The organism is Streptomyces durmitorensis (assembly GCF_023498005.1).
GTDB lineage: Bacteria > Actinomycetota > Actinomycetes > Streptomycetales > Streptomycetaceae > Streptomyces > Streptomyces durmitorensis.
Genome location: NZ_CP097289.1, coordinates 3,530,765 through 3,760,557, shown reverse-complemented (window position 1 = coordinate 3,760,557; position 229,793 = coordinate 3,530,765). Strand labels below are relative to the sequence as shown.

The 229,793-nt window shown below is 70.7% G+C and carries 195 protein-coding genes and 1 pseudogene (2 of these 196 running past the window's edge); 113 read left to right on the top strand and 83 right to left on the bottom strand.

Annotated elements, in window-relative coordinates; translation table 11 throughout:
* The 4 genes from phoH2 to M4V62_RS16620 form a co-directional block, all read left to right on the top strand.
* On the top strand, window positions 1-1,287 hold the 3' portion of the coding sequence (gene phoH2 / locus M4V62_RS16635; protein ID WP_249588049.1) for an RNA 5'-3' helicase PhoH2. Its footprint begins 36 nt before the window's first position; the window shows 1,287 of its 1,323 coding nt (coding positions 37-1,323); its start codon lies beyond the left edge, outside the window; its stop codon occupies window positions 1,285-1,287.
* A gap of 409 nt (window positions 1,288-1,696) precedes the next feature.
* A complete protein-coding gene (locus M4V62_RS16630) occupies window positions 1,697-2,419 on the top strand; it encodes an aggregation-promoting factor C-terminal-like domain-containing protein (RefSeq protein ID WP_478754554.1) in 723 nt (240 codons plus the stop codon).
* Between the two features lie 126 nt (window positions 2,420-2,545).
* Window positions 2,546-3,925, top strand: a complete 1,380-nt coding sequence (locus tag M4V62_RS16625) for an AI-2E family transporter (protein ID WP_249588047.1) — start codon at window positions 2,546-2,548, stop codon at window positions 3,923-3,925.
* 54 nt (window positions 3,926-3,979) lie between these two features.
* Window positions 3,980-7,357 (top strand): outer membrane protein assembly factor BamB family protein, encoded by a 3,378-nt coding sequence (locus tag M4V62_RS16620; protein ID WP_249588046.1) that lies wholly within the window; start codon window positions 3,980-3,982, stop codon window positions 7,355-7,357.
* A 61-nt stretch (window positions 7,358-7,418) separates the two neighbouring features.
* Here M4V62_RS16620 and M4V62_RS16615 read toward each other — a convergent pair whose 3' ends face one another.
* Entirely contained in the window at window positions 7,419-7,949 is a 531-nt protein-coding gene (locus tag M4V62_RS16615) for an alkyl hydroperoxide reductase (RefSeq protein WP_249588045.1), read from the bottom strand.
* A 15-nt stretch (window positions 7,950-7,964) separates the two neighbouring features.
* Window positions 7,965-8,519: a peroxiredoxin gene (locus M4V62_RS16610; protein ID WP_249588044.1), complete on the bottom strand. Its 555-nt coding sequence runs from the start codon at window positions 8,517-8,519 to the stop codon at window positions 7,965-7,967.
* A gap of 129 nt (window positions 8,520-8,648) precedes the next feature.
* Here M4V62_RS16610 and M4V62_RS16605 point away from each other — a divergent pair, with 129 nt between their 5' ends.
* Window positions 8,649-9,587, top strand: a complete 939-nt coding sequence (locus M4V62_RS16605) for a LysR substrate-binding domain-containing protein (protein ID WP_249588043.1) — start codon at window positions 8,649-8,651, stop codon at window positions 9,585-9,587.
* A 36-nt stretch (window positions 9,588-9,623) separates the two neighbouring features.
* Here M4V62_RS16605 and M4V62_RS16600 read toward each other — a convergent pair whose 3' ends face one another.
* The 3 genes from M4V62_RS16600 to M4V62_RS16590 are packed head-to-tail and all read right to left on the bottom strand — an operon-like array spanning window position 9,624 to window position 13,287.
* The gene (locus M4V62_RS16600) at window positions 9,624-12,080 is read right to left on the bottom strand and encodes an ABC transporter permease (RefSeq protein WP_430626878.1); all 2,457 of its coding nucleotides are present in this window, start codon (window positions 12,078-12,080) and stop codon (window positions 9,624-9,626) included.
* Window positions 12,077-12,763 carry an ABC transporter ATP-binding protein gene (locus tag M4V62_RS16595; protein WP_249588042.1) on the bottom strand — a complete coding sequence of 229 codons (687 nt, stop codon included), beginning with the start codon at window positions 12,761-12,763 and terminating at the stop codon, window positions 12,077-12,079. Before M4V62_RS16595 ends, M4V62_RS16600 begins: the two co-directional genes overlap by 4 nt.
* Window positions 12,760-13,287 carry a PadR family transcriptional regulator gene (locus tag M4V62_RS16590; protein WP_160506940.1) on the bottom strand — a complete coding sequence of 176 codons (528 nt, stop codon included), beginning with the start codon at window positions 13,285-13,287 and terminating at the stop codon, window positions 12,760-12,762. The genes M4V62_RS16595 and M4V62_RS16590 overlap by 4 nt, the downstream gene beginning before the upstream one ends.
* A 274-nt stretch (window positions 13,288-13,561) precedes the next feature.
* On the opposite strand from M4V62_RS16590, the gene M4V62_RS16585 reads away from it, so the two are divergent.
* Complete coding sequence (locus M4V62_RS16585; RefSeq protein ID WP_249588041.1) at window positions 13,562-15,826, top strand: transglycosylase domain-containing protein; 2,265 nt, start codon at window positions 13,562-13,564, stop codon at window positions 15,824-15,826.
* An 85-nt stretch (window positions 15,827-15,911) separates the two neighbouring features.
* Here M4V62_RS16585 and M4V62_RS16580 read toward each other — a convergent pair whose 3' ends face one another.
* From M4V62_RS16580 to M4V62_RS16565, 4 genes are all read right to left on the bottom strand, one after another.
* Complete coding sequence (locus tag M4V62_RS16580) at window positions 15,912-17,969, bottom strand: SpoIIE family protein phosphatase (RefSeq protein WP_249588040.1); 2,058 nt, start codon at window positions 17,967-17,969, stop codon at window positions 15,912-15,914.
* Window positions 17,970-18,024: 55 nt separating this feature from the next.
* A complete protein-coding gene (locus M4V62_RS16575; protein WP_249588039.1) occupies window positions 18,025-18,717 on the bottom strand; it encodes a class I SAM-dependent methyltransferase in 693 nt (230 codons plus the stop codon).
* A gap of 127 nt (window positions 18,718-18,844) precedes the next feature.
* The gene (gene fomD / locus M4V62_RS16570; RefSeq protein ID WP_249588038.1) at window positions 18,845-19,531 is read right to left on the bottom strand and encodes a cytidylyl-2-hydroxypropylphosphonate hydrolase; all 687 of its coding nucleotides are present in this window, start codon (window positions 19,529-19,531) and stop codon (window positions 18,845-18,847) included.
* A gap of 68 nt (window positions 19,532-19,599) precedes the next feature.
* A complete protein-coding gene (locus M4V62_RS16565) occupies window positions 19,600-21,012 on the bottom strand; it encodes a class II fumarate hydratase (RefSeq protein WP_249588037.1) in 1,413 nt (470 codons plus the stop codon).
* A 122-nt stretch (window positions 21,013-21,134) separates the two neighbouring features.
* Between M4V62_RS16565 and M4V62_RS16560 the strand changes: the two genes are divergently transcribed.
* Window positions 21,135-22,676, top strand: coding sequence for a ricin-type beta-trefoil lectin domain protein (locus tag M4V62_RS16560; RefSeq protein WP_249588036.1), 1,542 nt, complete (start codon window positions 21,135-21,137; stop codon window positions 22,674-22,676).
* A 68-nt stretch (window positions 22,677-22,744) separates the two neighbouring features.
* Here the strand turns inward: M4V62_RS16560 and M4V62_RS16555 are convergent, their stop codons facing one another.
* Window positions 22,745-24,412 (bottom strand): fumarate hydratase, encoded by a 1,668-nt coding sequence (locus tag M4V62_RS16555; RefSeq protein ID WP_249588035.1) that lies wholly within the window; start codon window positions 24,410-24,412, stop codon window positions 22,745-22,747.
* Between the two features lie 159 nt (window positions 24,413-24,571).
* On the opposite strand from M4V62_RS16555, the gene M4V62_RS16550 reads away from it, so the two are divergent.
* Window positions 24,572-25,252 (top strand): DUF1707 SHOCT-like domain-containing protein, encoded by a 681-nt coding sequence (locus M4V62_RS16550; RefSeq protein WP_249588034.1) that lies wholly within the window; start codon window positions 24,572-24,574, stop codon window positions 25,250-25,252.
* Window positions 25,253-25,389: 137 nt separating this feature from the next.
* Window positions 25,390-25,770 (top strand): WhiB family transcriptional regulator, encoded by a 381-nt coding sequence (locus M4V62_RS16545; protein ID WP_160506948.1) that lies wholly within the window; start codon window positions 25,390-25,392, stop codon window positions 25,768-25,770.
* Window positions 25,771-25,877: 107 nt separating this feature from the next.
* Here the strand turns inward: M4V62_RS16545 and glpX are convergent, their stop codons facing one another.
* Complete coding sequence (gene glpX, locus M4V62_RS16540; RefSeq protein WP_249588033.1) at window positions 25,878-26,909, bottom strand: class II fructose-bisphosphatase; 1,032 nt, start codon at window positions 26,907-26,909, stop codon at window positions 25,878-25,880.
* Window positions 26,910-27,124: 215 nt separating this feature from the next.
* Here glpX and M4V62_RS16535 point away from each other — a divergent pair, with 215 nt between their 5' ends.
* Window positions 27,125-27,643, top strand: a complete 519-nt coding sequence (locus M4V62_RS16535) for a DUF4245 domain-containing protein (protein ID WP_249588032.1) — start codon at window positions 27,125-27,127, stop codon at window positions 27,641-27,643.
* Between the two features lie 81 nt (window positions 27,644-27,724).
* On the opposite strand, the gene M4V62_RS16530 is transcribed toward M4V62_RS16535, so the two are convergent.
* The 4 genes from M4V62_RS16530 to M4V62_RS16515 all read right to left on the bottom strand — a co-directional run bounded on the left by M4V62_RS16530 (window position 27,725) and on the right by M4V62_RS16515 (window position 31,644).
* Window positions 27,725-28,315 carry a malonic semialdehyde reductase gene (locus tag M4V62_RS16530; RefSeq protein ID WP_249588031.1) on the bottom strand — a complete coding sequence of 197 codons (591 nt, stop codon included), beginning with the start codon at window positions 28,313-28,315 and terminating at the stop codon, window positions 27,725-27,727.
* A 172-nt stretch (window positions 28,316-28,487) separates the two neighbouring features.
* Window positions 28,488-28,766, bottom strand: coding sequence for an exodeoxyribonuclease VII small subunit (locus M4V62_RS16525; RefSeq protein ID WP_249588030.1), 279 nt, complete (start codon window positions 28,764-28,766; stop codon window positions 28,488-28,490).
* A 10-nt stretch (window positions 28,767-28,776) separates the two neighbouring features.
* Window positions 28,777-29,985, bottom strand: coding sequence for an exodeoxyribonuclease VII large subunit (gene xseA / locus M4V62_RS16520; RefSeq protein ID WP_249588029.1), 1,209 nt, complete (start codon window positions 29,983-29,985; stop codon window positions 28,777-28,779).
* A gap of 267 nt (window positions 29,986-30,252) precedes the next feature.
* On the bottom strand, window positions 30,253-31,644 hold the full coding sequence (locus tag M4V62_RS16515; RefSeq protein ID WP_249588028.1) for an APC family permease: 1,392 nt from the start codon (window positions 31,642-31,644) through the stop codon (window positions 30,253-30,255).
* 84 nt (window positions 31,645-31,728) lie between these two features.
* On the opposite strand from M4V62_RS16515, the gene M4V62_RS16510 reads away from it, so the two are divergent.
* Together M4V62_RS16510 and ppgK are read left to right on the top strand one after the other, a co-directional pair.
* Window positions 31,729-32,712, top strand: coding sequence for a 4-hydroxy-3-methylbut-2-enyl diphosphate reductase (locus tag M4V62_RS16510; protein ID WP_249588027.1), 984 nt, complete (start codon window positions 31,729-31,731; stop codon window positions 32,710-32,712).
* Window positions 32,713-32,747: 35 nt separating this feature from the next.
* Complete coding sequence (gene ppgK / locus M4V62_RS16505; protein ID WP_249588026.1) at window positions 32,748-33,494, top strand: polyphosphate--glucose phosphotransferase; 747 nt, start codon at window positions 32,748-32,750, stop codon at window positions 33,492-33,494.
* Window positions 33,495-33,612: 118 nt separating this feature from the next.
* Here ppgK and M4V62_RS16500 read toward each other — a convergent pair whose 3' ends face one another.
* Window positions 33,613-34,239: a DUF6542 domain-containing protein gene (locus M4V62_RS16500; protein WP_249588025.1), complete on the bottom strand. Its 627-nt coding sequence runs from the start codon at window positions 34,237-34,239 to the stop codon at window positions 33,613-33,615.
* A gap of 197 nt (window positions 34,240-34,436) precedes the next feature.
* Between M4V62_RS16500 and ychF the strand changes: the two genes are divergently transcribed.
* Both ychF and M4V62_RS16490 read left to right on the top strand, forming a co-directional pair.
* Window positions 34,437-35,525 carry a redox-regulated ATPase YchF gene (gene ychF, locus M4V62_RS16495; RefSeq protein WP_249588024.1) on the top strand — a complete coding sequence of 363 codons (1,089 nt, stop codon included), beginning with the start codon at window positions 34,437-34,439 and terminating at the stop codon, window positions 35,523-35,525.
* A 428-nt stretch (window positions 35,526-35,953) separates the two neighbouring features.
* Entirely contained in the window at window positions 35,954-38,974 is a 3,021-nt protein-coding gene (locus M4V62_RS16490; protein ID WP_249588023.1) for a CARDB domain-containing protein, read from the top strand.
* A 68-nt stretch (window positions 38,975-39,042) separates the two neighbouring features.
* Here M4V62_RS16490 and hemG read toward each other — a convergent pair whose 3' ends face one another.
* Genes hemG through M4V62_RS16460 form a run of 6 tightly spaced genes read right to left on the bottom strand, consistent with a single transcriptional unit; the run spans window position 39,043 to window position 48,298 of the window.
* Window positions 39,043-40,458, bottom strand: coding sequence for a protoporphyrinogen oxidase (gene hemG, locus M4V62_RS16485; protein WP_344646321.1), 1,416 nt, complete (start codon window positions 40,456-40,458; stop codon window positions 39,043-39,045).
* Window positions 40,446-41,615 (bottom strand): TIGR04053 family radical SAM/SPASM domain-containing protein, encoded by a 1,170-nt coding sequence (locus M4V62_RS16480; RefSeq protein WP_249588022.1) that lies wholly within the window; start codon window positions 41,613-41,615, stop codon window positions 40,446-40,448. Before M4V62_RS16480 ends, hemG begins: the two co-directional genes overlap by 13 nt.
* Window positions 41,612-42,340 carry a respiratory nitrate reductase subunit gamma gene (gene narI, locus M4V62_RS16475; RefSeq protein WP_249588021.1) on the bottom strand — a complete coding sequence of 243 codons (729 nt, stop codon included), beginning with the start codon at window positions 42,338-42,340 and terminating at the stop codon, window positions 41,612-41,614. Before narI ends, M4V62_RS16480 begins: the two co-directional genes overlap by 4 nt.
* On the bottom strand, window positions 42,337-43,050 hold the full coding sequence (gene narJ / locus M4V62_RS16470) for a nitrate reductase molybdenum cofactor assembly chaperone (RefSeq protein ID WP_249588020.1): 714 nt from the start codon (window positions 43,048-43,050) through the stop codon (window positions 42,337-42,339). The genes narI and narJ overlap by 4 nt, the downstream gene beginning before the upstream one ends.
* The gene (gene narH / locus M4V62_RS16465) at window positions 43,047-44,594 is read right to left on the bottom strand and encodes a nitrate reductase subunit beta (protein WP_249588019.1); all 1,548 of its coding nucleotides are present in this window, start codon (window positions 44,592-44,594) and stop codon (window positions 43,047-43,049) included. Before narH ends, narJ begins: the two co-directional genes overlap by 4 nt.
* 32 nt (window positions 44,595-44,626) lie before the next feature.
* Window positions 44,627-48,298, bottom strand: a complete 3,672-nt coding sequence (locus M4V62_RS16460) for a nitrate reductase subunit alpha (protein WP_249588018.1) — start codon at window positions 48,296-48,298, stop codon at window positions 44,627-44,629.
* A gap of 319 nt (window positions 48,299-48,617) precedes the next feature.
* Here M4V62_RS16460 and M4V62_RS16455 point away from each other — a divergent pair, with 319 nt between their 5' ends.
* Window positions 48,618-49,364, top strand: coding sequence for a YwiC-like family protein (locus M4V62_RS16455; RefSeq protein WP_249588017.1), 747 nt, complete (start codon window positions 48,618-48,620; stop codon window positions 49,362-49,364).
* Window positions 49,365-49,541: 177 nt separating this feature from the next.
* On the top strand, window positions 49,542-51,170 hold the full coding sequence (locus M4V62_RS16450; RefSeq protein WP_249588016.1) for a beta/alpha barrel domain-containing protein: 1,629 nt from the start codon (window positions 49,542-49,544) through the stop codon (window positions 51,168-51,170).
* A 43-nt stretch (window positions 51,171-51,213) separates the two neighbouring features.
* On the opposite strand, the gene fusA is transcribed toward M4V62_RS16450, so the two are convergent.
* The gene (gene fusA / locus M4V62_RS16445; RefSeq protein WP_249588015.1) at window positions 51,214-53,301 is read right to left on the bottom strand and encodes an elongation factor G; all 2,088 of its coding nucleotides are present in this window, start codon (window positions 53,299-53,301) and stop codon (window positions 51,214-51,216) included.
* 346 nt (window positions 53,302-53,647) lie between these two features.
* Window positions 53,648-53,896, bottom strand: coding sequence for a hypothetical protein (locus M4V62_RS16440; protein ID WP_425575060.1), 249 nt, complete (start codon window positions 53,894-53,896; stop codon window positions 53,648-53,650).
* Between the two features lie 177 nt (window positions 53,897-54,073).
* Here M4V62_RS16440 and M4V62_RS16435 point away from each other — a divergent pair, with 177 nt between their 5' ends.
* The gene (locus tag M4V62_RS16435; RefSeq protein ID WP_249588013.1) at window positions 54,074-54,367 is read left to right on the top strand and encodes a chaplin; all 294 of its coding nucleotides are present in this window, start codon (window positions 54,074-54,076) and stop codon (window positions 54,365-54,367) included.
* A 74-nt stretch (window positions 54,368-54,441) separates the two neighbouring features.
* Here M4V62_RS16435 and M4V62_RS16430 read toward each other — a convergent pair whose 3' ends face one another.
* The 4 genes from M4V62_RS16430 to M4V62_RS16415 form a co-directional block, all read right to left on the bottom strand.
* Window positions 54,442-55,314, bottom strand: a complete 873-nt coding sequence (locus M4V62_RS16430; RefSeq protein ID WP_249588012.1) for a tyrosinase family protein — start codon at window positions 55,312-55,314, stop codon at window positions 54,442-54,444.
* Between the two features lie 46 nt (window positions 55,315-55,360).
* A complete protein-coding gene (locus tag M4V62_RS16425) occupies window positions 55,361-55,777 on the bottom strand; it encodes a tyrosinase family oxidase copper chaperone (protein WP_425575061.1) in 417 nt (138 codons plus the stop codon).
* 24 nt (window positions 55,778-55,801) lie between these two features.
* On the bottom strand, window positions 55,802-56,302 hold the full coding sequence (locus M4V62_RS16420) for a hypothetical protein (protein WP_249588011.1): 501 nt from the start codon (window positions 56,300-56,302) through the stop codon (window positions 55,802-55,804).
* An 81-nt stretch (window positions 56,303-56,383) separates the two neighbouring features.
* Window positions 56,384-57,034, bottom strand: a complete 651-nt coding sequence (locus M4V62_RS16415) for a vitamin K epoxide reductase family protein (protein ID WP_249588010.1) — start codon at window positions 57,032-57,034, stop codon at window positions 56,384-56,386.
* Between the two features lie 133 nt (window positions 57,035-57,167).
* Between M4V62_RS16415 and M4V62_RS16410 the strand changes: the two genes are divergently transcribed.
* Window positions 57,168-57,377, top strand: coding sequence for a hypothetical protein (locus M4V62_RS16410; RefSeq protein WP_249588009.1), 210 nt, complete (start codon window positions 57,168-57,170; stop codon window positions 57,375-57,377).
* A gap of 96 nt (window positions 57,378-57,473) precedes the next feature.
* On the opposite strand, the gene M4V62_RS16405 is transcribed toward M4V62_RS16410, so the two are convergent.
* From M4V62_RS16405 to M4V62_RS16385, 5 genes are all read right to left on the bottom strand, one after another.
* A complete protein-coding gene (locus M4V62_RS16405) occupies window positions 57,474-57,977 on the bottom strand; it encodes a DUF5949 family protein (protein WP_249588008.1) in 504 nt (167 codons plus the stop codon).
* Between the two features lie 249 nt (window positions 57,978-58,226).
* Complete coding sequence (locus tag M4V62_RS16400) at window positions 58,227-58,478, bottom strand: chaplin (RefSeq protein ID WP_249592861.1); 252 nt, start codon at window positions 58,476-58,478, stop codon at window positions 58,227-58,229.
* Between the two features lie 129 nt (window positions 58,479-58,607).
* Window positions 58,608-58,889 carry a hypothetical protein gene (locus M4V62_RS16395; RefSeq protein WP_249588007.1) on the bottom strand — a complete coding sequence of 94 codons (282 nt, stop codon included), beginning with the start codon at window positions 58,887-58,889 and terminating at the stop codon, window positions 58,608-58,610.
* A gap of 210 nt (window positions 58,890-59,099) precedes the next feature.
* Window positions 59,100-59,792 (bottom strand): hypothetical protein, encoded by a 693-nt coding sequence (locus M4V62_RS16390; RefSeq protein WP_249588006.1) that lies wholly within the window; start codon window positions 59,790-59,792, stop codon window positions 59,100-59,102.
* A 177-nt stretch (window positions 59,793-59,969) separates the two neighbouring features.
* Complete coding sequence (locus M4V62_RS16385; protein ID WP_249588005.1) at window positions 59,970-60,209, bottom strand: chaplin; 240 nt, start codon at window positions 60,207-60,209, stop codon at window positions 59,970-59,972.
* 346 nt (window positions 60,210-60,555) lie between these two features.
* Between M4V62_RS16385 and M4V62_RS16380 the strand changes: the two genes are divergently transcribed.
* From M4V62_RS16380 to M4V62_RS16340, 9 genes are all read left to right on the top strand, one after another.
* Window positions 60,556-61,659, top strand: a complete 1,104-nt coding sequence (locus M4V62_RS16380) for a DUF3344 domain-containing protein (protein ID WP_249588004.1) — start codon at window positions 60,556-60,558, stop codon at window positions 61,657-61,659.
* 33 nt (window positions 61,660-61,692) lie between these two features.
* Window positions 61,693-62,847, top strand: a complete 1,155-nt coding sequence (locus M4V62_RS16375) for a glycosyltransferase (protein ID WP_249588003.1) — start codon at window positions 61,693-61,695, stop codon at window positions 62,845-62,847.
* On the top strand, window positions 62,844-64,325 hold the full coding sequence (locus M4V62_RS16370; RefSeq protein WP_249588002.1) for a sugar transferase: 1,482 nt from the start codon (window positions 62,844-62,846) through the stop codon (window positions 64,323-64,325). Before M4V62_RS16375 ends, M4V62_RS16370 begins: the two co-directional genes overlap by 4 nt.
* Window positions 64,326-64,423: 98 nt before the next feature.
* Complete coding sequence (locus M4V62_RS16365; RefSeq protein ID WP_249592860.1) at window positions 64,424-65,689, top strand: O-antigen ligase family protein; 1,266 nt, start codon at window positions 64,424-64,426, stop codon at window positions 65,687-65,689.
* Window positions 65,686-67,350: a murein biosynthesis integral membrane protein MurJ gene (gene murJ, locus M4V62_RS16360; protein ID WP_249588001.1), complete on the top strand. Its 1,665-nt coding sequence runs from the start codon at window positions 65,686-65,688 to the stop codon at window positions 67,348-67,350. The genes M4V62_RS16365 and murJ overlap by 4 nt, the downstream gene beginning before the upstream one ends.
* On the top strand, window positions 67,340-68,125 hold the full coding sequence (locus M4V62_RS16355; protein WP_425575062.1) for a polysaccharide deacetylase family protein: 786 nt from the start codon (window positions 67,340-67,342) through the stop codon (window positions 68,123-68,125). Before murJ ends, M4V62_RS16355 begins: the two co-directional genes overlap by 11 nt.
* Window positions 68,122-69,252, top strand: a complete 1,131-nt coding sequence (locus M4V62_RS16350) for a glycosyltransferase (RefSeq protein WP_249588000.1) — start codon at window positions 68,122-68,124, stop codon at window positions 69,250-69,252. Before M4V62_RS16355 ends, M4V62_RS16350 begins: the two co-directional genes overlap by 4 nt.
* Window positions 69,252-69,914 (top strand): YveK family protein, encoded by a 663-nt coding sequence (locus tag M4V62_RS16345; protein WP_249587999.1) that lies wholly within the window; start codon window positions 69,252-69,254, stop codon window positions 69,912-69,914. Before M4V62_RS16350 ends, M4V62_RS16345 begins: the two co-directional genes overlap by 1 nt.
* Window positions 69,914-71,023, top strand: a complete 1,110-nt coding sequence (locus M4V62_RS16340; protein ID WP_425575063.1) for a GNAT family N-acetyltransferase — start codon at window positions 69,914-69,916, stop codon at window positions 71,021-71,023. The genes M4V62_RS16345 and M4V62_RS16340 overlap by 1 nt, the downstream gene beginning before the upstream one ends.
* Before the next feature lie 10 nt (window positions 71,024-71,033).
* On the opposite strand, the gene M4V62_RS16335 is transcribed toward M4V62_RS16340, so the two are convergent.
* The gene (locus tag M4V62_RS16335) at window positions 71,034-72,323 is read right to left on the bottom strand and encodes a glycosyl hydrolase (RefSeq protein WP_249587997.1); all 1,290 of its coding nucleotides are present in this window, start codon (window positions 72,321-72,323) and stop codon (window positions 71,034-71,036) included.
* Between the two features lie 130 nt (window positions 72,324-72,453).
* Here M4V62_RS16335 and M4V62_RS16330 point away from each other — a divergent pair, with 130 nt between their 5' ends.
* A complete protein-coding gene (locus M4V62_RS16330; RefSeq protein WP_249587996.1) occupies window positions 72,454-73,785 on the top strand; it encodes a carboxylate--amine ligase in 1,332 nt (443 codons plus the stop codon).
* Window positions 73,785-75,053 carry an NAD(P)-binding domain-containing protein gene (locus M4V62_RS16325; RefSeq protein ID WP_249587995.1) on the top strand — a complete coding sequence of 423 codons (1,269 nt, stop codon included), beginning with the start codon at window positions 73,785-73,787 and terminating at the stop codon, window positions 75,051-75,053. The genes M4V62_RS16330 and M4V62_RS16325 overlap by 1 nt, the downstream gene beginning before the upstream one ends.
* A gap of 247 nt (window positions 75,054-75,300) precedes the next feature.
* Here M4V62_RS16325 and M4V62_RS16320 read toward each other — a convergent pair whose 3' ends face one another.
* The 3 genes from M4V62_RS16320 to M4V62_RS16310 form a co-directional block, all read right to left on the bottom strand.
* A complete protein-coding gene (locus tag M4V62_RS16320) occupies window positions 75,301-76,125 on the bottom strand; it encodes a chaplin (RefSeq protein ID WP_249587994.1) in 825 nt (274 codons plus the stop codon).
* A 119-nt stretch (window positions 76,126-76,244) separates the two neighbouring features.
* On the bottom strand, window positions 76,245-76,502 hold the full coding sequence (locus tag M4V62_RS16315; RefSeq protein WP_249587993.1) for a chaplin: 258 nt from the start codon (window positions 76,500-76,502) through the stop codon (window positions 76,245-76,247).
* A 210-nt stretch (window positions 76,503-76,712) separates the two neighbouring features.
* Complete coding sequence (locus M4V62_RS16310) at window positions 76,713-77,123, bottom strand: rodlin (protein WP_249587992.1); 411 nt, start codon at window positions 77,121-77,123, stop codon at window positions 76,713-76,715.
* A 228-nt stretch (window positions 77,124-77,351) separates the two neighbouring features.
* Here M4V62_RS16310 and M4V62_RS16305 point away from each other — a divergent pair, with 228 nt between their 5' ends.
* The 7 genes from M4V62_RS16305 to M4V62_RS16275 all read left to right on the top strand — a co-directional run bounded on the left by M4V62_RS16305 (window position 77,352) and on the right by M4V62_RS16275 (window position 83,551).
* Complete coding sequence (locus M4V62_RS16305; protein ID WP_249587991.1) at window positions 77,352-77,762, top strand: rodlin; 411 nt, start codon at window positions 77,352-77,354, stop codon at window positions 77,760-77,762.
* A 615-nt stretch (window positions 77,763-78,377) separates the two neighbouring features.
* Window positions 78,378-79,313, top strand: a complete 936-nt coding sequence (locus M4V62_RS16300) for an LCP family protein (RefSeq protein WP_249587990.1) — start codon at window positions 78,378-78,380, stop codon at window positions 79,311-79,313.
* Between the two features lie 112 nt (window positions 79,314-79,425).
* Window positions 79,426-79,833: a rodlin gene (locus tag M4V62_RS16295; protein ID WP_249587989.1), complete on the top strand. Its 408-nt coding sequence runs from the start codon at window positions 79,426-79,428 to the stop codon at window positions 79,831-79,833.
* A 104-nt stretch (window positions 79,834-79,937) separates the two neighbouring features.
* On the top strand, window positions 79,938-80,246 hold the full coding sequence (locus M4V62_RS16290) for a trypco2 family protein (protein WP_249587988.1): 309 nt from the start codon (window positions 79,938-79,940) through the stop codon (window positions 80,244-80,246).
* Between the two features lie 11 nt (window positions 80,247-80,257).
* Window positions 80,258-81,325, top strand: coding sequence for an effector-associated domain 2-containing protein (locus tag M4V62_RS16285; RefSeq protein ID WP_249587987.1), 1,068 nt, complete (start codon window positions 80,258-80,260; stop codon window positions 81,323-81,325).
* A 124-nt stretch (window positions 81,326-81,449) separates the two neighbouring features.
* Window positions 81,450-81,617 (top strand): hypothetical protein, encoded by a 168-nt coding sequence (locus tag M4V62_RS16280; protein WP_249587986.1) that lies wholly within the window; start codon window positions 81,450-81,452, stop codon window positions 81,615-81,617.
* 32 nt (window positions 81,618-81,649) lie between these two features.
* Window positions 81,650-83,551 carry an HEXXH motif domain-containing protein gene (locus M4V62_RS16275; RefSeq protein ID WP_249587985.1) on the top strand — a complete coding sequence of 634 codons (1,902 nt, stop codon included), beginning with the start codon at window positions 81,650-81,652 and terminating at the stop codon, window positions 83,549-83,551.
* Between the two features lie 84 nt (window positions 83,552-83,635).
* Here M4V62_RS16275 and fxsT read toward each other — a convergent pair whose 3' ends face one another.
* The 3 genes from fxsT to M4V62_RS16260 all read right to left on the bottom strand — a co-directional run bounded on the left by fxsT (window position 83,636) and on the right by M4V62_RS16260 (window position 90,606).
* On the bottom strand, window positions 83,636-87,544 hold the full coding sequence (gene fxsT / locus M4V62_RS16270; protein ID WP_249587984.1) for an FxSxx-COOH system tetratricopeptide repeat protein: 3,909 nt from the start codon (window positions 87,542-87,544) through the stop codon (window positions 83,636-83,638).
* A gap of 295 nt (window positions 87,545-87,839) precedes the next feature.
* Complete coding sequence (locus tag M4V62_RS16265) at window positions 87,840-89,327, bottom strand: VMAP-C domain-containing protein (RefSeq protein WP_249587983.1); 1,488 nt, start codon at window positions 89,325-89,327, stop codon at window positions 87,840-87,842.
* 154 nt (window positions 89,328-89,481) lie between these two features.
* Window positions 89,482-90,606 (bottom strand): threonine synthase, encoded by a 1,125-nt coding sequence (locus tag M4V62_RS16260; protein WP_249587982.1) that lies wholly within the window; start codon window positions 90,604-90,606, stop codon window positions 89,482-89,484.
* Between the two features lie 234 nt (window positions 90,607-90,840).
* On the opposite strand from M4V62_RS16260, the gene M4V62_RS16255 reads away from it, so the two are divergent.
* From M4V62_RS16255 to M4V62_RS16215, 9 genes are all read left to right on the top strand, one after another.
* Window positions 90,841-92,415: a S8 family peptidase gene (locus tag M4V62_RS16255; protein ID WP_249587981.1), complete on the top strand. Its 1,575-nt coding sequence runs from the start codon at window positions 90,841-90,843 to the stop codon at window positions 92,413-92,415.
* A 216-nt stretch (window positions 92,416-92,631) separates the two neighbouring features.
* Window positions 92,632-93,885, top strand: coding sequence for a DUF4190 domain-containing protein (locus tag M4V62_RS16250; RefSeq protein ID WP_249587980.1), 1,254 nt, complete (start codon window positions 92,632-92,634; stop codon window positions 93,883-93,885).
* Between the two features lie 96 nt (window positions 93,886-93,981).
* The gene (locus M4V62_RS16245; protein ID WP_249587979.1) at window positions 93,982-95,247 is read left to right on the top strand and encodes an alpha/beta hydrolase; all 1,266 of its coding nucleotides are present in this window, start codon (window positions 93,982-93,984) and stop codon (window positions 95,245-95,247) included.
* A gap of 174 nt (window positions 95,248-95,421) precedes the next feature.
* On the top strand, window positions 95,422-96,174 hold the full coding sequence (locus M4V62_RS16240) for a GntR family transcriptional regulator (protein WP_249587978.1): 753 nt from the start codon (window positions 95,422-95,424) through the stop codon (window positions 96,172-96,174).
* A gap of 178 nt (window positions 96,175-96,352) precedes the next feature.
* Window positions 96,353-98,047, top strand: coding sequence for a purine-cytosine permease family protein (locus tag M4V62_RS16235; RefSeq protein ID WP_249587977.1), 1,695 nt, complete (start codon window positions 96,353-96,355; stop codon window positions 98,045-98,047).
* Window positions 98,048-98,263: 216 nt separating this feature from the next.
* On the top strand, window positions 98,264-98,449 hold the full coding sequence (locus M4V62_RS16230; RefSeq protein ID WP_249587976.1) for an SPOR domain-containing protein: 186 nt from the start codon (window positions 98,264-98,266) through the stop codon (window positions 98,447-98,449).
* An 18-nt stretch (window positions 98,450-98,467) separates the two neighbouring features.
* The gene (locus M4V62_RS16225) at window positions 98,468-98,854 is read left to right on the top strand and encodes a (deoxy)nucleoside triphosphate pyrophosphohydrolase (protein ID WP_249587975.1); all 387 of its coding nucleotides are present in this window, start codon (window positions 98,468-98,470) and stop codon (window positions 98,852-98,854) included.
* 209 nt (window positions 98,855-99,063) lie between these two features.
* A complete protein-coding gene (locus tag M4V62_RS16220) occupies window positions 99,064-99,480 on the top strand; it encodes an ATP-binding protein (RefSeq protein WP_249587974.1) in 417 nt (138 codons plus the stop codon).
* Between the two features lie 166 nt (window positions 99,481-99,646).
* Entirely contained in the window at window positions 99,647-102,319 is a 2,673-nt protein-coding gene (locus M4V62_RS16215) for a SpoIIE family protein phosphatase (protein ID WP_249587973.1), read from the top strand.
* A gap of 53 nt (window positions 102,320-102,372) precedes the next feature.
* On the opposite strand, the gene M4V62_RS16210 is transcribed toward M4V62_RS16215, so the two are convergent.
* From M4V62_RS16210 to M4V62_RS16180, 7 genes are all read right to left on the bottom strand, one after another.
* Window positions 102,373-103,086, bottom strand: coding sequence for a PspA/IM30 family protein (locus M4V62_RS16210; RefSeq protein WP_249587972.1), 714 nt, complete (start codon window positions 103,084-103,086; stop codon window positions 102,373-102,375).
* A 92-nt stretch (window positions 103,087-103,178) separates the two neighbouring features.
* Window positions 103,179-105,275, bottom strand: coding sequence for a TPM domain-containing protein (locus M4V62_RS16205; RefSeq protein ID WP_249592858.1), 2,097 nt, complete (start codon window positions 105,273-105,275; stop codon window positions 103,179-103,181).
* 99 nt (window positions 105,276-105,374) lie between these two features.
* Window positions 105,375-106,802: a glucoamylase family protein gene (locus M4V62_RS16200; protein ID WP_249587971.1), complete on the bottom strand. Its 1,428-nt coding sequence runs from the start codon at window positions 106,800-106,802 to the stop codon at window positions 105,375-105,377.
* A gap of 147 nt (window positions 106,803-106,949) precedes the next feature.
* Complete coding sequence (locus M4V62_RS16195; RefSeq protein WP_249587970.1) at window positions 106,950-108,155, bottom strand: glycoside hydrolase family 1 protein; 1,206 nt, start codon at window positions 108,153-108,155, stop codon at window positions 106,950-106,952.
* Window positions 108,156-108,209: 54 nt separating this feature from the next.
* Window positions 108,210-109,025 (bottom strand): carbohydrate ABC transporter permease, encoded by an 816-nt coding sequence (locus M4V62_RS16190; protein ID WP_249592857.1) that lies wholly within the window; start codon window positions 109,023-109,025, stop codon window positions 108,210-108,212.
* 77 nt (window positions 109,026-109,102) lie between these two features.
* Window positions 109,103-110,095, bottom strand: a complete 993-nt coding sequence (locus tag M4V62_RS16185) for a carbohydrate ABC transporter permease (protein ID WP_249587969.1) — start codon at window positions 110,093-110,095, stop codon at window positions 109,103-109,105.
* A 5-nt stretch (window positions 110,096-110,100) separates the two neighbouring features.
* Window positions 110,101-111,345, bottom strand: a complete 1,245-nt coding sequence (locus M4V62_RS16180) for a sugar ABC transporter substrate-binding protein (protein WP_249587968.1) — start codon at window positions 111,343-111,345, stop codon at window positions 110,101-110,103.
* 1,170 nt (window positions 111,346-112,515) lie between these two features.
* On the opposite strand from M4V62_RS16180, the gene M4V62_RS16175 reads away from it, so the two are divergent.
* Window positions 112,516-113,586: an acetylxylan esterase gene (locus M4V62_RS16175; protein WP_249587967.1), complete on the top strand. Its 1,071-nt coding sequence runs from the start codon at window positions 112,516-112,518 to the stop codon at window positions 113,584-113,586.
* Window positions 113,587-113,639: 53 nt separating this feature from the next.
* Here the strand turns inward: M4V62_RS16175 and M4V62_RS16170 are convergent, their stop codons facing one another.
* On the bottom strand, window positions 113,640-114,770 hold the full coding sequence (locus M4V62_RS16170) for a LacI family DNA-binding transcriptional regulator (protein ID WP_249592856.1): 1,131 nt from the start codon (window positions 114,768-114,770) through the stop codon (window positions 113,640-113,642).
* A gap of 152 nt (window positions 114,771-114,922) precedes the next feature.
* Here M4V62_RS16170 and M4V62_RS16165 point away from each other — a divergent pair, with 152 nt between their 5' ends.
* Window positions 114,923-115,672 (top strand): SMI1/KNR4 family protein, encoded by a 750-nt coding sequence (locus M4V62_RS16165; RefSeq protein ID WP_249587966.1) that lies wholly within the window; start codon window positions 114,923-114,925, stop codon window positions 115,670-115,672.
* A gap of 55 nt (window positions 115,673-115,727) precedes the next feature.
* Here the strand turns inward: M4V62_RS16165 and M4V62_RS16160 are convergent, their stop codons facing one another.
* The 6 genes from M4V62_RS16160 to M4V62_RS16135 form a co-directional block, all read right to left on the bottom strand.
* Window positions 115,728-116,408 carry a phosphotransferase gene (locus tag M4V62_RS16160; protein ID WP_249587965.1) on the bottom strand — a complete coding sequence of 227 codons (681 nt, stop codon included), beginning with the start codon at window positions 116,406-116,408 and terminating at the stop codon, window positions 115,728-115,730.
* Between the two features lie 55 nt (window positions 116,409-116,463).
* Window positions 116,464-117,747, bottom strand: coding sequence for an alpha/beta hydrolase (locus tag M4V62_RS16155; RefSeq protein ID WP_249587964.1), 1,284 nt, complete (start codon window positions 117,745-117,747; stop codon window positions 116,464-116,466).
* A gap of 143 nt (window positions 117,748-117,890) precedes the next feature.
* Window positions 117,891-118,691 (bottom strand): succinate dehydrogenase/fumarate reductase iron-sulfur subunit, encoded by an 801-nt coding sequence (locus M4V62_RS16150; protein ID WP_249587963.1) that lies wholly within the window; start codon window positions 118,689-118,691, stop codon window positions 117,891-117,893.
* On the bottom strand, window positions 118,688-120,625 hold the full coding sequence (locus M4V62_RS16145) for a fumarate reductase/succinate dehydrogenase flavoprotein subunit (RefSeq protein ID WP_249587962.1): 1,938 nt from the start codon (window positions 120,623-120,625) through the stop codon (window positions 118,688-118,690). Before M4V62_RS16145 ends, M4V62_RS16150 begins: the two co-directional genes overlap by 4 nt.
* Window positions 120,625-121,458, bottom strand: a complete 834-nt coding sequence (locus M4V62_RS16140; RefSeq protein WP_249587961.1) for a hypothetical protein — start codon at window positions 121,456-121,458, stop codon at window positions 120,625-120,627. Before M4V62_RS16140 ends, M4V62_RS16145 begins: the two co-directional genes overlap by 1 nt.
* Window positions 121,459-121,542: 84 nt before the next feature.
* On the bottom strand, window positions 121,543-121,857 hold the full coding sequence (locus M4V62_RS16135) for a hypothetical protein (RefSeq protein ID WP_249587960.1): 315 nt from the start codon (window positions 121,855-121,857) through the stop codon (window positions 121,543-121,545).
* Between the two features lie 367 nt (window positions 121,858-122,224).
* Between M4V62_RS16135 and M4V62_RS16130 the strand changes: the two genes are divergently transcribed.
* The 14 genes from M4V62_RS16130 (at window position 122,225) to M4V62_RS16065 (ending at window position 140,439) form a co-directional block, all read left to right on the top strand.
* Window positions 122,225-124,573: an ABC transporter family substrate-binding protein gene (locus tag M4V62_RS16130; protein ID WP_249587959.1), complete on the top strand. Its 2,349-nt coding sequence runs from the start codon at window positions 122,225-122,227 to the stop codon at window positions 124,571-124,573.
* A 289-nt stretch (window positions 124,574-124,862) separates the two neighbouring features.
* Window positions 124,863-126,737 carry a translational GTPase TypA gene (gene typA, locus M4V62_RS16125; RefSeq protein WP_249587958.1) on the top strand — a complete coding sequence of 625 codons (1,875 nt, stop codon included), beginning with the start codon at window positions 124,863-124,865 and terminating at the stop codon, window positions 126,735-126,737.
* A 657-nt stretch (window positions 126,738-127,394) separates the two neighbouring features.
* Window positions 127,395-129,020 (top strand): peptide ABC transporter substrate-binding protein, encoded by a 1,626-nt coding sequence (locus M4V62_RS16120; protein ID WP_249587957.1) that lies wholly within the window; start codon window positions 127,395-127,397, stop codon window positions 129,018-129,020.
* Between the two features lie 81 nt (window positions 129,021-129,101).
* Entirely contained in the window at window positions 129,102-130,031 is a 930-nt protein-coding gene (locus M4V62_RS16115; RefSeq protein WP_249587956.1) for an ABC transporter permease, read from the top strand.
* Entirely contained in the window at window positions 130,024-130,986 is a 963-nt protein-coding gene (locus tag M4V62_RS16110) for an ABC transporter permease (RefSeq protein WP_249587955.1), read from the top strand. Before M4V62_RS16115 ends, M4V62_RS16110 begins: the two co-directional genes overlap by 8 nt.
* A gap of 11 nt (window positions 130,987-130,997) precedes the next feature.
* A complete protein-coding gene (locus tag M4V62_RS16105) occupies window positions 130,998-132,059 on the top strand; it encodes an ABC transporter ATP-binding protein (RefSeq protein WP_249587954.1) in 1,062 nt (353 codons plus the stop codon).
* Window positions 132,052-133,200 (top strand): ABC transporter ATP-binding protein, encoded by a 1,149-nt coding sequence (locus tag M4V62_RS16100; protein WP_249587953.1) that lies wholly within the window; start codon window positions 132,052-132,054, stop codon window positions 133,198-133,200. The genes M4V62_RS16105 and M4V62_RS16100 overlap by 8 nt, the downstream gene beginning before the upstream one ends.
* A gap of 140 nt (window positions 133,201-133,340) precedes the next feature.
* The gene (locus M4V62_RS16095; protein WP_249587952.1) at window positions 133,341-133,886 is read left to right on the top strand and encodes a SigE family RNA polymerase sigma factor; all 546 of its coding nucleotides are present in this window, start codon (window positions 133,341-133,343) and stop codon (window positions 133,884-133,886) included.
* Window positions 133,879-134,538 (top strand): hypothetical protein, encoded by a 660-nt coding sequence (locus M4V62_RS16090; protein WP_249587951.1) that lies wholly within the window; start codon window positions 133,879-133,881, stop codon window positions 134,536-134,538. The genes M4V62_RS16095 and M4V62_RS16090 overlap by 8 nt, the downstream gene beginning before the upstream one ends.
* A 126-nt stretch (window positions 134,539-134,664) precedes the next feature.
* Window positions 134,665-136,296: a peptide ABC transporter substrate-binding protein gene (locus M4V62_RS16085; protein ID WP_249587950.1), complete on the top strand. Its 1,632-nt coding sequence runs from the start codon at window positions 134,665-134,667 to the stop codon at window positions 136,294-136,296.
* A 70-nt stretch (window positions 136,297-136,366) separates the two neighbouring features.
* Window positions 136,367-137,290 carry an ABC transporter permease gene (locus tag M4V62_RS16080; RefSeq protein ID WP_249587949.1) on the top strand — a complete coding sequence of 308 codons (924 nt, stop codon included), beginning with the start codon at window positions 136,367-136,369 and terminating at the stop codon, window positions 137,288-137,290.
* The gene (locus M4V62_RS16075) at window positions 137,283-138,260 is read left to right on the top strand and encodes an ABC transporter permease (RefSeq protein WP_249587948.1); all 978 of its coding nucleotides are present in this window, start codon (window positions 137,283-137,285) and stop codon (window positions 138,258-138,260) included. The genes M4V62_RS16080 and M4V62_RS16075 overlap by 8 nt, the downstream gene beginning before the upstream one ends.
* A gap of 6 nt (window positions 138,261-138,266) precedes the next feature.
* Window positions 138,267-139,313: an ABC transporter ATP-binding protein gene (locus tag M4V62_RS16070; RefSeq protein WP_249587947.1), complete on the top strand. Its 1,047-nt coding sequence runs from the start codon at window positions 138,267-138,269 to the stop codon at window positions 139,311-139,313.
* A gap of 52 nt (window positions 139,314-139,365) precedes the next feature.
* Window positions 139,366-140,439: an ABC transporter ATP-binding protein gene (locus M4V62_RS16065; protein WP_249592855.1), complete on the top strand. Its 1,074-nt coding sequence runs from the start codon at window positions 139,366-139,368 to the stop codon at window positions 140,437-140,439.
* A 214-nt stretch (window positions 140,440-140,653) separates the two neighbouring features.
* Here M4V62_RS16065 and M4V62_RS16060 read toward each other — a convergent pair whose 3' ends face one another.
* On the bottom strand, window positions 140,654-142,837 hold the full coding sequence (locus M4V62_RS16060) for a S9 family peptidase (protein WP_249587946.1): 2,184 nt from the start codon (window positions 142,835-142,837) through the stop codon (window positions 140,654-140,656).
* 149 nt (window positions 142,838-142,986) lie between these two features.
* Here M4V62_RS16060 and M4V62_RS16055 point away from each other — a divergent pair, with 149 nt between their 5' ends.
* From M4V62_RS16055 to M4V62_RS16020, 8 genes are all read left to right on the top strand, one after another.
* Window positions 142,987-143,181 carry a hypothetical protein gene (locus M4V62_RS16055; protein WP_160507048.1) on the top strand — a complete coding sequence of 65 codons (195 nt, stop codon included), beginning with the start codon at window positions 142,987-142,989 and terminating at the stop codon, window positions 143,179-143,181.
* A 52-nt stretch (window positions 143,182-143,233) separates the two neighbouring features.
* Window positions 143,234-144,154 (top strand): N-acetyl-1-D-myo-inositol-2-amino-2-deoxy-alpha-D-glucopyranoside deacetylase, encoded by a 921-nt coding sequence (gene mshB / locus M4V62_RS16050; protein ID WP_249587945.1) that lies wholly within the window; start codon window positions 143,234-143,236, stop codon window positions 144,152-144,154.
* Window positions 144,155-144,216: 62 nt separating this feature from the next.
* A complete protein-coding gene (locus tag M4V62_RS16045; RefSeq protein WP_249592854.1) occupies window positions 144,217-144,576 on the top strand; it encodes a DUF6113 family protein in 360 nt (119 codons plus the stop codon).
* Between the two features lie 184 nt (window positions 144,577-144,760).
* Window positions 144,761-146,974, top strand: coding sequence for a hypothetical protein (locus M4V62_RS16040; protein ID WP_249587944.1), 2,214 nt, complete (start codon window positions 144,761-144,763; stop codon window positions 146,972-146,974).
* A 175-nt stretch (window positions 146,975-147,149) separates the two neighbouring features.
* Entirely contained in the window at window positions 147,150-148,091 is a 942-nt protein-coding gene (locus tag M4V62_RS16035) for an ABC transporter ATP-binding protein (protein ID WP_249587943.1), read from the top strand.
* Window positions 148,085-148,819: an ABC transporter permease gene (locus tag M4V62_RS16030; RefSeq protein WP_249587942.1), complete on the top strand. Its 735-nt coding sequence runs from the start codon at window positions 148,085-148,087 to the stop codon at window positions 148,817-148,819. Before M4V62_RS16035 ends, M4V62_RS16030 begins: the two co-directional genes overlap by 7 nt.
* Window positions 148,816-150,033, top strand: coding sequence for a sensor histidine kinase (locus M4V62_RS16025; protein ID WP_425575237.1), 1,218 nt, complete (start codon window positions 148,816-148,818; stop codon window positions 150,031-150,033). Before M4V62_RS16030 ends, M4V62_RS16025 begins: the two co-directional genes overlap by 4 nt.
* Complete coding sequence (locus M4V62_RS16020; protein WP_249587941.1) at window positions 150,030-150,659, top strand: response regulator transcription factor; 630 nt, start codon at window positions 150,030-150,032, stop codon at window positions 150,657-150,659. The genes M4V62_RS16025 and M4V62_RS16020 overlap by 4 nt, the downstream gene beginning before the upstream one ends.
* Window positions 150,660-150,677: 18 nt before the next feature.
* On the opposite strand, the gene M4V62_RS16015 is transcribed toward M4V62_RS16020, so the two are convergent.
* The gene (locus M4V62_RS16015) at window positions 150,678-151,532 is read right to left on the bottom strand and encodes a transglutaminase family protein (protein ID WP_249587940.1); all 855 of its coding nucleotides are present in this window, start codon (window positions 151,530-151,532) and stop codon (window positions 150,678-150,680) included.
* Window positions 151,533-151,625: 93 nt separating this feature from the next.
* On the bottom strand, window positions 151,626-152,102 hold the full coding sequence (locus M4V62_RS16010; RefSeq protein ID WP_249587939.1) for a DUF2000 domain-containing protein: 477 nt from the start codon (window positions 152,100-152,102) through the stop codon (window positions 151,626-151,628).
* Window positions 152,103-152,151: 49 nt separating this feature from the next.
* On the opposite strand from M4V62_RS16010, the gene M4V62_RS16005 reads away from it, so the two are divergent.
* The gene (locus M4V62_RS16005) at window positions 152,152-153,006 is read left to right on the top strand and encodes a helix-turn-helix transcriptional regulator (RefSeq protein ID WP_249587938.1); all 855 of its coding nucleotides are present in this window, start codon (window positions 152,152-152,154) and stop codon (window positions 153,004-153,006) included.
* On the opposite strand, the gene M4V62_RS16000 is transcribed toward M4V62_RS16005, so the two are convergent.
* The gene (locus tag M4V62_RS16000) at window positions 152,999-153,835 is read right to left on the bottom strand and encodes a SirB1 family protein (RefSeq protein WP_249587937.1); all 837 of its coding nucleotides are present in this window, start codon (window positions 153,833-153,835) and stop codon (window positions 152,999-153,001) included. The genes M4V62_RS16005 and M4V62_RS16000 overlap by 8 nt on opposite strands.
* Before the next feature lie 40 nt (window positions 153,836-153,875).
* On the bottom strand, window positions 153,876-154,895 hold the full coding sequence (locus tag M4V62_RS15995; RefSeq protein WP_249587936.1) for a GNAT family N-acetyltransferase: 1,020 nt from the start codon (window positions 154,893-154,895) through the stop codon (window positions 153,876-153,878).
* Window positions 154,896-155,038: 143 nt separating this feature from the next.
* Here M4V62_RS15995 and fdxA point away from each other — a divergent pair, with 143 nt between their 5' ends.
* Both fdxA and M4V62_RS15985 read left to right on the top strand, forming a co-directional pair.
* On the top strand, window positions 155,039-155,359 hold the full coding sequence (gene fdxA / locus M4V62_RS15990) for a ferredoxin (protein WP_030573070.1): 321 nt from the start codon (window positions 155,039-155,041) through the stop codon (window positions 155,357-155,359).
* A gap of 93 nt (window positions 155,360-155,452) precedes the next feature.
* The gene (locus M4V62_RS15985) at window positions 155,453-156,556 is read left to right on the top strand and encodes a bifunctional succinyldiaminopimelate transaminase/glutamate-prephenate aminotransferase (protein ID WP_249587935.1); all 1,104 of its coding nucleotides are present in this window, start codon (window positions 155,453-155,455) and stop codon (window positions 156,554-156,556) included.
* Here the strand turns inward: M4V62_RS15985 and M4V62_RS15980 are convergent.
* Window positions 156,469-157,740 carry an MFS transporter gene (locus M4V62_RS15980; protein ID WP_249587934.1) on the bottom strand — a complete coding sequence of 424 codons (1,272 nt, stop codon included), beginning with the start codon at window positions 157,738-157,740 and terminating at the stop codon, window positions 156,469-156,471. The two genes, M4V62_RS15985 and M4V62_RS15980, sit on opposite strands and share 88 nt — an antisense overlap.
* A gap of 90 nt (window positions 157,741-157,830) precedes the next feature.
* On the opposite strand from M4V62_RS15980, the gene M4V62_RS15975 reads away from it, so the two are divergent.
* Window positions 157,831-158,823, top strand: a complete 993-nt coding sequence (locus M4V62_RS15975; RefSeq protein WP_249587933.1) for an ArsR/SmtB family transcription factor — start codon at window positions 157,831-157,833, stop codon at window positions 158,821-158,823.
* Between the two features lie 72 nt (window positions 158,824-158,895).
* On the opposite strand, the gene M4V62_RS15970 is transcribed toward M4V62_RS15975, so the two are convergent.
* The gene (locus M4V62_RS15970) at window positions 158,896-159,366 is read right to left on the bottom strand and encodes an ATP-binding protein (protein WP_249587932.1); all 471 of its coding nucleotides are present in this window, start codon (window positions 159,364-159,366) and stop codon (window positions 158,896-158,898) included.
* 303 nt (window positions 159,367-159,669) lie between these two features.
* Window positions 159,670-160,602, bottom strand: a complete 933-nt coding sequence (locus M4V62_RS15965; protein ID WP_249587931.1) for a VldE C-terminal domain-containing protein — start codon at window positions 160,600-160,602, stop codon at window positions 159,670-159,672.
* Window positions 160,603-160,664: 62 nt separating this feature from the next.
* Between M4V62_RS15965 and dapE the strand changes: the two genes are divergently transcribed.
* Together dapE and M4V62_RS15955 are read left to right on the top strand one after the other, a co-directional pair.
* Window positions 160,665-161,756 carry a succinyl-diaminopimelate desuccinylase gene (dapE, locus tag M4V62_RS15960; protein WP_249587930.1) on the top strand — a complete coding sequence of 364 codons (1,092 nt, stop codon included), beginning with the start codon at window positions 160,665-160,667 and terminating at the stop codon, window positions 161,754-161,756.
* 88 nt (window positions 161,757-161,844) lie between these two features.
* Window positions 161,845-162,600 (top strand): LOG family protein, encoded by a 756-nt coding sequence (locus M4V62_RS15955; RefSeq protein WP_249587929.1) that lies wholly within the window; start codon window positions 161,845-161,847, stop codon window positions 162,598-162,600.
* Between the two features lie 115 nt (window positions 162,601-162,715).
* Here the strand turns inward: M4V62_RS15955 and folP are convergent, their stop codons facing one another.
* Window positions 162,716-163,576, bottom strand: coding sequence for a dihydropteroate synthase (gene folP / locus M4V62_RS15950; RefSeq protein ID WP_249587928.1), 861 nt, complete (start codon window positions 163,574-163,576; stop codon window positions 162,716-162,718).
* 124 nt (window positions 163,577-163,700) lie between these two features.
* On the opposite strand from folP, the gene M4V62_RS15945 reads away from it, so the two are divergent.
* Together M4V62_RS15945 and M4V62_RS15940 are read left to right on the top strand one after the other, a co-directional pair.
* The gene (locus tag M4V62_RS15945; protein ID WP_249587927.1) at window positions 163,701-164,108 is read left to right on the top strand and encodes a DivIVA domain-containing protein; all 408 of its coding nucleotides are present in this window, start codon (window positions 163,701-163,703) and stop codon (window positions 164,106-164,108) included.
* A complete protein-coding gene (locus M4V62_RS15940; RefSeq protein ID WP_283779085.1) occupies window positions 164,105-164,707 on the top strand; it encodes a DNA-3-methyladenine glycosylase I in 603 nt (200 codons plus the stop codon). The genes M4V62_RS15945 and M4V62_RS15940 overlap by 4 nt, the downstream gene beginning before the upstream one ends.
* On the opposite strand, the gene chcB is transcribed toward M4V62_RS15940, so the two are convergent.
* Entirely contained in the window at window positions 164,704-165,504 is an 801-nt protein-coding gene (gene chcB, locus M4V62_RS15935) for a 2-cyclohexenylcarbonyl CoA isomerase (RefSeq protein ID WP_249587926.1), read from the bottom strand. The genes M4V62_RS15940 and chcB overlap by 4 nt on opposite strands.
* A 320-nt stretch (window positions 165,505-165,824) precedes the next feature.
* On the opposite strand from chcB, the gene M4V62_RS15930 reads away from it, so the two are divergent.
* A complete protein-coding gene (locus M4V62_RS15930; RefSeq protein ID WP_003966491.1) occupies window positions 165,825-165,992 on the top strand; it encodes a DUF3117 domain-containing protein in 168 nt (55 codons plus the stop codon).
* A 159-nt stretch (window positions 165,993-166,151) separates the two neighbouring features.
* On the opposite strand, the gene M4V62_RS15925 is transcribed toward M4V62_RS15930, so the two are convergent.
* Window positions 166,152-166,850, bottom strand: a complete 699-nt coding sequence (locus M4V62_RS15925; RefSeq protein WP_283779160.1) for an O-methyltransferase — start codon at window positions 166,848-166,850, stop codon at window positions 166,152-166,154.
* Between the two features lie 153 nt (window positions 166,851-167,003).
* On the opposite strand from M4V62_RS15925, the gene sigE reads away from it, so the two are divergent.
* The 5 genes from sigE (at window position 167,004) to M4V62_RS15900 (ending at window position 172,747) form a co-directional block, all read left to right on the top strand.
* A complete protein-coding gene (gene sigE, locus M4V62_RS15920) occupies window positions 167,004-167,771 on the top strand; it encodes an RNA polymerase sigma factor SigE (protein ID WP_249587925.1) in 768 nt (255 codons plus the stop codon).
* Entirely contained in the window at window positions 167,768-168,835 is a 1,068-nt protein-coding gene (locus M4V62_RS15915; RefSeq protein ID WP_249587924.1) for an anti-sigma factor family protein, read from the top strand. Before sigE ends, M4V62_RS15915 begins: the two co-directional genes overlap by 4 nt.
* 126 nt (window positions 168,836-168,961) lie before the next feature.
* Complete coding sequence (locus tag M4V62_RS15910; protein ID WP_249587923.1) at window positions 168,962-171,304, top strand: trypsin-like peptidase domain-containing protein; 2,343 nt, start codon at window positions 168,962-168,964, stop codon at window positions 171,302-171,304.
* Between the two features lie 82 nt (window positions 171,305-171,386).
* Window positions 171,387-171,878, top strand: a complete 492-nt coding sequence (locus M4V62_RS15905) for a sec-independent translocase (protein WP_249587922.1) — start codon at window positions 171,387-171,389, stop codon at window positions 171,876-171,878.
* A gap of 197 nt (window positions 171,879-172,075) precedes the next feature.
* Window positions 172,076-172,747: a hypothetical protein gene (locus M4V62_RS15900; protein ID WP_249587921.1), complete on the top strand. Its 672-nt coding sequence runs from the start codon at window positions 172,076-172,078 to the stop codon at window positions 172,745-172,747.
* A gap of 95 nt (window positions 172,748-172,842) precedes the next feature.
* On the opposite strand, the gene M4V62_RS15895 is transcribed toward M4V62_RS15900, so the two are convergent.
* Genes M4V62_RS15895 through M4V62_RS15885 form a run of 3 tightly spaced genes read right to left on the bottom strand, consistent with a single transcriptional unit; the run spans window position 172,843 to window position 175,860 of the window.
* A complete protein-coding gene (locus M4V62_RS15895; RefSeq protein WP_249587920.1) occupies window positions 172,843-173,976 on the bottom strand; it encodes an Mrp/NBP35 family ATP-binding protein in 1,134 nt (377 codons plus the stop codon).
* A 44-nt stretch (window positions 173,977-174,020) separates the two neighbouring features.
* Window positions 174,021-174,596 carry a DUF1003 domain-containing protein gene (locus tag M4V62_RS15890; RefSeq protein ID WP_249587919.1) on the bottom strand — a complete coding sequence of 192 codons (576 nt, stop codon included), beginning with the start codon at window positions 174,594-174,596 and terminating at the stop codon, window positions 174,021-174,023.
* Window positions 174,583-175,860, bottom strand: a complete 1,278-nt coding sequence (locus M4V62_RS15885) for a magnesium transporter MgtE N-terminal domain-containing protein (RefSeq protein ID WP_249587918.1) — start codon at window positions 175,858-175,860, stop codon at window positions 174,583-174,585. Before M4V62_RS15885 ends, M4V62_RS15890 begins: the two co-directional genes overlap by 14 nt.
* Window positions 175,861-176,063: 203 nt before the next feature.
* On the opposite strand from M4V62_RS15885, the gene M4V62_RS15880 reads away from it, so the two are divergent.
* Complete coding sequence (locus M4V62_RS15880) at window positions 176,064-176,828, top strand: hypothetical protein (RefSeq protein ID WP_425575238.1); 765 nt, start codon at window positions 176,064-176,066, stop codon at window positions 176,826-176,828.
* A 14-nt stretch (window positions 176,829-176,842) separates the two neighbouring features.
* Here the strand turns inward: M4V62_RS15880 and M4V62_RS15875 are convergent, their stop codons facing one another.
* On the bottom strand, window positions 176,843-177,355 hold the full coding sequence (locus M4V62_RS15875; RefSeq protein WP_249587916.1) for a hypothetical protein: 513 nt from the start codon (window positions 177,353-177,355) through the stop codon (window positions 176,843-176,845).
* Window positions 177,356-177,389: 34 nt separating this feature from the next.
* Window positions 177,390-178,511, bottom strand: a complete 1,122-nt coding sequence (locus M4V62_RS15870) for a magnesium and cobalt transport protein CorA (RefSeq protein ID WP_249587915.1) — start codon at window positions 178,509-178,511, stop codon at window positions 177,390-177,392.
* Between the two features lie 470 nt (window positions 178,512-178,981).
* On the opposite strand from M4V62_RS15870, the gene M4V62_RS15865 reads away from it, so the two are divergent.
* Window positions 178,982-179,566 carry a suppressor of fused domain protein gene (locus M4V62_RS15865; protein WP_249587914.1) on the top strand — a complete coding sequence of 195 codons (585 nt, stop codon included), beginning with the start codon at window positions 178,982-178,984 and terminating at the stop codon, window positions 179,564-179,566.
* A 44-nt stretch (window positions 179,567-179,610) separates the two neighbouring features.
* On the opposite strand, the gene M4V62_RS15860 is transcribed toward M4V62_RS15865, so the two are convergent.
* Window positions 179,611-180,864, bottom strand: coding sequence for an MFS transporter (locus tag M4V62_RS15860; RefSeq protein WP_249587913.1), 1,254 nt, complete (start codon window positions 180,862-180,864; stop codon window positions 179,611-179,613).
* Between the two features lie 159 nt (window positions 180,865-181,023).
* Here M4V62_RS15860 and M4V62_RS15855 point away from each other — a divergent pair, with 159 nt between their 5' ends.
* The 3 genes from M4V62_RS15855 (at window position 181,024) to M4V62_RS15845 (ending at window position 183,391) form a co-directional block, all read left to right on the top strand.
* Window positions 181,024-181,665: a DUF6758 family protein gene (locus tag M4V62_RS15855; RefSeq protein WP_249587912.1), complete on the top strand. Its 642-nt coding sequence runs from the start codon at window positions 181,024-181,026 to the stop codon at window positions 181,663-181,665.
* A 175-nt stretch (window positions 181,666-181,840) separates the two neighbouring features.
* On the top strand, window positions 181,841-182,707 hold the full coding sequence (locus M4V62_RS15850) for a PHP domain-containing protein (RefSeq protein ID WP_249587911.1): 867 nt from the start codon (window positions 181,841-181,843) through the stop codon (window positions 182,705-182,707).
* Between the two features lie 78 nt (window positions 182,708-182,785).
* Window positions 182,786-183,391 (top strand): MarC family protein, encoded by a 606-nt coding sequence (locus M4V62_RS15845; protein WP_249587910.1) that lies wholly within the window; start codon window positions 182,786-182,788, stop codon window positions 183,389-183,391.
* A 123-nt stretch (window positions 183,392-183,514) separates the two neighbouring features.
* Here the strand turns inward: M4V62_RS15845 and M4V62_RS15840 are convergent, their stop codons facing one another.
* Window positions 183,515-183,667 (bottom strand): hypothetical protein, encoded by a 153-nt coding sequence (locus M4V62_RS15840; RefSeq protein ID WP_167829028.1) that lies wholly within the window; start codon window positions 183,665-183,667, stop codon window positions 183,515-183,517.
* 211 nt (window positions 183,668-183,878) lie between these two features.
* Here M4V62_RS15840 and M4V62_RS15835 point away from each other — a divergent pair, with 211 nt between their 5' ends.
* Window positions 183,879-184,790, top strand: a complete 912-nt coding sequence (locus M4V62_RS15835; protein ID WP_249587909.1) for an NYN domain-containing protein — start codon at window positions 183,879-183,881, stop codon at window positions 184,788-184,790.
* Between the two features lie 35 nt (window positions 184,791-184,825).
* Here the strand turns inward: M4V62_RS15835 and M4V62_RS15830 are convergent, their stop codons facing one another.
* Window positions 184,826-185,701 (bottom strand): alpha/beta fold hydrolase, encoded by an 876-nt coding sequence (locus M4V62_RS15830; protein ID WP_249587908.1) that lies wholly within the window; start codon window positions 185,699-185,701, stop codon window positions 184,826-184,828.
* Window positions 185,702-186,685: 984 nt separating this feature from the next.
* A complete protein-coding gene (locus tag M4V62_RS15825; RefSeq protein WP_249587907.1) occupies window positions 186,686-188,890 on the bottom strand; it encodes a DEAD/DEAH box helicase in 2,205 nt (734 codons plus the stop codon).
* Between the two features lie 463 nt (window positions 188,891-189,353).
* On the opposite strand from M4V62_RS15825, the gene M4V62_RS15820 reads away from it, so the two are divergent.
* Window positions 189,354-190,091 (top strand): ferritin-like fold-containing protein, encoded by a 738-nt coding sequence (locus tag M4V62_RS15820; protein ID WP_249587906.1) that lies wholly within the window; start codon window positions 189,354-189,356, stop codon window positions 190,089-190,091.
* Window positions 190,092-190,198: 107 nt separating this feature from the next.
* Here M4V62_RS15820 and M4V62_RS15815 read toward each other — a convergent pair whose 3' ends face one another.
* The 4 genes from M4V62_RS15815 to M4V62_RS15800 form a co-directional block, all read right to left on the bottom strand.
* Window positions 190,199-190,471 carry a hypothetical protein gene (locus tag M4V62_RS15815; RefSeq protein ID WP_249587905.1) on the bottom strand — a complete coding sequence of 91 codons (273 nt, stop codon included), beginning with the start codon at window positions 190,469-190,471 and terminating at the stop codon, window positions 190,199-190,201.
* A gap of 179 nt (window positions 190,472-190,650) precedes the next feature.
* Complete coding sequence (locus M4V62_RS15810) at window positions 190,651-190,878, bottom strand: DUF3107 domain-containing protein (RefSeq protein WP_249587904.1); 228 nt, start codon at window positions 190,876-190,878, stop codon at window positions 190,651-190,653.
* Between the two features lie 151 nt (window positions 190,879-191,029).
* Complete coding sequence (locus M4V62_RS15805) at window positions 191,030-191,671, bottom strand: TetR/AcrR family transcriptional regulator (protein ID WP_249587903.1); 642 nt, start codon at window positions 191,669-191,671, stop codon at window positions 191,030-191,032.
* 144 nt (window positions 191,672-191,815) lie between these two features.
* Window positions 191,816-192,031: a hypothetical protein gene (locus tag M4V62_RS15800; RefSeq protein WP_249587902.1), complete on the bottom strand. Its 216-nt coding sequence runs from the start codon at window positions 192,029-192,031 to the stop codon at window positions 191,816-191,818.
* A gap of 189 nt (window positions 192,032-192,220) precedes the next feature.
* On the opposite strand from M4V62_RS15800, the gene M4V62_RS15795 reads away from it, so the two are divergent.
* The 12 genes from M4V62_RS15795 to moeZ all read left to right on the top strand — a co-directional run bounded on the left by M4V62_RS15795 (window position 192,221) and on the right by moeZ (window position 206,653).
* Window positions 192,221-193,210, top strand: a complete 990-nt coding sequence (locus tag M4V62_RS15795; RefSeq protein WP_249587901.1) for an alpha/beta fold hydrolase — start codon at window positions 192,221-192,223, stop codon at window positions 193,208-193,210.
* A gap of 8 nt (window positions 193,211-193,218) precedes the next feature.
* Entirely contained in the window at window positions 193,219-194,619 is a 1,401-nt protein-coding gene (locus M4V62_RS15790) for a DUF3152 domain-containing protein (protein WP_249587900.1), read from the top strand.
* A 90-nt stretch (window positions 194,620-194,709) separates the two neighbouring features.
* Window positions 194,710-194,802, top strand: coding sequence for an Ms4533A family Cys-rich leader peptide (locus tag M4V62_RS43740; RefSeq protein ID WP_344520500.1), 93 nt, complete (start codon window positions 194,710-194,712; stop codon window positions 194,800-194,802).
* 152 nt (window positions 194,803-194,954) lie between these two features.
* Entirely contained in the window at window positions 194,955-196,682 is a 1,728-nt protein-coding gene (locus tag M4V62_RS15785; protein WP_249587899.1) for an ABC transporter substrate-binding protein, read from the top strand.
* A 39-nt stretch (window positions 196,683-196,721) separates the two neighbouring features.
* Window positions 196,722-197,714 (top strand): ABC transporter permease, encoded by a 993-nt coding sequence (locus M4V62_RS15780; protein WP_249587898.1) that lies wholly within the window; start codon window positions 196,722-196,724, stop codon window positions 197,712-197,714.
* Window positions 197,715-197,773: 59 nt separating this feature from the next.
* Window positions 197,774-198,763, top strand: coding sequence for an ABC transporter permease (locus tag M4V62_RS15775; RefSeq protein WP_249592850.1), 990 nt, complete (start codon window positions 197,774-197,776; stop codon window positions 198,761-198,763).
* Entirely contained in the window at window positions 198,760-200,376 is a 1,617-nt protein-coding gene (locus tag M4V62_RS15770; protein ID WP_249587897.1) for a dipeptide ABC transporter ATP-binding protein, read from the top strand. Before M4V62_RS15775 ends, M4V62_RS15770 begins: the two co-directional genes overlap by 4 nt.
* Before the next feature lie 200 nt (window positions 200,377-200,576).
* Window positions 200,577-202,322 (top strand): DUF3492 domain-containing protein, encoded by a 1,746-nt coding sequence (locus M4V62_RS15765; protein ID WP_249587896.1) that lies wholly within the window; start codon window positions 200,577-200,579, stop codon window positions 202,320-202,322.
* Window positions 202,319-203,569: a hypothetical protein gene (locus M4V62_RS15760; RefSeq protein ID WP_249587895.1), complete on the top strand. Its 1,251-nt coding sequence runs from the start codon at window positions 202,319-202,321 to the stop codon at window positions 203,567-203,569. The genes M4V62_RS15765 and M4V62_RS15760 overlap by 4 nt, the downstream gene beginning before the upstream one ends.
* 151 nt (window positions 203,570-203,720) lie before the next feature.
* Entirely contained in the window at window positions 203,721-204,674 is a 954-nt protein-coding gene (locus M4V62_RS15755) for an NAD-dependent epimerase/dehydratase family protein (RefSeq protein WP_249587894.1), read from the top strand.
* Window positions 204,662-205,411, top strand: a complete 750-nt coding sequence (locus tag M4V62_RS15750) for a spherulation-specific family 4 protein (RefSeq protein ID WP_249587893.1) — start codon at window positions 204,662-204,664, stop codon at window positions 205,409-205,411. Before M4V62_RS15755 ends, M4V62_RS15750 begins: the two co-directional genes overlap by 13 nt.
* A 63-nt stretch (window positions 205,412-205,474) precedes the next feature.
* The gene (gene moeZ, locus M4V62_RS15745) at window positions 205,475-206,653 is read left to right on the top strand and encodes an adenylyltransferase/sulfurtransferase MoeZ (RefSeq protein WP_249587892.1); all 1,179 of its coding nucleotides are present in this window, start codon (window positions 205,475-205,477) and stop codon (window positions 206,651-206,653) included.
* Window positions 206,654-206,748: 95 nt separating this feature from the next.
* On the opposite strand, the gene M4V62_RS15740 is transcribed toward moeZ, so the two are convergent.
* The 3 genes from M4V62_RS15740 to M4V62_RS15730 form a co-directional block, all read right to left on the bottom strand.
* Window positions 206,749-208,314, bottom strand: coding sequence for an alpha/beta hydrolase (locus M4V62_RS15740; RefSeq protein ID WP_249587891.1), 1,566 nt, complete (start codon window positions 208,312-208,314; stop codon window positions 206,749-206,751).
* Window positions 208,315-208,403: 89 nt separating this feature from the next.
* Entirely contained in the window at window positions 208,404-209,957 is a 1,554-nt protein-coding gene (locus tag M4V62_RS15735; RefSeq protein ID WP_249587890.1) for an alpha/beta hydrolase, read from the bottom strand.
* A gap of 114 nt (window positions 209,958-210,071) precedes the next feature.
* On the bottom strand, window positions 210,072-212,906 hold the full coding sequence (locus tag M4V62_RS15730; protein ID WP_249587889.1) for a lysylphosphatidylglycerol synthase transmembrane domain-containing protein: 2,835 nt from the start codon (window positions 212,904-212,906) through the stop codon (window positions 210,072-210,074).
* A 161-nt stretch (window positions 212,907-213,067) separates the two neighbouring features.
* Between M4V62_RS15730 and M4V62_RS15725 the strand changes: the two are divergent.
* The 6 genes and pseudogenes from M4V62_RS15725 to nudC all read left to right on the top strand — a co-directional run.
* A pseudogene (locus M4V62_RS15725) lies at window positions 213,068-213,562 on the top strand (MGMT family protein); the annotation flags it as partial.
* A gap of 315 nt (window positions 213,563-213,877) precedes the next feature.
* Complete coding sequence (locus M4V62_RS15720) at window positions 213,878-217,456, top strand: ATP-dependent helicase (protein WP_249587888.1); 3,579 nt, start codon at window positions 213,878-213,880, stop codon at window positions 217,454-217,456.
* Window positions 217,457-217,570: 114 nt separating this feature from the next.
* The gene (locus tag M4V62_RS15715) at window positions 217,571-218,266 is read left to right on the top strand and encodes a hypothetical protein (RefSeq protein ID WP_249587887.1); all 696 of its coding nucleotides are present in this window, start codon (window positions 217,571-217,573) and stop codon (window positions 218,264-218,266) included.
* An 89-nt stretch (window positions 218,267-218,355) separates the two neighbouring features.
* Complete coding sequence (locus M4V62_RS15710; protein WP_249587886.1) at window positions 218,356-221,907, top strand: ATP-dependent DNA helicase; 3,552 nt, start codon at window positions 218,356-218,358, stop codon at window positions 221,905-221,907.
* Window positions 221,908-221,917: 10 nt separating this feature from the next.
* Window positions 221,918-223,339, top strand: a complete 1,422-nt coding sequence (locus tag M4V62_RS15705; protein ID WP_249587885.1) for a dipeptidase — start codon at window positions 221,918-221,920, stop codon at window positions 223,337-223,339.
* 49 nt (window positions 223,340-223,388) lie between these two features.
* Complete coding sequence (gene nudC, locus M4V62_RS15700) at window positions 223,389-224,336, top strand: NAD(+) diphosphatase (protein ID WP_249587884.1); 948 nt, start codon at window positions 223,389-223,391, stop codon at window positions 224,334-224,336.
* A 20-nt stretch (window positions 224,337-224,356) separates the two neighbouring features.
* On the opposite strand, the gene M4V62_RS15695 is transcribed toward nudC, so the two are convergent.
* Window positions 224,357-224,599 carry a mycoredoxin gene (locus M4V62_RS15695; RefSeq protein WP_249587883.1) on the bottom strand — a complete coding sequence of 81 codons (243 nt, stop codon included), beginning with the start codon at window positions 224,597-224,599 and terminating at the stop codon, window positions 224,357-224,359.
* A 151-nt stretch (window positions 224,600-224,750) separates the two neighbouring features.
* Here M4V62_RS15695 and M4V62_RS15690 point away from each other — a divergent pair, with 151 nt between their 5' ends.
* The 5 genes from M4V62_RS15690 to M4V62_RS15670 all read left to right on the top strand — a co-directional run bounded on the left by M4V62_RS15690 (window position 224,751) and on the right by M4V62_RS15670 (window position 228,661).
* On the top strand, window positions 224,751-226,958 hold the full coding sequence (locus tag M4V62_RS15690) for an ATP-dependent DNA helicase UvrD2 (RefSeq protein WP_249587882.1): 2,208 nt from the start codon (window positions 224,751-224,753) through the stop codon (window positions 226,956-226,958).
* A gap of 163 nt (window positions 226,959-227,121) precedes the next feature.
* Window positions 227,122-227,496, top strand: coding sequence for a hypothetical protein (locus tag M4V62_RS15685; RefSeq protein WP_249587881.1), 375 nt, complete (start codon window positions 227,122-227,124; stop codon window positions 227,494-227,496).
* 167 nt (window positions 227,497-227,663) lie between these two features.
* Window positions 227,664-228,032 carry a WhiB family transcriptional regulator gene (locus tag M4V62_RS15680; protein WP_160507109.1) on the top strand — a complete coding sequence of 123 codons (369 nt, stop codon included), beginning with the start codon at window positions 227,664-227,666 and terminating at the stop codon, window positions 228,030-228,032.
* A complete protein-coding gene (locus tag M4V62_RS15675; protein WP_249587880.1) occupies window positions 228,029-228,352 on the top strand; it encodes a hypothetical protein in 324 nt (107 codons plus the stop codon). Before M4V62_RS15680 ends, M4V62_RS15675 begins: the two co-directional genes overlap by 4 nt.
* Window positions 228,353-228,469: 117 nt before the next feature.
* Entirely contained in the window at window positions 228,470-228,661 is a 192-nt protein-coding gene (locus M4V62_RS15670; RefSeq protein ID WP_249587879.1) for a hypothetical protein, read from the top strand.
* A gap of 15 nt (window positions 228,662-228,676) precedes the next feature.
* Here M4V62_RS15670 and M4V62_RS15665 read toward each other — a convergent pair whose 3' ends face one another.
* Window positions 228,677-229,793, bottom strand: the 3' portion of a protein-coding gene (locus M4V62_RS15665) for an ABC1 kinase family protein (protein ID WP_249587878.1). It continues 266 nt past the right edge of the window; only the last 1,117 of its 1,383 coding nucleotides appear in the window; its start codon lies off the right edge, out of view — the gene reads right to left on this strand; the stop codon is at window positions 228,677-228,679.

Here is a 229,793-nt window from a genome sequence, read left to right as displayed (position 1 = left end):
CGCACCTATGTTCTCGACACCAGCGTTCTGCTCGCAGACCCGAACTCCATGTACCGCTTCGACGAGCACGAAGTCGTGCTGCCCGTCGTCGTGGTCACGGAGCTCGAGGCGAAGCGGCACCATCCCGAGCTCGGCTACTTCGCCCGGCAGGCCCTGCGCCTCCTGGACGACTGCCGGGTCCGGCACGGTCGCCTGGACGCGCCGATCCCGATCGGCGATCTGGGCGGCACGCTGCGCGTCGAGCTCAACCACTCCGATCCCGGCGTGCTTCCGGCCGGCTACCGGTTGGGGGACAACGACTCACGGATTCTCGCCGTAGCGCGCAACCTCCAGGCAGAGGGGTACGACGTCACTGTCGTCTCCAAGGATCTGCCCCTGAGGATCAAGGCGTCCTCGGTCGGCCTCCTCGCGGAGGAGTACCGCGCCGAGCTCGCCATCACGGACTCCGGCTGGACCGGAATGTCCGAACTGACCCTCTCCGGGGAACAGGTGGACCTCCTCTTCGAGGAAGACACGCTGTACGTCCCCGAGGCGGCCGACCTGCCCGTCCACACGGGCCTCACCATCCAGTCCGAGAAGGGCAAGGCCCTGGGCCGCGTCACGGCCGAGGGCAACGTCCGTCTCGTACGCGGTGATCGTGAGGCCTTCGGCATCAAGGGGAGGAGTGCGGAGCAGCGCATCGCGCTGGATCTGCTGCTCGATCCGGACATCGGCATCATGTCGATGGGCGGCCGGGCGGGCACCGGCAAGTCGGCCCTCGCGCTCTGCGCGGGACTTGAGGCCGTCCTGGAGCGACGGCAGCACCAGAAGGTGATGGTCTTCCGGCCGCTGTACGCGGTGGGCGGGCAGGAGCTCGGCTATCTGCCCGGCACCGAGGCCGAGAAGATGGGCCCCTGGGCGCAGGCGGTCTTCGACACGCTCGGTTCGGTGGCGGGCAAGGCGGTCATCGAGGAGGTGACGGCGCGCGGCATGCTCGAAGTGCTCCCGCTCACCCATATCCGCGGGCGCTCGTTGCACGACGCGTTCGTGATCGTCGACGAGGCCCAATCCCTGGAACGGAACGTCCTTTTGACCGTTCTGTCCAGGATCGGGGCGAACTCCCGTGTCGTCCTCACTCATGACGTCGCCCAGCGCGACAACCTCCGAGTGGGGCGGTACGACGGGGTAGTTGCCGTGGTGGAGAAGCTGAAGGGCCATCCGCTGTTCGCCCACGTCACGCTCACCCGCTCCGAGCGTTCGCCGATCGCGGCGCTCGTGACCGAAATGCTGGAGGACGGAGCGATCTGAACCAGTTCACCCTGGTTACGCAGTAGTTGGCGCCGCCCGGCGAAGCGAAGGAGCCTAGCCGGGCGGCGTCATGGCGTTCGCCCTTTTCCGAAAAACTCCTGGGGCAAACGAGGTGTGAGCTTTCACACGGCACGGAGAATTGCCTTGCGGCGTCCGGCTGGGGCAGAGTCTGGGTCCTGTCAGGCCCCGCATGCGACACACCTGTACCCCCAGCGGTACCGCAAACCGGAAACACCAGAACTTCATAGTGGCCGTCGCATGCCGCCCGAGCACCACGTGGCGCTCCCTTCCCGGGAGTTGCCCACCGGGCCCGTGCCTCCCGTGACCGAGAACCAAGCGGAGGCCAGCGTCCAGGGGCACGATTGCGTCCGCGAGGTCACCTATGCGGGCGATGCTGGAAGGAAACCGTGTGAGCCGGATTTCGGTCCGGGGATTCGCCGTGGCATCCGCCACCGCGGTCACCACTGTTGGCGCTGTCGTCGGTGTCGCCTCGGGCAGCACCCCGGGCGCCTCGAATGACAACGACTTCGAGGCGGCGGCAAGCGACGCGACTCTCCTCGCAGACATTCCCGCGGGCCAGCAGGCCCAGGTGCAGACCGCGTCCCTGACGCAGCAGGCCGACGCACAGGCCATGGCTGCCGACACGGCCGCGAAGAAGACTGCGGCGGAAGCGGCCCGCAAGCAGGCCGCCGAGGCGGCCATCGCGAAGCAGAAGGCCGCGGAGAAGCAGGAGGCCGCCGAGAAGGCGGCCGCCAAGAAGGAGCGCGAGGAGAAGGCCGAGGTCAAGGCCAGCCGTTCCTCCGCGCGCGACGCCTCCGACTTCGCCCCGCAGTCCTCGTACTCCGTCTCGCAGGTCCAGGCGATGGCACGGCAGATGGTCCCCGGCGACCAGTTCCAGTGCTTCAGCAACATCGTCAACCACGAGTCCACCTGGAACTACAAGGCCACCAACGCCTCTTCCGGCGCGTACGGCCTCGTCCAGGCGCTGCCCGGCTCCAAGATGTCCTCGGCCGGTTCCGACTGGCAGACGAACCCCGCCACGCAGATCAAGTGGGGTCTCGGCTACATGAACGACCGCTACGGAAGCCCGTGTGGTGCCTGGGACTTCTGGCAGGCGAACAACTGGTACTGAGCAGCGGCTCGCTCAACCTTTTCAAGGCCCCTCACCGTCCTTCGGTGGGGGGTCTTCGCCGTGTACGGTCAGTCCGACAACTTCCAGGGGGGAGTGGTGGGGAAAGACGGGGGAAGAGGACGGATCATGTCGCGAGTACCAGGGTGGATCGGCCGGCTCGGTGCCGGACTGTCTCAGATGGGCGAGCGGATGGGGCGAAACGACGACCCCGACTCCGGTCCTGACGACGACGGCGTGAAGGCGGCGCGGCGGTCGAGCGCCGACGAGGCCGCGGCCGCCGAGGGCGACGCCGCTGCCGCTGCGGCCGCGACACCGGAGTCGGAGACCGTGGTGCCCGCCCCGCCCACGTACGCGCCGGACATAACGGCCAGGCCCGACCCCGTCGCGGCGGTGCCGTGGGGGATGCGGGTCGCGGCCGAGGCCGGCTGGCGTCTCCTCGTGCTCGCGGGCACGCTCTGGGTGTTGATGAAGGTCATCAGCGCCGTGCAGCTCGTCGTCTTCGCTTTCGTCGCGGCGCTGCTCGTCACCGCGATGCTCCAGCCGACGGTGGTCCGGCTCAAGCGGCTCGGTCTTCCGAGGGGGCTCGCGACGGTCGTCACGGCCGTACTCGGCTTCGTCGTCATCGGCCTGGTCGGCTGGTTCGTTGTCTGGCAGGTCATGGACAACGTGGACACGCTCTCCAGCCAGGTCCAGGACGGCATCGACGATCTGCGCAACTGGCTGCTCACGAGCCCGTTCCATGTGACCGAGGATCAGATCAACGACGTCGCCAAGAGCCTGCGCGAGGCGGTCGGCGCGAACACGGAGGAGCTGACGTCGGCGGGGCTCGAAGGGGTCACCGTGATCGTGGAGGCCATGACCGGCATCCTGCTCGCGATGTTCTCGACGCTGTTCCTCCTCTACGACGGCAAGCGCATCTGGGAGTGGGTCCTGAAGCTGGTCCCGGCGCCCGCGCGGCCCGGCATCGCGGGCGCGGGGCCGCGGGCCTGGCGCACGCTGACGGCCTACGTGCGCGGCACGGTGATAGTGGCTCTGATCGACGCGATCTTCATCGGGCTCGGGATCTACTTCCTCGGGGTGCCGATGGCGGTGCCGCTGGCCGTGTTCATCTTCCTGTTCGCGTTCATCCCGCTGGTGGGTGCGGTGATCTCGGGCGCGCTCGCCGTGGTCGTGGGTCTGGTGACCCAGGGCGTCTTCACCGGTGTGATGACCCTGGTCGTGGTCCTCGCCGTGCAGCAGATCGAGGGGCACATCCTCCAGCCGTTCATCCTCGGGCGCGCGGTGCGGGTGCATCCCCTGGCCGTCGTGCTGTCCGTGGCCGCGGGTGGGCTCGTCGCCGGGATCGGCGGGGCCGTCGTCGCGGTGCCGCTGGTCGCCGTCACCAACACCGTGGTGGGCTACTTGCGGGCGTACTCACGTGAGGCCGCCCTGAAGCAGTCGCCCCAACCGCGGGGCGCCACCGCCCTGGACGTCGCACCGGTGGACCGCCCGCCCGCCGCCGACTGAAAGATCCCTGGATCTTGGCCTGACGGCCACCTCCGGTGGCTAGAGTCCGCGCGCATGAGCCACCGACACAGATACAGACGGATACGCACCGCGGGCGGGCTCGTGCTCGGGCTGCTGGTCCTGATGCTGGGCATCGGGGTCCAGCCCGCCGCCGCGCACGTGTCGCGCGAGCGGGCCGAACTCGTCGTCGCCCCCGGTGACGGCGGCACGAGCGGGCGGCTGATCGTGCACCACGACGTGGTGTCCGCCGGGGAGGCCGGTGCCTGGGCGTCCCGGCTGCTCTCGGCCGACTGCCCGGCCCGCGGCTCCGGCGTCGCCGGGGACAGCGGCGGAGTGCCCGGTGGCGTCGTCGTGGAGCTCACGTGGAGCTGCCGTCTCGACTCCGTCGACGTCAGCGCCCTGCTGGAGAAGGGCGGACTGAGCCAGGTCGTCGTCGAGTTCGACGGCACCGCGGTGGACGCCACGGGGGCCACCCCGGTCGTGGACGCCCGCGGCGTGCACGCGCTCCCCTCCTTCCCCTGGGCCACCGTGCTCCTGGTGACGGCGGCCGGAGCTCTCCTCGCGCTCGCCGCCTGGCAACTCCCGCTCCTCGTACGCCTTGTGCGCACCCGGCGCCTGAGGCTCGCCCTCGCGGGGACGGTCGCGCTGTCCTGCCTCGCGCCCCAGGCCGCCTTCGCCGGCGCCCCCGAGGCGGCGGACACCGTCACCGTGACGGGCACCGTCTTCCGGGACGCCAACGCCAACGGCGAGCGGGACAAGGGCGAGCGGCCCCTGCCCGGCGTCGATGTCACCGACGGGGCGGTGTGGACGGCCTCGGGGCCCGACGGTTCGTACCGCCTGGACATCGATCCCTCCCGGCGCGAGACCGACCTCGTCAGCATCGTCTCGCCGGACGGCTACACGCCCGCGCTGCGCGATGACTACATACCGAAGTACTTCCGTGAGATCGCCGAGAGCGGCTCCACGGGCGCCGACTTCGCGCTCGTCCCCGACAAGAACGCGGCGAACCCCACCGAGAAGTGGGTCATGAACTCCGACACCGAGGTCGGCAACCGTAACGACGAGGAAGCGCGCAAGGCCCTGCCGCAGTGGACCGGTCAGGTCAGGGCGATGTCCGAGGTCGACGGGGCGACGATGCAGATCGCCACCGGCGACCTCACCGTCACCGACTATGCCGACGAGCCGCGCCGCCAGGGCGGTTACGACCTCTTCAGCAAGGGGCTCAAGGAGGGTCGGCTCGGCCACCCCTTCTACCCGGTGATGGGCAACCACGACTTCGGCGGCACCGCGGCCTCCCAGGGCTACGCGGGCAGCCTGGAGTACTACCGCCGCAACCTCGGCCCCGAGTGGTACAGCTTCGACCGCGACGGCCGCCACGTCGTCGTCCTTGAGGACAACTACGACGCGAGCGGCCTCAAGCCGCAGCTGGAGTGGCTGCGGCGGGATCTGGCCCAACACGCGGTCGGCAAGCAGGTGTTCGTCTTCGCGCACCGCTCGCTGTTCACCCAGTGGGGTCCGGGCGCGGGCATGCAGCCGACCATCGACGAACTCGCCAAGTACGACGTGCGGATGGTCGCGGCAGGACACAACCAGCAGTCGGAGTTCCGGCGCGGCGCCTTCAAGCGCTCCGTCGAGATCAACAACCAGGGCACGTACGGGATCGACGGCGGACGCCCGGACTACAAGGTCCTCGACTTCAGCTCCATCACCGACGATCCGCGCACGGGCCGCGACGAGGACACCGGTCATGTCACCGGAACCCACCGGCAGTTCGACGTCGACGACGACGCCGCCCTGGTCAGCCCCGCGCGGGGCAGTGTGCACGCGGCGAAGGCCGGCGTGCCCGTCGAGGTGTACGCGGAGGACGACGGGCGCACCCCGGGGCGGGCCAAGGTGACCGTGCGGGACGAGCGCGGCCATGTCGTGCGACGCGAGTCGCTCCGGTTCGGCGAGGGTGCTTCGAAGCCCGGCATCGAGAACTGCTACACCCCGCCCGGCGGCAAGCCCGAGCCCTGTCCCGACGCCCGCGGTTCCTGGACGCGGGCGAGCGACCGGCTGCGCGGCCTGCGGCCCGGCGCGTACACGGCGGAGACGGTCGCGTACGACACCCGGGGCAAGGCCTGGCCCGCGATGAAGAGCCCGTTCACCGTGGTGCGCAGAGCCGGAGCGGTGGGCGCGGGACAGGACTGGGTCCGGCAGGGCGGCGACGAGGCCGGGCGCTCCGCGAGCGGGGACGATCCCGGCCCGGTGCTCGACCTGAAGTGGGCGCGCCACACCGGGGAGCAGTTCAACCTCAACGGCTCGGTCGTCGCCGACGGCAAGGTCATCGTCTCGTCGCGGGCCTTCGACTCGCCGTACAGCATGATGCTCGCCTACGACGTGTTCTCCGGCCGTGAGATCTGGCGTACGTACCTGGACGGCGACGCGGAGTCGGCGCCCACGCTGCACGGCGGCAAGGTCTACCTGACGACGGGCGTCGGCCGCATCTACGCCCTCGACCCGGACGACGGGCACATCGTCTGGGAGGCCGTCGACCGCGAGGAGCGGCACGGGGACACCGTGCGGCGCTATGGGCGGGCCGGTGGCCCGGTCAGCGTCTTCGGGCTCACCGATGAGTCGGCGGGGGACCGTTCCGTCGCCGTCCACCAGGACTGGGACACGGTGCGCTGCCGGGACGCGAAGACCGGCGAGAAGCTGCCCGGCGGGTTCGCCGCCGCCGGCTCGTGGGGGCAGTTCCACAGCACCGCGGTGCGCGAGCCGGGCTCCAACACCGCCTATCTGCACTCCGGTTCGAGCAACACCGTCATCGCGATGGACCTGGCGCGCTGCGAGCAGCTGTGGGTGAAGGACACCAAGGGCGACATCGACAGCCACTCGTCGCCCGTGCTCACCGACCCGGCCACGGGCGATCCGCAGCTGGTGACCTTCACGTCGTCAGGGGTCCGCGGGTTCGATCCCGGGACGGGCGCGCAGACGTGGGAGTCGAAGGCGGGCGGCGCGGGTGTCTGCGAGCCGGGTCCGGCGCCGCTGACCGGTCCGGCCGTGTGGGGCGACAGCGCGTACGTGGCGGGGCGCGACGGTGTCGTACGCGCCTACGACACGGGCGCGGCCGATCCGTCGAAGCCGCTCTGGCAGACCAAGGCCGGTTATCTGCCCGGGGAGAGTCCGCTGGACGACGAGTGGCGGGTTGCCATGGGCTGCACGGCGGGCGAGGGGTCGCCGACCATGCATCCGCTGGTGACCAAGTCCCTTGTGTATGTGGGGACGTGGGACGGGCGGCTGCTCGTCCTCGACCGTTCGACCGGTCGCCAGACGCAACGCTACGACCTGGGCGCGGGCGTCACGTCGGCGCTGTCCGTCAGCGGTGACCGGATCTTCGCGCTCACGGACGACGGCACGTTGCACGCGCTGGCCGGGCGCCGCACGGGCTGACGACGCAGGACGGCCCCGCCCGGCAACTGCCGGGCGGGGCCGTTCTGTTGAGGCGGGGCGGTTACGCCAGGACGTCCTCGGAGTCCAGCGTGACGCCGACGGCCTGGATCACGGCGGCGATCTTGACGGCTTCCTGGATCGTCTCGCGATCCACGCCGGCCTTGCGCAGCACCTGCTCGTGGGAGTCGAGGCACTGGCCGCAGCCGTTGATCGCGGAGACCGCGAGCGACCACAGCTCGAAGTCGACCTTCTCCACGCCCGGGTTGCCGATGACGTTCATCCGCAGGCCGGCGCGCAGCGTCCCGTACTCGGGGTCCGAGAGCAGGTGGCGCGTGCGGTAGAAGACGTTGTTCATCGCCATGACGGCCGCGGCCGACTTGGCGGCGGTGTACGCCTCGGGGGAGAGGTTCGCCTTCGCCTCGGGCTCCAGCTCGCGCAGCACCTTCGGGGAGCGGGATGCGATCGCGCAGGCGAGCACCGTGCCCCAGAGCTGCTGCTTCGGCAGGTCCGAGTTGCCGATGACCGAGCCGAGGTTCAGCTTCAGGTCCTTGGCGTAGTCCGGTACGGCGGACTTCAGTTCGTCGAGTGCCATGTCAGTAGGCTCCGTTCACTCGCCCGAGAGGAGCGCGACCGGGTCCAGGGTCTCGTCGCCCTGCGTCCAGTTGCACGGGCAGAGCTCGTCCGTCTGGAGCGCGTCGAGGACCCGGAGGACCTCCTTGGGGTTACGGCCCACGGAACCGGCGGTCACCATCGTGAACTGGATCTCGTTGTTCTGGTCGACGATGAAGACGGCGCGCTGGGCGAAGCCGTCCTCGCCCTCGATGCCGAGGTCACGCATGAGCTCGTGCTTCGAGTCGGCCAGCATCGGGAAGGGCAGGTCGGTGAGGTCCGGGTGGTCCTTGCGCCAGGCGTGGTGCACGAACTCGGAGTCACCGGAGAAGCCGAGGATCTGGGCGTCGCGGTCAGCGAACTCGTCGTTCAGCTTGCCGAAGGCGGCGATCTCGGTCGGGCACACGAAGGTGAAGTCCTTGGGCCACGCGAAGACGATCTTCCACTTGCCCTCGTAGGTCTTGTGGTCGATCTGCTGGAACTCCGAGCCCTTCTCCAGCGAGACACAGGCAGTCAGATCGAACTGGGGGAACTTGTCACCGACAGTGAGCACGAACTCTCCTTGCAGCAGAGGAACCCCGGTAAGGGGCTCCAGGGGGTTGGACTGCTGTCGATCGTGGCACAGGGTGCATTGATTAGGGAAATAGCTACACTCTGTCTTGTTGATCGGAGGTGGCTATCAGTGCCAGCAACAAATAGGGGCAAGCAGCCCAGCCTGGCGCAGCTGCGTGCCTTCTCGGCCGTGGCCGAGCACCTGCACTTCAGGGATGCGGCGGGAGCAATAGGGATGAGCCAGCCCGCGCTCTCCGGTGCGGTCTCGGCCCTGGAGGAGACACTCGGTGTCACCCTCCTCGAGCGTACGACCCGCAAGGTGCTGCTCTCGTCGGCGGGCGAGCGGCTCGCGGTGCGGGCCAGGGCCGTGCTCGACGAGGTCGGGGCGCTGATGGAGGAGGCCGACGCGGTGCGCGCCCCCTTCACCGGGGCGCTGCGGCTCGGCGTGATCCCGACCGTGGCGCCGTATCTGCTGCCCACGCTCATCGGGCTCGTCCACGAGAAGTACCCGGACCTCGATCTCCAGGTGCACGAGGAGCAGACGTCCTCGCTGATCGAGGGGCTCGGCGCGGGACGGCTCGATCTGCTGCTGCTCGCCGTGCCGCTCGGCGTGCCCGGCGTCACCGAACTGCCCCTGTTCGACGAGGACTTCGTGCTCGTCACGCCGCTCGACCACTGGCTCGGCGGGCGCGAGGGCATCCCGCGCGACGCCCTGCGCGAGCTGAACCTGCTGCTGCTCGATGAGGGGCACTGCCTGCGCGACCAGGCCCTGGACATCTGCCGGGAGGCCGGGCGCGCGGACGCCCCGGTGACCACGACGGCCGCCGGACTCTCCACCCTCGTACAGCTGGTGGCCGGCGGCCTCGGTGTGACGCTGCTCCCGCGCACCGCCGTCCGTGTCGAGACCAGCCGCAGCAACCAGCTGCTCACCGGGTACTTCGCTGACCCGGCGCCGACCCGGCGCATCGCCCTCGCGATGCGTACGGGGGCCGCGCGGGCCGCGGAGCACGAGGAGCTCGCCGCCGCCCTGAGGGGGGCCGTGAAGCCGTTGCCGGTGCGGGTGCTGTGACCCCGCACCGGCAACGTTCCGCTCCCGCGCGGGGAGTTACTCCGTACGCAGTCCGTCCGGGCGCATCATGCGCCACAGCGGCGGCAGGCTGAGCAGCGTCACGACCGCGACCAGCGCGGCGCCCGCGGCCGTCAGGGGGGCGAAGAGCCACCAGTCGGTGACCGACTTCTGGATCATGCGGACCATGACCCAGCCGAGGCCGAGGCCGCCCGCGACGGCGAGCACCAGGCCGATGGCGACCGGGATCGCGGTCTGCCACAGGATCGACCACGCCATCGTCGCGCGGCGCGTGCCGAACGCGGTGAGCGCCGCCAGGAGGCGCTTGCGCTCCCGCAGTTGCTCGATCATCGAGACCAGCAGGGACGCGGCGATCAGGGCCATCGTCGCCATCGCGCCGACCTGGAGACCCCTCTGGATGGTGGCGTACTGCTTGTCGCGCTCGACCGCGCGCAGCGTCTGCACGGAGAGGAACGGGTCGACGTGGGCCGCCGTGTTGCGGATGTACTCCTCGGCGTCCTTGGTGTCCGGGTCCACCTGGATCATCGCGGTCGTCGAGGCGTCGGCCATCTTGGAGGCGTCGATCGCGCCGGGCGTCGCGTAGATGCCGTCGTGCAGGTCGCCGCCCGGGTCGGGGCGGGCCTTGACCTTGCGGGAGTCGGCGGGCAGCGTCCACGGGACGTGCTGGTGGCCGGACTCGTCCCAGCTGATGGCGTTCAGATCGATCGGCTTGCCCGGACGGGCCGACTCGTCGACCCACTTGTTCATCTCGGTGTCGCCGGTGTGCACGACGAAGGTGTCGCCGTCCCGGCAGTCGCCGATCCGGGCCAGCTCGCGCAGGTTCGCGCAGGTGCCGACCGTCAGCTCCGTGGTGGGCCTGAGGTCGTCGGGGTTCTTCAGCTTGCCCGGCTTCACGACGTACGTGGAGACCGTGCCGATGACGTTCTTGACGCCCTTGGTCGTGCGGAACTTGTCGATCATCCGCTCGGCGAGCTCGCCGTCGCCGACGTCGGCCCTGACCACCAGCTTGGCGCGGCCGGGGTCGTTGTCGGTCGTCCGGTTGAAGTCGTCGTGCATCGCGACGAACATCATCTGCAGGGCTACCGCGCCCGCCACCGCGACGGTGATGCCGCTGACCGCGCGCGCCGCCGTGCCGCTGCTCAACTGAAGCCTGCGGATGGCCAGTTGCCAGGGCACGGGACCTCCGCCGCGCAGCCTGGCCACGCTCGCCTCGACGAGCCAGGGCAGCAGCGCGGCCAGGCCCACCAGGGTGAGCGTGGCGCCCGTGCCGATGGCGAAGACCGGCGGGGCCACGTCGCCCCCGACATAGCCATTGATCACGTCGCCCCCGACCTGGCCCGAGGCGAGCAGGATGCCGAGGCCGAGCAGCGGCATCACGATGCGCCACCAGACGCGGCGCTTGCGGGGTTTGGTGCTGCGCACGACGCCCAGCGGCTCGATGGAGACGGCCCGCAGCGAGATCAGGGTGACCAGGACGGCGGTGACGGGTACGGCGAGCAGGATCAGCGCGGCGAGGCCGGGCACCGGCACCACGTCGGAGGGGAAGGCGCTGATCTTCCACCCGTCGAGGGTGCCGATCACCTCGCGTACGCCCAGGAAGAACAGACCGCCCGCGGCCAGGCCGAGCAGCGCGCCGCACAGGGCCTCGCCCGCCGCGATCCGCCGCACGCTGTGCGCGTCCGCGCCGACCAGGCGCAGCGCGGCCAGACGCCGGTCGCGCCGGTCGCCGCCGAAGCGGACCGCCGTGCCGATGAAGATGACCACCGGGGTCAGCAGGACCACGCAGATCAGGACGACCAGGACGATCAGCAGCGGGTCCATGGGTTCCGCGGGCTCTTTGTACCCGAAGTCCGCCACGCGGTGGCCGCCCTTCGCCGGGGTGAGGGCGTCGGAACCGGCGTAGTAGTAGAGCTCCTTGGGGTTGGTCAGGCCCGCGTCGCCGATGGTGTCCGTGACGCGGTACTCGCCGAAGCGCTCCTTCAGGAGGGCGCCGTCGGAGCTGTCCAGGAGCTCGCGCAGGGCGGGCGACACGGCCATCTCGCCGTCGGCCGGGATCTTCTTCAGGCCGGGCGGCAGGGCCGGGTCGCTGCCTTCGGCGCGCAGCACGCGGCCGCTCACCGTGGCGTCGCGGAAGTCGGTGGGGGTGTCGCGCTGGAGGACCGTGGAGTTCGACCGCTCGACCTTCTTGTCCGAGAACTGGTCGGTGGCCGCGCGGGCCACCTCGCGGTCCTCGCGGTGCTGAAGCAGGGTGGGCACGGAGGCCGCGCCGAGCAGCAGCGCCACGCCGAGGCCGACGCCGACCGCCGTCAGGAGGGTGCGGGTCCAGCCCTCACGGCCGCCGCCGACGGCGAAACGTATGCCCATCGCGAGGTCGCGGACGAAGGCGCGGGGTCCCCCCTTGGGCACGGTCGCGGCGATGTCGGCGAGCGGCGGCGCGTGCCGGTTATCGGCCGTGGCGCGCGTGTCGAGACTCATATCGCCCGCTCCATGTCCCGCGACCTGCCGTCGCGCACGACGATCTCGCGGTCGGAGTAGGCGGCGACCCGCGTCTCGTGCGTGACGAGGACCACGGCGGCGTTCGTCGAGCGGGCGGCGTCGGTGAGCAGCTCCATCACGCGCTCGCCGTTGAGCGAGTCGAGCGCGCCGGTGGGCTCGTCGGCGAAGACCACGCGTGGGCTCGTGGCGAGCGCGCGGGCCACCGCGACCCGCTGGCCCTGACCGCCGGAGACCTCGCCGGGCCGCTTGGCGGTGACGTCCTCGACCTCCAGGCGCTCCATCCAGGTGCGGGCGGTCGCCTCGGCCTCCTTGCGCCGTGCGCCGTTCAGCCGCAGCGGAAGTGCGACGTTCTCGACGCAGGTCAGTTCGGGCACCAGCTGCCCGAACTGGAAGACGAAGCCGAACTCGCTGCGGCGCAGGGCGCTCAGCGAGGCGTCCGGCAGGTCCGTGAGCTCGCGGCCGTTGTACGTGATGGAGCCCGAGTCGGGCTTGACGATCCCCGCGAGACAGTGCAGGAGGGTCGACTTGCCGGAGCCGGAGGGGCCCATCACGGCGACGACCTCGCCGGGGTGGATGGAGAACCCGGCGTCGTCGAGCGCGGTCGTCGGGCCGTACGTCTTGCGCAGGGCGGATGCGGTGAGCAGGGAGCCGGCGGGGGTCATGCGGAGCGCACCTCCTGGGCGAGCTTGCCGAGGCGGGCCGCGGCCAGTTCGAGCCAGCGCAGATCGGCTTCGAGGTGGAAGAGCGCGTGGTCGCAGATCAGCTGGTCGGCGAGGTCGCCCTTGCGCTTGCGGTCGGTGAGGATGCGCATCAGGCGCAGGTGCTCGGCGCGCTGGGCGTCGAGCATCTCCGAGGCGTCGCGCTCGGTCAGGAGCGCGAGGACGACCTTCGTGTAGAGGGTCGACTGGAGGTAGGGCTCGGGCTTCTCCGGGGTGGCGAGCCAGCGCTCGACGTCGGTGATGCCGGCTTCGGTGATCGCGTACCGCTTGCGCTCGGGGCCGCCGCCCGCCTCTATGCCGTCGACCTCGACGAGGCCGTTCTTCAGGAGGCGGGACATGGTCGAGTAGACCTGCCCGTAGTGCAGAGGCTTGTCGTGACCGAACTTCTCGTCGAAGGTGCGCTTGAGGTCGTAGCCGTGGCGCGGGCCCGACTCAAGAAGGCCGAGGAGGGTGTGACCGATGGACATGCGGAGCACTCTACACCGTGTGTATACGTGGCATGTATACCCCTGTTTCGGCCTCGGCCCCGGGCTCACAGGTTCGAAAGGCGGGCAACCTTCTGGGCCCCAGGATCGTCGGTCTACTGGGGGCAATCACCGGTTCCTGTGGTGCAGGTGCTGATTGTCACGTCCGGAAAAGACCGGATCGGCAGTCCTTTGTCCCTAGGTGCGGTGTTAGCTTCTTGAGCTGACTTGCCAGTCATAAGCGAGCGAACGACACGGAAGCGGAGCACTCAGACTCATGGGCCGAGCGGAAGAGCGACAAGCGCGGCAGCGCGGCGCGCGCCGGGCATCGCGCGGGCGCCCCGCCGGCGGCGGCAAACCCAAGCGCACGGGCATACGCCGCTTCTTCACGCTGAAGAAGATCCTGGGTACGTTCTTCGGGCTCTGCCTCCTTGGCATGCTCGCCTTCGTCGTCCTCTACATGGTGGTCGACGTGCCCGAGGGCAACGCGGCGGCCAAGCTCCAGAGCAACGTCTACAAGTACAAGAACGGCAAGGTCATCGCCAGGACCGGCGAGCTGAACCGTGAGGTCGTCGACCTGGAGAAGGTGCCCAAGGACGTGCAGCGCACGTTCGTGGCCGCCGAGAACAAGTCCTTCTACAAGGACAAGGGCGTCGACTTCAAGGGCACCGCCCGCGGTCTGATCAACACCGTCTCCGGCAAGGGCAAGCAGGGTGGCTCGACGATCACCCAGCAGTACGTCAAGAACTACTACTTGACGTCGGAGCAGACGGTGACCCGCAAGCTCAAGGAACTGGTCATCTCGCTGAAGGTGGACCAGAAGAAGAGCAAGGACGACATCCTCGCCGGGTACATCAACACCAGCTACTACGGCCGCGGCGCCTACGGCATCCAGGCCGCGGCCCAGGCCTACTACAACGTCGACGCCGAGGAACTGAACGTCACGCAGGGCGCCTACCTCGCCGCCCTCCTCCAGGCCCCGAGCCAGTACGACTGGACCTCCGCCACGGACGCGAGCAAGAAGCTGGTCAAGGCGCGCTGGAACTACGTGCTCGACAACATGGTCGAGGAGGGCTGGCTGGCCGCGAGCGAGCGCGAGGGCCTGAAGTTCGACAAGCCGGAGGCGCCCAAGGCCGCGCCCGGCCTCGAGGGCCAGGCCGGTTACCTCGTGAAGGAGGCCAAGGCCGAGGTCATGAAGGCCGGCCACCTCAGCGAGGAGCAGTTCGACGCGGGCGGCTACACGATCACGCTCAACATCGACCAGAAGAAGCAGAAGCAGCTTGAGAAGGCCGTCGACAAGAAGCTGAACGACCAGCTCGACCCCGACAAGCGCAAGGCCGACGCCCGGGTGCAGGCGGGCGCCGCGTCCGTCGACCCGAAGACCGGCAAGGTCCTCGCGATGTACGGCGGCCAAGACTACGTCAAGCACTACACGAACAACGCCACCCGGCGTGACTACCAGCCGGCCTCCACCTTCAAGCCGCTGATCCTCGCCGCGGCCCTGGAGAAGAGCGCCACGACGCAGTCCGGCCAGCCGATCACGGCGAACACGATCTACGACGGCACCAGCGAGCGCCCGGTCAAGGGCAGCGACGTCGCCTTCGCGCCGCCGAACGAGGACGACAAGAGCTACGGCCAGGTCAACGTCCAGAAGGCGATGAACAAGTCCATCAACTCCGTCTTCGCGCAGATGGGCGTGGACGTCGGCATGGACGACGTACTGGAGACCGCGGGCAAGCTCGGCATGGACGTCGAGGATCTTCCCGCCGTGCCCGCGCAGACCCTGGGCACCATGGGCGCGAGCCCGCTGGAGATGGCGGGCGTGTACGCGACGCTCGACAACCACGGCAAGAAGGTCACCCCGGCGGTCGTGGCGTCCGTGGAGCACAAGGACCGCACGATCGAGCTGCCGGACCCGATCGGCGAGAAGGTCGTCGAGCGCGGCACCGCGGACTCGATCACCTCGGTCCTGACCGGCGTGGTCGACGACGGCACGGGCAGCGCGGTGCGCAGCCCCGTGCAGGACGTGGCGGGCAAGACCGGTACGTCCGACGACAACAAGTCGGCCTGGTTCGTCGGCTACACGCCGAAGCTGGTCACCTCCGTCGGCCTGTTCGGCGAGGGCGCGGCGGGCACGGCCGAGGAGAGCAAGCAGGTCTCCATGAAGGGCGCCGGCGGTCTGCCGCGCGTCGACGGCGGCAGCTTCCCGGCGCAGATCTGGGCGGCGTACACCTTCGACGCGATGGGCTCGCCCAGCAAGTTCGACCTGGACACGTCCATGGGTGCGGCCATCGCGCCGCCCCCGGACCCGACGACGCAGGCCCCGCAGGAGCCGACGGACGAGCCGTCGGAGACCAAGGACCCGACGACGAAGCCGCCGACGGACGACCCGACGACGGACAAGCCGACGGAGACCCCGACGACCGAGCCGCCGTCGGACGATCCGACCACGGATCCGCCGACCGAGGAGCCGGACGAGCCGGACCCGACGGACTCGATCGAGATCCCGGAGAACCCGAACGGGCGGCCGGGCAGGGATTGAGACCCGCGCCCCGTAAGGGGCGCGGGAACTGCGCGACCAGCCCCCACCGGCCCGCGGCAAAAGAACCGCATAGTCCAGCGAGCGCTTAGTTCCGGCTCGATTCCGGGGTCGAGCCGTGATTCAGCTCGAACCAGACCACCTTCCCGGTACTCAACCGCGTCGCGCCCCACCGCCGGGCAAGCCGATTGACCAGATACAACCCCCGGCCGCCCTCATCCGTGGCCCGCGCCTGCCGCAGCCGCGGCAGTTGCGGCACGTCGTCGCCGACCTCGCAGCGCAGCACGTCCGTACGCAGCAGACGCAGCGTCACCGGGCGCGAGGCGTACCGCACGGCGTTCGTGACGACCTCGCTGACCAGGAGTTCGAGCGAGTCGGTCAGCTCCTGAAGGCCCCAGCGCTCCAGGGCGCTGCGGGCCAGGCGCCTGGCGCGGGCGGGCGTGGCGTCCTCCGGCTCCAGGTACCAGTACGCGACGTCGCTCGGCGCGATCCCGTCGAAGCGGGCGGCGAGCAGCGCGATGTCGTCGTCCCGGTCGCCGGGGCCGAGCATGTCGAGCACGTCGTCGCAGAGGGCCTCCAGGGGCGGCGGATGGTCCGGTCCTGTCAACTGGGCGGTGGCGGCGAGCCGTTCGCGCAGCTGCTCTATGCCGGTCCACACGTCCCGCAGCCGGGACTCGACCAGGCCGTCCGTGTAGAGGAGCAGGGTGGCGCCCGCGGGCGCGTCGAGCTCCACGGCCTCGAAGTCGACGCCGCCCACGCCGATGGGGGCGCCCGGCGGGACCCGCAGGACCTCCGCACGGCCGCCCAGATGCAGCAGGACGGGCGGCGGATGCCCGGCGTTGGCGATGGTGATGCGGTGCGCGACCGGGTCGTAGACCGCGTAGAGGCAGGTCGCCATGCGGTCCGAGCCGAGCCGCTGGGCCTGCTCGTCCAGGTGGTGCAGGACCTCCTGGGGCGGCAGGTCGAGCCCGGCCAGGGTCTGCGCGGTCGTGCGCAGCTGGCCCATGATCGCGGCCGAGGTCATGGAGTGCCCCATGACGTCGCCCACGACCAGCGCGACCCGGCTGCCGGGCAGCGGGATCGCGTCGTACCAGTCGCCGCCGACCCGGGCCGTCTCGGCGGCCGGGAGATAGCGGGACGCCAGGCGGACGCCGGTGGGGCGCGGCAGGGTCTCGGGCAGCATCGTGCGCTGGAGCTCGTCGGCGATGTACGCCTCGCGGCCGTACAGCACGGCCTTGTCGATGCCGAGCGCGCTGTGCGTGGCCAGTTGGGCGGCGACCAGGAGGTCGTCGCCCTCGAACGCGGGCCGGTCGGGGCGGCGCAGGAACACCGCGGCGCCGATCACCCGGCGCCTGCCCCGCAGCGGGGCGAGGATCGTGCGCTGCCCGCCCGGCACGGTGCGGCCTTCGCCGAGCAGCTCGGGCAGGGCGGCGCGGGCCGCGGGGGTGTCGGCGAAGACCGGGCGTACGCCGCGCAGGACCTCGGCGAGGGCGCCGCCGGGGCGCACCTCGCACAGCTCCGCGGTCGTCACGAGATCGGCCTGCACCTGGAGGGTGGGCAGGGTGCCGCCCTCGGTGTCGGGCTCCTCCGGGATGCGGTCGGTGCGGCGCAGGCGCAGCACGAGGGCTCCGCTCGGCCGCTCCTCGCCGACCGGCAGCGGGTCGCGCAGGTAGACCAGTATCGCGTCGGAGAACGTCGGCACCGTGGCCCGGCACAGGCCCATCACGATCTCGTCCAGGTCGATGCCGCGGGCGATGCGCCGGGTCGCGGCGCCCACGAAGCGCAGCCGGTCGCCGTCGCGCCGCATCGCCGCGGGGCCTGAGCCCGGCGGTCGTGGCTGTCCCGTACGCCGCTCCTCACCGCCCGGGGCGCCCTCCAGGGTGCCGTCGGGGCTGTCCTGCCCGGCCGGCCGCGGCCGGTGCGGGTCGGGCTGCTGCGCCGAGGGCCCGTGCGACTGGGAGTGCTCGTCGCTGGGGCTCGCGGTGGCGTCGCCCGTCCGGGCCTGGGCCTGTGCGGGTAAAGCGGTCGCGCCCGGGGTGTCCCGCGCCTTCGGGGCACGCGCCTGCGCCCCGCGGGGATCCGCGGGGGCGGCGGGCCGGGCAGCTCTGGGCTGTCGGCCCTCGTCGGGGATGGAGTGCTCCGTCACGCGTTTCGAATCCGTCCGTCCGGGGCTGCGCCTTGGTGTCCGGTGGCTACTTTGGTCAGCCGCGTCGGCAGTGCAGGAAGAGCTGGTGCTCGGGTGGTACGTCGGTACTCGCCGGGGCGTAGGAGTACGTGTCCTCCTCGACGATGTCGAAGCCCGCGTCACGTACGACCTGCCGCAGTTCGTCTCGCAGGTATCCGGATACCCGGATTGTGTGCCCCAGGAACGGAATTCCCGCGTCGTCCAGGTCGGCCTCGACCATGGAGAGCGCGAGCAGGCCACCGGGGCGCAGCAGTCCGTGCAGCAGCCGCAGAGCGTACGGGATCTCGGCGCGCGGCAGCATGAGAAGCGCGAAGAATGCCGCGATCCCGTCGAACCGGCCGACCCCGTCGGGCCCTTCGGCCCGCAGCGCCGCCACGTCGAGCTGCCGGAATTCGGCGTTCGGCGAGGGCACGTTCTTCCTGGCCAGGTCGAGCATGCCGGAGGAGAGGTCGATGCCGAGGACGAGGTGCCCGGCGTCGGTGAGCTGACGGGCGGTGGGAAGCCCTGTGCCGCATCCCACGTCGAGAATCCTCGACCCGGGCGGCAGCGCGTCGGCGAGCCTGCGTCCGGCGGCCTGCTGGCCGTCCTTGTGCGGGAAGGCGTCGTCGTAGTGCTGTCCGATGGCGTCGAAGGCCTCGGCCTGCCCCGTCCGGTCGGGCAGCACGCCGGATGGCCCGCCGTACCTGTCGAACTCGCTCGCCTCGCTCACGTTCTGCCGCCCTTCGATGACATCCTGTCAGGCAACGCGCAAGCTCAGGGAGTTGCTGCTGAGTTGCTGCTGTGCGCCCTTGCGGAGGACGATCCTACGTTTGAACCATGGGGGCGCATCAAGGGTCTCATGACGTCACATGAGCGGGCGTGCGATCCCAGTCGTCCGGAAGGGGCGGAATCGCCCAGTCCGGATCGGGGCGCCAGTGCTGCCAGTTGTCCGAAAACGGCAGTCCCCAGGAATGGATCACATCGATGGCGGCCCGCCCGGCGGCCCGCACTTCCCGCGCCTTTCCCGCGCCCATCAGCCCGGCGCGCTGAGCCTGGGCGAATTCGTCCTCGTCGTGCCACTGCCAAGTCCGGTCCGGGCGCACAGAGATGTCCAGAAAGTGATCCTCGGAATCGATGCCTCCGGCCCAACGGGCTCGCGGCTCCTCAAGATTCACGTACCAGTTCTTGAACCGCCATCCCGGATCCCAGAACAGCCACACCGACCACGGCTCCGCGGGCCGGGCCAACTTCAGTACGCCGGTGCCGAACCAGCGGTCCCTGCGCAGCGCGCGGGGCTTCGTGTAGCGGGTGGCGAGGGGCTCGTGGTGAACGGGGGTCCCGTCGGCGAGCACGGGCTTCACGCATTCGGTGCCGGGGGCCATCCACACGGCGAGCAGTTCTTCGGTGTCCTGCACGACCGTGACGGGCCTGCAGATGTGGATCCGGTTCCCGGCGTTCTCCTTGTACCGCCACAGCACATGGGAGCCGGGGGCCCAGCGTGCTGCTTCGCTGCTCGTCGTTGGCGGCGTGGTGAGGTCTGTCATGGAGAGATATTAGTCGCCGCCCGGACAAGCTCCTGGGAACCTGTCCGGGCGCAGAGGGGAACGCCGTCCTACGGCCGCGTCATCCGCAGCACGTCCAGCGCCTCGTCCAACTGCGTCAGCGTGAGCTCGCCCCGCTCGACGTATCCGCCTTCGAGCACGACCTCGCGGATGGTCTTCCGTTCGGCGAGCGACTTCTTGGCGACCTTCGCCGCCTCCTCGTACCCGATGTACTTGTTCAGCGGAGTGACCACGGAAGGCGAGGACTCGGCGTACTCGCGGGCCCGTTCGGCATTCGCGGTGATGCCGTCCACCGTCCGGTCGGCGAGCAGCCGCGACACGTTGGCGAGCAGCCGCACGGACTCCAGGACGTTCTTGCCGATGACCGGCAGCATCACGTTCAGCTCGAAGTTGCCCGCGGCCCCCGCGGCGGCCACCGTCGCGTCGTTGCCGGTGACTTGGGCGGCGACCATCAGGACGGCCTCCGGAATGACCGGATTCACCTTGCCCGGCATGATCGAGGAACCGGGCTGCAGATCGGGCAGGTTGATCTCGGCGAGCCCGGTCCGCGGACCGGACGCCATCCAGCGCAGATCGTTGGCGATCTTCGTGAGGCCGACACCGATCGTCCGCAGTTGACCGCTGGTCTCCACGATCCCGTCCCGCGCGCCCTGGGCCTCGAAGTGGTCGCGGGCCTCGGTCAGCGGAAGGCCCGTGGCGCGCGCCACCTCGTCGATCACGGCCGCCGAGAAGCCGGGCGGCGTGTTGATGCCGGTGCCCACCGCCGTGCCGCCGAGCGGCAGTTCGGCAAGGCGCGGCAGCGAGGACCGCAGCCGCTCCACGCCGTAGCGCACCTGCGCCGCGTACCCGCCGAACTCCTGGCCGAGGGTCACGGGCGTCGCGTCCATCAGGTGCGTGCGCCCGGACTTCACCACGTCGGCGAACTCCGCCGACTTGCGCTCAAGGGCGGTCGCCAGGTGCTCCAGGGCGGGGATCAGGTCCTGTGTCACGGCGCCCGTGGCCGCGATGTGGATCGAGGAGGGGAAGACGTCGTTCGAGGACTGGGACGCGTTCACGTGGTCGTTCGGGTGGACGTCCTTGCCCAGGCGCTCGGTGGCGAGCGTCGCGAGCACTTCGTTCGTGTTCATGTTGGACGACGTGCCGGACCCGGTCTGGAAGACGTCCACGGGGAAGTGCTCGTCCCAGCGCCCTTCGGCCACCTCGCCCGCAGCGTCCGCGATCGCCGTCGCGACGTCCTTGTCCAGCACCCCGAGGTCCGCGTTCACCTTCGCCGCCGCCGCCTTGATCCGGGCGAGCGCGGCGATGTGCGCGCGCTCCAGACGCTGTCCGGACACGGGGAAGTTCTCCACCGCGCGCTGCGTCTGCGCACGCCACTTGGCGTGCGCGGGGACCCGCACCTCGCCCATGGAGTCGTGCTCGATCCGGTACTCACCGCTGTCGCTTGCGCTGGCGTCGCTGGTCATGCCACGAACCTACCTCTCCGTCAAACCTCGCTGAAAAGTTGAGCACTTGTCTTGTTCTAGGTATTCCCAAGGCTCTTACTCACCAGTAAAAACCGTGGGTAACACCAAACCGGGGAGGCGCAATGAAGCGCATCAGACGCGGCCACCAGGGCCGGCTGCGATGTACGTTCGCGGCGGCCGTCGCCATGGCCGCGATGCTCGGCACGGCAGCCGCCGTGCCGGCCCAGGCCGCGGCGGACGGGAACAGGGCACCGGCGTCCACGCCGCTGCCGGCCGACCTGGAGAAGATCCGGGCGGACGAGGCCACCAAGCTCTACGGCGACCCGGCGGAGCGCCCGCTCGCCGACCGGAAGACCGGTCTCATCTCGCTCGGCGACAGCGAGATCTCGGGGGAGGGCGTCGGAACGTACGAACCGGGCACGAACGGCCCCGACAACTGGTGCCACCGCTCCCCGGACGCCGCGATCCACCGCACCGGCATCCCCGCGGACGTCACGTACAACGTGGCCTGCTCGGGAGCGCAGACGGTCAACATCAAGATCGGCGGCCAGAAGCAGTACGCCGACGAGCTGGTGCAGAGCGACAACCTCGCCATCAAGGCGCGCAACACCAGGATCAAGACGATCCTGCTGGTCATCGGCGCCAACGACGACCTTCAGTTCTCCCCGGTGATGACGGACTGCGTGACGCGCTTCCTGCTCAGCCAGGGCGCCTGCGCGGGCAAGTACAACGACGGCTGGCAGGCGCGCGTGGACGCCCTCGTGCCCAAGGTCGAGCAGTCCATCCGCGACCTGAAGACCGTCATGAAGGACGCGGGATACGCGGGCGACGAGTACAAGCTGGTCGCCATGGGCTACCCGAGCCCGATCGGCCCCGACTTCCGGGACAACCCCACGTTCCCCGGCAAGCTGGCCTGCGGCGGTCTCGGCTACGACTCCGACACCGAGTGGGGCCGCAACTACGCGGTGCCCACCTTCGAGACCGGCATGCGCAGGGCGGCCAAGGCGGCAGGCGCGACCTACCTCGACAACTCCCGCCTCTTCCACGGCCACGAGGTCTGCATGGAGGACACCTGGGCGCGCGGTCTCTACGTGGACCTCACCAACCCGTTCCCGCCGGACTCCAACTCCGTCCGCCAGTCCTTCCACCCCAACGCCCGCGGCCACGCGGCCTTCGCCTCCTGTCTGACGCAGCTGTACAACTCGGGCTGGAGCGAAGGCGGTTGCGCAGACCCGGCGAGCACCGGCAGCCCCAAGCTCTACCAGGGCGGATGGGACGACGCGTACAAGCCGCTCAAGAACGAGGGCACGGGTACGTGCGTGGACGTCGACGCCTCGAAGAGCCGCAACGGCACCAAGGTGCAGGGCTGGGACTGCACCGGCAACCGCAACCAGACCTGGTGGTACGACGGCGGCGTCGGCGGTCGGCAGAGCCTGCACACCGGCCTGACCCAGGACCGCTGCCTGGACGTCCCGGGCACCGCCAAGGAAGGCACCGCGCTCACGCTGTGGAACTGCCACGGCGGCGCCAACCAGAAGTTCGTCCGTGAGGCGGGGACCCTGCGCCCGGCCGCCGCCACCGGGCTCTGCCTGGCACTCGCGTCGCCGAAGGAGCCGTTGAAGCTCCAGAAGTGCGACGGGTCGGCGGGCCAGCGCTTCGCGTAGGCCCACCGGACGCGCGAAAGGCCGCCCTGCGCACCGTGCGGAGGGCGGCCCTTTCGTACGCGACGGCGTTACGCCAGGCCGGGTCCGCGGACCGGGATGGACGTGAACGTCGGCTCCGGGGCCGGAGCCTGGAAGAAGTCGTTGCCCTTGTCGTCGACCACGACGAAGGCGGGGAAGTCCTCGACCTCGATCTTCCACACGGCTTCCATGCCGAGCTCCTCGTACTCGACGACCTCGACCTTCTTGATGCAGTCCTGGGCGAGGCGCGCGGCCGGGCCACCGATCGAGCCCAGGTAGAAGCCGCCGTGCGCGTCGCAGGCGTCGGTGACCTGTTTGGAGCGGTTGCCCTTGGCGAGCATCACCTTGGAGCCGCCCGCCGCCTGGAACTGCTCCACGTAGGAGTCCATTCGGCCGGCGGTCGTCGGGCCGAAGGAGCCCGAGGCGTAGCCCTCGGGGGTCTTGGCGGGGCCCGCGTAGTAGACCGGGTGGTCCTTCAGGTACTGCGGCATCTCCTCGCCCGCGTCCAGGCGCTCCTTGATCTTGGCGTGCGCGATGTCGCGGGCCACGACCAGCGGGCCGGTCAGGGAGAGGCGGGTCTTCACCGGGTGCTTGGTGAGCTCGGCGAGGATGTCGTCCATCGGCTGGTTCAGGTCGATCTTCACGACGTCAGCGGCCTCATCGAGGTGCTCGTCGGTGGTCTCCGGCAGGAAGCGCGCCGGGTCCGTCTCCAGCTGCTCCAGGAAGACGCCCTCTGCGGTGATCTTCGCGGTGGCCTGGCGGTCGGCCGAGCAGGAGACGGCGATCGCGACGGGCAGCGAGGCGCCGTGGCGCGGCAGGCGCACCACGCGCACGTCGTGGCAGAAGTACTTGCCGCCGAACTGCGCGCCGATGCCGATCTTCTGCGTCAGCTCGAAGACCTTCTCCTCAAGCTCCTTGTCCCGGAAGCCGTGCCCGGTGGGGGAGCCCTCGGCGGGCAGCTCGTCGAGGTAGTGCGCGGAGGCGTACTTCGCGGTCTTCAGGGCGAACTCGGCGCTGGTGCCGCCGACGACGATCGCCAGGTGGTACGGCGGGCACGCGGCCGTGCCCAGCGAGCGGATCTTCTCCTCCAGGAACTTCATCATGGAGGCCTCGTTCAGGACGGCCTTCGTCTCCTGGTAGAGGAACGACTTGTTGGCCGAGCCGCCGCCCTTGGCCATGAAGAGGAACTTGTAGGCGCCGCCGTCGGTCGCGTACAGCTCGATCTGGGCCGGGAGGTTGGAGCCGGTGTTCTTCTCCTCCCACATGTTCAGCGGGGCCATCTGCGAGTAGCGCAGGTTCAGCTTCGTGTACGCGTCGTAGATGCCGTGCGAGAGCGCCTTCTCGTCCTCACCTTCGGTGAGGACGTTCTGTCCGCGCTTGCCCATGACGATGGCCGTGCCGGTGTCCTGGCACATGGGGAGCACGCCGGCTGCCGCGATGTTCGCGTTCTTCAGGAGGTCGAGCGCCACGAACTTGTCGTTGCCCGATGCCTCCGGGTCGTCGACGATGCGCCGCAGCTGGGCCAGGTGCGCGGGCCGCAGATAGTGCTGGATGTCGTGGATCGCCTCGGCGGCGAGGGTGCGCAGCGCCTGGGGATCGACCTTGAGGAACGTCCGCCCGTCGGCCTCGAAAGTGGAGACACCCTCGGAGGTCACCAGTCGGTACGGCGTGGTGTCCTCTCCCAGCGGGAGCAGATCGGAGTACTCAAAATCTGGCATTACGGCCATTCCTCACTCGGCAGACGGCGCGCGCGGCCTCCATTGGCGACGCGCCAACCAGCGTAGAACGCCACAGGACGGCCAAGCCTGTGAGGTAAGGCTCAGTAGGGCGGCCCCAGGGGTAGTCGCGATCTATCGCGTTTGGGTACGCTGAGCGGTGTGGACCTAGAGAAGCGCCCCCAGCAGACCCACCCGGAACCGCGGCCCGCCGGCCTGCGCGCGTCGGACGCCGACCGGGACCGCATCGCGGACATCCTGCGCGAGGCGCTCGCCGAGGGCCGGCTGACCGCCGAGGAGCACGGCGAGCGGATCGACGGGGTCTACCGCGCCAAGACCATGGGTGAACTGGAGCCGCTGGTCAGCGACTTGCCCGCGGCGGGCGGCGCGGCGTACGCGGCGGTGGCGCCCGAGCCCGCCCCCTCCCGGCCGTCGGACGGCGTGGTGCCCCCGGTCGCCGACGAGAACCTGGTCGCGGTCTTCAGCAGCTCGGTCCGCAAGGGCCGCTGGCGCGTGGGCCGCCGCACGCATGTGTACGCGATCTTCGGCAACGTGGAGATCGACCTCAGCGAGGCGATCTTCGAGCAGCGGCAGGTCGTCATCAAGGCGGTCTCCGTCTTCGGCAACGTCGAGGTCCGCGTTCCGGAGAACATCTCGCTGCGGGGCAACGGCACGGGCGTGCTCGGCAACTTCGAGGTGGAGACGCTCGATTCGGCCGAGCGGGACGCCCCGGTCGTCTTCGTCGACGGCTTCGCGATCCTCGGCAACATCGAGGCGAAGCCCAAGCGCGGCAAGCTCGTCCGTGACCTGCACAAGCACCTGCGCAAGCATCTCGGCCACTGACCGGCCACCGGGGAACTGATCCGGCCACTGACGGCGCGAACTTTCGTACATCGGAACTCAGTGCATAGGCGCATGCACAGCGGGTAGAGCTTGCTGCATCGTCTCTCGCTCGCGAAGCCGTCGTCAGGAGTAGACCCGTGCTGCAGCCGTCGCATCAGTCCCTGCAGGTCGCCGCCGTTCCGGCCCAGCGGGAACCAGTGCGCGATCGGAACCAGGACTCCCCATGGCACACCGAGGCGGTGTGCCGCCGAGACGAAGCCGGGCTCTTCTTCGCCCCGTCCAAGGAACCGACCGCTTCACGCCTGTCGCGGGAGGAGGCCGCGAAGCGCGTCTGCGGCGGCTGTCCCGTGATGGTCGAGTGCAGGGAGCACGCCCTGCTCCAGCCCGAGCCGTACGGCGTCTGGGGCGGCCTCACGGCCGCGGAGCGCCGCGTGGTGCTCGCCAGGCGGCGCCGGCGCGAGGTGGAGCTCAAGAAGGCCGCGCACACGACCGCCGGGCCGATCGCCGCCGCCGGATAGCTTTTTCGTACGCCGAAGGGGGCGTCCCCCGCACGGGGCGCCCCCTCCGGTGTGCGCAACTAGCGCTCTCCTGAGCCTACTTGGTGCTGCTCGGTCCTACTTCGGCCCTACTTCGCGCGGTCGAAGTCGATGGCGCTGTAGGCGCGCAGCTTCGCGAGCCGGTGGTCCGAGTCGATCTTGCGGATCGTGCCCGACTTGGAGCGCATGACCAGGGACGAGGTCGAGGCCGTCTCCGCGGCGTAGCGCACGCCCTGGAGCAGTTCGCCGTCCGTGATGCCGGTCGCGACGAAGAAGACGTTGTCCCCGCGGACCAGGTCGGTCGTCGAGAGCGTGCGGTCCAGGTCGTGCCCCGCGTCCAGCGCGCGCTGGCGCTCCGCGTCGTCCTTCGGCCACAGCTTGCCCTGGATCACGCCGCCCAGGCACTTGATCGCGCAGGCCGAGATGATGCCTTCCGGGGTGCCGCCGATGCCCATGAGCATGTCGACGCCGGTGCCTTCGCGCACGGCCATGATCGACCCCGCGACGTCGCCGTCCGAGATGAACTTGATGCGCGCGCCGGTCTCGCGGATCTCCTTGACGATGCCCTCGTGGCGGGGGCGGTCGAGGATCATGACCGTGACGTCCTCGGGCGAACGGCCCTTGGCCTTGGCGACCCGGCGGATGTTCACGGAGGCGGGGGCGTTGATGTCCACGTAGTCCGCGGCCTCGGGGCCCGTGACCAGCTTGTCCATGTAGAAGACCGCGGACGGGTCGAACATGGCACCGCGGTCGGCGGCGGCGAGCACGGCGATGGCGTTCGGCATCCCCTTCGCGCAGAGGGTCGTGCCGTCGATCGGGTCGACGGCGATGTCGACCTCGGCGCCGGTGCTGTCGCCGATGCGCTCCCCGTTGAAGAGCATCGGGGCCTCGTCCTTCTCGCCCTCACCGATGACGACGATGCCGTTCATCGAGACGGTGGAGACGAGGGTCCGCATGGCCCTGACGGCGGCGCCGTCGGCGCCGATCTTGTCGCCGCGGCCGACCCAGCGGCCCGCGGCCATGGCGGCGGCCTCGGTGACCCGGACGAGCTCCAGGGCGAGGTTGCGGTCGGGAGCCTCGGGAGAGACTTCGAGCTCGGAAGGGAGATGATGCTCGGTCATCGGAGAGCACCTTTCTGCTGATACAAAAAAGTGGCGCGCCCGTAGGGCGTCCTTGGAAGGGCGGGGGTGGGAGACGGGAGGGCGGCCGGATGAGGGTGTGTCTCGACTCTATCCGTAGGCCGACAAAATGAGCAGAGGGCCCCACGCATGAGCGGATCGGGCACTAGGGGGCCACCGGGGGAAGAGCCGCGTCCGTGGCCTGAGAACATGGGGGCGTGGCAGGAAGACAAGGCAAGCAGACCGTACGGAACATGCTGTGGTCGATGGCGGTGATCGCCCTCGTCGCCGGCGCGATGTACATCTTCATCCCGCACGACGACTCCAAGAACCCCGCCAAGCGCGTCGACTACCGCGTGGAGCTGCTCTCCGCGCGCCGGGCGGCGGCGTACCCGGTGGCCGCTCCCGAGGGCCTGGCCAAGGCGTGGAAGCCGACGTCGGTGCGGTTCGACGGCACCAAGGGCGACAGCTGGCACCTGGGGTTCCTCGACCCGTCCGGTGAGTACGTGGTGGTCAAGCAGTCCACGGCGAAGCCGGTCAAGTTCATCGAGGAGGCCACGCAGCGGGCCGTGCGGACGAAGGCCACCGAGAAGATCGACGGCCAGACGTGGCACCGCTACAAGGGGCAGACGTACGACGCCCTCGTGCGCGAGGACAAGGGCGCGACGACGGTGGTCGCGGGCACGGCGTCGTTCGGGCAGCTGACGGAGATGGCGCAGGCGCTGAAGACGTCCTGACGGTTCTGGACACGCGTGAGGGCCCCGGCGCTGTCGCCGGGGCCCTCACGCGTACTGCTCGTCCGTCTGCCGTTACCGGTCTCAGACGGTCTCGATGACCTGGTCGAGCTCAAGGCGCGGGGAGCGCGGGAACCAGGCGTTCTCGGCGGGCTTGCCGATGTTGACGACCATCAGCGGGGTGTGGTCGCCGTCCAGGAACTCCTTCTGGACGCCGGCGGCGTCGAAGCCGGTCATCGGGCCTGCGGCCAGGCCGGCGGCGCGCACGCCGATGATGAAGTAGGCGGCCTGCAGCGCGGCGTTGAGGTGCGCGGCGCCTTCGCGGGCGGGGCGCTCCGAGAAGAAGACGTCCTTGGCCTGCGGGAAGTGCGGGAACAGCGCCGGCAGCTCCTCGTGGAACTCGTTGTCCGCGGAGAGGATCGCGACGAGCGGGGCGGACGCCGTCTTCGGCTGGTTGCCCTCCGCCATGTGCTGGACCAGGCGCTCGCGGGCCTCGGGGGAGCGGACCAGCGTGATGCGCAGCGACGACAGGTTGAAGGCGGTCGGGCCGAACTTGACCAGGTCGTAGATCGCCTGCACCTGCTCGTCGGTGACCGGCTCGTCGGTGAAGGAGTTCGCGGTGCGGGCCTCGCGGAAGAGCAGGTCCTGTGCGGCGGGGTCAAGGACGAGAGACATGGATCAACCTTCTGGGTGCGTGCGTGCGTGCGTGTGTGTGCGTGGTGCGTGCATGGATCAGCTTGCGATATCGACCGTACGGCGTTGCGGTTTAAGTTTCAACCAAATCGGCCGCTTGGTGATCCGCTTCACAAGGCACCGGGGTGGGGTGAGGCCTTACCGGGCCCCGACCTCAGGCGTCGTCGCCGTTCCCGTTCCCGTTAGCGTCCGCGTTCTCGTCGCTGTCCCCGTCCGGCCCCGCCAGGGCCGCGTCCAGGCGGGCGCGGGCGCCGTCCAGCCAGCGGCGGCACACCTTGGCCAGCTCCTCGCCGCGCTCCCACAGGGCGAGCGACTCCTCGAGGGTGGTGCCGCCCGTCTCCAGGCGGCGTACGACCTCGATGAGCTCGTCCCGCGCCTGCTCGTAGCCGAGTGCGTCCGCCGGGCCCGTGGCCTCGTCCGTCTTGCTGGTCATGTGCCCCACCCTAAATGTCGGTTCGTACAGTGAACTCGCCCTCGGCGACCCGGGCCCGCAACTGCTCGCCCGAGGTGACCTCATCGGGGGCCCGCACCACGGCACCGTCCTCCTTCTGCAGTACCGCGTACCCCCGCTGGAGCGTCGCGGCGGGGGAGAGGCCCACCACGCGTGCGTGGGTGTGCGTCAGCTCCGACTCGGCGCGGTCCAGGAGGTGCCCGAGCGTGCGGCGGCTGCGGTCGACGAGCGCCGAGACCTGCTCCTCGCGCTCCTCGATCATGCGGTGCGGATTCTCCATGGAGGGGCGGGCGAGCGCGTGCGCCAGGCCGCGGTCCTCGCGGTCGAGGAAGGCGTCCATGCAGCGCCGGGCCCGGTCCCGCAGCCACCGCACGCGCTCGTACTCCTCTCCGACGTCCGGCACGACCTTCTTGGCGGCGTCGGTCGGGGTGGAGGCGCGCAGGTCGGCCACGTAATCGAGGAGGGGGTTGTCCGGCTCGTGCCCGATCGCGGAGACCACGGGCGTACGGCAGGAGGCGACGGCGCGCACGAGCTGTTCGTCCGAGAACGGCAGCAGATCCTCCACGCTGCCGCCGCCCCGCGCCACGATGATCACGTCCACGGCGTCGAGGGCGTCGAGCTCCTTCACGGCCTGCACGACCTGCGGCACGGCGTGCACGCCCTGGACGGGGACGTTGCGCACCTCGAAGCGGACGGCGGGCCAGCGGTGCCGGGCGTTCTCCAGGACGTCCCGCTCGGCGGCGGACGCGCGGCCGGTGACGAGCCCGATGAGCTGCGGCAGGAAGGGCAGCGCCTTCTTCCGGTCGGCGGCGAAGAGCCCCTCCCCGGCGAGGCTCTTCTTCAACTGCTCGATCCGCGCGAGCAGTTCGCCCACGCCGACGGGCTTTATCTCGACGGCCCGCAGGGACAGCTGCCCCCGGGGCGCATACCACTCGGGCTTGGCGTGGACGACGACCCGGGCGCCCTCGGAGACGACGTCCGCGACGGCGTCGAACACCTGGCGGTAGCAGGTGACGCTGACGGAGATGTCGTGCGAGGGATCGCGCAACGTCATGAAGACGACACCGGCGCCGGGCCTGCGGGACAGCTGGGTGATCTGCCCCTCGACCCACACGGCACCGAGCCGGTCGATCCACCCACCGATGAGCCGCGACACCTCGCCGACGGGCAGCGGGGCATCCGCAGACGTGTTCAAAGCCATGCGCCGAGCGTATCGGCAGGGTCTGACAGGGCAGGGTTCCCGCTGAGGCGCGGGGCGCCGGACTGCCCCACGACCGGCCAGCGGACTGCTTCCCCCCTCCCCCTCCCCCCGGCATCGGCCAGCGGCCTGCTCCCCGCATCGGTCAGTGGGCCGTCCCGCACTGGTCGCGCTCGTCCGCCCCGCCTGTTCCGTCATCGCTCCTACGCCGAGGGCCTGATGCGGGGTCACGGGTGGGCGGGCGGGAGACATCCGCCGCGAAGCGGCGGCCTAGGACTCCCCACGCCGAGCCCGCTGGCCGAAGAGCACAACAAGCCCCACGGCAAGCCAGATCGCACCCACCACCTGCGCGGACCCCGCAGCCTCAACGATCACGGCAACAGTGATCGCAGCCCCCAGCAAGGGGACGAGCAAGTGCCGCCACCAGCTGACCGCACCCCCTCGCCGCTGAACGACGAACCACCCCACCACGCTCGCGTGGAGCAACACGAACGCCGTCAACGCACCGACATTCACCACCGAGACCAGGTGATCCATCCCGTCGTCCCGCCGAGCCGCCCACACCGCCGCGACCATCGTGATCACGGCCGCACACAGCAGCGCCACGCGAGGCGTCCCGGAATCGGTCTTCGACAGAGCCCCCGGCAGCCGCCGGTCACGAGCCATGGCGTACAGCAGCCGCCCCGCCGCGGCCTGCCCCGCAAGCGCGGCGAACGCCGCACCGATCGCCTTGCTGACGGCCACCAGGTCGTGGAGCCAGTCCCCGACCGCCGAGTCGACCGCATCGTAGAAAGCGGACCCCTGCTTGACCGGCTCGGCGGCGAGCTGGGCGGACGACACCGGCTCGAGAAGCGCGATCAGATACGTCTGGGCGATGAACAGCACACCGGCCAGCGCCAGACAGAACAGCACCGCCCGCGCCACCTTCGCCGAGCCCCCCGTCACCTCCTCCGCGAACGAGGCGATCGCGTCGAAGCCCAGATACGAGAGCACCGCCACCGACACCGCGCCCACGACGGCCCCCAGCGCGAACGCCCCCTGCGTGCCGTCCCCGCTCAGCGGCGAGAGCCAGTCACGCTGCGCCCCGTCCTGCACCAGGACGACGATCGCCGAGACCATGAAGACCAGCAGAACCACGATCTCCATCGCGAGCACCAGGAACCCGACCCGTGCCGCCGCCCGCACCCCCCACAGGTTCAGCGCGGTCGTCACCAGGACCGCGATCGCCGTCCACACCCACCGGGACACGGAGGGCACCAGGGCCTCCATCGCGATCCCGGAGAAGAGGTAGGCGACGGCCGGGATGAGGAGATAGTCGAGCATCGCCATCCACCCGGCGATGAACCCGGGGCCGTTGCCGAGCCCCACGCGCGCGTAGGCGAAGACCGAGCCCGCCTGGGGGACCACCCGCACCATCTGGGCGTAGCTGAACGCGGTGAACGCCATCGCGATCGTGGCGATGATGTAGACGAGCGCCACGGCGCCGTGCGACTTGGCGTCGAGCGTTCCGAAGACCCCGACCGGCGCCATGGGGGCGATGAACAGCAATCCGTAGACGACAAGATCACGGAAGCCGAGTGATCGCCGCAGCCCATCGCCTTCGGCCGCTGTGCCGGGATGGGCACCGGCCGTCGTGTCTGAGTTGCCGGAGTAACCGGACATCGAGCCTCCGTAAGTGAACGCAGGCCTCCAGTCTCCCCAAGAAGCCGATCTTTGACGCGCTGGGCTCGGCCTTACGATGGGGGCATGACTGCTTCGACTCCTGCCCGCCGAGTCCTGCTCGCCGCCCCCCGCGGCTATTGCGCGGGTGTGGACCGTGCCGTGATCGCCGTCGAGAAGGCCCTTGAGCAGTACGGGGCCCCGATCTATGTCCGCCACGAGATCGTCCACAACAAGTACGTGGTGCAGACCCTGGAGAAGAAGGGAGCCATCTTCGTCGACCAGACGGCCGAGGTTCCCGAGGGCTCCATCGTGATGTTCTCCGCGCACGGAGTGGCGCCCACGGTCCACGCGGAGGCCGCCGAGCGGAAACTGGCGACGATCGACGCGACGTGCCCCCTGGTCACGAAGGTCCACAAGGAAGCCGTCCGCTTCGCCAAGGACGACTTCGACATCCTCCTGATCGGCCACGAGGGCCACGAGGAGGTCATCGGTACGTCCGGTGAGGCGCCTGACCACATCACCCTGGTCGACGGTCCCGAGGACGTCGCGAACGTAGAGGTCCGTGACCCGGACAGGGTCGTCTGGCTCTCCCAGACCACGCTCTCGGTCGACGAGACCATGGAGACGGTCGACGCCCTCAAGGGGAAGTTCCCGAACCTCATCTCCCCGCCGAGCGACGACATCTGCTACGCCACGCAGAACCGCCAGATCGCGGTGAAGAAGCTGGCGGAGGACGCCGAGCTCGTCATCGTCGTCGGCTCCAAGAACTCCTCGAACTCGATCCGCATGGTCGAGGTCGCCCTCGACGCGGGCGCCCCCGCCTCGCACCTGGTGGACGGTGCCGACGAGATCGACGAGGCGTGGCTGGAAGGCGTGACCACGGTGGGCCTCACCTCGGGCGCGTCCGTCCCCGACATCCTGGTGGACGGCGTCATCGAGTGGCTGGCCGAGCGGGGCTACGGCGACGTGGAGACGGTGAAGACGGCCGACGAGTCGATCACCTTCTCGCTGCCGAAGGAGCTCCGCCGCGACCTGCGCGCGGAGGCCGCGGAGCTGTCACAGAAGTAACGCGGAGGCCAGGCGCTGGCCGTATCGTCGGTCTCATGCAGATCTTCGGTGTGGACATCGGCGGATCAGGGATCAAGGGCGCTCCCGTTGACCTGGACCGCGGAGACCTGGCACAAGAGCGGCACAAGGTGCTCACCCCGCATCCGGCCACGCCCGACGGCGTGGCCGACAAGGTGCGCGAGGTCGTCGAGCACTTCGGCTGGACGGGCCCGGTCGGCGCCACGTTCCCCGGTGTGATCACCGACGGCACGGCGCGCACGGCGGCCAACGTGGACAAGAGCTGGATCGGCACGGACATCCAGAGCCTGGTCGCGGACCGCCTCGGCGGCGGCGCCCCCGTCACCGTCCTGAACGACGCGGACGCGGCGGGGGTGGCCGAGATGCACTTCGGCGCGGGACGCGACCGCAAGGGCACGGTCATCCTGCTCACCCTGGGCACCGGCATCGGCAGCGCCCTCTTCACCGGCGGCCGCCTCGTCCCGAACACGGAGCTCGGCCACCTGGAGCTGCACGGACACGACGCGGAGAAGCGCGCATCGTCCAAGGCCAAGGAGGACGAGGACCTCACCTGGGAGCACTGGGCGCACCGCGTCCAGAAGTATCTGGCGCACGTGGAGATGCTCTTCTCGCCCGAGCTCTTCATCATCGGCGGCGGCGTGAGCCGCAAGTCCCACAAGTTCCTGCCGCTGATCAAGGGCATCAAGGCCGATCTTGTCCCCGCGGAGCTGCAGAACAACGCGGGGATCGTGGGCGCGGCGATGGCGGCGGCGGGCAAGGCGTAGGCGCTCCCCGCGAGAGCGCGAGAGCGCGCGAGGTGCCTGACGTGCCTGACGTGCCTGACGTGCCTGACGCACCCGACGCACCCGACGCACCTGACGCACCTGACGCACCTGACTTGCCTCAGGCGGTGGGAACGCGCCGCTGCTTGGCTCCCCGCGGCCCGGCGGCGGCGACGGCGGCCTGCCGCGCCCGCCGCCGCTGCCCCATGAGCTTGATCCGGCGCCCGGTCACGATCAGCCCGGCGACGAGCGTCCCGCCGTACAACCAGCCCGCATGCAGCGCGAGCGACGTGATGAGCCCCATGAAGTGCCCGCCGAAGCCTCCGTTGCCCCCGGAGATCGGCAGGAGGCCGACGGCGAAGGCGATCGGCACGGCCACCGGCGCGGTCACCAGGTCGGCGGGCCGCACCCAGAACGCGGTCAGCGCGCACACGGGCACGAAGAGCACGCCGTACGCGACGACCGAACTGCCGAAGAGCAGCCACAGCAGACAGGCCAGCAGGAACATCGTCGCGGAACAGAAGAGCCCGCTGCCGAGCCCGGTGAGCCGCGGGTTCGGCATGCCGCGCAGCGTGCGGTAGAGCGGCAGCGCGCGCAGCTTGCGGACGAAGGGCGGGAGAGGGCGGCGGGGACGGGACGCGGCGCGGTAGACCGCCGCCGAATCGGCGGGCCTGCCCTGCGGGGGCAGGGGCGCGGTGCGTCGCGGTCGGGCCGGAGGCTGAGGGGGACGCGTCCTGTGTTGCTCCACCGGACCAACCTAGGTCGAGCCATACCGATAATCCTGCCTGGGACACGCCCTTTGGCCGACCTTGGCCATGCGTTCGATACGAGAGCGGTACGCCGACGAGGGCGGGGCACGCACGCCGTAGACTGGGGGATCGCCCTACGGTCGCTCCGGCCCTCCGGGCCGTCCACCCACAGCCTCCACGTACGGGAAGTCGCAACGTGTCGCTCACGATCGGAATCGTCGGTCTGCCCAATGTCGGCAAGTCGACCCTGTTCAACGCCCTGACCAAGAACGACGTCCTTGCGGCCAACTACCCGTTCGCGACGATCGAGCCGAACGTCGGCGTGGTAGGCGTCCCGGACCCCCGCCTCACGAAGTTGGCGGAAATCTTCAGCTCCCAGAAGATCCTCCCGGCGACGGTCGACTTCGTCGACATCGCGGGCATCGTGCGCGGCGCGAGCGAGGGCGAGGGCCTGGGCAACAAGTTCCTCGCGAACATCCGCGAGTCGGACGCGATCTGCCAGGTCATCCGTGCCTTCAAGGACGAGAACGTCGTGCACGTGGACGGCAAGGTCTCGCCCAAGGACGACATCGAGACGATCAACACGGAGCTGATCCTGGCGGACCTCCAAACGATCGAGAAGGTCCTGCCGCGCCTCCAGAAGGAGTCGCGGATCAAGAAGGACATCGCCCCGAAGGTGAAGGCGGTGGAGGAGGCCCAGGCGATCCTGGAGAAGGGCGACACGCTCTTCTCGGCGGGCATCGTCCAGGGCTCCGGCAAGGAGGAGCTCCTCCACGACCTCCACCTCCTCACGACCAAGCCCTTCCTCTACGTCTTCAACGTGGACGAGGACGAGCTGACGGACGACGACTTCAAGGCCGCCCAGAGCGCCCTGGTCGCCCCCGCCGAGGCGATCTTCCTCAACGCCAAGCTGGAGTCGGAGCTCGTGGAGCTGGAGGAGGACGAGGCTCTCGAACTGCTCCAGTCGGTGGGCCAGGAAGAGCCCGGCCTGGCCACCCTGGCCCACGTCGGCTTCCGCACGCTCGGCCTCCAGACGTACCTGACGGCCGGCCCCAAGGAATCCCGCGCCTGGACGATCCCCCAGGGCGCGACGGCCCCCGAGGCGGCCGGTGTGATCCACACCGACTTCCAGAAGGGCTTCATCAAGGCCGAGGTGATCTCCTTCGCGGACCTGGTCGAAACGGGCTCGGTCGCCGACGCGCGGGCGGCGGGCAAGGCGCGCATGGAGGGCAAGGAGTATGTGATGCAGGACGGGGATGTGGTGGAGTTCCGCTTCAACGTGTAGTCGTTCCACTGCCGCGCGCCCGGTGATCCACCGGGCGCGCGGCGGTCATGAGGGGTCGGGCTCCGGTGGAGTCCGACCCCTTCTGTGTGCCTGCGGTCAGTCGGCTCTCTCGCAAGATCTCGATCAAATCGAGCAATAAATTTGCGGGGGTGGGCAGCTGTGCAGGGGCCTGTTGCTGAGGCGTGCCGCCCTGCTGGGCAGCTCAGTTGCTTCGGTGGTGGGCGTGAGGGCTGAACTGCCTTGGTAGAGGGTCGAGTTGAGTGGTGTGCGCTAAGCGTTGACATTCCTGGGGTGTGCGGTAAATCTGTGCTGCGGTTGATGCAAGAAATCGACTGTACTCAGCAAATTCCGCATGATGCCCCGCTCCTCCCCGTGACGCGTCGGCTAGGCGTGTCACGGCACCGCCCCCCCGTGGAACAGAGGACGCCATGAGATGGAAGCAACGCAGTCGGCGGCGGCTGATCACCGGCGCGCTCAGTGCTGGTCTGATAGCCCTCGGGCTTGTGCCCGTCGGTGTCGGATCGGCCGCCGCGCGGCCCGCGGCCAAGCCCGAGCCCGTCGCCAAACCCGCCGCCGAACCCGTGAACCTCGCCCTCAACAAGCCCATCGAGGCGTCCTCGTCGACGCAGAACTACTTCGCCCCGAACGCCAACGACAACAGCACCAGCACCTACTGGGAGTCGAGCGGTCACCCGTCCACGCTCACCGTGAAGCTCGGTGCCAACGCCGATCTCGCGTCCGTCGTCGTCAAGCTCAATCCCGATGCGGCCTGGTCGACCCGTACGCAGAGCATCGAGGTGCTCGGGCGTGAGCAGGCCGCCGGCAGCTTCAAGTCGCTCAAGGCGCGCGCTGATTACGTCTTCAATCCCTCCGGGGGTGAACGGAACTCCGTTACCATCCCCGTCACGGGGCGGTACGCCGACGTCCAGTTGAAGGTCTTCAGCAACAGCTCCGGATACGGGGCCCAGGCCGCTGAGTTCCAGGTGATGGGGACCCCCGCGCCCAATCCCGATCTGACCGTCTCGAACCTCACCTGGGATCCCGCCAATCCCTCCGAGAGTGATGAGATCGGCGTCAACGCCACTGTGCGCAACAGTGGCAGTGCCGCCTCCGGCGCCACCACCGTGAACGTCAGCCTCGGCGGCACGGTCGCGGGCACCGCCCCCGTGCCCGCGCTTGGCGCCGGCGAGTCCGCCACCGTCAAGGTCGGCATTGGCAAGCGGGCGCAAGGGAGTTACACCGTCTCCGCGGTCGTCGACCCCAGCGACACCATCGACGAGCAGGATGATGACAACAACAGCCGTACTGCCACAGATAAGTTGACCGTCCGTCAGAGTCCTGGGCCCGACCTTGAGGTCACCGGCATCACATCGAACCCGGCGAACCCCGCCGTGGGCGCGAAGGTCACCTTCACCGCCAAGGTCCACAACCGCGGCACCACCGGCGTGAGCGCCGGGTCCGTGACCCGGCTGACCGTGGGCGGCGCCACCCTCAACGGCACCACTCCGGCCATCGCCGCCGGTGAGACGGCCACGGTCGCCATCGGCGGCGACTGGACCGCTGCCAGCGGCGGCGCCACGCTCACCGCCACCGCCGACGCCACGAACACGGTCACCGAGACCAACGAGAACAACAACGTCTTCGCGCGCTCCATCGTGGTCGGGCGCGGGGCCGCCGTGCCGTACGTCGAGTACGAGGCGGAGGACGCCAAGTACGAAGGCACCTTGCTCGAAGCCGACGCCGTGCGCACCTTCGGGCACACCAATTACGCCACCGAGTCCTCGGGGCGGAAGTCCGTTCGGCTCAACTCGACTGGTCAGTATGTGGAGTTCAGCTCCACCAGCGCCGCCAACTCCATCGTCGTACGCAACTCCATCCCCGACGCGCCGGGCGGCGGCGGCCAGGACAAGACCCTCAGTCTCTACGCGGACGGCAAGTTCGTGCAGAAGCTGAACCTCTCCTCCAAGCACAGCTGGCTGTACGGCAACACCGACCAGCCCGAGGGCCTGACCAACACCCCGGGCGGCGACGCCCGGCGGCTCTTCGACGAGTCGCACGCGCTGCTCACGCAGACGTATCCGCAGGGCACCAAGTTCAAGCTGCAGCGCGACGCCGGTGACGACGCCGCGTTCTACATCGTCGACCTGATCGACCTGGAGCAGGTGGCACCCGCGGCGAGCAAGCCCGCCGAGTGCACATCGATCGCCACGTACGGAGCCGTACCGAACGACGGCATCGATGACACGGCCGCGATCCAGCGGGCCGTGACCGCCGACCAGAACGGCGACATCGCGTGCGTGTGGATCCCGGCGGGACAGTGGCGCCAGGAGCAGAAGATCCTCACCGACGACCCGCTGAACCGCGGGCAGTTCAACCAGGTGGGCATCCGTGACGTCACGATCCGCGGCGCCGGCATGTGGCACTCCCAGCTCTACACGCTGACCCCGCCGCACGAGGCGGGCGGCATCAACCATCCGCACGAGGGCAACTTCGGCTTCGACATCGACGACAACACCAAGATCTCCGGCATCGCCATCTTCGGCTCGGGCGCGATCCGCGGCGGCGACGGCAACGCGGAGGGGGGTGTGGGTCTGAACGGGCGATTCGGCAAGAACACGAAGATCAATGACGTGTGGATCGAGCACGCCAATGTGGGTGCCTGGGTCGGCCGCGACTACAGCAACATCCCGGAGCTGTGGGGCCCCGGCGACGGGCTCGAATTCAACGGGATGCGCATCCGCAACACGTACGCGGACGGCGTCAACTTCACCAACGGCACGCGGAATTCCACCGTCTTCAACTCCTCCTTCCGCAACACCGGCGACGACGCGCTCGCCGTGTGGGCCAGCAAGTACGTCAAGGACACGTCGGTGGACGTCGGCCACGACAACGCCTTCCGCAACAACACCGTGCAGCTGCCCTGGCGCGCCAACGGCATTGCTGTGTACGGCGGTTACGGCAACAAGATCGAGAACAATCTCGTGTACGACACCATGAACTACCCCGGCATCATGCTCGCGACCGACCACGACCCGATCCCCTTCACCGGGCAGACGCTGATCGCGAACAACGGGCTCTACCGCACCGGCGGCGCGTTCTGGAACGAGGATCAGGAGTTCGGCGCCATCACGCTGTTCGCACAGGGTCCGTCCATCCCCGGGGTCACGATCCGCGACACCGACATCCATGACTCGACGTACGACGGCATCCAGTTCAAGACGGGTGGCGGTGCCATGCCGGACGTGAAGATCTCCGACGTGACGATCTCCAAGTCCAACAACGGCTCCGGCATCCTCGCCATGGGCGGCGCGCGCGGCAGTGCGACGCTCACGGACGTGACGATCAGCGACTCGCGCGACGGGAACATCCTGATCGAGCCCGGGTCGCAGTTCGTGATCAACGGAGGGGGTGCCAAGAAGTCCGCCACCCGGGCGTTCACCCACCGGTAGGCGGCCTCATCCCGCAGGCCGCCCGTACCCGCTCGGCGGGTACGGGCGGCTCACCGGGTGCTCGCGGCTCACCCATTCGCCAGCACCCGCTCCGCCGCCGCCCGCCCCGTCGCGACGCAGGCCGCGACTCCCACTCCCTCGTAGAGCGCCCCGCACAGTTCGACGCCGGGCAGCTTGCCGATCGCCTCGCGGACGGCGGCCACGCGGTCGGCGTGGCCCACCTCGTACTGCGGAAGCCCCTGCGGCCATCGGGTGACCTTCGAGGCCAGCAGGGAGCCCAACGGGCCTATCGCGGCCGTCAGTTCAGCTGTAGCGAGCGCAGTCAGGTGGCGGTCGTCGAGGTCGAGCAGGTGCTCTTCGCCCACCCGTCCCACCGAAGCGCGCAGGATCAGTCTCGAAGGCGCCTCGTCACGCTGCCAGGCCCACTTGTGGGAGAGGACGGTCGCCGCCTTGATCGTGCGGCCGTCCACCGGGGGTACGAGGAATCCGTTGAGGTCCGGCGCGGGGCCGGGCCGCGTGCGCGTGAACGCCATGGTGAGCACGGCCGATCCGGCGTACCGGACCGTGTCGAGCTCGGCCCGCGCGGCCGGGGAGTGCGGGCCGAGGAGCGTGGCAGCGGCGGGCGCGGGCAGCGCGACGATCAGCGCGTCGGCGTCCAGCGTCGCCGGGCCGTGGCCGGTCGCCGCGTGCACCCGCCAGCGGTTCCCCGGGGTGCAGTTCCCCGGGGTGCGTTCCAGGGCGAGGGCGGTGCTGTGGGTGAGGACACGCGCGCCGCTCGCGGCGGCCACCGCGCGGGGCAGCCGGCCGGTGCCTCCGACGATCCCGCGGACCACGCTCGGCCGCGGGCCCTGGCTCGACGCCGCCCCCTGGCTGTCCCTGCGGCGGCGCAAGGTGGCGAGCAAGGAGTCGCCAGAGGCGGCGACGGGAGCGAGGAACGGCATGGCCGAGCGCAGGGAGAGCTGGTCGGTGCGGCCCGCGTAGATCCCGCCGAGGAGCGGTTCCACGAGGCGGTCCACCGCCTCCTGGCCGATCCTGGGAACGAGGTAACCGGCGATGCTGATGTCCCCTCCGTCCGTGAGAGCGGGGCTCGCGGGGATCGCCTCCTCCTGGGCGAGCCTGGCGAGCCCTTCCGCGGACAGCAGACCGGTGCCGTTGAGAGCGGCAGGGTCCGCGGGGATGCCCATGACGTGACCCGCGGGCAGCGGGCGCAGGGCGTCCCGGGTCCAGAAGGTGACGGGGGCGGGCGCCGGGTCGCACAGGCTGTCCCCGAGGCCGACCTCCTCCGCGAGCCGTACGGCCTCGGGGCGCAGCGCCATGACGGACTCCGCACCCTCGTCGACGGGCGTCCCGGCCAGGGAGCCCGTGCGCAGCTTGCCGCCCACGCGGTCGCCGGCCTCCAGGACGGTGACCTCGGCCTTGCCGCGCAGTTCCCAGGCCGCGGCGAGTCCGCTGATGCCTCCGCCGATGACGATCACTGAGCGCACGGGGACTCCTCGGGGACGGGAGGACGGGCAGGCGGCTCATACGCGCACCACGGGTCCTCGGCCAGGTGGTCGCCGGTGACGGCGTACGCCCGCGAGCGCGAACCCCCGCACAGCGACCGGTAATCGCACCGGCCGCACTTGCCGCGCAGCCGCTCCGGGTCGCGCAACTCCGTGAAGAGCGGGGACACGCGGTAGATGTCGGTCAGCGGGCGGTGCTTGGTGTTGCCCGCCGACAGCGGCAGGAAGCCGCTCGGCGTGACCTCGCCCGTGTGGGAGACGAAGACGAAGCCGCGCCCCGACGAGACGTCCATGGGCGGACGCCGGACCGCACGCCGCTCGCCGTCGAAGAGGCCGAGCGCGGCGGCACGCGCCGTGAGACGGGCGTGCAGGTCTCCCGTACGGGGGACCCCACCGCTCTCGGCGAGGGCGGTCCGCTGGAGCACGACGCGCCGGAAGTGATGGCCCTCGGTGGTCTTGGTGGCCAGGAACGCCCCGCAGTCGTAGAGGAAGTGCAGTACGTCCTCGGTCTCCGCGGCGGTGAGCGAGGCGAGGTCGGCGCCGCGCCCGGTGGGCACGAGGAGGAAACCGGACCACAGCATGGCCCCCTCCCGGCGGACGAGGGCCGCGATGTCGGCCAGGTCGTCGAGGCTGTGCCGCGAGACCGTGGTGTTGATCTGCACCTTCAGGCCGAGCTCGCGGGCGGTCCGCCAGCCCCGCAGCGTGAGGTCGAAGACCCCGTCGACGCCCCGGAAGGCGTCGTGGCGTGCGGCGGTGGACGCGTCCACGCTGAGTGAGAGGGCGACGGCGCCCGCGTCGCGCACCGCCGTCAGGTTCTCCCGGGTGAGGGTGGGCGTGCCGGACGGCGACACCGCGACCCGCAGGCCCAAGTCCGCTCCGTACGCGATGAGTTCGGCAAGGTCCGGGCGCTGGAAGGGGTCGCCCCCGGTGATGACGAACAGCGGGTGGGGGCGGCCGAAGGAGGCGATCTGGTCCATCAGGGCGCGGGCCTGCGCCTCGTCCAACTCGTGCGGACTGCGCCGGGTGTCGGCCTCGGCCCGGCAGTGCAGACAGGCCAGCGGGCAGGCCCGCGTCGCCTCCCAGATGACCAGGAACGGGCGGTCGGCGACGGCGTGCCGCGGCCTACGCACCACCTTCATCGGACCCGCTCCCAGCCCCGCCGCTCCGGGCGCGGAGTGAGCCGCTCGGGATCCCGGCCGCGGTAGACGACGAAGGGCCGGAAGACGTACCGCACCGGCGCGCTGAACATGTGCACGAGACGCGAGTACGGGATGAGCGCGAACAGGGTGAAGCCGAACAGGATGTGCAGCTTGAAGGCGAGGGGCGCGCCCGTCATCAGCGTGTAGTCGGGAGAGAGGGTGAACAGCGAGCGGAACCAAGGGGAGATGCCCTCGCGATAGTTGTAACCGTCCGTCGCGCCGGTGGAGTTGAGGATCGTGGCGAGGAGTCCGAGGACGATCGCGCCGAGCAGGAAGGTGTACATCAGATGGTCGCTGCGCAGGGTGGCCCGGCGCACGGCGGGCACCGTCAGGCGGCGGTGGATGAGCACCCCGATCCCGATGACGGCCGCGGCGCCCGCGACGGCGCCGGTCCCGACCGCCACCAGGTGGTACGTGTGGTCGCTGACGCCGACCGCGTCGGTCCAGCTCTGCGGGATCAACAGGCCCACCACATGGCCGAGTACGACGAACAGCATCCCGAAGTGGAACAGCGGCGAGCCGATCCGCAGCAGCCGCGACTCGTGCAGCTGGGAGGAGTGGCTGGTCCTGCCGAACCGGTCGTAGCGGGCGCGCCAGACGGTGCCCGAGATCAGCAGCGCGATCGAGACGTAGGGCAGCACGCCCCACAGGAGCAGATCGGTCATGCCGAGGGCCTTTCGGAGGTTCCTTTGACGACAGGACGAGCGGGCCAGGGCAGGTCGATGCGTGCCCCGAACGGCTCCAACGCGGTGTCGATGCCGACGAGTTCTTGCGGCGGCCCCTTGCGCGCCATCGCCTTGGCCTCCTCCCTGGTCTGCGGGGAAGGGCCGGGCAGCGTGGTGCAGAGCGCTTCGAGGACCGCCGCGTAGGGGGTGTCCGCCGCCGCGACCGCGAGCCGCAGCAGCTCAAGTCCGACCCGGTGCTCCTCAAGGAGGTCGGTGCCCGCGTCCGGGCGGCGGACGGCGAAGTCGAGGACGACGGGAAGGAAGTCGGGCAGTTCCTCGTCGGCGTACCGCAGGCCGTGCTCGCGGTAGATCTGTTTGACGCGTACGAGGGACATGCCGCGCCTGCGGGTGTCCCCGTCCGCCCACCACGTGAGGTAGAGGCAGCGGCGATTACGGGTGTCGAAGGTCGCCGTGTAGTGCGCGCACAGGTCGAGCGGCTCGGTGTCGGCGACGTGGTCGAGGAACCCGGCGAGGAGCGCGGCGGCCTCGGGCGACGCCTCGACGAGCGCCGCGCGGAGGGCGGGCAGATCCGCGTACAGCCGGGTCTCGGGGTACTCCAGGCAACGGCCGACGATCAGCCGCGTGACGTCGTCGGCGGCGACCGGCGCGGCGGCGACCGGCGCGGCTGACGTACTCATGCGGATGCTCATGCGCTCCTCCGCGTGGCCCCGAGGTTGAGCAGCACGCGCGCCGGTGACCCGGCGCCGTCGGGGAGCCCCGCGACCGGGCAGGCCGCCTGGGCCGGATCAGACGCGCCGTCCAGCGGATGCGCCTCCGCAAGCGCGTCCGCATCCGCCCGCGCCGCGCTCGGCACGACGAAGCGGTCCTCCAGCTTGGCGACGGCCAGCAGCCGGAACATGTCCCGCATCTCGACACCCGTCAGTCCGACCGCTTGGGCGATGCTCTCGTCGGGCTCGTCGCCGAGGTTGATCCGCCGCATGTAGGCACGCATGGCGGCCATCCGGTGCAGCACGGCGTCGACGACGCCCGTGTCACCGGCGGTCAGGATCTGCGCCAGGTACTCGACGGGGATGCGCATCGCGTCGATCGCCCCGAAGAGGTTGCCCGCGTCCTCGCCGTCGTGCCCGGACGCGGCGACGGCCTCGACCACGGGGGAGAGCGGCGGCACGTACCAGACCATCGGCATCGTGCGGTACTCCGGATGCAGCGGCAGCGCGACCTGGTAGGTGGCGATGAGGTCGTACACGGGGGAGCGCCGGGCCGCCGCGAGCCACTCGTCGGTGATGCCGGAGGCGCGCGCGGCGGCCTGCACGGCAGGGTCGTGCGGGTCGAGGAAGCACTCCAACTGGCTTGGGTAGAGGTCGTGTTCGTCCTCCACGGAAGCCGCATCGGCGACCTTGTCCGCGTCGTAGAGCATGACGCCGAGGTAGCGCATACGGCCCACGCAGGTTTCGGAGCAGACCGTGGGCATGCCGACCTCGACGCGCGGGAAGCAGAAGGTGCACTTCTCGGCCTTGCCGGTGGCGTGGTTGAAGTAGACCTTCTTGTACGGGCAGCCGCTCACGCACATCCGCCAGCCACGGCAGGTGTCCTGGTCGACCAGGACGATGCCGTCCTCGGACCGCTTGTACATCGCGCCGGAGGGGCACGCGGACACGCACGCGGGGTTGAGGCAGTGCTCGCAGATGCGCGGCAGGTAGAACATGAAGGACTGCTCGAACTCGAAGCGGATCTTCTCGCCCACCTCGTCGCGGATCTTCTCCACGATCGGGTCGCGCGGCCCGTGCTCGGGCGCGCCGCCCAGGTTGTCGTCCCAGTTCGGACCCCATTCGATCTTCTCCATGGGGGCGCCGGTGACCTGCGAGACGGGCCGGGCGGTAGGCAGGTCGTCGCCCGCCGGGGCCTCGGTGAGGTTCTTGTACTCGTAACTCCACGGCTGGTAGTAGTCGTCGAGCCCCGGCAGGTCCGGGTTGGCGAAGAGGTTGCCCAGGCGCTTGGCGCGCGAGCCGGAGCGCAGCCGCAGCTTGCCGGAGCGGGTGCGCTCCCAGCCGCCCTTCCACTTCTCCTGGTCCTCCCAGCGGCGGGGGTAGCCCTGCCCGGGGAGGGTCTCGACGTTGTTGAACCAGACGTACTCGGTGCCCTGCCGGTTGGTCCACGTCTGCTTGCACGTGACCGAACAGGTGTGACAGCCGATGCACTTGTCGAGGTTCATGACCATGGCGACCTGTGCCATGACGCGTCCATGTGTGACTCCGTCACGGGGCATCAGTACTGCACCTCCTGGGCGCGGCGGCGTACGACGGTGACCTCGTCGCGCTGGTTCCCGGTCGGGCCGAGGTAGTTGAACGCCCAGGTCAACTGGGCGTATCCGCCGATGAGATGGGTGGGCTTGAGCATCACGCGGGTGAGCGAGTTGTGGATGCCGCCGCGCTTGCCGGTCTTCTCGGTGCGCGGGACGCCGACCGTGCGCTCCTGGGCGTGGTTCATGTAGACGGTGCCGGGCGGCATCTTGTGGGAGACGATCGCGCGTGCGGTGACGACGCCGTTGCGGTTGACCGCCTCGATCCAGTCGTTGTCCGCCACGCCGATCGCCTCGGCGTCCTGCGGCGACATCCAGATCGTCTGGCCGCCCCGGCCGAGCGACATCATGTACAGGTTGTCCTGGTACATGGAGTGCACGGCCCACTTGTTGTGCGGGGTGAGGTAGCGCACGGCGACCGTCTTCTCGTCGACCTGGCCCAACTGCGGTTCCCCGTACAGGCGATGCATGTTGAGCGGCGGTTTGTAGACGGGCAGCGCCTCGCCGACTTCGTGGATCCAGTCGTGGTCGAGGAAGAAGTGCTGGCGGCCTGTGAGGGTGTGCCAGGGCTTGAGGTGCTCGGTGTTGACGGTGAACGCGGTGTAGCGCCGGCCGCCGGACTCGCTGCCCGACCACTCGGGCGAGGTGATGACCGGGACCGGGCGGGCCTGGGTGTCGGCGAAGGTGACCCGCTTGCCCTCGGCCTCCGCCGCCAGGTGCGCCATCTTGGTGCCGACCTTCTTCTCCAGGGTCTCGAAACCCTGGGTGGCGAGGCGCCCGTTGGAGGTCCCGGAGAGCGAGAGGATCGCCTCGCAGGCACGCTGGGCGGTGTCGATACGGGGCCGTCCGTCGGCGACACCACCCCTCACCGTGCCGTTCTTCTCCCCGAGGTAGGCCACTTCCTCGCCTACGTCGAAGGTGATGGCCTTGGTCGTGACACCGAGGGTGTCGATCAGCGGGCCGAGCGCGGCGAACTTCTCGCCGACGGCGCCGTAGTCGCGCTCCACGACCGCCAGGTTGTACATGGTGCGCCCCGGCACCGGCTCGCACTCGCCCTTCGACCAGTCGAGCGCGACACCGCCGGGCTGTGCCATCTCCCCGCCGGGAGTGTCGTGTTGAAGCGCGGTGGCGACCACGTCTTTCCGTACGCCGAGGTGCTCGGCGGCCAGCTCGCTGAACCTGCGGGCGAGCGTCAGGAAGGCGTCGAAGTCGGAGCGGGCCTGCCAGGGCGGGTCGACGGCCGGGGTGAAGGCGTGCAGGAAGGGGTGCATGTCCGTGGAGGACAGGTCGTGCTTCTCGTACCAGGTGGCGGCGGGGAACACGACGTCGGCGAGCAGCGTCGTGGACGTCATGCGGAAGTCCATGGCGAGCAGCAGGTCGAGCTTGCCCTCGACGTCCTTCTGATGCCAGGTGACGTCGCGCGGAGCGCAACGCGGTCCGTCGTCGGGGAGGTTGGAGTGGGTGCCGAGCAGATGCTTGAGGAAGTACTCGTTGCCCTTGGAGCTGGAGCCGAGGAGATTGGCACGCCACACGGTCAGGACGCGCGGCCAGTTGCCCGGCGCGTCCGGGTCCTCGCCCGAGAACTTCAGGCGTCCCGCCTTGAGTTCGTCGACCGTGTGCTGAACGGGGTCCTCCGCCTCACCCAGCTCCAGAGGGTTGCGGTCGAAGGTGGGATAGGAGGGCATCCAGCCCATGCGAGCGGAGGCGGCAAGGCAGTCGGCGCCGCTCATGCCCTCGAAGTGCCCGTCGGCCAGCGGGGACGCGAGGGACTCGGCGGGCAGGGTGTCGTAGCGCCACTGGTCGGTGTGCAGATAGAACCAGCCCGCGCCGATCATGTGCCGGGGCGGCCGGGCCCAGTCGGAGCCGCTGGCCAGGGTGGCCCATCCGGTGACCGGGCGGCACTTCTCCTGGCCGACGTAATGGCCCCAGCCGCCGCCGTTGCGGCCCTGGCAGCCGGTGAGGGTGAGCAGGGCCAGAAAGGCGCGGTAGATGGTCTCGGAGTGGAACCAGTGGTTGGTTCCGGCCCCCATGAGGATCATGCAGCGGCCCTTGGACTGCTCGGCTGTCTGCCCGAACTCCCGTGCCACACGCGCAGCTTGGGCGGCCGGTACTGAGGTGAGGGTCTCCTGCCAGGCGGGGGTGCCGGGCTGCGACGCGTCGTCGTACGACGTGGGCCACTGGCCGGGCAGGCCGTCGCGGGCGACGCCGTACTGGGCCAGCATCAGGTCGAAGACGGTGGTGACGAGGTGCTCGCCGATCCGCCGGACCGGCACGCCGCGCCGCACGGTGGCGTCCGCGTCCTCCTCGAAGCGGGGCAGCACGATCTCGGCGGTGTCCGCTCCCGCATCGCCGTGCGGGGTTTCGCCGTAGAGGGTGAGGCGGGGGACGGTGTCGCCGAGGTCGAGGTTCCACTCGGGGGTCTCGTCGCTGCCCCAGCGGTGGCCGAGGGTGCCGTTCGGGACGACGGGCTCGCCGGTGGTGTCGTCGATAAGGACGGTTTTCCAGCGGGCGTTCTCGGTGTCGGTGGACTCGCCGAGGTCGGCGGCGCTCAGGAACTTGTGCGGGACCAGACCCTGATCGGTTTCGCGCAGGGTGACCAGGAACGGCAGGTCGGTGTATTGACGTACGTAGTCCGTGAAGAAGTCCGTCTGCCGGTCGACGAAGAATTCCTTGAGGATGACGTGGCCCATCGCGAGGGCCAGCGCGCCGTCCGTTCCGGGGTGCGGATGCATCCATTCGTCGGCGAATTTGGTGTTGTCCGCGAAATCGGGGGACACGGTGACGACTTTCTGGCCGCGATAGCGCGCCTCCGCCATCCAATGGGCGTCCGGCGTGCGCGTCACCGGGACGTTCGAGCCCCACATCATCAGATACGCGGCGTCCCACCAGTCACCCGACTCCGGTACGTCGGTCTGGTCGCCGAAGACCTGCGGGGATGCGACCGGCAGGTCCGCGTACCAGTCGTAGAAGGAGAGCATCGGGGCGCCGATGAGGGAGTGGAAGCGGGCCCCCGCCGCATGCGAGGCCATCGACATGGCGGGGATGGGGGAGAAGCCCGCCACCCGGTCGGGCCCATGCTCCTTGATCGTGTGCACGTGCGCGGCCGCGGCGATCTCCACCGCCTCTTCCCAGCTCGCCCGGACGAGTCCGCCCTTGCCCCGCGCCTGCTGGTAGGAGCGCCGGCGCACCGGGTCGCGCTGGATGTCGGCCCAGGCGAGGACGGGATCCTTCAGGCGCTTCTTCGCCTCCCGGTACATCGTGAGGAGGGTGCCGCGCACGTAGGGGTGGCGCACGCGCGTCGGCGAGTAGCTGTACCAGGAGAAGGAGGCGCCGCGGGGGCAGCCGCGCGGCTCGTACTCGGGGCGGTCCGGGCCGACCGAGGGGTAGTCGGTCGCCTGGGTCTCCCAGGTGATGATGCCGTCCTTGACGAAGACCTTCCAGCGGCAGGAGCCGGTGCAGTTCACGCCGTGCGTCGAGTGCACCACCTTGTCGTGGCTCCAGCGGTCCCGGTAGAAGGCCTCGCCGTCGCGCCCGCCGGTGTGGTGCACCGACCGCAGGTCATCGGAAACGTCGGCACGGCTGAAATACCGTCCGGCCTTGAGCAGCGTCTCCGCGGCTCCGCGCTGATTCTGCCGCAACTTGACCCTCCGAAATGGAAAAGACTCCGGCCGTGACTTGCCGACAACTCGCCGGGAAATTCGGTGGCCTGTTGCGAGCCTATGCCCGCTGACCAGGCAGAACCCGGGGACTTAAGTCCCAGTGGGCAGTGACCTAATTCCGCAATTCGGTGTACGCGCACGTGACATGGTGGAACTCAGGGCCAAATAGCGCGCACGAAGGGGCTTTTGGCCCGCCGGTGGCCGCTCCGGTCGCCGCCGGTTCGCCGCCGGTCCGCTGCCGGTCCGCTGCCGGTCGTCGTCGGCCGCTGCCGGTCGCTCCTGGGAAGGCTTGTCTCTCATGAACAGCAGGGCGCACGCCCGCTCCAAGTGGATACCCGACCAGCACGGCGCCTGGGCCATGCTCGCCGTTCCGTTCGCGGCAGGCACCTTCCTGGGCGATCCGCGGTGGCTGCACCTGCCGCTCTTCGTGTGCTGGCTGCTGGCTTACGCCACCGCCTTCCACCTCCAGCAGCACATCCGGCTGCGCCGCTGCTCCCGCAACCCTCGCGCCGCCGAGCGCCACGTCCGCCCGTTCCTCACGTTCGCGACCGCGCTGATCCTGCTCGGCACACCGCTCCTCGTGCTGCGGCCCTGGCTGGCCGTGGCGGTCGCCGCCGCGCTGCCGTTCTTCGCGGTGAACACCCTCTACGCGCTGCGCAACCGGGAGAGGGCGCTGGTCAACGGCCTGGTCGCGATCGTGCCCGCGTGCGCCATGCTGCTGGTCGCGCTGCGCGTCGGCGGTGAGCCGCCCGGCGAGGGCATGGGCCCGTTCGCCGCCTGCCTCCTCTACTTCGGCGGCACGGTCCTGTACGTGAAGTCCATGATCCGCGAGCGCCGCAACCGCCGCTTCCGGATCGGCTCGATCGCCTACCACTGCGCGGCACTGATCTGCGCGACGCTCCTGCACCCGCCGCTCGCGGCGCTGTTCGCCCTGTGCCTCCTGCGCGCCGCGCTGCTGCCGGGACGGGGCCTGCGGATCCGCACCGTGGGGCTGATCGAGGTGGGCCTGTCGACGGCCCTGCTCGTGACGCTGCTCGCTTACTGAGGGCCGAGGACGACAAGGGGTCGAGGACGACAAGGGGCCGAGGACGACAAGGGCCGAAGGGCCCTCCGGCACAGGTCCTTCGCCGTGGTCCCGGCGGGCGGGAGTGGCCCAGACTGGGCCTCGGGCGGAACCTACGGTTCCGTAGGTTCCGGAGGTCGAGCAGCGAGGTTGAGCGCTATGCCGAAGACCGTTGTGCGCAGGACGAGAGTGGGCGGGACGGAGGCGGGCGGGCCGGAAGCGGGCCGGGCGCTGCCCCGGATCATCCAGGGCGGCATGGGCGTCGGCGTCTCCGACTGGCGCCTCGCCCGCGCCGTCTCCCGCGCCGGACAGCTCGGCGTCGTCTCCGGCACGGCACTCGACGCGGTTCTCGCGCGCCGCCTCCAGCTCGGCGACCCGGACGGCGACGTGCGGCGCGCCCTCGCGGCCTTCCCCGTACCGGAGTTGGCGGCCGAGGTCATCGACCGCTTCTACGTCGAGGGAGGCATCGGCGAGCGCGAACGCTTCCGTACGGTGCCCATGCTGCGGGCCGAGCGGGGCCGTCCCGCCGAGCTGCTCACCATGCTCGGCAACTTCGTCGAGGTGTGGCTGGCCAAGGAGGGGCATGAGGGCCGGGCAGGCATCAACTACCTGGGGAAAGTCGAACTGGGCCTCGCGCCCGCCCTGTTCGGGGCGATACTCGCGGGCGTCGACTGCGTACTCGTCGGCGCAGGCGTCCCCGGCCACGTCCCGGAACTGGCCTCACGCCTTGCCCGCGCGGAGCCGGTGACGGTCGCTGTCACGGTGGAGGGGGACGACGAGGCGTACGCCCACCCCTTCGACCCGAGAGCGGCCTTGACCGGCGGCGGCGCCCCGGCGGAGGAGGCCCGCTGCGACGGCGGATCCGGCAGGGGAGCGCGTCGCGTGCAGGACGTACAGATCGACGGACTGCGTGCAGGCCCCACCTCAACACCCCTGTCCACCAAGGGTGTTGCCGACTCCGCAGTGACAGGCCTCCGCAGGCCCGACGTGCTCGCCATCGTCTCGCTGCCCGTGCTCGCCTCGTACCTCGCCAGGGACGAGGTCACCCGGCCCGACGGCTTCGTCATCGAGACCCACGGCGCGGGCGGGCACAGCGCACCGCCGCGCGGCAGGCTGCGGCTCGACCCGGACGGTGACCCGGTCTACGGCCCCCGCGACCACCCCGACCTGGCCAGGATGGCCGCACTCGGCATCCCCTTCTGGCTGGCCGGCGGCACGGCCCACCCCGACCGGCTCGCGGCGGCCAGCGCGGCCGGGGCCACGGGGGTGCAGATCGGCAGCGCGTTCGCGCTCAGCGAGGACTCCGGGCTCGACCCGGACCTGCGCGGGGAGCTGACGGAGCGGGCCCACGCCGGGGCCCTGGCGGTGCGCAACGACCCCCTGGCCTCACCGACCGGCTTCCCCTTCAAGGTCGCGAAGCTGCCGGGCACCCTCTCCGACCCCGGTGTCATCGCGGGCCGCCGCCGCGTCTGCGACCTCGGATATCTGCGGACGCCCTACCGCACCCCCAAGGGGACCATCGGCTACCGCTGCCCCGCCGAACCCGAGGCCGAATATCTGCGCAAGGGCGGCGACCCGGCCGCCACCGAGGGACGGCTGTGCCTGTGCAACGGACTGCTCGCCACGGTCGGACTCGGCCAGCGACGCCCCCACGGCGGCGTCGAACCCCTCATCGCCACGCTCGGCCAGGATCTCGGCTTCCTGGCCGAGCTGAGCCCGGACGGCGCACCCTACGGCGCGGTCGACGTGGTGCGCTGGCTGCTTGGCTCCGCCAAGGAGCCCAGCTGACATGGGGGGTCACGCCCTGCGGGGCGTGACCCCCATCGCCCGCCTACCGGCCGAGCACCCCGGCCGAAACCGCCGTCGGCACGGAGGCATAACCCATCGGCCGGGTCGTGAACGTGCCACGCCCCTGCGTACGGCTGCGCAGGCGCGACGCGTAGCCGAACAGTTCGGCCAGCGGCACCGTCGCCGTGATCGCGGCCGTTCCGGAGCGCGTGGCCGATTCGGTGACCCGGCCGCGGCGCGCCGCCAGGTCGCCGAGTACGCCGCCGACCGCGTCCTCCGGCACCGTCGCCGTCAACTCGACCACCGGTTCAAGGAGTTCAAGGACGGCCGCCCGCAGTGCTTCACGCAGCGCGAACCTGCCCGCCGTACGGAACGCCATCTCCGAGGAGTCCTTGGAGTGGGTCGCGCCGTCGGTCAGCGTGACCCGCAGGCCCGTCACCGGGTGGCCGCCGAGGGGGCCCTCCGCGAGAGCGTCCCGGCAGCCCGCCTCCACCGCGCGGACGTACTCCTGCGGCACCCGGCCGCCGGTGACGGTGGAGCCGAAGACGAAGGCGTGAGCCATGCCCTCCCGCACCTCCAGCCGTTCGACGTCGAGCACCACATGCGCGAACTGCCCCGCGCCGCCGTCCTGTTTGACGTGCCGGTGGACGAGACCCGAAACGCCGCGCACGACCGTCTCGCGGTAGGCCACCTGAGGCCGGCCGACGCCGACCTCGATGCCGTGGGCACGGCGGATCTTCTCCACCGCGACCTCCAGATGCAGCTCGCCCATGCCGGAGAGCAGCGTCTGACCTGTCTCGCGGTCAACCCGTACCGCCAGCGAAGGATCCTCCTCGACCAGGCGCGCCAGAGCCGACGACAGCCTGCCGGTGTCCACGCTCCTGTGGGCCTCGACCGCCACCGAGACCACCGAAGCGGCCACCGTGGGCGGTTCGAGGACCAGCGGTGCCGTGGGCGAACACAGTGTGGTGCCGGCGCGGGCCGTCTTCAGGCCCACCACGGCCACGATGTCCCCGGCGGTCGCCCGGTCAAGCTCCGCGTGCCGGTCGGCCTGCACGCGCAGGATGCGGCCGATCCGTTCGGTGCGGCCCGTGCCCGCGTCCATCACTGTCTCTCCCTTCGCGATCGTTCCCGAGTACACGCGTACATACGTCAGCCGTCCCGTCGCCGTCGCGTTCACCTTGAAGGCGAGCCCGGCGAACGGAGCCGCGGGGTCGGCGGCGCGCTCCTGCACGGTGTCGCCATGGGTCCCGCGTACCGCGGGGACGTCCACCGGCGACGGCAGACAGGACACGACGGCCTCCAGCAGCGGCTCGATCCCGCGGTTGCGGTAGGCGGAGCCGCACAGCACGACGACGCCCTCACGGCTGAGGGTGAGGTCGCGCAGCGCGCCGGACAGGGTCGCGGTGGAGAGCTCCGACGCCGTGCAGTACTCCTCCATCGCGCCCGCGTGCAGCTCCGCCACCGTCTCCTCAAGGACGTGCCTGCGCCGGAGTGCCTCCTCGCGCAGGGCCTCGGGGACCGGAACGACGTCGTACGTGTCACGGCCCGTGTGCCAGACCAGGGCGCGCATCCGCAGCAGGTCCACGACGCCGGTGAACGCGTCCTCGCGCCCGATCGGCAGCTGCACCACCAGCGGGACGGTGTGCAACCGGTCCCGTATCGAGGCGACCGCCGTGTCGAGATCGGCGCCCGCACGGTCCAGCTTGTTGATGAACGCGATCCGCGGCACGCCGTACCGATCGGCCTGCCGCCACACCGACTCGCTCTGCGGCTCGACCCCCGCGACGGCGTCGAACACCGCGACCGCGCCGTCGAGCACCCGCAGCGAGCGCTCCACCTCGTCGGCGAAGTCGACGTGGCCCGGCGTGTCGATCAGGTTGATCCGGTGGCCGTCCCACGCGCAGCTGACGGCCGCGGCGAAGATGGTGATCCCGCGGTCGCGTTCCTGCGTGTCGAAGTCGGTGACGGTCGTGCCGTCATGGACCTCGCCTCTCTTATGGGTGGCGCCGGTCAGAAACAGGATCCGCTCGGTGACGGTGGTCTTGCCGGCGTCGACGTGGGCGAGGATGCCGAGATTCCGTACGTCGGCGGATGAACGGGCGGACAGGTGCTGGGTGTTGGTGCGCACGGCCCGAGGCCTTTCGGTGTGATGCGGGGCAGGGCAGCGCGATGTCCGGACGTACTCAGGGTTGGGTCAGAGTTTCGCCACGGATGCTCAGTGACGGCCGCGCAGCCGGCACCGCGCACGCGAAGACACCAGGATCACGTCGAACCGTGACAGGGGGCTGCGGGCAGCTGTGCGGCAACGCATGGCCCGGCCCCCTCACTTGACTGAACGGCTGCGACACCCTCTACGGCGGCAGCGGCTGACGGGGCGAGTCTAGGGGCCCGGACCCTCCATGGTCACCGGAATAAAACGGCTCCGGGGCCGGGCCCTCATGGACCCGACCCCGGCTTGCGCGCGTGGCGCGTGACTACTGCACCGCGGGCAGCACACCCGTGACCGGTGCGGCCAGGTCGGTCAGCTGGTGCAGCTGCTGGAGCTGGTAGAGGTCGTTGAGCCCGTTGAGCTGGCTCGTGACGGACGGCACCTCGGCGCGGTGCTCCTCCGGGATCGATGACGCGGCGAGCGAGTCGATCGTGTCGGTGGGGGAGATGGCGGCGCTCGCGGCGGGTGCGGCCAGGGCGGTGGCACCGGCGGCGAGAGCGAGGACGGCGGCCATGCGGCGTGTTGAGATCATGTGATGCGCAACGGCTCGGGAGAGCACTGGACACGGGGTCCCGGCCGATTTCACCAATGATGTACCGATCAGTGCCGTTACCTGGTGACCTTGTCGCCGTTGAAGGGACAGTACGGCCGCGTGCATGCGGCGGTACTCGTCAATTCAAAGGAGAACGTGATGTCTCGCATCGCGAAGGCAGCCGCTGTTGCCCTCGGCACGGGCGCCGTGGTGCTCAGTGGCACCGGTATGGCCATGGCGGACGCGGGCGCGGAGGGTGCGGCCGTCGGCTCGCCCGGCGTCCTTTCCGGCAACCTCGTCCAGGTTCCGGTCCACGTCCCGGTCAACGTGTGTGGCAACACTGTCGACGTCATCGGGCTGCTGAACCCGGCGTTCGGCAACACCTGCGTCAACGCCGACGGCGGCCACGGCAACCCGGGCCACCCCGGTGGTCCCGGCGGCTACGGCGGCTGACCCCCCAGTGTGAAAGCCCCCGACGGTCATCGACCGCCGGGGGCTTTGTCACGTGGCTTTGTCACGCGGCTTCGTCATGCGTAGCGGTAGATGCCGCGATGGCTGAGCAGCTCGTCGGGTTTGGCGCCCCAGGGGGGCATCGGCTCGTGGAGGGAGGCGATGCGGCCGTGCAGCGGGCCGCTGCCGGGTTCCGGCGGCTTGTCGGGCAGGTAGGGCGCGGATCTGGGGTGCCGCGCCTGCCAGCGGTCCCACAGCAGGTCCACGAAGGCGTGGTTCAGCCAGAACACGGGGTCGTTGACCGACGCACCGCCGAGCATGTGCCCGCCGACCCAGCGGTGGACGCGGTTGTGGTTGCGCCACTTGTTGTTGCCGACGCCGGTCGTCCACCCCTCCAGCTTGTTGCGGTAGCCGTCCGATGAGGTGGAGTCCCAGGGCGGCGTGTCGTACACCGGGTCGCGCAGGGCCCAGGCCAGCTGCTCCTCGGTGGGCAGCTCGATCGGGTCCTGCGGCCGGCCGAAGTCGCGCATGAGGAAGTCGACGTCCGTCTCCCCCTCCTTGATGACCCAGTCGCCGTTCTTGCGCGCGAACGGACCGGTCATGACCTGCCGGTCGGAGCGCCGCCCGTTGCCGCCCATGAGCCCGCCGCCCCAGAGCGAGGCGCCGGCCGTCCTGTCCACCGTCCAGTCCCAGTACGGGACGGTCACCGCGGGGTCCACCCGTTGCAGGGCTCCCTCGAACTCCAGGAGGAACCTGCGGTGCCAGGGCAGGAACGTGGGCGTCATATGGGCCACCCGCAGTCCGCTGTCCCCGTCGGACACGTAGTGCTCGATGTGCGTCCGGACGAATTCGTCGTACTCGCCCTTGCGTTTGAGCTCGAGCAGCGCGTTGACGAAGCGCCGCTTCTCGGCGCTGGTCAGCCGGGCCTGGTTCTTGCGCGTGTAGACCACTTCGGTTCGCTCCTCCGGTCCGGTGTGCCGATGTGCGGGGCAGTGATCAGGCGTCGGCGTTGCGCAGCTGCCGGCCGCGGCCGAGTTCGTCCACTGCCCTGCGGGTGGCGATGAGGGGCGTCGGATACGACTGGTAGTGGTCGATCATGCTCAGATAGCTGCCGTCGGCGCGCCGCATGAGGTGGAGCGGACGGCCGTCGACCGTGATGTCCCAGGAGGCGCCGGGGTGTTGATGACCTGGGGCGGCCCTTGAACCGCGGATGTGCCGGCCCTCGTACATCTCGTCGAACGCGCCTTCACCGAGATCGTCGGACGGAGGCCGGTCAGCCGCCTTCCGGGTCGACCACAGGAGAGCGGCCGGCGCCGTCACGGCGGCGAAGCCGAATCCGACGAGATTCCACATCGTGGCCCGGCGCGTGAACCGCCCCGCGCTCGGACCTTCGGCCGCTGCTCCCTTGACCACGGGTGATGCCTCCTTGCGTATGCCTTACGAGAGGCCGAGATCGGCCCCCGGTTGTGCCTGCAACAGCGGTGCGTGCAGGGCTGCTTGGGGAAGGGCCGCCCCCGGGAGCCCGAAGTGATCGGGCCGCGGCCCCGTCGCCGGGGCGTTCAGCGAGGCTCCCGGTGTCGATGTCCGCACGTCCGACTCCCGCGTCGCGACGTCCATGCGGTCGAACCCGACCTCTCCCAGGGCGTCGTCGAGCGGGGTCACCACCCGGGTCGCGGGCAGATCGGTGGAGACGGGGAACTGCGGGAGCTCGCGCTCGGGCAGGAGCCGGTCCTCGTCGAAGCGTGGTTGATCGGGTCCTCCGGGGATGGGGATCGGTACGCCCGTGCTGATCTCGGGAGCCTGGGTGTCCAGGGCCCACTCCAGGCCGTTGAGCGGGATGGCCACGGGGGCGTGCTCCGCGGCCTGGGCGGGGGCCGCGGTCGCGGCGGACACACCGGCGAGCAGGGCCGCGAGCGTTACTCGGGTTGTCGTCTTCATGACCGGGAAACGATCCTGTGAGCATCCCAGCGCAGAATTCCACCGTCCGTAGCAATGGTCCGATAGTCGGCCACCATCGCGTCAGCTGGTCCAGAAGTCCCACCAGCGCGTGAGGATCAGCATGCCGATGATGCCGACGTGCAGCACCGGGAACACCCAGGTGAATTCGCCGAGGAACGTACGGAGTCCGGCGGGCGCGGGCAGCAGGCCGTTGCGGACGTTGAACGAGGTCACGTACCAGAACATGGTGATCGTGGCGGCCCAGGCCAGGCAGCACCACAGGCACAGCGAGTTGATCTCGTAGAGCGACTGGTACATCAGCCACGTGCAGAAACCGACCCCGAAGAGCATGCCCGCGTTCAGCGTCAGCCAGTACCAGCGCGGGAAGCGCGCCCGGGCAAGCAGGCTCATGCCGACACAGATCACGACGGCGTACGCGGCGATGCCCAGCATCGGGTTCGGGAACCCGAAGGCCGACGCCTGCTCGCTCTTCATGATGTTGCCGCAGGAGACCACCGGATTGAGGCTGCAGCCCGGCGTGAAGTCCGGGTCCTCAAGAAGCTTGAACTTGTCCAGCGTGATGACCCACGCCGCCAGCAGACCCGCCGCACCCGTGATCACCAGAAGCAGCGCGAACGCACGGCTCCCGCCGACACCACCGGATGGCGGGCCCACACGCCCTAACGGGGCTTCGGGCGTACGGGCCGCGGGCAGAGGCGTCTTGGTGGTCATCGGCTGAGTCCTCACTGGTTCGCGGGCGGCGGGGTCGGCACCCTTTTGCAGTAGTCGTGCATCTCTCGGCAGGACAGGGTCTGTGGGGCTGATTAGCGTCGGTCGCGTCCCCAACGGATCTAGGAGATCCCCCATGAAGATCACGCTTCGTCGTGCCGCGGCGACCGCCATGCTGACCCTGGCCGTGGCGGTGCCGCTCACAACTTCCGCTCAGGCGGCGGCAGTTCCCACGCAGAAGGCGGCGGCCTCCCACCCGTGCGACCACGGCGGCTGCTGGGACGACCATCACCACCACCACGGCCACGACCACGACCTGCTGGACCTGAACCTCGGCCTGCTCTGACGCGATGCGCTGAACCACCGCGTCACGCAGTGCCTGGGCCCGCCGGTCCGTCCCGACCGGCGGGCCCTGCCAGGTGCGGGCCCGCCGACGGCGCGCCTAGCCGCGCAGGCTCTTCGTGGTGAGCAGGCAGTGCGCGGCGCTGGTCATGGTCTCCTCGGCGCCCGCGAAGGCCGCGAGGTCCTCCTCGGCGAGCGGAACCCCGGGCTTGGCCTCGGGCCAGGGGCGCGTGGTGAACATGAAGTAGGCGTGCCCCCGCTCGCCCACCGCGGCGAGCCACTCCGGAGGTACGACGCACTGGGCGTTGAGGTGCGGCATGTTCAGGACGGCCTGGCCGGCCTCGACGAGGAGGGTGAGGGGCAGGCTCGGGTTGCGGGAGCTCTCCACGACAGGGCCGCCGATGGGGAGCCCGGTGTTGCGCAGCAGGTGCTCGATGGCTTCGGTCGCGGCCTCGGGACCGCCTTCGCCGTCGCCCAGCGAGTAGGCGAGCAGGAAGGCCATGTCCTTCTCGTCCTCGGGGTGTTCACCACTCCAGGCGACCACGGTGAGGGTGCCCAGATCGGCGGGTCGGAAGGTGCGGGTTTCGCTCGATGTCGAGGTCATCCCGGAACGGTATCGATGGGACCTGATGTCCCGGACCCGCCTGTCACTTGACTGGGTGAGTGCGGGCGAGCGATCACACGATCGGGGCACGCGCCGGTCGAACTCCGGAACCCTTCAGTCGAACTGAGGCCCTGCACAGGAGTGCGGGGGCGGGGAAAGCCCGAGGGCCGGTTCCGCAGAACGCGTCTGCGGAACCGGCCCTCACTGCTGCGTGCCGTGTGCTCGCGGCAGTACTTCTCGGGGGGTGCGTCAGCTGTTGACGGCCGTGTTGCCGAACGCCGGGTTCAGGGCGCCGATCAGGTTGGCCGTGTTGCCCGCGACGTTCACCGGTACGTGGACCGGGACCTCGGCCAGGTTGCCGGAGAGGACGCCGGGCGAGCCGACAGCCGCGCCCTCGGCGGCGGAACCGCTGCCGTCGGTGGCGAAGGCGCTGCCTGCGGCGGCACCCGCGGCGAGACCGGCGGTGGCAAGGACGAGAGCAGCCTTCTTGGCAGTGTTCATCATCAAACCTTCCCTTCGGATTTTCTTTACCTTATGGACCTGTTCGCGGAAGCCTCAGCAGGAACACGCCCAGGTAATTGCTTCCTTCATTCGGCGCAATGCGCCGTCCGGAAGGAGCAGGAAAGAGTTCTACTTCGCGAGGGGAAGTCCGCCGAGAAGCTTGCCGGGTGCGCCGCCGCCCGCGTGCAGGTCATCAGCGGCACCTGACACGCTGTTGACGACCGAGTCCTTGTTCTCGGCGTCAAGGGCATTGGTGGCCACCGGGGCCGCGTCGAGCGTCGGCTGGCTGGTGATCGTGTCCAGGGCACCGTTCAGGCTGGTGGGCGTGAGGTCGGCGGCAAAGGCGGGTGCGGCGGCACCTGCGATGACCAGGGATCCGGCAACGACGGCGGCAGCCTTCAGGGGCTTCATCGTGTTCCTTTCTTCGGCGACGGACGGTCGCCAGAGGGGATTTTCACTTCGCCATGGGTAACGAGCGCTGTGTACGGCGGAAACTCTGTGCGGCGGAAAATCCCGGAACCCACCCGAACGAAGGCGGTGTCTCATTCTCGTATGAGATGGACGCGCAAATGCCCGTCGCGCCGGCCCCTGAGGACCGGCGCGACGGGCATTGACCGAGGCTCAGGAAAGCCCGGGTGCCTGCGGCAGGCCGGGCGCGGCCGGCAGCTTGGGCAGGGCCGGCAGACCCGCCAGGTCGGGTGCGGGGAGACCGCCGCCGAGCAGCGTGGCGGCGAGGAGGTTGACAAGGCCGGTGAGCACGGGCGGAACCGCGCCCGCCACCTTGGTGACGTCGCCGCCGGTGGCCGCCTTGACCAGGGCGTCGACCGCGGTCTGCAGCGCCTTCAGGGCGTCGGCCTTCGGGTCGGCGGCCGCGGCCTTGGAGTCGTCCGACAGTGCCTTGGGGAGGGCCGGGGCCTCCGGGAGCGCCGCGGTGTCGGGGAGTGCCGGGGTGTCAGGGGCCGCCGGGGTCTGGGGGAGTTCGGGCGCCTTGGGGGCCGCGGCCGAGGCCTTGGTGATGGCCTCCTTCACCGGGTCGGCGAGCTTCGTCGCGTCCGCGGCGGGCAGTTGGCCCTTGTCGGCCTTGAGCACGGCGGTGAGCAGGTCGGTGACCGGGGTGAGTACACCCCCGGCGTCGCCCAGGGTCTTGGCCTGGGCGAGCAGCGCGTCCGCCCCGGGGACCGGCGCGCGGGCCGCTTCCTGGGCGCTGGTGCTGTGAGAGTCGCTCTCGGCGGCGATGACGGGACCGGCCGTCCCGATGAGAAGTGAAGCGCAGAGGACGGTGGTCGCGATACGCCGTACGGGCAGAGCGCGCATGGATGTTCCCTTCGGTGATGCGTCGGATCTTGTGTTCACCGTGAAAGCGGTGGACACCGTCCGCAACCGAGCGACTGCCATTTGGGGCATGGCGGCCGTTCGGGGCACACACGGGAACGCACGACGGCCGTCCTCCTCGGGGAGAACGGCCGTCGCTGACTGCGTGCTGCTGAGGCGTCAGGCGTTGACGCAGGTGTTGCCGAACGCCGGGTTCAGCAGACCGATGACGTTGACGGTGTTGCCGCAGGCGTTGACCGGGACGTGGACCGGAACCTGGACGGCGTTGCCCGAGGCGACGCCGGGGGAGTTGGTGGCGGCCCCCTGGGCACCGGCGTCGGCGGCGGCGATGCCGGCGCTGCCGGCCATGGCGGCCACGGCAACGGTGGAGAGGGCGAGGGCCTTCGCGGTACGCGACATGGAGAGTTGCTCCTTGGTCAGTTGATGCATCGGCTGGGCGGGGTGCCCGGCCCATGGATCAACGGACGTCGCCCGCAGGAGTTGTGGGCCCAAAAGGGTGATCTGCTGGCGCACGGTTAACGGGAGGGCCCTCGGCCCGTGCTCCGGGCAGGCCCCGAGCGTTACGCACTTCACGTTTCCGACACACTTGTCAGCCTTCCTGGATTAATGCGGAAAGCGGCTAGTGTTGCTCTCCTCCTGAAGCCATTTGAAAGAACAAGTGCGGGAAGTTACGAGTCGAGTGTGACTTTCGCATTTACCTTCTCCCTCCTGGTTCGGAACCTTTCCCGAAAGGGCAACGCCGGTCATGCGTAATTCCCTGGGCCCCCTCCTGCGTCGCGTGACGCTGTGTGCCTTTTCCCTCGCGGTCGTCGCCACGCCGGGCGGCCCCGCCGTGGCCGCCGCGCCCGCACCCCCCGCCGCCGAGGCGTCGAGCATCAAGTTCGCGCAGCGCTATCACGCCCTCCAGCACGGCGGAATCACCCGCGCCGCCAACACGGCGATCACGTGCCGCAAGCCGATGGCGGTCCGCGCCGTGTCGTGTCCCTCCGCGCGCGGAGGCAAGACGGCCGCCAACAACGACTTCGACATGTTCTACGTCGACGTCGACAAGGACCCGAACACCTACAACTCGAGCCGCGGCGAGGTCCGGATCCCGCGGGGCTCCCGGGTGTCCTACGCGCGCCTGTACTGGGGCGGCAACCTCCGCGTCGGTGAGCAGAAGCCGCCCAAGGACAACGGCAAGGCCCTGATCGCCGAACCCGGCGGCAGCTACCAGGACGTGAAGGCCGACACCCTGGTCGGGCACCGCACCGCCAACGGAGCGGACGCCTTCCAGGCATCGGCCGACGTCACGAACCTCGTCAGGGCCAGCGGCGCGGGGATGTACACCGTCGCCCAGGTCAACGTGGCGATGGGCCACTCCAAAGCCGGGGCATGGGGCGGCTGGACGCTGGTCGTCGCGTACGAGAACGAGGCCGCGCCGCTGCGGCACCTGACCGTGTGGGACGGCTTCGACTCCTTCGACGCGCGCGGGCGCAGCCAGGCGGTACGGCTTGGCGGCATGCAGGTCCCGGCCCGCGCCAAGGGCAGCGTCGGCATGGTCACGTACAACGGCGACCGCGGAACGAGGGGCGACACGCTCACCGTGTCCACCGGCCGGAGCAGGCCCGTACGGCTCTCCGACGCGGCCAACCCCGCCCGCGACGTCATGAACTCGACCATCAGCGAGCCGGGCAGGCAGAGCGCGAGGACGCCCGCGTACGCCAACACGCTCGGCTACGACTCCGACATCTTCCGCCTCGACGGGGGCCTCAAGGCCGACCGAAAGGGCCTGCTCATCCGTCTTGCCTCGCAGCGAGAGTCCGCGTGGGCCGGTGTGCTCTTCGCCGCTGTGGACGCGAAGCGGTAGCGCACCACCTTCCCCCTGAGCAAGGCGCCGTGCATGCAACTGTCAGCAACAGACCAACGGCGACACGTCCTTCATGTCGCCCAGCCCGTCGACGGCGGAGTGGCCCGCGTGGTCACCGACCTGGTGAAGTCCCAGCTGTCCGCCGGGATGCAGGTCAGCGTGGCGTGTCCGGACAGCGGCTGTCTGCCGGACGCCGTGCGCGGCCTGGGAAGCGACGTCCACCGGTGGGCGGCGACCCGTTCCCCCGGGCCAGGACTTCCGGACGAGGTGCGGCGCCTTGCCCGCGTCGTCGACGAGCTGCGGCCCGACGTCGTGCACGCGCACAGCGCCAAGGCCGGGCTCGCCGCCAGGCTCGCCCTGCGCGGCAAGGTCCCCACGGTGTTCCAGCCGCACGCCTGGTCCTTCGAGGCCGTCGGCGGCGTGACCGCGCGGCTCGCCCTGCACTGGGAGCGCTTCGGGGCGCGCTGGGCCACGCACGTCGTCTGCGTCAGCGAGGCGGAGCGGCTCACCGGACAGCGCTCGGGGATCGACGCACGCTGGTCCGTGATCCCGAACGGGGTGGACGTCGAGCGCTTCCGGCCCAGGGCCGCGCAGGCGGCGCGGGCCGGGCTGGGGCTCTGCGAACAGGCGCCCCTGGTGGTGTGCGTGGGGCGGCTGTGCCGGCAGAAGGGGCAGGACATCCTGCTGCGGGCCTGGGCGGAGGTCACCGAGCGGATGCCGATGGCCCGGCTCGTCCTCGTCGGGGACGGACCCGACGGGCCCGGCCTGCGTGAACAGGCGCCCGCCTCCGTGCGGTTCGTCGGAGCCGTGGAGGACGCCACCCCCTGGTACCAGGCGGCCGACCTCGTGGTCCTGCCGTCCCGGTGGGAGGGCATGGCACTCGTACCCCTTGAGGCGATGGCCTGTGCCCGGCCCGTGGTGGTCACCGATGTGGACGGCGCGCGCGAGAGCCTGCCGCCCGCACTCGTGCCCCACGGCCTCGTTCCCGCCCAGGACCCCGCCGCACTGGCGCGAGCCCTCGTCGGACTGCTCGGCGATCCGCCCCTTCGCGAAGCCCTCGGCCGTGCAGCGCACCGCCACGTTCTGAACACCCACGATGTGCGGCACACCACGGACGCTGTCGCGGCCGTGTACCGCGCGCTACCGGGCGTGGGGCCCATCAAGTGCAGGGAGTCCATCAACCCGTGAGTGCGGAACGAACTGTCGCCAGCCCCGCCGCGCAGCCACGGGCGGCCGACCACGCCATCGCCACCGCCTCGGTCATCCCTCCCCGCGGGGCCGGGAGCGGCCGCAGGACGAGCACCGGATGGGGGGCTTCGGTACGCCGCTCGTCGGCCCTCCCCCTGGTCGCCGTCGACTGCAGCGCCGCCCTGCTCGCCACGGTGCTGCTCACCGATCCGCAGCGCCACCCGCTGCTGGTGGCCTTGCTCCTGACCGCCGTGACCGGCCTGAACGCGCGCGCCGCGCTCTACCGCCGCCTCGCCGTGCCCTCCGCCCTCGACGAACTGCCCTCGCTGGCCTGGCAGACCGCGCTGAGCTGGGGCGCCGTGGGGCTCGTCGCCGCGAGCTTCTCCGCCCTGAGCCCGCTCTCCCTCACCGCCCTGTGCACGGCGGCGGCGCTCCAGAGCGTGCTGTGCTGCACGGGCCGCGGCGCCCTGTACTGGTGGGCGCGCAGAGCGACGCGGCGCCAGCCGCGCCCCGCCCTGGTGGTCGGCCCCGCCCCCGTCGCCCGCCGCGTGGCCGAGGCGGTCCTGCGCCATCCGCAGGCCGGGGTGCGGCCCGTGGGCATCGTGGACGAGGCGCCCGCCGAGCGCACGGAGTCGGAGGGGGCCGAACTGCCGGTGCTCTCCACGATCGAGGAGCTGCGCCGCGCGGTCATCCAGAACGCCGTACGCACCGTCCTGGTCGTCGGGCCGACGCCGGGACCGGAGCAGATCGGCTGGCTGCGCACGCTGAGCGGATCCGGCTGCGACGTATGGGCGATCGACGCGACGCAGCCGCCGGGCTACGACGCGCCGGGGCGGCAGTCCAGATCCGGGCGGCTCGCCGGGTTCCCCTGCCGCTCGCTCGTGCCCGCCGGGCGCAGGCACTTCAGCATCAGCAAGCGCGCCCTCGACCTCGGGACCTCGGGGATCCTGCTGCTGCTCATCAGCCCGGTGCTCCTCGCGTGCGCCGCCGTCCTGCGGGCCAGCGACGGCCCCGGGGTGATCTTCCGTCAGGAGCGCATCGGCAAGGGCGGGCGGCCGTTCACCCTGCTCAAGTTCCGCACGCACCGCCCCGCCGACCCGCACGAGGCCGCGACCCGGTGGACCGTCGCGGGCGAGCAGCACATGAGCCCGTTCTGCCAGTTCCTGCGCCGTACGTCGCTCGACGAGCTGCCGCAGCTGTGGAACGTCTGCCGGGGCGACATGAGCCTGGTCGGCCCGCGCCCCGAACGCCCTTATTTCGTCGGCAAGTTCAGCCAGACCTACCCCGGCTACGCCGAGCGCCACCGCATGCCGACCGGCATCACCGGGCTCGCCCAGATCCAGGGGCTGCGGGGCGACACCTCGATCGAGGACCGGTGCCGGTTCGACAACGCCTACATCGACAGCTGGTCGTTCTGGCAGGACCTCTGCATCCTGCTGCGCACCGCCGCCTCTCTCGTACGTCCGACGGGGAGCTGACCCGGGTGAACAGTGCCTCGATCACGCTCTTCCCGCCCGGCTCACCGGCCGCCTCGATCTCTTCGGCCCTGCGCGGCGCGGGCCCCGTGCTGCCCGTCATGGCCCTGGTCGCCCTGCTCGCGCTGCCCGTGCCGCCCAGCGACGGCGGCTCCGGCGGCGGCACGGTCGCCGACGCGGTCTCCGCCCTCGTGGTGCTCTGGTGCGTGGCCCGCGCCGTGCGCGGGGCGCGCCGTCCGCTGACCCGGACCGCCGCCGTCGTGCTCGGACTCCCGGTGATCGGCATCGCGGTCGCGGCGATCGGCGCGAGCACCGCGTCGGCCGGGACGACCGGCCTGGTGCGCTACCTCCAGATCTTCGTCCTCGTACCGGCCGCGGTCCTGATGCTCGTACGCGACCGCCGCGACTTCCGCCTGGTGGCCTGGTCGCTCGTCGCGCTCGCCCTGTTCCAGGGCGCGCTCGGCGCCTATCAGTACGTCACGGGGACCGGCGCCACCTACATGGGCGCGGACATCCGGGCCGTGGGGACCTTCGGTCCGACGGACGTCATGGGAATGGCGACCGTGGTGTCGTACGGAGTGGTGTGCGCGGTTGCCCTCACGCTCGGCCCGGCATCCCCGAAGCAGCGTCGGATGGCGCTGGTCTGCGCGCTGCTCCTGGTCGTTCCGCTCGCGCTCTCCTTCAGCCGCGGCGCCTGGATCGCCACCGTCGTGGCGTGCGGTGCGCAGCTGGGGCTCGCGGGAGTGCGGCGCGCCCTGCGGTCCCTGGCCGTGGTGGCCGCCGCGGCCGTCGTCCTCGTGGGCGGGTTCGGCATCGGCACGCAGATGCTGCAGGAGCGGATCACCAGCATCACGCAGGTGACCGACGCCCCCGACCAGTCGGTCACCGACCGGTACACCATGTGGGCCGCGGCGGTGGACATGTGGCGTGACGAGCCGGTGTCGGGCGTGGGGCTCAAGGCCTTCCCCGACCACCGCGACAGCCACGCCTCGCTGGCCCTGTCGTCGGCGAGCGACACCGGAGGCGCGGGCGCGGAGTTCAGCCGCCAGCCGCTGCTCTCCCCGCACAACATGTACCTGCTCGTCCTCAGCGAGCAGGGGCTCCTTGGTCTGTGCACCCTCGTGGGCAGCTGGGCGGCCTTCCTGCTGCTCGGTCTGCGGCGGCTCGCGCGGGTGCGCGGGGGCGCGGGCGTGGACTGCGCGCTCGTCGCGTGCGGGCTCCTCGTCTGGCAGTTGGTGGACTTCGCGTACGCCGACATCGGCGGGCCATCGACGGTGCTCATGGCCGTGGTCCTCGGGCTCGTGGCCTGGTGGGCGCTGTCCGGCCGTGCCCTCGCGCCGCCGATGCCGGGGGAGGTGCCGCGATGACCTCGACGACCCACTCCGTGGAAGCGGGCCCGGTCGGCAAGGTGCCCGCGCCGGCCACCGAGGCCGAGCCCGTCAGGGGCTCCGACCCCTCCAACGGCTTTCTCGCCAAGGCCGCCCTGGTCACCGCGGTCCTCACGGTGGCCGGATCGGTGCTCGGGCTCGTGCGCGACCAGGCGCTCGCCCACTTCTTCGGGGCGGGCTCCGAGACCGACGCCTTCCTCGTCGCGTGGACCGTCCCCGAGGTGGCCACGACCCTGCTCATCGAGGACGGCCTCGCGTTCGCCCTCGTACCGGCCTTCAGCATGGCGCTCGCCCGCCGCGGCCAGGGCGCACGCCGCGACCCGGTCCGCGCGCTCGTGGCCGCGACGCTGCCCCGCCTGATGCTGGCCTCCGGGGTCGTCGCACTGATCCTCATGGCCGGAGCGCCGGCCTTGGTGGAGCTCCTCGCGCCGGGTCTGCCCGATCCGCGCCTCGCCGTGGACTGCACGCTCCTGACCGCCACCTGCGTCTTCACGTTCGGCCTCGCCGGGTACTGCAGCGCCGCGCTGCGCGCCCACCGCCGGTTCGTGGCCCCCGCGGGCATCTACGTCTTCTACAACATCGGCATCATCACCGCGGTGTTCGTCCTGGCCCCCCGCTACGGCGTCCGCGCGGCAGCCCTGGGCGTCGCGGTCGGCGGCGTACTCATGGTGCTCGTCCAGGCGCCCTCGCTCTGGCGGCAGCTCACCCGCGACACGGCGGACGCCCCGAACGAGCAGGCGACAGGACCGTCGGCCCCGGCACTGATGGGCGCCACCCTCATCGCCACCGTGCTGCTCTTCGCGCTGTGCCGTCAGTCGCAGGTGCTCATCGAGCGCTTCCTGGCGTCCTCGCTGCCCTCGGGGGCCATCTCGCACCTCAACTACGCGCAAAAAGTGGCGCAGGTGCCGATGATCCTCTCCCTGATGCTGTGCACGGTCACGCTCCCCGTCGTCGCGCGGGCCCTGGCCGAAGGGGACGTCAAGCGGGCCAGGTCGCGCGTCGAGCGGGACCTGGGCCTGGCCGGCTGCGTGGTCCTTCTCGGCACCGCCGTGGTCATCGCCTGCGCGCCGCAGCTCATCCAACTCCTTTTCCAGCGGGGCGCGTTCACCGCGGACGACACCGTCGCCACGGCGGCCGTGATGCGCGTGTACGCCCTGGGGCTCCTGGGCCACACGCTGGTCGGGGCGCTCGTCCGCTCCTACTTCTCCGGCGGGCGCGCCACGTGGTTCCCGCTGAGCGCGATGGCGGTCGGGGTCGCCGCGACCGCCGCGATCGGCGGCTGGGCGGTGGACCTGTGGGGCGTACGCGGCATCGCGCTCGCCAACGCGGCGGGGATCAGCGTCACCGCCTTCGTGCTGCTGTGCGGGATGGGGCCGCGCAACGTGCCGATCCGGGTCCGCCGTGTCCTTGGCGAACTGGTCAAGCCGGTGGCCGCGATGGTGTGCGCCACCGGCTTCGGCGGGGCCTTCGCGAGCCGCGTCGAATCGCCGCTCCTCGCCTTCGCCGTCGGGTCCTCGACCGTCGCCGCCGTCTTCGTCCTGGTGCTCTGGGCCCTGAAGGCCCAGGCCATCGAGCCCGTCGTCCGATCCGTCACAACCGCCGTCACATCCGCCACACGAAAGCTCACGCATGTCCGTTGACACAGCACTCGGTGAGACCCCACGTTCGCGGCGCACACGGCACTGGCTGCCCCAGGCGCCGATGTGGGTGGCGATGTACCACTCCGTGGACAACTGCGCGGACGACCCCTACAAGATCACCGTCTCGCCCGAACGCCTCGCCGCCCAGCTGCGCTGGCTCCGCCGCCAGGGGCTGCGCGGGGTGAGCATGACGCGGCTCCTCACGGCGCGCGCCCGCGGCGAGGGGCGCGACCTGGTCGGTCTCACCTTCGACGACGGGTACACCGACTTCGTCGACCACGCCCTGCCGCTCCTGCGCCGCTACGACTTCGACGCCACCCTCTTCGTGCTCCCGGGCCGCCTCGCGGGCGAGAACGCGTGGGACCCCCTCGGCCCGCGCAAACCGCTGCTCACCGCGGACGGCATCCGCCACGCCGCCGCCGAGGGGATGGAGGTCGCCTCGCACGGCCTGACCCACATCGACCTCACCCGGGCGGACGACCGGCTCCTGTGGCAGGAGACCAGCGGCAGCCGGGTCGCCCTTTCCGACCTCATCGGCCGCGAGGTGGAGGGCTTCTGCTACCCGTACGGCACCGTCGACCAGCGGGTCGTCGACACCGTACGAGCGGCCGGCTACCGCTACGCGTGCGCGATCTCCCCGGGCCCCCTGACCGGGGTGCACGCCCTGCCGCGCGTCCACATCGGGCAGGAGGACACCGCCCTGCGGCTCCAGCTGAAGCTGCGGCTCAACCGGCTGCGCCGCCGTGCGGTCCGCGAACCGGCGGTGACCGGGTGAAGGCCCTGCACATCATCACGGGCCTCGGGGTCGGCGGCGCCGAGCAGCAACTGCGCCTGCTCCTGCGCCACTTGCCCGCCGCCTGCGACGTCGTGACCCTCACCAACCCCGGTCCCGTCGCCGAAGGCCTGACGGCCGACGGGGTGCGCGTCATCCACCTGGGCATGTCCGGCAACCGTGACGTGGGCGCCGTCCCCCGCCTCGCGAAGGTCATCCGCGGCGGCGGATACGACCTCGTGCACACCCACCTGTTCCGCGCCTGCCTCTACGGGCGCATCGCCGCCCGCCTGGCCGGGACGCGCGCGGTCGTCGCCACCGAACACTCCCTCGGCGACGCGCAGATGGAGGGACGCCCGCTGACCCCGGGCGTCCGCGCGCTGTACCTGACCGGAGAGCGCCTTGGCCGGGCCACGGTGGCGGTGTCCCCGTCCGTCGCCGAGCGGCTCAGCCGGTGGGGAGTGCCCCGGCAGCGCATCCACGTCGTACCGAACGGCATCGAAGTGGAGCGGTTCCGCTTCGACCCGCGGGCCCGTGTCGCGGCCCGCCGTCAACTGGGGCTCCCGGACGAGGCGTTCGTCGTCGGCGGAGTCGGCCGCATCGTCGAGGGCAAGCGCTTCGACGTCCTGCTGCACGCCCTCGCCGCGCTGCCCCAGGACGTACGCGTGCTCCTGGTCGGCGGCGGCCCCGACGAGGACAGGCTGCGCATGACGGCGGCTCAACTGGGGCTCGCGGACCGGGTGGTGTTCGCCGGGGAGCGGTCGCATCTCTCCGCGGAGAGCACCGGCCTCCCGGCGCTCCTCGCCGCGATGGACGTCCTCGCGTCGCCCTCGCCCGAGGAGGCCTTCGGCCTCGCCGTCGTGGAGGGGCTCGCCGCAGGGCTGCCGGTGCTCTACGTCCGGTGCCCCGCCGTCGAGGACCTCCCGCCACAAGCGGCCACCGGCGCCGAGCGCGTCACGGGCGACCCGGATTCCTTCGCGCGGGCGCTGCTGCGGGTGCGGGATGCGGGACCGCGGCCGCGCCTGGCCCTTCAGGCCGCGCACCACTACAGCATCACCCGCAGCGCAGCACAGCTGATGCATGTCTACGAGGCAGCTGCCTCCGGCTCGACCCCGAGAGTGAGTTCCTGATGACCGATACCCTCAGCAGGCGGCACCGCCCGGCCGGTCACCCGGCCCCGATGCTGGCCCGCGTGAAGCGACTTCCCGCGTGGTGGCTCCTGCCGGCGGGCGCCGTGCTCGGCGCCCTGGCCGGCGGGGCCTACGGCGTGGTGAAGACCCCCCAGTACACCGCGACGAGCTACGTCATCGCCGTCCCGGAGAAGGGCTCCGACCCCACGGCCGCCCTCGGCTTCGCCACGGCGTACGGCCGGGTCGCCACGCAGGTCGCGGTGCTCGGCGACGCCCAGGTGGAGTCGGGCGTCTCGCCGCAGACACTGCGCGACAGCGTGCAGGCGGCCACATCCCCCGACGCCCCGATGATCTCCATCTCGGCGACCGCGGCCAAGCCCGGCAAGGCCCGTGACATCGCCAACGCGGTGTCACGCTCCCTGACCAACAACGCCAACCACACGAAGGACAGCACGCAGGTGCGCCTCCTGCAGCTCTCGCGCGCGGTCAAGCCCGCGGCCCCCGCGTCGGCATCGGCGCCCATGACCGCCCTGGTCGGCGGCTGCGCGGGAGGCCTGCTCGGCGGGCTCGCCCTCCTCGTGCGCCCCCGGCGCGGCGATGACGCGGTCCCGGCCTCGGTGCCGGGCCCGGCGCAGTCCGCCGATCTCAACCGGGAGAGGTGATGGGGGTGGCCGAAAGCGCCCTGACCGTCGAACTCTGCACGGACGAGGGCGAGTTCGGAGACCTCGCGGCGGCCTGGGCCCGGCTGCACCGCAGGTGCGGGACGGCGACGCCGTTCCAGAGCCACGCCTGGCTGCACTCGTGGTGGCTCTCCTACGGCACGCGCGGGCGGCTGCGCGTCGTCCTCGTGCGCAGGCACGGCGAGCTCGTCGCGGCGGCGCCGCTGATGCGCGCGTACGTCCCGCTCCCGGCGCTCGTGCCGCTGGGCGGCGCGATCTCCGACTTCACCGACGTGCTCCTCGACGACGCGTTCGCGGACGAAGCCGCGGACGCGCTGGCAGGCGGTCTGTCGGAGCTGGCCCGCAGCGCGCTGATCGACTTCCGCGAGGTCCGGTCGGGAGCCGCCGTGGAGCGCATCTACGAACGCTGGCGCGGGCCCCGGCTCCGCCTCGTGGACTCGCTCTGCCTGGAGCTGCCCGCGGCGTCGATGGAGGAACTGCTCGGGCGGCTGCCCGCGCCGCGGGCCCAGCGGGCGCGCGCCAAGATCCGGAAGATGGACGCGCTGGGCGTCGAGCGGCGGATCGTACGCCACGACGAGGTGGACGACTCGGTGCGCACGCTCCTGCGCCTGCACCAACTCCAGTGGCAGGGACGGAAGGTGACGTCCGAACACCTCCAGCCGCGGTTCTCCGAGCACCTGATCAGGTCGGTGGGGCTCATGGTCAGGGCGGGCGACGCGGTGGTCACCGAGTTCCGGCTCGACGACGCCGTGGTGGCCGCCGATCTGACCCTGCTCTCGCCCCACCTGGTCGGCGGCTATCTCTACGGAGCCCATCCACAGCTGCGGGAGCGCAAGGTGGACGTGGCGACGATGCTCCTGAACGCCTGCACGGAGCACGCCGAGGGCGACCGGAGCCGGGTCCTGAGCCTCCTGCGCGGCAACGAACCGTACAAGCACCACTGGCGCCCCGAGGAGGCCACCAACCACCGGCTGCTCCTCGCCCGCAGGCGCACCGCCCCCGTGCTGCGGGCCGCCGCATGGGACGCGGCGGCCCGCAGCCGGGGCAAGGAGTACCTGCGGGCGCGCAGGGAACGCCAGGAGCGGTCCTGAGCGCTCCCTGCTAAGGCCGCTTGTACCAGTCCAGGCGCATGCACAGCTTGCCGCCGAGCCAGTGCTCGACCCAGTCGCCGAGGTTCAGCGGGGAACAGTTCGGCGGTGTCGTGGGCGTGGTCGGCTGCGTCGGCTCCGGGACGGTCGGCTCGGTGTCCTTACGGCCGAAGAGCAGGGACCGGTAGGCCTTGGACGACTTGGGATTATCGTCGCACTGCCATACGCCGTGCGGGCAGTAGTCGGTGACGGTGTTGTACAGCGGTTTGTGCTCGTCCATCCAGGCGAGCATTTTCCGCATGTATTCCTCGTTGTCACCGTTGCGGAAGAGACCCCACTCCGGATAGGAGATCTCCTTGCCGTGTTCCTTCGCGAATTCCACGTGCTTCTTCAGGCCGTACGGCTCGCTGACCTGCTCGGCGAAATCAGTGCCCGTCGGCTGGTCGTACGAGTCCATGCCGACGATGTCCACGACGTCGTCGCCCGGATAGCACTGCGTCCACGGAATGGCGTCCCGGCCCCTGTTCGGCGTGAAGTCGAACTTGAACTTCTGGCCCGGCACCGAACGCATCGTCGTGACGATGCGCTTCCAGTACTTCTTCCAGGCCTCCGGGTCGGGACCACATCGATGGGTGTACGTGATGCCGTTCATTTCCCAGCCGAGCACCACGACGGTGTCCGGAACCTTGAGCTTCACCAGCCGCTGCGCGAGAGCGCGGTAGTGCTCGTCGAAATCGCCCGCCGCGCCCCGGCGCAGCAGCGAGCGGACCTCCGAGTCGCCGACCCGGTCCTCGTTGCGCTCCATCATGGGGACGTTGAGCACGAAGAGCCGGTCGTCCTGGGCGCGCCGCCACTCGGCCCAGCTCTCGAGGAAGTTCGGGGCCCCCTCGATGTTGCTCCACCGGTCGCCCGGCAGGTAGGTGTGCCCCACGCGCAGCTCGGCGCCGCCCAGCCACTTGCTGAGCTCGGCCATGCGTTCCACGCCCTGGGGCCCGTAGGTGAGGTAGGCGCCGAAGGCGGGCTTCTTGGCGTCCGGGGCGGCCGGGACGGCCGGGGTGTCCGACGTGTCCGGTGTCGCCGCGGTGTCCGGACCGACCGGGATCGCTGGGGTGGCCGCGGAGGGGGACGGGACGGGCGCCGTCGTCGGCAGCCCGGCGAGGCCGGGCAGCTCGACCGGTGGGTCGGGGTCCTGCCCGGCTCCCCACGCGTAGCCGGGCCCGACGGCGAGCGCCCCCGACATGACGATTCCGCCGGCAATGAATGCCAGCCGTCTACTGGTGGTCCGGCGTCTCTGCAAAGCCATGGCCGCTCCTCATGCTGCTCCTCCATCTACTGACACTCAGTCATATGTATTTCTATTGCGCCAATCGAGCCTCTAATCCTTTGGGCGTGCCCATCGCCCGCATGGGGGATCGAATTGAGAGGATTTGGCCGTGCTAACTCTCGACACCCGGGTCCCCGCGGTTCTGCTGCGGATCGACCGGAATCCCTTTCATCACGGCACGCTCGGAGCTGTTCGGTCCCTCGGCCGCGCGGGAGTGGAGGTACATGTAGCGGCCTCGGATTCCGCCGGGAGTCCGGTGCGCAGATCCCGCTATCTGCATCAGACGCACCCTCCGCCGCCGCCGGGGTCATCCCTCCAGGAAATCTCTTCCATCCTGCGCCGCATTTCCCACCGGGTGGCCCGGCCGTCCGTCCTGATTCCGATGGACGACGCGGGAGCCCTGGCGATCGGGCGCCTGCAGAAAGAACTGGCCGAGTCCTATCTCCTGCCGGACCAGGCGAGCGGCCTCGCGGAACGGGTGGCCGACAAGGCGACCCTGGCCCAGGTGTGCGCCTCGGCCGGCATTCCCCACCCGGTGACGCTCCTGCCGGAGTCCACGGCCCAAGCAGCCGCCGCCGTACGCCAGTTGGGGCTCCCCGTGGTGGCGAAGTGGAGCCGCCCGTGGCTGGTCCCCGCCGGAACCGATCTGCGCAGCACGGTCCTGGTCCGCTCGGCGGCACAGGCCCAGGAGCTCTACCGGCGCAGCGAGGAGGCGGGCAGCCGCCTCCTGTTGCAGGCCTTCCTGCCCGACGGCCCCGGCTGCGACTGGTTCGTCCACGGATACGTCGACCGGACGGGCGCCGTGCGCGGCGGCGGCTCCGGCCGCAAGCACCGCTCCTGGCCGCGCGGTGCGGGCCTGACGGCGGTGGGCGAGTGGACACCCGACCCGGGCCTGCGGACCGGCGTGGAGCGGCTGGTCGACACGCTGGGCTACCGGGGCATCTTCGACCTCGACTTCCGGGTGGACGCCGCGACGGGCGAGCACTGCCTGCTCGACTTCAACCCACGGCCCGGCGCCCAGTTCCGGCTCTTCGCCGACGGGGCCGACCTGGACGTGGTGCGCGCCCAGCACCTGGACATGACGCACCGCCCGCTGCCGGCCGCGGCCGTGCTCTCGGGCCGCGCGTTCGTCGTGGAGAACTACTCCCCGCTGGCCGCACTGCGCGTCCTGATGACGGCGGGGCCCGCCTCCACCGCCTCACAGCGCCGCGAGCTGGCCTGGCACGCCCAGGACGACATGGCGCCCGCGCGCGCCATGTGGGTGCTGTGGTGCCGGCACGTGACGCGGCGGCTCCTCGGCCGGCTGCGGCGGACGGTACGCCCCACCGGACCACCGGGGGAGGAGGTGCGGGTGCGGATGGTGCGCCAGGCGGGAGCGCCCGAGAGCTCCGGCCGCGCCGAGGACGCCCGTATCGACGACGAGAGAGCGAGCAGTTGCTGATGTATGACCTGTTGGTTGTCGGAGCCGGCCCCTACGGGCTCTCCATCGCGTCACACGCCGCCGATGCCGGACTCGACGTACGCATCTTCGGCAGACCCATGGCGTCCTGGCGCGACCACATGCCCCGGGGCATGTTCCTGAAGTCGGAGCCCTGGGCGTCGAACCTCTCCGACCCCCGGCGCCGCTACGGCCTCGCCGAGTACTGCACGCGCAACGGGATGCGGGCCAGGCACGGCGAGCCGATCTCCGTGGAGACGTTCGCCTCGTACGGCCTGTGGTTCGCGCAGCACGCCGTGCCGGACGTCGACGAACGCATGGTGGCGTCGGTCAGCGCCTGCCCCGGAGGGTTCGAGGCGGTCACGGAGGACGGCCAGACCGTCCGTGGCCGCACGGTGGCCCTGGCCGTCGGGGTGATCCCCTTCGTCGAGATCCCCTCGGCGCTGCACGGCCTCGGCACGGAGCACGTCTCGCACAGCAGCCACCACCGCGACCTGGACCGCTTCCGCGGCAAGGACGTCACTGTGATCGGCGGGGGCCAGGCGGCCCTGGAGACCGCCGCGCTCCTCGCCGAGCAAGGAACGCGCGTGCGGGTGCTGGCCCGGTCGCGCCGGCTGAGCTGGAACAGCGTGCCCCCGGCGTGGCAGCGCCCGTGGCGGGAGTCCGCCCGCGCTCCGCACAGCGGCCTCGGCTGCGGCTGGCGCAACTGGTTCTACGCCGAGGTGCCGGGCGGCTTCCGGCGGCTTCCCGAGGCCACCCGCGCCCGCATCTCGGCGTCGGCCCTCGGCCCCGCCGGGGCTTGGTGGGTACGCGAGCGGGTCGAGTCACGCGTGGAGGTGCTGCTCGGCCACGAGGTCGCCACGGCGTCGGTCGCGGGAGGCCGGGTGCGTCTGGAGACCGTGGGCAACGCGAGCGGCGGCCCGGACTTCGAGACCGACCATGTCATCGCGGCCACCGGCTTCAGGGCCACGAGCGCGCGCCTTGGCCTGCTCGCCCCGGACGTGCGCCGCGGCCTTGCGGTGAACGCCGCACAGGAGCCGTACGCCTCCGTCGAGTTCGAGTCCTCGTACCCCGGTCTGTTCCTCGCGGGCCTGGTGACGGCGTCCAGCTTCGGCCCGGCCATGCGCTTCGTGCACGGGGCCTCGTTCACGGCGGGGAGGCTGGTGCGGGGCGTTCGACGGAGCCTGCGACGGACGCCGGTGGGGCCCGCCGTCCCGGCGCCTGTCGGTGAGTTCGGCCGCCGGACACCCCTGGACGCCGTCAAGCGCTGAGGAGGAAATCCCGCCCGTCGGGAACTCGATCAGGTGATGCCGTCGGCGAACGGGTGAATCGGTTCTTCGGCGGCGGCGATCAGGTGGTGGACTCTGTCGTCATGGGACGGGCCTGGTTGCCCTCCGCCAGCCGTCGGCGTCTTCGCCGTGGGTGGGCGACACCGCCTTCGCGGACCGGCCCCCCTCCCGTTCTGGCGGGGAAGAGACCCTCGGGTGTCTCTTCCCCGCCAGCGGCATGTCAGGGCGGCTAGCGGCCGGACGAGGCGCGCCCGCGGCGGTACAGGATCCCCCCGCCGACCAGCAGAGCGGCGCTTGCCGCCGCCGTGGCCAGGAGGTCCTGGTCGCTTCCGGTCTCGGCGAGCCGAGCGTGGCCGTGCGGCGCCGCGGGAGCGGACACCTGCCGGGCGACCGAGGACGCGACGTGCTGCGGCGGCGCTGCGTGCTGCACCGGCCTGGGGACGGAGCGCTCGACGGGCGGCTCCACGGGCGGCTCCACGGGCGGCACGACGGCCGGGGGAGGCGTCTCGTGCTGCGGGGGCGTCGGCGCGGGCACTCCGTTGGAGCAGCTGTTGCCGGTGACCGGGTTGAGTACGCCGACCACGTCAGCGGTGTTGCCGCAGGCGTTCACCGGCACGTCCAGGGGGGCCTGCAGGCTGTTGCCCGACAGGATGCCGGGCGACTGCCTGGCGTCGCTCTCGGCCAGCGACTGGGTGCCTGCGTGCGTGCCCGACTGAGCGCCCGGGTACGAGTCCGTGTCCGAGCTCTGGCCGTATCCGCCGTCGTCCGTCCTGGTGGCCGCCCGCTCCTGCGTGGCCGCCCGGTCCGGGGCGCTCGTGTGCTGCTCCTTCGAGGCGGACCCGGAGTTCGCGCAGCTGTTGCCGGTGGCCGGGTTGGCCGCGCCCACCACGTCAGCGGTGTTGCCGCAGGCGTTCACCGGAACGTCGAGGGGGGCCTGCACGCTGTTGCCCGACAGGATGCCGGGCGAATCCGCCGCGACCGCGTCCCCGCCCGCGGCGAACGCGTTCGAGCCGGACAGGGAGAGGATGCTGGTCGCGGCCGCGGTCGCGAGCATCCCTTTACCAATGACCTGTCGCAAGGTAGTTGTCTTCCTCTGTGCAAGTGGAAAGCCGGCCTTGGAGTCGTAGCGACAGTCCAAGGCCGGCCATGAAACAGCCTGGTGGCTGGGTGCTATCAGGTGTTGGCGCAGGTGTTGCCGAAGGCCGGGTTCAGCAGCGCGATCACGTTCACGCTGTTGCCGCACACGTTGACCGGAACGTGGACCGGGACCTGGACGACGTTGCCGGAGAGAACGCCCGGCGAACCGACGGCCGCACCCTCGGCGCCGGCGTCGGCGAACGCGGGAGCCGCCATGCTCATGGCCATCACGACACCAGCGATGATCGTTGCGCTCTTCTTGTGCTTCACAGATGTTCCCTTCTCTGTGGTCATGCCGATCTGGCAGTCGAAACCGAGCGAGCACTTCTGTTTACGTCTCGCACCATGACCCGCAGTCTGCAAACGAGTTGAGTGAGCGGAAGAAACCGCTGGTTTCGCCCGTTCAGAAAATTCACCCGAATTACCGCATTCAAAAATGAAGGAGCTCGGGCTGCCACGCCTTGAAGAAGGCGGGCGGCCCGAGCGTCCTCACATCGGCAGAGATCAGCCGTTGAACTCGCCGTTCCCGGACAGGACCGGGATGTCGTTCAGGATGTGCGACAGCGGCTCGTCGCCCTTGGCCTGCGTCGAGTTCTCGGTGCACTGCTGGTTCTGCGGCGCCGACAGGATCGGGATGTCCTGGACGGCGATCGGCACGAGGCCGACGAGCGAGCCGACGTTGCCCTTGACCGGCAGACCGACACAGGGCTTGTTCAGCGAACCCTGGACGAGCGAGAGCTGGGGGCTCATGTCGCCGTGCGTCGCGGAGTTGCCGTACGCCTGCTTGGCGCCGTTGCCGCTCAGGGAGGTGGTGCCGTGGTCGTCACCGATGGCCAGCGCCGTCGGGGCCGCAGCGGCAGACATGCCGACGACCGAAACGGCAACCGCCGCCGTGGCCATAGCCTTCTTCATCATGGTGTGTGTTCCTTTTCTGGGCAGACGCTCGAGTCACTGCGAGCTGACCAACATGCCGACCGGAGTTTGGGTTTCGGGGCTTCACTCGGTTGGGCCCTCTTCGGTCCCTCTTCGGTCCCTCTTCGGACCTTCGTTGGGCCATCAGAGTGAAGCGGAGCAACTATGCGGAGGGCGTGGAGTTAATCAGAGCGCTCCGGCGAACGGGGTTTCTCCAGAAGGGAATTAGTTGTGATCAAGAAGGGTATGGCTGCAGCTGCGGTTGCCGTCTCCGTCGTCGGCATGTCGGCCGCCGCTGCTCCGTCGGCGCTGGCCATCGGCGACGACCACGGCACCACGTCTCTCAGCGGCAACGGCGCCGAGCAGGCCTTCGGCAACTCCGCCACGTACGGCAACATGAGCCCCCAGATGGCGCTCATCCAGGGCTCGCTCAACAAGCCCTGCATCGGCCTGCCGGCCAAGGCGAACGTCGGCTCGCTCGTGGGCGTCGTGCCGATCTCCGTCCAGGACATCCCGATCCTGTCGGCGCCGCAGAACCAGCAGTGCACCGAGAACTCGACGCAGGCCAAGGGCGACGAGCCGCTGTCGCACATCCTCTCCGACATCCCGGTCCTGTCGGGCAACGGGGCGGGCAACGGCTGATCTCCCCCACGCAGTGCACAGCGGGCCGCCGTACACCGGCGGCCCGCTGTCGCGTTCGTCCTCTCGCGGTCAACTCCGCCCGGCCGTCAGCCCCGTGGCCAAGGATCGCGTGACATGAGTTCCATCCACTCCTGGTCGGGTCGGCCAGGAACGGTCTTGCCCTGTCTTTCCCAGGAATCCTGCAACGACGTGTAGATGGGGTCGTCGACGCGGCGTTCCGGAGAATCCCTGCTCACCGGGATGAGGCCTTGACGCTTCCACTGCTGCTTGAAGTCAGCCATGTTCCCTCGCCATCGAAAGGCGTGTGTGGAGCCATGTGTTCCAGCGGTGGAATCAGGCGAAACCGAACGGCTTAGGGCGAACGAGTTGTTGTTCGTGCGCGCCGCGAACTCCCACGCACCGCGCTGCCGTAGAGCGGTTTACCTTTTCTTCGTCCCGGTTCCCCCGGCAGCGGAGATCAACTTGCTCACTCACCTTTACTCACCGACCGGATCCCGGCGGGCGCGAAGGTTGCGTCTGGCCATTCCGGCGGTTCTTCTGGTCACCGCCGCCGCTGGAGTGGGAAATGCCACGGCTCTGCCGCTCCCTGTTCAACGCGTCGATGTCTTCGGCGACATGAAGAACCGACCGAACGAGGGAAGCGGTACGAATATCCTCCTGATGGGGACGGACGGCCGCGACACCATCACGCGCAAGGAGAAGCGGGAGTTCTACGCGGGCGGAGTCGCCTGCAACTGCACGGACACGCTCATGCTGGTCCATCTCTCCGAGAAGCGGGACCGCGTCAGCGTCGTCAGCCTTCCCCGGGACTCGTACGCCGACATCCCGGCGCACCGCGACGAGGCCACGGGGCAGGAGCGCGCGGCCCACCCGGGAAAGATCAACGGCGCCTACGCGGAAGGCGGCCCCGCCCTTTCCGTGCGGACGGTCGAGGCGATGACGGGCGTCCGCGTCGACCGGTATCTGCAGCTCGACTTCCGGCGCTTCATGGACAGCGTGGAGACGGTCGGCGGTGTGCGGGTCTGCACGCCCCGCGCCCTCAAGGACAAGACGACGAAGCTCGACCTCGCGCCCGGCAGCCATCTGCTGGGCGGCGGCCAGTCCCTGCAGTACGTCCGCTCCCGCCACGTGGACACGAGCGCCGACTTCGGGCGGATCCAGCGCCAGCAGCGCTTCCTGCTCGCCGCGCTGCGCAGCGTGACCAAGGAGAACGTCCTGGCCGATCCGGTCAGGGCGGCACGGCTCGGCCGGCTGCTGGTCGGCTCGGCGCGGGTCGACCGGGGGTTCAGCACCCAGCAGATCCTGACCCTCGCGTCGGACCTGGGCAAACTCCCCGCGTCCTCCATGGAGTTCACCACGGTGCCGGTCAGCGGCTTCAGCGCGACGCTGAACGGCTCGCTGGAGTGGGACAGGGCCAAGGCAGGAAAGGTCTTCAAGGCCCTCAGCCAGGACCGCCCCCTGACCGCCCGGAACTCGACGGCCAGGCTGAGCGATCCGCCCAGGTTCAGCAGCCCGGCGACCGTCCGGGGGGACACGCTGGAGTGCCGTTGACGGCCGTCTGATTACTGAGCCAACCGGGTCGCACGTCGCAACCATCACCCCATCAGGCAGTTGATCATCACGCGGCTCTGCCAAGGGAGCCCGCTCTTGAAAGGGAATCAAAATGAAGAAGCTGTGGGCTTCCGCGGCCATTGCCGCGTCCGTCGCCGGAATCTCGGCGGGGATGGCCCCCCAGGCCCTGGCTATCGGCGACGACTCGGGCACCACGTCCCTGAGCGGCAACGGAGCCGACTCGGCGTTCGGCAACCAGGCGACCAAGGGTGACCTGAGCCCCCAGGCCACGCTCGTCCAGAGCACGCTGAACAAGCCCTGCATCGGTCTGCCGGTCAAGGCGAACGTCGGCTCGCTCGTCGGCCTCGTGCCGATCGCCGTCCAGGACATCCCGGTCCTGTCCGCCCCGCAGAACCAGCAGTGCGCGGACAACTCCACCCAGGCCAAGGGTGACGAGCCGCTGTCGCACATCATCAACGACATCCCGGTTCTGGCCGGTAACGGCGCCAACAACCACTGAGTGCCCGCCAGGGGGCCGGCCGTCGTCGTGCCGGCCGGCCCCTTCGGCTTTCCCCGTGTCGCCACCGTCGTGTGGAGGCGACACGCCGGGGGTAGGGGCTCGGCGTGATTGAACTCGCCGAGATGATCGCGCAGTTACGCGGGGAACTCGCCGCCGCCATGGCCGCGGCCAAGGACTCCGAGGACGACGCACTGCACTTCGAGCTGGGTCCCGTACAGCTCGAGGCGGAGTTCGCCGTGCAGCGGTCGGGCACCGCGGACGGCAGGATCCGCTTCTGGGTCGTCGAGGCGGGCGCCTCCGCCCAGCAGACGCACAGCACCACCCACCGCGTCACCCTCAGCCTTGAGCCCCGCGTCCGAGGCTCCGATCAACGGCCCTGGGTCAGCGGTGAGCAGACCACGGGCGAGCGCTGAGCCCGGTCACCATGTCCGTGTCGGAGGGGCTTGAGGCGGCGCGGGTCGCCGAAGTGCTGGTGGAGAGGCCGGGCCCGGCGCCTGGGCGCCGTGGGTCCGGATACCGCGTGGGGGACAGGGCCGTGCTGACCGCCGCGCATGTGGTCACCGGTCCCGCGACGTCGGTGCGGGTGCGCTTCGACGCCGATCTGCCGGGGGAGTGGAGCGCCGACGTACGCGTCGTGCTGCTCGCCGAGGCCGCGGACATCGCGCTGCTTGAGATCATGACGACGCCACCCGGTTCCGGGTGCATCGAGACGCCCCGCTACGCGGCCGTGCCCGAGAGCGATGTGGTGCTGCCCGTCAGTGCGATGGGCTTCCCGCGCTTCAAGCTGCGGGACGACCGCATGCGCCTGCTCGACGACGGGGCTCCCAGTCAGTACCGGGACTCCTGCCATGCGTCGGGAACCGTATCCGTCCTGTCCAACCGCCGCGAGGGCACACTCGAACTGGCCGTTCTCGCGCCGCGCGCGGACCCCGAACCCGAGCGCTCGCCCTGGGAGGGAATGTCCGGCGCGGTGGTCTGGTCCGGCGACGCGGTGATCGGTGTGATCAGTGCCCACCACCGCTCGGACGGACTGGGGCGGCTCGCGGCCAGCAGGGTGGAGCACTGGTACGACGTGTTGTCCTCGGCCGAGTTGGCGCACCTCCATCGGGAAGCGGGCCTTCCGCTGCGTGGAGGGCTCGGTTCCGCGGGGGATCCGGAGGGTTCGGCGGCTCCCGTGAGCCTGGCTGCCCTCCCCTCCGACCTGCCCTTGCGTGAACTCATGGGCCTTGTCGACGCGTTGGTGAAGATCCCCTCGCTCGGAGACGCCAACGGACTGGGGCTCGTGCTCGCCAGCATCGACTCGGAGATCGCCGCGAACCGGCCAAGAGACCCCCGGCTCAAGATGGACATCTACGGCATCGTGCGCACCTGTCTGCGCTACCGAGGCACTCTGGATCAGCTCCTGGAGACTGTCCGGCTCCTGGAGGGGCAGTCGGCCGAAGTGGCCGGTGTCGACCGTGAGGCGGCTCAACTGGCCAAGCGATACTGCTGACTTGATGTCGGGCACGGCTCGGACGCGGGGTTTCGCCGCGTGCCGTGCTGGGCCATCATGAGGGGGAAAGGGATGGCGCATGCACGGAATCACGGGAGGGGACTTGGCAGCCGTGGAGCAATCGATGCCTGCCGTCGAGTCCGATCTCGTAGATCTCTCGGGGGTTTCTCTTGAAGCGCTGCTCTCCATGGACGGCAGTGCCATCGCGGGGTCGCTCGAATCCCTGCTGCATCACATCGATGATGCCCAGGCCATCACGAACACGTACGGAGGCCCGTCGCGGTTCGACTGACGGGATCGCCGCGGAGCCGTGGCGGACGGCCCATGGCGCGTAGGTCCGCGGGATCGGTGGAACTGCCGGTCCACCGGCTTTCGGCTGCCGGGTTCCGGGCCCTCGCACGGGGTGAGGGCGGCCGAGCCGTGGTGGTGGAACTGCTCGCTGCCGAGCGCAGCCGCCGCATGCTGTTGCTGAGGGCGCTGTACGACGGTCTTTCCGGGGGCGGCGTCTCAGCGGAGGGTCCGACGCCTCCGGCAGGCGCGGCCGCCCTGTCGTATCGCGAGGCCTGGGCCCTGCTCGAGCGCGCCCAGCGGACGGCTCCGGACGTGTTCGAGGACATTCTGATGTCCCCGCACACGGGGATGTGGCTGTCTTTGGCGCTGCGTCAGCTCAGAGGCGCCTCCTTCGAGGACGCGCCCATGTGGGCGGTGGCGGGGCATCTGTCGGCGCTGGCCGCGTCGGCGGGGGCTCGGGCCGGTCTGGACTTCTCGGTCGCCGTGCCGGTGCGCCGCGGCATCGCGTTCCTGCCGACGGTGGGATGTGCGGAGCTCAAGGTGGCGGAGTCGTGGAGCACGGCCCAAGTCGTCTCCCGTGAGGGGAAGTTGCGGATCATCGGGGAGCAGGGCGCGGTCGTGGTCGGGCCGGGGCGCGAGGGCGGCGCGCCGGGGTGGCGTGCCGTGCGTCGGCTCTCGCTGGGAGTGAAGAGGCCTCAAAAGTGCTTGGCCCTTGAGGAGTTCGACCCCTACCGGACGTTCCCGCAGCCGAGCGAGCCGCTGTTCCTGTCCGAGACGGACGCGCGGGTGTGGCAGGGCATGCTCACCGATGCGTGGGAGCTGCTGCTGCGTGACGAGCCGGAGAGCGCCGAGGCGATGCGCGTCGGCCTGATGTCGGTGACGCCGACTCCGGCGAGAGAGCGGTTCCGGCCGCACAGTGTGACCGCGGGGGATGCCTTCGGCGGTGTCATGGCGTCCCGCCCCGACGACGCGACGCAGCTCGCCGCCACGCTGGTGCACGAATTCCAGCACATCAAGCTGGGCAGCCTGATGCGGCTGCGACCGCTGAATCTGACCGGCCCGGGTCTTGGCCCCCATCCCGGTCCTGGCCTTGCGGAGGAGCTGTTCTACGCACCGTGGCGCGACGACCCGCGCCCCCTGGGCGGACTGCTCCAGGGCATCTACGCCTTTGCCGGTGTGACGCGCTTCTGGCGTTCCCACCGGCAGTCCGCCGACCCCGCGCAGGCCGGGCTCACGCACTTCGAGTTCGCGCTGTGGCGTACGCAGGTGTCGTCCACGGTGGAGTTGGTGCGTACGCACGAACGGCTGACGCCCTTGGGGCGGCAGGTTCTGGACGCCCTGCGCGAGCGCTGCGCCGAGTGGAGTGACGAGTCGGTGCCCGCCGCCGAGCTGCGGCTGGCCCAGGAGGTGGCGGCCGACCACCGGGCCCGCTGGCGTGCGCACCATCTGCGGCCGCCCGCCGCCGCGGTTCAGGAGGCGGTGCGGGCCTGGCGACGGCGGGACGACCGTCCCCCGCCCGTTCTTGCCGGTGAGCCCGTCCTCGTACCGGATGCCGGGGCCCGTTTCCTGGACACCGCGGCCGTCCTGGCCCGGCATCGCCTCAGCGGCGCCGGTGGGGACGGGCGAGGAGCTGAGGGGGCCGAGGACGCCGACGTGCTGCTGGCACGCGGCGACCTGGCCGGGGCGCGGGGCGCCTTCGCCGCACTGCTGTCGGGGACGGGGACGCCGTTCGGCGCCTGGGCCGGTCTGGGGCGTGCCCTTGCCGGTGACGAGGCCCACGAGGGCGCCTCCTGGCTGCTGCGGAACCATCCGGAGCGGGCGTGCGCCGTGCAGGGCGCGCTGCGCAACGCCACGGGGCAGGGAGCGGACCCGGTGCGTCTGGCGGCGTGGCTGGCGCGCGACGGCGTGCGGGACGGTGTGCGGGGCGCCGAGTGACGGCGTGAGCGGAACTTGAGTGGGCGGGCGGTGCGGATGACATCCGCACCGCCCGCCCACTCACGGCTGGAACGGCTGGAACGGCTAGAGCGGCACCGGGTCGATGTCGCAGTTGGCCCGCTGGCCCGCCTTGGCCTGAAGGGTCGCCGGGTGCGGGGTGCCTGGCTCCGTGAGGAGCCGGGGAGCGTCCAGGACGCGTTCCATCCGCGCCAGGGTGTCGGCGCGCAGCGCGGCACCCTCGGTCTCCTCGCCCAGCTCGATCATGTCCATCGCGAGGTTCCCCGCACACGCCAGCGTGGTGGGGTGGTCCTCGCCGTGGGTGCGCAGGCAGAGCTCCAGGGTCCGTTCGCCCAGTACGCGCGCCGCGTGGTGGTCACCGAGGGCGGCCAGGTCACTCGCCAGGTTGATGGCGGTGGCCAGGGCGATGGGGTGGGCCTCGCCCAGGCGTTCGGTGAGCGAGGAGAGCGCTGCCTCGTCGAGGCGGCGTGCCTCGTCGGGCTGGCCGAGCAGCCGCAGCGTGACGGCGAGGTCGACGTCCGCGGCCAGGACGTGCGGGTGGTGCGGGGCGAAGATGTTGCGGTACTCCCGGCAGGCCTTGACGCCCCGTTCGCGCGCCGCGTTCAGGTCGCCGTTCTGGCGCAGCGCCACCGACAGGGTCAGGGCGGCGGACAGCGACGAGGGGTGGGTGTCGCCGTACCGTCGGGTGAACTTGGAGTACGCCTCGGTGGCGAGCTCCAGGGCCTGTGCGTGGTCGCCGGCCTTGCGGCTGGCCTCGCTGAGCTGGCGCATCGTGCTGATCGTCGCGGGGTTGCCGCGGCCGAACACGTCGCGGTAGGCGTCGAGAACGGCCTGCTGGCGGGCGCGTGCCCCTACATAGTCGCCTGTTTCGCGGACGTCGATGGCGACGTTGTTCTCCGTCATCAGGGTCCGCTGGTGGTCCTGGCCGAGGACGCGGAGCCGCAGCGCCAGCGTGTGCTCGTCGAGTTCGAGCGCCTGGCGGAAGTCACCGGCCTGGCGCAGGCTCGTGCCGAGGTTGTGGGCGGCGTCCAGGGTCGTGGGGTCCTCTTCGCCGAAGGCCCTGCGCGCCCGCTCGTACACCGTGGCGTCCAGCTGGGCGCCGATGGCGAATTCGCCCTCGACCCGGCGCACGGCGGCTTCGAGGCCGATCGCCGCCAGGGCGTCCTCCCGGATGTCCTCGCGGCCCTCGGGGGCCGTGCGCCGGTAGATGTCCTGCAACTTGGCCACCAGCTCGACAGCCTCGCCGTGGCGGCCGAGGACCCAGTAGATGTAGCAGAGCCACTGACCCATGAGCAGGGTCTGCTGGTCCTCCTCGCCGAAGACGGTCTGCCAGGTCTCCCAGGCCTGCTCGGAGAAGTCGAGCGACACCTCGTGGTCGCCCCAGTAGTAGAGGTACTTGGCGATGTTCATGACCAGCTGGCGCACCCAGGGCTGGTCGGACTTGATGGCTTCCGAGGCGATGACGTGTCCGTACAGCTCCGCGTAGCGCGGCCAGTTCGCCGCTGTGGTGGGTGCCTTCGGGTCGGCCGCGGCAAGGAGCGTGTGGGCGCCGTGACGCATGCGGGACTGCTCCTCGGGGGACATGCGGTTGTTCAGGACGAGCTGGACGAGCCGGTGCATCTCGATGGAGTTCGTACGGTGGTCGATGCGGGCCAGGGAGTAGCGGTTCACCTCCCTTATGGCGCGCGCGAGCCGCATCGGGTCGTTCAGTGTCGCGTCGAGCTCGGGGAAGATGCTGCTGTTCCCGAGGCCGGAGAAGATCGACCGCGAGATCGGGTCGGGCGCGAAGTACGAGCAGAGCTGGAGCAGGCGCAGAGCTGACGGGCTGCGGGTCTCCAGGTGGTCGAGGGAGACGTTCCAGGCGGCCGCGACCGGCAGTTGGTAGTCCGGGGGCGGGGACGTCTCCAGGAGTTCGGTGCGCTTGTTCTCGAAGAGGCGCAGATACTCGGACGCGGGCATGCCCGTCTCCGCACGCCACGCGGCGGCCTGCTCCAGGGCGAGAGGCAGATCTCCGAGCGCCTCGGCCAGCTGGTCGGCCTCGTCCTCCTGGAGGGGCGGCCCGGAGTGGCGGAGCAGTTCCTTGCTCTCCTCGCGCGTGAAGACGTCCACTTCGAGAGATCCGCCGACAAGACCCCACCGCCTGTTGCGGGAGGTGACCAGGATCGTGCCGTTGCCTCCGGTGGGGAAGTAGTGGCGTACCTGCTCGGGGTTGTCGGCGTTGTCGAAGATCAGCAGCCAGCGCGAGAACGGACGGCCCTCGCGCAGCGCCTCACGGACCGCTGGACCGGCGATGTTGGCTTCGGTGCTGGTCTCGATGCCCAGGCGCCCGGCCAGTTCCACCAGGGCCTGACCGATCTGGCCCGGCCGTTCGGAGGGGATCCACCAAACGATGTCGTACTCACCCTGATGGCGATACGCGTACTCGATGGCCAGCTGGGTCTTGCCCACGCCGCCCATGCCGTGGATTGCCTCGGGCAGGACCGTGGTCGTGCCTTCGCGCAGGCGCTCGCCGAGCGTTTCGAGCAGCTCGGTGCGGCCGGTGAAGTTGGGGTTGCGTGGCGGTAGGTTTCCCCAGACGCGCGGCTGTGATGTGCGGTCCCCCTCCACCGTTTGCTGGGGTGTAGTCGACATCACCGATGCTCCTTCAGGATCGGGCCGAGAGACAGGGTGGCTGCCGCTTTTCTCCAGGCTGACTGCGTATCGACGATCGTGCCAGCCAAGTACCCCTGCCAGCAGGGCGGCGCGCTGCATGAAACGTCCGGAGAGTGCCCTCAGCGCGGCGAGTTCCACGCGGAGGAAACCGATATTGCGACTGTTCACCCGGGGCATGGCCAGGGTGTCCAGTGGTTCGGCGGGGGAGGGGAGCAGCGAGGGGCTCTGGGCGCCGTCCGCGCCGTCCGCCAATAACGCGCGTACGTCGTGCAGGATCCGTGCCGTGTCGCTGCGGCGGCCCAGGGCGAGCAGTTCCTCGCGGATGTTGGGGGCGAACGAGAACGCCACATCCGTCACTTCTTCGCCCTGCGCCCCGCTGGGCCGGACGAGTCCGCTCATCAGGAGCTCCGACGCGTGCACCGGACCCGCGCCCGGTGTGGTCGCGAGGACCCTGCGGATGAGGGGGAGGCTGAGGGGGACGGCGGACAAGCGGGTGGCGAGGGTGAACGCCGTGGGTGAGGCTCCCGCCCGGAAGTCGGACACGCGCTCCGATGCGGGCACCGTGCTGAGGGGGTCGGGAACGTCGTCCGTCCAGGGCAGGGCGCGCGCGGCGTCGGGCCGGCGCTTCCACTCCCGCGCCCGGATGGCGGACATCTCCAGCCACCGCGGCTCGGGTCCCATGACGAGCTGGGTCCAGACCTCGGCCCAGCGGTTGGTCAGGGCAAGGACCGGCACGAGGACCGCGTCGCCCTCGGCATCGGGCTCGTCCGGGTCGTGCGACTCCACCGGGGCCTCGCGCAGCTCCCAGTCGAGCTCGCTGTTGGCCGCCCAGGGGCGGTCGGCGCGCAGCCTCACCCGGCAGACGTCAAGTCCCGTGCGGAACCACAGCTGCTGGGGCAGCACGTGCACCACGGCGACCGGGCAGGTGCGCCCCCAGGCGCGCAGCAGGGTCATGACCGCGCCGGACCGCCATCCGGCGGCGAGGCCGTCGGTCAGCACGAGGATCACGCGGCGTAAGTCCCCGGCGCCGCCGAGCGGTTCGGCCGGGCCGAGGCGGGCCGGGCCCGTCTCGTCGGTCCCGCGCAGGCGCACCACGCGTACGCGCGCGAAGTTCCCCTCGCGGTTCAGCTCGTCGACCAGGTCGGTGACCGCCTGGTCCCACACCTTCATCGTCAGGTGCCCGTCGATGACGAGGACCGCCTCGGCGCGCTCCTGTCTGCCCGACTGGCCGAGTCTCGCGCGCCCGAGCCTGCCGAGGACGGACGCGGCCTCATGACGTGCCCGCGCTGCCGGCCCCTGTCGTTGACCTCCGTCGTCATGCATATGCGCCCTCAAGGCGTAGAGGTGACGCTGACCATTGTGCGGAGTCCCGCAGAGCGCGGGCGTGCGTGACATCCACATGCGCAGCGTGGCAGTGCGCCCGCCGTGCAAGCAAGGGGGTACGGCGGCATGTGCCGGGGCGCACGGAAATCGTGCTAGCGGTCGTGCCTCCGGCAGGGAGAGGTGCGGCTCCGTCAGGAAGCGCCCGCACGGCAGCGGAGGCCTGTTCATGCATGGCGTGGCACCCCCTCTCGCCGGGTGTGCGGGAGGTTCACGGACAGGTGGCCGGCGGGCCCGTTCAAGGCGTCACCGGCGCACGGTCGGGGCCCGGCGGCCCGGGTCTGCGTTCCGGATCGTCGACCAGGATCGCCAGATGGCGTCCCACGTGGTTGTCCCAGCCCTCGGGGCCCAGCGCCAGAGCCTCCTTGCGCCAATTTCCGGCGCGCGTCACCAGGCTGGACAGGCCCCTGTCCTGGACCATCTCGGCGACCGCCTCCTTGAAGGCCGGGTCCCCGCAGTCACCCCGGTGCCAGATCATCGCGGGCACCCCTGCCCGCAGCCCGGCCATGAACTCCTGCTGGCCGGCTCCTGAGTCGCCGCCCGGCGGCTCGCTCAGCACCAGACAGACCGCCTGGTCGTCCTCCTTCAGTTCGCGCTCCAGGTGGAAGTGCGACTGGCCGGGAGGGTTGAAGTACGAATGGCTGTCGGCGGGCTGCTCCTTGAGCTGGCGCCACTTCTTGTGCCAGGGACGGTGCCAGGCGGCCTTGCGCAGGCGCTCGAAGCTGCGGACGAGGACTGCGTAGTCCATCACCAGGGGGGTCGGCGACGAGGAGGAGGACTCCTTGTGCCACCACTCCACAGGCTCGCCCAGCAATTCCCACGGGAGGATGAATTCCAGGACGACGGGTTGTCTCAGATCCGCCCAGCGCTCCTCGGTCTGCTCGATGAGGACCTCGACCTCGGCGGGCAGGTCGTCCCGGTGCAGATGCAGGGTCTCGCCCGGTACGGGATGCCAGCCCTCGGCGTCCGACTGGCGCCAGTGGGAGAGGAGATAGCGGTCGGGGTCCACTCCGTCGGGCTCGAACTGGATCATCAGATAGGCGGGCACCATGGGGGGCGGGGCCTGCTGGGCGATGCCGCTGCGCTGCCAGTCGGTCATCTTGTCCTCAAGGCCCCACGTCAGGGACTGCTGACGGTTCCAGCGACGCAGGTCCTCCGCTGCCTCCATCTGTCCGTCCTCCACGAGCCGATCGGCGGCCAGGGCCAGGAACGCCATGCTCACGGGGAGTTCCTTGGCGGCGGAATTGCCGCCGGCCAGTCGCAGGAAGACTGCCCATCCCGTGTCGCACCACGCGGGCAGCTCCTGGGTGCGTGAGCGGCTGGCCCGCCGTGCCAGCGTGGCGAGCTCGGCCGACGAACGCATGTCCCGCAGTATCGGCTGCAAGGGACGCAGGTCGGCGCCGTCGAAGAAGTCCACGGCCTCCCATTCGTCCACCAGGCGCAGCAGCGACAGAATGGCGGAAGACTGCTGCTCCAGATACTTGAGGCAGCGCACCAGACACGGCAAGCCGTCAGGGATCTCCGCGCAGCGCTCGACCAGGTGCAGCAGCCAGGGCCGCAGCGCCGCGTTCCGCAGAGGTTCCACGGGTGCGTCCAGCTCGTCGCTCAGCATGCGCACCCAGATGTCGGCGCTGTTCTCCTGTCGCACCGTGGTCGATTCCTGCAGTACGTCGACGATGTCGGCGACCAGTTCGTTGCGAACCCTCGCAGGGCTGCGCTCTTCCACCCCCGTGACCTCCCGATCGCCACCAGCAGCCAGTACTCATGTAATCGATGGTGGCGACAAGCGTACGGGCACAGTCGGGCTCAGGGCAGGTCTCCGGCCATGAGCGCCGTGGAGCTGTGACCTTGGCGGTGTGACCTTGGCGGTGTGCCGCCAACTAGCCTTGGCCAACGCCCAGTTCATGCGCGAGTCCGGATTTCAGACCTGCCCCGCACAGCGGCACCACGGCCGTGCGCTCGCCGAGCGCGCCGTCCCGGACGGCCGCCCAGCACGCGACCCCGGTCGCCTCGACGTACAACCCGCGCCCCGCCAGATCCAGTTGGGCGTGGCGGATCTGGTCCTCCGTCACCGTCAGGAAGTCGCCGCCGGATCCGCGCACCGCCCGGAGGATCTGCCGCGCGCGAGGGGGCCGGGGGATCGCGATGCCCTCCGCGAGCGTGGGCGCCATCGGGGTGGTGCCCAGGGGCTCGTCGGCGCCCGCACGCCACGCCTCGGCCAGCGGGGAGACCGCGGCGGCCTGCACGGCGTACAGCGCGGGTGCCTTCGCGATCAGTCCTGCCGCGTGCAGCTCCCGCACCGCGAGGGCCGCGCCGAGCAGCAGGGTGCCGTTGCCCACGGGCACGACGAGCGCGTCCGGAAGGCGGCCGCCCAGGTCCTCCCAGAGCTCGTGGACGTACGTCTTGGTGCCCTGGAGGAAGTAGGGGTTGTGGACGTGCGAGGCATAGAAGACGCCGGGTTCGTCGGCCACCTCCCGTGCTGTCCGCGCCGTCCGCTCACGGTCTCCGGGGACGACTTCGAGGCGTGCCCCGTGCGCGCCGATCTGCTCCAGCTTCTTCGGGGACGTGCCCTCCGGGACGTACACCGTGCAGGGCAGGCCGGCCCGCGCGCAGTACGCGGCGACCGCCGTGCCCGCGTTGCCGCTGCTGTCGGCGATCACCCGCTCCGGGGCGAGCCGCGTCGCGAGCGCGGCGAGCATCACCGCGCCGCGGTCCTTGAAGGAGAGCGTCGGCATCAGGAAGTCGAGCTTGGCCGAGATCGCGCCATCCAGCGGTACGAGCGGTGTGCGGCCCTCGCCGAGCGAGAACGAGGGTGCGGGCAGCGGCAGGGACTCCGCGTACCGCCACAGTGAATTGACCCTTCCGCCAAGGGACTTCAACGATGCGGGAGTGGGGGAGAAGTCCAGGTCGAGCGGGCCGCGGCAGACGGGGCAGCACCAGGCGAGGGTGCCAGCGGGGACACGCGTTCCGTCGATGGGGCAGAAACAATCCGGCAATGCTGTCATGTGCGCAGGCTAGTTGCGGCAGTTGGGGCCGATGTGTCATGGCGGGTGCGTGGCGGTCGTGTTACGTCCGGTCCTGACCCTTGTGAGATTCCTATGGATCCGCCAATCTTTCGTCCCGACGAAGGCAAGAGTGGGCATGTTGCTTGACATGTCCCTGCCTTTCGTCTCCGTGTGTGTGGGCACCACCGGCACCATCCCCCACCAACGCACCACCTATTGAGGAGGACCCCTCAGATGGCAGTGATGCGTCATACCCGCCGAAGACTGGCCGGGATCAGCGCGACAGCAGTCGCGGCCCTCGCCCTCGGCGTCGTCTCCGCCCTCCCCGCGACCGCTCAGCCGGGTCAGGCCGAAGGCACGATCGAGAACGCCGGAGCCCCCGGCGCGATACCGGGCAGCTACATAGTCAGCCTCGACGAGGACGCCGCGAAGGCGGGCTCCAAGGCGGGCAAGGCGCTGGCCGAGAAGTACGGCGCCGAGATCGACCGTACGTACAAGAAGGCCCTCAACGGCTACGCGGTCGAGCTCTCCGCGGCCGAGGCCAAGAAGTTCGCCGCGGACCCGGCGGTCGACTCCGTCGTGCAGAACCGGACGTTCACGGTCGACGCCACCCAGCCGAACCCGCCGTCCTGGGGCCTGGACCGCATCGACCAGAAGACGCTCCCGCTGAACAACTCCTACACCTACCCGGACTCCGCCGGTGAGGGCGTCACGGCGTACGTCATCGACACCGGGGTCCGCATCAGCCACAGCGACTTCGGCGGCCGCGCTTCGTACGGCTATGACGCCATCGACAACGACAACACCGCGCAGGACGGCCACGGCCACGGCACGCACGTCGCCGGAACCGTCGGCGGAACCCTGCACGGCGTCGCCAAGAAGGCGAAGATCGTCGGCGTCCGCGTCCTGAACAACCAGGGTTCAGGCACCACAGCGCAGGTCGTCGCCGGCATCGACTGGGTCGCCCAGAACGCGGTCAAGCCCGCCGTCGCGAACATGTCGCTCGGCGGCGGCGCCGACAGCGCCCTGGACACGGCCGTACGCAACGCCATCGCGTCCGGCATCACCTTCGCGGTCGCGGCGGGCAACGAGTCCGTCAACGCCTCGACGCGCTCTCCCGCGCGCGTGAGCGAGGCCATCACGGTCGGCGCCACCACGAACACCGACGCCAAGGCGAGCTACTCCAACTTCGGCGCCGTCCTGGACCTGTTCGCGCCCGGCTCGTCCATCACCTCGTCCTGGAACACGAGCGACAGCGCGACGAACACCATCTCCGGTACGTCGATGGCCTCCCCGCACACTGCGGGCGCCGCGGCGCTCTACCTCGCGGACAACCGCACGGCGACCCCGGCGCAGGTGTCCGCGGCTCTGGTCAGCGCGGCCTCCACGGGCGTCGTCACCAGCCCCGGAACGGGCTCGCCCAACCGCCTCCTGAACGTGGGCCCCGGCTCGACGAACCCTCCGGGCCCCAAGTTCGAGAACACGACCGACGTCACGATCAGCGACAACGCCACGGTCGAGTCGCCGGTCACCGTGAGCGGCGTCCCGGGTTCGGCCCCGGCCGCCCTGAGCGTGCCGGTCGCCATCAAGCACACCTACGTGGGTGACCTCCAGGTGCAGCTGATCGCGCCCGACGGCACCGCGTACACGCTGAAGGGATATGGCACCGGCGGCAGTTCGGACGACATCAACACCACGTACTCGGTGAACGCGTCGTCCGAGACGGCCAACGGGACGTGGAAGCTGCGGGTGAGTGACAACGCGGCGCAGGATGTCGGGAAGATCGACTCCTGGGGGCTGCAGTTCTAGGCCGGAGGCCTTGAGCTGAGCTTCTCCCGTACGTACGCGCTCTCGTCCTCGGGGACGGGCTTCGGGTCGTCGGCCCGGTCTGCCGCCGCCGCGAGGACGAGAGCGCGTCGCGCGAGATGCCTCCCTGTCCTCGTGCCGTCCCCTGTCCGTGCCCCGCATACGATGCGAAGCCCCCCTCGCACCGACCGACCGCACGAACGCAGGAGCACGGCACCCGTGGACATACCCCCGCCGCCCGACCTCGGTGGCCGCCCTCAGCAGCCGTACGGGCAGGTTCCGTACGGGCAGGTTCCGTACGGGCCGCCCGCGCAGCCCCCGTACCCGGGCGGGCCCCAGGTTCCGTACCAGCGGTGGCCCGGCGCGTACTCGCCGTACTCGCGCCCTCCGGTCAACGGCTTCGCGATCGCCTCGCTCGTCCTCGGCATCCTGTGCTGCGTGCCCGCCGCCGGTCTGGTCCTCGGCCTGGTCGCGCTCTCGCAGATCTCCAAGAAGGGCGAGCGCGGCAAGGGCATGGCGATCGCGGGGAGCATCCTCTCCGCCGTCGGCATCGTGCTCCTGGTGCTCGCCGTCGTCACCGGGGGCGCGCGTGACTTCATGGACGGCTTCAAGGAGGCCGCGCGCGACTCCCGGAACAGTTCCGGGTTCCCCGTCGGCAAGGGGGAGTGCTTCAACGTCCCCGGCAGCGACCTCGAAGGCGCGAGATACGCCTTCGAGATCGACGAGGTGCCCTGCTCCACGCGGCACGACGGCGAGGTCCTCGCCCAGTTCCGGGTGGATCACGAGACCTTCCCGGGCGAGGCCGCGCTCACCTCGCTCGCCGAGCGGAGGTGCGTCGAACTCGACGCCTCCTACGTACTCGACTCCTGGGCCGGCCTCGGGGACGCCGAGCTCACCTACTTCATGCCCGACCGGGACACCTGGGGCCAGGGGGACCGTCACATCACCTGCCTCTACGGCGTCACGGAGCCCGAGCGCACCCTGAAGGGCTCGATGCGCCGCGACGCGACGAACCTGGATGCCGACCAGCTCGCCTACCTGAAGGCGGACAAGGCCCTCTACGACGCGTACGGGACCGAGCCGGACACGGAGCGCTTCGAGGACGACCTGCCGGGCCACAAGGAGTGGGCGGGCCGCGTCGAGAAGGGCCTCGCCGAACAGGCGCGGCTGCTGCGCGCGCACGACTGGCCCGCGAAGGCGGACGCAGGCATCACCGGCCTCGTCGACGCGATCGAGCGGAACCGCAAGCAGTGGAAGAAGGCGTCCACGGCCAAGGACGCCGACGCCTTCGACGCGTACTACGTGCAGGCGCAGCGGCACATCAGCGGCAAGCGCGAGGCCGCCGCCCGCAAAACCCTTGGCCTGGCGACCACTTCACCGCGCGACGCGACCCCCGGCGAACCGACTCCCGGCGGCGAGGGCGGGGGCCACGAGGACGAGGGCGAGGGGAGCGGGGCCGGCGCGGCCGTGTGACGAAAGGGTGGTGCGGTCGTGCGGCGAGCGGGTCCGGTTGACGCCAAGCCACTCACCCTAAGGGCTTTTTGTCCGCTTCTGTGATAGTTCTTCGGCGTGACGACCGTCATGACGCCGACCGTCGCGGCCCAGCGCACTGTGGGGCCCGCGGCGTCGGACTCTCCCCGAAGGGGCAGCCGCAACGGCAGGAACGGGCCCAGGGTTTCGTGCGTCGCGCACCTCTCCCGCGGGCTCCTCGTCGCCGTCGCCCTCCTGAACGCCGCCCTTGCCGTGCTCGTCGCCGCCCCGCTGCCCCGCATCCCGCTCCTGGTGCTCGTCGCGGCGGCGGTCACCTCCTGGGGGCTCGCGATCGTGCCGCCCGCGGTCATCGGCCTGGTGGCCGGTGCGGTCGCGGGCCGGCGGTACCCCTGGTGCGCCGGATTCGCCGTGCTGACCGCGTTCGTCGCGCTCGTGTACGGCGTCATGCCGTACGCCGCCGCGTACCGCACCGCCGAGGACCAGGGGCAACGCCTGGCCCCCACGGCGTACTTCGACGGCGTCAACTACGCCAAGGCCCCCGACGGCGACCGCACACGCCGTTACGCCCGCATCGGCGAGCGGCGCGAGAAGCTGGACCTGTGGACCCTGCCGAGGCGGGCGGGCGTACGTCACCCGGCCGTGGTCTGGGTGCATGGCGGAGGCTGGAACAAGGGGCACCGCGGTCAGAGCCCCGCATGGAACCGCTGGTTCAACGAACGCGGCTGGTCGGTCTTCGACATCGACTACCGGCTCGCGCCCCGCGTGACCCAGCTCGACCAGATCGGCGACGTGAAGTGCGCCGTGGGGTGGGTGCGGCGGCACGCGCGCGCGTACGGCATCGATCCCGACCGCCTTGTCCTCGCGGGGAGTTCGGCGGGCGGCAATCTCGCCTTGGCGGCCGCCTACACGGAGGGTGATGACCGCGTCCCCGCGTCCTGTGCGGTGCGTGACAGCTCGGTCTCCGGGGTGATCTCGCTCTACGGGCCGACCGACATGGGGCGCCTCATCGCCGGGACGGCGCTGCGCGGCGACCCCATGATCCCGCGCCTGATGGGCGGTTCGGCGAAGGCCGTGCCCGCCCGCTACCGCCTCGGCTCGCCCGCGAAGCTCGTACGGACCGACGTGCCGCCCACGCTCCTGCTGCACGGCAGCGCGGACCGTGCGGTGCCGGTGGCGCAGGCGCGGGAGCTGGCGCGGCGCCTCTACGCGGCCGGGGCGCCGGCGACGTATGTCGAACTCCCCTGGGCGGACCACTGCTTCGACGTGAACTGGGGCGGCTGGGGGAGTCAGATCGCGCGGTCGGCGATCTCCCGGTTCCTCGACATCCGGGGCGCGAGCGTCTGACGGCCGCCTCCCGGACCGCCGCGGGAAAGTGATCGCCATAGCTGCGGAAAGCCCCTGCGTAAAGCCCTGCACACCTAGAAATCATCACTTCGGGTGATTCCTTGGCCTTGGGTTGCGGCCAACAACCGACGGTTGCCAGGCTGTTGCTGTCTGTCAACCTGATGGGAGTGGCCAGTGACTTTCGGTGAACAGCCGGCGTATCTGCGGGTCGCGGGTGATCTCCGCAAGAAGATCGTCGACGGTTCCCTGCCGCCGCACACCCGACTCCCCTCGCAGGCCAGGATCCGCGAGGAGTACGGGGTGTCGGACACGGTCGCCCTGGAGGCACGCAAGGTCCTGATGGCCGAAGGCCTGGTCGAAGGACGTTCCGGATCCGGCACCTATGTGCGCGAGCGACCGGTGCCCCGCCGCGTGGCGCGTACGGGCTATCGGGCCTCCGGCGGCTCGACGCCCTTCCGTCAGGAGCAGGCGGAGGACGGCGCGCGCGGCACCTGGGAGTCCCGCAGCGAACAGGCCGAGGCGAACAGCGCGGTCGCCGAGCGTCTCGGCATCCGCGCGGGCGACCGCGTGATGTGCACCAAGTACGTCTACCGCGACGCGGGCGAGGTGATGATGCTCTCCACCTCCTGGGAACCCCTCGCCGTCACCGGACGCACTCCGGTGATGCTCCCCGAGGAGGGGCCGCTCGGCGGCTGCGGAGTGGTCGAGCGCATGGCGGCCATCGACGTGGTCGTGGACAACGTCGCGGAGGAGGTCGGCGCGCGCCCGGGGCTTGCGGAGGAGCTCATGGCGCTCGGCGGAGTCCCCGGCCATGTGGTGATCGTCGTGCAGCGGACGTACTTCGCCTCGGGCAAGCCGGTCGAGACGGCCGACGTCGTGGTGCCCGCGGACCGCTATCGGATCGCATACCACCTGCCGGTGAGGTGACCGAGTGCTCCGGCGTACGCCCGGAATCCGGACGGGCCCGTCCGCCCGCCGTGATCACGAGTTAACCCGCGCTCGGATTCCGTAACGCCGGGGCAATCGCGCCCTGCAACAACTTGTCATGCACGGCTCCTAATTTCATCGTCCGTACCCGCAATCCGGTCGGACGACAGGAACCCACATGACGGATACGGCCACCCGCGACACCAGCGCCGCCGCAGGCCCGCCGCCCCAGCGCAGCTACGCGAAGATGGCGGCCGACGAGAGCCGCGAGGACTACTCCCTGCGGTACGCGCCGCATTCGTTCCGGCGCTGGTCGCCGACGATGGTGGCGTCGACCGCGCTCGGCGGCATCGCCTACCTCGCGGACTTCGCGATCGGCGCGTCCATCGTCTTCACGTACGGCTTCACCAGCGGGCTCGCCTCGATCCTGTGCGCCGCGACGATCATCTTCGTCACCGGCATCCCGATCGCGCGGGCCTGTGCCAAGTACGGCCTGGACATGGACCTGGTGACCCGGGGAGCGGGCTTCGGCTACTTCGGCTCGACGCTGACGTCGCTGATCTACGCCTCGTTCACGTTCATCTTCTTCGCGCTCGAAGGCTCGATCATGGCCCAGGCCATGCACCAGGCCGTCGGACTCCCGGTGGAGATCGGCTACTTGATCACGACGCTCATCGTGATCCCGATCGTCTTCCGCGGCATGGGCGCCCTGGCCAAGGTGCAGGCCTGGACGCAGCCGATCTGGCTCATCGGCATGGTGCTGCCCTTCGTGGTGCTCGCCTTCGAGGCGCCGGACGCCTTCGGCGCCTTCGGTTCCTTCGGGGGCACCGAAGGCGCCGGCAGCGGCTTCTCCTGGGTCGCCTTCGGGCTCGGCACGGGGGTCGCGCTCTCGCTCATCGCCCAGATCGGCGAGCAGGCGGACTATCTGCGCTTCATGCCCGCCAAGACGGAGCAGAACAAACGGCGTTGGAATCTGGCCGTTCTCGCGGCCGGACCCGGCTGGGTCATCATCGGCGCCGCCAAGCAGCTGGGCGGCGCCCTCCTGGCGTTCGCGGCCCTGGAGGCCGTCGGCAAGACGCACGCCCTGGAGCCGATCGCCCCGCAGATCGAGGCCCTGAAGCCCTGGCTCGGCTCCTTCGCGCTGCCCGCGGCGGCTCTCTTCGTGATCGTCTCGCAGATCAAGATCAACGTGACCAACGCCTACAGCGGCTCGCTGTCCTGGTCGAACTTCTTCTCCCGCATCACGCACAAGCACCCGGGCCGGGTCTGGTACATCTTCCTCAACCTCGCCATCGCGCTGACGCTGATGGAGATGAACATGTTCGCGGCCCTCAACAAGCTGCTCGGCTTCTACTCGAACGTGGGCATCGCGTGGATCGTGGCGGTCGCCGCCGACCTCGTCATCAACAAGAAGATGGGCTGGAGCCCTCCGTACATCGAGTTCAAGAGGGCCTACCTGTACGCGGTGAACCCGGCGGGCTTCGGCTCGATGGTGATCGCGTCGGTGGTGTCGATCCTGGCCTTCTTCGGCCTCTTCGGCCAGTACGCGGAAGCCTTCTCGACGTTCATCGCGGCCGGACTCGCCGTCGTCCTGTGCCCGTTGATCGCCTGGGCGACGAAGGGCAAGTACTACCTTGCACGCCCCAACCCGGTGAACGGCCCGCACGTCGACGTCCCCGACGTGACGGCCACGCACGCGTGCAGCGTCTGCGAGACCGCGTACGAACTCCCGGACATCGCGGACTGCCCGGTCCAGTCGGGCCCGATCTGCTCCCTGTGCTGCTCGTTGGACGCGGAGTGCGGCGACGTCTGCCGTACGTCGCCGTCGGGTGTGCCGGTGCTCATGCCGATGCCGACGGTGCGCGCCGACTGACACCGGCTCGCACCGGCCCGACACCGGCTGAACCAGTTTCACCAGGGGGCGCACCCGTAAAGGTGCGCCCCCTCGACGTTGGCCAATTGCGTACCTCTTTGTGCAAAGTCGTATCCGCTGAGTAAAGGTCGGGCGTAGGCTCGGGCATATGCGGATTGCGGTTTCCTTACTGATCGAGGCGTTACGCGCGCCGGGGGCGGCGAGCGGAGGGGCGCGATGAATGACGGAACGGTCGTACTTCCCTGGCTCGTGATACGTCAGGACGACAACGGCAACCGCTACAGGGTGGGCAGGTACGCGACGAAGGCCGAGGCCGAGAAGATGGCCGACAGCCTCGACGAGCACGGCCACCAGAAGCTGTACTGGGTGGAGAGGCTGATCCAGAACGGCAGTGCGCACTGACCGCATAGGCTCCGGCGCATGACGGAACGGATCGTGGTGGGCGCCGCCCTGTACGACGACGGGCGCCTGCTGGCCGCGCGGCGCAGCGCACCCCCCGAGCTCGCGGGCCGCTGGGAGCTGCCCGGCGGAAAGGTCGAGCCCGGCGAGCAGCCCGAGGAAGCCCTGGTGCGGGAGTTGCGCGAGGAACTGGGCGTGGACGCCGAGCCGGTCGCGCGGGTGCCCGGGGAGTGGCCGCTCAAGCCCGGATACGTCCTGTGGGTGTGGACGGCGAAGCTCCTCTCGGGAGCCCCCGAGCCCCTGGAGGACCACGACGAACTGCGGTGGCTCTCGCCGGACGAGATCTGGTCGGTGGAGTGGCTGGACGCGGACGTCCCCGCGGTGACGGCCGCCGTTGCGTGCGACTAGGCATCGAGCGCCGCCGGCCGTCGAGTACCGCCAGCCGTCGCGTGCCGCCAGGTGGGGGAGCGTGCGAGGTCATGTCTCCCGCACTTGAGCCCCACCTACGCCGTTCGTGCCACAGTGCGCCCAGGTAAGCGGTACTTCCGCCGGGATATCGGGTATGTGCCCATTAACCCCATGAAACCGGACAAGGGTCCGCTGTTGCTGGTCTGGAAGTGATCGGCGTGATCGACACCGAAGGCGACTGCGCCGAGTGGGATTTTCCCGCGGACCCGGGCGCCGTGCGCACAGCCCGTGCCGTCGTCCGCAAGCAGCTCGCCGCCTGGGGCCTCGCCTCTCTCGGTGACGTCACCGTCCTCCTCGTGAGCGAGTTGGTGACCAATTCCCTGCGGCACGCGTCGGGCCCCATCGGCGTACGTCTCGTACGCCCTGCCGGACCTTTGGACACCCTCCTCGTGGAGGTCTCCGATCCGCTTCCCGACCCGCCCCAGGAGCGGGACGCGGCCCCCGATGACGAGGGGGGCAGGGGTATCCAGTTGGTGGCCCGCGCGTCGCGGCGCTGGGGGACACGACAGGGCAGCACGGGGAAGACGGGGAAGACGGTGTGGTTCGAGCTGGTGCTGCCGGGTTAGAAGACTGGCAGCGTGGGACGGACACAAGACGGTCACGGGCCAAAAAGAGTTGAGTCCGTGCTGTGATCGTGAACGCCGTGTGGCGTGGCTCCGTAGTGCTGGATACTGCGGGCAGCCGCATCCGGTGACCGGTGCCGGACGTGGTGAGCTGGAGGGGACGGTTCGCGTGAGCGAGATACCAGCGAAGGCGACGGAGCAGGACGGGCCGTCGGGTGACGCTAGGGGCGAAGCTGCGGATGACGTGATGTGGCAGAGCAGTCCACCCGGTTCGATCTATGACTACATCAAGGTGGCGTCGTTCTCGATCGGCCCCGACGGTCTCATCGACCAGTGGAGTCGGCGGGCCGAGCGGCTGTTCGGAGTGCCTGCCGAGGATGCCGTGGGCAGGGACCCGATCGAGGCCTTCGTCCCGCCCGAGCTGCGCAGCAGCGGGCACCGCAAGATGGCGGAGATCCTGGACGGCAGGGAGTGGACCGGGTCCGTTCCCTTCCGGGCGCCCGGACAGCCGGACGGGTCTGAGGGGCCCGAGGGGCCCGAGGGGTCCGTGGGGCCCGATGGGTCCGACGGGCCCGAAGCGGGGTCCTCCAAGGGCTCCGAAGGCATAGCCGAGGTCTACGTGATGCCGACCGAGACGGAGGACGGTGAGCGGGCCGCCGTCTGCATCGTCGTCGACGTACGGGCGCTCCGGCAGATCGAGACCGACCTCGCCGCCTCGCAGGCCATTTTCGGCCAATCTCCCTTCGGCTTCCTGCTGTTCGGCACGGACCTGAAGGTGCAGCGGGCCAACCGCCGCTTCGCCTCCGTCTTCGGGGGCGGCGTCGACGAGCAGCGCGGACGCACCGTCCACGACTATCTGCCCCGGCACGAGGCCGACCGCATGGCCGCCGCGCTCAAGCGCGTCCTGGAGACGGGCGACTCCGTCACGGACATGCAGATAGTGGGCCCCGCCCCCGGCAGCAGCGACCGCCGCCACTGGTCGATCAACCTCTACCGCGTGCACAGCGGTTCCGGCCGCCCCATAGGCGTCGCGGGCCTCGGCACCGACGTCACCCGGCGGCACGCCGCCGCCCGCGAGGCCGCCCACGCCCGCCGCAACCTCGCCCTGCTCAATGAGGCGGGCGCCCGCATCGGCAACTCCCTGGACTTGGAGACGACCGCACGCGAGCTCCTGGACGTCACCGTCCCGGGCTTCTGCGACCTGGCCTCCGTGGACCTCTACCAGGGGCTCCTGGACGGCGACGAGACGCCTCCGGGCCTCGCCGACGGAAGCGCCGAACTGCGCCGCGTCGCCTTCGCGAGCGCCGTCTCCGACGCGCCCTTCCCGGACGGCGGCCACCCCGTGGACGTGGGCGCCGTGCACCGGTTCGCCTTCACCTCGCCCTGCGCCGACGCCTTGCGCACCGCGCGGCCGCGGCTCGTCTCCGGGGCCGACGAGGGCTCCGCGAGCAGGCTCACCGGCGGCCTCATCCAGTCGACGCTCGTCGTGCCGATGGTCGCCCACGACACGGTCGTCGGCCTCGCCCAGTTCTCCCGCACGAAGGGAAGCGAGCCCTTCGGGGAGCGTGATCGCGCCCTCGCCGTCGAGCTCGCCGCGCGCGCCGCGGTCTGTATCGACAACGCCCGCCTCTACCGCCGCGAACACGAACGCGCGCTCATACTGCAGCGCTCCTTGCTGCCGCCGGGCGACCCCGAGGCGTCCGGCCTCGACATCGCCTGCCGCTATCTCCCGGGCAACGCGGCCACCGAGGTGGGCGGCGACTGGTTCGACGTCATCGAACTGCCGGGCCATCGCACCGCCCTGGTCGTCGGCGACGTCATGGGCCGGGGCCTGCGCGCCGCCGTCGCCATGGGGGAACTGCGCACCGCCGTACGCACCTTGGCGCTCCTGGACCTGGAGCCCGCCGAGGTGCTCTCCGCGCTCGACGAGATCGCCCGCGGCCTCGGCGACCCCTCAGGCACCCAGCAGGCCACGAGAGCGGCCCGTCAGACGCGTTCCGCGAACGGGACGGACCTCTCGGAGGTCTACCTCGCCACGTGCGTCTACGCGGTCTACGACGCCGTCACGCGCCGCTGCACGTTCGCCAACGCCGGCCATCTGCCGCCCGTGCTCGTCGAGCCCGACGAATCGCCGCTCATGCTCGACGTGCCGCCCGGCATGCCGCTGGGCGTCGGCGGCGAGCCCTTCGAGGAGGTCGAGGTCGAGCTGCCCGAGGGCGCACTCCTCGCGCTCTACACCGACGGGCTCGTCGAATCCCGCGACCATCCGCTCGACGAGGGCCTGAACGCCTTCGTACGCGCACTCGACGACCCCGCACCCGCCCTGGAGGACGTCTGCGACCACGTCCTGAACACCCTCGACACGCACCACGGAGAGGACGACATCGCGCTGCTCATGGCGCGCATCCAGGGGCTGCCCGCCGACGCCGTCGGCGACTGGACGCTGCCGCGCGACCCGAAGTCGGTGGGCCGGGCGCGCGAACTGGCCTGCGAGCAGCTGCGCACCTGGGACCTGGAACCCCTCTGCGACACGACCGAACTGCTGGTCAGCGAGCTGGTCACGAACGCGCTGCGGTACGGAGAGGGCGACATCCGGCTGCGGCTCCTGCTCGACCGCACCCTGGTGTGCGAGGTGTGGGACGCGGGCCTCGTCCAGCCGCGCCGCCGCCGGGCGCGTGACACGGACGAGGGCGGCCGCGGGCTGCAGCTGGTGGGTCTGCTGAGCGCCGCGTGGGGCTCGCGCAGGACGCCGCGCGGCAAGACGGTGTGGTTCGAGATGCCGCTGCCGGACAGCGGGGTGCAGCCGATGGACGCGGCGGAGGCGCTGCTCAGCCTCTTCTGATCGGCCTCTTCCTCTGCTCAGCCTCCTTCTGACGGCCCGGCTGCCGCGGGCCGCTAGGTGGTGGCCTTCAGGGCGGCGAGGCGGGCCGCGACCTCCGCCTCGTCGCCCAGGCTGTCCAGTTGCTCGAACTGCGCGTCCAGGGAGGACGCGGCCAGCTCCTGCTTGCCCAGCGCCCTGGCCTCCTCGCGGCGCACCTTGTCCTCGAAGCGGCTCAACTCGCTGGCCGGGTCGAGCACGTCGATGCTCTGGGCGGCGTCCATCATCTGGTTCTGCGCCTGCGCGGTCTTGGCACGGGCCACCAGCTGATCGCGCTTCGACTGGAGCTGGGTCAGCTTGATCTTCATCTGGTCGAGGCCGGACTTCAGCTTGTCGACGACCTCCGTCTGCGAGGCGATCGTCGGCTCGGCGTCCTTGGCCTCACGCTCGGACTGGAGCTGCCGCTGCAGAGCGACCTTGGCCAGGCCGTCGAACTTGTCGGCGTCCACGGCGCTCCCGCCGGAGCGCAACTCGTCCGCCTTCTTGCTGGCGGCCACCGCCTTGGTGCCCCACTCGTCGGCCGCGTCCCGGTCCTCCTTGTGGTCCAGTTCCAGCATCCGCAGGTTGCCGATGGTGGTCGCGACCGCCTCCTCGGCCTCCCTGATGTTGTTCGTGTAGTCGCGGATCAGCTGGTCGAGCATCTTCTGCGGGTCCTCGGCCTGGTCGAGGAGGGAGTTGATGTTGGCCTTGGCGAGCTGGGCCACGCGCCCGAGGATCGTCTGCTTCGTCATGACGGGCTCCTTCTATGAGGGTCGGTAGGAGTACGAGGGCACTAGGAGACGTACGAAAAGGTCACCGCGAGGGCAGCGTCATGCGCCCGGGCTCAGAACCTCCCGCCCCCGCCCATCCGGCCCCGGGTCCCGCCGCCTCCGAAGCTGCCGGGACCGCCGCCTCCGAAGCTGCCGGGACCGCCGCCTCCGAAGCCCCCTCCGCCCATCCCGCGGCCCCCGCCTCCGAAGAGCTCGCCGAGGATGATGCCGCCGAGGACCGCGCCGCCCATGCCGCCGCCACGTCCGCCGCCTCCGCCTCCGTAGGGGTTGCCGAAGCCGCGTACGTCGCGTTCGGCGAGCTGCTGCGCCTGCCGGGCCTGGGCGTCGGCCTGCTGGGCCTCGGCGAGCGCCGCCGCGGCGTCGGTGTCCTGGGCGGCCTCCGCGCCCGAGAGGTGCCGCTGTGCCTCGGCGAGGCGGGTCCTCGCCTCGCTGCCGACCGCGCCACGGTGCGTGTCGATGAAGTCCGCCGCCGTTCCCACGGCGCTGCGCGCGGTGAGCAGGGCCTGGCCGAGGAGGGTGGCGGCGCGCTGGCGGGTGACCTCGCGTTCGCGGGCGCCCGCCAGGGACTCGTCGAGGACCGTGTCGGCCTCCTCGACCCGGCGCAGTGCGTCGATCGGGTCGTGCGGTCCCGCCGCCATCTTCTTGCGGACCTCGGCGACCACCGTCTGCGCGCGGGCGATACGGCCGTGCAGATCGGCCGTGGAGGCTCCCGCAGTGGTGCCTTCGAGGAGGCCGCGCGCCTCGGCGAGGTCGGTCTCCGTCTCGGTGAGCGCGTCGGGCAGTTTCTCCGCGGCCAGCGCGAGCTCGGCGCCGAGGCGGTCGACGGCGTCCACGAAGGTGCCCGCCTGGTCGACCGCGCCTTCGGCGGCGCGCAGATGGACGGCCGCCTTGCCGTTGTCGCCCGCGTCGATGGACTGCCGGGCTTCGTTGAGGTGCGTCGTGGCGAAGACGAGGCGGTCCTTGGCCTGCTCCACATGGCCCACCACGGGCGCCGACGCGGACGGCGCGTACCGCTCCCGGATCCCGGCGAGGGTGCTCTCCGCGGCGGTGGTGCGCACGGTGACCTGCCGGAACACCGCTTCTGCGTGCTCCAGGGCCCCGGCCGCGTCGCGTTCGAGCGCCCGCAGCTGGTCGAAGCCCGCGGCTTCCGCGTCCAGGCGCCGGCCCGCCTCGGTGCAGCGCGAGACGATCTCGTCCAGCAGGGTGCGCCTGGTCGCGTCGTCCTCCGGATAGGCGTCGTCCAGCTGCTGGCGCACCTTGAACGCCGCGGTCAGCTCGGAGCGTGCGTACGTGAGCGCGTCCGTGAACGGCCGCACCGCCTCATCGCCGAACTGGGCGGTGGCGAAACCGAGTTCCTCGGAGCTGGTGCGGATCGCGTCGTCGGTCTCCACCAGGAGCTGCTTGCTCTGTTTGTCGAGCTCCGGGAGCGGGGTCGGCTGCTCGGCCCCCGCGCCCTTGCCCCAGCCGCCGCCTCCGGGCGTCGTACGCGTGTGGGTGCGCCGTTTGCGGCGGCTGTACGCGACCGCGGCGAGGGCGCCCGCGCCGCCGACCACCGCGATGGGCAGGACCAGATCGCCGGTGGCCACGTCGTCGCCGCTGTCGCCGCTGCCGCCGCCGCCCGGATCGGCGTCCCCCGGGGTGATCGCCGGGGTGGGGACGGGCCGGCCGGAGAGGACCGCGCTGTAGCCGTTCGCGGCGCCGATGGCCGCGCCGGCCCAGTCGTTCTGCCGCAGCGCGGGCTTGATCGCGGTGGTCGCCACGTCCTGGAGCTGGACCTCGGTGAGCCGGGAATCGACGTCTACGGAGTAGGCGTACTGGCGGTCGTGCGTCGCGACGGCCAGCAGCACGTCGTCCAGGCCGAGACCATTGCGCTCGGCGGTGGCGTCCGCCCAGTCCTGCGAGCCGCGTCCGGAGAAGTCACGTACGTAGACGACGAAGAGCTGCAGTCCGCGGTCGTCGTAGAGCTGGTCGAGCGCCCGCGTGGTGGCGTCCTTGCGGTCGCCGAGCGCGCCCACCTTGTCGGTGATCTGGCCGTCGCGGGAGAGCGTGACCGGGTCGTCGGCCGGGGCGGCGAATGCCGCGGGGGCGGCCAGGAGCAGCAGGCACCACGTGAGCAGTGCGGCGGCTGCCGCTGTCGCCCGCACGGCCATGTGCGGGGGCGGCGTCACATTTGGGAGCGTATGGCCGTCTTTGAGGGTGCGCGACCGGGGGACACCGGCTGCTGTCTCCGGAGCCCCCGGTCGCCGTGCTCAGATGCTGAACCGCTCCTTGGTGAGGAGCGGCCGCACACGTGTGCGGAAGCCGCCCGACCGGAACGGCGCCTGCAGCAGTCCGGGCCTGAGCTCCTGCGCCAGCGCGGCCGCGATCATGCCCTGGTCGAGCGCGAGCACGAAGTCGCTGACCCGTCCGGTCCGCACGTTCACGGAATCCCGGAATCCGTACTCCTCGTCGTACGCCCCGAAGTCGCGGGCGAGCGCCTTGAGGTTGCCGATGGCCTCCCCGCGCGCGTGGGGGAGTGCGAGGAAGGAGGCGTGCGGGGTGACGACGCCGAGGGAGTTGTAGCCCTCGGTCTGCATGCCGATCGCGTCGACGCCGTACTCCCGGTACCCGCCCTCGGGGATGTTCGCCGGTGAGAACCCCCAGTAGCCGTACTTCTCCTCGTCGAGGCCGTGCTCGATCTGGCTGCGGACGTAGCGCGCGTGAGAGGTCCCCCAGGAGCGCGGCGACCACTCGCTCTCCGGCACGAAGAGCGGCACCATCAGCGCCTCGAACATCGAGCCGCCCCAGGTGGGGACGAGCTTGCGTCCGCGGTACGTGTAGTGGCCCTGCCACACGCGGATGCCGTCCAGGGTGACGTACGAACCGCCGGGGGCCTGCTCCTGCTCCTGGCCGGGGAGCATGGTGCGCAGCAGGTGCCAGTAGTGGTCGCCCGGCAGTGACCCGTCCGCTATGCCGAGGTAACTGGCCATGCGGGGCTCGGTGTTGAGGGCGCCGTAGTGGTGCGGGGTGGGCTCCTCGGTGTCGGTCCAGAAGCCGCCGCGCAGCTGGCCGGGGTGGCCGACGGGGTCCGCCGCGTCGTAGGGCGTGTAGAAGTACGACCAGTCGGCGGCGGCCAGGAGCTTCGCGATGCGGGGCCGCAGGGCGGGGTCCGCGTCGGCGGCGATGCGAAGGCCGGTGACGAGCCAGGCATTGTCGACGGACGACAGGAACGGGCGGACCGGGTCGCCGGTGCCTGGCCAGCTCGTCAGGACCGAACCGTCGTGCGCGTCGTACCAGTTGAGCCAGAAGCCGTGAGGGCGCTCCAGCTTCTCGACGGCGGCGACGGTGCGGGAAAGACGGGTGTGCATGGCGCTGTCGCCGAGGAGGCCGAGGCCGCGCGCGGCGACTGTGGACCACAGGCCGCAGCCGATGTTGGTGGGCGAGGTCTGGCGCGAGGGGACGGGTACGCCGGAGCCGCTGACGTCGATCTTGTCGGCGGTGAGGCCGATGTCGGTCGTCATCGCCTCGATCGAGTGATGCGTCGAGCGGAACCACTTCCGCAGCAGCGGTGTATCAGAAGTATGAGAACGCGATGCGGCGGATGCCGATGGGGAAGCGAAGGCCGGTGCGGATGCGGCGCCCAGCGACAGGGCGGCGGCTCCGGTTCCGGCGGCGCCGAGGAACGTACGACGGTCCATGAAGGGCCAACTCCCAGTGACAGGTGTGGAAGGGGAGATCCGTGGCGTGCAGGCCGTGCTGTCCACGCGTGCGTGCGGCACGCGGATGTACGGGGACCGGCCGCGGTCAGGTGCGGCCGGCCCCCGGATCTGGTGGGGCGAGGTGAACTAGCCGTCGATGCGGGGCAGTTCACGCGTGCGCCCGAGTCCGCCCAGCCAGACGGCGGACGGCTTGGCGGTGCGTACGAAGGTCTCGCGGTCCCAGGCGATCAGGCCGAAGGTGGGCTTGTAGGAGCCCCATTCGTAGTTGTCCAGGGCGCTCCAGGCCAGGTAGCCCTCGATGTTGAGGCCGTCCTCCAGGCAGGCGGCGACCGCGTCCAGCGCACCCTTGTAGTAGTCGACGCGGCGCGTGTCGTCGGCGGTGGCTATGCCGTTCTCGGTGACGATCATCGGCACGTCCCCGTTGCCGAGCACCTTGGCGGTGTGGCGCAGGGCGTGGCCCACGGCGGCCGGGTAGTACTCCCACTGGGTGAGCGTGCGCTCGACGTCGTCGGGCCACGGGATCGGGCCCTCGGAGCCGATCTCCGTGCGGGTGTAGGACTGGACGCCGATCCAGTCGTCGTCGCGCGCGGCCTCGATGAAGATGTCCTCGCGGGGGTGGCGGTAGGCGGCGGCGACGTCCTCGGCGCCCGGCAGGGCCTGGTAGACCTGGTTGGCGATGGTCCAGCCGGCCTGGATCTCCGGGTTGATCGCCTTGACCTCCTTGACGGCGGCCCGGTGCGCGGCGATCACCGCGTGCGTGGTCTCCTCGTCGGGCGTCGGCAGCCCGGCGGGCGGGAAGCCGATGTCGCCCGCCTTGGCCTGACCCGCCATCACGGCGATCATGTTCGGCTCGTTGATGGTGCACACATGGCGCACGTCCTCGCCGATGACGGGCGCGCAGGCGGCGACGTACCGCGCGAAGAGGTCGACGGCGCCCTCGGCGGTCCAGCCGCCCCGCGCCTCGAACCACTGCGGCACGGTGAAGTGGTGCAGCGTGACCATCGGGCGCAGCCCGCGCACGAGCGCGCCTTCCACCATCCGCCGGTAGTGAGCGAGCTCGGCCCGCGAGAACTGGCCCTCGGCGGGCTCGATGCGCGCCCACTCGATGCTGAACCGGTAGTCGGTGAAGCCGAGTTCGGACAGGACGTCCATGTCGTCACGCCAGCGGTGATAGCTGTCGCATGCGTCCAGGCTCGGCTCCTGGATGTGCGTGCCGGTGCTGTGTTCCTTCACCCACCAGTCGCTGTTGGTGTTGTTGCCCTCGATCTGATGGGCGGCGGTGGAGGCCCCCCAGAGAAAGCCTTCGGGGAACGGGATCGGGGTGTGCGTCATCGTCAGATGTCTTTCTGGTGGAGAGAGGGCGCGGACCGTCGTGGCGCGGGCGGGCTACTTCATGCCCGCGGTGGCGATGCCCTGGGTGAAATGCCGCTGCAGCACGGCGAAGACGATCAGGACCGGCAGCACGATCAGGAACGAACCGGCCATCAGCATGCCGTTGGAGCCACCCGACTTGTTGGGGTCGGTGGCGAACGTGGCCAGGGCCACGGGGAGGGTGTATTTGTCGGGGTCGTTGGTCGCGATCAGCGGCCAGACGAAGTTGTTCCAGGAACCGAGGAAGGTGAAGATCGACAGCGTCGCGAGAGCGGGCTTGACCAGCGGCATCACGATCCGCCAGAAGATGTACCACTCACCCGCGCCGTCCATCCGGGCCGCCTCGAGCAGCTCGTCCGGGATCGACTGCATGAACTGCCGCATCAGGAAGACCCCGAAGGCACCGGCGGCGAACGGCAGCACCAGAGCGGCGTACGAATCGATCAGCTGCAACTTGCTCATCAGCACGAAGAGCGGCAGCAGCATCAGATTGCCGGGCACCATCAGCGCACCGAGCACCAGCCCGAAGATCTTGTTCTTGCCCGCGAAGTTCAGCTTGGCCAGGGCGTAGCCGAGCATCGAGCAGAAGACGAGATTGGAGACGGTGACGAGCACCGCCACGATCACCGAATTCATAAAGTAGAGCGGCAGATCGAGCTTGTCGAGCAGCGCGCTGAAATTGTCCAGGGTCCACTCGGTGGGAATCCACACGGGCGGACTGGCCGTGAGCTCGCTCGACGTCTTGAAGGCCGAGAGCGCCATCCACAGGAAGGGCGCGGACATCACGAGCAGCCCGACGGAGAGCAGCACATACACGAGCCGCTTCTTCATCCCGGCCGACTGCCCGGCCTTCGGCACCGGCTTCAGCTGCTTCTTCTGCGGCGTCTTCTCCGCCAGACCCGAGGCGCTCATTTCGTGTTGTCCTTCAGCAGTCGGAGCTGGAGCACGGTAATGCCCATGATCACTACGAAGAGGACATACGCCATGGCGCTCGCATAGCCCATGTGGAAGAAATTGAAGCCCTCGCGGTACATGTCGAGGGAGACGGTGAGAGTGGAGTCCGAGGGCCCGCCCTGGGTCATCACGAACGGCTCCTCGAAGACGTTGAGATAGCCGATCGTGGTGATCACCGTGGCGTAGAGCAGCGTGGGCCGCAGCAGCGGAACGGTGATGGCGCGGAACTCCTGCCACATTCCCGCCCCGTCGAGCTTCGCCGCCTCCCGCACCTCGGTGGGGATGGCCTGTAGCCCGGCGATGAAGAGCACCATGACGGTTCCGAGATTCCGCCACACGGCCATCGCGATCAGCGACGGCATGGCGAGCTTCTCGTCCCCCAGGAAGTCCGGGGCGGTGAGCCCCACTTCGGAGAAGAGACCGGCGATCAGGCCGTCACTCGGATCGAGGACGAAGCGCCAGACGACGGCGACCGCGACGATGGAGGTGACCACGGGAGCGTAGAAACCGACCCGGAAGAAGGTGCGCGCCCGGTCGATGCCGTTGTTCAGCAGAACGGCGACGACAAGACCCAGAAGGATGGTGAGAGGAACCCCGATCACCACGAAGTAGGCGGTGTTGAACAGTGCCTTGAGGAACTTCTCGTCGCTGAACAGCTTGGTGTAGTTCTCGAACCCGATGAAGTTCGCTTCCAGCGGGTGCGTGACATTGCGCAGCCCGAAGTCGGTGAAGCTCATCAGGAGCGTGGCGACGATCGGGAACGCCATGAAGACGGTGAACAGAACGAGGAAGGGGGTCGAGAACAGCCAGCCGGCGAAGTTCTGCACGCCCATGGAGCCCCGCTTGGAGCCCTGTTTGCGCCCCCGGCCCGGACCCGCCGAACCGGTGGCGGCCCGCACCCCGGCCGCCCGTGCGACCTTCTCAGTCTTGGTGCTCGTGGTGCTCATGGCTCCTACTTCACAAGGCTCTCGATCTCGGACTTGGCCTTCTTGGCGGCGTCCTCGGGGGAGGCCTTGCCCTGGGTCACCGACTCGACGGCCGCGTCGACCTTGGAGGTCACCTCGGTCCAGTTGGCGAGCGTCGGCGAGGACTTGGCGGTCTCCATCTGCTTCTTGAACACCTGGAGGCTGGGGCTGTCGGCGAGCTCGCCGGTCTTCCAGGCTTCGGTGTTGGCGGGCAGATCGCTGGTCCGCTCGAACCAGTCCGTCTGGCCCTTGGCGTCCGTCAGGTACTTGATGAACTCCTTGGCCGCGGCCTTGTGGGAGCTGTCCTTGGAGACCACCAGGCTGGAGCCGCCCGCCATGGAGGTGGAGGTCTTGTCAGCCGGGACGGGGGCGACGGCCCACTTGCCCTTGAGGTCCGGGTACTGGTCCTTGATCAGGGTGCTGATCCAAGGACCGGAGAAGAACATCGGGACGTCACCGGTGTTGAAGTCCTTCAGCGGGTCGTAGCCGGGCTGCGAGCTCTTCATGCTCAGGCCCTGCTTGACGTAGTCGCCGTACTCCTTGAAGGCCTTGACCGCGGCCGGGCTGTCGATGACGGGCGTGCCGTCCTTGTCGACGATCTCGCCGCCGGCGGAGTAGAGGAAGGGGTAGAAGGACTGCACGGTGTCGAGGCCGCGGGGCTGCATGTAGATGCCCCACTTGCTGTCGGCCTTGTCCTGCAGGGCCGACGCCATGGCCCGCAGGCCCTTCCAGTCGGCGGGCGCCTTGGTGATGCCGGCCTTCTTGGCGAGGTCGGTGCGGTAGTAGAGGACGCGGGTGTCGACGTACCACGGCACGCCGTAGGCCTCGCCCTCGACCTCGCCCTGCTGCCAGCCCGCCGGGAAGAAGTCCTTCTCGTCGAAGGTCTTGGTGTCCACCGGTTCGAGGACGCCGAGCTCGGCGAACTCGCCCATGTAACTGCCGCCCATCTGCGCGACGTCGGGCATCTTTCCGGCGGCGGCAGCGGCGACCAGCTTCTGGTGGGCGACGTCCCAGCCGACCGGGGTGACCTTGACGGTGATGTTCGGGTTCGCCTTCTCGTACTCCTTGGCGACATCCACGAGCTTCTCGCCCTCGGCACCCATGGCCCAGACGGTGAGGGTCTGCTTCTTGTCGGCGGCGACTTCGCCTCCGGCGGAGCTTCCGCATGCGGTGACGGCGAAGGCCGTCGCCAGCGCGGTGGCTACCGATGCGGTTCTGGCGGCGCGGTGCATGGACGGCTCCTCCTTGAGCTTCCCTGGCAGTCCGGCATCCGTGGAATGGTCAGATGCAGGATGTATGCGCTGTCTGTAAGCGCATACATCACTCTGTGGCAGCGTCCTGGGGTGCCGCAAGGGGGTCCTGGTCACACTCCCGTAACGGGTCCTTCATCCAGGGGGCGCACCTAAGTGGAGCGTACTGGTCCGTTTGCACTTGGCTTGGGCGGTTGCCGGTGCGGTGCCGGTGCCCGGCGGCTGCGCGTGCCCCTGGGCGGGGGGCGGCTTCGGGTATCGGTGCCCGGCGGCTTCGGGCTGTGCCCACCCGTTCCGCCGTGCGGAACGCCTGCCCACAGGGGGGAGTGGCTGCGGCCGCAGCGGGGGCGAGCGCGGCGGGGTGGCGCCACTGGGCCGGCGGGGAGAGGATCCCGGCGGTTGGGGCGGGAGTGGAGTCGGCCCGCAGTCGCTGATCCGTCCTGAGGGGACGTGGGGGTATGTCTGCCCGGAGCACGGTAAGCGGCTCTCCGGGAGGGAACCGGCTCAGGGGGCGGCGGCGGATGGCGAGGACGGACATACCCCCGCGGCCCCGCCCCCAAGACGAACGCCAGGCGCGACCGGTGGTGGCGCAGCTGCCGGTTCGCCCCGCCCCGAGCCGGAGGTGCGCGCGATCGGTGGTGGCGCAGCTCCAGGGCTCGCCCCACCCCCGAGCCGGAGGCAGGCGCGACCGGTAGCTGCGCAGCTGCAGGTTCGCCGCACTCCCGCCGCCCCGCGCCCGCCAGGCGCAGCTACCGGTTCGCCCTCGCCACCCGTAGGCGGAGGCCAGGCGCGACCGGTGGTGGCGCAGCTCCAGGGCTCGCCCCACCCCGAGCCGGAAGTCCCGCCCTCGAGCCGGAAGTCCCCGCCCTCGAGCCGGAAGTCCCCGCCCTCGAGCCGGAAGTCCCCGCCCTCGAGCCGGAAGTCCCCGCCCTCGAGCCGGAGGCCCCACCCTCGAGCCGGAGGCCCCGTCCCCGAGCCGGAGGCCCCGTCCCCGAGCCGGAGGCCCCGCCCCCGAGCCGGAAGTCCCCGCCCCCGAGCCGGAGGTCCCGCCCAGTCCCCGCCCCCGCCCCCCCCGCCAAGCGCAGCCCCGCCCCCGCCCCCGCCCCCCGCCAAGCGCAGCCCCGCACACGCCCCCCCCGCTAGGGTCCCCGCATGCCAGCCTTCCCGCACAGCTTCGCCTTCGATCCCGCCTACGGGTACACCCCCGACGACGTGCTCACCGTCCCCGCACCCCATGCCCCCGCCGACTTCGACGAGTTCTGGCAGGGCCGATACGCGGCCGCCCGGCAGGTAGTCACGGACCCCGTAGTCGGCCCCCTGGAGGAAGAGCGGGACGGGGTGCGGGTCCACGGCGTGACGTACACGTCAGTAGGCGGCGCACGCCTCGGCGGCTGGCTGGCCCTGCCCACCTCCACCGAGCGGCACACCCTCAAAGCCCCCGGCCCAGCGGACGCCCCCGCCCCCGCCCCCGCGGAAACCGCGGAAACCGCGGAAACCGCGGAACACGGCTTCGTCATCGCCCACGGCTACGGCGGCCGCAACGCCCCCGGCCCCGACATCCCCCTCCCCCTGCCCCGCTCAGCAGCGATCCTCCCCTGCGTGCGAGGCATGGGAGCCCGCAGCGCGAGCCCCACCATCCCCCCGGACGCCGACGCCCACGTCCTGCACGGCATCGCATCCCGCGACACCTACGTCATCGGCGACTGCGCAGCCGACCTGTGGTGCGCCGCATCCGCCCTCCTCGAACTGGTCCCGGAGCTGGCCGCGCCACAGCCCCGCCTCGGCTACCTCGGCGAAAGCTTCGGCGGCGGCCTCGGCGCCCTCGCCCTCCCCTGGGACGACCGCTTCGCCGCGGCCCAGCTGACCGTCCCCACGTTCGGCAACCACCCGCTGCGCCTCACGCTCCCCTGCGCGGGCAGCGGCGAGTCGGTCCGCGCCCACCACCGCAAAAACCCCGAAGTAACCGACGTCCTGCGCTACTTCGACGCCGCGACAGCAGCGACCCGCCTCCGTATCCCGGCCTTGGTCGCCCCCGCGCTCTTCGACCCGTCGGTGCCGCCCCCCGGCCAGTTCGCCGTGCACAACGCACTGCCGCCGACCGCCCGCGAACTGCACGTACTGCAGGCGGGTCACTTCGAGTACGAGGACAAGGCGGCAGAGCTCACACGCCTGACCGAGGCCAGATCCCGTTTCTTCCAGGCCCAGTTGGCTCCCCCCGCCTAACCCTCCCGGGGGAGAGAGGAGGAGGGAGGGGGAGGGAGGGCACACCCCGGGGCCTACCGCTCCCCGCACCCACAGCTGGCCCGCCGAGCCACCGTCACCGGCAGCATCAACGACACCGGCTCACGATCACGCTCCCCGCCCAGCCTCCGCACCAGCAACTCGACGGCCTCCTCGCCCAGTTGACGCATCGGCTGCCGCACGGTGGTCAGCGCGGGACGCACCAGGCGGCTCAGCGGAATCCCGTCGAACCCGGTGACCACCACGTCATCCGGCACCCGCACCCCGCGCCGCTCAAGGGCATGCAGCGCGCCCACGGCCATCTGGTCGTTGGCGAAGATCATGGCCTCCGGCACCGTGCCGCTGCCCGTGCCGCTGCCCGTGCCGCTGCCCGTGCCGCTGCCCGGGCCGCCGTCCCCGCTCTCCTCGGCCGCCTGGTCCAGCAGTGCGTCCGTGGCGCGCTCGCCCTCGGCCTGCGTCATCATCTCCGTGCGCAGGTCGGGCTCTTCGCGTACGGGGAGGCCGCCCGCCCGGCACGCTTCCTGATAGCCGCGGAACCGCGCCTCCGCGTCCGGCGACGACTTCGCGCCGCCGATGAAGACCAGCCGCCGTAGCCCGTGGTCCTCGATGAGGTGCCGGGTCAGCTCGCGCTGGCCGTCGGCGTTGGCGACCTCGATGTGGTCGAGGTGGTCGAGCTCGTCGTTCTCGCGGGGTCCGGCGAGCATCACGACGGGCAGCCGGCGCGAGATGATGTCGAGATCCTCGGTCGGCACGGTCCTCGCGAGGACGGCGAACCCGTCGACCCGCCCGGCGACCTTCGCCACCTGGCTCTCCGGACCGCCCTTGAGAGAGGCGGCGATCAGGAGCGCGTACCCGTGCCGCCGTGCGGCCCGTTCCATGCCCCGGATGATCTGGTCGGAGTAGAGCATGAAGGCGTGGTCGTCGTCGGCGTCGGCCGCTGCCGCCTCGATCTCCGTGTCCGGGTCCGAGTAGTCGGGGAAGCAGAGCCCGAGGACGCCCGTCGACCGGCTGGCCAGCCCGCGCGCATTGCCACTCGGTACGTACCCGAGCTCACGAGCCGCGGCGAGGACCCGCTCCCGGGTCGTCTCACGGACGGAGTCCGGGTTGCGATAGACCCGCGACACCGTCGCGATGGAGACGCCTGACCGCTCGGCGACGTCGTACACCGTGGGGGTTGTGCTCACCCGACCGCCTGCTCGTTTCTCGTACTGGGACCGGCCTGAACCGGATTGAAAGCGCATTCACAGTAGGCGCGTACGGTGACCGTGGGCAAGGCCGGGTCTGCTTCGGGTGTCGGCCGTGACGGGGAGGAACGCAGGTGGACGGGGTCTGGGCGGGAGTACGGGAGCGCGTGCTCGCCCTCCGGGAAGCGCCGGGGTGGCGGTCGGTGTTCGGAGCGGATTTCGGGACGTACGGCCACGGTTTCGAGCTGAGCCCGGTACTGACCGAGGAGCAGGTACGAGCGGCGGAACGGCGGCTCGGCTTCGGCTTCCCGGCGGAGTACCGGAGTTTCCTCCTGGAGGTCGGCGCGGGCGGGGCAGGCCCGGACTACGGCCTGTTCCCGATCAAGCCGGTCGAGCCAATGGCATCTGCCGAGCCGCCCGCATCTGCCGAGACAGCTGCACCTGCCGCGCCCACCGCGCCCGCCGAGCCACCGTTTCGCCCTGAACGCACCCAGGAGCTGGACGCGCACGAGTCCGCGGAACCGCAACGAGCCGCCTACGCCGACACCCCGGAGGCCGAGGCGAGGTTCCTTCGCGACTACCGCGCCTGGGACGCACGGCACGACGAACTGCTCGATGCCCTCACCGAGGGAACCCTCTGCGTGGGCGAGCAGGGCTGCGCGTACTACACGCTGCTCGTCGTCACGGGCCCCGAGCGCGGCACCATGTGGGAGGACGTGCGGGCGGTGGGCGAGGGAGTGCTCCCGATCCGGCGTGCGGGCGAGCAGCCAGGCGATCGCGAAGGCGGGTCACGCGTCACGTTCGCCCAGTGGTACCTGAACTGGCTGACCCACGCGGAACGCAAGGCAGTGCCCCCGCCCCCGACCAGCCGACCAGCCAACTGACCAACCACCCCCGCCCTCAGCTGGCTCGACCGGCTCAACCAGCCCAACCGCTCAACTAGCCCAACTCAAGCACCAGTTCCTCCGCCGCCTCCAGCCACCGCACCTCCTCCGCCCCCAGCGTCGGATTCGCGGCCCGTCGTGCGAGGGCCTCCGCGAGGTGGTCGGTGGCGGTGGCTCCGACGTCGACCGTCGCGTCCGTCAGGAGCGTGGCCAGAGCGGCGCGTGACCCCGCGGCCTCTGGTCTGCCGCTCACCGCGACCTCCGCGAGGATCAGCGCCGACATCGCCCAGTCGAGGCCGGGCGGGCCCTCCTCCGTGGTGGCCCAGTCGATCACCACGGGCCCCTCAGGCGTGAGGATCACGTTCTCCGGGTGGAGATCCAGGTGCAGGACGCGGTCGGTGGGCGAGGCGGACGAGCGGGCCGGAAGCGCGTGCAGCGTGTGCAGCAGCCGGGCGAGGATCACTGCCGCGTCCTCCGGGGTGACAGCGCCCCGCATCGCGGCCTCCGCCATGGTCGGCCCCGTCAGGCGCCCCATGACCAGGTCGGTACGTGGAGCGCCGGGCTCGGCCGGGCGGATCCGCGGTACGGGATACCCCTGCTCCGACAGATACGTCATGACGTCGGCCTCATCCGTCGCGTCGGTCCCGTCCCGGTACCGACGCAGCACCCATGTGTCGTCCAGCGCGAAGACATCCGCGGTGCGTCCGGAGCCGAGCAGCTGATCAGTCATCCCCATGCCGGGAGCGTAAGCCGCCGCGCTCTTACGCGCAGAGGCAATCGGTACGCCTGCCTCATCCCGCGAACTCCACCTCCGGATACCTCCCCGAAGGGCCGTCCAGCAGGTGGTCGTTCCGTCCCCGCAGCCAGCGGTCGAAGAACGACGTCGCGTACGCCCGCTCCGCCGCCACCGCGCGGTCCGGCTCGACCGTGCCTATGTGCTCCTTGATGACCTTCCCGTCCACCCCGGCCTGCGGGAGCAGCGCGGCCAGGTCCGTGTACGTCTGATGCACCGAGCCGCGCAGGGTCAGGTTCCGCTTCCAGCCGGTCGTGTGGGACCAGAACTCGCGCCACGACGGCTCTGTCGTACGGTCGTTGCCCTCCCTGCCCATCAGGAGGAACGGGCGGGTCAGGCCGTGCTGGGCCACGGGCGTCAGGTTCGTGCCCTTCGGCTCGGGGTTGTTCTCCAGGGTGCCGTCCATGTTCATGCCTGCCTTGACCCGGCTGTCCTCGTACATCGTCTCGGCGGCCGCGATCCCGCCCGCCGACTGGCCGAACATGCCCACCCGCTTCCGGTCCACGACCTTGGACAGTCCGTTCGGCAGCGAGCCGAGGCGGTCCAGGACGAACTTCGAGTCGGCCACCCGGACGTCCAGGACCTTCTTGAGCAGCGCCGGCACCTCGTCCTTCTGCCCCGCCTCCTCCAAGGCCTTGAGGAGCGGTGCGTCGTCCTTCACCGAGCCGTCGGGGAACTGCACCCCTGGCGCCTCATAGGTGTGGTCGATCGTCACCACCACATACCCGTGGCTCGCCAGCTCCTCTACTGCCGAAGTCCCCCAGGTGCGCGGGTCGTTGGCGCCCGACGCGTACAGCAGGACCGGCCGTCGGCCGTCGCTCGTGTCGGCCGGCGCTCCCTCCCGCGCGTGCGTCCGGATGGCGGCGAAGTCGATCGCGTCCTTGGGGATGCCGTGGGGCGCCATCGCGTTCCAGCGCGCTGCCGCGCCCGGCGCCATGTACGGAGCGAGGCGGTGTTCCGTGCCGCCCGGCCTTCCCGCTGCCGGATACCAGACGCTGATCATCAGCTCTCGGTACGGCACGGACTTCACCCACGGGTCGTGCCGTGACGTGTCGACGATGCGGGTCGACACCGTGCCGATCCGGTGCGGTCCTGTGGGCCCGGGGAGCTTCGCCTCGATGCCCATGGGCCGCGCCTGCGCGGGAGCCGGGGCGCTCAGAAGCGTCGCCGCCAGACCGGCCGCGGCAAGTCCCAGCACCGAGCGCCGAGTCAAGGCCGAGCGGGGAGCCGGGCGTGCCACAGCCGAGGAAGAGTCGGAGGGAGAGCCGGAGGGAGAGTTCATGCCTCAATGCTGATCTCGTCCCGAGCCCGTGACCATGGGGGAAATCCCGAGTCTTTGGCGTGGGGGATTACCCCCAGGCCCAGCCCCAGCCCATCCCGGCCCTACCAAGGAGGCCCCCAGCTCTACCAAGGAGGCCCCCGGCCCTACCGCTCCCCCCGCCGCCGAATCTTGCTCCCGAGCCAGACCAGCGGATCGTACTTCCGGTCAACCGCCCGCTCCTTCAAGGGAATCAGCGCGTTGTCCGTGATCTTGATGCCCTCCGGGCACACCTCCGTGCAGCACTTCGTGATGTTGCAGTAGCCGAGCCCGTGCTCGTCCTGGGCGGTCTGCTTGCGGTCGAGGCCGCTCTCCGCCGCCGCGTCCAGCGGGTGCATGTCCAGTTCCGCCACCCGCATCAGGAAGCGCGGGCCCGCGAACGCCGCCTTGTTCTCCTCGTGGTCGCGCACGACATGGCACGTGTCCTGGCACAGGAAGCACTCGATGCACTTGCGGAACTCCTGGGAGCGGTCGACGTCCGCCTGCTGCATGCGGTACTCGCCGGGGCCGAGGTCCGCCGGAGGCACGAAGGCCGGTACTTCCCGCGCCTTCGTGTAGTTGAAGCCGACGTCCGTCACCAGGTCCCGCACCACGGGAAAGGCCCGCAGCGGCGTCACCGTGATGACGTCCTCGCGGCTGAACACCGACATCCGCGTCATGCACATCAGCCGTGGCCGGCCGTTGATCTCCGCCGAGCACGAACCGCACTTGCCCGCCTTGCAGTTCCAGCGCACCGCGAGGTCGGGCGTCTGGGTCGCCTGAAGGCGGTGGATGATGTCGAGGACGACCTCGCCTTCGTTGACCTCGACCTTGAAGTCCTCCAGGTCGCCGCCCTCGACGTCCCCGCGCCAGACCCGGAATTGCGCGTCGTACGACGTGCTCGAAGAACTCGGTGTAGCGGTACTCACTCGTAAAGCTCCTCTTCGGCCAGGTACTTGACCAGCTCTTCCTTCTCGAAGAGAGCAAGCAGGTCGGGACGGATGGGCTCGGTGGTGACCCGCACCAGGTCGATCTGGCCGCGCACGGGATCCGTGGCCGCGAGACCGCCCGAAGGGTCAGTGAGCTGGCAGAGCAGATTCGCGCGGCGCCATTCGCGGTTCATGCCCGGATGGTCCTCGCGGGTGTGCCCGCCCCGGCTCTCCGTGCGCTCCAGGGCGGCCCGCGCCACGCACTCGCTGACAAGGAGCATGTTGCGCAGGTCGAGCGCGAGGTGCCAGCCGGGGTTGAACTGGCGGTGGCCCTCCACTCCGGCCCGCCGTGCCCGCACCCGCAGCTCCGCCAGCTTCTCCAGGGCCTGTTCCATCTCGCCCTCGCGGCGGATGATGCCGACCAGGTCGTTCATCGTCTGCTGGAGCTCCTGGTGGAGGGTGTACGGATTCTCCGGCGTCGCCCCGTCCTCGGGGCCCTCCGCGCTGAACGGCCGCAGCGCCTCGGCCGCGGCCGTGTCCACCTGGACCTCGTCGACCAGGGGCCGCGCGTCGGCCCCGGGGAACCCGGCCGCATACCGCGCCGCGTGCAGTCCCGCTCGCCGCCCGAAGACCAGCAGGTCGGAGAGGGAGTTGCCGCCGAGCCGGTTGGAGCCGTGCATGCCGCCGGCCACCTCGCCCGCCGCGTACAGACCCGGCACGCGCTGGGCCGCCGCCGTGTCCGATTCGACCGCGATGCCGCCCATCACGTAATGGCAGGTCGGTCCGACCTCCATGGCCTCGGCCGTGATGTCGACGTCCGCCAGCTCCTTGAACTGGTGGTACATGGACGGGAGTCGGCGTTTGATGACCTCGGCCGGCATGCGCGTCGACACGTCGAGGAAGACCCCGCCGTGCGGCGAACCGCGGCCCGCCTTCACCTCGGAGTTGATGGCGCGCGCCACTTCGTCGCGCGGCAGCAGCTCAGGGGGGCGGCGGTTGTGGTCCGGGTCCTCGTACCAGCGGTCGCCCTCGTCCTCCGACTGCGCGTACTTCTCCTTGAAGACGTCCGGTACGTAGTCGAACATGAAACGCTTGCCTTCGGAGTTGCGCAGTACTCCGCCGTCGCCGCGCACCGACTCGGTGACCAGGATGCCCTTCACCGAGGGCGGCCAGACCATCCCCGTCGGGTGGAACTGCACGAACTCCATGTTGAGGAGAGGCGCCCCGGCGAGCAGCGCGAGCGCGTGGCCGTCGCCGGTGTACTCCCACGAATTCGACGTCACCTTGAAGGACTTGCCGATGCCACCGGTCGCCAGGACCACACTGGGGGCTTCGAGGACGAAGAAGCGGCCGGACTCGCGGTCGTAGCAGAACGTTCCGCTGACCCGCTCGCCCTCCTTCAGGACGCGGGTGACCGTGCACTCCTGGAAGACCTTCAGGCGTGCTTCGTAGTCACCGAGTTCGCGTTCGTCCTCCTGCTGGAGAGAGACGATTTTCTGCTGGAGCGTACGGATCAGTTCGAGGCCGGTCCGGTCGCCCACGTGCGCCAGGCGCGGATACTCGTGACCCCCGAAGTTGCGCTGGGAGATGCGGCCGTCCGCGGTGCGGTCGAACAGCGCGCCCCAGGTCTCCAACTCCCAGACCCGGTCGGGTGCTTCGCGCGCGTGCAGCTCGGCCATCCGCCACTGGTTGAGGAACTTGCCGCCGCGCAGGGTGTCGCGGAAGTGGACCTGCCAGTTGTCGCCGGAGTTCACGTTGCCCATGGAGGCCGCGATGCCGCCCTCGGCCATCACCGTATGGGCCTTGCCGAACAGGGACTTGCAGATCACGGCGGTACGCGCGCCCTGCTCCCGTGCCTCGATCGCGGCCCGCAGGCCCGCTCCTCCCGCTCCCACCACGACAACGTCCCACTGCTGCCGCTCCACTTGAGACATCAGAACAACCTCGGATCGTCGAAGGCGCCGGACGCGATCAGATACACGTAGAAGTCGGCGAGCGCCACACTCACCAGGGAGGCCCAGGCGAGCAGCATGTGCCGTGCGTTCAGCTTTCCGACCCACTGCCACATGCGGTACCGCACGGGATGCTTGGAGAAGTGCTTGAGCTTGCCGCCGACGATGTGCCGGCAGGAGTGACAGGAGAGCGTGTACGCCCAGATCAGCGTGATGTTGACCAGAAAGACGAGGGTGCCGAGGCCCATGTGGCCCCACTCGTAGTGCTCATCGCGGAACGAGAGCACGGTGTCGTACGTGAGGATGCCCGCCACCGGAACCGCCGCGTAGAAGAAGTAGCGGTGGATGTTCTGGAGGATGAGCGGGAAGCGGGTCTCTCCGGAGTACTTCTTGTGCGGCTCGGCGACCGCGCAGGCGGGCGGCGAGGCCCAGAAGCCGCGGTAGTAGGCCTTGCGGTAGTAGTAGCAGGTCAGGCGGAAGCCGAGCGGGAAGATCAGGATCAGCAGGGCGGGGGAGAGGCCCCACCAGCTGCCGAAGATCTCCCAGTTGGGGCCCGACCGCATCGGCTCGCAGTTCTCGGCGAGGCACGGCGAGTAGAACGGTGAGACGTAGGGCGCCGCGTAGTAGTCCGCGTTCGCGAAGGCCCGCCACGTCGAGTAGACGATGAAGGCGAAGAGGCCCGCGGCGGTCGCGGCGGGCGCGAGCCACCAGCGGTCGGTCCGCAGATGGGCAGCGCTGATCGCGGCGCGCGTCGCCGCTCGTACGCCGCCGGGATCCTGACCGCTGTTCAGATGGGGTTCCGTGCCAGTGGCCAACGAGGCTCCACTCCTTTGTCCTCAGGTGGGCGTGTCCCTCGGGTGGGCGGCGAGGCTCAGTCGCTCAGGGGCGCGCGGGTCGGCTCAGGGGGCGTGCCGGTCGCTGGCGCCGAGGCCCTCGTCGTCCGAGTCCGTCCACAGCGAGCTGTCGTACGGCGTATCGGGGATGGTGACCAGGTCGGGGCGCTTCTGTGGGGCGCCGCCGGGGCCCGGGGCCGTGGCACGAAGGAGCGCGACGCTCTCGCGCAGGTGGTCGGTGTCCGTGCGGACGCGGCGGACGTCGATCCCGGCAAGACCACCCCGGGAACCCTCGCCGATCTGCTGCTCCAGCTTGCCGACGGTGCGGACCAGATCGTCGACGCATCGCTGAACAGCCGTCAGATCATCCTGCAGAGCCATGACTTGCCCTCACTTCAGGGGTGCGGCGGCAACGTTCATGCGCCTGCGAGTGTCGCGCGTCACATCCCGGCTTGTGAAGGGATCTGCCGGGATTCCCGGCTCGTGGGCGCTGAAATGCGCCGGGGTGCACGCGGCCGTCCCGACCGTGCGGCGGGGCGCGCGCCGATGCCGTCGTCACGCTCGGTCACGCCTGATTGGGCCGCACGAGTGGGATCTGGCGCCCCCACGCCGTGTCGCTCCCGTGGGTCGTCTCCCGTCCCCTTCAGTGGATCGATAGATGTGATCAGCTCCATATACCGCCAAACGTGATCAAACCCGGCCCCGGTCCTGGTAGCGGGCGGCCGGGCGAGCCCCGGAGGTACCCGCCATGTCCCCAGACCGCGCCAGACTGAGATCTGCCGTGTTCCTCGCCACGGGCGTGCTAGCTCTGCCCGCCCTCGCCGCCTGCAGCTCTCAGGACGAGGCAGGCTCCCCGACCGCAGGACAGGACGTCGCGCCCGCGGCCCGGGATCTCGTCGCCGACGGCGGGACCATGAACTGGGCCGTCGACGCGATGCCGGAGACCCTCAACTCCTTCCAGTCGGACGCCGATGCGGGCACGAACCGGATCGCCGGAGCGGTGCTGCCGTCGATGTTCCGCCTCGACGCGCAGGGCAGGGCGCAGCAGAACACCGACTTCCTGGAGTCCGCGAAGGTCGTCGAGAGCGAGCCCAAGCAGGTCGTGCTCTACAAGCTCAACCAGCAGGCGGTGTGGAGCGACGGCCGGGAGATCGGCGCCGATGACTTCGCGGCGCAGCAGCGCGCCCTGTCCGGGAAGGACAGCGCGTACTGGACGGCACGCAACGCGGGCTACGACCGCATCGAGAAGGTCGAGCGCGGCGCGAACAACCTGGAGGTGCGCGTCACCTTCAACAAGCCGTACGCGGACTGGCGTTCGCTCTTCTCGCCGCTGTACCCGAAGGAGGTCATGGGCACTCCTGACACCTTCAACGACGGTGCGCGGCGCAAGCTCAAGGTCAGCGCGGGTCCCTTCGCGGTGCAGGACGTCGACAACAAGGCGGACGAGGTCACGCTGGCCCGCAACCCGCGCTGGTGGGGCAGGCCCGCCAAGCTCTCCAAGGTCGTCCTGCGCGAGGTCCCGCGCGAGCAGCGCGCCGCCGCGCTCGCGGAGGGCAAGGTCGACCTCGCCGAGATCGACGCCCCGGAGGCGCGACGCATCACGAACGCCGCCCGCGACCAGGGAGGCCAGGGCCCGCTCAGCCACGGGCCCGAGGCGCAGCTGACCCCGGCCAAGGCGCTGCGCTCCTGGGCGATCGCCAACGGCTCCGACGAGGAGGCGGCCGACACCGAGCAGCAGGCCCGCGAGAAGACCCACAAGGCGATCAAGAAGTACGCCACCGAACAGACGGGCCTTCGGGGCTACACCGTCCGCAAGTCCCTCGAACCGGCCTACACCCAGCTCGCCCTGAACGGCACCGAGGGCCCGCTCGCCGACGACCGGGTGCGGCGCGCGGTGGCCCGCGCCCTCGACCGCGACGAGCTGGCCAAGGCGGTCCTGACGCCGCTCGGCCTGCCCGCCGAGCCGGTCGGCAGCCACCTGGCCCTCGCCGGGCAGCAGGCGTACGCGGACAACAGCGGGGCCCTGGGCGACCAGGACACCACCGAGGCGCGGGCGCTGCTCGCCGACGCGGGGTGGACGCCGGGCGGTCCGCTGAAGGAGCCCAAGGGCAAGACGGCCGGGAGCGAGGCGGACGCCAAGAAGGCGAAGGCGGAATCCGGCTCTGACTCCGGCTCGGATTCGGAATCGGACTCGGGCGACGACGGCGCGTACACCGTCGGCGAGGACGACCAGAAGCCGGGCGACAGCGGCACCTCGGTGCTCGCGCCCGCTCCCGCGGCGGCTTACCAGGAGGCGGCGCTGACCCGCCAGGCCGCGTCCCTCACGGCGCACCGCGAGGCGGACAAGGAGAAGAAGAAGGACCCCGGCGGGCACGCCAAGCAGCACGCCGAGAAGCGGGCCGAAAAGCACTCCGAGAAGCGCGCGGAGAAGCACTCCGAGAAGCAGGCCGCCAAGGGCGGTGCACCCGGTGCGTATGCCCCCAAGGGCACCGCGGCACCCGCCGCGGCGACCCCGGCGGCGGGCGGCCCCATGGCGAAGGACGGCAAGCCGCTCACCCTCCGCTTCGTCCTGCCGTCCGGCGAGGGCTCGGAGTCGCTGCGGACGGTGGCCGACCGGATCTCGCGGATGCTGGAGAAGATCGGCATCCGCACCGAGACGGCGAAGGTCTCCGACGACAGCTACTTCAAGGACCACATCGCGTCGGGGCAGTACGACCTCGCCCTCTACTCCTGGCCCGCGTCGGCCTTCCCGGCCACGGACGCGCGTCCGATCTTCGCCAAGCCGGTGCCGGCCGCGGACGGCTCCCTGAACGTCGAGCAGAACTACACGCGGGTCGGCACGGACCACATCGATCAGTTGTTCGACCAGGCGATGGGTGAGCTCGACGAGGACGAGAGCCGTGCCCTGGTCAGGAAGGCCGACGCCCGCATCTGGGCCGAGGCCGGATCCATCCCCCTCTATCAGCGCCCCCAGCTGATGGCGGCCCGCACGAACCTCGCGAACGCGGGCGCCTTCGGCTTCCAGTCCCCGAACTTCGAGGACATGGGCTTCCTGAAGCCGGGCGCGAAGCCCTCGGGCAAGCCGGCGGCGAAGTAGCTCCTCCCACGGCTCCGTCGCAGGTCACGCTCAGATTCCGCTCAACTCCCTTGCCCGCCGGCACCACCGGCGGGCAAGGTCATTTCCACCCATTGACCTGCACGTTCTGCCCCGCAGCACCAATAAACCCCTGAAACCCCTGGTCAGACCCCCATGAGGGCCCCGCGGAGGTCACCTCCGCGTAAGGCACGTAGACTGGGGTGAGGCCGTGGCGTGTTCTGCCCGGCAGGGCACGCGTGCCAGACCGTACGCGCGGCCATCCACTCTTCCCGGGAGAAGCGCAGCTCGTATGCCCACGCGCCATGACATTCGTAATGTTGCCATCGTCGCCCACGTCGACCACGGCAAGACCACCCTGGTCGACGCCATGCTCAAGCAGGCCGGCTCCTTCGCCGCGCACGCAGCCGAGTCCCTCGACGACCGCATGATGGACTCGAACGACCTGGAGCGTGAGAAGGGCATCACGATCCTGGCCAAGAACACGGCCGTCAAGTACCACCCCAAGGATGGCGGAGACGTCATCACCATCAACATCATCGACACCCCCGGCCACGCCGACTTCGGTGGCGAGGTCGAGCGCGGCCTGTCGATGGTGGACGCGGTCGTCCTCCTCGTGGACGCCTCCGAGGGCCCGCTGCCCCAGACGCGCTTCGTGCTCCGCAAGGCCCTCGCGGCCAAGATGCCGGTCATCCTGTGCATCAACAAGACGGACCGCCCGGACTCCCGGATCGCCGAGGTCGTCGACGAGACGTACGACCTGTTCCTGGACCTGGACGCGGACGAGGACCAGATCGAGTTCCCGATCGTCTACGCCTGCGCCCGTGACGGCGTCGCCTCGCTGACCAAGCCGGAGGACGGCACCGTCCCGGCCGACAGCGAGAACCTCGAGCCGTTCTTCTCCACGATCCTGGACACCGTCCCGGCTCCGGAGTACGACGAGGAGGCCCCCCTCCAGGCGCACGTCACGAACCTGGACGCCGACAACTTCCTCGGCCGTATCGCCCTGTGCCGTGTCGAGCAGGGCGAGCTGCGCAAGGGCCAGACCGTTACCTGGATCAAGCGTGACGGCTCGCAGTCCAACGTCCGCATCACCGAGCTGATGATGACGGAGGCGCTCACGCGCAAGCCCGCCGAGAAGGCGGGCCCCGGTGACATCTGCGCCATCGCCGGTATCCCGGAGATCATGATCGGTGAGACCCTCGCCGACCCCGAGAACCCGATCGCGCTGCCGCTGATCACGGTGGACGAGCCCGCGATCTCCATGACCATCGGCACCAACACCTCGCCGCTCGTCGGCAAGGGCGGCAAGGGCCACAAGGTCACCGCCCGCCAGGTGAAGGACCGTCTGGACAAGGAGCTCATCGGCAACGTCTCGCTCCGTGTCCTGGACACCGAGCGTCCCGACGCCTGGGAGGTCCAGGGCCGTGGTGAGCTCGCGCTCGCCATCCTGGTCGAGCAGATGCGCCGCGAGGGCTTCGAGCTGACCGTCGGCAAGCCCGAGGTCGTCACCAAGCAGATCGACGGCAAGACGTACGAGCCGATCGAGCGCATGACGATCGACTCGCCCGAGGAGCACCTCGGCGCCATCACGCAGCTGATGGCGACCCGCAAGGGCCGCATGGAGACGATGACCAACCACGGCTCCGGCTGGATCCGCATGGAGTGGATCGTTCCGTCGCGTGGCCTCATCGGCTTCCGTACGGAGTTCCTGACCCAGACCCGCGGCACCGGCATCGCGCACTCGATCTTCGAGGGTCACGAGCCGTGGTTCGGCGACCTGCGCACCCGTCACAACGGCTCGCTCGTCGCGGACCGCTCGGGTTCGGTCACGCCGTTCGCGATGGTCAACCTCCAGGAGCGCGGTGTCATCTTCACCGAGGCCGGCACCGAGGTGTACGAGGGCATGATCGTCGGCGAGAACTCGCGCGCCGACGACATGGACGTGAACATCACCAAGGAGAAGAAGCTCACCAACATGCGTGCAGCTTCCGCGGACACGACCGAGAACGTCGTGCCCGCCCGCAAGCTGTCGCTCGAGCAGTCCCTGGAGTTCTGCCGCGACGACGAGTGCATCGAGGTGACCCCGGAGACCGTGCGCATCCGCAAGGTCGTCCTGGACGCCAAGCAGCGCGGCCGCTCCGCCTCGCGCGCCAAGCACGGCTAAGGCCGGAGCAAAGCCGGGACAAAGCTTCGTGCGGGCCCCAGGCCCGCACGCCCCGGCGCAACTGCCGCTGACGCCCGGCGAATTCGGCATCCGAGGCCGGTTTCCGCCCCTCCCCAGGGAGAGGCGGGGGCCGGCCTCTCGCGTTGTCTGGCCGGGATACCCCTTTGCGGGGCCCTCAGCGGCACTACGCTGGCCCACGCCCCGGGGGTACGGGTTCTTCCGCCTTCGCGACTCTCCGCGCATCTACGCGCGTCCACGGAACCGCCCCCGAAAAGTGCCGCGAGGCCGCCGCGACTCGTCTCCGGCGGGGTCCGCCGCAACCGGTTTTCCCGGGCCATCTGTCCGGAATGCGGACGCCGTTGACCGTTAGATGTGTAACACGTCCGTTTCGCAACCATCTATCTCGGATCGGTTTGTCCGGATTTTGGAAGTTGTACGCACCAGGTGTGATTGAACCGAGACCAAAAGAGTGTGGTCGGGCGGTACCTCATGGCTAATAGTTGACCGCGTATAGCTCGGGTCAATGGGTCACGCGCTGTGGGGAGCGCCGACTCACGAGCACACTGGGGTACTCGATCTACGCGCCGTCAGGGGTGTCGGCGCGGTTTCTCGTACCCCCTCTTGTAGTGAACAAGTGGACTCATGAGGAGGAACCCCATGCGTGGTGCCAAGAGCGCCAAGTGGGTCGCGATAGCGGGTGTCGTGGCGCTGACGGCAACGGCCTGCGGCGGCGGCAGCGACAGCGGCGGCAACAGCGGCAAGGTCGACCCCAAGGGGATCGTCAGTTACGCCAACGGTGAGCCGCAGAACGCCTTGCAGCCTGCCAACACCATGGAGGCGTACGGCAGCGTCGTCATCAACTCCCTCTTCACGGGGCTTGTCAACTACGACAAGCAGGGGAACATCACCTACGAGAATGCCGAGTCGGTCACCCCCGACAAGAGCAACAAGGTGTGGACCGTCAAGCTCAAGCCGGGCTGGAAGTTCCACAACGGCGAGGCCGTCACGGCCAAGTCGTACGTGGACGCCTGGAACTGGTCCGCCGACCCGGCCAACGGCCAGCAGAACAGTGCCTGGTACCGCGACATCGTCGGCTACGACAAGGTCCACCCCGAGAAGGGGAAGGGCACCGGCAAGACCATGTCCGGCCTGAAGGTCGTCGACGACAACACCTTCACGATCACGCTGAACACGGGTATCCCGTACTACGCGTACAAGCTCGTCTACTCGCCCTTCTACCCGCTGCCCTCGGGCGCGCTGAAGGACCCGAAGAAGTTCGGCGAGGCTCCGGTCGGCAACGGTCCCTACAAGTTCAAGAGCTGGGACCACAAGAAGTCGATCCAGGTCACGGCCTGGCCGCAGTACAAGGGCGCCAACAAGCCCAAGAACGGCGGCGTCAACTTCAAGGCGTACACGACGCCGCAGGCCGCCTACAACGACCTGCGCTCCGACAACGTCGACACGATGCCGATCATCCCCGACAGCGAGCTCGCCAACTTCAAGCAGGACTTCGGCGACCGCGCCATCGAGCAGGACTTCTCGGCGATCAACACGGTCAACCCGGCGTTCTACAGCAAGACGTTCAAGGACATGGACGTCAAGGTCATCCAGGGCCTCTCGATGGCCATTGACCGCGACACCATCGCCAAGCAGACGTTCGCCGGTACCCGTGAGTCCGCCTCGGGCTGGGTCGCCAAGGGCGTCAAGGGCTACAAGGCCGGCGCCTGTGGTGAGTTCTGCAAGTTCAACCCGAAGAAGGCCAAGCAGTTCGTCAAGGACGGCGGCGGCGTTCCCGGCAACAAGATCACCATCCAGTACAACGCCGACCAGCCCCACGAGGGCTGGGTCACGGCGGTGTGCAACAGCATCACCAAGTCGACCGGCGTGAAGTGCACCGGCGACCCGAAGACCGACTTCCAGGCCGACACCGAGGTGCGGGACAAGAAGCAGGTCAAGGCGATGTACCGGTCGGGCTGGGTGCTCGACTACCCGTTCAACGGCAACTTCCTCGCCGACCTCTACGGCACGGGCGTCGACGGCAACAAGGGCGGCTTCTCGGACAAGAAGTTCGACGAGCTGACCAAGAAGGCCGACGCGGCGAAGACGATCGACGAGTCCGCCGCGCTGTACCAGAAGGCCGAGAAGGAGCTCGTCAACACCTTCCCGGGCATCCCGCTCTGGTACAACAAGACGCTCTCCGCTTACTCGAAGAACGTGAAGGGCGTCGAGTTCGACCAGGCTGGCGACCCCGTCCTCACCGACATCGAGGTCTTCGAGAAGTAGGCGTCGGAGGCCAGTTCCCGAAGCGACGCCCGGCGATCCCGGGCGTCGCTTCGGGCGGCTCCGGATTGGACGGAGGCACCAATGGGGCGTTATGTCGCGCGGCGACTGCTCCAGATGATCCCGGTTTTCATCGGGACAACCCTGTTGATCTTCATCATGGTCAACGTGCTCCCCGGCGACCCCGTGCGGGCGCTGTGGGGAGACAAGCCGCCGGACCCGGCGCAGGTGGCGCAGATTCGCCACGACCGAGGTCTGGATCTGCCGCTCTGGCAGCAGTATCTGCACTACATGGGCGGCCTTCTGCAAGGAGACTTCGGCAAGACCATCGCCGGTAACCGGCCGGTCCTCGACGAGATCTCCCAGGCGTTCCCGGTCTCGATGCGACTGGCCTCCATGGCCTGGACGTTCGAGCTCATCGTCGGCATCACGCTCGGCGTTCTCGCCGGTGTGCGGCGCGGCCGGTTCGTCGACAACACCGTGACGCTGTTCACGCTCCTCGTGATCTCCGTTCCGATCTTCGTCATCGGACTGCTGTGCCAGCTGTTCTTCGGCAACGAGCTGGGGTGGATCACACCCACGGTCCAGGACTCCGAGAGCATGAGCCAGCTGCTGGTCCCCGCGATCGTGCTCGGCATGGTCGGCCTCGCGTACGTGGCGAGACTGACGCGTACGTCGATCGCCGAGAACCGGTCGGCCGACTACATGCGGACCGCTGTCGCCAAGGGACTGCCGCGCCAGCGCATCGTCACCCGGCATCTGCTGCGCAACTCGCTGATCCCCGTGGTGACTTACCTCGGCACGGACATCGGCACCCTGATGGGTGGCGCGGTCATCACCGAGGGCATCTTCAACGTGACGGGCGTCGGCAACCTCCTCTTCCAGGCTCTCGCCCGCCGTGAGGGCGCGGTCATCGTCGGTGTCGTCACCGTCCTGGTGATCGTCTACCTCATAGCCAGCCTGATCGTCGACCTGCTTTACGCGGTCCTGGACCCGAGGATCCGTTATGCCTGACCTCACCAAGACCTCCACCACGGACGAGAAGGCCGCGGCGCAGGACGAAGTCGTGGCAGGTGCCGCGGTGTCCGCGACGCCGGCGCCCGGGAAGCCCCGCAGCCTCGGGGCGGATGCCTGGCGGGACCTTCGCCGCAATCCGCTCTTCATGATCTCCGCGGTGCTCATCGTGGTCCTGGCCATGGTCGCGCTCGTGCCCGGCCTGTTCACCAGCACGGACCCGACCAGCGGCGACCTGGCCAACGACTTCCTGAAGCCGCCGGAGCTCGGCCACTTCTTCCAGGCCGACTGGTTCGGGTTCGACCGCCAGGGCCGCAGCATCTACTCCCGTGTCGTCTACGGCACGCGGAACTCGATCCTCGTCGGCGTCGGCGTGACCGTCCTCGTCACGTTGTTCGGCGGCCTGTGCGGCATGCTCGCCGGTTACTTCGGCGGCTTCTGGGACAGCCTGCTCTCCCGGCTCACGGACGTGTTCTTCGGCATCCCGTTCCTGCTGGGCGCCATGGTCGTCCTGAACGCCTTCACCAACCGCACGGTGTGGGTCGTCATGGGCGCCCTCGCCTTCCTGGGCTGGACGCAGATCGCCCGCGTGATGCGCGGTGCGGTCATCACCACCAAGCACGCCGACTACGTGGTGGCGGCGCGTGCGCTCGGCGCCGGGACGAAGCGGATCCTCTTCCGCCACATCCTGCCGAACGCGCTGGCTCCCGTGATCGTCGTGGCGACCATCTCGCTCGGTACGTACATCGTCGCCGAGTCGACGCTGTCGTACCTGGGCCTCGGCCTCGCCGACGACGCGATCTCCTGGGGTGGCGACATCTCCAAGGCGACGCAGGACATCCGGAACAACCCGCACACGCTGTTCTTCCCGGCAGGAATGCTGAGTATCACGGTGCTGGCGTTCATCATGATGGGTGACGCCGTACGCGAAGCCCTCGACCCGAAGCTGCGCTGAGGGAGGCGTAAATGACCAGCATCGACATCAAGGAAGACTCGGTTCCCGCCCCCCGCTCGGGCGAGGAAAAGGGCGGCAGGCTCCTGGACGTCAAGGACCTGCACGTCGAGTTCCACACCGGCGAGGGCGAGGTCAAGGCCGTCAACGGCGTCAACTACAGCGTGGACGCGGGCGAGACGCTCGCCGTCCTCGGTGAGTCGGGCTCCGGCAAGTCCGTGACGGCCCAGGCCATCATGGGCATCCTCGACATGCCGCCCGGCAGGATCCCGCAGGGCGAGATCCTCTTCCGCGGCCAGGACATGCTCAAGATGTCCAACGAGGAGCGCAGGAAGATCCGCGGCCGCAAGATCGCGATGATCTTCCAGGACGCCCTGTCGTCGCTCAACCCCGTGCTCTCGGTGGGCTATCAGCTCGGCGAGATGTTCCGGGTGCACGAGGGCATGAGCCGCAAGCAGGCCAAGGCCAAGGCCATCGAGCTCATGGAGCGGGTGAAGATCCCGGCCGCCAAGGAGCGGGTGAACGACTACCCGCACCAGTTCTCCGGCGGTATGCGCCAGCGCATCATGATCGCGATGGCGCTCGCCCTGGAGCCGGACCTGATCATCGCGGACGAGCCCACCACGGCTCTGGACGTGACGGTCCAGGCGCAGGTCATGGACCTGCTGGCCGATCTTCAGCGCGAGTACAACATGGGGCTGATCCTGATCACCCACGACCTGGGTGTGGTCGCGGACGTCGCCGACAAGATCGCGGTGATGTACGCGGGCCGGATCGTCGAGACGGCCCCGGTCCACGAGCTCTACAAGCGCCCCGCGCACCCGTACACGCGCGGTCTGCTCGAGTCGATTCCCCGTCTCGACCAGAAGGGCCAGGAGCTCTACGCGATCAAGGGTCTACCGCCCAACCTGCTCCACATTCCGTCCGGCTGTGCCTTCAACCCGCGCTGTCCCAAGGCGCAGGACATCTGCCGTACGGACATTCCGGCCCTGGTGCCGGTGGCCGAGCAGGACGGCTCGGAGATGCCGGGCCGCGGCAGCGCGTGCCACTTCTGGAAGGAGACGATCCATGGCTGAGCTCAAGAAGACCGACGAGCCTCAGGACGCCACCCCGAACGTCTCCGAGGTGGAAACGGTCGACGCGGCCACCGCCGAGGAGGCCGTCGCGGCCATCGAGGCTCCGGTGGAGCGCGGCGAGCCGATCCTCCAGGTCCGCAACCTGGTGAAGCACTTCCCGCTCACGCAGGGAATCCTCATCAAGAAGCAGATCGGCGCGGTCAAGGCCGTCGACGGGATCTCCTTCGACCTCTACCAGGGCGAGACGCTCGGCATCGTGGGCGAGTCCGGCTGTGGCAAGTCCACGGTCGCCAAGCTCCTGATGACGCTGGAGCGGGCCACGGCCGGCGAGGTCTTCTACAAGGGCCAGGACATCACCAAGCTGTCCGGGCGCGCGCTGAAGGCGGTCCGCCGCAACATCCAGATGGTGTTCCAGGACCCGTACACCTCGCTCAACCCCCGTATGACGGTGGGCGACATCATCGGGGAGCCCTTCGAGATCCACCCCGAGGTGGCTCCCAAGGGCTCGCGCCGCCAGAAGGTCCAGGACCTCCTGGACGTGGTGGGCCTGAACCCGGAGTACATCAACCGCTACCCGCACCAGTTCTCGGGCGGCCAGCGCCAGCGCATCGGCATCGCGCGCGGTCTGGCCCTGAACCCCGAGATCATCATCTGCGACGAGCCGGTCTCGGCCCTGGACGTCTCCGTCCAGGCCCAGGTCATCAACCTGATGGAGAAGCTGCAGGACGAGTTCAACCTCTCGTACCTCTTCATCGCGCACGACCTGTCGATCGTCCGGCACATCTCGGACCGGGTGGGCGTGATGTACCTCGGCAAGATGGCGGAGATCGGCTCGGACGAGCAGATCTACGAGCACCCGACGCACCCGTACACGCAGGCGCTGCTCTCCGCGGTGCCGGTGCCGGACCCCGAGGCGCGCGAGGGCCGCGAGCGGATCATCCTCACCGGCGACGTCCCGTCCCCGGCGAACCCGCCCTCGGGCTGCCGCTTCCGCACCCGCTGCTGGAAGGCGGAGGCGAAGTGCGCCGAGGAGACCCCGCTGCTCGCGATCCCGCAGCGGTTCGCGGGCCAGGACACCCCGGCGGCGCATGAGTCGGCGTGTCACTTCGCGGAGGAGAAGGACGTCGTGCACGCGGCGTAGTCTCGGCCTCGGCTTTTGGCCGTACGCGATGGGGGCGCCCGGAACCACTCGGTTCCGGGCGCCCCCATTTTCGTGCGTAACGTCTGGGCGCCGCCGAGCGTGTCCAAGTCAGAAGCGGAACCTGTGGACGGACGGGGACGATGACGACACGGCCGGAAGATGCGGACCACTACGCGGACCACTCCGCGGAGTTCGACGCGTTCTACGCCGCCACCGCCAAGAGGCTGGTCGCCACGGTCTATGCGATGACCGGTGATCTGGCGGAGGCGGAGGACGCGGTGCAGGAGGCGTATGTGCGGGCCTGGCAGCGGTGGGAGCGGCTGACGCGGGAGGGTGATCCCCTGCCGTGGGTCCGCACGGTGGCGTCCCGGCTGGCCATCAGCGCGTGGCGGCGGACCAGGAGCCGGCTGCGGGCGCAGTTCCGGCACGGAGCCGCGGCCGACGTGCCCGAGTTGTCGGCGGACCGGGTCGCGCTGGTGGAGGCGCTGCGTGAACTGCCGGCCCAGCAGCGCCAGGTGGTGGTGCTGCACCACCTGCTCGACCTTCCCGTGGACCAGGTCGCCCGAGAGACGGGCGCGTCGAACGGGGCGGTCCGCACCCGGCTGAGCCGGGCCCGCAAGGCGCTGGGGAAGCGCCTGACCGACACGACTGCTTTCACCGCGGAAGGGGCGGCCCACCATGGCTGAGGTCGAAGAGCTGCTGGACGACGTCACGGTACGGATGCCGAGCGGGGCCGAGCTGCGGGCGCGCGGCGAGAGGCGGACCGCGCGGCGGCGGGTCGCCGGGGGAGTGGCTGTCGCCGTGGCGGTGACGGGGGCGCTGACGTGGGGCGTGGCCTCCGGGGGGATCGGCGGTGACGGCAGGGAGGTGCGGCCCGCGGCCACGCCGACGGCGAACCCCTTCAAGGTGGGCGGTGTCGTGCGGCTCCTGTCGCCCGAGCTGATGCCGCAGGCCGCGAAGTGGCGCTGGAAGAGCATGGAGGAGGAGGTGATGGTGGACCTGCCGCTGCCGAAGGTGGGCGGGGACGACAGCTGCCCGGGCTCGGACCCCGGACGGAAGGCGCCGAGCCAGGTGCAGTACGGCACGGAGTACTACGGCGACAAGGGCGCCACCGCCAGGCAGCGGGTCACCGAGTACGACAGTGAGTCCGTCGCGGCGGACGAGGTGTCCCTCCTGCGCGCCGCGCTGACCGAATGCGGTCTGCGGGAGCACGCGGCCGGGCCGGACCCGTACTGGTCCGGCACCACGGAGTCCTCCTCACGGCTCCGCGTCAGCGTCGAGCGGTGGCGCGGCTGGGTGTCCGTGGTGGAGATCGAGGTGGAGGGGCGGCGCGGATGACGCAGCGGCATCCGAGGGTTTCCCCGGTCCTACTAGCCCCGGAAAGACCCCATAAAGATGCGGAGAGCCACGCACTGCGGTGTATTTGGGCCTAAGTCGGACTTAGGCCTGAAAGGGAGGCTCTCCATGCGTGGAGCCACGCACGCCAAGTGGGCCGCATGCGCGGTGACCGTCGCACTCGCGGCGACCGCCTGCGGTGGAGGCGGGGACAGCGGCGGTGGCGGCGACGGCTCCGGGATCGTGGGCTCCTCGTGGGGGGATCCGCAGAACCCGCTGGAGCCCGCCAACACCAATGAGGTGCAGGGCGGCAAGGTGCTCGACATGATCTTCCGCGGTCTCATGCGGTACGACCCGAAGACCGGCGAGGCCAAGAACATGGTCGCCGAGAAGATCGACACCAAGGACTCGCAGAACTTCACCGTGAAGATCAAGGACGGCTGGAAGTTCAGCAACGGCGAGAAGATCACCGCCAAGTCCTTCGTCGACGCCTGGAATTACGGCGCCCACCTCAAGAACAACCAGAAGAACGCCTACTTCTTCGGCTATATCGAGGGCTACGACAAGGTCCACCCGGAGAAGGGTGACGCCAGTGCCGACACGCTCTCCGGACTGAAGGTCGTCGACGACACCACCTTCACCGTCAAGCTCACGCAGAAGTTCTCGACCTGGCCCAAGACCCTCGGCTATCCGGCCTTCGCGCCGCTGCCCAAGGCGTTCTACGACGACCACGACGCGTGGCTCGCCAAGCCCGTCGGAAACGGTCCGTACACCGTGGACTCGTACGCCAAGGGATCCAAGATGTCCCTGCGGAAATGGGACGGGTACACCGGTGAGGACAAGGCGCGGAACGGCGGTGTGGACCTGAAGGTCTACACCGACAACAACACCGCCTACACGGACCTGATGGCGGGCAACCTCGACCTCGTCGACGACGTTCCCGCATCGCAGCTCAAGAACGCCAAGAACGACCTGGGTGACCGCTACATCAACACCCCTGCGGGCATCATCCAGACCCTCGCCTTCCCGTTCTACGACAGCAAGTGGTCGAAGGCCGGAATGGAGAAGGTCCGTCAGGGGCTCTCCATGGCGATCAACCGTGAGCAGATCACCGAGACCATCTTCCAGAAGACCCGTACCCCCGCCACCGACTGGACGTCGCCGGTGCTCGGCGAGGCCGGCGGCTACAAGTCCGGGCTCTGCGGCGACCCCTGCAAGTACGACGCGGACCAGGCGAAGAAGCTGATCGCGGACGGCGGCGGGATCCCCGGCGGCACGCTGAAGATCACGTACAACGCGGACACCGGCTCGCACAAGGAATGGGTCGACGCCGTCTGCAACTCCATCAACAAGGCCCTGGGCAATGACAAGTCCTGCGTCGGAAGTCCGGTCGGCACTTTCGCCGACTTCCGCAGCAAGGCCTCCCAGCAGAAGCTGGACGGCGCCTGGCGCGCGGGCTGGCAGATGGACTACCCGCTGATCCAGAACTTCCTCCAGCCGCTGTACTACACGGACGCCCCGTCCAACGACGGCAAGTGGTCCGACAAGAAATTCGACGAACTCGTCGACAAGGCCAACGCCGAGACCGACACCGGAAAGGCCGTCTCCACCTTCCAGGACGCCGAAAAGGTGCTCGCCGAGCAGATGGCGGTCATTCCGCTCTGGTACCAGAACGGCAGTGCCGGCTACTCGGACAAGGTCTCCGACGTGGCGCTGAACCAGTTCAGCGTCCCGGTCTACAACGAGATCAAGGTCAGCTGAGGCCAGGGAGCGGTCATCCGGCGCGGTGATGCGCGCCGGATGACCGCTCCCGTTACTTCCGGAGCCCTTCATGGGACGTTATGTGATCCGGCGTCTGCTGCAGATGATCCCCGTCTTCTTCGGCGCCACGCTGCTGATCTTCCTGATGGTGAACGTGATGGGCGACCCCATCGCGGGCCTGTGCGGGGACCGAAAGTGCGACCCCGCGACGGCCGAGCAGCTGAAGAAGGAATTCGGCCTCGACAAGCCCGTGTGGCAGCAATACGCGACCTACATGGGCAATGTCTTCACCGGCGACTTCGGTACCGCCTTCAACGGGCAGAAGGTCACCGAGCTGATGTCGACGGCCTTCCCGCTCACGATCCGCCTGACGCTCGTCGCGATCGTCTTCGAGATCGTCATCGGGATCTCGCTGGGCGTCGTCACGGGCCTGCGGCGCGGGCGCCCCATCGACACCGTCGTACTGCTCCTGACGCTCGTCGTCATCGCGATCCCCACCTTCGTCACCGGCCTGCTGCTCCAGCTCCTTCTCGGCGTCGAATGGGGCGTGATGAAACCCTCCGTCTCCTCGGAGGCGCCCCTGAACGAACTCATCGTCCCGGGGCTCGTCCTCGCCTCGGTCTCCCTGGCGTACGTCACCCGGCTCACCCGGACCTCCATCGCCGAGAACCGCCGCGCCGACTACGTCCGCACGGCCATCGCGAAGGGGCTGCCCAGACGCCGCGTCATCACCCGGCACCTGCTGCGCAATTCACTCATCCCGGTGGTCACCTTCATCGGCACGGACATCGGCGCGCTGATGGGCGGCGCGATCGTCACCGAGCGGATCTTCAACATCCACGGCGTCGGCTTCCAGCTCTACCAGGGGATTCTCCGCCAGAGCACACAGACCGTCGTCGGCTTCGTGACCGTCCTCGTCCTGGTCTTCCTGGTGGCCAACCTGATCGTCGACCTCCTGTACGCCGTACTCGACCCGAGGATCCGCTATGCCTGAACCCCGAGAGCCAGACGGAGCCATCGCCCCGACCGGTGCGGGCGGCGCGATGGACCTCGCGGCGAGCGAGGGGACGACGCTGGAGAAGACTCCCGGCGGCCCGGGCGGAACCGGCCCCTCCGCCCCGGCCCGCAGCCTGTGGTCCGACGCCTGGCGCGAGCTGCGACGGAACCCGATCTTCATCATCTCGGGCCTCATCATCGCCTTCCTCGTCGTCATCTCGATCTGGCCGTCCCTGATCGCCTCCGGCAACCCGCTCGACTGCGACCTGGCCAACGCCCAGAAGAGCTCCACCTCAGGGCATCCCTTCGGCTTCGACGGACAGGGCTGCGACGTCTACACGCGGACCGTGTACGGGGCCCGCGCCTCGGTCACCGTCGGCGTCTGCGCCACGCTCGGTGTCGCGATCCTGGGCAGCGTCCTCGGCGGGCTCGCGGGGTTCTTCGGCGGGTTCTGGGACGCGATCCTCTCCCGGATCACCGACGTCTTCTTCGCCATCCCCGTCGTGCTCGGCGGCCTGGTGCTCCTGTCGGTCGTCACCAGCAACACCGTCTGGCCGGTGATCGGCTTCATGGTCCTGCTCGGCTGGCCGCAGCTCTCGCGCATCGCCCGCGGATCCGTCATCACCGCCAAGCAGAACGACTACGTCCAGGCGGCGCGGGCCCTTGGCGCCTCCAACTCGCGGATGCTCCTGCGGCACATCGCGCCGAACGCGGTCGCGCCGGTGATCGTCGTCGCCACCATCGCGCTCGGCACGTACATCGCCCTGGAGGCGACCCTCTCGTACCTCGGCGTGGGTCTGAAGCCGCCGACCGTGAGCTGGGGCATCGACATCTCGGCCGCCTCCCAGTACATCCGCAACGCCCCGCACATGCTGCTCTGGCCCGCCGGAGCGCTCGCCATCACCGTGCTCGCGTTCATCATGCTCGGCGACGCGGTGCGCGACGCCCTCGACCCCAAGCTGAGGTAGGCGCCCATGGCAACCGTGGCATCCGACGCGTCCGATGCGGCCACCCCGGGGACGTCCAAGCTGCTCGAAGTGCGCGACCTGCACGTGGAGTTCCGGACCAGGGACGGCGTCGCCAAGGCCGTCAACGGCGTCGACTACACCGTCAGTGAGGGCGAGACGCTCGCCGTGCTCGGCGAGTCCGGGTCCGGCAAGTCCGTGACCGCGCAGGCCATCATGGGCATCCTCGACATGCCCCCCGGAAAGATCACCGGCGGCGAGATCCTCTTCAAGGGCCAGGACCTCCTGAAGCTCAAGGCGGAGGAGCGGCGCAAGACGCGCGGCGCCGGCATGGCGATGATCTTCCAGGACGCCCTGTCGTCCCTGAACCCGGTGGTCAGCGTCGGCCAGCAGCTCGGCGAGATGTACGTCGTCCACCAGGGGATGTCCCGCAAGGACGCCAAGGCCAAGGCCGTCGAGCTGATGGACCGGGTGCGCATCCCGGCCGCGAAGGAACGGGTCGGGCAGTACCCGCACCAGTTCAGCGGCGGCATGCGCCAGCGCATCATGATCGCCATGGCGATGGCGCTCGAACCCTCGCTGATCATCGCCGACGAACCGACCACGGCCCTGGACGTGACCGTCCAGGCCCAGGTGATGGACCTGCTCGCCGAGCTCCAGCGCGAGCTGAACATGGGCCTGATCCTCATCACCCACGACCTGGGCGTCGTGGCGGACGTCGCCGACAACATCGCCGTCATGTACGCGGGCCGCATCGTCGAGAAGGCTCCCGTCCACGAGATCTACAAGGCCCCCGCGCACCCGTACACGCGCGGCCTGCTGGAGTCGATCCCCCGGCTCGACCAGAAGGGCCAGGAGCTCTACGCGATCAAGGGCCTGCCGCCCAACCTCATGAACATCCCGCCGGGCTGCGCCTTCAACCCCCGCTGCCCGATGGCACAGGACATCTGCAGGACCGATGTGCCGCCGCTCGCCGAGGTGACGTACGAAGGCCTGGCCGCCCATCGCCGGAGCGCCTGCCACTTCTGGAAGGAGACGCTCCATGCCTCGTGGTGAGCACATCAGCAAGAAGCAGCTGGAGGACGAGGGCGAGACCGCACGGCAGCTGATGCACAAGGCGCAGGCCGAGCACGAGTTCGCCGTGCTCGGCTCGCCGTCGGGCCGTGAGCCGATCCTCCAGGTGCGGGGCCTGGTCAAGCACTACCCCCTCACGCAGGGCATCGTCATCCGCAAGCAGATCGGCGCGGTCAAGGCCGTCGACGGCGTCGACTTCGACCTCGGCCAGGGCGAGACGCTCGGCATCGTGGGGGAGTCCGGCTGCGGCAAGTCGACGGTCGCGAAGATGCTGGTGAACCTGGAGCGGCCCACGGCGGGCGAGATCCGCTACAAGGGCGAGGACATCAGCAAGCTGTCCGGGCGCGCGCTGAAGGCCGTGCGCCGCAACATCCAGATGGTCTTCCAGGACCCGTACACGTCGCTGAACCCGCGTATGACGGTCGGCGACATCATCGGGGAGCCGTACGAGATCCATCCGGAGGTCGCGCCGAAGGGCTCGCGCCGGCAGAAGGTGCAGGAGCTGCTCGACGTGGTGGGCCTGAACCCCGAGTACATCAACCGCTACCCGCACCAGTTCTCCGGCGGTCAGCGCCAGCGCATCGGCATCGCGAGGGGGTTGGCGCTGCGCCCCGAGATCATCGTGGCGGACGAACCGGTCTCGGCGCTCGACGTCTCGGTGCAGGCCCAGGTGGTGAACCTCCTGGACCAGCTCCAGAACGACTTCGACCTGAGTTACGTGTTCATCGCGCACGACCTGTCGATCGTGCGGCACATCTCGGACCGGGTGGGCGTGATGTACCTGGGCCGGATCGTGGAGATCGGCTCCGACGAGGAGATCTACGAGCATCCGACGCATCCGTACACGCAGGCGCTGCTCTCGGCCGTGCCGGTGCCTGATCCCGAGGCGCGGGAGCATCGGGAGCGGATCATCCTGAGCGGGGACGTGCCGTCGCCGGCGAATCCGCCGTCGGGGTGCCGGTTTCGCACGCGGTGCTGGAAGGCGCAGGAGCGGTGCGCTCTGGAGGTGCCGCTGCTTGCCGTCCCGGCGGTGTTCCGTTCGGCCGAGGGGCCTCAGGCACATGACTCGGCGTGCCACTTCGCGGAGGAGAAGCAGGTGGTTCCGTAGGGCCGGACTTCCAGCCCGTCCGGCGTTTGAGGACGAACTCGGCGGAGCCGGTGATTGACGGCGTCCAAGGCTGCCGCTCAGCGCTTAACACGCGAGCAACCACACCGTCGCCCCCGCGATATACGCACCCGGCAGGCTTACGAACGTACGGCCGTGCGGGTGCCGTAGACCGGCCGGGGTTTTGCCATGTCGCCCCGGCCGGTCGCCGTGCCTCCTAGGCCCGGTGGAGTCCCAGCGACCGCTTCAGGAAGTCCACCTGAAGCAGCAGCAGATTCTCCGCCACCTGTTCCTGCGGGGTCATGTGCGTCACCCCGGACAGCGGGAGCACCTCGTGCGGGCGCCCCGCGGCAAGGAGCGCCGAGGACAGGCGCAGGGCGTGCGCCACCACCACGTTGTCGTCCGCGAGGCCGTGCACGATCATCAGCGGCCGTGACGGGTTCTCCGGGGCCACAAGACCCTCCTCGGTGACGAGGGAGCTCAGGGAGTACGGCGCCGGATCCGCACCCGGGTCGCCCAGGTACCGCTCCGTGTAGTGCGTGTCGTACAGCCGCCAGTCCGTCACCGGCGCCCCCGCCACCCCCGCGTGGAAGACATCGGGGCGGCGCAGGACCGCGAGCCCGGCGAGGTAACCGCCGTAGGACCAGCCGCGGATGGCGACCCGGTCCAGGTCCAGGGGGTGCGAGGCGGCGAGGCCCTGCAACGCGTCCACCTGGTCGTCGAGGGTCAGGGTGAAGTCGCGGCGGATCTCCTTCTCCCAGGCGGGGGAGCGGCCCGGAGTGCCCCGGCCGTCCGCGACGATCACCGCGAAGCCCTGGTCGGCGAACCACTGGGACGTGAGGTACGGATTGTGGGCCGCGAGGACCCGCTGGCCGTGCGGGCCGCCGTACGGATCGAGGAGCACGGGCAGGGGGCCCGAGCCCTCCACGTAGTCCGTGGGGAGCAGGACGGCGCACGGGATCTTGCGTGCGCCCCCCTCGGTGAGAGTCACGCGCGGCGTGAGCCCCGGACGCTGCGCGTATGAGGCGACGGTCGCCACCTGCTTGCCGTCGCGCATTACCTGGACGCGGGAGCCCGGCTGGTCAAGGGTGGCCGACACGAGGACCGTGAGGCCGCCCGAGCGGACCGCCGAGTGCACCCCGGGTTCGACGGATACGCGCTCCACGCCCAGTTCGTTGACGCGGTAGACGTGGATCTCGCCCGTCTCCGGGGCGGCCGCCGCCGCTCCCGCCGACGCCGAGACCAGGACGTCGTCGTCCGCCACGTCGAGCACCGCGCGCACGTGCAACTGCGGTCCCGTCAGCGGACGTTCACCCACCGCGAGGACCCGCGCGCCGCCCTCGTCCACGATCCGCACCAGCCTCCCGCTGGGGGACCAGGACGGGGCGCCGGGGAAGAGTTCGAGCCACTGCGGATCCTCTTCCGCGTGCACCATGCGGGTCGATCCGTCGTCCGGGTCCACCGCCAGGTAGAGCTGGCTGAGCTGGTCCCTGGACTGGACGAGGAGCAGCGGCGCCCCGGCCGACGACCAGTGCACCCGCGCCAGATAGGGGTAGCGGGCGCGGTCCCACATCACCTCGGTGCGCGCGCCGTCCAGGGTCACGACGAAGAGGCGTACGTCCGCGTTGGCCGTGCCCGCCGCCGGGTACGCGACCCGCGAGGGTTCCGTCTCCGGATGTGCGGGATCGGCGATCCACCAGCGCCGCACCGGGGCGTCGTCGGCGCGTGCGACCAGGAGCCGGTCCGACGCGGGCGACCACCAGAAGCCCCGCGAACGCCCCATCTCCTCGGCCGCGATGAACTCCGCCAGGCCGTACGTCACGGTCTCCTTCTCGACGGAGTCCGGCTCCGGTGCCGCAAGCGCCCGGTCGCCCTCGCCGTCGGCGCCCGTCACCCGCAGGGCGCCCCCGGCGACGTACGCGATGTGGCGGCCGTCGGGCGAGGGGCGCGGGTCGATCACCGGGGCGGGAGCGGGCAGTTCACGTGCCGTGCCCGCGCGCAGCTCCGCGGTGAAGAGCCGTCCGGAGAGGGTGAAGGCGGCCAGCTCCACCGCCGCGTCCGTCGCGTAGCCCACGATGCCCGCGCCGCCTTCGCGGCTGCGCTCACGGCGGGCGCGTTCCTCGGCGGAGAGCCGCTCTGCGGCGCCCTTCAGGAGGGCCTGGGGGTCGGCCGCGACACGCTCGACGGCACCGTCCTCCAGGTCCAGGACCCAGAGTTGGTTCGCCCGGTCCGTGCCGGACGACGAGCGCAGGAAGGCGACGCGGGATCCGTCGGGCGCCACCGTGAACGCGCGGGGCGCACCGAGAGTGAAACGTTGCGTGCGGGCGTGCAGGCGAGGGAAGGAGAGCCGCTGCGCCTGACTCTCGGCGGGCCCGGCGGTTGCGGGCGTCTCGGTGGTCATTCCCCGAGCCTAGGGGGCATGCGCCCCCTTGTGCTGCCGTGCTCCGAGTCATGCGGACCCACGGATAGTTATGATCCGTAGCGCTTAGTGGGTATGTACCTGCTGGCGTCCGCACTGGTGCAGGGTCTGGGACTTGGAGGTGAGCCGCCGTGGCACTCTCGATTTCGGCGGTGGTGCTACTGGCGATCATTGTCTTCTTGCTGGTCAAGAAGTCAGGGTTGAAGACGGGCCACATGATCGTCTGCGTGCTGCTCGGCTTCTATCTCGCGAGCTCCTCCATCGCACCGACGATCAATGAGCTGACGACGAACGTGGCGGGGATGATCGGCGACATCAAGTTCTGATCCGTGCGCAGCACGTTCTGATCAGTGCGCGGGGTGCTCGTAGGGTGGTCCCATGACGGAACTGCCCGCCCGGCGTCTGCTGCTCGTGCACGCGCACCCCGACGACGAGTCGATCAACAATGGCGCGACGATGGCCAAGTACGTGGCCGACGGCGCCCATGTCACGTTGGTGACCTGCACGCTGGGCGAGGAGGGCGAGGTCATCCCGCCCGAGCTCGCCCATCTCGCGGCCGACCGCGAGGACGCGCTCGGCCCCCAGCGCATCGGCGAGCTGGCCGCGGCCATGAAGGAGCTTGGCGTCACCGACCACCGGTTCCTCGGCGGCACGGGACGCTACCGCGACTCCGGGATGATGGGCATCGAGCAGAACCACCGGGCGGGCGCCTTCTGGTCCGCCGATCTCGATGCCGCCGCCGCGGACCTCGTCGAGGTCATCCGCGAGGTGCGGCCCCAGGTGCTCGTGACGTACGACCCGGACGGCGGGTACGGCCACCCCGATCACATCCAGGCCCACCGGGTCGCGATGCGTGCCGCGGACCTCGCGGCCGAGGGGGCCTTCCGCGCGGATCTCGGCGAACCGCACACCATCGGCAAGATCTACTGGAACCGTGCGCCGCGCTCCGTCGTCGAAGAGCGGTTCCGGTGGATGGAGGGTGCCCTGCGGCACTCGCCGTTCACGACCCCCGGCGTGGTCGCGGACGTCCCCGGTGTGACGGAGGACGAACGCGTCACGGCGGAGATCGACGGAAGGGCCTTCGCGCGGACGAAGGCGGCGGCGATGCGCGCGCACGCCACGCAGATCGAGGTGCAGGGACCGCTCTTCGTCCTGTCGAACGGGCTCGCGCAGCCGATCTTCGATGTGGAGTACTACGAGTTGGTGCGAGGAGAGGCCGGTGCGGTGGACGGCGAGCGTGAGACGGATCTGTTCGCGGGACTCGCGGGCGCGGGGCACGAAGGGGTGACGGCACTGTGAGTACTCGTTCGCGTGCGGCGTCGGGGGCACCGTCCGGTTCCGGTTCCGGTGCGTCCGCCGCCGTGCCACCCGGCGGCAGCGCGCTCGCCCAGCCGCTGAACTTCGCCCGTATCGCCTCTTATGGCGTCCTCTTCGTCCTTGGCGCGGTCGTCGGCACGGCCGGCGCGCTCGTCCAAGGGGGCTGGTTCCCGGGCGGGTTGCTGCTCGCGCTCCTCGGGGCCGCGGGGCTCTTCCACGGAGGGGTGCGTGTCATCGGCAGCAGGGCGGGGGCGGTGGCACCGGCGGCGGGCTGGCTCGTCGCCGTCATGCTGCTCACGGCCAGCCGGCCCGAGGGGGACTTCCTCTTCGGCGCCGGAATCGGGTCGTACGCCTTCCTGCTGGGCGGAATGGCGGTCGCTGTGATGTGTGCCACCCTCGGCTAGCGGCCGCAACCAGGCGGGCCCGCTGCCCGACTTGGCAAGTGACGTACCACTTCAGCCCGTGCCCCGCACGGGTTTGACGGCGGTCACAGGATGAGTGCCGGCGGCGGCCAGTATGGTGGTGCGCGCCGCCGAGCCGCCCGAGTGAGGTCGAGACGGGCGGCGGAGCCAACCGGGAGAACCTGCCTTGAGTCGTGAAACTGACAGTTCGTCCTCCGGGCCCCAGGGGCGCGGTGGAGCCGCTTACCCCTCGGGGACGCCGCCGTACGGCTCCCCCGCGCAGGGCGCCGCGTCGGACGGCGCCCCGGACGGCGCGCAGCGGCAGGCCGCCGAGGAGCGGCCCGACGAGCCCAAGACCGAGACCACGCTGACCACGCGCATCCGGATCAACATCCCCGGGTCGCGGCCGATCCCACCGGTCGTCATGCGCACGCCCATGGCGGAGAGCGACGTGAACGCGCCGCGTCCGCAGGACGCGGGCCGCGCGGCGGACAGGTCCGACGCCGGGGACGGCGCCGGGCGTCCGGGGTCCGCGAACGGCGCCGGGGGTCCCGGTTCCGCCGGGATGTCGGCTTCGGGCTCCGCGCCCGAGGGACCTTCCTCCGGCGGACCCGGGTCCCCTTCTGCTTCCGCTTCCGCTCCGGCGGAGGAGAAGACGAGCGACTGGTTCGCACCGCGCAAGAGCGGCGCGGGCACCGGCGGGAACGGCACGTCCGGATCCGGCACGTCGGCATCCGGCGGCTCGGGACCCGGCGCTCCGGGAGCGGGCGGTCCCGGAGCAGGCGGCTCCGGTACGGGCTCCTTCGACGTGTCCGGTGCCGTGGCGGCGGGCCCGCTCGGCACGGGTGCGCCGCAGGGCGGCGACCCCCAGCGCGGGGACCTGCCGTACTTCTCCGGAGGCGCCGCGGGTGACGGCGGCCGTGGGCCCTCGGGCCCGACCGGCGGACCGGTGACCGGCGACGGCCCGATGGCGCCGAACCCGGCCCGTCCGGCCGACCCGGCGAACCAGGCCAACCCGGCGGGCCGCGCGAACCCGATGGCTCCGCCGAACCCGGGCGGTCCCGGCAACCAGGGCGGCCCCGGCAACCCGGCCAACCCGGGCCATCGCCCCAACCCGGCCAACCCCGCCGCCCGTTCGGGCGCGGGCGCGCCCGCCATGGGCGACGACACGGCCATCCTCACCCCGCAGAAGGCGGGCCCCCTCCAGGGTCCCCCCGGCGGCCCGGTCCACGGCGGCCCCGGCTCCATCCCCGGCGGCCCCAGCGCGCCGTCCCCCGGGACCAACGTCTCGGGCGACACCCTGACCAGCGGCATCCCCGTCGTACCGCCCGCCCAGAACTCGCCGTTCGCCACGGGCCCGCAGCACACCGACGGACCCGTGCCGCACACCCCGCCCAAGCTGCCCGAGCCGGTGCAGCCGAACGTGCCCGTCGCCGCGGCCCCGTCCAAGAAGAAGGGGCGCAACAAGCTCGTCCTGGTGGGCGTCGCCGTGGTCGTCGTGGCCTGCGGGGCCTATGGCGCCGGTCTCTTGATGAACCACGCCGACGTGCCGAAGGGCACCACCGTGCTCGGCGTCGACATCGGCGGCGGCACGCGCGACGAGGCCGTCAAGAAGCTCGACGCGGCGATCGGCAAGGACGTCATCAAGCCCCTGAAGCTGTCGGTCGACGGCGAGACGGTCACGCTCAAGCCGGACCAGGCGGGCCTGACCCTGGACAGCCAGGCCACCGTCCGCGAGGCGGCGGGCAGCGACTACAACCCCGTATCGGTGATCGGATCGCTCTTCGGCGGCGAGCGTGTCGCCGAGCCGGTCATGCCCGTGGACGAGGAGAAGCTGGCGGCCGCCCTGGAGCGCGCCGCGGGCGGCTCGGGCTCGGCCAAGGAGGGCGGGGTCAAGTTCGTGCCCGGAAAGGCCGTCCCCGTGTACGGCAAGGCGGGCAACGGCATCGACGTCGCCGCCTCGACGAAGGCCGTCTCCGAGGGGTACAAGAAGCAGGTCGAGACCGGCAGCGCCGGCACGGTCGACGTGCCCGTCACGACCCGCAAGCCGACCGTCGCGAACGCCGAGGTCGACAAGTTCATGACGCGCTTCGCGAAGCCCGCCATGTCGGCCAACGTCACGATCAAGGCGGGCACCGCGTCGATCCCCTTCGGCCCGGCGAAGTCGCTGCCGAAGATCCTTGAGACGAAGGTGGCCGAGAACGGCAGCCTCCAGCCGCACTACAACCTCGCGGAGCTCAAGAAGCTGTACGGCAACGTCTTCGACGGCATCCTGATCCAGCGCGGCAACGGCGACAAGACGCCGGTCCAGCCGACCGACGTGGCGGCCGCGATGAACAAGGCGCTGATCGGCAAGACGCCGACGGAGCGGGTCGGCGTGATCGAGACCAACGCCAACTAGGCGCTTCGCTGGAGCAGCGGTCGGGGAACTGCTGCGGGTCGGCTGTGGCCGGGCGCGCAGTTCCCCGCGCCCCTTCGGGGCGCCCCCACGTGCCGGTCCGCATGACATCTGTCACCCCGGACTCGGCACACACGACACTGCCGCCGTCGACCGCCCTCTGGCGACGATGGATCACATGACGACGACCGCAGCACCGCCCGTCACCGCGGTGAGCTTCGAGCAGGTGACCAAGAGCTTCGGGGACGTCCGCGCCGTGGACTCCCTCACGCTCGATCTCCACCCCGGCGAGACCGTCGCCCTCCTCGGACCGAACGGCGCGGGCAAGTCCTCCACGCTCGACCTGCTCCTCGGCCTGCGGCACGCCGACAGCGGCACCGTGCGGGTCTTCGGGACGAGCCCGCGCGAGGCGATCACCGCGGGCCGGGTCGGCGCGATGCTCCAGAGCGGCGGCCTGATGGGGGAGGTCACCGTCCGCGAGCTGGTGCGGCTCGCCTGCGATCTGCACCCCAGGCCGTACCGCGCGGACGACGTGCTGGCCGCCGCGGGCCTCACCCAGCTCGCGGGCCGCAAGGTCGACAAGCTCTCCGGCGGGCAGGAACAGCGCGTCCGATTCGCACTCGCGACCGCCGGTGCGAACGACCTGATCGTCCTGGACGAGCCGACCACCGGCATGGACGTCACCGTGCGCCAGGCCTTCTGGGCCACCATGCGCGAGCAGGCCGACCAGGGCCGCACGGTCCTGTTCGCCACGCACTACCTGGAAGAGGCCGACGCGATCGCGGACCGGGTCCTGGTCCTGCACCGCGGCCGTCTCCTCGCGGACGGCACGGCCGCCGAGATCAAGGCGAAGGCGGGGGCACGGAGGGTCGCCTTCGACCTCGCCGAGCTGGACGCCGGACTCGCCGAGCAGCTCCGCGCGCTGCCGTTCCTCACCGCCGTGGACGTGTCGGGCCACACCGTACGGCTCCAGTCGACGGACGCCGACGCCACCGTGCACGCGCTGTACGGGCTCGGTCTTTACCCCCGCAACCTCGAAGTCGCGGGCCTCGGCCTGGAGCAGGCCTTCGTGGCGATCACCGAGGCCGAGGAGGCCAAGAAGGAGGCAGGGACATGCTGATCAAGCTGGAAATCATCCGCGCCCTGCGCAACAAGAAGTTCCTGTTCTTCTCGGTGATCTATCCGTCGATGCTCTTCCTGATCATCGCGGGCGGCCAGAACAGCACGGACATGGTCGGCGACACGGGCCTCGCGCTCCCCGCCTTCTTCATGGTGTCGATGGCGTCGTTCGGCGCCCTCACCGCCGTCCTCATGGGCAACAGCGAGCGCATCGCCAAGGAGCGCGAGAGCGGCTGGGTGCGCCAGCTGCGCCTGACGAGCCTGCCGGGGCGCGGCTATGTGATCGCCAAGACGGCCAGCGCCGCCGTGGTCAGCCTGCCGTCGATCGTCGTGGTGTTCGTGGTCGCCGCGATCGTCAAGGACGTACGCCTTGAAGCCTGGCAGTGGCTGGCCCTGACCGCCGCGATCTGGGCGGGCAGCCTCTGTTTCGCCGCGCTCGGTGTGGCCATCGGCTATCTCGCGACCGGCGACGCCGTCCGCCCGATCACGATGATCGTGTACTTCGGGCTCTCCGTGCTCGGCGGCCTGTGGATGCCCACGGCCACCTTCCCGCAGTGGCTGAGCGACATCGCGGCCTGGCTGCCGACCCATGCGTACGCTGCCCTCGGACAGGCCATCGAACTGGGCGACGCCCCGCACGCGAAGGACATCGCGCTCCTCGTCGGGTACTTCGTCCTCTTCGCGGGCGGCGCGGCCTGGCTGTACCGGAAGGACACATCGAAGGCGTGAACGACACCGACTGCCCCGAGCCCGGCCACCCGCTGAAGAGCTTCGGCCGTCCGGTGGCGGACCGCCGCCAGCTGTGGACGAAGGCGCTGTGGATCGGCATCTGGCTGGTCTTCCTCGCCAGTCCGGTGGAGGACCTGGTGGGAGGCGAGCACGGCGGCACGGCCACGGTGCTGGGCAGCCTCGGTCTGACCGCCTTCGTGATCTGCTATCTGACCCTGGTCTTCCGCTACACCTCCAGGGTGTTCGAGTGGCGCGTGGTGCACGTGTCGTTCGGGGCGCTGCTCGCGCTTGCCATGATCCTTTCGTTCGCCTTCGGCACGGCCTGGCTCGGGCTCTTCGTCTACGTCGCCGTGTCCGCGGGGGCCGTGCTGCCGCTGCGGCACGCGGCGTGGGCCATCCCGGCCGTCACCGGCGTGATGATCCTGATCGGCCTGCGCACCGACAGCGTCGCGGACCTGCTCGGCAGCCTCGCCGTGCTGACCCTCCTGGTCGGCTTCGCGATGACCGGCGTGCGCGAGCTGGTCCGTACGACGATCCAGCTGCGCCAGGCACGGGCCACCGTCGCCCAACTGGCCGCCAACGAGGAGCGGCTGCGGCTCGCCCGCGACCTGCACGATCTCCTGGGCCACTCGCTCTCCCTGATCACGCTGAAGAGCGAGCTCGCAGGGCGAATGCTCCCGGCCCACCCCGACAAGGCGGCGCAGCAGGTGGCGGACATCGAGCAGGTCAGCCGCCAGGCCCTGGTGGACGTGCGCGAGGCGGTCTCCGGCTACCGCAGGCGCACCCTCGCCGGCGAGCTCGCGGGCGCCCGCACGGCGCTGACCGCCGCCGGTGTCGAGGCCGACGTACCGCTTCAGGCGCCCGCCGTGCTGCCCGCGGAGGAGGGGGAGACGGCGCTGGCCTGGGCGCTGCGCGAGGCGGTGACGAACGTCGTGCGGCACAGCGGCGCGCGCCGCTGCACGGTGGCGTTCACCTCGCGGCACACCCTCGACGGCCCGGTCGTCGAGCTGTCGGTGGAGGACGACGGCAGGGGCGGTCAGGCCGCCGCCCAGGGCAACGGCCTGACGGGCCTGACCGAGCGCGTGGAGGCGGTCGGCGGCGTCCTGGACGTGGGGCCGGGCGACCGCAGGGGCTTCAGGCTCACGGCGAGGGTGCCCCTTGACCGGGGCGAGACACCGGCGTCCGGCGACGCCGCCCTAGGATCTTCGCCATGAGTACGAACAGTGCGGGCGGCCCCGTCAGGGTGCTCCTCGCCGAGGACCAGTCGATGGTCCGTGAGGCGCTCGCGGCGCTGCTCGGCCTTGAGCCGGACATCGAGGTGGTCGCCCAGGTGGCCCGCGGCGACGAGGTCCTGGCGGCGGCGCGCGAGCACGCGGTGGACGTGGCGCTGCTCGACATCGAGATGCCGGGCAGCACGGGCATCGAGGCGGCGGCCGAACTCCACGCCGAGCTGCCGGAGTTGAAGATCGTGGTGCTCACCACCTTCGGCCGCCCCGGCTATCTGCGCAGCGCCATGGAGGCGGGCGCCGATGCCTTCCTGGTCAAGGACGCGCCCGCGGCCCAGCTCGCCGAAGCGGTCCGCAAGGTCCTCGCGGGGGAGCGGGTCATCGACCCCACGCTCGCGGCCGCGGCGCTCGCGGGCGGCGCGAACCCGCTGACCGACCGCGAGCGCGAGGTCCTGCGCGCCGCGGCCGACGGCGCCACCAACGCCGAACTGGCCACGGCCCTGCACCTCTCGGCGGGCACGGTCCGCAACTACCTCTCGACGGCGATCCAGAAGCTGGCCGTGCGCAACCGCGCCGAGGCGGTGAAGGTCGCCCGGGACAAGGGCTGGCTCTGAACTGCCCTGCCCAGGGCCTCAGTTCAGCATCGCCCGCGCCCCGTGCGCCTCCTGGCGCAGCCGCACCGCCGCCGCCTCGTCGGAGGCGGCAAGGGCGTCGGCGTACGTCTCGATCTCCAGGGCGCCGGTCAGGAAGTCGCCGCGCTGGACCAGGAGTTGGGCCCGGTCGTAGTGCAGCCGGTCGGAGTGCGCGGGCAGCAGCAGGGAGAGTTCGACGGCCCAGAGCGCGACGTCCGAGCGCTCGGGGCGCGCCGCGGCCCACGCACGGATGTTGTTGAGGACGCGCAGCACGATGTCCAGGGGCCCCGCCGGGCTCAGCATCGACGGCGCGAGCGGTGCGCCCGTGGCCCCGGCCACCATCAACTCCGCGTCCGTGCGGGACAGTACGTCGCCTCCCGCGAAGGGATTGGCGAGCACCTGATCGTCGCGGGTGCCGAAGCCGACCACGAAGTGACCGGGCAGGGCCACCCCGTGGACGGGTGCGCCCGCGCGGCGCGCCACCTCGATCCACACTACGGAGAGCAGGATGGGCAGGCCTCTGCGCCGCCGCAGGACTTCGTGCAGGAGCACCGACTGGAGGCGCTGGTAGTCGCCGGGCCTGCCCTTGAACCCATAGCGCTGGCCGAGCAGTTCGGCCAGCGCCAGAGCCCAGGACCGGGGGCCGGTGGCCTGATCGGGTAGCCGCTCGGCCAGCTGTTCGGCCAGCTGTTCGGCCAGGCGGTCGAGGATGCGCCGCGCCGCGCGCATGCCCGCTTCGTCGAGATCCGGGTCCGCCTCCGCGCCGATCAGCAGGCACAGCTGCGCGAGATCGGGCCGCGCGGACCGTGCCTGATCGGCGAAGAGACGTCGCCGCTCGGGGGATAGGGGGTGCATAGGAGCTTCGTGCCCTGCCGGGCCGATCGATAGCGCTCCGATCTCGCACCGTGCTGCACTCCGTGCTGCGTTCCGTGCTGCCGCCCCCGGCGGTCAAGGATGCATCCGGGCCCCTTTGAGGATCTTGTCGACGGCATTGCGCGGACCGTGGACGGCGATCCCCACCAGGTCGAGCTGGTCGGCCGGCACGGCCCGCACCGCCGCCCGGTTGTCCCGGTCGTTGCCGGTGGCGAACAGGTCCGACGTGAACACCGCCCGCGGCAGCGAGCGGGACAGCACGCGGCCGTGCGCGGCGGTCAGCGTCTCCTTCGACCCCTCGAAGACCAGGACGGGCTGGCGGAACATCGGCAGGTAGGGGGTGCCGTCGGCGTCCTCGTACGGCTCGCCGATCACCTCGGGAGCCGCCGTGCCGAGCCCGCTGACCAGGAACGCCGTCACGTTGAGGCGCTGCCAGGGCTCCAGGTCGTCACGGAGCAGGACGGCGATCTTCGTGTCGAAGCGGACGGGCGCCTCGCCCGTGACCCCGGCGGATTCCGTCGCGGCGATGTCTGTCTCAGCGGTGGTTCTCATGCATCGAGACTGCCGAGTGGTCCGCCGCCGCGTCTTGTACGTTTCTTGCATGGTGGCCCGGCAGGAGATCTCCGCATGGCGCCCGCCGGTCGCGGGTGTCGTGGAGGTCTTCCACGCCCACTTCACCGAGCACGCGTATCCGATGCACGTCCACGACGCGTGGACCCTGCTGATCGTGGACGACGGAGCCGTCCGGTACGACCTGGACCGCCATGAGCACGGCACCCCGGGCGACACCGTCTCGCTGCTCCCGCCGCAGGTCCCGCACAACGGCTCGCCCGCCACCCCCGACGGCTTCCGCAAGCGCGTGCTCTACCTGGACATGACGCAGCTGGACGAGAGCTTCATCGGCCCCGCGGTGGACGGCCCCGATCTGGTCGACCCCGTCCTGCGTCGGCGTGTGGGCCAGCTGCACGCGGCCCTGGCGCACCGGGGCGACGAGCTGGAGGCCGAGAGCCGCCTGGCGCTGATCGGCGAGCGGCTGCGCGGACACCTGCGCCCCAGGATCGCCACCCCCGCACCGGGCGGCCCCGGCCGGGGCGTGGCCCGCGACCTCCGCGATCTCCTCGACGAGCGGCTGCTCGACGGCGTGACGCTCGACGAGGCCGCGCGCCTGGTCCACGCCCACCCCAGCCATCTCGTACGCGCCTTCAGCGGGGCCTTCGGCATCGCGCCGCACCAGTACGTGATGTCCCGCCGCGTCGACCACGCCCGCAGGCTCCTCCTGGCGGGCCTGCGGCCGGGCGAGGTGGCGGCCGCCGCCGGTTTCTACGACCAGTCGCACCTCACCCGGCACTTCAAGCGGGTGGTGGGGATCGCTCCGGGGCGTTACGCCCGCACGGGAGCCGCTACAGGAGCCGCCAAGGGACCCGCCACGGGAGCCGCCGAGGGACCCGTCAGTTGAGCATGGCGCGCGCGGCCCGAGCCTGGTCCCGCACCCGGTCCGCCGTGGTCGGCTCCACCGTCGTCACCACGTCGGCGTAGGTCTCGAGCTCCGCCGCTCCCGCGAGGAAGTCGCCGCGCTGGACCAGGAGTTGGGCCCGTTCGTAGCGCAGGCGCGCCGGGTGCGAGGGCAGCAGCAGGGAGAGCTCGACGGCCCAGAGCGCGACGTCCGAGCGCTCGGGGCGGGCCGCCGCCCACGCGCGGATGTTGTTGAGGATCCGCAGCACGATGTTCAGCGGATCGGCGGGCGTCAGCATCGAGGGGGACACCGTGCCGCCCGAGGACCCGGCCACGAGCAGCTCCGCGTCCTCGCCCGTGAGCAGCCGCCCCCCGGCGAACGGGTCGGTCAGGACCTGCTCGTCACGGGGGCCGAACCCGACGATGAAGTGACCGGGCAGCGCGACGCCGTAGACGGGCGCGCCCGCCCGGCGTGCCACCTCGATCCACACCACCGAGAGCAGGATCGGCAGGCCCCGGCGGCGCTGGAGCACCTCGTGGAGGAGGGAGGACTCCAGACGCTGATAGTCGGCGGGCGTCCCCATGAACCCGCACCGCCCGCCCAGGAGTTCGGCGAGCGCGGCGGCCCACTCCCGCGCCCCGCCGGGGCGGTAGGGCAGCAGTCCTGCGAGCCGGTCGAGCTCGATCTGCGCGGCGTCGATGCCGTCGTCGTCGAGTTCGGGATCTGCCTCCGCGCTCACCAGGAGGCACAGCAGGGACAGGTCGGGCCGCTCGGACCTGGCCTCCTCAGCGAACCGCCGCCGGGACGCGGCGGTCCTTGACTCCTCGTGCATGCGTGCCTCGTGCCTTACTTACCGAGTCGGCCGGTAGAAGCTACCGAGCCGACGGGTATCGATAGTGGTGGTACGTGTGGTGCGCGGCGAAGCCAAGACCGCCGTACAGCTTCCGCGCACCCTCGTTGTCGTCCTCGACCTGAAGCCAGGCCGCCGAAGCGCCTTCGGAGAGCGCCTGCCGGGACAGCGCGGCCATCACCGCGGTGGCAAGTCCCTGCCTGCGGTGTGCCGGATCCACCTCGACCGCCATGAATCCCGCCCAGCGCCCGTCCACGACGCAGCGCCCGATCGCCGCGGGCCCCGCGTCGAAAGAGGCCCCGGGCACGGAAGCGAACCACACCGAGGGGCCGCCCGCCAGCACCTTGCCCACATGAGGTCCCGGCACCCCGAATCGCTTGTACCGCCGCAGCCACGCCTCGTCGAAAGAGCGTGAAAGATGCACCCTTTCCACGGTCGCCTCGGGCAGGTCGGGATCGCCGAGCGGGGCGAGAGCGCCGACGTGGAGCTCCGCGCTCACCTCGCGCTCCCAGCCCCGCTCCTCGAGCTCCGCGCAGAGCAGCTCCTGGGTGCCGTCGGCCCCGGTCGCGGTCTGTATGTAGGCGGGCAGTTCCCGCTGCTCGTACCAGTGACGTACGTACGCGAGAGCCTCGTCCAGCGGCCGTCCCGGATCGCCCACCGGCAGCACCGAGTTGGCCCGCCGGGTGAATCCGGCCGCCGCCCGCAGCTCCCATTCGCCGAGCGCCTCGCTCTCCACGGGCTGCCAGGCGCGTGCGGAGACCCGGGCCAGTTCCGGGTAGGACGCCGCGGGGCCGCGCCTGCGGGCCGGGGCGGAGGGGACGACTTTGCCCGCCACCAAGGAGCTCTCCACGATGCGGACACGCTCACCGTCGCGCCGTGTGATCAGTACCACACCGCCGTTCCACGATGTGAGAACACCCACCGTGTCAGTGAACTTACCGCCCGTCCTCGACCCATCGTTGAGGCGCCGGACCGATACCCGTTTGCCCACGTCAGCAGGGGTAATTCGGACCTCGAGCCGTCCGCCCGCAGTGAATTCCACAGCTCTGTACGCCCCTCCTGTTCGGATCATGCCCGGGAACGGAGATACTAGAGGTGGGCATCGACGACGCCGCGCTCCCGCGCGCCAGGCGAGCGGAGCCTGAAGACGGCCCGCCAACGCCCGTATCGAGGAGGAACGACAGCGTGACCTACGTCATCGCGCAGCCTTGTGTCGACGTCAAGGACAAGGCGTGCATCGAGGAGTGCCCGGTCGACTGCATTTACGAGGGCTCCCGGTCCTTGTACATCCACCCGGACGAATGCGTCGACTGTGGAGCCTGCGAACCGGTCTGCCCGGTCGAGGCGATCTTCTACGAGGACGACACTCCGGAAGAGTGGAAGGACTACTACAAGGCGAACGTCGAGTTCTTCGACGAGCTCGGATCGCCCGGTGGTGCCAGCAAGCTCGGCCTGATCGAGCGCGACCACGCCTTCATCGCCGCATTGCCGCCGCAGAACCAGTAACGGCAGCTTGAAGCGCCGCCCCGGTCCCGTACGGCTCACATCGCTGTACGGGACCGGGGCGTTTGTCCACACACGCAGTACGGGAGTCAGTTCGTGTCCGTAGTCGCAGGTCTCTCTGGCCGCCTTCCCACCTTCCCCTGGGACAAGCTCGAGCCGTACAAGGCCACGGCGGCCGCCCACCCCGGCGGCATCGTCGACCTGTCGGTGGGCACACCGGTCGACCCGGTGCCCGAGCTGATCCAGAAAGCGCTGATCGCGGCGGCGGACTCGCCGGGCTACCCGACGGTCTGGGGCACGCCCGAGCTGCGCGACGCGATCACCGGCTGGTGCGAGCGCCGCCTGGGCGCACGCGACGTCACCCACCGGAACGTCCTGCCGATCGTCGGCTCCAAGGAGCTGGTGGCCTGGCTCCCGACGCAGCTGGGCCTGGGTCCGGGCGACGTCGTCGCCTACCCGCGCCTCGCGTACCCGACGTACGAGGTGGGCGCCCGCCTGGCCCGCGCGCAGTACGTCGCGTACGACGACCCCACCGAGCTCGACCCGGCCGGACTCAAGCTGCTCTGGCTCAACTCGCCCTCGAACCCCACCGGTCGCGTCCTGTCCAAGGAAGAGCTGACCCGCACCGTCGCCTGGGCGCGCGAGCACGGGGTGCTCCTCGTCAGCGACGAGTGCTATCTGGAGCTCGGCTGGGAGGCGGAGCCGGTCTCGGTCCTGCACCCGGACGTGTGCGGCGGTTCGTACGAGGGGATCGTCGCCGTCCACTCCCTCTCCAAGCGGTCGAACCTCGCGGGCTACCGCGCGGCGTTCGTCGCCGGTGACGCGGCCGTGCTCGGCGATCTGCTCCAGATCCGCAAGCACGGCGGCATGATGACGTCCGCGCCGACGCAGGCGGCGGTCGTCGCCGCGCTCGGGGACGACCAGCACGTGCGCGAACAGCGCGAGCGGTATCTCGCCCGGCGCACCGCCCTGCGCGACGCCCTCCTCAAGCACGGCTTCCGCATCGAGCACAGCGAGGCGAGCCTCTACCTCTGGGCGACCCGGGACGAGTCCTGCTGGGACACGGTCGGGCACCTCGCGGGGCTCGGCATCCTCGTGGCGCCCGGCGACTTCTACGGCCCGGCGGGCGACCGCTTCGTGCGCGTGGCGCTGACCGCGACGGACGAGCGCGTGGCCGCGGCGGTCGAGCGGCTCGCCTGAGCCACTGAAGCCACTGAAGCCGCTGAAGCCGCGGACCGCAGCCCCGGGGCGAGCGCGAGCGTGACGGCGACGGACGCCATGGCGAGCACGGCCATGGCGGCCGGCGCCGACGTCAGCTGGGCCACGCCGCCCGCGAGCGCGGCGCCCACGCCCTGCATCGTGAGCATCCCGGACGCGTGCAGGCCGAGCGCGTGCCCGCTCGACGCGTCCGGCGTCAGGGCCATCAGCTGCTCCTGAAGCAGCAGGCTCGCCGAGAACCCGACCGAGGCGAGCGCGACCGCCGTCAGCGCGAAGGGCAGGCCGGGCCGCACCGCGAGGACCAGATACGGCACGGCGAGCAGCAGCCGCAGCGGCGCCCCCAGCCGCTCCCGCCACCGGCGCGGCAGGAGCCGCCCGGTCAGCACGTCCCCGACGAGCATCCCGAACGCGGCGAAGGCGAAGAGCAGCCCCGCGTGCCCGGGGGCGTACGGGACGAAGAGGGACTCGCAGCCCACGATCAGCCCGTTGGGCACCCAGAGCGCCAGATACACCGTGCGGCGGTGTCCGCACGACCACAGCGACGCGTTCGTGCGCCAGGTCTCGGCGACCGCAGGGCGCCCCGTGGCGCGCGGCGCCCTGCGGCCGAGTCCGCAGCGCGCGACGACCGCCGCCGCGAGGTAGAGGCAGGCGCCCGCGAGCAGCGTGCCGCGCGGCGAGAGCGTGGCGACCAGGACGCCGCCGAGCCCGAAGCCGCAGATCTGCATCGTGCCGCCGGACATGTTGAGCACGGAGCGGCCGAGCAGATAGCCCTCCCTGGAGAGGATCTCGTCGAGCAGTCCGTAGCGCACACCGCCGCCGAGCGCGGCCAGGGTCCCGAGGCCGAGGAGCAGCGCGAAGGCGGCCCACAGCGGCAGCCCCGGCAGGGCCTGAGCGGCGGTGGCGACGCCGAAGACCAGCGCGAGGCCCGCCGTCGCGGCGCGCGGCGGCAGCCGGTCCGCCGCCGACAACAGGGCAGCGGCGCCCACGACTTGGGCCAGCGAGGGGCCGAACATGCCGAGGGCGGAGAGCAGCGGCGAGCCGGTCCGGTCGTAGATCAGCGTGCCGAGGGCAAGGCCGCTCACCGTCTGGGCCGCCACCTGGAAGGAGGAGGTCAGGAAGAACGGCGTGAACTCCGGGGTGCGGAAGAGCTCGCGGTAGGTGCGCATGCCGGGGAGTCTTCGGGGGCCGGGGCCGCGGGCGTTAATGTTTCGCGCGTCGGCGAAAGGTGCGCGGGGAGCGGGGAGCGGGGTGGCGGTGTGGGCTGGTGGCAGGTCAACGCGGACACCCTGGCCGGCAGCCGCTTCGTCGTCTCGCCGCTGGCGGAGGCGACCGCGAGCCTCTTCTCGCTGGAGCGGCGGACGGCGACGCATCCGGGGGAGCGGGCCTGGCTGGAGGCCCATCTGCCCGCCTACCGCGAGCGGCTGGCCGCCGATCCCGGCCTCGGGGAGCTGGTGCGGGCCGCGCTCGGCGACCGGACCCGCTGGATCGCGGACTTCCTGACGCCGACGCCCACGGGTGAGGGCGACTCGTCCTCGGGCGACTTCGCCGAGGAGCTGGCGCGCATCCGCGAGATCCCTGACGCGACCGCCCGCGCACATCTGACGGTGTCCTTCGGCGGCCCGCTCCCGGCACGGCTGCTGCGCCCCGGCCGCTTCCCCGACCGGATGGCCGATCTCCTGGAGTGGGTGTGGACGCGGGCGGTGCTGCCGCGCTGGCCCCGCATCCGGACGGTCATCGAGGCCGATGTCGTCGCGCGCACCGCCCAGTTGAGCCAGGGCGGCTGGGCCGAGGCGCTCAACGGCATGCGGCCGGGGATGCGCTGGCTGGGGGAGAGCAGGCTCCAGGTCAACATCCACGACTACCCGCCGCGCGAGATCTCCGGGGCGCGCCTCCTCTTCGTGCCGGTGACACCGCGCCAGGGCTGGGTCTCCTGGGACGCGGCGGACCGGTACGCCGTGGTGTACCCGTGCTCGGGGGTGCTCGCGGAGGCGGACCGGGCGGCGGCGGTGCCGGAGCCGCTGGGCAGGCTCCTGGGGCCGGGGCGGGCGGCGGTCCTGATGCTGCTCGCGGCGCCGAAGAGCACCTCGCAGCTGGTGACGCTGACGGGGCAGGGGCTCGGCTCGGTGGGCCGGCACCTGCGGGTGCTGCTCGACGCGGGGCTTGTGCGCAGGCGGCGTACGGGGCGGTCGGTGCTGTATTTCCGTACGGCGGCGGGGGAGGTCCTCGTCGAGGCGCGGAGGGACGGGTGAGGCCTGCGGCGGCCGCACGCGACGAGGGCCCGGAGCCAGTGGCTCCGGGCCCTCGTCCCAGGTGCGCGACGGTCAGCCGAGCGGGCTCTTGACCGGCAGCTGGTCGGTGGGCAGTCCGCCCTTGGTGACCGCGTCGGTGGGCAGCCCGCCCTTGGCGACCGCGTCGGTCGGCAGGCCGTCCTTGGTGGCCGTGCCCGCGGCGTCGCCGACCACGTCACCGGCGTTGCCCGCGAGGTCGCCCGCGGCCTTCTGCGCCACGGGGGTGGTGGTCTTGGCGCCCGAGCCGACGACCTTGCCCGCGGTCGGGACGCCCTTCTTCACGGCCTTGCTGCCGGTCTCACCCGCGAGACCGGTGGCGTTCTGAGCGGCGCCGTCGACGGTGTTGCCCAGACCGGCACCGTCCAGGGCGGTCACACCGCCGAGGTCGGGGGTGGCGGGGAGCTCGGCGGCGTTTGCGGAGCCGGCCGCACCGACCACGGGAGCCGCCCCCGCTGCGATGAGCAGCGCGGCGCGGGCGATCCGGCGGGTCAGGGGGAGGGACATGATGCTCCTTCAGACGGGAGAGAACGTTGGGGTGTCCGGCCGGATGGGGTCCGGCGCTTGGACGCAGTGACTACCGCTCGAAGCCCTCGAAGGTTGCGGTGGGCCAACGTAAAGAGTTGGCAATGCATCGCATAATCGGCTGTGGATAAAAACGGGCAAAGGGATCGGTTCGTACGGGCCCGCTGAATCGTCAATGCCCAGTGTTCACAAGGGGTTTGGCGTGTGCGGGGGTGAGTGCGCGAAAGTCTGGGCGGCACGTCGCCCGTGAGTGATCAATGTGGCCCGATCGGGTGACGCGCCGTACTACTGCCCCATGACAATGAGGACCGAGGTCGCGCCGGATCCGGTGCCGGAGTCCTGCCCGTCTGTGCTTGTCGCGCCCGTCTTGCCCGGCTTGCGCCATTCGTTCGCGGAATCCGTGGCGCTCCACTCCCGGCCGCCGTACGTGACGCGCTCGATGCCGAGCGTGGACGCCTGGGCCACCGCCCAGTGCGCGAGCTCCCAGCCCCGCTGCTCGGCGCCGCCCTCGGCGCCTCCCGTGGTGGCGCCCACCGGCACGGTGACCGAGCCGCCGCGGGCGCTCTCCGGTGCCACGTCGCGGCCGAAGTCCCGGACCAGGGCGGCCCGCACCTTCGCCGGGTCACCCGGCTCACCGTCCGTGCGGCCCTCGCAGGTGAGGGTGGCGGGGGCGCGGCCGGTCAGCGCGGCGGCGAGCAGCGCGGCGTCCGGCTCGTGCTTCGCGTACGCCTGGGGATAGCCGCTGCGCTGCACGCGCTGCGCGGCGACGGTCAGGGGGAGCCGTGAATAGCCCGGGACGTCGTTCAGATGGGCGTAGAAACGCGCCGCCGAGTACGCCGGGTCCATGATCTGTTTCTCGTTGCCCCAGCCCTGTGAGGGCCGCTGCTGGAAGAGGCCGAGCGAGTCGCGGTCGCCATGGCTGATGTTGCGCAGACCCGACTCCTGCAGGGCCGTGGCCAGGGCGATCGTGATCGCGCGCTCCGGCATGCCGCGGGAGGTGCCCACGGCGGCGACCGTCGCCGCGTTCTCGGCCTGCTCGGCGCCGAATTCGTACGACGCCCCGTCGCCGTTGCCCGAGACGACCCGGCAGCGTGGGTCGGCCTTGCCCCCGAAGACGTACTGCACGACCACATAGCCCACGAGGGCAAGGAGGACCGCGACGGCGGCCCCGATACGGAGGAGGCGGCCGCGCCGGACGAGGGTGGGGGGCTCAGGCACGCGACCAAGGTACTGGAGGCCACTGACAGGGCGGCCCGCCGAGGGGCGTTAGGGTCGAAGTCATGGCCCAGACCTCACACGACACGTCGCTCGACCTCACGCTCGACGCTGCCGCGCTCACCGCCCAGCTGGTCGATTTCCCGTCGCCGAGCGGCGAGGAGAAAGCACTCGCGGACGCCATCGAGACGGCCCTGCGCCGCCTGCCGCACCTCACGGTGGACCGGCACGGCAACAACGTGGTCGCGCGCACGAACCTGGGCCGGGCCGAGCGCGTGATCCTCGCCGGGCACATCGACACGGTCCCGATCGCGGACAACGTCCCCTCCCGCCTCGACGAGGACGGCGTCCTGTGGGGCTGCGGCACCTGCGACATGAAGTCCGGCGTCGCGATCCAGCTGCGCATCGCGCAGACCGTGACCGAGCCGAACCGCGACCTCACCTTCGTCTTCTACGACAACGAAGAGGTCGCCGCCCACCTGAACGGCCTGGGCCATGTCGCCGAGGCCCACCCCGACTGGCTCGCGGGAGACTTCGCGATCCTCCTGGAGCCGACGGACAACCAGGTCGAGGGCGGCTGCCAGGGCACGCTGCGGGTCCACCTGAAGACAAAGGGCACGCGCGCGCACTCCGCGCGCGCGTGGATGGGCTCGAACGCCATCCACAAGGCCGCCCCGATCCTGGCGAAGCTCGCCGCGTACGAGCCGCGCACGCCGGTCGTCGACGGCCTTCAGTTCCACGAGGGCCTCAACGCCGTGCGCGTCGAGGGCGGCGTCGCCACGAACGTCATCCCCGACGAGTGCACCGTCGTCGTCAACTTCCGCTACGCCCCGGACCGCTCCGAGGACGAGGCGCTCGCCTTCGTGCGCGACTACTTCGCCGACTGCGAGATCGACGAGTTCATCGTCGACGACCACACGGGCGGTGCGCGCCCCGGCCTGAACCATCCGGCCGCCGCGGCCTTCATGGCGGCGGTCGGCGGCGAGGCGAAGCCGAAGTTCGGCTGGACCGACGTGGCCCGCTTCAGCGCGCTCGGCGTGCCCGCCGTGAACTACAGCCCCGGCGACCCGCTGCTCGCCCACAAGATCGACGAGCGCGTGAAGGTGTCGCTGATCCCGGAGGCCGAGAAGCGGCTGAGCGACTGGCTGACATCCTGAGTTCCCGTAAGGATGCCTCGTCCGTAACGCCCGTAGACCTACGCTGAAGTGGCACGTCGAGCAAGACCGTCAGCGGAAGGGGACGTTCATGGGTAGTCCAGAAGGACAGGGCCCGCCGGAGGAGCAGCACTTGGGGCCTGTGGTGCGGCGGCGTGAGCAGATCACCCCCGGCACCACCGACCAGCGGCTCCTCGACACCGACGCCGAGGGCGAGTCGGAGTGGGTGCACACCGACCCCTGGCGGGTCATGCGCATCCAGTCGGAGTTCGTGGAAGGCTTCGGCGCGCTCGCGGAACTCCCCAGCGCGATCAGCGTCTTCGGATCGGCCCGCACGCCGGTCGGCTCGCCCGAGTACGAAGCGGGCATCCGCATCGGCAAGGCGCTGGTCGACGCGGGCTTCGCCGTGATCACCGGGGGCGGCCCCGGCGCCATGGAGGCGGCCAACAAGGGAGCGCGCGAGGCCAAGGGCGTCTCCGTCGGCCTCGGCATCGAGCTGCCCTTCGAGCAGGGCCTCAACGAACACGTCGATATCGGCGTGAACTTTCGCTACTTTTTTGTGCGAAAGACAATGTTTGTGAAGTATGCCCAAGGCTTCGTGGTCCTGCCCGGCGGCCTCGGCACCCTGGACGAGCTCTTCGAGGCCCTGACCCTCGTCCAGACCCGCAAGGTGACCCGCTTCCCGATCGTCCTCTTCGGCTCGGAGTACTGGGGCGGCCTCGTCGACTGGCTGCGTGACACGGTGGTGGCAGGTGGCAAGGCGTCGGAGCACGACCTGCACCTCTTCCACATCACGGACGACGTGGACGAGGCGGTCACGCTGGTGACCAAGGAAGTCGGCCGCTAGGCCCTGGCCGGGCGGGCGGGGCGAGCTACTTCGGACGGATCTTCCCCGCCCGCCCACCTGATCACCCCGCGGCTCGTCCCCTGTTCAGCCTGCCGGGCGTTCGAGGTCGGGCTCCTTACGCCAGCCCCCGCCGAGCCACGGCCGGATCCCGGTGCCCTGCGATGGTCGCGACCATGTCGAGCACCTGCCGCGTCTCCGCGACCTCGTGCACCCGGTACACCTGCGCCCCCAGCCACGCCGACACCGCGGTGGTGGCGAGGGTCCCCACCACGCGCTCCTTGACGGGCTTGTCGAGCGTCTCCCCGACGAAGTCCTTGTTGGACAGGGACACCAGGACGGGCCACCCGGTCTCCACCATCTCCCCGAGCCGCCGCGTCGCCTCCAGGGAATGCCGCGTGTTCTTCCCGAAGTCGTGCCCGGGATCGATCATCACGGACTCACGCGGCACCCCGAGCGCGACCGCGCGCTCGGCGAGGCCGAGCGTGACCGAGAGGATGTCGGCCATGACGTCCTCGTACGTCACCCGATGGGGGCGGGTACGCGGCTCGGCGCCACCCGCGTGCGTGCACACCAGGCCCACGCCATGGCGCGCTGCCACCTCCGCGAGCCGGGGATCGACCCCGCCCCACGCGTCGTTCAGGAGGTCGGCTCCCGCCTCGCAGACGGCGTCGCCGACGTCGTGCCGCCATGTGTCGACGCTGATGACGACATCGGGGAAACGCTTGCGCACCTCGGCGACGAAGCCGACCGTCCGCCGCGCCTCCTCGTCCGCGGTGACTTCCTCACCGGGACCGGCCTTGACCCCGCCGATGTCGATGATGGCGGCGCCCTCCGACACCGCCTGCTCCACGCGGGCGAGCGCGGGTTCGTCGCGGAATGTGGCGCCCTGGTCGTAGAAGGAGTCAGGGGTCCGGTTCACGATCGCCATGATCACCGGCTCGTGCGCGTCGAATTCACGCCTGCCAAGCCTGAGCATCCCCTGTGAACCTCCTTCGTCGGTGCCGTGGTCCGGCCGCCTGCGACCTTAACTGTCACAGGCGCATGGCACGATCAGACCCTGACAGTTTGAGCACGGCAGTCGAGCGTGGGGGCCTGAAGAGATGGTCTTGTTCTTGTTCCTGGTCATCGCCCTCGTCGTGGTGGTCGGCGCGGTGACGCTGGCCGTCGTGGGCGGCGGGGAGCGGGCCGCCCTGCCCGACGTGGCGGCCGAGCGGTTCACCGACCCGCTGCCCCCCGACCGCGCCCTGCGCCGCGCGGACGTGGAGGCGCTGCGCTTCCCGCTGACCCTGCGGGGCTATCGCATGGCGGACGTGGACGACGCCCTCGGCCGCCTCGCCGCCGAACTGGCCGAGCGCGACGCCCACATCGCGGAGCTGGAGGCGGCGCTCGCCGGCGCCCAGGCCACCGCGGTCGGCGGCCCCGGCCTCCTCAAGAAGCACGCCCCGGCGACGATGACCCAGGACCAGGACGCTCCGAAGGACGCGGCCGAAGAGGAGAACGGCCGGTGAGCGGCGACGCGGTGGCGGGCCCGGACGGCAGACTGCGCTGCCCCTGGGGCCTCTCGACCGAGGACTACGTGACGTACCACGACGAGGAGTGGGGCCGCCCGGTCCACGGGGACGACGCGCTGTACGAAAGGCTCTGCCTGGAAGCCTTCCAGTCGGGCCTCTCCTGGATCACGATCCTGCGCCGCCGCGAGGGCTTCCGCGCCGCCTTCGCCGGTTTCCGGATCGACGAGGTCGCGCGGTTCACCGACGCCGACCGGGAGCGGCTGCTCGCCGACCCCGGCATCATCCGCAACCGCGCCAAGGTCGACGCGACCCTCGCCAACGCGCGCGTGCTCGCCGAATGGGCCGACGGCGATCTCGACGAGCTCATCTGGTCGCACGCGCCGGACCCCGCATCGCGCAAGGCCCCGAGCGTGCTGGCCGACGTACCGGCGATCACGCCCGAGTCCACGGCCCTGTCCAAGGACCTGAAGAAGCGCGGCATCCGATTCGTCGGCCCCACCACGGCGTACGCCCTGATGCAGGCCTGCGGCCTGGTCAACGACCACCTGGAGGACTGCGTGATCCGCGGCTCCGGGGGCCCGGGTGCGGCGGCCTAACGGCCGAGGTACTTGGGCTTCGCCTTGTCCAGGAACGCCTGGACGGCGATCGCGTGGTCCTCGGACGCGCCCGCCTTCGCCTGGAGTTCGTCCTCCTTCTCCAGGGACTCCTCCAGGGTGTGGCCCGCCGCGTAGGCCAGGGACTCCTTGAGGGCCCCGTAGGCGAGGGTCGGGCCCTCGGCCAGGGTGCGGGCCACCTTCAGGGCCTCGGCGGCCAACTCGGCCTCGGGTACGACCTTGTTGGCGATGCCCAGGTCGTACGCCTCCTGGGCGTCGATGTTGCGCGGGAACAGCAGCAGATCGGCGGCGCGGCCGGGCCCGATCACGCGCTGAAGCGTCCAGGAGACGCCCGAGTCTGCGGTCAGCGCGACCCCGGCGAAGGACGTGTTGAAACGCGCGGTGTCCGCGACGATCCGGTAGTCCGCGGCGAGCGCGAAGCCGAGTCCCGCACCGGCCGCGACGCCGTTGACGCCCGCGACGACCGGCTTGGCCATCCCGGTCAGCGCGCGCAGGACGGGGTTGTAGTGCTCCCGCACCGTGCTCATCGTCTGTCCGGTGCCCGCCGCGCGGTCCGCCATGAGTGAACCCACGTGTTCCTTCAGGTCCTGCCCCACACAGAAGGCGCGCCCGGTCGCGGTGAGCAGCACGGCGCGGACCGCGGGGTCCGACTCGGCCGACCGCACCGCCTCCCGCAGAGCGACCTTGGCCTCGATGTTCATCGCGTTCATCGCCTCGGGGCGGTTGAGCGTGATGGTCGCGAGCCCGTCGCTCACCTCGTAGAGCACGGTGTCGGCCATGGTGAATCCCCTCCAGTGGTCCTGCGCCGGTCATCTTTGTCCGAGCCCAGCATGACGGAGATCATCCGGCACCGACATGAGGGGAGATATGTGACCTGCGTCAAAGAATTCCTGGCCCCGCAGGCGTAAGGGGCGGCGCAGTATCGCAGCCACATCGCCGAATTGAGTGGTTTTGCGGGCGCGCGTTGCGCAAGCGATGCAGACCGATGTTGGTCATCGGGTCCTGCCATGCGGGATAATGGCCTGGAAGCAATATGTTCGATGCCGGTGACACCTGGGTTGTCGGCTGCGATGAGCTGGTTTCAGGAAGGGGAACGAGCATGGCGGCCATGAAGCCGCGGACGGGCGACGGCCCGCTCGAGGTGACCAAGGAGGGGCGGGGCATCGTCATGCGCGTTCCGCTCGAAGGCGGCGGACGACTTGTCGTCGAACTGACTCCGGACGAGGCCGATGCACTCGGCGACGCCCTGAAGAAGGTCGTCGGCTGACGCGGAAGCGCCCACACTTTTTCACTGCCCCGGCATCGTAACGACGTGCCGGGGCAGTGCTATGTCCGGGGTTGAGAGCGCCCCTGTAAGGGGCGCGGGGAACTGCGCGGCCAGCCACGACGTGCCCGCAGATGAGACTCTGTCCGCCCCAGCGGAGCGCTACCGCTTGACGGCGCAGAGAAGCCCGTCGCCCACCGGGAGCAGCGCCGGCATCAGGTCCTGGCTCTCGCGCACCGTGCGCAGGAGCTCGCGGATGCGCAGTACTTCGGCGGGCTGCGGACCTGAGTCCACCGTCCGGCCGTCGGAGAAGGCGCCCTCGAAGCAGACGAGCCCGCCGGGGCGCAGCAGGCGCAACGATTCAGCGAGGTAGTCCAGGTACTCCGTGCGGTCGCCGTCACAGAACACGAGGTCGTAACCGCCGTCGGCGAGCCGCGGCAGTACGTCGAGTGCGCGGCCGGGGATGAACCGCGCGCGGTTGCCGGCGAATCCGGCGGCGCGGAAGGCCTCCCGCGCGAACTGCTGGCGGTCGGGCTCGGGGTCGACGGTCGTCAGGACGCCGTCGGGCCGCATGCCGTGCAGCAGATGGAGCCCGGACACGCCGGTGCCCGTCCCGATCTCGGCGACGGCCTTGGCGTCCGCCGTGGCGGCCAGCATGCGCAGTGCGGCGCCGGTACCGGGAGACACCGAGGGCAGCCCTGCCTCCTGGGCCCGGTCACGGGCCCAGCGCGCTGCTTCGTCCTCGGCGACAAAGGCGTCGGCGAACGCCCAGCTCGTCTGCCGGTTGCCGGTAATGGCCCTCTCCTGTCCCCGTGGATGCCTGGCCGTGACTGTATCCGTAAGGGGTGGGAACCCGCAGATGGGACCGGGCGTTTAGTAGGGGTAGGCGGACGCCGGGGGTAACGAATGGATCAAGAATGGCTGCGGGCCCTGCGACCAGGCAGGACAGCCGGCAGGAAGCCCGTACCAAATTCCAGTAAAAACGCTTATCCGGAGCTAACGGGCGAGGTGGTTATGGTAGGGGCTCCACTGGACACCACCAGAGCCGACAGGGGAGGTGCGGCTGCGTCCGCGGATCGGGGAGGAGCGCTGAGGCGCTTTCTCGGGTTGGCGGGTGAGCCGAAATCCGTGACCGACACCGCTGACCGATTCCACACCGCCAGCTCCGCTCAGACCGCGACCTTTGCCGCTGATGCGGAATCGCAGGCGTGGACTCCGCCCACCTGGGAGGAGATCGTCAGCACGCACAGCGGACGGGTCTATCGCCTGGCGTACCGCCTGACCGGCAATCAGCACGACGCCGAGGACCTCACGCAAGAGGTCTTCGTCCGTGTCTTCCGGTCCCTGTCGACCTACACCCCCGGCACGTTCGAGGGCTGGCTGCACCGCATCACCACGAACCTCTTCCTGGACATGGTGCGCCGCAAGCAGCGCATCCGCTTCGACGCCCTCGGTGACGACGCGGCAGAGCGCCTCCCCAGCCGTGAGCCCTCCCCGCAGCAGGTCTTCAACGACACGCACTTCGACGCGGACGTGCAGCAGGCGCTCGACACCCTCGCTCCCGAGTTCCGTGCCGCAGTGGTCCTGTGCGACATCGAGGGCCTCTCGTACGAGGAGATCGCCGCAACCCTGGGCGTCAAGCTGGGCACGGTCCGCAGCCGTATCCACCGTGGCCGCTCGCAGCTGCGCAAGGCCCTTCAGCACCGGTCGCCCGAAGCCCGCGCCGAGCGCCGCTCGCTCGCAGGAGCCGTGGCGCTGGGAGGAGGGGGCGCGACCGCGTGAGTGGATCACGGTCGAATCCTGCCGAGCGGCATCTGGCCGAGCAGCATCTGGGGGACCGACTCGCCGCCCTGGTGGACGGCGAGTTGGGCCATGACGCGCGTGAGCGAGTCCTCGCTCATCTCGCGACCTGTCCGAAGTGCAAGACCGAGGCCGACGCACAGCGGCGGCTCAAGAGTGTTTTCGCGGAGGTGGCACCGCCACCCCCGTCCGAGAGTTTCCTGGCGCGCCTTCAAGGCCTTCCCGGCGGAGGCAGCGAGCCTCCATCCGGCCCCAGGCCCCCTGGAAGCGGAGGCTTCGCCACCGCGGACACGGACTCAGGGCTGCCGCCCACCGGAATCTTCGGCGTAAGGCCGGAGACCTTCGGCTATGCGCCCTCGGGCAGCCATGCCGCCGTACTGCCCGGCTCGGGACGCGGTTTCCGCCTCCATGACGTCAGTCGGCACGACGTCGGTCGTCACGAGGCCGAGCGGTCGCTGTGGCGCGGGCGGCGGTTCGCCTTCGCTGCCGCCGGTGCGGTGTCGCTGGCCGCGATAGCGCTGGGCGGCGTCACGACGGGCATGCCCGCCGACCCGGGTGAGCCGCGCGCGGGCTCGGGCAGCAGTAGCAACAGCTCGGGCAACGGCAGCAGCACGGGCAGCAACAGCAATGCGTCGCCGCTGCGTTCGCCGGGGGCGGGTGCCGCCACGGCTCCCGACTCCGTCCGCCGCCGTGGCAGCAATCCGCTGTCCGTGCAGGGTCAGCGTCCTGGGGTCCTCGCGGCGCCGGTCGCGCCCACCCAGGCGACCGGGCCGCTGCTGCCCGGGGTGCCGGTGCGGGGTCCTCGCGTCCAGCAGCCCGAGCCCGTGTCCGCCAGGCACGAGGTGACGGCGCCGATGCTGACCGGCGCGGCGATCATGTCCCCTCTGATACGTCCGGTCTCTCCCGTGACACCTGGCGGCGCGTCTCCGGCCGCTGCCGTGCCGAATCTGGGCGGCGTCGCTTCGGGCGGCGGGGCGGAGCCGACGCACACCGCGGTGGCCTCGCCCATAGAGGGCACGTTGCAGGGCACTTCGCAGATCCGCTGACGTGCTCTGCGCTTCGACGCGGGAACCTGGTTGAATCCTCGGTGGGCCGTGCCTGCCCGAGGCTTGTGGCGGGCGCGGAGTTGAGCACGTGATCGGCGTCCGCCGTAGGCCAGGTGTGGGGAGAGCATGGACGAGGGCAAGCCCACAAAGGCGAAGTGGTGGAGCCGCCCCAGGTCGGCGTCCGCGCCTGACGGAACGGGAACGGAGCGGGGCGGCCCCGACGGAGAGATAGGCACCACCGGGGCCGAGGCGGAAGACACCGCCGGGCGAGCGGAGGACGCGTCCGGCGACTTCACCCTGGCCGCGGCGGCCCCGCCAAGCGCCGAGCCCGCCCAGGCGCCCGCTTCCGAGCCACGTCCCGACTCCGCGGCGGCTTCTGCCTTCGGGCAGGGCTCTGACCTGCCGTCCGGCTCCGCGCAGGTTCCTGCCTCCGCGCCGGGTTCCGAGCCGACTCCCGCTTCCGCGCAGGGCTTCGAGCTGCGTTCCGAGTCCGCACCAGCGCCTGACTTCGTGCAGGGCTCTGGCCTGCGTTCCGACTCCGCAGCGGCTTCTGCCTTCGTGCAGGGCTCTGACCTGCCGTCCGGCTCCGCGCAGGTTCCTGCCTCCGCGCCGGGCTTCGAGTCGGCTCCTGGCTTCGCGCCGGGCTCCGAGCGCGCGGCCGAGTCCGGCTCAGTGCCAGGCTCTGGTTCCGCATCCGGCTTCGAGCCCGCGTCCCCGCCTGCCTCCGCGCACGGCGTCCCCTCGGCGGCTCCGGCCGCCGCAGTTGCCCCGGACGCAGCCACTCCTGCCGGCGCCGCTCCTGGTGGCCTTGGTCCGGGCGACTCCGCCCCGGGTGTTCCCGCCCAGGCAGGTACCCCCGCCGACCGCCCCCGCCCGCTGCACGACCCCGATCCGTACAGCACCCCGCCCTACGGCGAGCCAGGCCCCTGGGCCCCCGCCCCGCCCGTACAGCACCCGGCGGCGACTCCCGCGCACGGAACGCAGCTCCCGGCGGCGGGCCACAGCGGAACCCCGCCCCACGGAACCCCCGGCCAGGCTCCGGCCCCGGCCCACGGCGCCACCCCGCCGCACGGCACCCCGCACCCCGCGCCCCCACAGGGCGTTGCCCCGCAGCCGCAGCCGCAGCCGCAGCCGCAGCCGCAGCCGCAGCCGCAGCCGCAGCCGCAGCCGCAGCCGCAGCCGCAGCCGCAGCCGCAGCCGCAGCCGCAGCCCCACCACCAGCCTCAGCAGCCCCACCCGCAGCCTCAGCAACCCCACCCGCACCCCCAAGCCGCCGCCCCTCCCCGCCGGCCCTACGACCCCTGGAACGCCCCCCTCCAGCAGAGCGGTGCCGTTCCCGTCGATGAGGCGAAGCAGAAGAAGCGGGCGCGGCGGATCATTCTGGTCGGGATCGCCGTCATCACCCTCGTGGCCGGCGGCATCGGCGGAGCCCTCGGCGCCTATCTCGAGCGGAACGCCGGCGTATCGGACATCGAGCTGTCGCAGTCGGACGCCCAGGACAAGGTGCGGGCCAAGGACAGCGTCGCCGGGATCGCGGCGAGCTCGCTGCCCGGCGTCGTGACCCTGCACGTCAGCGGCGACGACGCGCAGGGCACCGGCACCGGCTTCGTGCTCGACGGCAAGGGCCACATCCTCACCAACAACCACGTGGTCGAGCCCGCGGGGACCGGCGGCGAGATATCGGTGACCTTCAGCGGCGGCGAGACGGCCAAGGCGGAGGTCATAGGACGCGACTCCGGGTACGACCTCGCCGTGGTCAAGGTCTCCGGGGTGCGCGGGCTCAAGCCGCTGCCCCTCGGCAACTCCGAGAACGTCCAGGTGGGCGACCCCGTGGTGGCCATCGGCGCCCCGTTCGACCTGGAGAACACCGTCACCTCCGGCATCATCAGCGCCAAGGAGCGCCCCATCACCGCCGGAGGCGAGAAGGGCGACGGCAGCGACATCAGCTACGTCGACGCACTCCAGACCGACGCACCCATCAACCCCGGCAACTCCGGTGGCCCGCTGATGGACGCGGACGCCCGCGTCATCGGCATCAACAGCGCCATCCGCTCCGCCGACGACAGCTCGGCGCCCGGCGGCGGCCAGGCGGGTTCCATCGGCCTCGGCTTCGCCATCCCCATCAACCAGGGCAAGCGGGTCGCCGAAGAGCTGATCAACACCGGCAAGGCCACGCACCCTGTGATTGGTGTCACGCTCGACATGGAGTACACGGGCGACGGAGCCCGCGTCGGCGAGAAGGGCAAGGACGGCGGCCCCGCCGTGAACGAAGGCGGACCGGGTGATCGCGCCGGAATCAAGCCGGGCGACGTCATCACCGAAGTGGACGGCCAGCGCATCCACTCCGGCGACGAGCTCATCGTCAAGATCCGCGCCCATCGCCCGAAGGACAGCCTCGAATTGACGGTCCAGCGCGCGGGAAAGGACCGGAAAGTGACGCTCGTGCTCGGTGCGTCGGGCGGAAGCTGATCCACGTCTGTCGCCCAGCGGCTACCGGACGGACAGGAACGCCGGGTACCGTGGACCCGGTCCGGATGGCAAGGAGCTCAAGGTGTTCTCAGACATTGGCCCGCTCGAGGTAGTGGCGCTGATCATCCTCGCCGTGCTCGTTTTCGGCCCGGACAAGCTGCCCAAGCTCATTCAGGACGCGACGCGGACCATCCGTAAGATCCGAGAATTCTCGGACAGCGCCAAGGCGGATATTCGCAGTGAACTGGGCCCGGAATTCAAGGACTTCGAGTTCGAGGACCTGAATCCGAAGACCTTCATCCGCAAGCAGCTCGACAACGACGAGCTCGGCCTGAAGGAAATCCGGAACGGCTTCGACCTCAAGAAGGAGATGGCCGAGGTCACGGACGCCGTGCACGGGCGGGAGAGTGAATCCTCCGACGGCGCGACCGGCGCGACCGGCACGGACAGCGCGTCCGAAGCGGCCGGCGGCCGTATCGACATGGCCAAGAAGGACGGCCGTATCGACATGGACAAGAAGCCCGAGAAGGCCGCTCCCGCCGACCCTCCGCCGTTCGACGCGGACGCCACCTGACCCCCACCTGACCTCCTGAGAGGCACCCGCGGGACGCCCCTGAGCGCGCCCCCGGTCACTCCCTTCGAGACACCCGACCGCCTACCGGTGTCCCAGCTTCCGGAACGGGTGTGGCTATCCTGCCTTGTTGTCCGGCTGAGGACGCCCGAGGGGGGCGGGCCCTGCGGACCGATGAGAACGAGGAGGCGGCCGGGTACATGGAGACGACAAGTCGCGTAGGCGCACAGGCGCCGGCCGCGGACGGCACCGCACAAGCGATGCCCTCCGCCCGGCGCACGGTCGACAGCTATCTGCTGGCGCCCTTCCCCTGGTACGGCCTCGACGAGGCCTTCACCGGGGAGCGCTGGCTGATGCAGGTCGGCACCGCCGCGGACGGCGCGGTGGAGCACGGCTCCATCGGGCACGGCGATGAGCCGTCGGTCCGGAGCGACGGGCCCTTCGGGAACAGCGACAAGGAGCGCTTCGCGGTCGTGGTGACCGTCGCGGCCAACCCGGTGCGGCGCAGCCCGGACGGCACGGGCCTCCTGGAGGCGACGTCGGTGTCGTCGGCGGCCTGGCTCGCCGGAGTGGGGCTGCTGTCCTTCACCTGGCCGAACCAGATGGACCACAGCCTGCGTGACGACTGGCTCGACCAGCAGACCGAGACGGCCTGGGTCCTCGCGGACGACCTCCAGGGCGAGGACTGGTCGACGCTGTCGCTGCCGGTGGACGGGGTGCCGACCTCGTTCCACTACCGCGAGTCCGAGTTCGGCTGGGTGCTCGCCGGTTCCACCAAGGAAGGCGTGCCCCTGGGCGCCTACGGGCGCGGCATGAGCGCGTACGGCCTGGGCTTCTCGGTGGTCAAGGACATCCACGAGTACGCGAACTAGACCTCGCGCACACGCATACGCCGACGCACACGCATACGCCGATGGGGGCGCCGCTCATGACGAGCGGCGCCCCCATCGGCGTATGGCGGGAAGGCTCAGAACTTGTTGCGCGGGGTGATTCCCAGGGTCATGCCCGCGAGGCCGCGCTGGCGGCCGCCCAGCTTGCCCGCGATGGTGCGCAGCGCGGAGCCCGCGGGGGAGTCCGGGTCGGAGAGGACCACGGGCTTGCCCTCGTCGCCGCCCTCGCGCAGGCGGACGTCGATCGGGATGGAGCCGAGGACCGGGACGTTCGTGCCCGTCGTCTTCGTGAGGCCCTCGGCGACGCGCTGGCCGCCGCCCGTGCCGAAGACGTCGACCATCTCGCCGCAGTGCGGGCAGGGAAGCCCTGCCATGTTCTCGACGACACCGACGATCTTCTGGTGGGTCTGCACCGCGATGGAGCCCGCGCGCTCGGCGACCTCGGCCGCCGCCTGCTGGGGCGTCGTGACGACGAGGATCTCCGCGTTCGGGACCAGCTGGGCGACGGAGATCGCGATGTCGCCGGTGCCCGGGGGCAGGTCGAGGAGCAGGACGTCCAGGTCGCCCCAGAAGACGTCCGCGAGGAACTGCTGGAGGGCGCGGTGGAGCATCGGGCCGCGCCACACGACCGGGGCGTTGCCGGGCGTGAACATGCCGATCGAGATGACCTTCACGCCGTGCGCCGACGGCGGCATGATCATGTCCTCGACCTGGGTGGGCTTGCCGTCCGCGCCCAGCATCCGGGGCACGGAGTGGCCGTAGATGTCCGCGTCCACGACGCCGACCTTCAGGCCGTCCGCCGCCATCGCGGCCGCGAGGTTCACCGTCACCGACGACTTGCCGACGCCGCCCTTGCCGGACGCGACGGCGTAGACACGGGTCAGCGAGCCGGGCTTGGCGAAGGGGACCTCGCGCTCGGCGGTGCCGCCGCGCAGCGCGCTCGCCAGCTCCTTGCGCTGCTCGTCGCTCATCACGTCGAGGGTGACGTCGACGCGCGTGACGCCCTCGACGGCAGCGACCGCGTCGGTCACGTTCTTCGTGATGGTCTCGCGCATCGGGCACCCGGAGACCGTGAGGTACACGGTGACCGCCACCGCCCCATCAGGGGAGATGTCTACCGATTTGACCATCCCCAACTCGGTGATCGGTCGGTGGATCTCGGGGTCGTTCACCGTCGCCAGTGCTTCACGCACCGCGTCTTCCGTAGCCATACGTCCGATAGTACGGCGCGGTAACCCTGCCCCGGAAAGAGCCGTCAACGGTCGCCTACATCACGCCCGCCGCTCTCCTCCGCGGGGAATACGACGCGCTGGCCCCTGCGCTGCTCCTCCAGCTCCTTGACCAGGTCCTGGAGCTCGGAACGGATCCAGTCGCGGGTGGCGACCTCGCCGAGGCCCATGCGCAGCGAGGCGATCTCGCGGCTCAGATATTCGGTGTCCGCGATGGAGCGCTCGTTCTGTTTGCGGTCCTGTTCGAGGTTGACCCGGTCCCGGTCGTCCTGCCGGTTCTGCGCGAGCAGGATCAGGGGAGCCGCGTAGGACGCCTGGAGGGACAGCGCGAGGGTCAGGAACAGGAACGGGAACGGGTCGAAGCGCAGCACCTCGGGGGCCCAGACGTTCCAGCCGACCCACACGATGATGGTGATCGTCATCCAGACGATGAACCGCCCCGTGCCCAGGAACCGCGCGATCCGCTCGGAGAGCCGCCCGAACGCCTCGGGGTCGTACTCCGGCAGGAGCTTGCGCCGAGGCGGCCGCGGCTGGTCGAGCCGGAAGCGGGGCGCGGTCCGCGGCTCGACACGGGCATCCCGCTCGCGGTCAGCCGGCGGCATCGCGCACTCCCTCGTCCTGGTGGAACTCGGTCTCGCGCCAGTCGTCCGGCAGCATGTGGTCGAGCACGTCGTCGACCGTGACCGCGCCAAGGAGCGAGCCGCTCTCGTCGACGACGGGGGCCGCCACCATGTCGTACGTGGCGAAGAACCCGGCGACCTGCGGCAGCGCGGTCTGCGGCAGGAGCGTCTGGAGGTCGTCGTCGAGGATCGAGCTGACCAGCGTGTACGGCGGATCGCGCAGGAGCCGCTGGAAGTGCACAGTGCCCAGGTACTTGCCCGTCGGCGTCTCGTCCGGCGGACGGCACACGTAGACCTGTGCGGCGAGCGCGGGGGAGAGGTCCTGCTGGCGCACCCGCGCCAGGGCGTCGGCGACCGTCGCGTCGGGCCTCAGCACGATCGGCTCGGTCGTCATCAGACCGCCGGCGGTGCGCTCCTCGTACGCCATCAGGCGCCGCACGTCGGCGGCGTCGTCCGGCTGCATCAGCGTGAGCAGCCGCTCCTTGTCGTCCTCGGGCAGCTCGGCGAGCAGGTCGGCGGCGTCGTCCGGGTCCATCGCCTCCAGGACGTCGGCGGCGCGCTCCTCCTTGAGCTTGCCGAGGATCTCGATCTGGTCGTCCTCCGGGAGCTCTTCGAGGACGTCGGCGAGCCGGTCGTCGTCGAGGGCGGCGGCCACCTCGGCCCGCCGCTTCGGGGACAGGTGGTGCAGGACGTTGGCGAGGTCGGCGGGGCGCAGCTGCTCGAAGGTGGCGAGCAGGCTCTCCGCGCCCTGGCCGTGCTCCTCCAGGGAGAACCCGTCGACGGCCGACCACTCGACGGTGAGCGTCTCGCCCTTGCGTCGGAAGGTGCCCGCCTTCCCCTTGCGTACGAAGACCCGGTCGATCTCCCAGTCGCGGCGGGCCGGCAGCTGCTGCACCGCCACGTCGAGGACGGTCACCTCCTCGTCCGTCTCGACGAGCCTGACCCGCCGGTCGAGCATCTCGCCGAGCACGAGCCGCTCGGTGGGCCGCTGCTCGAAACGCCGCACGTTCAGTACGCCGGTCGTGATGACCTGGCCCGTCTCGATGCCCGTCACGCGGGTCATGGGCAGGAAGATGCGGCGCCGCGTGGACAGCTCGACGACGAGGCCCAGGAGCCGGGGCGGCCTGCGCTGCACCCGGAGCATCGCCACCAGGTCGCGCACCCGGCCGACCTGGTCGCCGTTCGGGTCGAAGACGGCGGTACCGGCCAGATGCGAGACGAAGACCCGGGAGGCGGTTGCCGCCATCGCACGCGCCTCCCTCACTCGTAGCTTTTTGCGCCGTTCTGTCGGGCAATGCGGGCTTCAGGCTAGCCCGTCCCGGTCGGATACGCCCCGGCGGAGCGTACGGCCACACTGGCGCCGATCCAACTGGTCAGCACGGGTACGCTGCCGTACTGCCGTAGCCGTAGCCGTCGTCCCCACGAGAGGCAGCGCCCCCTGTGTCCGAGATTCCCCTGGTCCGCCGTACCCGCAGGACAGCACTGGTGAGCGCGGTGTGCGCGGGTCTCGTCATCGGGGTCACCGGTCTCACCGGGTGCAGCAGCGAGGAGGATCCGGACGCGGGCACGAACGGCATGGGGAAGCTCTCCGCCGCGAAGATCCAGAGCAAGTCCCGCGCGGCGGCCGACTCGGCGACCGCGGTGCGGCTCTCGGGCACTCTGGTCAGCAAGGGCCACACGTACAAGCTCGACATGCGCCTGAAGGACGAGGGCGGCACAGGTTCGGTCACCTCGAAGGGGGAGACCTTCCAGCTGCTGCGTGTCGGCAAGCAGCTCTTCCTGAAGGCCGACTCCGCCTTCTGGACCCACGAGGACGCCAAGGGCGGCCAGAAGCCCGGCAAGGCGGACGGCGCGGCCGCGGCCAAGCTCGACGGAAAGTACGTCAAGGTCCCCCAGGAAGACGCGTCCTACCAGCAGCTGAGCGGCTTCACGGACAAGGACGTCCTCCTGGCGGGCATGCTCACCCTGCACGGCGAGCTGGCCACCGGCGACCGCGGCACCACGTCCGGCAACCCCAGCATCGAGATCACCGGCGACAAGGGCGCGGGCGGCACCCTGGACGTCTCCCTCAAGGGCAAGCCCTACCCGCTGAGCCTGGAGCGCGCGGGCGACGCGGGCACGCTCCGACTCAGCGACTGGGGCAGGGACTTCCCGCTCAGCGAGCCGGACAAGGACGAGATGGTGGACTACGGCGAGCAGCTGCCCGAGTCCTGAGGGCGCGCGGCGCGCTAGCCGCGCCGCTTCTTGCGCTTGAACAACAGCCGGGGCAGCGCCTCGGGCACCGGCTGCCGGGTGGTCGCGCGGGTCGGCAGGGGCGGGGCCGCGAGGGAGCCGTCGGGCAGGTCGGTGATCGTCTTCTGCGGGGTGAGCCGGACGACCCGGCACTCGTCCGCCCAGCGCTGCGGCATCCGCTCGCCGTCGGGCGCGTTCAGGCGCTTGCCCTTGAGCTCGGCGACGGCCGCCTCCCACGCCTCGGAGCGCGGCGCGAGCTCGGTCACGAGCGCCGTCCAGGCGATGAGCCTGCCGCCCTTGTCCTTGCTCCGTACGGTCACTTCGGCGGTGCCGCCGTCGACGAGCCCCGGCAGTGGCTGCTCGCCGGGGCCGTCGCCGATGAGGTGCGCCGCGCCCTCGTGCCATACGTGCCACAGGGCGCGGGCCGGTTCTTCGCCGCGCACCCAGATGAGCCCCGACTTCTTGGTGGCCTCCTCGACGAGGGCCTGGGAGAGCAGCGTTTCTGTCATGCGCGCAGCCTACCGAGTGGGGTGCTGTGGGGTTCTAGAGCCAGCCGTTGCGCTTCAGGGTGCGGTGGATGGTCCAGCAGGCACCGGCGATGAGGCCGAGCACCATCGGGTAGCCGAACCGCCAGTGCAGCTCGGGCATGTGGTCGAAGTTCATGCCGTAGACACCGCAGACCGCCGTCGGCACGGCGATGATCGCCGCCCATGAGGTGATCTTGCGCATGTCCTCGTTCTGCGCGACCGCGGCCTGCGCGAGATTGGCCTGGAGGATCGAGTTGAGGAGTTCGTCGAAGCCGACGACCTGCTCCTGGACGCGGGCCAGGTGGTCGGCGACGTCACGGAAGTACTTCTGGATGTCCGGGTCGACCAGCCGCATCGGCCGCTCGCTCAGGAGCAGCATGGGCCGAAGCAGCGGCGACACGGCCCGCTTGAACTCCAGGACCTCACGCTTGAGCTGATAGATCCGCCCGGCGTCGACACCGCGCGCGGAGCCCTTGCCCTTGCTCGGGGCGGAGAAGACCTCGGTCTCCACCTCGTCGATGTCGTCCTGCATGGCGTCGGCGACCGCGAGATAGCCGTCGACGACATGGTCAGCGATGGTGTGCAGGACGGCGGACGGGCCCTTGGCGAGCAGCTCGGGCTCCTCCTGGAGCCTGCGCCGCAGGGCGCGCAGCGAGCCGTGGCCGCCGTGCCGCACGGTGATGAAGAAGTCCCGGCCGGTGAAGCACATCACCTCGCCGGTCTCCACGATCTCGCTGGTCGCGGTGAGTTCGGCGTGCTCGACGTAGTGGATGGTCTTGAAGACGGTGAAGAGCGTGTCGTCGTAGCGCTCCAGCTTGGGCCGCTGGTGTGCGTGCACCGCGTCCTCGACGGCGAGGGGGTGCAGCCCGAACTCGGCGGCGATACCGGAGAATTCGGCCTCGGTCGGCTCGTGCAGACCGATCCAGGCGAAGCCGCCCTCGCGACGCACCTGGAGCATCGCCTCGTGCGGCGTGAGCGTGTCGTCGCAGGCCGCGCGGCGCCCGTCGCGGTAGACGGCGCAGTCGACGACGGCGGAGGCGGCGGTGGGGTCGCGCGTGGTGTCGTACGAGCTGTAGGCGCTGCCGTCCTTGCGGAGCGAGGGGCGGACGGCGGCGCGGAGGTCACGGATCATCGACATGGGCAGGCTCCTTTGACGGAGGCCGCCGGCGGCGGGTGGAACTACCCGGAATGGGGACGTCCTGCTGAGGATGTTTGGCACGTCCACAAAGCGGGGAGCACCGCACCATCGCGGTGGCAGCTTCGCTACTGACTCAGATCAAAGAACTCAGAGAGATCAGGTGGAAACGAAGTGCTCTTCCGTCGCACGCGAGCACGGGGAGTACAGGCGCGCAGTGGCAGCTACAGGGCTGCGTGAGGTGTCAGACGGAAGAACGGGTGGTACTGCACGGTCGACTTCGATCCATGGCAGCCCCACCTCCTCCGGCCGGTCCCCCGTAGGGGAGTCCCAAGCGCGTAGCGCGCGAAGTCATCTGCCCGGGCTTGAAAGCGCGCTCTGCGTGCTGCCCGGAACCAGCGGCCAACACTATCAGCCGACTGAAGTGTCAAGCCCCGTCTTTACCCGCCACTGACGAGTTCTATGCTCGCGTCATGGCTGATGTTCTTGCTCTGGTCGAGGCCCGTCTCCGCACTGGCCTCGGTGAACCGGACGCCCGCGCCGCGGTGACCTTCCTCGGTACCGACCGCGTGGAAGTGCTGCGCTTCACGGACGGGGACGTGGTCAGGTACGCCACGCTCGGTATGGCGGCCCAGCCGATGGCCGACCCCACCGCCCCGCTGGCCGACCCCGTCAAGGGCCCGCGCGCGGAGCTGATCCTCTCGGTGCGGGGCGGCGTCGCCGACACGGACAAGGTGCTGCGGCCCTTGGCCGTCCTTGCCGCGTCGCCCCAGGTCGAGGGCCTGATCGTGGCTCCCGGCGCCTCGCTCGACGTGGGTGAACCGCTGTGGCCCGGCGCGCAGTTCACGTCGGTCCTTGTCGCGGAGCCGGGCGGTCTGGTGGAGGACCTGGAGCTCGACGAGCCGATGGAGCCCGTACGGTTCCTTCCGCTGCTGCCCATGACGCCGAACGAGGGCGCGTGGAAGCGGGTGCACGGCGCGCAGGCCCTCCAGGAGCGCTGGCTGAACAGCGGAACGGACCTGCGCGATCCGCTGCGCAAGTCCGTGCCCCTGGACTGAATCCCCGTACCGAATCCCCGTACTCAATCCCCGTACGGAAGAAGTCAGTTGGCGAAGACGGTGACGCCGTCCTCCGTCGCGTGCTTCGGTTCGAGCTCCTCGGCTTCGTGGGTGAGGGCGTCCTTGCGGACCCAGACCACGACCGCGCCGAGCGCCGCCGTGATCGCCGCGACCACGAACGGGACGTGGATGTTGCTCCACTCCTCGATCTTCGGCGCGAAGAACGGCGCCGCGGCGGCGGCGAACCACCGGACGAAGTTGTAACCGGCGCTGGCCACCGGCCGCGGCGCGTCCGATACGCCGAGCGCCAGCTCGGTGTAGACGGTGTTGTTCACGCCGATGAAGGCGCCGGACAGGATCGTGCAGACGATGGCCGTGGTGTGGTTGCCGTACCCGAGCACGAGCACGTCCACCGCGAGAAGGACCAGCGAACCGCCCAGCACCTTCAACGAGCCGAACCGCGCCTGCAGCCGCGGGGCCACGAGCACCGAGAAGACCGCGAGCAGCAGACCCCAGGCGAAGAAGATCGCACCCGACTTGTACGGGGTCATGTTCAGCACGAACGGCGTGAAGGCCAGGACCGTGAAGAACGTGTAGTTGTAGAAGAACGCGGAGGCGGCGGCCGACGCGAGCCCGCCGTGGCCGAGCGCCTTGATCGGGGCGAGCAGTGACGTCTTCTGCGCGGGCCTCGGCTGCTCCTTCAGGAACGCCGTGATGCAGAGGAACCCGACCGCCATCAAGGCCGCGGTGCCGAAGAACGGGTAGCGCCAGCTCGCGTTGCCGAGCACCGCGCCGAGCAGCGGCCCGCACGCCATGCCGAGGCCGAGCGCCGACTCGTAGAGCAGGATCGCCGCGGCGCTGCCGCCGGCCGCCGCTCCGACGATGACGGCGAGCGCGGTCGACACGAAGAGGGCGTTGCCAAGACCCCAGCCCGCGCGGAACCCGACGAGCTCACCGACCGAGCCCGAGGTGCCTGCGAGCCCCGCGAAGACCACGACGAGCGCGAGCCCGAGGAGCAGGGTCTTCTTGCCGCCGATCCGGCTGGAGACGAATCCGGTCACCAGCATCGCGACGGCGGTGATCAGGAAGTACGAGGTGAAGAGCAGGGAGACCTGGCTGGCGGACGCGTCCAGGCCCTTGGCGATGGAGGGGAGGATCGGGTCGACGAGCCCGATGCCCATGAAGGCGACGACGGACGCGCCTGCCGTGGCCCAGACGGCCTTCGGCTGACGCAGAAGACTGGTCGCCCCCTCGTCGAACGGATCCCCTTCCGCGGGGCCTCCTGTGCTGCTGTTCATGCCTGCTCCTTAGCGGCTTCGTCGAGATCGTTGACGTATACACATATTAGTTAGCCAGCCTAAAAGATGCAAGCTACATCTAGTTTTGCCTGGTGACAGCGCCACCGGACGGGTGATCGTCCTTGACGGAGCGACGACCGGGGAGGACCGTTGGGCGCTATGAGGGGCGAACCCAGTTGCCCGAAGTGTGGTGGCCGGGTCAGGGCTCCCGGTCTCTTTGCCGACTCCTGGCAGTGCGATGTGCACGGGACGGTGCATCCGCTGCAACCTGTGATCCCGCCCAGCGTCGAGGCCCTCCAGGTCGTGGTGCACCGTGCGCAGGTGCCGGTCTGGATGCCGTGGCCGCTGCCGGTCGGCTGGCTCTTCACGGGCGTGGCCTGCGCGGGGGACGACCGCAGCGGCGGCCGTGCGACCGCCGTGGCCTGCTCGGGGCCCGCGCCGCTCGGCGGCATGGGTGAGCTGGTGCTCGTCGCCGAGGAGCTCGGCGTCGGTCTCGGCGCGCGGTACGCGGGCATCGACGGCCCGGACCCCGGCCCGTATCTGAACGTCGAGAAGCCGCCGCAGGCCAAGCTGCTCGCGGCCGGGCGGCCGACCCCGATGTGGCATGTGGCGGGCACGCCGGACGACCGCGCGGTCTTCGCGGGCGAGGCGCGCGGCCTGTGGCTGTGGGCGATCGCGTGGCCGGAGCAGTCGGGCCTCTTGATGTACGACGAGCTGGTGCTCACCGATCTGCGGGACGCGGGGGCCGAGGTGGACCTGCTGCCGTGCGGGGCGCTTTCGCCGCGGATCCTGATGCCGTGAGGGCGGATCCCGCTGCCGTCGTGAGGTGAGTCGTGAGGTGTGTCGTGAGGTGAGGGGAGTCTCCTTCGCGACGGCCGGGGGAGCGTGCGCGTCCCGCTATCCTTGAGCTTCCCCCTCGCGACCGTCCCTCGTGGACCGGTCCGTGTCCGCCCCGTCAGAGCCTGGAGTACGCGTCGTGCGCATCGACCTGCACACCCACTCCACCGCTTCCGACGGCACGGACAGCCCGGCGCAGCTGGTCCGCAACGCTGCCGCCGCCGGTCTCGATGTCGTCGCGCTCACGGACCACGACACCACCCGCGGGTACGCGGAGGCCGTCGCGGCGCTGCCCGCAGGCCTCACCCTCGTGACCGGCGCCGAACTCTCCTGCCGCCTCGACGGCGTGGGCCTGCACATGCTGGCCTACCTCTTCGACCCCGACGAGCCGGAGCTCGCCCGCGAGCGCGAGCTCGTGCGCGACGACCGGGTGCCCCGCGCGCAGACGATGGTCGGCAAGCTCCAGGAGCTCGGCGTCCCGGTCACCTGGGAGCAGGTCGCGCGCATCGCGGGCGACGGCTCGGTGGGCCGCCCGCACATCGCCGAGGCCCTGGTCGAACTGGGCGTCGTGCCCACCGTCTCGGACGCCTTCACGCCGGACTGGCTCGCCGACGGCGGCCGTGCGTACGCCGAGAAGCACGAACTGGACCCCTTCGACGCGATCCGCCTGGTCAAGGCCGCGGGCGGCGTCACCGTCTTCGCGCACCCGGCGGCCGTCAAGCGCGGGCAGGTCGTGCCGGAGGCCGCCATAGCTGAGCTGGCCGCGGCCGGTCTCGACGGCGTCGAGGCCGATCACATGGACCACGACCCGGCCACCCGCACCCGGCTGCACGGCCTGGCGGCGGACCTCGGCCTCCTGGCCACGGGGTCGAGCGACTACCACGGCAGCCGCAAGACCTGCGTGCTCGGGGAGTTCACCACTGACCCCGAGATCTACGGCGAGATCACGCGCCGGGCGACCGGGGCGTTCCCGGTGCCGGGCGCGGGCGGAAGCCCCGCCGCTTAGCTGCGGCCCCGCATCTGCTCACCTTTTCCGCCGCCGTCCGCGCGGCACTTTCGTACGACTCACTGCAAGGCCATCACTGTGTTCGACGTCGCCGTCTTCGGATCCCTCTTTCTCACCCTTTTTGTGATCATGGACCCTCCCGGGATCACGCCGATCTTCCTCGGACTCACCTCCGGGCGCCCCGCCAAGGTGCAGAAGAAGATGGCCTTCCAGGCCGTCTGCGTCGCCTTCGGCGTGATCGCGGTCTTCGGGCTCCTGGGCCATCAGATCCTCGACTACCTGCATGTCTCCGTCCCCGCGCTGATGATCGCGGGTGGGCTGCTGCTCCTGCTGATCGCGCTCGACCTGCTCACCGGCAAGACGGACGAGCCGAAGCAGACCAAGGACGTCAACGTCGCGCTCGTGCCGCTCGGCATGCCGCTGCTCGCGGGGCCCGGCGCGATCGTCTCCGTCATCCTGGCCGTCCAGGACGCCGACAGCGTCGGCACGCAGATCTCCGTGTGGGCGGCGATCGTGGCGATGCACGTCGTGCTGTGGCTCGTGATGCGCTACTCGCTACTGATCATCCGGGTCATCAAGGACGGCGGCGTGGTCCTGGTGACGCGGCTCGCGGGGATGATGCTCTCCGCGATCGCGGTGCAGCAGATCATCAACGGCGTGACACAGGTGATCAACGGCGGCTAGGCGCCGGCGACGGACGGGGTGGGCCGGGAGCCAGGGCCTCCGGGCATGCCAAGGGCCCCGTACCAAAGGTGTACGGGGCCCTTCAACCTGTGCATCAACTCAACCTGTGCATCAACCTGAGCGTTACGAGGCCGGGGATTCGGCCGGTCGGATATAGATGCGCTGGCCGATCGCTGCGGCCTGCTGCACGATCCGATTGACGGAGGCGGCGTCTACGACGGTCCGGTCCACGGCGGCGCCGTCGACGTCGTCGAGTCGCATGATTTCGAAGCGCATAGGGCTTCTCCCTTCGTCTGGTCATCCTCCTGAAGGAGAACTACTGGAGTTGTGGTCCCCCGGGACAGCTGTGTCCGGTGTTCCATACGGGTACAACGAGTTGCCCCCAGCAAACATTCCCTACGCTAAGGAAATTTTTCGACAGACTAATTACTCACGAGTAGCGAGACCGGTTGTGTTCGCTGCGTGACCACCGGGACAATGGACCCCAATGAACGACGAGATCGACATCAGCGCCCAGATCAGCGTCCAGCTGGAGCGCGCCAACGGACTCCTCGAGCGCGTGCTCGCCGAGGTGGCGAAGACACCGTCCACGCACGCGATCTTCGTCGATGCCGGATATGTGTACGCGGCGGCGGGACGCCTCGCGGTCGGCACGGAGGACCGGCGCGCCTTCGACCTGGACGCGGAGGGTCTGATCGAGGCCTTCATCGACAAGGCGCGCACGATCTTCGCGGACAGCCGTCTGCTGCGCGTCTACTGGTACGACGGTGCGCGGCGCCGCATCCACACCGTGGAGCAGCAGTCGATCGCGGAGCTCCCCGACGTCAAGGTCCGCCTGGGCAACCTCAACGCGAACAACCAGCAGAAGGGCGTGGACTCCCTCATCCGGACGGATCTGGAGTCACTGGCCCGGCACCGCGCCATCAGCGACGCGGCCCTGATCGGGGGCGACGAGGACCTGGTCTCGGCGGTGGAGGCGGCGCAGGGGTACGGCGCGCGGGTGCACCTGTGGGGCATCGAGGCGTCCGAGGGCGGCCGCAACCAGGCGGAGCCGCTGCTGTGGGAGGTCGACAGCCAGCGCACGTTCGACCTGGACTTCTTCAAGCCGTACGTGTCCCGGCGCGCCGCCACGGCGACGTACGAGGCGGTGGGCACGCCCCGGCCCTCGCGCGAGGACGTCCGTTTCGTGGGCGCGCAGATCGCCGCGAAGTGGCTGGCCGAGCGGGGGCGCGCGGCGCTGGTCGACCTGCTGCCGGGGCATCCCTATCTGCCGGGGTCGGTGGACCAGGAGCTCCTGGTGGAGGCCGAGAAGCTGCTGGCGTACTCGCTGCGGGGGCAGTCGGATCTGCGGCGGGCGCTGCGGGACGGGTTCTGGGAGAACTTGCAGACGCGGTACTAGTCGCTGAGGGGTCGGCGGCTGTACGGGGTCAGCCCCTACGCGTTGTTGTTGTTTCCTGTTGTTGTTGTTCCCTGGTCCCAGAAGGCGATGAGGGCGGCGGCCGTCTCCGTCGGCCGGTCGGTGTTGGGGGAGTGCTCGGCGCCGGTGACGACTGTGCGGTGGGCGTGCAGCCGGTCCGCCATGTCGTCGAGCCAGGCGATGGGCCAGGTGTCGTCGCGCTCGCCGGAGATGACGTGCTTGCGCAAGGGGACGGCGTCGAGCTCCGCGACGCGGTCGGGCTCGGCGCAGAGCTGCTTGCCGGTGGCGATGAGCTGGGCGGGGCTGTGCCGCAGCCAGCGCGTGCGCAGGGCCGCACCGTCGAGGTCGGCGTCCTCGGGCGGGTCAAGGGCCTGCATGGCCGCCCATACGTCGGCCATGGAGAGGGCGGCGAGCGCGTCGGTCAGCATCTTGGCGCGGTCCTGCTGCGAGGGCGAGACGGCGGCGGGGCCGGAGGACATGAGGGTGAGCGAGGCGAAGGTGTCGGCGGGGGCGCTGAGGGTGGCGGCGCGGGCGATGAGGCCGCCGAGGGAGTGGCCGAGAAGGTGCGGGGTGCCGCCGACGGCTTCGGTCTGGGCGAGGACGTCCTGGGCCAACTCGGCCTGGATGTAAGGGGATTCGTCCTTCGCCGGGCCTTCGGTCTCGTACTGCCCCCGGCCGTCGACGGAAACCGCTCGATACCCGGCATCTGCGATGGGCTTGAGCAGGGCGATGAAGTCCTCCTTGCTCCCGGTGAATCCGGGGAGCAGGAGGACCGTGCCCTTGGCCTGGCCGGCCGGGGGGCGGGCGTCGAGCGCGGCGAAGTCGCCGCGGGCCGTTCGGAGGCGGTGGGCGTCGACGCCGGGGGGCGGGGTGAAGGTCGGGGGCCTGCTCATGCGTCTGAGGCTAGCGGCCTTCGCGGGGCGGTGCGGGGGGTGGGGCCGGTGCGTCCCGCCCGGGGGGCGTGGGCGGTTACTCGGGCCGGCGGTGCCCGCGGGCGGCTTTCCCGCGCTCCGCGCGGATCCTCCCCACCCACCCGCCCGTTTGCCCCGCGGTGGGGAGGGGGCTGGGTGGGGGCTGGTCGCCGGGGTGCCCTGCGGGAACGGGGCCGGCGCTTCGCGCCCGGTTCTTCCCCGCGCACCTGCCTGTTGCTCCGCGGTGGGGAGGGCGGCTGGGTGTGGGGCTGGCCGCCGGTGTCGTGCGATCAGCTGTCCCGGCGCTTCGCGCCGGATCTTTCCCGCCCACCCGCCCGTTGCTCCGCGGTGGGAGGGGCTGGGTGGGGGCTTGTCACCGGTGTTGCGCGATCAGCTGTCCCGGCGCTTCGCGCCGGATCCTTCCCGCCCACCCACCCGTTGCCCCGCGTTTTCAGACCTTCCTCGTCCGTCCGTTGCCCCGGGGCCTCCCCGGCCGCTCGTTGCCCCGGGGCCTCCCCGGCCGCTCGTTGCCCCGGGTCCTCCCTGGCCGCTCGTCGCCCCGCGCGGGTTGTCCCTCCCCGGCCGCTCGTCGGCCCGCGCGGGTTGTCCTGGTCCGGCCGCTCGTTGCCCGCGCGGATCCTTTCCGCCCACCTGCCTGTTGTCCTGTGCGGATCCTTCCCGCCCGCCCGTTTCCGCGCGTGGGTTCTCCCCGCCCGCTCATCCGGTCACCCTTTGGCTGCGGGGCAAACGGGTGGGTGGGCGGGAAAGGTTCGGCGCGGAGCGCCGGGTTGGGGCTGTTGGGGTGCCCCGTTGCTGCGGGGGGATCGGGTGGGTGGGAGAGGTTGGGGGCGCGGGAGGTGGCTTCAACTGGGCGGTGGTGAAAGGGAGTTGCCCGGGGGGTGGTACGCCGAAGGCCCGGCGTCCCTGTGAGGGGGCCGGGCCTTCGGTTCAGAACTCGGTGGAGCTTCAGCTCTCCGGCGCTTCGGCCGGCGCAGCCACCTTGCGGGCCCTGCGGCGCGGCTTGGTGACGGCGGCCTCCTCGGCGGCAACCGGAGCCTCCGCAGCCTTGCGCGTACGGCGGCGCGGCTTGGTCTCCTCCGTCGGCTGAGCGGGAATCTCGGCCTCGACCGTGTCGACCACGGCTTCTGCTGCCTTGCGCGTGCGGCGTGCCCGCGGCTTGGTGGCCGGGGCCTCCGCCTCGGGTGCCTCCGTAGCCTCGGCCTCGACGACCGGCTCGGCTGCCTTGCGGGTGCGGCGGCGCGGCTTGGCTGCGGGCGCCTCCGCCTCGACTGCCTCGACCGTGTCGACCACGGCTTCCGCTGCCTTGCGCGTGCGCCGTGCTCGCGGCTTCGTGGCCGGGGCCTCGGCCTCGGGTGCCTCCGTAGCCTCGGCCTCGACGACCGGCTCGGCCGCCTTGCGGGTGCGGCGGCGCGGCTTGGCTGCGGGCGCCTCCGCCTCGATTGCCTCGACCGTGTCGACCACGGTCTCCGCTGCCTTGCGCGTGCGCCGTGCTCGCGGCTTCGTGGCGGGAGTCTCGGTCTCGGCCGCTTCCGCGACCTCGGCCACCGGCTCCGCAGCCTTGCGGGTGCGGCGGCGCGGCTTCGTGGCCGGAGCCTCGGCTTCCGTCGTCTCCACGGCCTCGACCGTCTCGACCACGGCCTCCGCAGCCTCCGAGCCGCTCCGCGTCCGGCGACGGCGGCGCGGCGTACGCGGCTCCGTCAGCTCGGCCTCGGGGGCGGACACGGCGGCAGGGGCAGCGGCAGCGGCAGGCGCGGCCTCGGCCACTGCCACGGCCGGAGCAGGAGTCTCCAGCGGCGTACCCGAACGCGTGCGGCGACGCCGGCGCGGCGTACGCGCCTCACGCGGCTCGCGCTCCACCTCGGTGGCCGGACCGCGGTTACGGTCACGACCGCCGTCACGACCGCCGTCACGACCGCCGTCACGACCGCGGTCCCGCCCGCGCGAGCCACCCTTGCCGCCCGTCTCGCCGAGGTCTTCGATCTCCTCGGCGCGGAGCCCGGCACGGGTCCGCTCGGCGCGCGGCAGGACACCCTTCGTGCCCGCCGGGATGTTCAGCTCCTCGTACAGGTGAGGGGAGCTGGAGTACGTCTCGACCGGGTCGCTGAAGTCGAGGTTCAGCGCCTTGTTGATCAGCTGCCAGCGCGGGATGTCGTCCCAGTCGACCAGCGTGATCGCGATGCCCTTGGCACCCGCGCGGCCGGTGCGGCCGATGCGGTGCAGGTAGGTCTTCTCGTCCTCGGGGGACTGGTAGTTGATGACGTGGGTGACGCCACCGACGTCGATGCCGCGCGCGGCGACGTCCGTGCAGACGAGCACGTCCACCTTGCCGTTGCGGAACGCGCGCAGCGCCTGCTCGCGGGCGCCCTGGCCGAGGTCGCCGTGCACGGCGCCCGAGGCGAAGCCGCGCTTCTCGAGCTGCTCGGCGATGTCGGCGGCGGTCCGCTTCGTACGGCAGAAGATCATCGCGAGTCCGCGGCCGTCGGCCTGCAGGATGCGCGAGACCATCTCGGGCTTGTCCATGTTGTGCGCGCGGTACACGTGCTGCTTCGTGTTCGCGACGGTCTGGCCCTCGTCGTCCGGCGCGGTGGCGCGGATGTGCGTGGGCTGCGACATGTAGCGACGGGCCAGGCCGATGACCGCGCCCGGCATGGTCGCCGAGAACAGCATCGTCTGACGCTTCGGCGGCAGCATGTTGATGATCCGCTCGACGTCGGGCAGGAAGCCCAGGTCGAGCATCTCGTCGGCCTCGTCGAGGACCAGGCACTTGATGTGCTTGAGGTTGAGCTTCTTCTGGCCCGCGAGGTCGAGCAGACGACCCGGCGTGCCGACGACGATGTCGATGCCCTTCTTGAGGGCCTCGACCTGCGGCTCGTAGGCACGGCCGCCGTATATGGCGAGGACGCGTACGTTCCGCGCCTTGCCGGCGGTCAGGAGGTCGTTCGTGACCTGCTGGCAGAGCTCACGCGTGGGGACGACGATGAGCGCCTGCGGGGCGTCGGTCAGCTGCTCGGGCTTGGCCCGGCCCGCCTCGACGTCCGCGGGGACGGTGACGTGCTCCAGGAGCGGCAGTCCGAAGCCGAGCGTCTTGCCGGTGCCGGTCTTGGCCTGGCCGATGACGTCGGAGCCGGAGAGCGCTACGGGCAGCGTCATCTCTTGGATGGGGAAAGGGCTGATGATGCCGACGGCCTCAAGGGCCTCGGCCGTCTCGGAGAGAATTCCGAGATCGCGGAAAGTCGTAGTCAGGGCATTGCCTCTTCTGTGAGACGCGGCCCGAGGCGAACGCTGGGGGTCGTGACCGTGCCACTACCGCCGGCTGCTTGGGGGGCGGGGCCGGGGGCGCGGGACCACTGCCTGCGCTCGAGCGCTCGTACCGCTGAGGTTCCCTCCTCGTGCCGTCCGCACTGCGCGGGCCGCCTGGAGGGCTGTCGGGTCGGAGCCGATCGGGCCTCCGACCGGGCATCCTCATTCGTACGGCCCGACGAATATTCGGCGGGCGCATTACCACTGTACCCCGGAATCTCGCAGCCGTGTCTGGCGAATTGGTCACGTAGTCGTCGTCACAGTCACTGACCAGGCCCTTACACGTTGCTGCGAGCGGGCTATTGTGCGGTTTATGGAGACGCCTGACACCGCCGCTGACACGCCTGCCGAACCCACCGGAATCGCCGCCCAGGACTGGAGGACCGCCGCCGCCGAGCCGCACTACCGCGCCGCGGTCGTGGACCTGCTCGGAGCGCTCGCCTACGGAGAGCTCGCGGCGTTCGAGCGGCTCGCGGAGGACGCGAAGCTGGCGCCGACGCTCGGCGACAAGGCGGAGCTGGCGAAGATGGCGTCGGCTGAATTCCACCACTTCGAGCAGTTGCGGGACCGGCTCTCCGCGATCGGCGCGGACGCGACCGAGGCGATGGAGCCCTTCGTGGCCGCGCTCGACGGCTTCCACCGTCAGACGGCGCCGTCCGACTGGCTTGAGGGCCTGGTCAAGGCGTACGTGGGTGACTCGATCGCCAGTGACTTCTACCGCGAGGTGGCGGCGCGGCTCGACGGTGACACCCGGCGTCTCGTCCTCGGGGTGCTCGACGACACGGGGCACGCGAGCTTCGCCGTGGAGAAGGTGCGGGCCGCGATCGACGCGGATCCGCGTGTGGGTGGGCGGCTCGCGCTGTGGGCCCGTCGCCTGATGGGCGAGGCGCTCTCGCAGTCGCAGCGGGTGGTCGCCGATCGGGATGCCTTGTCGACCATGCTGGTCGGGGGCGTTGCCGATGGGTTCGACCTTGCCGAGGTCGGGCGGATGTTCTCTCGGATCACTGAGGCGCACACGAAGCGGATGGCTGCGCTGGGCTTGGCGGCGTAGGCGCTCCGCTGGGTTTCGCGGATTTCCCCCTGCGGGTGTGCTGTGGCTTGTCGCGCAGTTCCCCGCGCCCCTACGGGCGCTGACCCCGCCAGTTCCCCCCCCCGCCCCTACGCCGTCGCTGAGCGACGGCGTAGGTGGGAGCGGCTGGGGCGGAGCAGGAGTGAGAGTAGGGCTGCCGCCACGGCTACCGCGCCGGCGATCGTGGCGGGTGTGTGGCCCGCGCCCAGGGCCATGTGCGTGACGAAGGATCCGATCACCGCGCCCGCCGCGCCGGTCGACAGGACCAGGCTGCGCGCCGGGAGCCGGTGGGGCAGTCGGTGGGCCGCGCCCCATGCCAGGGCGAAACCGAGCAGTGCGGAGCCGAGTGCTTCCAGAATCACAGGGTGTTCCCTCCCTCGCGGCCAGGTGCAAAACGGTCGTAGCCGGTCTTACCCCTGGGGGCCGGAATGCAATCCTCCAGACCCTCGGCGCGTGGGCGCGCGTCAACACACGAGAACGGCCCGGTGGTTGTGACCACCGGGCCGTTCTCGTCGTTCGTCCTGCGTGCAGCGCCCGTGAACTACAGGGCGCTGAAGCCCACCTTGCGTGCGGTCGGCTCACCGAGCTCGACGTACGCAAGGCGGTCGGCCGGAACCAGGACCTTGCGGCCGTGGTCGTCCACGAGGCTCAGCAGCGGCGACTTGCCGGTCAGCGCCTCGGACACCGCGCGCTCGACTTCCTCGGCACTCTGGGTGCTCTCGAGCACGATCTCGCGGGGCGCGTACTGCACGCCGATCTTGACCTCCACGGCTTTGTCCCTCCGACGGTCAGTGATGTGCGCGGGCGTCCGCGCCGTACTCAGCACACATTAGCCCGGTGAAGCGACGCCCATGCTTCCGCCGCTGCACGCCAGTAGCGAACAGAGATCGGGAACAGAACGCGAGAAGGCGAAACCGGGGTCAGTGGCCTTCCAGGCCGTGCAGCGGGAAGCCCGCGATACCGCGCCAGGCCAGCGAGGTGAGCAGCTCCACCGCCTTGTCGCGCGGGACCGTGCTGCCGCTGGCGAGCCAGTACCGGGCGACCACCTGTGAGTAGCCGCCGAGGCCCACCGCGAGCAGCATCGCCTCGTCACGGGGCAGGCCCGTGTCCTCGGCGATGACCTCGCAGATCGCCTCCGCGCACTGGAGCGTGACCCGGTCCACGCGCTCGCGGACCGCGGCCTCGTTCGTGAGGTCGGACTCGAAGACGAGGCGGAAGGCGCCGCCCTCGTCCTCCACGTACGCGAAGTAGGCGTCCATCGTGGCCGCGACGCGCAGTTTGTTGTCCGACGTGGAGGCAAGTGCCGTGCGGACGGACTGCAGCAGTGATTCGCAGTGCTGGTCGAGCAGGGCGAGGTACAGGTCGAGCTTGCCGGGGAAGTGCTGGTAGAGCACCGGCTTGCTGACTCCGGCCCGCTCGGCGATGTCGTCCATCGCCGCCGCGTGGTAACCCTGCGCGACGAAGACCTCCTGAGCCGCGCCCAGCAACTGATTGCGTCGGGCACGACGCGGCAGGCGTGTGCCCCGAGGGCGCGCTGCCTCTGTCTGCTCGATGGCTGTCACGCCGCCTCCCATGATCGTGAATGTGCGGTGTGCGCCGCGCGGCCATCGTACTTTTCGGTAACCGTGATGTGCGCGGTACGAGCGGAGAATTTCACGGACTGGATGGCCGTGAAAGCCGTGCGTAGCAGGGCAAACACGGGCAGCTCAGCGATAGTCGTCCTCGTCGATGCTGACCACGCGGGCCTGCTCGGCCAGATCGGCCTCGTTGGCCGCGTCCGTGTCCGCGTCCTGCAAGGAGTCGTCCTGGTGAGGCGTGAGGTCGGTCTGCTGCTCCGCGCTGTCGGCCTCGGGCGCCTCGGTGCTGATAGCGGCGTTCTCTTCGGCCTCGAAGGTCTCGGGGTCGGACGGGTCGACGGTCATAGTGGCTCTCTTCCCTAGCGGACTGGCGGACTAGTGGTGCGAGTGCCCTGTTCGCCCTCTTCTATGAGCCTCTTCTTACGAGCCTAGGAGACTGTCGAACCAGGCGCTATGCGATCTCTCCACGACATCGCCGGGATCTGTGACGGCGAACACACGAACCACCGTGTGATCGTCTCGTAACATTGCCGCATGTCTTCGACCGAGCTGCCGAACGTGATCGCCGCCTCCGTCGCACCCAAGCCGGGTGCCGTCGGGGTCGCGGCGGGCGAGCGGCTCGACTCGGTCCCCCTCCCCGGGCTCACGCTCTCGGTGCGTTCCAGGCCGTCGGTCCGCGAGGGTCTTCCGCCCGCGCTGTACGTCCATGGGCTCGGCGGCTCCTCGCAGAACTGGTCGGCCCTGATGCCGCTCCTTGAGGACGTCGTCGACTGCGCGGCGCTCGACCTGCCGGGGTTCGGCGACTCGCCGCCGCCGGACGACGGCAACTACTCGGTCACCGGGCACGCACGCGCGGTCATCCGCTATCTGGACGCGCGCGACGACGGGCCGGTGCATCTGATCGCCAACTCGCTGGGCGGCGCGGTCACCACCCGTGTCGCAGCCGTCCGCCCCGACCTGGTCCGCACCCTCACGCTGATCTCGCCCGCGCTCCCCGAGCTGCGGGTGCAGCGCACGGCACTGCCGACCGGTCTCCTCGCGGTGCCCGGCGTCGCCCGGCTCTTCACCCGGCTCACCAAGGACTGGACGCCCGAGCAGCGGGTCAGCGGCGTGATGGCGCTCTGCTACGGCGACCCGGGCCAGGTCACGCCCGAGGGGTACAGCGCGGCCGTGCGGGAGATGGAGCGCAGGCTCGCCCTTCCGTACATGTGGGACGCGATGGCACGCTCGGCGCGCGGGATCGTGAACGCGTACACGCTGGGCGGGCAGCACGGCCTGTGGCGGCAGGCGGAGCGGGTGCTCGCGCCGACACTGCTGATCTACGGCGGCCGGGATCTGCTCGTCTCGTACCGCATGGCCCGCAAGGCCGCCGCCGCCTTCCGTGACTCACGGCTGCTGACACTGCCGGACGCCGGGCATGTGGCGATGATGGAGTATCCGGATACGGTGGCCACTGCGATCCGCGAACTCCTCGCGGAGACGGGCGAGTTGCATGCATCCGGTCATTCGGGCGCGGGGAGCTGAGGCGGCGAGTGGGACGTCATAGCCGCCGGGGTTCGGCCGACCTCGCAGACAACACGGGCAACACGAATACCGACGACATACCGTCACCGCAGGGCGCACGCCCGCCGGGTCCCGGAACGGGACGCCGCAGGCGCGCCCCGGGGGACGGCGGCACGCCCGCGCACGGCGTCCCGCAGGCCACCCCGCCGCACGGCATGCCCCAGGCCACCCCTTCCCACGGCACGCCGCACGTCCGCGGCGGGCACCCCGAGCAGCGTGAGCCGGGCGGGGGCTGGGGATCCGGCGGGCCGCGGATGGGCGCCGCCTACGGAGCGCCGGGCACGCGCACCGGGCCGCCCCGCGTGCCGGGGCCACGGCGTGAGTACGTGGACGCGTTCGGCGAGGAGTTCGCCGACGAGGACCTCTTCGCGGGCGGCGGCGCGACCGAAGCCCTGCCCACGAGGGCCGGTGAACCGCCCCGCGACCCGTACGCCTCCGTCACCGACTGGGACCGCGCGGTCGACGAGGACGAGGAAGCGCACGGAGACCTCTGGTCCGGCGGCGCCGACGGAGCACACGGCTCCGGTGGGGCCGACGGAGCCGACGGCGAGGCCAGGGACGGCAAGGGAGGCGGCAAGGGCCGCACCTTCACCGGGATAGCCGCCGCCGCTGTCACCACCGTCCTCGCGGTCGTCGTGGCCGGCCAGGTGACCGACGGGCCGAAGGATTCCGCTCCCAAGACGCAGGCCGCGAAGGGCCAGGGCGCCCGCGACGCGGGCCAGGACGCGTCCCGCTCGGACGACAGGCCCACGCCTCCTGAGTCCGCCCCGGCGACGTACGAGACGAAGATGGCCAAGAAGTACCCGCTCGACGCCAAGCTCACGGCGTCCGGCGACTTCGAGGCCATGGCAGGGTTCGACAAGGCCCCCGGCAAGGGGCAGAAGTTCCGCTACCGCGTCGACGTCGAGAAGGGGATGGGCCTCGACGGCGAGCTGTTCGCGTCGGCCGTGCAGAAGACCCTGAACGACGACCGGAGCTGGGCGCACGGCGGAGGCCGCACCTTCGAGCGAATATCTTCGGGGAAGCCCGATTTCGTCATCACGCTCGCGAGTCCGGGGACGACCGGGACCTGGTGCGCGAAGTCAGGGCTCGACACCCTGGAGGAGAACGTCTCCTGCGACTCCGCGGCGACGGACCGCGTCATGATCAACGCCTATCGGTGGGCGCAGGGCGCCAAGACCTACGGCGACCGCATCCACCCGTACCGGCAGATGCTGATCAACCACGAGGTCGGTCACCGGCTCGGCTTCAACCACACGGACTGCACGAAGGACGGCGACCTCGCGCCCGTCATGCAGCAGCAGACGAAGTTCCTCGACCACGACGGAATCAAGTGCAAGGCCAACCCCTGGGCGTTTCCCAAGAGTTGAGACGGAAGTGACCGGCATGCGGTCGCTTCTCGATCGGCGGAGTCGGCCGCAGCTTTGACATCCGCGACAAGTTCGTTCATATTTCTCCGCATGTCGCCTCGTCACGCCTCCTCGCGCGCAGCCCTTGAGCTGGCGCTCTTTGGCGTGACCGCGCTCTGCGTGTCCGACATCCACTGTTGCTGACGCCCGCCCCTGGCGCGTGCGTCGCTTTCTCTCCGGACCTTGTGCACCTTGTGTACCCTGTGCACCTTTTGCGGTCCTGACTGACCTTCATCGGCGACCCCGGGGCGAGCTCTGCTCATTTCCCCTGTTGATTCTCCGAGAGGTCCTTTCCCATGCGTCAATCGTCCGTCATAGCCCGCCGTGTGGCAGCGGCATCCGTCAGCCTCGTCCTGGCAGCGGGCGCCGCCGCCTGCGCGGGCCCCGAGGACAACGACGCCGGGAGCGGCGGCGCCGACGGCAAGCCCGCCAAGGGCGGCACGCTCACCGTCCTCAACAGCGACCCGCAGGTCGACTTCGACCCCGCACGGCTCTACACCTCCGGCGGCGGCAACGTCCCCTCGCTCGTCTTCCGCACCCTGACCACCCGCAACCGCGAGGACGGCGCCAAGGGCTCGGAGGTCGTGCCGGACCTCGCCACGGACCTCGGCAAGTCCAGCAAGAACGCCACGGTGTGGACGTACACCCTGAAGAAGGGGCTCAAGTACGAGGACGGTTCGCCCATCACCTCCGCCGACGTCAAGTACGGCATCGAGCGCTCCTTCGCCGGTGAACTCTCCGGTGGCGCACCCTACTTGAGGGACTGGCTGATCGGCGGCGACAAGTACGCCGGGCCCTACAAGGACAAGAGCGGCAAGGGGCTTGAGTCGATCGAGACGCCCGACGAGCGGACTATCGTCTTCCATCTGAACAAGCCGGAGGGCGAGTTCCCCTATCTGGCGACGCAGACGCAGTTCACGCCCGTCCCCAAGAGCAAGGACAAGGGCACGAAGTACGAGGAGCACCCGATCTCCTCGGGCCCGTACAAGGTCGTCAAGAACGAGAACGACGGCGAGCGCCTGACCCTGGAGCGCAACCCGCACTGGTCGGCGAAGACCGACCCCGAGCGCAAGGCCTACCCGGACAAGATCGACGTGCGGTCCGGCCTCAACTCGTCCGTCATCAACCAGCGGCTCTCGGCGGGCCAGGGCGCGGACGCCGCGGCCGTGACCACCGACACGAACCTCGGCCCCGCCGAACTCGCCAAGGTCACCGGCGACAAGGCGCTTGCCTCGCGCGTCGGCACCGGGCACTTCGGATACACGAACTACCTCGCCTTCAACCCGAAGGTGAAGCCCTTCGACGACCCGAAGGTGCGCCAGGCCATCTCGTACGCCGTCGACCGCTCGTCGGTGGTCAACGCCGCGGGCGGCTCCTCGCTCGCCGAGCCCGCGACGACGTATCTGCCGAACCAGAAGTCCTTCGGATACACGAAGTACGACCACTTCCCGGCGGGCAAGGCCGGCAACCCGAAGAAGGCCAAGGAGCTCCTGAAGGAGGCCGGTCACAAGGACGGGCTCACCATCACGCTGACCCACTCCAACGCCAAGGACTTCGAGACGAGCCCGGAGATCGCCACCGCGATCCAGGACGCCCTGAAGAAGGCCGGGATCACCGTCAAGCTGGAGGGACTTGAGGACAACGACTACAAGGACAAGGTGCACAGCGCCAAGGACGAGCCCGGTCTCTTCCTCGCCCACTGGGGTGCCGACTGGCCCTCCGGCGGCCCCTTCCTCGCCCCGATCTTCGACGGGCGGCAGATCGTGAAGGACGGCGCCAACTTCAACACCGGCTTCCTGGACGACAAGTCGGTCAACGACGAGATCGACGAGATCAACAAGCTCACCGACCTCGATGCGGCGGCCAAGCGCTGGGGCGCCCTCGACAAGAAGATCGGTGAGCAGGCCCTGACCGTGCCGCTCTTCCACCCGGTCTACAAGCGCCTGTACGGCAAGGACGTCAAGAACATCGTGATCAGCGACTGGACGGGCGTCCTGGACATCTCCCAGGTCGCGGTCAAGTAGGGCGATCGGTCAAGCCACCAGGAGATCGGTCAACTCACCATGAGCGAGGCCCTGTTGGCCTCGGAGGCGGGGACGGGCGCTGCGGCGCCCGCCCCGACTTCCGGTGCCCGTCAGTTCTGGCGGCGGCTGCGTGCGCAGCGTGCCGCCCTCGTCGCGGCGTCCGTCGTGGCGCTTCTCGTCCTGGTCGCGCTCGGCGCGCCGCTGCTCACCGCCATCGAGGGCCAGGACCCCAGTACGTACCATCCCGACCTCATCGACTCAGGGCGCGGCGGCGTGCCCATCGGCTCGTTCGGCGGGATCAGCGCCGAGCACTGGCTCGGTGTCGAACCCCAGACCGGGCGCGACCTGTTCGCCCGCCTCGTCCACGGCGCACGCGTCTCCCTCGGCGTCGCGCTCGCCGCGACGCTCGTGCAGGTGCTGCTCGGCGTCGGCATCGGCATCGCGGCCGGGCTCGGCAACCGCCTGGTCGACCAAGTGCTCAGCCGCGCCACCGACGTCATCGTCGCCATGCCGCTGATGGTGCTCTCGCTCGCCCTGATGGCGATCGTGCCCAGCGGCTTCCCGCGCCCCGTCCTGGTGGCCCTGGTCATCGGGCTCGTCGCCTGGGGCAGCACGGCCAAGATCGTGCGCGCGCAGACCATCACCCTGAAGGAGCTCGACTACGTGGCCGCCGCCCGGCTCAGCGGCTGGAGCACCTGGCGCATCGCGCGCCGCGAACTCCTGCCGGGGCTCGCCGCCCCCGTCATCACGTACGCGGCGCTGCTCGTCCCGATGAACATCACCGTGGAGGCCGCGCTCTCCTTCCTCGGCGTCGGCGTCAAACCGCCGACCGCGTCCTGGGGGCAGATGCTGACCTCGGCCGACATCTGGTACCAGGCGGCGCCGCAGTACCTACTGCTTCCGGCGGGCGCGCTGTTCGTGACGGTGCTCGCGCTGACCGTCCTCGGGGACGGCGTGCGGACCGCGCTCGATCCACGGGCCGCGTCGCGGCTGCGGATCGGGACCGGGCGGAAGCGGGAGGGCAAGGCATGAGCGGCCTCCGACAAGGCATGAGCGGCCTTCGGCAAGGCATGACAGGCCTTCTGCACGGCATGACCGGCTTCCTCCTGCGGCGCTCGGTGGGCGCACTCGTCACGCTGCTCGCCATCTCCGTGATCATCTACGCGGTCTTCTACGTCGCTCCCGGCGACGTCGCGCAGATCACCTGCGGCCCGCGCTGCTCGCCGGCCCAAGTGGCGCAGGTCTCCGCGCAGTTGCGGCTCGACGACCCGGTGTACGTCCGCTACTGGGACTTCCTTCAGGGCATCTTCGTCGGCCAGGACTACTCGACGGGCACGGGCGTGGAGCACTGCGATGCCCCCTGCCTCGGGCTCTCCTACCAGAGCGACCAGCAGGTCACCCAGCTGATCCTGGCGAAGCTGCCGGTCACCGGATCGCTCGCGCTGGGCGCCATGGTGATGTGGCTGATCCTCGGGGTGGGCACCGGAGTCCTCTCCGCCTGGCGGCGCGGGCGCGTCACCGAGCGCGTCCTGACCGCCGTCACGCTCGCGGGCACGGCCACGCCCGTCTTCGTCATCGGTCTGCTGCTGATGATCGTGGTCTGCGGGCAGCTGAACTGGCTGCCCTTCCCGCAGTACGTCGCGTTCACCGACGACCCCCAGCAGTGGGCGTGGAACCTGCTGCTTCCCTGGCTCTCCCTCGCCCTGATCGAGGCCGCCAAGTACGCGCGCCTCACCCGCGCCTCGATGCTGGAGACGCTCGCCGACGACCATGTGCGGACCTTCCGTGCGTACGGCGTCGGGGAGCGCTCGATCATCGGCAGGCACGCACTGCGGGGCGCGGTCGCGCCGGTCATCGCGCTGAGCGCCAACGACTTCGGATCGATGTTCGGCGGCGCGGTGCTCAGCGAGACGCTCTTCGGCCTTCCCGGCATGGGGCGCGAACTCGTGCACGCGGTCAAGGTCGTCGATCTGCCGGTCGTGGTCGGCATGGTCCTGGTGACCGGCTTCTTCGTGGTGCTCGCCAACGCCGTCGCGGACGTCCTGTACGCGGTGGCCGACCGAAGGGTGGTCCTTTCATGAGCCCGGTCCAGAGCCTCGTCCAAGTGACCGGCCTGGTGGTCGACTTCGGGGACGTCCGTGCCGTCGACGGGCTCTCCTTCACGCTGGAGAAGGGCGCCGCGCTCGGCCTCGTCGGCGAGTCGGGGTCCGGCAAGAGCACGGTGGCCTCCGCGCTGCTCGGGCTCCACCGAGGCACCGGCGCCGGCGTCGGCGGCACGGTGCGGGTCGGCGGCATCGACGTACAGGAAGCGTCCGGTGAGGAGCTGCGGCGGCTGCGGGGCGGGACGGCGGCGATGGTCTTCCAGGACCCGCTGTCGTCCCTCGACCCGTACTACGGGGTGGGCGACCAGATCGCCGAGGTGTACCGCGTGCACACCGGGGCCTCGCGCCGGGCGGCACGCGCGCGTGCCGTCGAGGTGCTCGACCGGGTCGGGATCCCCGATGCCGTCCGCAGGGCGCGTTCCCGGCCGCACGAGTTCAGCGGCGGCATGCGGCAGCGCGCGCTGATCGCCATGGCGCTCGCCTGTGAGCCCGAGCTCCTGATCGCCGACGAGCCGACGACCGCCCTGGACGTCACCGTGCAGGCCCAGATACTCGATCTGCTGCACGCGCTGCGGGCCGAGACGGGAATGGGACTGCTCCTGGTCACCCATGACGTGGGCGTCGCCGCGGAGAGCGTCGACGACGTCCTGGTCATGCGGCACGGGCGAGCCGTCGAGCGCGGGCCCGTGCGCGAGGTCCTCGGGGCGCCCGAGGAGGCGTACACGCGGGAGCTGCTCGGGGCGGTGCCCCGGGTCGACGCGCCGCGCGAGGCGGTCTCGCGCGCGCAGGGTGAGGTGGTCCTCGAAGCGGTCGGTCTGCGGCGGGAGTTCGGGCGCGGCAAGCGCGCGTTCGCCGCCGTGGACGGGGTGTCGCTCACCGTCCGCAGGGGAGAGACACTCGGGATCGTGGGGGAGAGCGGCAGCGGCAAGACCACCCTCGGGCGGATGCTGGTGGGGCTGCTCGAACCTTCGGCGGGGGAGATCCGCCATGGCGGGGGCACGGAGAAGCCGGGCGGTGGCACTCGGGCCGGTGTGCAGATGGTGTTCCAGGACCCCGTCTCCTCGCTCAACCCACGCCGCGGCGTCGGGGAGTCCATCGCCGATCCGCTGCGCGCGCGGGGCGAGGGCGACGATTCCGTGGTGCGCGCTCGCGTGCGCGACCTCATGGAGCGCGTCGGGCTCGATCCGGCGTACTACGGGCGCTATCCGCACGAGTTCAGTGGTGGCCAGCGCCAGCGCGTCGGGATCGCGCGGGCCCTCGCCGCCGAGCCGCGGATCATCGTGTGCGACGAACCGGTGTCCGCGCTCGACGTGACCACCCAGGCACAAGTGACCGCGCTCCTTGCCGAACTGCAGGAGGAGTACGGCCTCGCGCTCGTCTTCATCGCGCACGATCTCGCGGTGGTGCGCCAGGTCAGCGACCGGGTCGCGGTGATGCGGCAGGGGCGGATCGTCGAGCAGGGGTCCGTCGACGAGGTCTACGGCTCGCCTCAACAGGCCTACACCAAACAGCTGTTGGCCGCCGTGCCCGCGCTCGACCCGGAGGCCGCGGCGCAGCGCCGCACGGCCCGCAGGGAGCTGGCCGCAGCTTAACGCTCCGTAGCGAAAGAGCGCTCTCCGGGTGTCATAGCGCGACAGAACGCAACCGGCACGGGAAAGTTACGGCCGTTCACCCCTTTGGTGGCGTGATGGACAACCGTCCATCACGCCACCGGCATGTCCGCATACGTTCGTCCCGCTGCGAGCCGCTGGTCCAACGGCGGCTCTCCATATGGGAGATCGGGGGTGTACGCGTGCGCATCGGACTGCTTACGGAGGGTGGCTATCCGTATGTGAGCGGTGACGCCAGGCTCTGGTGCGACCGGCTCGTGCGCGGGCTCGGGCAGCACGAATTCGACGTCTACGCCCTCAGCCGCAGCGAGCGGCAGGAGGCGCAGGGCTGGATCGAGCTGCCGCCCCAGGTGAACCGCGTGCGCACGGCGCCCCTGTGGACGGTCGACGACGACGACGGCGTCGCCTTCGGCGCCGGGTACGGACGCCGGGCGCGGCGGCGCTTCGTGGAGTGCTTCGGCGAACTGGCCGCGGTGGTGTGCGACTCCGGGGCGGGCTCCGCCGTGGGGGCCTCCGGCAGCCGTGACGCGTTGGCGGACCGTTTCGGCAGTGCGCTCTACGGCCTCGCCGAACTGGCCGGGGACCAGGGCGGCCTCGTCGGCGCACTGCGCTCCGAAGCGGCCGTGCGCGCCCTGGAGGGCGCGTGCCGCGCGCCGGGCGCACTCCGCGCCGCACGCACCGCACGCGTACCCGACCTCCTTGCCGTGGCGGGCCTCCTGGAGCGCGCGCTGCGGCCGCTCTCCCTCGACTGGTACGGCGACGACGACCTCGGCGCGGTGGACCTGTGCCACGCCACGTCCGGCGGCCCCGCGGCCATCCCCGGCCTCCTCGCCAAGCACTTCTCCGGGGTGCCGCTCCTGGTCACCGAGTACGGCATACAGCTGAGGGCGCACTACCTCGCGACCGGCGACGAGGCGCTGAGCGCACCCGCGCGGGCGCTGCTCACCTCCTTCCACGGCAGGCTCGCCGCCGAGGTGTACCGCCAGGCCACGATCGTCACCCCCGGCAACACGCACGCCCGCCGCTGGCAGGAGCGGTGCGGAGCCGAGCGGGCGAAGCTGCGCACGGTCTATCCGGGCATGGAGGCTTCGCGCTTCGCGGAGGTCGGCGACCGGGAGGACCCGGGCGACCCCGACACCCTCCTCTGGGTCGGGCGCATCGAGCCCGCGAAGGACCTGATCTCCCTGCTCCACGCCTTCGCGGAGGTCCGCAAGGAGGAGCCGAAGGCGCTGCTGCGCATCGTCGGTGCGCCCGCGGAAGGGCCGGAGGCGGCCGCCTACCTCGCGCACTGCAAGGCGCTCGCCGCGCAGCTCTTCCCCGACGAGGCCCAGGGCGCGCACGCCGTCGGGGACAACCCCGTGTCCTTCGAGGAGATCGGTGCGCCCGAGGTGCCCGACCTTGAGGACGCCTATGCCGCGGGGAGCGTCGTCGTCCTTTCGAGCGTCGTCGAGGGCTTTCCGATCAGCCTGGTCGAGGCGATGTTCTGCGGGCGCGCGACGGTCTCCACGGACGTCGGCGCGGTCGTCGAGGTCATCGGCGGCACCGGGCTCGTGGTGCCGCCGCGCAATCCGCGTGCGCTCGCCGAGGCGTGCGTGGCGCTGCTGCGCGACGCCGGGCGGCGCGAGCGGCTCGGGGCTGCGGCGCGTGCGCGGGCGCTCGAACTGTTCACCGTGGAGCAGAACATCGAGGCGTTCCGCGGCATCTACCTGGAGATCGTCTCGCACTGCCCGGTGCGCAGGGAGGCGGTCGACGACGCGGGCGAGCCGGTGCCCTTCGGCAACCCGGCGGAGGCGTACGTACCGGGACGGTGGGCGGTCGCCGCGGGCGGCGGTGACGCGGGCTCGGGACCGGGCGGCGCGCCCAGCTGGGCGCAAGAGGCGGACGGGCCCGAGCGGTTGCCGGAGCGGTTGAAGGGGGCGGGCGTATGAGCGAGCAGCAGAAGACGGACGCGCCACGGGCTCCGGGGAGCCCCGGCGGCTGGGATGTGCGCTCGGAGGAACTGGTGGCCGACGCGGCACTGGTGCGCGAGCCCGCGGCCTGGCGAGGGACGGGAACGGTGACGGCAACGGGGACGGCAACGGGCGGTGGCGCCGGAGCGGGGGCCAAGCCCGCGCGGCGCGGAGCCGTCGACCCCGTGAAGGCGCTGATGCACCGGCATCGAGAGCTGTGCGAGCGTGCCGTCGACCCGCTGGAGATCGCCGCGGGGCTTGAGGCGCACGGAGTGACCGACCGGACCGCGGCGCGGTTCAGGCACCGGGACGTGTTCGCGCTCGCCGAGGAGATGTACGCGCGCGTGCCGCGTGACGAGGAGGAGCGCGCCCTCCCCGGGACGCCTCCCTCTCAAGGGGCGCCCGAAGTGCCCGCCGGATGGGCGCTGTTCGCCCTGCTGCCGGGTGTGGCCTGCGCGATCGCCGCCGTGGGGTGGGAGCTGAGCGAGGGGCGTGCGCGGCTCGCGGTGGGGCTCGGCGGAGCGCTCGCCGTGGCCGTCGCCCTGCGCGTGGCTCTTCGGTACGGCCCGCTGCGGTCCGCGCACCATGTCGTGCCGGCCACGCGCGCGTGGGCCTGCCTTCTCGTCGCGTACGCCCTCTTCGGCGACGGGCTGCTGCGGGCCGCCGTATCGGGCGGGCCCGACGGCCCCTGGGCGCCGTCGACCGCTGCCGCACTGGGGCTCTCACTCGCTGTCGCGCCCGCGCTGTGGTGCGCGCGGCTGTTCTCCGTAGGGGCACGGCGGCGTCTTTCGCTCAGCCGGGGGCTCACCGAATTCACCGCCTCTGTCCGGCCGTTGCTCGTGTGCGTGGTCGCGCTGTACCTGTGCGCCCTGGGAGCACTGCTCATGGGGGCCGGCGCCGCCTATGGGGTGCCGGCGTCCGCCGGGGCCGGGGCGCTCGGCGCGCTGCTGCTGCTCGCCCGGCTGCTCTCCTCGTACGGATTCACGCGGGCGCCCCTGCTGATGCTGGGGGCCGCGGGAGCGGCGGAGGCGGTTGCGCTCGCCTCGGTGTTCGCCGGGCGGCTGCCCGGGTGCGCGTGGCTGGCGGCCCCGGTCGAGGGGGCGGTCCGGGCCTGGGGGCCCGGTGTCGTGCCCGTCGTCGCGTGCGGCGCCGCCGCGGGCGTGCTGCTGCTCCATTCCTCGCGGGTGCTCAGCCGGGCGTCCGCGCATGCCGACGGGGCGCCTTGAGCGTGCGCGCCGCGGTCGGCGGCCACTCGAAATCTTTCTCTCCCGCGGGGCCGACACCGCGGGCCTTACCCCGTGAATTACGGCAACCCCCTGAAGGAGAACGCCAGATGAGCACCCCCAGCATCCGAGAATCCAAGCCGGGAGCCGCCCGATGAGGGTGCTGTTGATCGGAGCCAACGGATACCTCGGCCGGTTCGTCGCCGACCGGCTGCTCGCCGACCCGGCGGTGCAGCTCACCGCGCTCGGCCGCGGTGACGACTCGGACGTACGGTTCGACCTCGCGAGCGGCAGCCCCGGCGCGCTCACCCGCTTCCTGGACGCCGTGCACCCGGGAGTCGTCATCAACTGCGCGGGGGCCACCCGCGGCGGTGCCCGCGAGCTGACCCGGCACAACACCGTCGCCGTCGCCACGATCTGCGAGGCCCTGCGCCGCAGCGGATGCGGGGCGCGCCTGGTGCAGCTGGGCTGCGCCGCCGAGTACGGGCCGAGCCAGCCGGGATCCTCCACCGCGGAGGACGCCGTGCCCAGGCCCGGCGGACCGTACGGAGTCAGCAAGCTCGCGGCCACCGAGCTGGTCCTCGGGTCCGGTCTGGACGCCGTCGTCCTGCGGGTGTTCTCTCCCGCGGGCCCCGGCACCCCGGCCGGATCGCCGCTCGGGCGGCTCGCCGAGGCCATGCGGCGGGCCATGCAGGCCGGTGACGGCGAGCTCAAGCTCGGGGGCCTCGGCGTGCAGCGGGACTTCATCGACGTACGCGATGTGGCGCGCGCCGTGCACGCGGCCTCGCTCTCCGCGGCCCAGGGGATCGTGAACATCGGCGCGGGCCGGGCCGTGCGGCTGCGTGACGCGGCGGCCGTCCTCGCGCGCGTCGCGGGGTACGGCGGGGCGCTGCACGAGCTCGACCAAGTGGGCCTGAGGCAATCCATCGGGCACCCCCGCACCGAATCCGACCACGGGAGCCCGGCTGCCTACCCCTATCCCGACGGGTGCGGCAGCTGGCAGCAGGCCGACGTGCGCACCGCGCGCGACCGGCTCGGCTGGCGCCCCCGGATCAACCTCGAAGAATCACTCGCCGACATCTGGATGGAGGCGGCATGCCGCATCTGACCAGCACAGCCACAGGCACCGCACACACCGACGTACGTCTCGGCTTCGGCATCCCGGGCTTCGCGCACCCCCTCGTCGCCCCCGCCGAATGGTCCCAACTCACCCGCCCCGGTGCCCCTTTGCACTGGGTCGTGCTGAACGTGAGCCGGGGTCCTGGCGACCGGCCCGACCCGCACTGCCTGGAGGCGGCGGGGCGGCTGCGGAACGCGGGCGTGCGTGTTCTCGGTCACCTCGACGTGATGTACGGAGCACGCGGCTTCGGGGAGCTCGTCTCCGACGCCCACCGCTACCTCGACTGGTACCAGGTCGACGGCTTCTCCCTCGACCGCTGCCCCACCGAGCGCGCCGCTCTCCCGGAGGTGCGCAGGACGGTCACGACGCTGCGCGCGCTCTGTGACGACGCGCACATCGTCCTGGGCCACGGCACCCATCCGTATCCCGGATACGCCGAATCCGCCGACCAGTTGGTGACCTTCTCGGGCCCCTGGAGCGACTACCGCTGGTCACAGGTGGCCGAGTGGACCGCCGACTATCCGCCCGAGCGCTTCTGCCACTTCGTGCACGGCATGCCGCGCGGCCATCTCGACGAGGCGCTGCGCATCGCACGCTGGCAGGGCGCTTCGACGATCTACTTCACCGACCGCGTGGAGGGTGGGGGAGCGGACGACCCCTGGGAGTCGATGCCCGGGTACTGGGACGAAATCGTCTCGCGTATCGGAACGGGTGTCTCGGAATGAAGAAGGGCGTGGCAGTGTTACGGAAAGAACCACCGTTCCGAAATACCGACCAACGGAGTCCCCGTGTCGCTGCCACCCCTGGTCGAGCCAGCATCTGAGCTCACCGTCGACGAGGTTCGCAGGTACTCCCGCCACCTGATCATCCCCGACGTCGGGATGGACGGGCAGAAGCGGCTGAAGAACGCCAAGGTGCTGTGTGTCGGCGCCGGCGGCCTCGGGTCACCGGCGCTGATGTATCTCGCCGCGGCGGGCGTCGGCACGCTCGGCATCGTGGAGTTCGACGAGGTCGACGAGTCGAACCTGCAGCGCCAGATCATCCACAGCCAGGCCGACATCGGCCGCTCCAAGGCGGCGTCGGCGAAGGACTCCGTCCTCGGCATCAACCCGTACGTGAACGTGATCCTCCACGAAGAGCGGCTCGAGGCCGAGAACGTGATGGACATCTTCAGCCAGTACGACCTGATCGTCGACGGCACGGACAACTTCGCCACGCGTTACCTGGTCAACGACGCCTGCGTGCTGCTCAACAAGCCGTACGTATGGGGTTCGATCTACCGCTTCGACGGCCAGGCGTCCGTCTTCTGGAGCGAGCACGGCCCGTGCTACCGCTGCCTCTACCCGGAGCCCCCGCCCCCCGGCATGGTCCCGTCCTGCGCCGAGGGCGGCGTGCTCGGCGTGCTCTGCGCGTCGATCGGCTCCATCCAGGTCACCGAGGCGATCAAGGTCCTGGCCGGCGTGGGTGACCCGCTGGTCGGGCGCCTGATGATCTACGACGCCCTGGAGATGCAGTACCGCCAGGTCAAGGTCCGCAAGGACCCGGACTGCGCGGTCTGCGGCCCGAACGCCACCGTCACCGAGCTCATCGACTACGAAGCCTTCTGCGGCGTCGTGTCGGACGAGGCCCAGGAGGCGGCGCTCGGCTCGACGATCACTCCCAAGCAGCTCAAGGAGTGGATCGACGCGGACGAGAAGATCGAGATCATCGACGTGCGCGAGCAGAACGAGTGGGAGATCGTCGCGATCCCCGGCGCCAAGCTGATCCCGAAGAACGAGTTCCTCATGGGCACCGCCCTGGAGAGCCTTCCGCAGGACAAGAAGATCGTCTTGCACTGCAAGACGGGTGTCCGGTCCGCGGAAGTCCTCGCCGTGCTGAAGTCCGCGGGCTTCTCCGACGCGGTGCATGTGGGCGGCGGCGTGATCGGCTGGGTCAACCAGATCGAGCCCGACAAGCCGGTCTACTAGGCGTAGCGCCTGAACGGAGATGGGGCCCGCACCTTCAAGGTGCGGGCCCCATCGCCTTGACGGCTCGTCCTCAAACGCCGGACGGGCTGACATGCTCAGGTCTCGCAGACCGTGCCGTCCTTCGGTGCCTTGCCGTCAAGGAGGTAGGCGTTCACCGTGTCGTCCACGCAGCCGCTGCCGCTGCCGTACGCCCCGTGGCCCTCGCCCTTCCAGGTCAGCTCGACGCCGACGCCCTTGCCCAGCTCGTCCGCCATCTTGCGGGCGCCTTCGTAGGGCGTCGCCGGGTCCCCGGTGTTGCCGACCACCAGGATCGGCGCCGCGTCGGGGGCGCTGACGTCGGGGGAGTCGTGCAGCCCGGCCACCGGCCAGGAATGGCACCAGCCCGCCGTGTCCCAGCCCATGAACTCGCCGAAGACCGGCGATATCTCGCGGAACTCACCGAGCTGCTGCTTCGCCTGCGCGGGCGTCGTCCGCGCCTTGGCGTCACGGCAGGAGATCGAGCGCTGCGAGTGGCTCTGCGTGCTGTAACGGCCCGACGGATCCCGTTCGTTGTAGGCGTCGGCCAGCTGGAGCAGCGCCGATCCGTCGCCCTTCTCCGCCTGCTCCAGGCCACGGGTCAGGGCGGGCCAGCTCTGCTTGCTGTACAGGGTGACCGTGATGCCGGTGAGCGCCAGGGACTGGGTGAGCTTCCGGTCGCCCGAGCCGGGCAGCGGCTTCGCGTCGAGACGCTTCAGAAGGCGCACTATCTTCTGCGAGCCCGCCTTCGGGTCCTGGCCCGAGGACTTCAGGTAGTTCTCCAGGGCGCGCTGGAAGCCCCGCGCCTGGTTCTTGGCGTGGCCCACCGAGTCCGCGCTCGGGTCGACGACGGCGTCCAGGGTGAGGCGTCCCACCTTCTTGGGGAACAAGTGGGCGTACGTGCCGCCCAGTTCGGTGCCGTACGAGATGCCCATGTAGTGCAGCTTCTCGTCGCCGAGCACCTGGCGCATCACGTTCATGTCCTGGGCGGCCTCGACCGTCGAGACATGGCCGAGGAGCTTGCCCGCGTCGCGCGCGCAGCCCGCGCCGAAGTCGGCCGCGTCCTTGAAGTACGCCGCTTCCTCGGCCGGGGTGTCCGGGGTGAGGTCGACGGACTCCGAGGCCTGTGTCTCCTTGTCGCTGCGACAGCGCACGCCCTCGCTGCCCGCGACCCCGCGCGGGTCGAAGCTCACCAGGTCGTACCGCTCGCGCAGCGTGTCGTACCTGTCGGCGAACGACGGCAGCATGGAGACGCCGGAGCCGCCGGGACCGCCGAAGTTGAACAGGAGCGAGCCGATGCGCTCGCCCTTGCCGGTGGACCTGGCGCGGATCAGGGCGACGTCGATCGTCTCGCCGTCCGGCTTCGCGTAGTCCAAGGGGACCTTGAGGGTCGAGCACTGCCATTCGGAGCCGGGCGCGGGGTCGCTGCCGGTCGCCTCGCAGCCGCCCCAGTCGAGCTTCTGGGTGGTGAGCGAGGCGGGCAGCGTCGAGGAGGGGTCGGGCTTCGGCGACTGCTCGGGGCCGGTCGGCGCGGGCCGCGCGTCGTCCCTGTCCCCTTCCCCGTCGGAGCCGCCGCAGCCGACGGCGAGCCCCGCGACCAGGACCCCTGCTGCGGCAAGGGCCGCTGACCGTATGAAACGCGGCATCGAGCGCTTCCCCCCTCGTCAAGACAGTCCAGCCATAGTAGGCACGGCCACTGACAAGGAGCTCGGGGGCCCGTGTGGCCCCGCTGTCCTCACGAGCAGACCGTGCCCTCCTTGGGCACCGTGCCGTCGAGCAGATAGCCGTTCACCGCGCCACGCACGCACTTGTTCTTGCTGTCGTACGCCCCGTGCCCCTGGCCCTTGTACGTCAGCTCGACCCCGACGCCCTTGCCCAGCGCCTGCGCCATCTTCTTGGCACCCTCGTACGGCGTGGCCGGGTCGCCCGTGTTGCCGATGACGACGATGGGCGCCGCGTCCGGCGCGCTGACGTCCGGGTGCTCGGCGGCGCCGTCCACCGCCCAGTCGGTGCAGCCGACCATGCCCCACGCCAGATAGTCGCCGAACAGCGGCGACGCCTCACGGAAGCCGGGGAGCTTCTTCTCGACGTACTCCGGCGTGTAGCGCGCCTTGTCGTCCGCGCAGTTGATGGAGATGTTGGCGGCCTGGATGTTGCTGTACGTACCGTCTTCGTTGCGGCCGTTCATGGAGTCCGAGAGCGTCATCAGGATCCTGCCGTCGCCGTCGTACGCCTGGTCCAGGCCCTCGGTGAGGTACGGCCAGAAGTCCTTGGAGTACAGCGACTGCGCGATGCCGTTCGTGGCGGCGGTCTGCGTCAGCTTGCGCGGGGGCAGCGCGGGCAGCGGCTTGGAGTCCAGGTCCTCGAGCAGCCCCGCGATCTTGTCCTTGACGTCCTGTTCGGTGTCGCCGACGGGGCAGTCGTCGACCTTCGACGTGCAGTCCTTGGCGTAGTTGTCGAGCGCGAGCTGGAAGCCCTCGGCCTGGCCGAGCGAGCCCTGTTCCGCCGTCTCGGTGGGGTCGACGACCGCGTCGAAGACGGCCCGGCCCACCTTCCTGGGGAACAAGTGCGCGTAGACGCCGCCGAGTTCGGTGCCGTACGAGATGCCGAAGTAGTGCAGCTTGTCGTCGCCGAGCACCTGGCGCATCAGGTCCATGTCGCGGGCCGCGTCGGTGGTGCGCACGTGGGGGAGCACCTCGCCGGAGTTCTCCTCGCAGGCTCCGTTGAAGCTCTTCACGTTGTCGACGAGCTTCTTCCGCTCGGCGTCGTCGTCGGGTGTGGAGTCCTCCTGGAAGTACGCGTCGAGCTGTTCGTCGTCCTCGCATTCCACGCCCGCGCTGCGGCCGACGCCCCGGGGGTCGAAGCTCACCAGGTCGTAGCGGGTGCGCAGCTTGGCGTAGTCCTCTCCGAAGGCGGGCAGCGTGGTGACGCCCGAGCCGCCGGGGCCGCCGAAGTTGAAGACGAGCGAGCCGATCCGCCGGTCCTTCTCGCCGCTCGCCGCGGCGCGGATCAGGGCGATGTCGAGGGTGTCCCCCTTGGGCTTGTCCCAGTCGAGAGGGGCCTTCATGGTGGCGCACTGCCACTCGGCGCCGCCGGGCAGCGGGGACGGGGCCTCACCGCCGCCCTCGGAGGCGGCGGGCGCGGGGCAGTCCTTCCAGCTCAGCTCCTGGGCCGACAGGTCGGTGTCCTTGGAGGCCTCGGAGTCCTTGGAGCCGTCACCGCCGCAGGCCGCGAGGGTCGCAGACAGCAGGACGACGGTGGCGGCGGCACGCGCCTTGAGGTTGGGCATGCTCCCCATCCTGCGGGGGGCGCAGACGGGGCGCACGGCTGCTTCGGCCTTCCGTGGACCGGCGTCCTTCTCCTAGGAGAAGGCCCTTCCTCCTCCTAGAGAAGGCCCTTCCTCCTAGAGAAGGCCCTTCCTCGTCAGGTGGTTGAAGAACAGCCACCCCGGAAGCACCGGCAGCCACAGCGTGAGCAGCCGGTACAGAAGCACCGCGGGTGCCGCCACGTCCTTGGGCACGCCCACCGCGACCAGTCCGAGGGTGAGCGTCGCCTCGACCGCCCCGATGCCGCCGGGGGTGGGCGCCGCCGAGCCGAGGGCGTTGCCCGCGAGGAAGACCACGGCCACGCTGGCCAGGGTCAGCGGCTTCATCTCCGTGGTGCTGAAGGCCCGTACGGAGGCGTCGAGGCAGAGCACGAACAACAGGGTCAGGAGCAGCATGCCGCCGATGCCGGTGAGCAGCTTCTGCGGGCGCTGCAGTACGTCGAGCATGCGCGGCACGACGCCCGCGAACAGCGAGCGCACGCGCGTGACCACGAACTTCCGCAGGAACGGGATCGCGGTCACCACGAGCACGAGCACGGCGACCGAGAGCAGACCGGCGATGACGGTGCGGGACGGCGACAGGGACGGCGTCTTCTCCGTGCCCGTCACATAACCGAAGATCATCAGCAGCATGATGTGCGAGCCCAGCCCGAACAGCTGCGAGGCGCCGACGCTCGCCACCGCGAGGCCGGAGCGCACCCCGGAGCGCTGCAGGAAGCGCGTGTTGAGCGCGACACCGCCCACCGCGGCGGGCGCCACGATCTTCACGAACGAACCGGCGACCTGCGCCTGCACCGCCCGCAGGAACGGCACACGCTCCGGCACGAAGCCGAGCAGGCTCATCGCCGCAGCGAAGTAGCTCAGCGCCGAGCACGCCACGGCCACCAGGACCCAGCCCCACTCGGCCTCGCCGATGATCGTGTTGAAGTCGACGTGGGTGAGCTGCGAGAGCAGGAAGTACGCGCCGATGGCACCGGCGATGAAGCTGATCAGCGTGCGCGGCCTGATCCGCTCCAGCTGGGCGGGCTCGACGGGCGCCTGCGGACGGATGAGCAGCACCTGGTGGCGGATCTGGGTGAGCAGGTCCTCCTCCCGGGCCTGGTCGAGCGCCACGTCTATGGCCTGCTTCTCGGCCTGCTTCTCCGCGCGCACGGTCTTGCGGTCGGGGCCCTTGGTGCCGTCGACCGTCTCCGCCGCTTCCGCCGCCGCGGTCGCGTCCGCCTCTGCCGCGCGGGCCAGCTTGTCCTTGCGGGACGCATCGAGAACCGCCTCGCGCTCGCGCTGCGACCGCTCCCTGGCGAGCTTGCGCAGGGTGCCGCGGGTGGAGCGGGTCAGGGCGATGGGCTGGAGCAGCGGCAGACAGTCGGCGACCGAGTCGGGGCCGAGTACGTCCACCGCGGTCGCGACCGCGCGCTCGGCGCCCACGCGCAGGCCGAAGGCGGTCAGGAGCTGGGCGATGTCCATCCGCAGGACCAGGTCGCCCGCGGCGATCTCGCCGCCCCGCAGATCGGTCAGGATCACCGTGCCGGAACGATCCACCAAAATCGCGTCGCCGGCGAGCCTGCGGTGGGCGATCCGCCGCGACTGGAGCGCCTGCACCTGCCGCCAGGTGTCGCACAGCAGCTCATCGGTGATGACGTCGTCCGGCAGGGAGTCCAGGGTGCGGCCGCCCGTGTGCTCGTAGACGAGGATCACCGCGTCGGGGCCGAGCTCGGAGGTGGCGATCAGCTTGGGGGCGTTGGCCCCGGCCGCGATCGCCGCGTACGCGAGGAGTGCCTCCTGCTCCAGGGCCTGGCGCAGCGATTGCAGGCTGCGGCGCTGGGTGATGCCGCGCAGCGTGAGCCTGCGCCACACGCGGTAGAAGAAGCCCTGCGCCTGTTGCTCGCGGTCGATGACCGTGACGTCCAGGGGCGGGCCGTCCTCAAGCGTGACGAAGTAGCGGCGGCCCCGGTCGTGCTCGCTGTCGGTGGACTCCTCGCGGGCCGCGCTCACGGGGTGGAAGCCGACGTGCCGCAGACCGGCGAGGAGCGTCTGGCCGGTGGGCCGGACGTTCGGCGAGCCGACTGCGTAGAGCGTTCCGTAGGCCACGCTCCAGCCGAGCAGGACCGTGAGGATGATCGAGAACGGCGTCGTGTAGCCGGTGACGAGCATGGTGAAGGCGTCGAGCAGCAGCACCACCCACAGCACCACGCGCCAGCGTGGTCTTCGGGACATCCCGACGGCGGTCATGTACGCGATGACGGGCGCGAGATAGCCGTGCACCGGGTCGGTGAGCGCGTGCAGATCGCCTGGCGAGGGCCGGGTCAGCACCTCCTGGATGGAGTCCGGTGCGGCCTTGGCGACCCAGAGGTCGGTGGCGAGCGTCACGCCGTGCGCGAGGACGGCCGCGAGGACGCCGTCGGCGATGCGCAGTCCGTCCCGCTTGACCAGGCGTTCGATGGCGAACGCGACGGGGACGAGCAGGACGCCGATGCTCGCGGTGAGGCCCGCGAACTTGATCAGGAGGTCGGGCGCCTGGTCGGTGCCCTTGTCGATGTCCTGGGCGAGACCTGATGTCGTGCCGTGTGCGAACGCGGCGATGGCGAGGACGATGACGATCCCGAGGATGCCGACGAGCAGCCGCATCAGGTCCGAGGGACGGTGCACGCGCGCGGCGAGCAGCGGTTCGTCACCGGCGACGCGGTCGGTGTGGGCTCCCTCGTCGTCGGCGCAGTCGTCCCGGACGAGGGAGGCGCCGGTGTCCTGCTCGGCTCCGGGCCGACCGTCCTCGTCCTTGCCGGACTTCTCGAACTTCTCGTGCTTCTTCAGGGAGTGCCCACCGGTGTCCGGGTGCGCCTCGGCCGCAGGGGTGCCCGCCGACTCATCGGGGTGCACATCCTGCTGCTCCGTCGCCTCTTCTTGATCTCGTATCACCAGTCACCGCCCGCACGATGGTGGCATGCCGCACCGACAGAGGGGGGCATCAGGGTGCAATGCGGGGGCGCAAAGTGTTCACCGAGCTCCAGTTTGTCTCGTACCGCACACTCTGTCGCGGGCCCGTCACTGTGTCGGTGGGGTACGGCAGGATGGTGCGGATGAGCGAGGAGAGCGGAGCTGACACCCCACCGGAGCAAGGTCTCTCTGCGTACCCGGAGTACGCCGAGCGGGTCTTCGAGGTCGCGGAGCTGATCCCTCCGGGTCGGGTGATGACGTACGGGGACGTCGCGGAGTGGCTGGAGGAGGGCGGACCCCGGCAGGTCGGCCGGGTGATGGCCCTCTACGGGGACGCGGTTCCGTGGTGGCGCGTGGTGCGCGCGGACGGCCGGCTGCTGCCGGGCCACGAGCTGCGGGCGCTCGGCCACTACCGCGCGGAGGGCACGCCGCTGCGCGAGGCGGGCCGTGCGTCCGAGGGCCATGTGCCGCGCCTCGACATGCGTCGGGCGCGCTGGGACGGCGCTCATCCGGGTGAGGGCGAAGGCGGTGATCCGCGCGGGGGCGGCGGTGCGGGTTCGCGCGGCGGTGACGGCGCGGCTTCGCGCGGGGGCGGCGGCGCGGCTTCGCGTCGGGGCGGCGGCGCGGGTTCGCGCGGGGGCGGCGACGCGGGTTCGCGTCGGGGCGGTGGCGACGCGGTGCGTGGCGACGCGGTGCGTGGCGGCGCGATGGGAAGCGGCGGTGCCGCTCGTCCGCAGGCTCCTCGTCCGCAGGCTCCGGGGGCTCACACCTGACAGCTTCGGCCATCCCGCGGCGTCGCGGGGGGCCGGTGGCCCGTACGGGGGAAGCCACACGTCCCGCACGCCCGCTGGCGTAGCGTCGACAGCACGCATTTCTCTCACCCCGCTCTCTCACCCCGCAGCCATCGCGCAGCCGTTTTTCACCACGTACACCCACCAGGACCGGCGACCCACGTGAGCTCCACTTCTTCCGCCCGGCACACCCGGCACCCGTCGCACCGCCAGGTGCGACAGGGGGCCCAGGGCGCCTATCGACTGGTGCGTACACCGCCGGTCCACGTGGACCCCCCTCGTCTTGACGCACGGCAGCGTGCGGTGGTTGACCACCCCGGAGGGCCGCTGCTCGTCCTGGCGGGACCCGGCACGGGCAAGACGACGACCCTCGTGGAGTCCGTCGCCGCGCGGATCGCGAAGGGCACGGAGCCGGAGCGGGTCCTTGTCCTCACCTTCAGCCGCAAGGCCGCGGTGGAGCTGCGCGACCGCATGGCGCTGCGCATAGGAGCGGCCAACGCACCGCAGGCGACGACCTTCCACTCCTTCTGTTACGCCCTCATCCGCGCCCACCAGGACGCGGACCTGTTCGTCGAGCCGCTCCGGCTCCTCTCGGGTCCCGAGCAGGACGTGGCTGTACGGGAGCTCCTCGCGGGCCAGATCGACCTGGCGGGCGAGGGGCGCTCCCACGTCCGCTGGCCGGACGAGCTGCGCGCCTGCCTGACGACGCGGGGCTTCGCCGACGAAGTGCGCGCGGTCCTCGCCCGCAGCCGTGAGCTGGGCCTCGGCCCCGACGCCCTGGACGCCTTCGCCCGCCGCGCGGGGCGCCCGGACTGGGGCGCGGCGGCGGCGTTCCTCGCGGAGTACCTGGACGTGCTCGACATGCAGGGAGTGCTCGACTACGCGGAACTCGTGCACCGCGCGGTGCTGCTCGCGCGGCGCCCCGAGGTCGCGCGGGCGCTCGGCGCGCAGTACGACGCGGTGTTCGTGGACGAGTATCAGGACACGGATCCCGCGCAGGTGAGGCTGTTGCACGCACTGGCCGGGGGCGGACGCTCCCTCGTCGCGTTCGGCGACCCGGACCAGTCGATCTACACCTTCCGGGGCGCCGACGTGAACGGCATCCTGGAGTTCCCCGACGACTTCCCGCGCACGGACGGCACAGCGGCGCCGGTGGAGGTCCTGACGACGTCCCGCAGATCGGGATCCGGCCTCCTGGCGGCCACGCGCCTGCTGACCCGGCGCATGCCGCTGACCAGGCTGCCCGCGGAGAAGGTGCGGGCCCACCGGGACCTGACGGCGGTCAGGGACGGCGGCCGCGTCGAGGCGTACACGTACCCGACGTCCGGCGCCGAGCTCGACAACATCGCGGACATCCTGCGCCGCGCGCATCTGGAGGACGGGGTCCCCTGGGGCGAGATGGCGGTCCTGGTCCGCGCGGGGGCCCACACGATCCCGGCGGTCCGCCGCAGCCTCACCGCGGCGGGCGTGCCCCTGGACATCGACGGCGACGACATCGCCCTGCGCCACGAGCCGGCGGTCACGCCGCTGCTCACTGCGCTGCGGGCGGTGGCCATGGGGGTGGTCGATCAGCCGTCGCCTGCTGGAGGAGCTGGAGGAGCTGGAGGAGCTGGAGGGGCTGGAGGGGCCGGAGGGGCCGGAGGAGCTGGAGGGGAGGCGGAGCTGGGGGCTGAGGCTGATCCTGGCCTCGATGCCGATGCCGATGCCGATGCCGATGCCGGTGCCGATGTCGGTGCCGGTGCTGATGCCGATGTCGATCCTGGTGCCGGTGCTGATCCCGGTGTTGGGGCTGAACCCGGTGCTGATCCCGGGGCTGGTCCCGGTCCTGAGGCCGATGCCGCCCCCGAACCTCCGGCCGCCTCCTCCACCTGGCTCGACACCGAGACCGCCCTGACCCTCCTCACCTCACCCCTGGCCGGCATGGACGCCGCCGACCTCCGTCGCCTCGGCCGGGCCCTGCGTGCGGAGGAGCGTGCCGCGGGGAACCATCTTCCGCCGCCCTCCGACGAGCTCCTTGCCCGCGCGCTCGCCGAGCCGGAGCGGCTCGTCGCGCACGATCCCGCGTACGCGCGTGGTGCCCAGCGGCTCGGTGCGCTGCTCCGCAAGGCCCGTGAGCGGCTCGCGGGCGGCGGCACCGCCGAGGAGGCGCTCTGGGAGCTGTGGGACGGCACACCGTGGCCGCGCCGCCTTGAGCGGACCGCACGCCGCGGCGGCGCCGCCGGGCGCAACGCGGACCGGGATCTCGACGCGGTCTGCGCCCTGTTCGCGTACGCCTCCCGCGCTGAGGAGCGCACCGGCGGGCGCGGCGCCCTCAACTTCCTTGAGGAGACCGAGGCGCAGGACATCGCCGCGGACACCCTCACGCGCAGGGCGGTACGCCCCGAAGCCGTACGCCTGATGACGGCGCACCGTTCCAAGGGCCGCGAGTGGCGGCTCGTGGTGGTCGCGGGCGTCCAGGAAGGCCTCTGGCCCGACCTGCGCCGCCGCGGCTCCCTCCTGGAGGCCGACCGCATCGGAAGCGACGGCCTCGCCGAGCCCCTCACCCCCGGAGCGCTCCTCTCCGAAGAGCGCCGGTTGTTCTACGTGGCCGCCACGCGCGCGCGTGAACGCCTCGTCGTCACCGCAGTCAAGGCGCCCGCGGACGACGGAGACCAGCCCTCCCGCTTCCTCACCGAACTCGGCGTCGAGCCCAAGGACATAACGGGCCGCCCGCGCCGCCCCCTGTCCGTCGCCGCGCTCGTCGCCGAGCTGCGCTCCACCACCGTCGACCCCCGCGTCTCGGAGCCCCTGCGCGAGGCGGCGGCCCACCGCCTCGCCCGGCTCGCCGCGCTGAGCGACGCCGACGGGCGCCCCCTTGTGCCCTCGGCGCACCCGTACCGCTGGTGGGGCATGTACGAGCCGACGGCGAGCGAAGTCCCCCTGCGGGACCGGGACAAGCCCGTCGTCCTCTCCGGAAGCGCCCTGGACCAGCTCGCCAACACCTGTTCCCTCCAGTGGTTCCTGGGCCGCGAGGTGAAGGCGGACGCCCCCGCGACCGCCGCCCAGGGCTTCGGCAACGTGGTGCACGTCCTGGCCGACGAGGTCGCGTCCGGCACGACACCCGCCGACCTCGCCGTCCTCATGGAGCGCCTCGACTCCGTCTGGGACGCGCTGGCCTTCGACGCGCCCTGGAAGTCGGAGCAGGAGAAGGGGCACGCGCGCGTGGCGCTCGAACGCTTCCTCCAGTGGCACGTGACGGACCGCGCGAGCCGCACCCCCGTCAGCACCGAGCACGACTTCGACGTGACCCTCGAAGCGGGGCCCTACGAAGTCCGCGTACGCGGCTCCATGGACCGCGTCGAGCAGGACGCGCAAGGCCGTGCCTACGTAGTCGACTTCAAGACCGGCAAACAGACCCCCACCGCCGCCGAAGTGGCCCGCCACCCGCAGCTCGCCGTCTATCAACTCGCCCTCCGCGAGGGCGCGGTCGACGACGCCTTCGAAGGCGTGCGTCCGGAGGCGGGCGGCGCGGAACTGGTGCAGCTGCGCCAGGGCGCCGCCAAGAAGGACGGCGGCGAGACCCTCCCCAAGGTGCAGGCCCAGGAGCCGCTCTCCGGGGAGTGGGTGGGCGACCTGCTCGCCACCGCGGCGGGCAAGGTCCTCGACGAACGCTTCTCTCCCACCACGGGCCAGCACTGCACGCACTGCGCCTTCCGCGCCTCGTGCAGCGCGCGGCCGGAGGGCCGGCAGGTCGTGGAGTGAGCTCCCCGGGGCCCTTCAGTGGCCAACGTCACCTCTCGCCGCTCGCGCTCATAGCAGCCGCACAGGGCATCTACAGTCGCCGCAAAGCTCAACGTCTTTTGAGGAGAAACACACATGGCAGCCAACCGGAAGCTCCTGGCCGCGGCAGTCGCCTGTGCCGCCGCGTTCGTCGGCATCACGGGCTGCTCCAGCGAGGACAAGGACCCCTTCGAGGGGATGAGCGCCGACAAGATCGCCAAGAAGGCGGCCGACGCGTCCAAGGACGCGGGCTCCTTCAAGGTGACCGGCGAGGGCAAGCAGGGCACCGAGACGGTCAAGGTCGACTTCTCGGTCGCCAAGTCCGGTGACTGCAAGGGCAAGGTGGGCGGCGGCACGGATGGCACCGCCGAGCTGCTCGTGGCCGACAAGACCCAGTACATCAAGGGTGACGAGGCGTACTGGAAGAAGGCCATGGGCGGCAGCGGCAAGGCGTCGACCCTCAAGGACAAGTGGGTCAAGGCGCCGAGCGGCGGGAACGGCGGCGTCTGCGACCCGGAGGCGATGTTCCAGTCGAAGGAGCTCAAGAAGCTCGAGCGCGAGAAGGACTCCGAGGTCGACGGCAAGAAGGCGGCCGTCCTCACGAAGGACGACTCGGGCAAGAAGACCACCTTCTACGTCGCCGCCGAGGGCAAGCCGTACTTCCTGAAGATCGTCACCTCGGGCAAGGAAGACGCGGGCACGATGTACTTCAACGACTACGGCAAGCCCGTCGCCGTCAAGGCACCGGCACCGGGTGACGTCATGGACATGGAAGAGCTCATGAAGCCCTGACGTCCGAAAGCCCTGACGTCATGAGTGACGGCGGCCACTGACAGCCGGAGATGCCCCGATTGTCAGTGGCCGCCGCTAGCCTCTCTGACGTGCCACCTCGTATCACCGACCCCGAGCAGCTCAAAGAGCTCCTCGGCATCCCGTTCACCCCGGAGCAGACGGCCTGCATCACCGCGCCGCCCGCCCCGCAGGTGATCGTGGCCGGAGCCGGGTCGGGCAAGACGACGGTGATGGCGGCCCGCGTGGTCTGGCTGGTCGGCACGGGGCAGGTCGCTCCCGAGCAGGTCCTCGGCCTCACGTTCACGAACAAGGCGGCGGGCGAACTCGCCGAGCGGGTGCGCCAGGCGCTCGTCAAGGCCGGGGTCACCGACCCCGAGGCGCTCGACCCGGACAACCCCCCGGGCGAGCCGGTCATCTCCACGTACCACGCCTTCGCGGGCCGCCTCCTGACCGACCACGGTCTGCGCATAGGGCTCGAACCCACCGCCCGTCTCCTCGCCGACGCCACCCGCTTCCAGCTCGCCGCGCGCGTGCTGCGCGAGGCGCCGGGACCGTATCCCGCGCTGACCCGTTCCTTCCCCGACCTCGTCAGCGACCTCCTCGCACTCGACAGCGAGCTCGCGGAGCATCTCGTACGGCCCGACAGGCTCCGCGCGTACGACACCGAGCTGCTGCGCACCCTGGAGGGCGCCAAGCTCTCCAACGCCGACCTGCGCAAGGTGCCGGAGACGGCGGAGGCACGGCTCGAACTGGCCGAGCTGGTGGGCCGCTACAGGGACGCGAAGCGCGCCCGCGACCTCCTCGACTTCGGCGACCAGATCGCCCTCTCCGCGACGCTGGCCGACGCCCGCGCGGAGGTCGGCGAGATCCTGCGCGAGGAGTTCCGGGTCGTCCTGCTCGACGAGTATCAGGACACCTCGGTGGCCCAGCGCATCCTCCTGGCAGGCCTCTTCGGAGGCGGCACGGGCCACCCGGTGACGGCGGTCGGCGACCCCTGCCAGGCGATCTACGGCTGGCGCGGCGCCTCCGTGGCGAACCTCGACGACTTCCCCGAGCACTTCGCGTACGCCGACGGACGCCCCGCGGCCCGCCACGCGCTCAGCGAGAACCGCCGCAGCGGCGGCCGCCTCCTGGACCTGGCGAACGGCCTCGCGGAGCCGCTGCGCGCGATGCACGCGGGCGTCCAGGCCCTGCGGCCCGCGCCCGGCGCCGAGCGCGACGGCATGGTGCGCTGCGCCCTGCTGCGCACGCACGCCGAGGAGATCGACTGGATCGCGGACTCCATCGCGCACCTCGTGAACACCGGCAAGGCCCCGGGCGAGATCGCGGTCCTGTGCCGCACGGCGACGGACTTCGCGCAGATCCAGGGAGCGCTGGTCGCCCGCGACGTCCCCGTGGAGGTCGTCGGCCTCTCCGGGCTTCTGCACCTCCCGGAGGTCGCCGACCTGGTCGCCGTCTGCGAGGTGCTCCAGGACCCGGGCGCGAACGCCTCCCTGGTGCGCCTGCTGACCGGCCCGCGCTGGCGCATCGGCCCGCGCGACCTCGCCCTCCTGGGCCGCCGCGCACGCCTCCTCGTACGCCATGGGCACGCGGCCCCCGACGACCCGGACCGGCGGCTCGCCGAAGCGGTCGAGGGGGTCGATCCCGCCGAGGTGATATCGCTCGCGGACGCGCTCGACACGTTCCTGGAGACGCCCCTGGACGACGACACGGAGGACGACGGGCTGCCCTTCTCGCCGGAGGCGAGGGTGCGGTTCGCACGTCTCGCCGCCGAACTGCGCGATCTGCGCCGCTCCCTGGCCGACCCGCTGATGGACGTGCTGCACCGGGTGCTCGCCGTCACGGGCCTCGAAGTCGAACTCTCCGCGTCACCGCACGCCCTGGCGGCCCGCCGCCGCGAGACCCTCTCGAACTTCCTGGACGTCGCCGCCTCCTTCGCCGCGAACGACAGCGGGGCGAGCCTGCTGGCCTTCCTCGCCTTCCTGCGGACGGCCGCGCAGTACGAGAAGGGCCTGGACAACGCCCTGCCCGGCGGCGAGAACACGGTCAAGGTGCTCACCGCCCACAAGTCCAAGGGCCTGGAGTGGGACGTCGTGGCCGTCCCCGGCCTGGTCACCGGGACGTTCCCGAGCACCCAGGGCCGTGAGAAGTGGACGGCCCAGGGCAAGGTCGTCCCGCACGCGCTGCGCGGGGACGCGGCGACCCTGCCCGACATCGAGGCGTGGGACTCCCGGTCCATGAAGGCGTTCCACGAAGACATGAAGGAGCACCAGCGCACCGAGGAGCTCCGCCTCGGCTACGTGACCTTCACCCGCCCCCGCTCGCTGCTCCTGGGCTCGGGCCACTGGTGGGGCCCTTCGCAGAAGAAGCCGCGCGGTCCCTCGGACTTCCTTCAGGCGCTGTACGACCACTGCGCGGTGGGTCACGGGGAGATCGAGGCCTGGGCGGACGAACCGGAGGAGGGCGAGGAGAACCCCGCGCTGGTGGAGGGCGCCGCCGAGCACGCGTGGCCGCTCCCGCTGGACGACATGTCCCTGGCCCGGCGCAGGGCCGCCGCGCAGACAGTCCTCACGCATCTGGACCGCCTGACGGGGGAGGGGGCGTCGGACGACGCCCGCTCGCACGAAGAGGCCCACCCGTCGGCGTACGACGACGTGCCTCCGGCCGAGGACCCGGACTGGCCGCCCCCTCCGGAGGACGAGGAAGCGCCCTACGAAGAAGCCGGGCTGCCCGAAGCCGACCCCGAGGACTGGGACTCCTGGACATCGGCCCGCCCGGCGATCCCGCACCAGTCGGCAGCTCCGCCCACCGAGCCCGACGCCCGCCCGCACCCCGCCGACGCCGCTGCCGAGCCCGCCCCGGAGCCGGTGGCCGTCCCTGAGGAGCCCCGCCTCACTCCGGAGGAGACCCGCACCCTCGCCTCCTGGGACCGCGACCTGGACGCTCTCACCGGCGAACTCCTGCGCGCCCGCGAGGCGATCAGGGACATCCCCGTCCCCGCCTCCCTCACCGCGTCCGAAGTGCTGCACCTGGCCGCCGACCCGGAGGGCTTCGCGCAGGAGCTCGCGCGCCCCATGCCGCGCCCGCCGCAGCCCGCGGCCCGCCGCGGCACCCGGTTCCACGCCTGGGTGGAGACCCGCTTCGAGGAGCTGCGCCTCCCGCTGCTCGCCCCCGACGACCTGCCGGGCGGCGGCCCCGGCGAGGCCGAGATCGCCGACGAACGCGATCTGGAAGCGCTCAAGGAAGCCTTCGAGCGCACCGAGTACGCCCACCGCACCCCCCACCGCGTCGAGGTGCCCTTCCAGCTGACCCTCGCGGGCCGCGTGGTCCGCGGCCGGATCGACGCGGTGTACAAGGAAGTCGACGGAGACGACGTGACGTACGAGATCGTCGACTGGAAGACCAGCCGCACCCGCACCGCCGACCCCTTGCAGCTCGCCGTCTACCGCCTGGCCTGGGCCGAGCTGCACGGGGTGCCGCCGGAGTCCGTGAAGGCGGCGTTCCTTTACGTGCGCAGTGGCGAGACCTCCCGCCCGGCGCGCCTGCCGGGCCGGGCCGAGCTGGAGCGGATCCTGCTGGAAGAACCGGGCGGGCAGCCGGGTGACGAACCACCGGACGAACCGGCTCCCGGGGGCGGCTAGGCTCGTGACCATGAGCCAGTCCGTTGACAGTGACGTCAGTGGCGTCAGCGCCGTTCGTACGTACATCCAGACCCACCGTGCCGCCTTCCTCGACGATCTCGCCGAGTGGCTGCGCATCCCGTCCGTGTCGGCACAGCCCGACCACGCTCAGGACGTGCGGCGCAGCGCGGACTGGCTCGCGGCCCAGCTCAAGGAGACCGGGTTCCCGACCGTCGAGGTCTGGCCGACGCCAGGAGCGCCCGCCGTCTTCGCCGAGTGGCCCTCGGGCGACCCCCAGGCCCCCACGGTGCTCGTCTACGGCCACCACGACGTGCAGCCCGCCGCCCGCGAGGACGGCTGGCACACCGACCCCTTCGAGCCCGTCGTCCAGGGAAACCGCCTCTACGCGCGCGGGGCGGCCGACGACAAGGGCCAGGTGTTCTTCCACACACTCGGCGTCCGCGCCCATCTCGCCGCCACCGGCCGCACCGCCCCCGCCGTGAACCTGAAGCTCCTGATCGAGGGCGAGGAGGAGTCGGGCTCGCCGCACTTCCGCGCGCTGATCGAGGAGCGCAAGGAGCGCATCGCCGCCGACGCGGTGATCGTCTCGGACACCGGCATGTGGGCGGAGGACACCCCCACGGTCTGCACCGGTATGCGGGGCCTCGCCGACTGCGAGATCGAGCTGCGCGGCCCCGACCAGGACATCCACTCGGGATCCTTCGGCGGCGCCGTCCCGAACCCGGCGACCGCGGCCGCCCGGCTCGTCGCCGCGCTCCACGACGAGCACGCGCGCGTGGCCGTCCCCGGGTTCTACGAAGGCATCGTCGAACTCACCGACCGCGAACGCGAACTCTTCGCCGAGCTGCCCTTCGACGAGGAGCGCTGGCTGCGCACGGCCAAGTCGCACGCGACCCACGGAGAAGCGGGCCACACCACCCTGGAGCGCATCTGGGCCCGCCCGACCGCCGAGGTCAACGGCATCGGCGGCGGGTACCAAGGAGCGGGCGGCAAGACGATCGTCCCGTCGTCCGCCCTCCTGAAGCTGTCCTTCCGGCTCGTCGCGGGCCAGGACCCGGACCGCATCGAAGAAGCCGTACGCACCTGGGTCGCCGACCAGCTGCCGGACGGAATCAGCCACACGATCACCTTCGGCGCCGCCACGCGCCCCTGCCTGACGCCGCTCGACCACCCTGCCCTGCAGTCCGTCGTACGGGCGATGGGCCAGGCCTTCGAGCAGCCGATCCGCTTCACCCGAGAGGGCGGTTCGGGACCGGCCGCCGATCTCCAGGACGTACTGACCGCCCCCGTGCTCTTCCTGGGCATCTCCGTGCCGTCCGACGGCTGGCACGCGCCGAACGAGAAGGTCGAACTCGATCTGCTCCTCAAGGGAGTCGAGACGACGGCCTACCTGTGGGGCGATCTCGCCGATCACTGGCGCGATGCACACTGAAAACCGCCCTGCTGAACCACCCATTCCATCGGGGGAGTTGGAAGCACCTGTGACCACCTGGACCGACCGCACCGCTGACCGTCCCGTCTCGCTCACCGCACCGAGCGGCATCGATCGCGCAGCCCACCACCGCCTCGACGAGGCCTGGCTCGCCGCCGCATGGAGCCACCCCACGACACGGGTCTTCGTCGTCTCCGGCGGCCAGGTACTCATCGACGAGACACCGGACGGCAGCACCGAACTGGTGATGACCCCGTCCTTCGAGGCGCCCCTCACCGAGGCCCACCGCTACTTCCTGGGCACGGACGACGACGGCGTCAGCTACTTCGCGCTCCAGAAGGACTCCCTGCCGGGCCGCATGGACCAGCAGGCGCGCCCCGCGGGCCTGCGCGAGGCGGGGCTTCTCCTGTCGCCCCGCGACGCGGGCCTGATGGTGCACGCCGTCGCCCTGGAGAACTGGCAGCGCCTGCACCGCTTCTGCTCGCGCTGCGGCGAGCGCACCGTCATCGCTGCGGCAGGCCACATCCGCCGCTGCCAGGCGTGCGGCGCCGAGCACTACCCGCGTACGGACCCGGCCGTGATCATGCTGGTGACGGACGACCAGGACCGCGCGCTCCTGGGCCGTCAGGTGCACTGGCCCGAGGGCCGCTTCTCGACGCTCGCGGGCTTCGTGGAGCCGGGCGAGTCCATCGAGACGTCGGTGCGGCGCGAGGTCTGGGAGGAGGCCGGTGTCATGGTCGGCGACGTCGAGTACGTCGCGAGCCAGCCCTGGCCGTTCCCCTCCAGCCTGATGCTGGGCTTCATGGCCGACGCCACGTCGTCGGAGATCAACGTGGACGGCGAGGAGATCTCCGAGGCCCGCTGGTTCTCCCGGGAAGACCTGCGGGCCGCATTCGAGTCCGGGGAGGTCCTGCCTCCCTACGGGATCTCGATTGCGGCCCGACTGATCGAGCTCTGGTACGGAAAGCCCCTGCCGAAGCCGGGCACCGTCGGCTAGGGCCCACCGGGCCCTGCCGCTCAGGCGGCCAGCTTCTGCTTCACCTGGGCCAGCGAGGGGTTCGTCAGCGTCGAGCCGTCCGGGAAGAGAACGGTGGGAACCGTCTGGTTTCCGCCGTTCGCCTTCTCGACGAAGGTCGCGGAATCCGGGTCGTGCTCAATGTTGATCTCGTTGTACGTGATGCCCTCGCGGTCCATCTGGCCCTTGAGCCGGCGGCAGTAGCCGCACCACGTGGTGCTGTACATCGTCACAGTGCCCGGCATGTGTCTCGCGCTCCTTTGTTGCTCGGCATGCGTCATCGCAAAGACTCGAACGTACGCGACCCGGCCACCATTCCCGCATTAGTACGACTGCACCGGCCTCCCTGTGGACAACCGGGCTCACGCGCCTCCGGCGACCTGGCAGCATGGCGGGGTGACAGCAGCAACGCACTCCACCCTCTTCCCGCAGGTCCCGGACTCTGCCGACGCGGTGCTCGCCGGGCTCGACCCCGAGCAGCGCGAGGTGGCCACCGCCCTGCACGGGCCGGTGTGTGTCCTGGCAGGCGCCGGGACGGGCAAGACACGGGCGATCACGCACCGGATCGCCTATGGCGTGCGCGCCGGGATCCTCCAGCCCGCCAGCGTGCTCGCCGTCACGTTCACCAACCGCGCGGCGGGCGAGATGCGCGGCCGCCTGCGCCAGCTCGGCGCCTCCGGGGTCCAGGCGCGCACGTTCCACTCCGCGGCCCTGCGCCAGCTCCAGTTCTTCTGGCCCAAGGCGGTCGGCGGCTCGCTGCCCCGGATCGTCGACCGGAAGATCAAGATCGTCGCGGACGCGGCGGCCGCATCCCGCATCCGCCTCGACCGCAACGAACTGCGCGACGTGACGAGCGAGATCGAGTGGTCCAAGGTCACCCAGACCGTCCCCTCGGACTATGCGGCGGCCGCCGCGAAGTCGGGCCGCCTCATCCCCCGTGACGCGGCGGAGATCGCCCAGATCTACGGCGCGTACGAAGACCTGAAGCGCGAGCGCTCCGTCATCGACTTCGAGGACGTCCTGCTCCTGGCCGTCGGCATCCTCCAGGACCGCCACGACATCGCCGACCAGGTCCGCGCCCAGTACCAACACTTCGTGGTCGACGAGTATCAGGACGTCAGCCCGCTCCAGCAGCGCCTCCTGGAGCTGTGGCTCGGCGACCGCGACAGCCTCTGCGTCGTCGGCGACGCCAGCCAGACGATCTACTCCTTCACCGGCGCGACCCCCGACCACCTCCTGAACTTCCGCACCCGCCACCCCGGAGCGACGGTCGTCAAGCTCGTCCGGGACTACCGCTCCACGCCCCAGGTCGTCCACCTCGCCAACGGCCTGCTCTCCCAGGCCCGGGGCCGCGCCGCGGACCACCGCCTCGAACTGATCTCCCAGCGCGACGCCGGAGCCGAACCGGTCTACACGGAGTACGCGGACGAGCCCGCCGAGGCCGAAGGCGCCGCCCGCCGCATCCGGGCCCTCATCGCCGACGGCGTCCCGGCGAGCGAGATCGCGGTCCTCTTCCGCACGAACTCCCAGTCCGAGATCTACGAGCAGGCACTCGCCGACGCCGGCGTGCCCTATCAGCTGCGTGGCGCCGAGCGGTTCTTCGAGCGCACCGAGGTCCGCGAGGCGGGCGCGGCCCTGCGCGGCGCGGCCCGCTTCGGGGGCAACGACTCCCTCCTTGACGACGTCATCGACCTGCCCTCGCAGGTGCGGGCCGTCCTGTCCACGAAGGGCTGGACGACGCAGCCCCCGGCGGGCTCAGGAGCGGCCCGCGACCGCTGGGAGTCCCTGGCGGCCCTCGTGCGCCTCGCCGAGGACTTCGCCGGGGCCAAGCCCGACGCGACGCTCTCCGACCTCGTGGGGGAGCTCGACGAGCGCGCGAGCGCCCAGCACGCGCCGACCGTCGAGGGCGTCACCCTCGCCTCGCTGCACGCGGCCAAGGGCCTGGAGTGGGACGCCGTGTTCCTGGTCGGCCTCGCCGAGGGCATGATGCCGATCACGTACGCCAAGACGGACGAGCAGATCGAAGAGGAGCGCCGCCTCCTGTACGTGGGCGTGACCCGGGCCCGCCTCCACCTCTCCCTCTCCTGGGCGCTGTCCCGCTCACCGGGCGGTCGCGCGGGTCGCCGCCCCAGCCGCTTCCTCGACGGGCTGCGCCCCGGCTCGGGGGCGGGTGCGGGAGCGCGCGCCGCGGGCGGCGGGCCCGGCGGGGTCGAGCGCGGCAGTGGGGGCGTGGAGAGCGGCGGTGCGAAGAGCCGCCGGCGGACGAGCAGGTCCCCGGCCCGCTGCCGGGTCTGCGGGCGGACCCTGACCGACGCGGGCGAGATGAAGCTCATGCGGTGCGAGGACTGCCCGTCCGACATGGACGAGGGGCTGTACGAACGCCTGCGGGAGTGGCGTTCGGGCCAGGCTGAGCTCCTCGGACAGCCCGCCTACTGCGTGTTCACGGACAAGACCTTGATCGCCATCGCGGAGGTCGCACCCGACGAGGAGGGCGAACTGGCCCGGATCCCCGGAGTCGGCGTGCGCAAGCTCAACCGCTTCGGATCTGATGTCCTCGCCATTTGTGCAGGTGGGGACCCTGTAAGGGGCGCCGATGGCAACTGATTCAAACTCGTCGAAAAAATAGTTTGCGCAGGCGCAAGGAAGACCCATAGGTTCTTAAGCACGGGAACGGCGGCTTCTCCGAAGCCCTCGCCCCGTGCTGTACTTAATAGCCCGCAGGATCGGTTCCGGCCGATCCCATAGACGCCGAGAGGAGGCGATTCCAGTGATCAGCATCAACGAGAGCTTCATCAGCACCGCGAAAATGACCGATCGCTCGGTCGTCGCTTCCTGCCTGCTCGGCTTCTCGAACCTGGGCACCGGTCTGTCCGGTGGCATCGCTGCCGCCGCCATCCGTCCGGAGTCCTCTGTCCTGCCTCTGTCCCTCCCGCGTCTCAACGTTCTTCCGATGCGTGAGGTCAATGAAGGCAGCGAGCGAGCGACCAAGGCACCGGAAGCAGTAGTGACGGCACAGGCGCAGGCCTATGCCTTTGCCGCAGCCGGTGCCGGATCGAAGAAGAAGACGCAGCACCAGACGACGCAGCAGCACCACACGATGTGGGCCTTCCGTGGGCTCGAACCCTGGAGTGATCCAGTCTGATCCTCGATCAGACCGGCGCCTTCAGGGCCGCGGAACCCCACCCGGGATCCGCGGCCCTTCTGTTTTCCCAAAAACGGGATGACGGAGCGAAGGGGCCGAGCAAGACCCGGTACCAGCCGCCAACCGGCCGACCCAGGCCGGCACGACCAGACGAGGAAAACACCACCGTGCAACTCGAAGCGCACGCCCCGTCCGTACCGCCTTCAGAGACTCTCCCCCCGCCCGCTCCCACGGAGGACCCGACCTTGACTCCCCTGACCGCGCTCACCGCGCTCGACGACGCCATCGAGAACCTCGGCGTACCCGTCCCCTGCCGTGCCTACGACCCGGAGGTCTTCTTCGCCGAGTCGCCGGCGGACGTCGAGTACGCCAAGTCCCTCTGCCGTACCTGCCCGCTGATGGAGGCCTGCCTGGCCGGCGCCAAGGAGCGGCGTGAGCCGTGGGGCGTCTGGGGCGGCGAGCTCTTCGTCCAGGGTGTGGTCGTTGCCCGCAAGCGGCCGCGTGGCCGTCCGCGCAAGAACCCGGTAGCGGCATGACCATCACCGGAACGATCGATCGCCCCCTGACGCACGACCCCAAGAAGCAGGCCCCCATGAAGGCAGCCACCGCTGAGCCCGCAGGCTCCGCAATCCCGGACTTCACCACCACCGGCGCGAACGGATCGCGTCAGAACAGGACCCGCGAGATGCAACTCATCCCAGAAGCCATGGCTCGTGCGCATATGCACGAACGCATGCGTGAGGCCGAGGCCGGGCGCCCGGCCGCCCGTCTGATGGCGGCTCGCCGGATGCAGCGCCGCGCCGAGCGCGCGTCGCTGCGCGCCAGGCGCGCGCTCGCCATCGCCGTCATGCAGTGACGAGGCGACACGCCGACTGAGCACCACCACGATGCCCGCGGGGGCCGGTCCGAACGGACCGGCCCCCGCGGTGCGTTGTGCCGGGCGAACCTCCGGAAGCGGCGATAGGGTCGCCGGGTGGACCAGCAGACTCCTGAGCCCGCGGGCGCCGAGAATCTCGTGTGTTCCGGCTGCGGCACGGTCGCCGAAGGCACGCCGCCCACCTGGATTTGCTCCGTGGAGAACGGCGAGCGCCGCTACTTCTGTGACACCTGCGCCCGCGAGAATCTCCGGGCCATCGAGGGGCGGCTCGACTCCGCCTGGTGGTGAGGGCGAGCCGCGGCGTCAGGCCCCGGCCGCGGGATCGTCCGCCTCCAGCTCCTCGGACTCCAGCTCCTCGAGCCCCTCCTCCATGAAGCCCGGCAGCCACTCCTCGAGCTCGTCCCGCATCCGCACCGTCGCCCCGAGCTGACAGAGCACCCCGATCGTGCTCAACGTCACACGGTGTATCAGCAGATACGACGGCGGGAGGTTCAGCCGCTTGCCCAACTGATAGGCGGGGGAGCGTGGATCGGCCACCCGAGCCGCCTGGCCGCGCATCCAGCCCCGGGTGAAGGTGAACTCCTCCACCAGCATGGGTTCGATGATCGGCAGCAGATAGTCGAGGACCGCGTCCGGTTCGAGCTCGACGGACTCCTGGACGAAGTCCTCCTCGCGCAACATCTCGTAGACCGCGTCGGCCTCGCCGTCGAGCGTCATCCGCAGGGAGCGCCCGATGGTCGGGGGCAGCCCGCCGGGCAACCGGTCCACCGTGCCGAAGTCCAGGACCCCGAGCCGCCAGCCGTCCTTCTCGTCCGGCAGCAGACGGAAGTTGCCCGGATGCGGGTCGGCATGCAGCAGGCCGGTGCGTGCCGGACCCGAGAAGAGGAAACGGGCGAGGAGCTGTCCCGCCCGGTCCCGCTGTTCCTGCGTGCCGTCCGCGATCACGTCCGACAGCGGCACCCCGTCGATCCACTCGGTCACCAGAACCTGCTCGCACTGGTGCACCACATCGGGCACCACGACATCCGGGTCGTCCGCGAACTCCTCGGCGTGCGCGTGCTGCGCCTGGGCCTCCAGGCTGTAGTCGAGCTCCTCGGAGACCCGGTCGCGCAGCTCCGCGATGAGCGGCTTGATGTCCATCCCCGGGATCAGCGGCCCCAGGAGCCGGGCGAACCGGCTCAGTTGGTTCAGGTCGGAGAGCAGCGCCTCGCCCGCCCCCGGATACTGCACCTTGACCGCGACCTCGCGCCCGTCCTGCCACACCGCCCGGTGGACCTGTCCGATCGACGCGGCGGCGGCCGGCTTGTCCTCGAACTCCAGGAACAGCTCGCGCCAGTCCTCGCCGAGCCGTTCCGCGAGCACGGCGTGCACGGTGCGCGTCGGCATCGGCGGCGCCGCTTCCTGCAGCTTCGTCAGCGCG

Bases quoted from the DNA above. Each gene is read 5' to 3' on its own strand.
- M4V62_RS15705 (WP_249587885.1), top strand. From the start codon at position 221,918: ATGAGCCAGTCCGTTGACAGTGACGTCAGTGGCGTCAGCGCCGTTCGT.
- M4V62_RS16560 (WP_249588036.1), top strand. From the start codon at position 21,135: ATGAAGCGCATCAGACGCGGCCACCAGGGCCGGCTGCGATGTACGTTC.
- M4V62_RS15760 (WP_249587895.1), top strand. From the start codon at position 202,319: ATGAGCGAGCAGCAGAAGACGGACGCGCCACGGGCTCCGGGGAGCCCC.
- M4V62_RS16345 (WP_249587999.1), top strand. From the start codon at position 69,252: ATGACCGATACCCTCAGCAGGCGGCACCGCCCGGCCGGTCACCCGGCC.
- M4V62_RS16450 (WP_249588016.1), top strand. From the start codon at position 49,542: ATGCCGAAGACCGTTGTGCGCAGGACGAGAGTGGGCGGGACGGAGGCG.
- M4V62_RS16355 (WP_425575062.1), top strand. From the start codon at position 67,340: ATGTCCGTTGACACAGCACTCGGTGAGACCCCACGTTCGCGGCGCACA.
- sigE (WP_249587925.1), top strand. From the start codon at position 167,004: ATGGTAGGGGCTCCACTGGACACCACCAGAGCCGACAGGGGAGGTGCG.
- M4V62_RS16335 (WP_249587997.1), bottom strand. From the start codon at position 72,323: ATGGCTTTGCAGAGACGCCGGACCACCAGTAGACGGCTGGCATTCATT.
- folP (WP_249587928.1), bottom strand. From the start codon at position 163,576: ATGCTCAGGCTTGGCAGGCGTGAATTCGACGCGCACGAGCCGGTGATC.
- M4V62_RS15750 (WP_249587893.1), top strand. From the start codon at position 204,662: ATGCCGCATCTGACCAGCACAGCCACAGGCACCGCACACACCGACGTA.
- M4V62_RS16160 (WP_249587965.1), bottom strand. From the start codon at position 116,408: ATGGGGATGACTGATCAGCTGCTCGGCTCCGGACGCACCGCGGATGTC.
- M4V62_RS15870 (WP_249587915.1), bottom strand. From the start codon at position 178,511: ATGTCGATGATCCGTGACCTCCGCGCCGCCGTCCGCCCCTCGCTCCGC.
- M4V62_RS16175 (WP_249587967.1), top strand. From the start codon at position 112,516: ATGCCAGCCTTCCCGCACAGCTTCGCCTTCGATCCCGCCTACGGGTAC.
- M4V62_RS16440 (WP_425575060.1), bottom strand. From the start codon at position 53,896: ATGGCCGCCGTCCTCGCTCTCGCCGCCGGTGCCACCGCCCTGGCCGCA.
- M4V62_RS15825 (WP_249587907.1), bottom strand. From the start codon at position 188,890: ATGACGCTGCCCGTAGCGCTCTCCGGCTCCGACGTCATCGGCCAGGCC.
- M4V62_RS16615 (WP_249588045.1), bottom strand. From the start codon at position 7,949: ATGGCACTCGACGAACTGAAGTCCGCCGTACCGGACTACGCCAAGGAC.
- M4V62_RS16375 (WP_249588003.1), top strand. From the start codon at position 61,693: ATGCAACTGTCAGCAACAGACCAACGGCGACACGTCCTTCATGTCGCC.
- narI (WP_249588021.1), bottom strand. From the start codon at position 42,340: ATGACCGATCTGCTCCTGTGGGGCGTGCTGCCCTACGTCTCGATCGCG.
- glpX (WP_249588033.1), bottom strand. From the start codon at position 26,909: ATGACCGAGCATCATCTCCCTTCCGAGCTCGAAGTCTCTCCCGAGGCT.
- M4V62_RS15955 (WP_249587929.1), top strand. From the start codon at position 161,845: ATGGGTAGTCCAGAAGGACAGGGCCCGCCGGAGGAGCAGCACTTGGGG.
- M4V62_RS16120 (WP_249587957.1), top strand. From the start codon at position 127,395: ATGCGTGGTGCCAAGAGCGCCAAGTGGGTCGCGATAGCGGGTGTCGTG.
- M4V62_RS16515 (WP_249588028.1), bottom strand. From the start codon at position 31,644: ATGTCCGGTTACTCCGGCAACTCAGACACGACGGCCGGTGCCCATCCC.
- M4V62_RS16085 (WP_249587950.1), top strand. From the start codon at position 134,665: ATGCGTGGAGCCACGCACGCCAAGTGGGCCGCATGCGCGGTGACCGTC.
- M4V62_RS16310 (WP_249587992.1), bottom strand. From the start codon at position 77,123: ATGATGAAGAAGGCTATGGCCACGGCGGCGGTTGCCGTTTCGGTCGTC.
- M4V62_RS15675 (WP_249587880.1), top strand. From the start codon at position 228,029: ATGACCATCACCGGAACGATCGATCGCCCCCTGACGCACGACCCCAAG.
- M4V62_RS15695 (WP_249587883.1), bottom strand. From the start codon at position 224,599: ATGCCGGGCACTGTGACGATGTACAGCACCACGTGGTGCGGCTACTGC.
- M4V62_RS15930 (WP_003966491.1), top strand. From the start codon at position 165,825: ATGGCGGCCATGAAGCCGCGGACGGGCGACGGCCCGCTCGAGGTGACC.
- M4V62_RS16230 (WP_249587976.1), top strand. From the start codon at position 98,264: ATGAATGACGGAACGGTCGTACTTCCCTGGCTCGTGATACGTCAGGAC.
- M4V62_RS16110 (WP_249587955.1), top strand. From the start codon at position 130,024: ATGCCTGACCTCACCAAGACCTCCACCACGGACGAGAAGGCCGCGGCG.
- M4V62_RS16075 (WP_249587948.1), top strand. From the start codon at position 137,283: ATGCCTGAACCCCGAGAGCCAGACGGAGCCATCGCCCCGACCGGTGCG.
- M4V62_RS16210 (WP_249587972.1), bottom strand. From the start codon at position 103,086: ATGACGAAGCAGACGATCCTCGGGCGCGTGGCCCAGCTCGCCAAGGCC.
- M4V62_RS15885 (WP_249587918.1), bottom strand. From the start codon at position 175,860: ATGGCGGCAACCGCCTCCCGGGTCTTCGTCTCGCATCTGGCCGGTACC.
- M4V62_RS16320 (WP_249587994.1), bottom strand. From the start codon at position 76,125: ATGCTCGCGACCGCGGCCGCGACCAGCATCCTCTCCCTGTCCGGCTCG.
- M4V62_RS16365 (WP_249592860.1), top strand. From the start codon at position 64,424: ATGGCCCTGGTCGCCCTGCTCGCGCTGCCCGTGCCGCCCAGCGACGGC.
- M4V62_RS16525 (WP_249588030.1), bottom strand. From the start codon at position 28,766: ATGACCAGCAAGACGGACGAGGCCACGGGCCCGGCGGACGCACTCGGC.
- M4V62_RS16180 (WP_249587968.1), bottom strand. From the start codon at position 111,345: ATGCACCGCGCCGCCAGAACCGCATCGGTAGCCACCGCGCTGGCGACG.
- M4V62_RS16390 (WP_249588006.1), bottom strand. From the start codon at position 59,792: ATGCGCGCTCTGCCCGTACGGCGTATCGCGACCACCGTCCTCTGCGCT.
- M4V62_RS16275 (WP_249587985.1), top strand. From the start codon at position 81,650: ATGGCGCGTAGGTCCGCGGGATCGGTGGAACTGCCGGTCCACCGGCTT.
- M4V62_RS16280 (WP_249587986.1), top strand. From the start codon at position 81,450: ATGCCTGCCGTCGAGTCCGATCTCGTAGATCTCTCGGGGGTTTCTCTT.
- M4V62_RS16415 (WP_249588010.1), bottom strand. From the start codon at position 57,034: ATGACCACCAAGACGCCTCTGCCCGCGGCCCGTACGCCCGAAGCCCCG.
- M4V62_RS15830 (WP_249587908.1), bottom strand. From the start codon at position 185,701: ATGAGCAGGCCCCCGACCTTCACCCCGCCCCCCGGCGTCGACGCCCAC.
- M4V62_RS16020 (WP_249587941.1), top strand. From the start codon at position 150,030: ATGAGTACGAACAGTGCGGGCGGCCCCGTCAGGGTGCTCCTCGCCGAG.
- M4V62_RS16135 (WP_249587960.1), bottom strand. From the start codon at position 121,857: ATGGCTCTGCAGGATGATCTGACGGCTGTTCAGCGATGCGTCGACGAT.
- M4V62_RS16420 (WP_249588011.1), bottom strand. From the start codon at position 56,302: ATGAAGACGACAACCCGAGTAACGCTCGCGGCCCTGCTCGCCGGTGTG.
- M4V62_RS16595 (WP_249588042.1), bottom strand. From the start codon at position 12,763: ATGACCCCCGCCGGCTCCCTGCTCACCGCATCCGCCCTGCGCAAGACG.
- M4V62_RS16065 (WP_249592855.1), top strand. From the start codon at position 139,366: ATGCACAAGGCGCAGGCCGAGCACGAGTTCGCCGTGCTCGGCTCGCCG.
- ppgK (WP_249588026.1), top strand. From the start codon at position 32,748: ATGCAGATCTTCGGTGTGGACATCGGCGGATCAGGGATCAAGGGCGCT.
- M4V62_RS16190 (WP_249592857.1), bottom strand. From the start codon at position 109,025: ATGAAGAAGCGGCTCGTGTATGTGCTGCTCTCCGTCGGGCTGCTCGTG.
- M4V62_RS16480 (WP_249588022.1), bottom strand. From the start codon at position 41,615: ATGAAGGTGGTGCGTAGGCCGCGGCACGCCGTCGCCGACCGCCCGTTC.
- narH (WP_249588019.1), bottom strand. From the start codon at position 44,594: ATGGCACAGGTCGCCATGGTCATGAACCTCGACAAGTGCATCGGCTGT.
- xseA (WP_249588029.1), bottom strand. From the start codon at position 29,985: ATGGCTTTGAACACGTCTGCGGATGCCCCGCTGCCCGTCGGCGAGGTG.
- M4V62_RS16010 (WP_249587939.1), bottom strand. From the start codon at position 152,102: ATGAGAACCACCGCTGAGACAGACATCGCCGCGACGGAATCCGCCGGG.
- M4V62_RS16205 (WP_249592858.1), bottom strand. From the start codon at position 105,275: ATGGCCGTGCGGGCGACAGCGGCAGCCGCCGCACTGCTCACGTGGTGC.
- dapE (WP_249587930.1), top strand. From the start codon at position 160,665: ATGGCCCAGACCTCACACGACACGTCGCTCGACCTCACGCTCGACGCT.
- chcB (WP_249587926.1), bottom strand. From the start codon at position 165,504: ATGGCCGACACCGTGCTCTACGAGGTGAGCGACGGGCTCGCGACCATC.
- M4V62_RS16115 (WP_249587956.1), top strand. From the start codon at position 129,102: ATGGGGCGTTATGTCGCGCGGCGACTGCTCCAGATGATCCCGGTTTTC.
- typA (WP_249587958.1), top strand. From the start codon at position 124,863: ATGCCCACGCGCCATGACATTCGTAATGTTGCCATCGTCGCCCACGTC.
- M4V62_RS16455 (WP_249588017.1), top strand. From the start codon at position 48,618: ATGAACAGCAGGGCGCACGCCCGCTCCAAGTGGATACCCGACCAGCAC.
- M4V62_RS15820 (WP_249587906.1), top strand. From the start codon at position 189,354: ATGGAGACGCCTGACACCGCCGCTGACACGCCTGCCGAACCCACCGGA.
- M4V62_RS15755 (WP_249587894.1), top strand. From the start codon at position 203,721: ATGAGGGTGCTGTTGATCGGAGCCAACGGATACCTCGGCCGGTTCGTC.
- M4V62_RS16235 (WP_249587977.1), top strand. From the start codon at position 96,353: ATGACGGATACGGCCACCCGCGACACCAGCGCCGCCGCAGGCCCGCCG.
- M4V62_RS16260 (WP_249587982.1), bottom strand. From the start codon at position 90,606: ATGACAGCATTGCCGGATTGTTTCTGCCCCATCGACGGAACGCGTGTC.
- fomD (WP_249588038.1), bottom strand. From the start codon at position 19,531: ATGACAGACCTCACCACGCCGCCAACGACGAGCAGCGAAGCAGCACGC.
- M4V62_RS16585 (WP_249588041.1), top strand. From the start codon at position 13,562: ATGGGCCGAGCGGAAGAGCGACAAGCGCGGCAGCGCGGCGCGCGCCGG.
- M4V62_RS16435 (WP_249588013.1), top strand. From the start codon at position 54,074: ATGTCTCGCATCGCGAAGGCAGCCGCTGTTGCCCTCGGCACGGGCGCC.
- M4V62_RS15890 (WP_249587919.1), bottom strand. From the start codon at position 174,596: ATGCCGCCGGCTGACCGCGAGCGGGATGCCCGTGTCGAGCCGCGGACC.
- M4V62_RS16000 (WP_249587937.1), bottom strand. From the start codon at position 153,835: ATGCACGAGGAGTCAAGGACCGCCGCGTCCCGGCGGCGGTTCGCTGAG.
- M4V62_RS16005 (WP_249587938.1), top strand. From the start codon at position 152,152: ATGGTGGCCCGGCAGGAGATCTCCGCATGGCGCCCGCCGGTCGCGGGT.
- M4V62_RS15780 (WP_249587898.1), top strand. From the start codon at position 196,722: ATGAGCGAGGCCCTGTTGGCCTCGGAGGCGGGGACGGGCGCTGCGGCG.
- M4V62_RS16060 (WP_249587946.1), bottom strand. From the start codon at position 142,837: ATGACCACCGAGACGCCCGCAACCGCCGGGCCCGCCGAGAGTCAGGCG.
- M4V62_RS16100 (WP_249587953.1), top strand. From the start codon at position 132,052: ATGGCTGAGCTCAAGAAGACCGACGAGCCTCAGGACGCCACCCCGAAC.
- M4V62_RS16490 (WP_249588023.1), top strand. From the start codon at position 35,954: ATGAGATGGAAGCAACGCAGTCGGCGGCGGCTGATCACCGGCGCGCTC.
- M4V62_RS15770 (WP_249587897.1), top strand. From the start codon at position 198,760: ATGAGCCCGGTCCAGAGCCTCGTCCAAGTGACCGGCCTGGTGGTCGAC.
- M4V62_RS16565 (WP_249588037.1), bottom strand. From the start codon at position 21,012: ATGACCAGCGACGCCAGCGCAAGCGACAGCGGTGAGTACCGGATCGAG.
- M4V62_RS15855 (WP_249587912.1), top strand. From the start codon at position 181,024: ATGAGGGGCGAACCCAGTTGCCCGAAGTGTGGTGGCCGGGTCAGGGCT.
- M4V62_RS16380 (WP_249588004.1), top strand. From the start codon at position 60,556: ATGCGTAATTCCCTGGGCCCCCTCCTGCGTCGCGTGACGCTGTGTGCC.
- M4V62_RS16145 (WP_249587962.1), bottom strand. From the start codon at position 120,625: ATGTCTCAAGTGGAGCGGCAGCAGTGGGACGTTGTCGTGGTGGGAGCG.
- M4V62_RS16590 (WP_160506940.1), bottom strand. From the start codon at position 13,287: ATGTCCATCGGTCACACCCTCCTCGGCCTTCTTGAGTCGGGCCCGCGC.
- M4V62_RS43740 (WP_344520500.1), top strand. From the start codon at position 194,710: ATGTCGCCTCGTCACGCCTCCTCGCGCGCAGCCCTTGAGCTGGCGCTC.
- M4V62_RS16600 (WP_430626878.1), bottom strand. From the start codon at position 12,080: ATGAGTCTCGACACGCGCGCCACGGCCGATAACCGGCACGCGCCGCCG.
- M4V62_RS16185 (WP_249587969.1), bottom strand. From the start codon at position 110,095: ATGAGCACCACGAGCACCAAGACTGAGAAGGTCGCACGGGCGGCCGGG.
- murJ (WP_249588001.1), top strand. From the start codon at position 65,686: ATGACCTCGACGACCCACTCCGTGGAAGCGGGCCCGGTCGGCAAGGTG.
- fxsT (WP_249587984.1), bottom strand. From the start codon at position 87,544: ATGCATGACGACGGAGGTCAACGACAGGGGCCGGCAGCGCGGGCACGT.
- M4V62_RS16620 (WP_249588046.1), top strand. From the start codon at position 3,980: ATGAGCCACCGACACAGATACAGACGGATACGCACCGCGGGCGGGCTC.
- M4V62_RS15785 (WP_249587899.1), top strand. From the start codon at position 194,955: ATGCGTCAATCGTCCGTCATAGCCCGCCGTGTGGCAGCGGCATCCGTC.
- M4V62_RS16295 (WP_249587989.1), top strand. From the start codon at position 79,426: ATGAAGAAGCTGTGGGCTTCCGCGGCCATTGCCGCGTCCGTCGCCGGA.
- M4V62_RS16255 (WP_249587981.1), top strand. From the start codon at position 90,841: ATGGCAGTGATGCGTCATACCCGCCGAAGACTGGCCGGGATCAGCGCG.
- M4V62_RS16105 (WP_249587954.1), top strand. From the start codon at position 130,998: ATGACCAGCATCGACATCAAGGAAGACTCGGTTCCCGCCCCCCGCTCG.
- M4V62_RS15970 (WP_249587932.1), bottom strand. From the start codon at position 159,366: ATGTCCCTCCCCCTGACCCGCCGGATCGCCCGCGCCGCGCTGCTCATC.
- M4V62_RS16030 (WP_249587942.1), top strand. From the start codon at position 148,085: ATGCTGATCAAGCTGGAAATCATCCGCGCCCTGCGCAACAAGAAGTTC.
- M4V62_RS16555 (WP_249588035.1), bottom strand. From the start codon at position 24,412: ATGCCAGATTTTGAGTACTCCGATCTGCTCCCGCTGGGAGAGGACACC.
- M4V62_RS16035 (WP_249587943.1), top strand. From the start codon at position 147,150: ATGACGACGACCGCAGCACCGCCCGTCACCGCGGTGAGCTTCGAGCAG.
- M4V62_RS16285 (WP_249587987.1), top strand. From the start codon at position 80,258: ATGTCCGTGTCGGAGGGGCTTGAGGCGGCGCGGGTCGCCGAAGTGCTG.
- M4V62_RS16395 (WP_249588007.1), bottom strand. From the start codon at position 58,889: ATGAAGCCCCTGAAGGCTGCCGCCGTCGTTGCCGGATCCCTGGTCATC.
- M4V62_RS15900 (WP_249587921.1), top strand. From the start codon at position 172,076: ATGGAGACGACAAGTCGCGTAGGCGCACAGGCGCCGGCCGCGGACGGC.
- M4V62_RS16405 (WP_249588008.1), bottom strand. From the start codon at position 57,977: ATGACCTCGACATCGAGCGAAACCCGCACCTTCCGACCCGCCGATCTG.
- M4V62_RS15800 (WP_249587902.1), bottom strand. From the start codon at position 192,031: ATGACCGTCGACCCGTCCGACCCCGAGACCTTCGAGGCCGAAGAGAAC.
- M4V62_RS16315 (WP_249587993.1), bottom strand. From the start codon at position 76,502: ATGACCACAGAGAAGGGAACATCTGTGAAGCACAAGAAGAGCGCAACG.
- M4V62_RS15875 (WP_249587916.1), bottom strand. From the start codon at position 177,355: ATGACAGAAACGCTGCTCTCCCAGGCCCTCGTCGAGGAGGCCACCAAG.
- M4V62_RS15795 (WP_249587901.1), top strand. From the start codon at position 192,221: ATGTCTTCGACCGAGCTGCCGAACGTGATCGCCGCCTCCGTCGCACCC.
- M4V62_RS16510 (WP_249588027.1), top strand. From the start codon at position 31,729: ATGACTGCTTCGACTCCTGCCCGCCGAGTCCTGCTCGCCGCCCCCCGC.
- M4V62_RS16400 (WP_249592861.1), bottom strand. From the start codon at position 58,478: ATGAACACTGCCAAGAAGGCTGCTCTCGTCCTTGCCACCGCCGGTCTC.
- M4V62_RS16200 (WP_249587971.1), bottom strand. From the start codon at position 106,802: ATGGACCGTCGTACGTTCCTCGGCGCCGCCGGAACCGGAGCCGCCGCC.
- M4V62_RS16195 (WP_249587970.1), bottom strand. From the start codon at position 108,155: ATGACGCACACCCCGATCCCGTTCCCCGAAGGCTTTCTCTGGGGGGCC.
- M4V62_RS16090 (WP_249587951.1), top strand. From the start codon at position 133,879: ATGGCTGAGGTCGAAGAGCTGCTGGACGACGTCACGGTACGGATGCCG.
- M4V62_RS15835 (WP_249587909.1), top strand. From the start codon at position 183,879: ATGAACGACGAGATCGACATCAGCGCCCAGATCAGCGTCCAGCTGGAG.
- M4V62_RS15980 (WP_249587934.1), bottom strand. From the start codon at position 157,740: ATGCGCACCTACCGCGAGCTCTTCCGCACCCCGGAGTTCACGCCGTTC.
- M4V62_RS16530 (WP_249588031.1), bottom strand. From the start codon at position 28,315: ATGTCTCTCGTCCTTGACCCCGCCGCACAGGACCTGCTCTTCCGCGAG.
- M4V62_RS16070 (WP_249587947.1), top strand. From the start codon at position 138,267: ATGGCAACCGTGGCATCCGACGCGTCCGATGCGGCCACCCCGGGGACG.
- narJ (WP_249588020.1), bottom strand. From the start codon at position 43,050: ATGAGCATCCGCATGAGTACGTCAGCCGCGCCGGTCGCCGCCGCGCCG.
- M4V62_RS15865 (WP_249587914.1), top strand. From the start codon at position 178,982: ATGGCTGATGTTCTTGCTCTGGTCGAGGCCCGTCTCCGCACTGGCCTC.
- M4V62_RS16300 (WP_249587990.1), top strand. From the start codon at position 78,378: ATGAAGAACCGACCGAACGAGGGAAGCGGTACGAATATCCTCCTGATG.
- M4V62_RS15775 (WP_249592850.1), top strand. From the start codon at position 197,774: ATGACCGGCTTCCTCCTGCGGCGCTCGGTGGGCGCACTCGTCACGCTG.
- M4V62_RS16015 (WP_249587940.1), bottom strand. From the start codon at position 151,532: ATGCACCCCCTATCCCCCGAGCGGCGACGTCTCTTCGCCGATCAGGCA.
- M4V62_RS15860 (WP_249587913.1), bottom strand. From the start codon at position 180,864: ATGAACAGCAGCACAGGAGGCCCCGCGGAAGGGGATCCGTTCGACGAG.
- M4V62_RS15740 (WP_249587891.1), bottom strand. From the start codon at position 208,314: ATGCCGCGTTTCATACGGTCAGCGGCCCTTGCCGCAGCAGGGGTCCTG.
- M4V62_RS15945 (WP_249587927.1), top strand. From the start codon at position 163,701: ATGGTCTTGTTCTTGTTCCTGGTCATCGCCCTCGTCGTGGTGGTCGGC.
- M4V62_RS15715 (WP_249587887.1), top strand. From the start codon at position 217,571: ATGGCAGCCAACCGGAAGCTCCTGGCCGCGGCAGTCGCCTGTGCCGCC.
- M4V62_RS15840 (WP_167829028.1), bottom strand. From the start codon at position 183,667: ATGCGCTTCGAAATCATGCGACTCGACGACGTCGACGGCGCCGCCGTG.
- M4V62_RS16080 (WP_249587949.1), top strand. From the start codon at position 136,367: ATGGGACGTTATGTGATCCGGCGTCTGCTGCAGATGATCCCCGTCTTC.
- M4V62_RS16325 (WP_249587995.1), top strand. From the start codon at position 73,785: ATGTATGACCTGTTGGTTGTCGGAGCCGGCCCCTACGGGCTCTCCATC.
- M4V62_RS16130 (WP_249587959.1), top strand. From the start codon at position 122,225: ATGTCCCCAGACCGCGCCAGACTGAGATCTGCCGTGTTCCTCGCCACG.
- M4V62_RS16625 (WP_249588047.1), top strand. From the start codon at position 2,546: ATGTCGCGAGTACCAGGGTGGATCGGCCGGCTCGGTGCCGGACTGTCT.
- M4V62_RS16155 (WP_249587964.1), bottom strand. From the start codon at position 117,747: ATGAACTCTCCCTCCGGCTCTCCCTCCGACTCTTCCTCGGCTGTGGCA.
- M4V62_RS16385 (WP_249588005.1), bottom strand. From the start codon at position 60,209: ATGTCGCGTACCGCGAAGGCCCTCGCCCTCTCCACCGTTGCCGTGGCC.
- M4V62_RS15895 (WP_249587920.1), bottom strand. From the start codon at position 173,976: ATGGCTACGGAAGACGCGGTGCGTGAAGCACTGGCGACGGTGAACGAC.
- M4V62_RS16225 (WP_249587975.1), top strand. From the start codon at position 98,468: ATGACGGAACGGATCGTGGTGGGCGCCGCCCTGTACGACGACGGGCGC.
- M4V62_RS15910 (WP_249587923.1), top strand. From the start codon at position 168,962: ATGGACGAGGGCAAGCCCACAAAGGCGAAGTGGTGGAGCCGCCCCAGG.
- M4V62_RS16340 (WP_425575063.1), top strand. From the start codon at position 69,914: ATGGGGGTGGCCGAAAGCGCCCTGACCGTCGAACTCTGCACGGACGAG.
- M4V62_RS16410 (WP_249588009.1), top strand. From the start codon at position 57,168: ATGAAGATCACGCTTCGTCGTGCCGCGGCGACCGCCATGCTGACCCTG.
- mshB (WP_249587945.1), top strand. From the start codon at position 143,234: ATGACGGAACTGCCCGCCCGGCGTCTGCTGCTCGTGCACGCGCACCCC.
- M4V62_RS15735 (WP_249587890.1), bottom strand. From the start codon at position 209,957: ATGCCCAACCTCAAGGCGCGTGCCGCCGCCACCGTCGTCCTGCTGTCT.
- M4V62_RS16095 (WP_249587952.1), top strand. From the start codon at position 133,341: ATGACGACACGGCCGGAAGATGCGGACCACTACGCGGACCACTCCGCG.